Origin of the sequence: Pseudomonas sp. X4, assembly GCF_040784925.1 — a bacterium.
Taxonomy (GTDB): domain Bacteria; phylum Pseudomonadota; class Gammaproteobacteria; order Pseudomonadales; family Pseudomonadaceae; genus Aquipseudomonas; species Aquipseudomonas putida_Z.
In genome coordinates, this window is sequence record NZ_CP160798.1 from 3,441,292 (window position 1) to 3,667,825 (window position 226,534).

207 protein-coding genes (2 of these 207 running past the window's edge) are annotated in these 226,534 nt (G+C 64.3%); 117 read left to right on the forward strand and 90 right to left on the reverse strand.

All coding sequences use genetic code 11. The features are described 5' to 3' along the window. Positions 1-1,316: the 3' portion of a TonB-dependent siderophore receptor gene (locus ABX298_RS15315; RefSeq protein ID WP_286101089.1), read on the forward strand. The gene continues 1,114 nt to the left of window position 1, outside the view; 1,316 of the gene's 2,430 nt are visible here — the last part of the coding sequence; the start codon falls outside the window, past its left edge; its stop codon occupies positions 1,314-1,316. Positions 1,317-1,588: 272 nt separating this feature from the next. On the opposite strand, the gene ABX298_RS15320 is transcribed toward ABX298_RS15315, so the two are convergent. Genes ABX298_RS15320 through ABX298_RS15335 form a run of 4 tightly spaced genes read right to left on the reverse strand, consistent with a single transcriptional unit; the run spans position 1,589 to position 5,034 of the window. Further along, complete coding sequence (locus tag ABX298_RS15320; RefSeq protein WP_054573159.1) at positions 1,589-2,746, reverse strand: betaine/proline/choline family ABC transporter ATP-binding protein; 1,158 nt, start codon at positions 2,744-2,746, stop codon at positions 1,589-1,591. Continuing rightward, complete coding sequence (locus ABX298_RS15325) at positions 2,743-3,396, reverse strand: ABC transporter permease (RefSeq protein WP_025337792.1); 654 nt, start codon at positions 3,394-3,396, stop codon at positions 2,743-2,745. Before ABX298_RS15325 ends, ABX298_RS15320 begins: the two co-directional genes overlap by 4 nt. Further along, a complete protein-coding gene (locus ABX298_RS15330) occupies positions 3,393-4,307 on the reverse strand; it encodes a glycine betaine ABC transporter substrate-binding protein (protein ID WP_025337793.1) in 915 nt (304 codons plus the stop codon). Before ABX298_RS15330 ends, ABX298_RS15325 begins: the two co-directional genes overlap by 4 nt. Before the next feature lie 13 nt (positions 4,308-4,320). Further along, entirely contained in the window at positions 4,321-5,034 is a 714-nt protein-coding gene (locus ABX298_RS15335; RefSeq protein ID WP_085616828.1) for an ABC transporter permease, read from the reverse strand. Positions 5,035-5,592: 558 nt separating this feature from the next. Between ABX298_RS15335 and ABX298_RS15340 the strand changes: the two genes are divergently transcribed. Continuing rightward, positions 5,593-7,176: a peptide chain release factor 3 gene (locus tag ABX298_RS15340; RefSeq protein WP_003257876.1), complete on the forward strand. Its 1,584-nt coding sequence runs from the start codon at positions 5,593-5,595 to the stop codon at positions 7,174-7,176. A 137-nt stretch (positions 7,177-7,313) separates the two neighbouring features. Here the strand turns inward: ABX298_RS15340 and ABX298_RS15345 are convergent, their stop codons facing one another. The 12 genes from ABX298_RS15345 to ABX298_RS15400 all read right to left on the reverse strand — a co-directional run bounded on the left by ABX298_RS15345 (position 7,314) and on the right by ABX298_RS15400 (position 22,877). Next, complete coding sequence (locus ABX298_RS15345; RefSeq protein WP_367393317.1) at positions 7,314-8,393, reverse strand: polyamine ABC transporter substrate-binding protein; 1,080 nt, start codon at positions 8,391-8,393, stop codon at positions 7,314-7,316. Positions 8,394-8,476: 83 nt separating this feature from the next. Beyond that, complete coding sequence (locus ABX298_RS15350; protein WP_084785046.1) at positions 8,477-9,883, reverse strand: FAD-binding oxidoreductase; 1,407 nt, start codon at positions 9,881-9,883, stop codon at positions 8,477-8,479. Between the two features lie 64 nt (positions 9,884-9,947). Further along, positions 9,948-10,757 (reverse strand): nuclear transport factor 2 family protein, encoded by an 810-nt coding sequence (locus ABX298_RS15355; RefSeq protein ID WP_075043848.1) that lies wholly within the window; start codon positions 10,755-10,757, stop codon positions 9,948-9,950. A 371-nt stretch (positions 10,758-11,128) separates the two neighbouring features. After that, positions 11,129-12,097 carry a peptide ABC transporter ATP-binding protein gene (locus ABX298_RS15360; RefSeq protein WP_024086321.1) on the reverse strand — a complete coding sequence of 323 codons (969 nt, stop codon included), beginning with the start codon at positions 12,095-12,097 and terminating at the stop codon, positions 11,129-11,131. Then, the gene (locus ABX298_RS15365) at positions 12,097-13,065 is read right to left on the reverse strand and encodes an ABC transporter ATP-binding protein (RefSeq protein WP_075043849.1); all 969 of its coding nucleotides are present in this window, start codon (positions 13,063-13,065) and stop codon (positions 12,097-12,099) included. The genes ABX298_RS15360 and ABX298_RS15365 overlap by 1 nt, the downstream gene beginning before the upstream one ends. A gap of 10 nt (positions 13,066-13,075) precedes the next feature. Beyond that, positions 13,076-14,002, reverse strand: a complete 927-nt coding sequence (locus ABX298_RS15370; protein WP_025337799.1) for an ABC transporter permease subunit — start codon at positions 14,000-14,002, stop codon at positions 13,076-13,078. Positions 14,003-14,012: 10 nt separating this feature from the next. Next, entirely contained in the window at positions 14,013-15,023 is a 1,011-nt protein-coding gene (locus tag ABX298_RS15375; protein ID WP_012316108.1) for an ABC transporter permease subunit, read from the reverse strand. Between the two features lie 90 nt (positions 15,024-15,113). Further along, on the reverse strand, positions 15,114-16,724 hold the full coding sequence (locus ABX298_RS15380) for an ABC transporter substrate-binding protein (RefSeq protein ID WP_367393318.1): 1,611 nt from the start codon (positions 16,722-16,724) through the stop codon (positions 15,114-15,116). A gap of 75 nt (positions 16,725-16,799) precedes the next feature. Continuing rightward, a complete protein-coding gene (locus ABX298_RS15385; protein ID WP_286101097.1) occupies positions 16,800-18,179 on the reverse strand; it encodes an OprD family porin in 1,380 nt (459 codons plus the stop codon). Between the two features lie 224 nt (positions 18,180-18,403). After that, positions 18,404-19,996, reverse strand: coding sequence for an ABC transporter substrate-binding protein (locus ABX298_RS15390; RefSeq protein WP_367393319.1), 1,593 nt, complete (start codon positions 19,994-19,996; stop codon positions 18,404-18,406). A gap of 146 nt (positions 19,997-20,142) precedes the next feature. Next, positions 20,143-21,768: an ABC transporter substrate-binding protein gene (locus tag ABX298_RS15395; RefSeq protein ID WP_075043852.1), complete on the reverse strand. Its 1,626-nt coding sequence runs from the start codon at positions 21,766-21,768 to the stop codon at positions 20,143-20,145. A gap of 392 nt (positions 21,769-22,160) precedes the next feature. Further along, positions 22,161-22,877, reverse strand: coding sequence for an SIMPL domain-containing protein (locus ABX298_RS15400; RefSeq protein WP_015269044.1), 717 nt, complete (start codon positions 22,875-22,877; stop codon positions 22,161-22,163). 202 nt (positions 22,878-23,079) lie between these two features. Between ABX298_RS15400 and ABX298_RS15405 the strand changes: the two genes are divergently transcribed. The 4 genes from ABX298_RS15405 (at position 23,080) to ABX298_RS15420 (ending at position 27,469) form a co-directional block, all read left to right on the forward strand. Further along, a complete protein-coding gene (locus ABX298_RS15405; protein WP_025337805.1) occupies positions 23,080-24,336 on the forward strand; it encodes an ATP-binding protein in 1,257 nt (418 codons plus the stop codon). Beyond that, positions 24,336-24,896 (forward strand): response regulator transcription factor, encoded by a 561-nt coding sequence (locus ABX298_RS15410; protein ID WP_025337806.1) that lies wholly within the window; start codon positions 24,336-24,338, stop codon positions 24,894-24,896. The genes ABX298_RS15405 and ABX298_RS15410 overlap by 1 nt, the downstream gene beginning before the upstream one ends. 216 nt (positions 24,897-25,112) lie before the next feature. Further along, positions 25,113-26,054: an AEC family transporter gene (locus ABX298_RS15415; RefSeq protein WP_075043854.1), complete on the forward strand. Its 942-nt coding sequence runs from the start codon at positions 25,113-25,115 to the stop codon at positions 26,052-26,054. Between the two features lie 56 nt (positions 26,055-26,110). Then, entirely contained in the window at positions 26,111-27,469 is a 1,359-nt protein-coding gene (locus tag ABX298_RS15420) for an amino acid permease (RefSeq protein ID WP_013971058.1), read from the forward strand. 119 nt (positions 27,470-27,588) lie between these two features. On the opposite strand, the gene ABX298_RS15425 is transcribed toward ABX298_RS15420, so the two are convergent. From ABX298_RS15425 to gatC, 6 genes are all read right to left on the reverse strand, one after another. Continuing rightward, a complete protein-coding gene (locus ABX298_RS15425; protein ID WP_046615782.1) occupies positions 27,589-27,960 on the reverse strand; it encodes a carboxymuconolactone decarboxylase family protein in 372 nt (123 codons plus the stop codon). Between the two features lie 10 nt (positions 27,961-27,970). After that, positions 27,971-29,014: a calcium/sodium antiporter gene (locus ABX298_RS15430; RefSeq protein ID WP_367394480.1), complete on the reverse strand. Its 1,044-nt coding sequence runs from the start codon at positions 29,012-29,014 to the stop codon at positions 27,971-27,973. A gap of 60 nt (positions 29,015-29,074) precedes the next feature. Next, entirely contained in the window at positions 29,075-29,455 is a 381-nt protein-coding gene (locus tag ABX298_RS15435) for a septal ring lytic transglycosylase RlpA family protein (protein WP_025337810.1), read from the reverse strand. A 143-nt stretch (positions 29,456-29,598) separates the two neighbouring features. Continuing rightward, positions 29,599-31,044: an Asp-tRNA(Asn)/Glu-tRNA(Gln) amidotransferase subunit GatB gene (gene gatB, locus ABX298_RS15440; RefSeq protein WP_013971062.1), complete on the reverse strand. Its 1,446-nt coding sequence runs from the start codon at positions 31,042-31,044 to the stop codon at positions 29,599-29,601. An 11-nt stretch (positions 31,045-31,055) separates the two neighbouring features. Further along, positions 31,056-32,507, reverse strand: a complete 1,452-nt coding sequence (gatA, locus tag ABX298_RS15445) for an Asp-tRNA(Asn)/Glu-tRNA(Gln) amidotransferase subunit GatA (RefSeq protein ID WP_286101099.1) — start codon at positions 32,505-32,507, stop codon at positions 31,056-31,058. A gap of 15 nt (positions 32,508-32,522) precedes the next feature. Then, on the reverse strand, positions 32,523-32,810 hold the full coding sequence (gene gatC / locus ABX298_RS15450; protein ID WP_003255165.1) for an Asp-tRNA(Asn)/Glu-tRNA(Gln) amidotransferase subunit GatC: 288 nt from the start codon (positions 32,808-32,810) through the stop codon (positions 32,523-32,525). A 205-nt stretch (positions 32,811-33,015) separates the two neighbouring features. On the opposite strand from gatC, the gene mreB reads away from it, so the two are divergent. The 8 genes from mreB to tldD all read left to right on the forward strand — a co-directional run bounded on the left by mreB (position 33,016) and on the right by tldD (position 44,278). Next, the gene (gene mreB, locus ABX298_RS15455; protein ID WP_003255163.1) at positions 33,016-34,053 is read left to right on the forward strand and encodes a rod shape-determining protein MreB; all 1,038 of its coding nucleotides are present in this window, start codon (positions 33,016-33,018) and stop codon (positions 34,051-34,053) included. Between the two features lie 165 nt (positions 34,054-34,218). Next, entirely contained in the window at positions 34,219-35,295 is a 1,077-nt protein-coding gene (gene mreC, locus ABX298_RS15460; protein WP_367394481.1) for a rod shape-determining protein MreC, read from the forward strand. Then, on the forward strand, positions 35,295-35,783 hold the full coding sequence (gene mreD / locus ABX298_RS15465) for a rod shape-determining protein MreD (protein WP_015269051.1): 489 nt from the start codon (positions 35,295-35,297) through the stop codon (positions 35,781-35,783). The genes mreC and mreD overlap by 1 nt, the downstream gene beginning before the upstream one ends. A gap of 33 nt (positions 35,784-35,816) precedes the next feature. Further along, the gene (locus ABX298_RS15470) at positions 35,817-36,548 is read left to right on the forward strand and encodes a nucleoside triphosphate pyrophosphatase (protein ID WP_075043861.1); all 732 of its coding nucleotides are present in this window, start codon (positions 35,817-35,819) and stop codon (positions 36,546-36,548) included. Positions 36,549-36,602: 54 nt separating this feature from the next. Then, complete coding sequence (gene rng / locus ABX298_RS15475; protein WP_013971067.1) at positions 36,603-38,060, forward strand: ribonuclease G; 1,458 nt, start codon at positions 36,603-36,605, stop codon at positions 38,058-38,060. Positions 38,061-38,142: 82 nt separating this feature from the next. Continuing rightward, positions 38,143-41,976 carry a YhdP family protein gene (locus tag ABX298_RS15480; protein ID WP_367393320.1) on the forward strand — a complete coding sequence of 1,278 codons (3,834 nt, stop codon included), beginning with the start codon at positions 38,143-38,145 and terminating at the stop codon, positions 41,974-41,976. A gap of 8 nt (positions 41,977-41,984) precedes the next feature. Beyond that, positions 41,985-42,836 (forward strand): carbon-nitrogen hydrolase family protein, encoded by an 852-nt coding sequence (locus ABX298_RS15485; RefSeq protein ID WP_367393321.1) that lies wholly within the window; start codon positions 41,985-41,987, stop codon positions 42,834-42,836. Positions 42,837-42,838: 2 nt separating this feature from the next. Continuing rightward, entirely contained in the window at positions 42,839-44,278 is a 1,440-nt protein-coding gene (gene tldD / locus ABX298_RS15490; RefSeq protein ID WP_286101101.1) for a metalloprotease TldD, read from the forward strand. Positions 44,279-44,417: 139 nt separating this feature from the next. On the opposite strand, the gene yjgA is transcribed toward tldD, so the two are convergent. Beyond that, positions 44,418-44,939 (reverse strand): ribosome biogenesis factor YjgA, encoded by a 522-nt coding sequence (yjgA, locus tag ABX298_RS15495; RefSeq protein WP_025337817.1) that lies wholly within the window; start codon positions 44,937-44,939, stop codon positions 44,418-44,420. A 108-nt stretch (positions 44,940-45,047) separates the two neighbouring features. Here yjgA and pmbA point away from each other — a divergent pair, with 108 nt between their 5' ends. From pmbA to ABX298_RS15515, 4 genes are all read left to right on the forward strand, one after another. Continuing rightward, positions 45,048-46,394, forward strand: coding sequence for a metalloprotease PmbA (pmbA, locus tag ABX298_RS15500; RefSeq protein ID WP_238067300.1), 1,347 nt, complete (start codon positions 45,048-45,050; stop codon positions 46,392-46,394). A gap of 241 nt (positions 46,395-46,635) precedes the next feature. After that, a complete protein-coding gene (locus tag ABX298_RS15505) occupies positions 46,636-47,037 on the forward strand; it encodes a hypothetical protein (protein WP_025337819.1) in 402 nt (133 codons plus the stop codon). Further along, positions 47,030-48,406, forward strand: coding sequence for a lyase family protein (locus tag ABX298_RS15510; protein WP_139657434.1), 1,377 nt, complete (start codon positions 47,030-47,032; stop codon positions 48,404-48,406). The genes ABX298_RS15505 and ABX298_RS15510 overlap by 8 nt, the downstream gene beginning before the upstream one ends. 75 nt (positions 48,407-48,481) lie before the next feature. Then, positions 48,482-49,093: a superoxide dismutase gene (locus tag ABX298_RS15515; RefSeq protein WP_367393322.1), complete on the forward strand. Its 612-nt coding sequence runs from the start codon at positions 48,482-48,484 to the stop codon at positions 49,091-49,093. Positions 49,094-49,445: 352 nt separating this feature from the next. Here ABX298_RS15515 and ABX298_RS15520 read toward each other — a convergent pair whose 3' ends face one another. The 10 genes from ABX298_RS15520 to ABX298_RS15565 form a co-directional block, all read right to left on the reverse strand. Then, on the reverse strand, positions 49,446-49,718 hold the full coding sequence (locus ABX298_RS15520; RefSeq protein ID WP_023660775.1) for an HPr family phosphocarrier protein: 273 nt from the start codon (positions 49,716-49,718) through the stop codon (positions 49,446-49,448). A 19-nt stretch (positions 49,719-49,737) separates the two neighbouring features. Beyond that, the gene (gene rapZ, locus ABX298_RS15525) at positions 49,738-50,592 is read right to left on the reverse strand and encodes an RNase adapter RapZ (RefSeq protein ID WP_025337823.1); all 855 of its coding nucleotides are present in this window, start codon (positions 50,590-50,592) and stop codon (positions 49,738-49,740) included. A gap of 2 nt (positions 50,593-50,594) precedes the next feature. Next, positions 50,595-51,059 carry a PTS IIA-like nitrogen regulatory protein PtsN gene (gene ptsN, locus ABX298_RS15530; RefSeq protein ID WP_015269060.1) on the reverse strand — a complete coding sequence of 155 codons (465 nt, stop codon included), beginning with the start codon at positions 51,057-51,059 and terminating at the stop codon, positions 50,595-50,597. 12 nt (positions 51,060-51,071) lie between these two features. Beyond that, positions 51,072-51,380, reverse strand: coding sequence for a ribosome-associated translation inhibitor RaiA (raiA, locus tag ABX298_RS15535; RefSeq protein ID WP_003255135.1), 309 nt, complete (start codon positions 51,378-51,380; stop codon positions 51,072-51,074). Positions 51,381-51,459: 79 nt separating this feature from the next. After that, complete coding sequence (locus ABX298_RS15540) at positions 51,460-52,953, reverse strand: RNA polymerase factor sigma-54 (protein ID WP_046615768.1); 1,494 nt, start codon at positions 52,951-52,953, stop codon at positions 51,460-51,462. A 175-nt stretch (positions 52,954-53,128) separates the two neighbouring features. Continuing rightward, positions 53,129-53,854: an LPS export ABC transporter ATP-binding protein gene (gene lptB / locus ABX298_RS15545; RefSeq protein ID WP_015269062.1), complete on the reverse strand. Its 726-nt coding sequence runs from the start codon at positions 53,852-53,854 to the stop codon at positions 53,129-53,131. Beyond that, positions 53,855-54,379, reverse strand: a complete 525-nt coding sequence (gene lptA / locus ABX298_RS15550; protein ID WP_015269063.1) for a lipopolysaccharide transport periplasmic protein LptA — start codon at positions 54,377-54,379, stop codon at positions 53,855-53,857. It abuts the gene before it with no gap. Then, positions 54,366-54,938 carry an LPS export ABC transporter periplasmic protein LptC gene (gene lptC / locus ABX298_RS15555; protein WP_367393323.1) on the reverse strand — a complete coding sequence of 191 codons (573 nt, stop codon included), beginning with the start codon at positions 54,936-54,938 and terminating at the stop codon, positions 54,366-54,368. Before lptC ends, lptA begins: the two co-directional genes overlap by 14 nt. 8 nt (positions 54,939-54,946) lie before the next feature. Next, positions 54,947-55,471 (reverse strand): HAD family hydrolase, encoded by a 525-nt coding sequence (locus ABX298_RS15560; RefSeq protein ID WP_024086339.1) that lies wholly within the window; start codon positions 55,469-55,471, stop codon positions 54,947-54,949. Positions 55,472-55,483: 12 nt separating this feature from the next. Beyond that, a complete protein-coding gene (locus ABX298_RS15565) occupies positions 55,484-56,458 on the reverse strand; it encodes an SIS domain-containing protein (RefSeq protein WP_003257920.1) in 975 nt (324 codons plus the stop codon). 248 nt (positions 56,459-56,706) lie between these two features. On the opposite strand from ABX298_RS15565, the gene ABX298_RS15570 reads away from it, so the two are divergent. The 14 genes from ABX298_RS15570 to ABX298_RS15635 all read left to right on the forward strand — a co-directional run bounded on the left by ABX298_RS15570 (position 56,707) and on the right by ABX298_RS15635 (position 67,935). Beyond that, complete coding sequence (locus ABX298_RS15570) at positions 56,707-57,516, forward strand: ATP-binding cassette domain-containing protein (protein ID WP_012270662.1); 810 nt, start codon at positions 56,707-56,709, stop codon at positions 57,514-57,516. Further along, positions 57,516-58,313 carry a lipid asymmetry maintenance ABC transporter permease subunit MlaE gene (gene mlaE / locus ABX298_RS15575; protein ID WP_025337825.1) on the forward strand — a complete coding sequence of 266 codons (798 nt, stop codon included), beginning with the start codon at positions 57,516-57,518 and terminating at the stop codon, positions 58,311-58,313. Before ABX298_RS15570 ends, mlaE begins: the two co-directional genes overlap by 1 nt. Next, the gene (gene mlaD, locus ABX298_RS15580; protein WP_003257921.1) at positions 58,313-58,798 is read left to right on the forward strand and encodes an outer membrane lipid asymmetry maintenance protein MlaD; all 486 of its coding nucleotides are present in this window, start codon (positions 58,313-58,315) and stop codon (positions 58,796-58,798) included. The genes mlaE and mlaD overlap by 1 nt, the downstream gene beginning before the upstream one ends. Positions 58,799-58,807: 9 nt before the next feature. Beyond that, positions 58,808-59,455: a phospholipid-binding protein MlaC gene (locus ABX298_RS15585; RefSeq protein ID WP_025337826.1), complete on the forward strand. Its 648-nt coding sequence runs from the start codon at positions 58,808-58,810 to the stop codon at positions 59,453-59,455. Further along, entirely contained in the window at positions 59,452-59,754 is a 303-nt protein-coding gene (locus ABX298_RS15590) for a lipid asymmetry maintenance protein MlaB (RefSeq protein WP_367393324.1), read from the forward strand. Before ABX298_RS15585 ends, ABX298_RS15590 begins: the two co-directional genes overlap by 4 nt. Before the next feature lie 117 nt (positions 59,755-59,871). After that, a complete protein-coding gene (locus tag ABX298_RS15595) occupies positions 59,872-60,111 on the forward strand; it encodes a BolA family protein (protein WP_003255121.1) in 240 nt (79 codons plus the stop codon). 23 nt (positions 60,112-60,134) lie between these two features. Beyond that, positions 60,135-61,400, forward strand: a complete 1,266-nt coding sequence (murA, locus tag ABX298_RS15600; protein WP_367393325.1) for a UDP-N-acetylglucosamine 1-carboxyvinyltransferase — start codon at positions 60,135-60,137, stop codon at positions 61,398-61,400. Positions 61,401-61,567: 167 nt separating this feature from the next. Then, a complete protein-coding gene (gene hisG / locus ABX298_RS15605; RefSeq protein ID WP_003257924.1) occupies positions 61,568-62,203 on the forward strand; it encodes an ATP phosphoribosyltransferase in 636 nt (211 codons plus the stop codon). A gap of 134 nt (positions 62,204-62,337) precedes the next feature. After that, a complete protein-coding gene (gene hisD / locus ABX298_RS15610; RefSeq protein WP_025337829.1) occupies positions 62,338-63,663 on the forward strand; it encodes a histidinol dehydrogenase in 1,326 nt (441 codons plus the stop codon). Positions 63,664-63,665: 2 nt separating this feature from the next. Then, on the forward strand, positions 63,666-64,712 hold the full coding sequence (hisC, locus tag ABX298_RS15615) for a histidinol-phosphate transaminase (RefSeq protein ID WP_075043871.1): 1,047 nt from the start codon (positions 63,666-63,668) through the stop codon (positions 64,710-64,712). 349 nt (positions 64,713-65,061) lie between these two features. Continuing rightward, the gene (locus tag ABX298_RS15620) at positions 65,062-65,712 is read left to right on the forward strand and encodes a FadR/GntR family transcriptional regulator (RefSeq protein WP_025337831.1); all 651 of its coding nucleotides are present in this window, start codon (positions 65,062-65,064) and stop codon (positions 65,710-65,712) included. A 13-nt stretch (positions 65,713-65,725) separates the two neighbouring features. Continuing rightward, entirely contained in the window at positions 65,726-67,006 is a 1,281-nt protein-coding gene (locus tag ABX298_RS15625; protein WP_367393326.1) for a CynX/NimT family MFS transporter, read from the forward strand. A gap of 163 nt (positions 67,007-67,169) precedes the next feature. After that, on the forward strand, positions 67,170-67,646 hold the full coding sequence (locus ABX298_RS15630) for a nuclear transport factor 2 family protein (protein WP_075043874.1): 477 nt from the start codon (positions 67,170-67,172) through the stop codon (positions 67,644-67,646). Further along, a complete protein-coding gene (locus ABX298_RS15635) occupies positions 67,639-67,935 on the forward strand; it encodes a GIY-YIG nuclease family protein (RefSeq protein WP_075043875.1) in 297 nt (98 codons plus the stop codon). Before ABX298_RS15630 ends, ABX298_RS15635 begins: the two co-directional genes overlap by 8 nt. 123 nt (positions 67,936-68,058) lie before the next feature. On the opposite strand, the gene yejK is transcribed toward ABX298_RS15635, so the two are convergent. Next, entirely contained in the window at positions 68,059-69,066 is a 1,008-nt protein-coding gene (gene yejK / locus ABX298_RS15640) for a nucleoid-associated protein YejK (protein WP_025337836.1), read from the reverse strand. 370 nt (positions 69,067-69,436) lie between these two features. Here yejK and ABX298_RS15645 point away from each other — a divergent pair, with 370 nt between their 5' ends. Next, complete coding sequence (locus ABX298_RS15645) at positions 69,437-69,718, forward strand: HU family DNA-binding protein (protein ID WP_003257928.1); 282 nt, start codon at positions 69,437-69,439, stop codon at positions 69,716-69,718. A gap of 50 nt (positions 69,719-69,768) precedes the next feature. On the opposite strand, the gene rlmF is transcribed toward ABX298_RS15645, so the two are convergent. From rlmF to ABX298_RS15670, 5 genes are all read right to left on the reverse strand, one after another. Beyond that, the gene (rlmF, locus tag ABX298_RS15650; RefSeq protein ID WP_317408997.1) at positions 69,769-70,719 is read right to left on the reverse strand and encodes a 23S rRNA (adenine(1618)-N(6))-methyltransferase RlmF; all 951 of its coding nucleotides are present in this window, start codon (positions 70,717-70,719) and stop codon (positions 69,769-69,771) included. 117 nt (positions 70,720-70,836) lie between these two features. Continuing rightward, positions 70,837-73,683, reverse strand: coding sequence for a valine--tRNA ligase (locus ABX298_RS15655; protein ID WP_367393327.1), 2,847 nt, complete (start codon positions 73,681-73,683; stop codon positions 70,837-70,839). A 209-nt stretch (positions 73,684-73,892) separates the two neighbouring features. Continuing rightward, the gene (locus tag ABX298_RS15660; RefSeq protein WP_013971096.1) at positions 73,893-74,258 is read right to left on the reverse strand and encodes a hypothetical protein; all 366 of its coding nucleotides are present in this window, start codon (positions 74,256-74,258) and stop codon (positions 73,893-73,895) included. A gap of 5 nt (positions 74,259-74,263) precedes the next feature. Beyond that, entirely contained in the window at positions 74,264-74,695 is a 432-nt protein-coding gene (locus tag ABX298_RS15665) for a DNA polymerase III subunit chi (protein ID WP_025337838.1), read from the reverse strand. 49 nt (positions 74,696-74,744) lie between these two features. Further along, positions 74,745-76,238, reverse strand: a complete 1,494-nt coding sequence (locus ABX298_RS15670; RefSeq protein ID WP_075043878.1) for a leucyl aminopeptidase — start codon at positions 76,236-76,238, stop codon at positions 74,745-74,747. A 301-nt stretch (positions 76,239-76,539) separates the two neighbouring features. On the opposite strand from ABX298_RS15670, the gene lptF reads away from it, so the two are divergent. Further along, entirely contained in the window at positions 76,540-77,655 is a 1,116-nt protein-coding gene (gene lptF / locus ABX298_RS15675) for an LPS export ABC transporter permease LptF (RefSeq protein WP_015269075.1), read from the forward strand. Continuing rightward, positions 77,648-78,709, forward strand: coding sequence for an LPS export ABC transporter permease LptG (gene lptG / locus ABX298_RS15680; RefSeq protein ID WP_075043879.1), 1,062 nt, complete (start codon positions 77,648-77,650; stop codon positions 78,707-78,709). The genes lptF and lptG overlap by 8 nt, the downstream gene beginning before the upstream one ends. Before the next feature lie 182 nt (positions 78,710-78,891). On the opposite strand, the gene ABX298_RS15685 is transcribed toward lptG, so the two are convergent. The 13 genes from ABX298_RS15685 to arcD (ABX298_RS15745) form a co-directional block, all read right to left on the reverse strand. Further along, positions 78,892-79,380: an RDD family protein gene (locus ABX298_RS15685; RefSeq protein WP_075043880.1), complete on the reverse strand. Its 489-nt coding sequence runs from the start codon at positions 79,378-79,380 to the stop codon at positions 78,892-78,894. A gap of 91 nt (positions 79,381-79,471) precedes the next feature. Next, the gene (locus ABX298_RS15690) at positions 79,472-79,684 is read right to left on the reverse strand and encodes a cold-shock protein (protein ID WP_075043881.1); all 213 of its coding nucleotides are present in this window, start codon (positions 79,682-79,684) and stop codon (positions 79,472-79,474) included. A gap of 356 nt (positions 79,685-80,040) precedes the next feature. Next, positions 80,041-81,162 carry a glycine cleavage system aminomethyltransferase GcvT gene (gcvT, locus tag ABX298_RS15695; protein WP_075043882.1) on the reverse strand — a complete coding sequence of 374 codons (1,122 nt, stop codon included), beginning with the start codon at positions 81,160-81,162 and terminating at the stop codon, positions 80,041-80,043. A gap of 27 nt (positions 81,163-81,189) precedes the next feature. Beyond that, on the reverse strand, positions 81,190-82,566 hold the full coding sequence (locus tag ABX298_RS15700) for an L-serine ammonia-lyase (protein WP_075043883.1): 1,377 nt from the start codon (positions 82,564-82,566) through the stop codon (positions 81,190-81,192). A 198-nt stretch (positions 82,567-82,764) separates the two neighbouring features. Continuing rightward, entirely contained in the window at positions 82,765-85,620 is a 2,856-nt protein-coding gene (gcvP, locus tag ABX298_RS15705; RefSeq protein WP_075043884.1) for an aminomethyl-transferring glycine dehydrogenase, read from the reverse strand. Between the two features lie 11 nt (positions 85,621-85,631). Continuing rightward, positions 85,632-86,015, reverse strand: coding sequence for a glycine cleavage system protein GcvH (gene gcvH, locus ABX298_RS15710; protein WP_075043885.1), 384 nt, complete (start codon positions 86,013-86,015; stop codon positions 85,632-85,634). Between the two features lie 298 nt (positions 86,016-86,313). Next, a complete protein-coding gene (gltS, locus tag ABX298_RS15715) occupies positions 86,314-87,510 on the reverse strand; it encodes a sodium/glutamate symporter (protein WP_075043886.1) in 1,197 nt (398 codons plus the stop codon). Between the two features lie 507 nt (positions 87,511-88,017). Next, positions 88,018-89,526 carry a sigma-54-dependent transcriptional regulator gene (locus ABX298_RS15720; RefSeq protein WP_075043888.1) on the reverse strand — a complete coding sequence of 503 codons (1,509 nt, stop codon included), beginning with the start codon at positions 89,524-89,526 and terminating at the stop codon, positions 88,018-88,020. A 183-nt stretch (positions 89,527-89,709) separates the two neighbouring features. Then, positions 89,710-90,078 (reverse strand): DUF5064 family protein, encoded by a 369-nt coding sequence (locus tag ABX298_RS15725; RefSeq protein WP_075043889.1) that lies wholly within the window; start codon positions 90,076-90,078, stop codon positions 89,710-89,712. A 55-nt stretch (positions 90,079-90,133) separates the two neighbouring features. After that, positions 90,134-91,063: a carbamate kinase gene (arcC, locus tag ABX298_RS15730; protein ID WP_003257953.1), complete on the reverse strand. Its 930-nt coding sequence runs from the start codon at positions 91,061-91,063 to the stop codon at positions 90,134-90,136. A 180-nt stretch (positions 91,064-91,243) separates the two neighbouring features. Further along, entirely contained in the window at positions 91,244-92,254 is a 1,011-nt protein-coding gene (locus tag ABX298_RS15735) for an ornithine carbamoyltransferase (RefSeq protein WP_025337853.1), read from the reverse strand. 69 nt (positions 92,255-92,323) lie between these two features. Next, positions 92,324-93,577, reverse strand: a complete 1,254-nt coding sequence (gene arcA, locus ABX298_RS15740; RefSeq protein ID WP_075043890.1) for an arginine deiminase — start codon at positions 93,575-93,577, stop codon at positions 92,324-92,326. Between the two features lie 33 nt (positions 93,578-93,610). Then, entirely contained in the window at positions 93,611-95,038 is a 1,428-nt protein-coding gene (arcD, locus tag ABX298_RS15745; RefSeq protein WP_025337855.1) for an arginine-ornithine antiporter, read from the reverse strand. Between the two features lie 436 nt (positions 95,039-95,474). On the opposite strand from arcD (ABX298_RS15745), the gene arcD (ABX298_RS15750) reads away from it, so the two are divergent. Beyond that, positions 95,475-96,902, forward strand: a complete 1,428-nt coding sequence (gene arcD / locus ABX298_RS15750) for an arginine-ornithine antiporter (protein WP_075043891.1) — start codon at positions 95,475-95,477, stop codon at positions 96,900-96,902. Here the strand turns inward: arcD (ABX298_RS15750) and ABX298_RS15755 are convergent. The 6 genes from ABX298_RS15755 to gap form a co-directional block, all read right to left on the reverse strand. Next, positions 96,882-97,298, reverse strand: coding sequence for a YbaN family protein (locus tag ABX298_RS15755; protein ID WP_075043892.1), 417 nt, complete (start codon positions 97,296-97,298; stop codon positions 96,882-96,884). The genes arcD (ABX298_RS15750) and ABX298_RS15755 overlap by 21 nt on opposite strands. A 54-nt stretch (positions 97,299-97,352) precedes the next feature. Further along, positions 97,353-97,946: a biliverdin-producing heme oxygenase gene (locus ABX298_RS15760; protein ID WP_075043893.1), complete on the reverse strand. Its 594-nt coding sequence runs from the start codon at positions 97,944-97,946 to the stop codon at positions 97,353-97,355. Positions 97,947-98,168: 222 nt separating this feature from the next. Further along, on the reverse strand, positions 98,169-100,808 hold the full coding sequence (locus tag ABX298_RS15765; RefSeq protein ID WP_367393328.1) for a TonB-dependent receptor: 2,640 nt from the start codon (positions 100,806-100,808) through the stop codon (positions 98,169-98,171). A 261-nt stretch (positions 100,809-101,069) separates the two neighbouring features. Continuing rightward, complete coding sequence (locus tag ABX298_RS15770; RefSeq protein WP_367393329.1) at positions 101,070-102,029, reverse strand: FecR domain-containing protein; 960 nt, start codon at positions 102,027-102,029, stop codon at positions 101,070-101,072. 71 nt (positions 102,030-102,100) lie between these two features. Next, positions 102,101-102,613 carry an RNA polymerase sigma factor gene (locus ABX298_RS15775; protein WP_025337861.1) on the reverse strand — a complete coding sequence of 171 codons (513 nt, stop codon included), beginning with the start codon at positions 102,611-102,613 and terminating at the stop codon, positions 102,101-102,103. 270 nt (positions 102,614-102,883) lie between these two features. Further along, complete coding sequence (gene gap / locus ABX298_RS15780; protein ID WP_041506241.1) at positions 102,884-103,885, reverse strand: type I glyceraldehyde-3-phosphate dehydrogenase; 1,002 nt, start codon at positions 103,883-103,885, stop codon at positions 102,884-102,886. 265 nt (positions 103,886-104,150) lie between these two features. Here gap and edd point away from each other — a divergent pair, with 265 nt between their 5' ends. The 11 genes from edd (at position 104,151) to ABX298_RS15835 (ending at position 117,512) form a co-directional block, all read left to right on the forward strand. Next, positions 104,151-105,977 (forward strand): phosphogluconate dehydratase, encoded by a 1,827-nt coding sequence (gene edd / locus ABX298_RS15785; protein WP_367393330.1) that lies wholly within the window; start codon positions 104,151-104,153, stop codon positions 105,975-105,977. Then, complete coding sequence (locus ABX298_RS15790; protein WP_367393331.1) at positions 105,974-106,933, forward strand: glucokinase; 960 nt, start codon at positions 105,974-105,976, stop codon at positions 106,931-106,933. The genes edd and ABX298_RS15790 overlap by 4 nt, the downstream gene beginning before the upstream one ends. A 107-nt stretch (positions 106,934-107,040) precedes the next feature. Further along, positions 107,041-107,766, forward strand: coding sequence for a two-component system response regulator GltR (gltR, locus tag ABX298_RS15795; RefSeq protein WP_025337864.1), 726 nt, complete (start codon positions 107,041-107,043; stop codon positions 107,764-107,766). Then, positions 107,747-109,201, forward strand: coding sequence for an ATP-binding protein (locus ABX298_RS15800; RefSeq protein WP_367393332.1), 1,455 nt, complete (start codon positions 107,747-107,749; stop codon positions 109,199-109,201). The genes gltR and ABX298_RS15800 overlap by 20 nt, the downstream gene beginning before the upstream one ends. Before the next feature lie 239 nt (positions 109,202-109,440). Beyond that, entirely contained in the window at positions 109,441-110,691 is a 1,251-nt protein-coding gene (locus ABX298_RS15805) for an AGE family epimerase/isomerase (protein WP_367393333.1), read from the forward strand. A 104-nt stretch (positions 110,692-110,795) separates the two neighbouring features. After that, entirely contained in the window at positions 110,796-112,082 is a 1,287-nt protein-coding gene (locus tag ABX298_RS15810) for an ABC transporter substrate-binding protein (protein WP_367393334.1), read from the forward strand. 160 nt (positions 112,083-112,242) lie between these two features. Further along, entirely contained in the window at positions 112,243-113,151 is a 909-nt protein-coding gene (locus ABX298_RS15815; RefSeq protein WP_025337868.1) for a carbohydrate ABC transporter permease, read from the forward strand. Further along, a complete protein-coding gene (locus tag ABX298_RS15820; protein WP_075043901.1) occupies positions 113,144-113,989 on the forward strand; it encodes a carbohydrate ABC transporter permease in 846 nt (281 codons plus the stop codon). Before ABX298_RS15815 ends, ABX298_RS15820 begins: the two co-directional genes overlap by 8 nt. A 3-nt stretch (positions 113,990-113,992) precedes the next feature. Next, positions 113,993-115,147 carry an ABC transporter ATP-binding protein gene (locus ABX298_RS15825; protein WP_075043902.1) on the forward strand — a complete coding sequence of 385 codons (1,155 nt, stop codon included), beginning with the start codon at positions 113,993-113,995 and terminating at the stop codon, positions 115,145-115,147. Positions 115,148-115,248: 101 nt separating this feature from the next. After that, entirely contained in the window at positions 115,249-116,541 is a 1,293-nt protein-coding gene (locus ABX298_RS15830; protein ID WP_238067667.1) for a carbohydrate porin, read from the forward strand. Positions 116,542-116,657: 116 nt separating this feature from the next. Further along, complete coding sequence (locus ABX298_RS15835; RefSeq protein WP_013971129.1) at positions 116,658-117,512, forward strand: D-hexose-6-phosphate mutarotase; 855 nt, start codon at positions 116,658-116,660, stop codon at positions 117,510-117,512. Here ABX298_RS15835 and hexR read toward each other — a convergent pair. Beyond that, on the reverse strand, positions 117,505-118,368 hold the full coding sequence (gene hexR, locus ABX298_RS15840; RefSeq protein ID WP_169774905.1) for a DNA-binding transcriptional regulator HexR: 864 nt from the start codon (positions 118,366-118,368) through the stop codon (positions 117,505-117,507). The genes ABX298_RS15835 and hexR overlap by 8 nt on opposite strands. Positions 118,369-118,580: 212 nt before the next feature. Between hexR and zwf the strand changes: the two genes are divergently transcribed. From zwf to ABX298_RS15855, 3 genes are read left to right on the forward strand one after another with little or no spacing between them, the layout of a single operon-like run. Then, entirely contained in the window at positions 118,581-120,050 is a 1,470-nt protein-coding gene (zwf, locus tag ABX298_RS15845) for a glucose-6-phosphate dehydrogenase (protein ID WP_367393335.1), read from the forward strand. Continuing rightward, positions 120,037-120,750, forward strand: a complete 714-nt coding sequence (gene pgl / locus ABX298_RS15850) for a 6-phosphogluconolactonase (RefSeq protein WP_367393336.1) — start codon at positions 120,037-120,039, stop codon at positions 120,748-120,750. Before zwf ends, pgl begins: the two co-directional genes overlap by 14 nt. 17 nt (positions 120,751-120,767) lie before the next feature. Continuing rightward, on the forward strand, positions 120,768-121,448 hold the full coding sequence (locus ABX298_RS15855) for a bifunctional 4-hydroxy-2-oxoglutarate aldolase/2-dehydro-3-deoxy-phosphogluconate aldolase (RefSeq protein WP_025337874.1): 681 nt from the start codon (positions 120,768-120,770) through the stop codon (positions 121,446-121,448). 237 nt (positions 121,449-121,685) lie between these two features. Here ABX298_RS15855 and leuA read toward each other — a convergent pair whose 3' ends face one another. The 4 genes from leuA to ABX298_RS15875 all read right to left on the reverse strand — a co-directional run bounded on the left by leuA (position 121,686) and on the right by ABX298_RS15875 (position 127,186). Continuing rightward, a complete protein-coding gene (gene leuA / locus ABX298_RS15860; RefSeq protein WP_085587545.1) occupies positions 121,686-123,359 on the reverse strand; it encodes a 2-isopropylmalate synthase in 1,674 nt (557 codons plus the stop codon). A gap of 424 nt (positions 123,360-123,783) precedes the next feature. Next, on the reverse strand, positions 123,784-124,611 hold the full coding sequence (locus ABX298_RS15865) for a M23 family metallopeptidase (protein ID WP_025337876.1): 828 nt from the start codon (positions 124,609-124,611) through the stop codon (positions 123,784-123,786). Positions 124,612-124,614: 3 nt separating this feature from the next. After that, complete coding sequence (gene xseA / locus ABX298_RS15870) at positions 124,615-125,994, reverse strand: exodeoxyribonuclease VII large subunit (protein ID WP_061303230.1); 1,380 nt, start codon at positions 125,992-125,994, stop codon at positions 124,615-124,617. Between the two features lie 313 nt (positions 125,995-126,307). Next, entirely contained in the window at positions 126,308-127,186 is an 879-nt protein-coding gene (locus tag ABX298_RS15875; RefSeq protein WP_013971136.1) for a LysR family transcriptional regulator, read from the reverse strand. Between the two features lie 97 nt (positions 127,187-127,283). Between ABX298_RS15875 and ABX298_RS15880 the strand changes: the two genes are divergently transcribed. The 4 genes from ABX298_RS15880 to guaA all read left to right on the forward strand — a co-directional run bounded on the left by ABX298_RS15880 (position 127,284) and on the right by guaA (position 131,861). Beyond that, positions 127,284-128,039 (forward strand): sulfite exporter TauE/SafE family protein, encoded by a 756-nt coding sequence (locus ABX298_RS15880; RefSeq protein ID WP_286101123.1) that lies wholly within the window; start codon positions 127,284-127,286, stop codon positions 128,037-128,039. A gap of 52 nt (positions 128,040-128,091) precedes the next feature. Next, entirely contained in the window at positions 128,092-128,649 is a 558-nt protein-coding gene (locus tag ABX298_RS15885; RefSeq protein ID WP_075043909.1) for a sugar ABC transporter ATPase, read from the forward strand. A gap of 86 nt (positions 128,650-128,735) precedes the next feature. After that, the gene (guaB, locus tag ABX298_RS15890) at positions 128,736-130,205 is read left to right on the forward strand and encodes an IMP dehydrogenase (RefSeq protein ID WP_013971138.1); all 1,470 of its coding nucleotides are present in this window, start codon (positions 128,736-128,738) and stop codon (positions 130,203-130,205) included. 78 nt (positions 130,206-130,283) lie between these two features. After that, positions 130,284-131,861: a glutamine-hydrolyzing GMP synthase gene (guaA, locus tag ABX298_RS15895; protein ID WP_013971139.1), complete on the forward strand. Its 1,578-nt coding sequence runs from the start codon at positions 130,284-130,286 to the stop codon at positions 131,859-131,861. Positions 131,862-131,920: 59 nt separating this feature from the next. On the opposite strand, the gene ABX298_RS15900 is transcribed toward guaA, so the two are convergent. After that, positions 131,921-132,865 carry a helix-turn-helix transcriptional regulator gene (locus ABX298_RS15900; protein WP_367393337.1) on the reverse strand — a complete coding sequence of 315 codons (945 nt, stop codon included), beginning with the start codon at positions 132,863-132,865 and terminating at the stop codon, positions 131,921-131,923. 177 nt (positions 132,866-133,042) lie between these two features. Here ABX298_RS15900 and ABX298_RS15905 point away from each other — a divergent pair, with 177 nt between their 5' ends. The 6 genes from ABX298_RS15905 to tadA all read left to right on the forward strand — a co-directional run bounded on the left by ABX298_RS15905 (position 133,043) and on the right by tadA (position 138,264). After that, entirely contained in the window at positions 133,043-133,489 is a 447-nt protein-coding gene (locus ABX298_RS15905; protein ID WP_317409020.1) for a hypothetical protein, read from the forward strand. Next, complete coding sequence (locus tag ABX298_RS15910) at positions 133,486-134,151, forward strand: hypothetical protein (protein ID WP_075043913.1); 666 nt, start codon at positions 133,486-133,488, stop codon at positions 134,149-134,151. The genes ABX298_RS15905 and ABX298_RS15910 overlap by 4 nt, the downstream gene beginning before the upstream one ends. After that, positions 134,111-134,809: a hypothetical protein gene (locus ABX298_RS15915; RefSeq protein ID WP_367393338.1), complete on the forward strand. Its 699-nt coding sequence runs from the start codon at positions 134,111-134,113 to the stop codon at positions 134,807-134,809. Before ABX298_RS15910 ends, ABX298_RS15915 begins: the two co-directional genes overlap by 41 nt. A 31-nt stretch (positions 134,810-134,840) precedes the next feature. Continuing rightward, entirely contained in the window at positions 134,841-136,313 is a 1,473-nt protein-coding gene (locus ABX298_RS15920) for a M48 family metallopeptidase (RefSeq protein ID WP_286101126.1), read from the forward strand. Positions 136,314-136,402: 89 nt separating this feature from the next. After that, complete coding sequence (locus tag ABX298_RS15925; protein WP_075043915.1) at positions 136,403-137,785, forward strand: multicopper oxidase family protein; 1,383 nt, start codon at positions 136,403-136,405, stop codon at positions 137,783-137,785. Continuing rightward, the gene (gene tadA / locus ABX298_RS15930) at positions 137,785-138,264 is read left to right on the forward strand and encodes a tRNA adenosine(34) deaminase TadA (RefSeq protein WP_075043916.1); all 480 of its coding nucleotides are present in this window, start codon (positions 137,785-137,787) and stop codon (positions 138,262-138,264) included. Before ABX298_RS15925 ends, tadA begins: the two co-directional genes overlap by 1 nt. Positions 138,265-138,374: 110 nt before the next feature. On the opposite strand, the gene mltF is transcribed toward tadA, so the two are convergent. Further along, positions 138,375-139,832, reverse strand: a complete 1,458-nt coding sequence (gene mltF / locus ABX298_RS15935; RefSeq protein WP_013971158.1) for a membrane-bound lytic murein transglycosylase MltF — start codon at positions 139,830-139,832, stop codon at positions 138,375-138,377. 324 nt (positions 139,833-140,156) lie between these two features. On the opposite strand from mltF, the gene purL reads away from it, so the two are divergent. Next, positions 140,157-144,056, forward strand: a complete 3,900-nt coding sequence (gene purL / locus ABX298_RS15940; RefSeq protein WP_075043917.1) for a phosphoribosylformylglycinamidine synthase — start codon at positions 140,157-140,159, stop codon at positions 144,054-144,056. A 3-nt stretch (positions 144,057-144,059) separates the two neighbouring features. Next, positions 144,060-144,371, forward strand: coding sequence for a hypothetical protein (locus ABX298_RS15945; RefSeq protein ID WP_015269114.1), 312 nt, complete (start codon positions 144,060-144,062; stop codon positions 144,369-144,371). 102 nt (positions 144,372-144,473) lie between these two features. Here ABX298_RS15945 and tatC read toward each other — a convergent pair whose 3' ends face one another. The 3 genes from tatC to tatA are packed head-to-tail and all read right to left on the reverse strand — an operon-like array spanning position 144,474 to position 145,770. Further along, positions 144,474-145,235 (reverse strand): twin-arginine translocase subunit TatC, encoded by a 762-nt coding sequence (tatC, locus tag ABX298_RS15950; protein ID WP_025337890.1) that lies wholly within the window; start codon positions 145,233-145,235, stop codon positions 144,474-144,476. Then, complete coding sequence (gene tatB / locus ABX298_RS15955; protein WP_367393339.1) at positions 145,232-145,537, reverse strand: Sec-independent protein translocase protein TatB; 306 nt, start codon at positions 145,535-145,537, stop codon at positions 145,232-145,234. Before tatB ends, tatC begins: the two co-directional genes overlap by 4 nt. After that, complete coding sequence (tatA, locus tag ABX298_RS15960) at positions 145,537-145,770, reverse strand: twin-arginine translocase TatA/TatE family subunit (protein ID WP_286919947.1); 234 nt, start codon at positions 145,768-145,770, stop codon at positions 145,537-145,539. The genes tatB and tatA overlap by 1 nt, the downstream gene beginning before the upstream one ends. 145 nt (positions 145,771-145,915) lie before the next feature. On the opposite strand from tatA, the gene gspK reads away from it, so the two are divergent. Further along, positions 145,916-146,881 carry a type II secretion system minor pseudopilin GspK gene (gene gspK / locus ABX298_RS15965; protein WP_367393340.1) on the forward strand — a complete coding sequence of 322 codons (966 nt, stop codon included), beginning with the start codon at positions 145,916-145,918 and terminating at the stop codon, positions 146,879-146,881. 413 nt (positions 146,882-147,294) lie between these two features. Here gspK and ABX298_RS15970 read toward each other — a convergent pair whose 3' ends face one another. Next, positions 147,295-149,355, reverse strand: coding sequence for a PhoX family phosphatase (locus ABX298_RS15970; RefSeq protein ID WP_075043921.1), 2,061 nt, complete (start codon positions 149,353-149,355; stop codon positions 147,295-147,297). Between the two features lie 224 nt (positions 149,356-149,579). On the opposite strand from ABX298_RS15970, the gene ABX298_RS15975 reads away from it, so the two are divergent. The 12 genes from ABX298_RS15975 to ABX298_RS16030 all read left to right on the forward strand — a co-directional run bounded on the left by ABX298_RS15975 (position 149,580) and on the right by ABX298_RS16030 (position 161,507). After that, entirely contained in the window at positions 149,580-151,220 is a 1,641-nt protein-coding gene (locus tag ABX298_RS15975; RefSeq protein WP_084785323.1) for a lipoprotein UxpA, read from the forward strand. After that, a complete protein-coding gene (locus tag ABX298_RS15980; RefSeq protein ID WP_367393341.1) occupies positions 151,217-151,642 on the forward strand; it encodes a pilus assembly protein PilZ in 426 nt (141 codons plus the stop codon). The genes ABX298_RS15975 and ABX298_RS15980 overlap by 4 nt, the downstream gene beginning before the upstream one ends. Before the next feature lie 3 nt (positions 151,643-151,645). Beyond that, entirely contained in the window at positions 151,646-153,409 is a 1,764-nt protein-coding gene (gene gspD / locus ABX298_RS15985) for a type II secretion system secretin GspD (RefSeq protein ID WP_317409024.1), read from the forward strand. Further along, positions 153,409-154,857 carry an ATPase, T2SS/T4P/T4SS family gene (locus ABX298_RS15990; protein ID WP_317409041.1) on the forward strand — a complete coding sequence of 483 codons (1,449 nt, stop codon included), beginning with the start codon at positions 153,409-153,411 and terminating at the stop codon, positions 154,855-154,857. The genes gspD and ABX298_RS15990 overlap by 1 nt, the downstream gene beginning before the upstream one ends. Positions 154,858-154,860: 3 nt before the next feature. Then, positions 154,861-156,063: a type II secretion system inner membrane protein GspF gene (gspF, locus tag ABX298_RS15995; protein WP_317409025.1), complete on the forward strand. Its 1,203-nt coding sequence runs from the start codon at positions 154,861-154,863 to the stop codon at positions 156,061-156,063. A gap of 17 nt (positions 156,064-156,080) precedes the next feature. Beyond that, complete coding sequence (gene gspG, locus ABX298_RS16000) at positions 156,081-156,515, forward strand: type II secretion system major pseudopilin GspG (protein ID WP_013971171.1); 435 nt, start codon at positions 156,081-156,083, stop codon at positions 156,513-156,515. A gap of 3 nt (positions 156,516-156,518) precedes the next feature. Continuing rightward, positions 156,519-156,956, forward strand: a complete 438-nt coding sequence (gene gspH / locus ABX298_RS16005; protein WP_286919942.1) for a type II secretion system minor pseudopilin GspH — start codon at positions 156,519-156,521, stop codon at positions 156,954-156,956. After that, complete coding sequence (locus ABX298_RS16010; protein ID WP_047594786.1) at positions 156,953-157,321, forward strand: type II secretion system protein GspI; 369 nt, start codon at positions 156,953-156,955, stop codon at positions 157,319-157,321. Before gspH ends, ABX298_RS16010 begins: the two co-directional genes overlap by 4 nt. Before the next feature lie 1,522 nt (positions 157,322-158,843). Further along, positions 158,844-159,395, forward strand: a complete 552-nt coding sequence (locus tag ABX298_RS16015; RefSeq protein WP_367394482.1) for a type II secretion pathway protein XcpW — start codon at positions 158,844-158,846, stop codon at positions 159,393-159,395. Further along, positions 159,392-160,468, forward strand: a complete 1,077-nt coding sequence (gspL, locus tag ABX298_RS16020; RefSeq protein WP_286101135.1) for a type II secretion system protein GspL — start codon at positions 159,392-159,394, stop codon at positions 160,466-160,468. Before ABX298_RS16015 ends, gspL begins: the two co-directional genes overlap by 4 nt. Beyond that, on the forward strand, positions 160,465-160,851 hold the full coding sequence (gene gspM / locus ABX298_RS16025) for a type II secretion system protein GspM (RefSeq protein ID WP_075043935.1): 387 nt from the start codon (positions 160,465-160,467) through the stop codon (positions 160,849-160,851). Before gspL ends, gspM begins: the two co-directional genes overlap by 4 nt. Then, positions 160,848-161,507, forward strand: a complete 660-nt coding sequence (locus ABX298_RS16030; protein WP_084785057.1) for a general secretion pathway protein GspN — start codon at positions 160,848-160,850, stop codon at positions 161,505-161,507. Before gspM ends, ABX298_RS16030 begins: the two co-directional genes overlap by 4 nt. Positions 161,508-161,617: 110 nt before the next feature. On the opposite strand, the gene ABX298_RS16035 is transcribed toward ABX298_RS16030, so the two are convergent. The 4 genes from ABX298_RS16035 to ABX298_RS16050 all read right to left on the reverse strand — a co-directional run bounded on the left by ABX298_RS16035 (position 161,618) and on the right by ABX298_RS16050 (position 169,140). Then, entirely contained in the window at positions 161,618-166,141 is a 4,524-nt protein-coding gene (locus ABX298_RS16035; protein ID WP_286101136.1) for a hemagglutinin repeat-containing protein, read from the reverse strand. Between the two features lie 27 nt (positions 166,142-166,168). Further along, positions 166,169-167,851, reverse strand: a complete 1,683-nt coding sequence (locus tag ABX298_RS16040) for a ShlB/FhaC/HecB family hemolysin secretion/activation protein (RefSeq protein WP_084785058.1) — start codon at positions 167,849-167,851, stop codon at positions 166,169-166,171. 160 nt (positions 167,852-168,011) lie between these two features. Then, positions 168,012-168,566, reverse strand: coding sequence for a murein L,D-transpeptidase family protein (locus ABX298_RS16045; protein WP_025337906.1), 555 nt, complete (start codon positions 168,564-168,566; stop codon positions 168,012-168,014). Between the two features lie 22 nt (positions 168,567-168,588). Next, positions 168,589-169,140, reverse strand: a complete 552-nt coding sequence (locus tag ABX298_RS16050; protein ID WP_286101137.1) for an NUDIX hydrolase — start codon at positions 169,138-169,140, stop codon at positions 168,589-168,591. Between the two features lie 124 nt (positions 169,141-169,264). Here ABX298_RS16050 and ABX298_RS16055 point away from each other — a divergent pair, with 124 nt between their 5' ends. The 5 genes from ABX298_RS16055 (at position 169,265) to purT (ending at position 172,550) form a co-directional block, all read left to right on the forward strand. Then, positions 169,265-169,864: a CoA pyrophosphatase gene (locus ABX298_RS16055; protein ID WP_003252125.1), complete on the forward strand. Its 600-nt coding sequence runs from the start codon at positions 169,265-169,267 to the stop codon at positions 169,862-169,864. Between the two features lie 44 nt (positions 169,865-169,908). Then, the gene (locus ABX298_RS16060) at positions 169,909-170,433 is read left to right on the forward strand and encodes a gamma carbonic anhydrase family protein (protein WP_060483639.1); all 525 of its coding nucleotides are present in this window, start codon (positions 169,909-169,911) and stop codon (positions 170,431-170,433) included. After that, positions 170,423-170,620: a DUF1289 domain-containing protein gene (locus ABX298_RS16065; protein ID WP_367393342.1), complete on the forward strand. Its 198-nt coding sequence runs from the start codon at positions 170,423-170,425 to the stop codon at positions 170,618-170,620. The genes ABX298_RS16060 and ABX298_RS16065 overlap by 11 nt, the downstream gene beginning before the upstream one ends. Before the next feature lie 204 nt (positions 170,621-170,824). Further along, the gene (locus tag ABX298_RS16070; RefSeq protein WP_003252131.1) at positions 170,825-171,292 is read left to right on the forward strand and encodes a VUT family protein; all 468 of its coding nucleotides are present in this window, start codon (positions 170,825-170,827) and stop codon (positions 171,290-171,292) included. Between the two features lie 76 nt (positions 171,293-171,368). Continuing rightward, on the forward strand, positions 171,369-172,550 hold the full coding sequence (gene purT / locus ABX298_RS16075; RefSeq protein WP_025337909.1) for a formate-dependent phosphoribosylglycinamide formyltransferase: 1,182 nt from the start codon (positions 171,369-171,371) through the stop codon (positions 172,548-172,550). A gap of 139 nt (positions 172,551-172,689) precedes the next feature. Here the strand turns inward: purT and ABX298_RS16080 are convergent, their stop codons facing one another. The 3 genes from ABX298_RS16080 to ABX298_RS16090 all read right to left on the reverse strand — a co-directional run bounded on the left by ABX298_RS16080 (position 172,690) and on the right by ABX298_RS16090 (position 176,290). Then, positions 172,690-173,991 (reverse strand): MFS transporter, encoded by a 1,302-nt coding sequence (locus tag ABX298_RS16080; RefSeq protein WP_025337910.1) that lies wholly within the window; start codon positions 173,989-173,991, stop codon positions 172,690-172,692. Between the two features lie 274 nt (positions 173,992-174,265). Next, on the reverse strand, positions 174,266-175,471 hold the full coding sequence (locus ABX298_RS16085; RefSeq protein ID WP_075043942.1) for a transporter associated domain-containing protein: 1,206 nt from the start codon (positions 175,469-175,471) through the stop codon (positions 174,266-174,268). Positions 175,472-175,480: 9 nt separating this feature from the next. Then, positions 175,481-176,290: an inner membrane protein YpjD gene (locus tag ABX298_RS16090; protein WP_025337912.1), complete on the reverse strand. Its 810-nt coding sequence runs from the start codon at positions 176,288-176,290 to the stop codon at positions 175,481-175,483. A 324-nt stretch (positions 176,291-176,614) separates the two neighbouring features. On the opposite strand from ABX298_RS16090, the gene ffh reads away from it, so the two are divergent. From ffh to ABX298_RS16150, 12 genes are all read left to right on the forward strand, one after another. Then, entirely contained in the window at positions 176,615-177,991 is a 1,377-nt protein-coding gene (gene ffh, locus ABX298_RS16095) for a signal recognition particle protein (protein ID WP_013971189.1), read from the forward strand. Positions 177,992-178,250: 259 nt separating this feature from the next. After that, the gene (gene rpsP / locus ABX298_RS16100) at positions 178,251-178,502 is read left to right on the forward strand and encodes a 30S ribosomal protein S16 (RefSeq protein ID WP_003259424.1); all 252 of its coding nucleotides are present in this window, start codon (positions 178,251-178,253) and stop codon (positions 178,500-178,502) included. Positions 178,503-178,507: 5 nt separating this feature from the next. Further along, a complete protein-coding gene (gene rimM / locus ABX298_RS16105) occupies positions 178,508-179,044 on the forward strand; it encodes a ribosome maturation factor RimM (RefSeq protein ID WP_025337913.1) in 537 nt (178 codons plus the stop codon). Positions 179,045-179,047: 3 nt separating this feature from the next. Further along, positions 179,048-179,800 (forward strand): tRNA (guanosine(37)-N1)-methyltransferase TrmD, encoded by a 753-nt coding sequence (gene trmD, locus ABX298_RS16110; RefSeq protein WP_003252146.1) that lies wholly within the window; start codon positions 179,048-179,050, stop codon positions 179,798-179,800. 42 nt (positions 179,801-179,842) lie between these two features. Next, positions 179,843-180,193 (forward strand): 50S ribosomal protein L19, encoded by a 351-nt coding sequence (gene rplS / locus ABX298_RS16115; RefSeq protein WP_003252148.1) that lies wholly within the window; start codon positions 179,843-179,845, stop codon positions 180,191-180,193. Between the two features lie 94 nt (positions 180,194-180,287). Beyond that, a complete protein-coding gene (locus ABX298_RS16120; protein ID WP_025337914.1) occupies positions 180,288-180,695 on the forward strand; it encodes an acyl-CoA thioesterase in 408 nt (135 codons plus the stop codon). Between the two features lie 170 nt (positions 180,696-180,865). Continuing rightward, on the forward strand, positions 180,866-181,762 hold the full coding sequence (gene xerD / locus ABX298_RS16125) for a site-specific tyrosine recombinase XerD (protein ID WP_025337915.1): 897 nt from the start codon (positions 180,866-180,868) through the stop codon (positions 181,760-181,762). A 153-nt stretch (positions 181,763-181,915) separates the two neighbouring features. Beyond that, entirely contained in the window at positions 181,916-182,659 is a 744-nt protein-coding gene (locus ABX298_RS16130; protein WP_025337916.1) for a thioredoxin fold domain-containing protein, read from the forward strand. 83 nt (positions 182,660-182,742) lie between these two features. Then, positions 182,743-184,047 (forward strand): homoserine dehydrogenase, encoded by a 1,305-nt coding sequence (locus ABX298_RS16135; protein WP_046616085.1) that lies wholly within the window; start codon positions 182,743-182,745, stop codon positions 184,045-184,047. 58 nt (positions 184,048-184,105) lie between these two features. Beyond that, entirely contained in the window at positions 184,106-185,515 is a 1,410-nt protein-coding gene (gene thrC / locus ABX298_RS16140; protein WP_010952565.1) for a threonine synthase, read from the forward strand. 220 nt (positions 185,516-185,735) lie between these two features. Beyond that, positions 185,736-186,155, forward strand: coding sequence for a histidine kinase (locus ABX298_RS16145; RefSeq protein WP_367393343.1), 420 nt, complete (start codon positions 185,736-185,738; stop codon positions 186,153-186,155). 79 nt (positions 186,156-186,234) lie between these two features. Further along, positions 186,235-186,516, forward strand: a complete 282-nt coding sequence (locus ABX298_RS16150) for a DUF3509 domain-containing protein (RefSeq protein ID WP_367393344.1) — start codon at positions 186,235-186,237, stop codon at positions 186,514-186,516. A gap of 251 nt (positions 186,517-186,767) precedes the next feature. Here the strand turns inward: ABX298_RS16150 and ABX298_RS16155 are convergent, their stop codons facing one another. Beyond that, positions 186,768-187,643 (reverse strand): TIGR02285 family protein, encoded by an 876-nt coding sequence (locus ABX298_RS16155; protein WP_367393345.1) that lies wholly within the window; start codon positions 187,641-187,643, stop codon positions 186,768-186,770. A 20-nt stretch (positions 187,644-187,663) separates the two neighbouring features. Continuing rightward, the gene (locus tag ABX298_RS16160) at positions 187,664-188,863 is read right to left on the reverse strand and encodes a CaiB/BaiF CoA-transferase family protein (protein WP_075043946.1); all 1,200 of its coding nucleotides are present in this window, start codon (positions 188,861-188,863) and stop codon (positions 187,664-187,666) included. 133 nt (positions 188,864-188,996) lie between these two features. Between ABX298_RS16160 and ABX298_RS16165 the strand changes: the two genes are divergently transcribed. Further along, positions 188,997-189,539 (forward strand): YaeQ family protein, encoded by a 543-nt coding sequence (locus ABX298_RS16165; protein WP_013971198.1) that lies wholly within the window; start codon positions 188,997-188,999, stop codon positions 189,537-189,539. Between the two features lie 8 nt (positions 189,540-189,547). Further along, positions 189,548-191,257 carry a single-stranded-DNA-specific exonuclease RecJ gene (recJ, locus tag ABX298_RS16170; protein WP_367393346.1) on the forward strand — a complete coding sequence of 570 codons (1,710 nt, stop codon included), beginning with the start codon at positions 189,548-189,550 and terminating at the stop codon, positions 191,255-191,257. Between the two features lie 419 nt (positions 191,258-191,676). On the opposite strand, the gene ABX298_RS16175 is transcribed toward recJ, so the two are convergent. Next, positions 191,677-191,940, reverse strand: a complete 264-nt coding sequence (locus ABX298_RS16175; RefSeq protein WP_075043948.1) for a DUF3077 domain-containing protein — start codon at positions 191,938-191,940, stop codon at positions 191,677-191,679. A gap of 557 nt (positions 191,941-192,497) precedes the next feature. Here ABX298_RS16175 and ABX298_RS16180 point away from each other — a divergent pair. Further along, on the forward strand, positions 192,498-193,604 hold the full coding sequence (locus ABX298_RS16180) for an NADH:flavin oxidoreductase/NADH oxidase (RefSeq protein ID WP_075043949.1): 1,107 nt from the start codon (positions 192,498-192,500) through the stop codon (positions 193,602-193,604). A gap of 164 nt (positions 193,605-193,768) precedes the next feature. Here the strand turns inward: ABX298_RS16180 and ABX298_RS16185 are convergent, their stop codons facing one another. The 7 genes from ABX298_RS16185 to ydcS form a co-directional block, all read right to left on the reverse strand. Continuing rightward, complete coding sequence (locus tag ABX298_RS16185) at positions 193,769-194,101, reverse strand: type II toxin-antitoxin system HicB family antitoxin (protein ID WP_013971202.1); 333 nt, start codon at positions 194,099-194,101, stop codon at positions 193,769-193,771. Then, positions 194,098-194,352 carry a type II toxin-antitoxin system HicA family toxin gene (locus ABX298_RS16190; protein WP_075043950.1) on the reverse strand — a complete coding sequence of 85 codons (255 nt, stop codon included), beginning with the start codon at positions 194,350-194,352 and terminating at the stop codon, positions 194,098-194,100. The genes ABX298_RS16185 and ABX298_RS16190 overlap by 4 nt, the downstream gene beginning before the upstream one ends. A 129-nt stretch (positions 194,353-194,481) precedes the next feature. Then, positions 194,482-195,906: a gamma-aminobutyraldehyde dehydrogenase gene (locus ABX298_RS16195; protein ID WP_075043951.1), complete on the reverse strand. Its 1,425-nt coding sequence runs from the start codon at positions 195,904-195,906 to the stop codon at positions 194,482-194,484. A gap of 17 nt (positions 195,907-195,923) precedes the next feature. Further along, positions 195,924-196,730 carry an ABC transporter permease gene (locus tag ABX298_RS16200; protein WP_025337926.1) on the reverse strand — a complete coding sequence of 269 codons (807 nt, stop codon included), beginning with the start codon at positions 196,728-196,730 and terminating at the stop codon, positions 195,924-195,926. Beyond that, positions 196,720-197,631: an ABC transporter permease gene (locus ABX298_RS16205; protein WP_075043952.1), complete on the reverse strand. Its 912-nt coding sequence runs from the start codon at positions 197,629-197,631 to the stop codon at positions 196,720-196,722. Before ABX298_RS16205 ends, ABX298_RS16200 begins: the two co-directional genes overlap by 11 nt. Before the next feature lies 1 nt (position 197,632). Further along, a complete protein-coding gene (locus tag ABX298_RS16210; RefSeq protein WP_367393347.1) occupies positions 197,633-198,664 on the reverse strand; it encodes an ABC transporter ATP-binding protein in 1,032 nt (343 codons plus the stop codon). Between the two features lie 150 nt (positions 198,665-198,814). After that, positions 198,815-199,966, reverse strand: coding sequence for a putative ABC transporter substrate-binding protein YdcS (gene ydcS / locus ABX298_RS16215; RefSeq protein ID WP_286101143.1), 1,152 nt, complete (start codon positions 199,964-199,966; stop codon positions 198,815-198,817). 216 nt (positions 199,967-200,182) lie between these two features. Here ydcS and ABX298_RS16220 point away from each other — a divergent pair, with 216 nt between their 5' ends. The 15 genes from ABX298_RS16220 to ABX298_RS16290 all read left to right on the forward strand — a co-directional run bounded on the left by ABX298_RS16220 (position 200,183) and on the right by ABX298_RS16290 (position 216,556). After that, positions 200,183-200,875 carry a tellurite resistance TerB family protein gene (locus tag ABX298_RS16220; protein ID WP_367393348.1) on the forward strand — a complete coding sequence of 231 codons (693 nt, stop codon included), beginning with the start codon at positions 200,183-200,185 and terminating at the stop codon, positions 200,873-200,875. A 224-nt stretch (positions 200,876-201,099) separates the two neighbouring features. Next, entirely contained in the window at positions 201,100-202,722 is a 1,623-nt protein-coding gene (locus tag ABX298_RS16225) for a methyl-accepting chemotaxis protein (protein ID WP_075043956.1), read from the forward strand. A 5-nt stretch (positions 202,723-202,727) separates the two neighbouring features. Further along, entirely contained in the window at positions 202,728-203,234 is a 507-nt protein-coding gene (locus tag ABX298_RS16230) for a chemotaxis protein CheW (protein WP_025337931.1), read from the forward strand. Next, complete coding sequence (locus ABX298_RS16235; RefSeq protein WP_367393349.1) at positions 203,231-204,505, forward strand: CheR family methyltransferase; 1,275 nt, start codon at positions 203,231-203,233, stop codon at positions 204,503-204,505. Before ABX298_RS16230 ends, ABX298_RS16235 begins: the two co-directional genes overlap by 4 nt. Further along, the gene (locus tag ABX298_RS16240; RefSeq protein ID WP_084785060.1) at positions 204,502-205,164 is read left to right on the forward strand and encodes a chemotaxis protein CheW; all 663 of its coding nucleotides are present in this window, start codon (positions 204,502-204,504) and stop codon (positions 205,162-205,164) included. Before ABX298_RS16235 ends, ABX298_RS16240 begins: the two co-directional genes overlap by 4 nt. Further along, the gene (locus ABX298_RS16245) at positions 205,161-207,464 is read left to right on the forward strand and encodes a hybrid sensor histidine kinase/response regulator (RefSeq protein ID WP_075043959.1); all 2,304 of its coding nucleotides are present in this window, start codon (positions 205,161-205,163) and stop codon (positions 207,462-207,464) included. Before ABX298_RS16240 ends, ABX298_RS16245 begins: the two co-directional genes overlap by 4 nt. Further along, on the forward strand, positions 207,461-208,474 hold the full coding sequence (wspF, locus tag ABX298_RS16250) for a Wsp signal transduction system protein-glutamate methylesterase WspF (RefSeq protein ID WP_075043960.1): 1,014 nt from the start codon (positions 207,461-207,463) through the stop codon (positions 208,472-208,474). The genes ABX298_RS16245 and wspF overlap by 4 nt, the downstream gene beginning before the upstream one ends. Positions 208,475-208,525: 51 nt before the next feature. Beyond that, a complete protein-coding gene (wspR, locus tag ABX298_RS16255) occupies positions 208,526-209,530 on the forward strand; it encodes a Wsp signal transduction system regulator diguanylate cyclase WspR (protein ID WP_085618259.1) in 1,005 nt (334 codons plus the stop codon). A 215-nt stretch (positions 209,531-209,745) separates the two neighbouring features. Beyond that, positions 209,746-210,841, forward strand: a protein-coding gene (prfB, locus tag ABX298_RS16260) for a peptide chain release factor 2 (RefSeq protein WP_108480361.1) whose coding sequence is annotated in 2 segments (ribosomal slippage) — positions 209,746-209,817 and positions 209,819-210,841 — 1,095 coding nt in all. Because the reading frame shifts where the segments join, the coding sequence is not laid out codon by codon here. Positions 210,842-210,934: 93 nt separating this feature from the next. Continuing rightward, on the forward strand, positions 210,935-212,437 hold the full coding sequence (gene lysS, locus ABX298_RS16265; RefSeq protein WP_013971217.1) for a lysine--tRNA ligase: 1,503 nt from the start codon (positions 210,935-210,937) through the stop codon (positions 212,435-212,437). 205 nt (positions 212,438-212,642) lie between these two features. Continuing rightward, positions 212,643-213,347 (forward strand): TetR/AcrR family transcriptional regulator, encoded by a 705-nt coding sequence (locus ABX298_RS16270; RefSeq protein ID WP_025337938.1) that lies wholly within the window; start codon positions 212,643-212,645, stop codon positions 213,345-213,347. Between the two features lie 29 nt (positions 213,348-213,376). Further along, positions 213,377-213,925 carry a hypothetical protein gene (locus ABX298_RS16275; RefSeq protein ID WP_003258915.1) on the forward strand — a complete coding sequence of 183 codons (549 nt, stop codon included), beginning with the start codon at positions 213,377-213,379 and terminating at the stop codon, positions 213,923-213,925. A gap of 135 nt (positions 213,926-214,060) precedes the next feature. Next, complete coding sequence (locus tag ABX298_RS16280) at positions 214,061-215,338, forward strand: flavohemoglobin expression-modulating QEGLA motif protein (protein ID WP_025337939.1); 1,278 nt, start codon at positions 214,061-214,063, stop codon at positions 215,336-215,338. Then, a complete protein-coding gene (locus ABX298_RS16285; protein ID WP_286101150.1) occupies positions 215,310-216,233 on the forward strand; it encodes an alpha/beta hydrolase in 924 nt (307 codons plus the stop codon). Before ABX298_RS16280 ends, ABX298_RS16285 begins: the two co-directional genes overlap by 29 nt. Next, on the forward strand, positions 216,230-216,556 hold the full coding sequence (locus ABX298_RS16290) for a hypothetical protein (RefSeq protein ID WP_003252219.1): 327 nt from the start codon (positions 216,230-216,232) through the stop codon (positions 216,554-216,556). Before ABX298_RS16285 ends, ABX298_RS16290 begins: the two co-directional genes overlap by 4 nt. Before the next feature lie 246 nt (positions 216,557-216,802). Here the strand turns inward: ABX298_RS16290 and ABX298_RS16295 are convergent, their stop codons facing one another. From ABX298_RS16295 to ABX298_RS16305, 3 genes are all read right to left on the reverse strand, one after another. Further along, positions 216,803-217,594, reverse strand: coding sequence for an OmpA family protein (locus ABX298_RS16295; protein ID WP_025337942.1), 792 nt, complete (start codon positions 217,592-217,594; stop codon positions 216,803-216,805). A 50-nt stretch (positions 217,595-217,644) separates the two neighbouring features. Beyond that, positions 217,645-218,058, reverse strand: coding sequence for a DUF4398 domain-containing protein (locus tag ABX298_RS16300; RefSeq protein WP_003258911.1), 414 nt, complete (start codon positions 218,056-218,058; stop codon positions 217,645-217,647). A gap of 275 nt (positions 218,059-218,333) precedes the next feature. Continuing rightward, the gene (locus tag ABX298_RS16305; protein ID WP_013971223.1) at positions 218,334-218,678 is read right to left on the reverse strand and encodes a type 1 pili tip component; all 345 of its coding nucleotides are present in this window, start codon (positions 218,676-218,678) and stop codon (positions 218,334-218,336) included. A 283-nt stretch (positions 218,679-218,961) separates the two neighbouring features. On the opposite strand from ABX298_RS16305, the gene ppc reads away from it, so the two are divergent. The 7 genes from ppc to ABX298_RS16340 all read left to right on the forward strand — a co-directional run bounded on the left by ppc (position 218,962) and on the right by ABX298_RS16340 (position 226,307). After that, a complete protein-coding gene (gene ppc / locus ABX298_RS16310; RefSeq protein ID WP_274079230.1) occupies positions 218,962-221,589 on the forward strand; it encodes a phosphoenolpyruvate carboxylase in 2,628 nt (875 codons plus the stop codon). A gap of 257 nt (positions 221,590-221,846) precedes the next feature. Next, positions 221,847-222,497, forward strand: a complete 651-nt coding sequence (adk, locus tag ABX298_RS16315; RefSeq protein WP_003259830.1) for an adenylate kinase — start codon at positions 221,847-221,849, stop codon at positions 222,495-222,497. 292 nt (positions 222,498-222,789) lie between these two features. Then, positions 222,790-223,464 carry a tRNA (adenosine(37)-N6)-threonylcarbamoyltransferase complex dimerization subunit type 1 TsaB gene (gene tsaB / locus ABX298_RS16320; RefSeq protein ID WP_137163121.1) on the forward strand — a complete coding sequence of 225 codons (675 nt, stop codon included), beginning with the start codon at positions 222,790-222,792 and terminating at the stop codon, positions 223,462-223,464. 131 nt (positions 223,465-223,595) lie between these two features. Beyond that, positions 223,596-223,886 (forward strand): hypothetical protein, encoded by a 291-nt coding sequence (locus ABX298_RS16325; RefSeq protein ID WP_025337946.1) that lies wholly within the window; start codon positions 223,596-223,598, stop codon positions 223,884-223,886. Positions 223,887-223,889: 3 nt separating this feature from the next. Beyond that, a complete protein-coding gene (locus tag ABX298_RS16330) occupies positions 223,890-224,759 on the forward strand; it encodes a DUF72 domain-containing protein (protein WP_085587642.1) in 870 nt (289 codons plus the stop codon). Positions 224,760-224,787: 28 nt separating this feature from the next. After that, positions 224,788-225,618 carry an oxaloacetate decarboxylase gene (locus ABX298_RS16335; protein ID WP_025337948.1) on the forward strand — a complete coding sequence of 277 codons (831 nt, stop codon included), beginning with the start codon at positions 224,788-224,790 and terminating at the stop codon, positions 225,616-225,618. Beyond that, entirely contained in the window at positions 225,618-226,307 is a 690-nt protein-coding gene (locus tag ABX298_RS16340) for an extensin family protein (protein WP_274119689.1), read from the forward strand. The genes ABX298_RS16335 and ABX298_RS16340 overlap by 1 nt, the downstream gene beginning before the upstream one ends. Before the next feature lie 12 nt (positions 226,308-226,319). Here the strand turns inward: ABX298_RS16340 and ABX298_RS16345 are convergent, their stop codons facing one another. Continuing rightward, on the reverse strand, positions 226,320-226,534 hold the end of the coding sequence (locus ABX298_RS16345) for a hypothetical protein (protein WP_025337950.1). Its footprint extends 406 nt past the window's final position; the window shows 215 of its 621 coding nt (coding positions 407-621); its start codon lies off the right edge, out of view; it ends in the stop codon at positions 226,320-226,322.

Genomic DNA, 226,534 nt, shown 5'->3' on the forward strand with positions numbered 1-226,534 from the left:
TTGCCGGCCGGCGCAAGGACGTGTCGTTCAAGTGGCAGCGCCAGCTCGACGACGCCACCCAGTTCGAAGTGCTGACCTACTACACCGACAGCTTCCGCGGCAGCTCCATTGCCTCGCGCGACATGAAGACCCTGTCGTCGTACCCGCGCAACTACCATACCTTTGCCATCGAACCGCGGCTGTCGCGGATCTTCTTCGCCGGCCCGACCACCCAGGAAGTCAGCGTGGGTTACCGCTACCTGAAGGAAGCGATGCGTGAGCAGTCGACCCGCCTGGCGCTGATCGACAACGTGCCGACGCCGACCCCGACCTCCGACGGCCATGTGTTCCAGGACCGCAGCGGTGGTACCGAGGCCAGCGCCTACTACATCGACGACAAGATCGACGTGGGTAACTGGACCATCACCCCAGGTATCCGCTTCGAGCATATCAACACCGACTGGCGCGACCGCCCGGTGCTCGGTGCCAACGGCCAGCCGGTGCCGGAGAAGAAACGCAGCATCACCAGCAACGAGCCACTGCCGGCGCTGAGCGTGATGTACCACATCTCCGATGCGTGGAAGGTGTTCGCCAACTACGAGACCTCGTTCGGCAGCCTGCAGTACTTCCAGCTGGGCCAGGGTGGTACTGGCAACAGCACGGCCAATGGCCTGGAGCCGGAAAAGGCCAAGACCTACGAGATCGGTACCCGCTATGACAATGGTGGCTTTGCCGGTGAGCTGACGGCGTTCTACATCGATTTCGATGACGAACTGCAGTACATCAGCAACGACGTGGGCTGGACCAACCTCGGCGCGACCAAGCACCAGGGTATCGAGGCCTCGGTGCGCTATGACCTGGACGGCCTGGACCCGCGCCTGGAAGGGTTGTCGGTGAGCGGTGGCTATACCTACACCCGCGCTACTTATGAAGGGGACATTCCTGGCTTCGAGGGCCGTGACCTGCCGTTCTATTCACGCCAGGTGGCCACTGCCGGGGTGCGTTACGCGGTCAACCACTGGACCTGGAACCTGGATGCCTACGCCCAATCCAAGCAGCGCGCGCCGGGTACCGGGATCAACGCCGATGGCAGCTTCAACGGCGACTACATCACCGAGCCTAGTGCGGATGGGCAGTACGGTGATATTCCGGGTTACGTGACCTGGCATGCCCGTGGCGGGTATGAGTTCGGGCCCCAGATGTCCAACCTGAAGCTGGCGGCGGGGGTGAAGAACCTGTTCGACAAGCAGTACTTCACCCGCTCCAGCGACAACAATGCCGGCATCTATGTGGGTGAGCCGCGGACCTTCTATGTGCAGGCCAGTGTAGGGTTCTGACATTTGTGTGGTCCTCTTCGCGGGCTTGCCCGCTCCCACAGGTACAGCGCAGGCCTGGAGGATTGTGGTATCCCTGTGGGAGCGGGCAAGCCCGCGAAGAGGCCGGCACAGGCAATCCACAACCTGGGTTCTGAGCCGAGATTGCCGGGGCCGCTTTGCGGCCCATCGCGACACAAGGCCGCTCCCACAGGTACCGCGCCAGGCCCGAGGCTGATGCTGTACTTGTGGGAGCGGCCTTGTGTCGCGAAAGGGGCGCAGCGCGCCCCCGGCGATTACGAAACCACCGCCTCGGCCGGCGAGACAATGCTGGTCTTGGCCCCCCGCGAGCGCCCCGAACTCAGGTACGCCGCAATCGACTCCTGCGTCACCTCGCCCAAGAACACCTGCTCGGCATCCAGCACCGGCAGCCACGCCCGGTTGAACTCGTACATCCGCGACAACAGGATGCGCAAATGCTCATCATGCGACGCCGTGGCATTGAACGGCCGCAGGAAGTCGCCACAAGTCCCTTGCTGGCGATGCATGTCACGCCGGCGCACGTAGCCCAGTGCCTTGTTCTGCGCATCGGTCACCACCACGTAGCGGCGGTCATGCTCGTCCAATAGCTCCAGCGCATCGCTCACCGGCGTCTGCGGGCTTACCGATGGCGCGTTGTCTGCCGCATCCTCCGCACGCACCAGCAGCAGGCGCTTGAGCGTGCTGTCCTGGCCGACGAAGTTGCTGACGAACTCGTCCGCCGGGTGCGCCAGCAAGGTGTCCGGGTGGTCCAGCTGCAACAACTTGCCGGCGCGGAAGATGGCGATCTTGTCGCCCAGCTTGATCGCTTCGTCGATGTCATGGCTGACCATGATCACGGTCTTGTTCAAGGCCCGCTGCATCTCGAAGAACTCGTTCTGGATCATCTCGCGGTTGATCGGGTCGACCGCGCCGAACGGCTCGTCCATCAGCAGCACCGGCGCTTCCGCCGCCAAGGCGCGGATCACGCCGATACGCTGCTGCTGGCCGCCGGACAGCTCGCGCGGGTAGCGCTGCAGGTACTGCTTGGGCTCCAGCTTGATCATGTGCATCAGTTCGCGGGCGCGTTCATGGCACTTCTGTTTGTCCCAGCCGAGCAGGCGCGGCACCACGGTGATGTTCTCCTCGATGGTCATGTTGGGGAACAGGCCGATCTGCTGGATCACATAGCCGATGTGCCGGCGCAGGGTGACCTCGTCCAGCCCGGTGGTGTCTTCGCCATTGATGAACACCTGGCCGGAAGTGGGCGTGATCAGGCGGTTGATCATTTTCAGGGTAGTGCTCTTGCCGCAGCCCGAGGGGCCGAGGAACACGCAGATTTCCCCTTCGTTGACGGTGAGGCTTACCGAGTCCACGGCTTTGACGTCCTTGCCGTTGACGTTGAAGGTTTTGCTGAGGTTCTTCAGTTCGATCATGAGCGCAGTCCTTCTGGAGTCAGGGCACGTTGCAGGGTTTGCAGGAGCAGGTCGGCGATGATCGCCAGCAGGCTGACCAGTACGGCGCCGACCAGCAGCATCGACATGTCGCTGCGGCTGATGGAGGTGAGGATGAGCACGCCAAGGCCGCCGGCGCCGATGGTGGCGGCGATTGTCATCACGCCGATGTTCATCACCACGGCGGTGCGCACGCCGGCGAGGATCACCGGCACGGCGATGGGCAGTTCGACCATGCGCAGGCGCTGGCCGAAGGTCATGCCGATGCCGCGCGCGGCTTCACGGATGCCGGGCTCGACGTTGGTCAGGGCCAGGTAGGTGTTGCGCATGATCGGTAGCAGTGAGTAGAGAAACACCGCAGTGATCGCCGGCAGTGGCCCGAGGCCCTGGCCGAACTTGGAGTAGAACGGCAGCAGTAGGCCGAACAGGGCGATCGAGGGGATGGTCAGCAGCACCGTGGCGCTGGCCTGCAATGGGCCGGCGACGGCCGGGAAGCGGGTCATCAGGATGCCCAGCGGTACGCCGACGATGATCGCCAGGCCCACGGCGACGCCGACCAGCATGATGTGCTGCCAGGTCAGTTGCAGCACCTGGGCCCAGTCCAGGTGGTTGAAGGTATCGATCAGGTTCATGGCTGGCCCTCGCTGTTCAGTGGGTGCTCACGCAGGAAGGTGGCGGCCACGGCAGTCGGGTTCTGGTGCTCGACATCGACCTTGGCGTTGAGCTGGCGCATGGTTGCGTCATCCAGCTGTTCGGCCAGTGGCTTGAGCAGGCCGGCCAGCTGCGGGTTGGCGTCGAGCACGGCTTTGCGCACCACCGGCGCGGCGGTGTAGTCGGGGAAGTAGTGCTTGTCGTCCTCCAGCAGCTTGAGGTCGAAGGCGTTCAGGCGGCCATCGGTGGTGTACACCAGCCCGGCGAACACCTGGTTGTTGCGCATCGCGGTGTACACCAGGCCGCCGTCCATCTGGCGGATATTGCGGCGGTCCAGTGGCAGGCCGTACATCTCGCGCAGGCCGACCAGGCCATCGGGGCGGTTGGCGAACTCGGTGTCCAGCGCCACCAGGTGGTTGCGGTGGCTTTCGTCACGCAGTACCTGGTTGAGGTCGCTGATGGTGTTGACCTGCGGATAGGCCTCGGCCACCTGCTTGGGCAGGCCCAGCGCGTAGGTGTTGCTGAACTTCGATGGGGTCAGCCAGATCAGATCCTTCTTGGCATCCAGCGCCTTGACCCTGGCGAAGGTTGCCTCGGCACTGGGCATGCGCTCGTCGATATGGTTGTACGACACCAGCGACACGCCGGTGTATTCCCACATCAGGTCGAGCTGGCCGGTTTCCTGGGCCTGGCGCGCGATATTGCTGCCAAGGCCGGTGGTGACGCGCACGTCATAGCCGTTGGCGCGCAGGTATTGCGCGGTGATTTCGGCGAGTACAGTCTGTTCGGTGAATACCCGCGCGCCGATGCGGATCAGCGGTTTGTCCGCCGCCTGGGCAAATCCTGCGAACAGCAGGGCCGCGCCCAGCAGCAAGGCGATTCTCTTGTTCATACGTTCCCTATCTTTATTGGGCCAGGCCACGTTCCAGCCAGCGCTTGCTGGAGAAACTCACCGCCGCGTCCAGCGCCAGCGCCAGCAATGCGGTGCAGGCGGCGCCCAGCAGCAGCTGTGGCTGGTTGTTCAGGGCGATGCCGGGAAAGATCAGGCTGCCCAGGCTGTTGGCACCAATCAGGAACGCCAGCGGTGCGGTGCCGACGTTCAGCGCCAGGGCCACGCGCACACCGCCAACGATGATCGGCACGGCGTTGGGCAGCTCCACCTGCCACAGTTGCTGGCGCGGGGTCATGCCGATGCCGGTGGCGGCTTCCTTGAGCGAGGCGGGGACGTTTTTCAGGCCCTCGTAGGTGTTGCGCACGATAGGCAGGAGGGAGGCGAGGAACAGCGCGAAGATCGCGGGCCCGGCGCCGATGCCCAGGATACTCAGGGCGATGGCCAGGACGGCCAGGGGAGGGATGGTGTTACCAACGTTGAACAACTGCATGAAGCGCTCGGCTTTGTCGACCCGGTGCGGTCGACTTAACGCAATGCCGGCGGGGATGCCCACGGCCAGCGCCGCCGCCATCGAAGCCAGCACCAGTACCAGGTGCGCTTGCAGGTAGAACCCAAGATCGTCGCGATAACGCGCGATCGTGTCGATGCCGATCCAGTGGACCAGCAGGGCCAGGATGACGAGCACGGCGGCCCATCCCAACAGCCCTTTTCCGTAGCGTTCAGCCACAGGCGGACTCCTTGTGTAGTCGGCGAGCACACTTCTTGGTTGCCGGCCAGTCCTGGCGGCGGGTGGTGTGTTCGCGAGTAGCAGCGTGATGCACGCCGAAGGCTGCGATCAGGCCATGAGCCGAACCCCGTCGGGCCCGAAAATGCTGATGAAACCAGCTCCCCAACCGAAGCGGGTTGCAGGGGAGTGGACGTCTCCGTGGGCGTAAAGGTTCCCATCTGGGGCGGCATTTGGCCAGCGTTAATCACTGGTTGGTTGGAAAAATGACGAGAGAAAGCAGCGGGTTAATGTGCTGTAGGCGTTGAAATAACTGCTCTTGGGCCATTTGTCGTGATAAAGCGATTGCCTGGCGAATTTGTGGCCTCTGGGCGGGCGCTTTCGCGGGTAAACCCGCTCCCACAAGTCCTGCACAGGTTTCAAAGGCGGTGTGATACCTGTGGGAGCGGGTTTACCCGCGAAGAGGCCGGAACAGGCACCGCCGGTTCAGCAAATTTTGGTCCCGGCCCAACTTCAGGTATGATATCGCCCCTTTTAAATCCCCCAGTCAGGCGATTTCCCATGACCAACCAGGCCGCCGAAGTCGCGAAGCGCCGCACTTTCGCAATCATTTCCCACCCCGACGCCGGTAAGACCACCATCACCGAGAAGCTGCTGCTGATGGGCAAGGCCATTGCCGTCGCCGGTACCGTGAAGTCGCGCAAGTCCGACCGCCACGCCACCTCCGACTGGATGGAAATGGAGAAGCAGCGCGGCATCTCCATCACCACCTCGGTGATGCAGTTCCCGTACCGCGAGCACATGATCAACCTGCTCGACACCCCCGGCCACGAAGACTTCTCGGAAGACACCTACCGCACCCTGACCGCGGTGGACTCGGCGCTGATGGTGCTCGACGGCGGTAAAGGTGTAGAGCCACGTACCATCGCCCTGATGGACGTGTGCCGCCTGCGCGACACGCCGATCGTCAGCTTCATCAACAAACTCGACCGCGACATCCGCGACCCGATCGAGCTGCTGGACGAGATCGAAGCCGTGCTGAAGATCAAGGCCGCGCCGATCACCTGGCCGATCGGTTGCTACCGCGACTTCAAGGGCGTGTACCACCTGACCGGTGACTACATCGTGGTGTACACCCCGGGCCACGGCCACGAGCGCACCGAAGCCAAGATCATCCAGAAGCTGGACTCGGACGAAGCCCGTGCCCACCTGGGCGACCAGTACGATTCGTTCGTCGAACAGCTGGAGCTGGTGCAGGGCGCCTGCCACGAGTTCAACCAGGAAGAGTTCATCAACGGTCAACTGACCCCGGTGTTCTTCGGTACCGCGCTGGGCAACTTCGGTGTCGACCATGTGCTTGACGCCGTCGTCGACTGGGCGCCGCGCCCGCTGGGCCGTGTTGCCCATGAGCGCACCGTGGAGCCTGTGGAAGAGAAGTTCACCGGTTTCGTGTTCAAGATCCAGGCGAACATGGACCCGAAACACCGCGACCGCATCGCCTTCATGCGTATCTGCTCGGGCAAGTACGAGAAGGGCATGAAGATGCGCCACGTGCGCATCAACAAGGACCTGCGTATCGGCGATGCGCTGACCTTCTTCTCCTCCGAGCGTGAGCAGCTGGAAGAGGCCTATGCCGGCGACATCATCGGCCTGCACAACCACGGCACCATCCAGATCGGCGACACCTTCACCGAAGGCGAGGCGCTGGGCTTCACCGGTATCCCGCACTTCGCCCCGGAGCTGTTCCGCCGCGTGCGCCTGAAGGACCCGCTGAAATCCAAGCAGCTGCGTCAGGGCCTGCAACAGCTGGCCGAAGAAGGTGCTACCCAGGTGTTCTTCCCAGAGCGCAGCAACGACATCATCCTCGGTGCAGTCGGTGTGCTGCAGTTCGACGTGGTCGCCAGCCGCCTGAAGGAAGAGTACAAGGTCGAGTGCGCCTACGAGCCGATCACCGTATGGTCGGCCCGCTGGATCGGTTGTGACGACAAGAAGAAGCTCGAGGAATTCCAGAACAAAGCCATGGAGAACCTGGCCATCGACGGTGGCGGGCACCTGACCTACCTGGCGCCGACCCGGGTCAACCTGTCGCTGATGGAAGAGCGCTGGCCGGACATCAAGTTCCGCGCTACTCGCGAGCACCACTGATTTCGAGAGCTTGCTCCTGATTTTCAGGGCCTGCTCCTGACCCTTGTGGGAGCGGGTTTACCCGCGAATGCGTCGGTAAACTCAACATCGCATTCGCGGGTGAACCCGCTCCCACAGGGACCGTGTTAAGGCCGAAATCAATTCCCGGCCTTGATACTGGTCCAGATCCTCGTCCGAATACGGTCGATCTTGGCCGGCATCGCCTCCAGCGCATACAGCTTGCCCATTACTTCCTCGCTCGGGTAAATCATCGTATTACCCTTCATCGCCGGATCCACCAGCCCGTCCGCCTCAAGGTTGCCGTTGGCGTACTGCACATGGTTGCTGATGCTGGCCATCACCTCCGGCTGCAGCAGGTAGTTCATGTAGGCATACCCGGCCTTCTCATCCGGTGCATCGGCCGGCATGGCAACCATGTCGAACCACATCGGTGCGCCTTCCCTGGGTATCGAATACCCCACCTTCACCCCGTTCTTCGCCTCCTCGGCACGATTCTTCGCCTGCAACACATCCCCCGAGAAACCCACCACCACGCAGATATCGCCGTTGGCCAGATCGCCGGTGTACTTCGATGAGTGGAAGTAGCTGATGTATGGCCGCACCTGCATCAGCAGCGCCTTGGCCTTGTCGTAGTCCGCCGGGTTCTGGCTGTGGTGCGGCAGGCCCAGGTAGTGCAGGGCGATCGGTAACAGCTCAGGGCCGTTGTCCAGCACGGCGACGCCGCAGCTTTTCAGCTTGCTCATGTACTCAGGCTTGAAGATCAGGTCCCACGAGGTTATTGGCGCGCTGTCGCCGAGCACCGCCTTGACCTTGTCGACGTTGTAGCCGATGCCGGTGCTGCCCCACAGATACGGGAAGCCGTATTGGTTACCCGGGTCATTGACCTCCAGTGCCTTGAGCAACACCGGGTTGAGATTGTGCCAGTTGGGCAACTGCGACTTGTCCAGCTGCTTCAGGGCTTTGCCCTGGATTTGACGGGCCATGAAGTGGTTGGACGGGAACACCACGTCGTAGCCGGAGTTGCCGGTCATCAGCTTGCCGTCGAGGGTTTCGTTGCTGTCGTAAACGTCGTAGGTGGGCACGATACCGCTGGCTTGCTGGAAGTTCTTCAGTGTGTCGGGGGCAACGTAGCTGGACCAGTTGTAGATCTTCACCGTTTCGGCGGCACCGGCCACGCTGGCGGCCAGCATCAGGGGGGCGAGAAGGAGCGTGCGCATGTCGGGGTTACCTTGCTTTGTGTGTTGTTATCGAAGGCAGGCGATCAGCGGAACCGGTAAATTCTGTGTCGGGGAAAGGGAAGTCAGTGCATGAAGCCTTCCATGAAGTCCGCAAGATTGCTGGCCAGGCGCCGCCTCCAAGGCGCGCTGGCGGGGTTGGCGAGGGTCCGGTCCTCGTGGACGAAGCTCTGGATGATCGCGTTGTAGCCCAGCCAGCGGCAGGGCTCGGGTGGCCAAGTCGCCAGGCTTGAAAGCGGGCGGTTGTCGAGCACCCAGGGTTGCGCGGTCAGTTCGTTGCGCTGGTTGAGGATCAGCGCCGCCAGGGTGCGCCCGCCCAGGTTGGTGGCGCCGACGCCTTCGCCGCCGTAGCCGCCCGCCAGGGCGATGCCGCGTTGACGGTCGCAGAGCATGTGCGGGCGGAAGCGCCGCGCCATGCCCAGGTTGCCGCCCCAGGAGTGGGTGATACGCACGTGCTTCAACTGCGGGAACAACTCGCTGAACAGGTAGCGGCGCAGCTCGATTTCCTGTTGGTCGAGGTTGAAGTTTTCGCGCAGGCGGCCACCGAAGCGGTAGCCGCCACGGGCGCCGAATACCAGGCGGTTGTCGGCGGTGCGCTGGCCGTAGGTGACCTGGCGGCTGCTTTCGCTGAACGCCTGGCCCTGGTTCAGGCCGATCTGTTGCCAGGTGGCCTCCGGCAGTGGTTCGGTGGCCACCAACAGGCTCTGTACCGGCAGCTGATGTTTGCCCAGTGGCGGCAGGCTGGCGGCGTAGCCCTCCACGGCGGGTACCATCCATTGGCAACGGATGCGCGCCAACGGGGTACGCACCTCACCTGGCTGCCAGTCGATGGCTGGGGTATTTTCGTAGATGGGTACGCCCAGCGCTTCTACCGCCCGGGCCAGGCCACGCGCCAGCTTGGCGGGTTGGATGGTTGCGGTGTGCGGGCTGTAGATGGCGCCATAGGCGTTGCTGACCCGCAACTGAGCGTCAAGCTGTTCGGGGCGCAGCCAGCGGTAGTCGTCCTCGGTCATGCCTTGGCGATAAAGGTCGTCGAGGTAGGCGCGCAGGCTGCGCTCCTGTTCCGGGTAGCGCGCGGCGCAGTACAGCACGCCGCCTTTGCGGTAGTCGCAGTCGATGCCTTCATGTTGCAGCACGCGGTGTACTTCATCGGGGATGTCATGCAGCAGGTCGATGCTGGCGCGGCGCTGTTGCGGCGACAGGGTGGCCAGCAGGCGGTCTTCGCCGAGCAGGTTGCCCATCAGCCAGCCGCCGTTGCGCCCCGAGGCGCCGAAGCCGGCGATGTTGGCGTCGATTACCGCGATGTTCAACTGTGGCGCCTGGCGCTTGAGGTAGTAGGCGGTCCACAGGCCGGTGTAGCCAGCGCCGATGATGCATACATCCGCGTCCAGGTCCTCGCGCAGGGCCGGGCGGGCGCACAACGGCTCGTCGAGCTGGTCCATCCACAGGCTGAGCGTGCGCAGGGGTTGCATCGGGTTCGGCTCCACATCCGTCAAGGTCTGTGGGCGATCCTAGTGGTGTCGGCGGGCAGCTGTCCTACGTGCGTGCACGCAGGGAAATTTGCTTAAGGTACGCCTTGGGCGTAAGCCCGGTGTGTTCGCGGAAACACTTGTAGAACGCCGACAACGAGTTGAAACCGGCATTGAACGCCAGCTCGTCGATCGTGGCTTCGATGCTGTCGTCGTCGAGGCTGGCCATCAAGTGCTGCAGGCGGGCCTGGTTGACGTAGCGGTAGAAGCTTTGCCCGAGCACCTGGTTGAGCAGGTAGGAGATCTGGTTGCGGCTGTAGCCGCTGGCGTCGGCCACCTGCTGCAGGTCCAGCTCCGGGTCCAGGTAGGGGCGCTGGCGCTGGAAGTAGTGTTCCAGGTCCTGGGCCATGGTCGACAGCTGCCGGGGTGACAGGCCCAGGCGGCTGGTGGCCGGGCGCGGGCCGCTGCTGGCATGGCCACTGCTGCTCCGGCGGACTAGCGTGGCGTATTCGTTGACCTGCCAGATCAGGCCGTCCTTGACGGTAATCGCCTCGCTGGACTGGAACGCCACCAGGCCGTCGCCGCCCTGGACCGTGACCTGGTACTGGATGAACGCGGTACAGCCGTCGACGCGGATGCGGTCGCTGTGCACGATATCTTCGCCGGCTTCATGGGGCAGGCAGGCGCGCACGTAGTCACGCAGTTCCTGGTAGCCGAGCACGCGGTTCTGGAAGAAGTCGTGGTACTGGATGTCGGGGTGGTAGAGCGCCATGACGCCGTCGAGGTCGCGGTGCTTCCAGCACAGGTGGTAGCGCAGCACGGCGTCGGCGGTGAGCGGGGTCTGCTCGGGGCCGTCGGGGAGGGTGGTGGCGGTCATGAGCCTGATAGTGCATTGCAGAACACCCAGCCGCAAGGGTGCGGATCCGGCATATTGCACGGTTTTGCCAAGCGGCTTGGGCAGTAAGCCGTTGATTCGGTTGAGAGTGATTTTTTGACAGGGATGGCATGGCGAGTGCACCGGTCTGTTCAACATCGAACAAGGAGAAATGCCATGCGCTCGATACTGCTTTGGATGATTGGGGTGCCGATTCCGGTGATTATCCTGATCTGGTTCTTCATGCATTGAGATTTTTGGGGCCGCTTTGCGGCCCATCGCGACACAAGGCCGCTCCTACAGGAGATCGCGGTCCCTTGTAGGAGCGGCCTTGTGTCGCGATGGGCTGCAAAGCAGCCCCGTCTATCTAAAGGCTAAAGAAACTGCTCGGCATAGTGACAAGCCACTTGCCGCGTACTCACCTGCCGCAACGCCGGCACCTCCTTGGCACACCGCTCGGTCGCATACGGGCAACGCTTGTGAAACGCACACCCATCCGGCGGGTTCAGCGGGTTGGGCAACTCTCCGGCAATACGGATCTTCGGCTTCAAAGGGTCCGGGTGAATCGCCGGCGTCGCTGACAGCAGCGCCTGGGTATACGGGTGCAGTGGCCTTTCGTAGATATCTTCTTTCGGCCCCATCTCCGCCGGCCGGCCGAGGTACATCACCAGCACCTGATCGGCCACATGCCGCACCACCGCCAGGTTGTGCGAGATGAACACGTAGGCGGTGTTGAACTCCTTCTGCAAATCCATGAACAGGTTCAGCACCTGGGCCTGGATCGACACGTCCAGCGCCGAGGTCGGCTCGTCCGCCACCAGCACCTTGGGCTGCAGCATCATTGCCCGGGCCAGGGCGATACGCTGGCGCTGGCCACCGGAGAACATATGCGGGTAGCGCTGGTAATGCTCGGGGCGCAGGCCGACCTGTTCCATCATTTTCTGCACCTTTTCTCGCCGCTCGGCCTTGCTCAGCGAGGTGTTGATCAGCAGCGGCTCGGCCAGTTGGTCGCCAATCTTCTGCCGTGGGTTGAGCGAGGCGTAGGGGCTCTGGAACACCATCTGCACGTCGCGGCGCAGTTGCTTGCGCTCGCTCTTGCTGGCGCCTTTCACTTCGGTGCCGGCAATTTGCAGCGAGCCGGACGACGGCTCTTCGATCAGGGTCAGTGCGCGGGCCAGGGTCGACTTGCCACAGCCGGACTCGCCGACCACGGCCAGGGTCTTGCCGGCCTCCAGTTCGAACGACACGCCATTCAGCGCGCGGACCAGGGCGTGGCCCTTGAACAGCCCGCGGGACACTTCGTAATGCCGGGTCAGCTCCCGGGCGGATAGAACGACGGCCATCACGCCACCTCCTGGTTCAGCGGGTAGAAGCAACGCACCAGGCCATGGGCCTGGGGATCGAGGGGCGGGCGCTGGCGCCGGCAGTTGTCCTGCACGTACGGGCAGCGCGGTGACAGCAGGCAACCCACGGGGCGGTCGTAGCGGCCGGGGACGATGCCGGGCAGGGTGGCCAGGCGTTCGGCACCGATGCTGTGCTCGGGGATCGCCGCCAGCAACGCTTCGCTGTAGGGGTGGGCGGGTACGTCGAACAGCTCCGGCACCTGGCCCACTTCAACGGCCTGGCCGGCGTACATCACGCACACCCGCCTGGCGGTTTCAGCGACCACGGCGAGGTCGTGGGTGATCAGGATGAGCGCCATGTTGCGCTCCTTCTGCAGGTTGACCAGCAGCTCCATGATCTGCGCCTGGATGGTCACGTCCAGCGCAGTGGTGGGTTCGTCGGCAATCAGCAGCTTGGGCTCGCCGGCAATCGCCATGGCAATCGCCACGCGTTGGCTCATGCCGCCGGACAGCTGGTGCGGGTAGGCGTCCAGGCGGCTTTCCGCAGCCGGGATCTCGACCTTTTTCAGCAGCTCCAGGGCACGCTGGCGCGCGGCCTTGCCCTTCAGGCCCAGGTGCTGGCGCAGCACTTCCTCGATCTGATAGCCCACGGTGTAGCTGGGGTTGAGCGCGGTCATCGGGTCCTGGAAGACCATGGCGATGTCCTTGCCCACCACCTTGCGTCGCTGGCGGCCGCTGAGCTTGAGCATGTCGGTGCCGTCGAAGGTGAGCGAGTCGGCGGTGATGCGCCCGGGGGCGTCGATCAGGCCCATCAGGGCCATCATGGTCACGGACTTGCCCGAGCCGGATTCGCCGACGATGGCCAGGATCTCGCCGGCCTCCACCGTCAGGTCCAGGCCATCGACCACCGGTACCGAATTGGCGTCGCCGAAGCGCACGTTCAGGTTGTTGATCTGCAACAGTGACATGGCGTTCTCCTCAGGCGGCGTTCTTGAGTTTCGGGTCCAGCGCATCGCGCAGGCCGTCGCCCATCAGGTTGATTGCCAGCACACTGAGCAGAATGGTCAGGCCGGGCAGGCTCACCACCCACCAGGCGCGCTCGATGTAGTCACGGGCCGAAGCCAGCATGGTGCCCCACTCCGGGGTTGGCGGCTGTACGCCAAGGCCAAGGAAGCCCAGGGCGGCGGCGTCGAGGATGGCCGAGGAGAAGCTGAGGGTGGCCTGCACGATCAGCGGTGCCATGCAGTTGGGCAGCACGGTGACGAACATCAGCCGTGGCAGCCCGGCACCAGCCAGGCGTGCGGCGGTGACGTAGTCGCGGTTCAGCTCGCCCATCACGGCGGCGCGGGTCAGGCGCACGTAGGATGGCAACGACACGATGGCGATGGCGATCACGGTGTTGATCAGGCCTGGGCCGAGGATGGCGACGATGGCCACTGCCAGCAGCAGCGAGGGCAGGGCCAGCATCACGTCCATCAGGCGCATGATCGACGGGCCGAGCAGTTGCGGGAAGAAACCGGCCAGCAGGCCCAGCAGGATGCCAGGGATCAGCGACATCACCACCGACGACAGGCCGATCAGCAGCGACAGCCGCGCGCCCTGGATCAGCCGCGAAAGCAGGTCGCGGCCCAGCTCGTCGGTGCCGAGGATGAACTGCCAGCTGCCACCTTCGAGCCACACCGGTGGGGTCAGCAGGAATTCGCGGTACTGCTCGCTCGGGTCGTGCGGGGCAACCCACGGCGCGAACAGCGCGCAGAACACCACCAGGCACATGAAGGCCAGGCCCATCACCGCACCTTTGTTGCGGGCGAAGGCTTGCCAGAATTCTTTGTATGGCGAGGGGTAGAGCAGGCTCTGGTCCACCGGGCTGACCGGTGTGACGGATTTCGGAATCGGGCTAGTCATGGCGAAGGCCTCAGCGCTGATGACGGATGCGTGGGTTGGCCAGGCCGTAGAGGATATCCACGACGAAGTTGACCAGGATCACCAGGCAGGCGATCAACAGGATGCCGTTCTGGACCACGGGGTAGTCACGGGCACCGATGGCTTCGATCAGCCACTTGCCGATGCCCGGCCAGGAAAAGATGGTTTCGGTCAGCACCGCACCGGCCAGCAACGTGCCGACCTGCAGGCCGAATACGGTCAGTACCGGGATCAGCGCGTTGCGCAGGCCGTGCACGAACACCACGCGGGCCGGCGACAGGCCTTTGGCGCGGGCGGTGCGGATGTAGTCCTCGCGCAGCACTTCGAGCATCGACGAGCGGGTCATGCGGGCAATCACCGCCAGCGGGATGGTGCCGAGCACGATGGCCGGCAGGATCAGGTGCATCACCGCGTCCTTGAACGCGCCTTCCTCGTCGCTGAGCAGGGTGTCGATGAGCATGAAGCCGGTCTTCGGCTCGATGTCGTAGAGCAGGTCGATGCGCCCGGACACCGGGGTCCAGCCCAGGCTTACCGAGAAGAACATGATCAGGATCAGGCCCCACCAGAAGATCGGCATCGAGTAACCGGCCAGGGAAATGCCCATCACCCCGTGGTCGAACAGCGATCCGCGCTTGAGCGCAGCGATCACCCCGGCCAGCAGGCCGACGATGCCGGCGAACAACAGGGCGGCAAAGGCCAGTTCCAGAGTGGCCGGGAACAGGGTGAGGAACTCGCTCCACACGCTCTCGCGGGTGCGCAGCGATTCACCGAGGTCACCCTGGGCCAGCTTGCCGACGTAGTCCAGGTACTGGACCGGCAGCGGCTTGTTCAGGCCCAGGCGCTCCATGGCCTGGGCATGCATTTCGGGATCGACCCTGCGCTCGCCCATCATCACTTCCACCGGGTCGCCGGGGATCAGGCGTATGAGCGCGAAGGTCAGCAAGGTGATACCGAAAAAGGTCGGTATCAGCAGGCCAAGGCGCCGGGCAATAAAGCTCAACATTGTCTGGGTTACCTCATCAGGCCGTGCGGCTAGCAGCACGCTACGGAGTGCCGCCGGTCCCCGTGTGGGTTGCCGGCGGTCGTTGTTGTTCTACTTCACCTTGGTGGTGGCGAAGTTGTTGTTGGTCAGAGGGTTGATCACGTAGCCCTCCACGTTGTCACGCATGGCGGTGAACATCTTTGGATGGGCCATGCTGATCCAGGGTTGGTCGTCATCGTACACTTTCAATGCCTCGTTATAGAGCCTTGCACGCTCGTCGTTGTCGATCACTTCGCGGGCGCGGCTGATCAACTCCTGGAACTTAGGGTTGCACCAGCGCGCATAGTTCTCGCCGCTTTTGGCGGCATCGCAACTGAGCAGCGGGCTGAGGAAGTTGTCCGGGTCGCCGTTGTCGCCGGCCCAGCCGGTGGACACCAGGTCGGCCTCGCCCTTCTTGGCCCGGCGCAGCATTTCGGCCCACTCCATCACGCGGATGTCCAGCTGCAGGCCGATCTGCTTGAGGTCGGCCTGCAGCATCTCGGCAGACAAACGCGGGTTGGGGTTGGTCGGGCCGCCGCCGTTGCGCGTGAACAGGGTGATTACCGTACCTTCGGGCACGCCCGCCTGCTTGAGCAGATCGCGCGCCTTGGCCAGGTCGCGGGGCGGGTTTCTGTTCTCGTTGTTGTAGCCGATCATGGTCGGCGGGTACGGATTCACGCCGACCAGCGCATTGCCTTTGCCGAACAATTGGTCGACATGGGTCTGGCGGTCGAAGGCCATGTTGATGGCTTTGCGCACGCGCACGTCGCTCAGGTATTTGTGTTCGGTGTTCATCGAGATGTAACCGGTGACCAAAGCCTCGATCTCCTCGACCTTGAGTTTCGGGTCCTGCTTGATCGACGGTACATCATCGGGCTTGGGGTAGAGCGCCACCTGGCATTCGTTGGCGCGCAGTTTCTGCAGGCGCACGTTGCTATCGGTAGCGATGGCGAAGACCAGCGCATCGGCAGGCGGCTTGCCGCGGAAATAGTCCGCGTTGGGCTTGAAGCGAACCTGGGCATCCTTGTTGTAACGCTGGAAGATGAATGGGCCGGTGCCGATTGGCTTGCTGTTCAACTCGGCAGCCTTGCCAGCCTTGAGCAACTGGTCGCCGTACTCGGCGGAGTAGATCGAGGTGAAGCCCATGGCCATGTCGCGCAGGAACGGCGCTTCTGGTCGGTTAAGGGTGATCACCACGGTGTGCTCGTCGGCTTTGTTGACCGACTTGAGCAGGTCCTTGAAGCCCATGCTCTCGAAGTACGGGTACCCGACGCTGGTCTTGTCATGCCATGGATGGTTCGGATCGAGCTGGCGATTGAGGCTCCACAATACGTCATCGGCGTTGAAGTTGCGGGTGGGCTTGAAGTAGTCGGTAGTGTGGAACTTCACGCCCTGGCGCAGATGGAAGGTGTAGGTCAGGCCGTCGGCTGAAATGTCCCAGCGCTCGGCCAGGGCCGGCTGGACTTCGGTGGTACCGGGCTTGAAGTCGACAAGGCGGTTGAATACCGTCTCGGCCGAGGCATCGGCGGTAACCGCAGTGGTGTACTGGACGATGTCGAACCCTTCAGGGCTGGCCTCGGTGCACACTACCAGCGGCTTGGCTGCCAGCTGTGTGGCACTGCCCAGTACCAGCGCTGCCAGGGCGAGGCGTAGCGGTAGCGATTTCATGAAAGCTCTCTGCATGGGTGGACTCCCTGCTTGCATTGATTCCAGCGTAGCCGCCACGGCCCGCAGCGAAGCAGGCCGTGGCGCCGGCGGTCAGAGAATGTTGAATGGAATGGTGGTAACCACCCGGAACTCATCCAGGCTGCCATCGCCCTGGGCCTTGCTGGCGCGGTGCGCGGTGTAGGTGGCACGGATGCTGGTGTCTTTCAGCGGCCCGCTCTGTACCGCGTAGCTGGTGCCGAAGCCCCACTCGTAGTGGGTTTCGCCATCCAGGCCGTTCACGTCGTAGGCGGTACCGCGGTAATGGGTACCATCGATGCCCCAGCCGCGGGCGTTGTACAGGTTGAACTTCAGGCCCGGCACCCCGTACGGCGCCATGTTCAGCACGTAGGAAATCTGCAGCGATTTCTCGTTGGGGCCGTTGAAGTCCGACAGCAGCGAGTTGGCCAGGTAGATGCCGTTGGTTTCGTGCAGGTAGTCGAAGTACTCGTTGCCGTTGACCTGCTGCCAGGAGGCGCTGAGGGTGTGGGCCTGGTGAGTCAGGCCGAACGACAGGCTGTAGGTGTCGTTGTCGATATCGCCCATCTTCTTGCTGCCGGCGTCGACGGTCTTGTAGTAGTTCAGGCCGGTGCTCAGGCTGAGCACTGCGCTGTCGCCGAGCACGTGGTTGGCGCCGAAGTAGTACTGGTTCCAGAAGTCGTCGACCTTGGTGGCGTACAGGCTGGTGCTCAGGCTCTTGAACGGCTGGTAGTTGATGCCGGCGGTGCTGGCGCGGTCGGTTTCCACGCCAGTGGCACTGTACTCGGTGCGGAACTTGCTGAGGCTCTGTTCGGTACGTGGCGAGACGCGGTCGAAGGTGCCCAGGTCGAAGCTCAGGTTGTCGAATTCGGCGCTGTGCAAAAACGCGCCCTGGAAGCTCGAGGGCAGGGCGCGGTTGCCGATGTAGGCAATCATCGGCGTGTCCACCGATTGGCGGCCGACGGTGAGGGTGGTGTTGGACACCCGCGCCTTGACGTTGGCCAGGCCCATCTTGCTCCACTGGCCGACCGGGTCGCCGTCGCTGTGGGTCAGGGTGCGGTTGTTGGGGCCGGCGACGTCCTCGCGGTTCTGCAGCAGGGCGATGGCATTGTAGCCGGCGGCTTCGACGGCGAAGCCGACGGTGCCCTGGGTGAAGCCGGAGCTGTAGTTGAGGATGGTGCCCTGCACCCAGTTCTCGCGGCTGTGGGTGTCGTGGCGGGTGCCGTCGCTCTTGTAGTACTTCCACAGCGGGGCGCGTGTGGCGCGCTCGCGGGCGTACCAGTTGCGGGTGCTGCCGGACAGGCTCTGGCCGTCGACGAAGCCGCTGGCCTGCTCCTGCTCGCTGCTGCCTTTGAGGGTGATGGGCACGTATTCCTGGCTTTGCGGGTCGGCCTGGGTCACGGTGGATAAGGCACTGATGGATAACGCCAGTGCGGTCAAGGTGAATAGTCTCAAGGTTAAAGCTCCCTTTCTGTTCTTCTAGTTATTGCCTGGCCTTGTGGGCCGGGCTTCTTGCTGCGGTGTTGCCAGGGTTGCCCGGGGTCACCGGGCAGAATCGGGGCGTTGTGTTGGCTGTGCCGGCCTCTTCGCGGGCGCGCCCGCTCCCACAGGTTTCGTGAACCTGAGGAGAACCCTGTGGGAGCGGGCAAGCCCGCGAAGAGGCCGGTACCGGCTAATGCTCAATCAACACTCACACCGGAAAAGTCGTTGCGCCCGAACGGGCTGACCTTGAACTCGGAAACCTTGACGCTGAGCGGTTGGTTGACCGTGGAGTGCGCCACCGGGGTAATCGGCACCTGTTGCTTGAGCCGCTGCTGGGCCTGCTGGTACAGGGCGGTGCGCTGCGTGCGGTCGGTGACCTGCTTGGCCTGCTTGACCAGGCTGTCGTACTGCGGATCGCACCACAGCGAGTAGTTGTTGCTGCCGATGGCATCGCAGTTGTAGAGGGTGCCCAGCCAGTTGTCCGGGTCACCGTTGTCCCCGGTCCAGCCGATCAGGGCGATATCGTGCTCGCCGCTTTTCATGCGCTTGAGGTACTCGCCCCATTCGTAGCTGACAATGCGCACCTTGAAGCCGAGCTTGCTCCAGTCAGCCTGGAGCATTTCCGCCATCAGCTTGGCGTTGGGGTTGTACGGGCGCTGCACCGGCATGGCCCACAGGGTGATCTCGGTGCCCGGCTTGACCCCGGCCTGCTGCAGTAGCTGCTTGGCCTTTTCCGGGTCGAAGGGGGCATCCTTGATACTGTCGTCATAGGACCACTGGGTCGGCGGCATGGCGTTGACTGCCAGCTGGCCGGAATCCTGGTACACGGCCTGGATGATCGCCTGCTTGTTCACTGCCATGTCCATGGCCTGGCGCACTTCCAGGCGGTCGAACGGTGGGTGCTGGGTGTTGTAGGCGATGTAGCCGAGGTTGAAGCCAGGTTGCTGCAGCACCTGCAGTTTGCTGTCGGCCTTGAGCGCCGGCAGGTCGGCGGGGCGCGGGTGCAGGGTGACCTGGCATTCGTTGCGGCGCAGCTTCTGGATGCGCACCGAAGGGTCGATGTTGATCGAGAACACCAGGTTGTCGATCTTCACGTCCTGCGGTGACCAATAGGCCTTGTTGCCCTTGTAGCGGATCTGCGAATCCTTCTGATAACGCTGGAACACGAACGGGCCGGTGCCGATCGGTTGCTGGTTGATGTCGCTGGGGCGCCCGCTGGCCATCAGCTGTTCGGCGTATTCGGCAGACAGGATGGAAGCGAAGCTCATGGCCAGGTTCTGGATGAACGCGGCATCGACCTTGTTCAGGGTGAACACCACGGTCAGTGGGTCGGTCTTTTCGACACGGGCAATGTTCTTGTCCAGGCCCATGCTGATGAAATAGGGGAACTCGGTCGGGTAGGCCTGGCGGAACGGGTGGTTCCTGTCGAGCATGCGGTTGAAGGTGAACAGCACGTCGTCGGCGTTGAAGTCGCGGCTCGGCGAAAAGGCCTTGTTGCTGTGGAACTTCACCCCTTCGCGCAGATGGAAGGTGTAGCGCAGGCCGTCCTCGGAAACCTCCCAGCGGGTCGCCAGGGCAGGGTGCACGGCAGTGCCGCCGCGTTCGAACTCGACCAGGCGGTTGTAGAGCGGTTCGGCGGCATCGTTGTCGGTGGCGCTGGTGTACTGGGCGGTGTCGAAGCCGGCGGGGCTGCCTTCGGAGCAGAACACCAGGTTGTTGGCCAGCAAGGCCGGCGATTGGCTGATCAGGCCCAGGGCCAGCAGGGCGGAAAGGCGGGTGGTATGGCGCATGGAAAGTCCTTTTACGTCTGTTTGCGCCGCCTCGGGGTACGAATGGCGGCAACAGGTCGCCGACCCCGCTGCGGATGGCGGCGGGACGACATGAAAGGGTACGAGGATGGCGGGGCACCCGCCGCTCGGCGGGTGCCTTGGCTAGCCTATTTGTCCACGCTGACGCCGTAGAAGGAGTTCAGCGCGAACGGGCTGATCTTGAAGTCCTTCACCTTGGCGCTCATGGGCTGGTACACGGTGGAGTGGGCGATCGGGGTGATCGGCACCTGCTCCTTGAGGATGTGCTGTGCCTGCTGGTACAGCTCGGTGCGCTTGGCCTGGTCGGAGGTGGCCTTGGCCTGCTTGATCAGGTCGTCGTAGGGCTTGTAGCACCACTTGGAGAAGTTGTTGCCGCTCATGGCGTCGCAGCCGTACAGGGTGCCCAGCCAGTTGTCCGGGTCACCGTTGTCACCGCTCCAGCCGATCAGCATGGCGCCTTGTTCGCCGCCTTTGGAGCGCTTGATGTACTCGCCCCATTCATAGCTGACGATCTTCGCCTTGATGCCGACCTTGGCCCAGTCGGATTGCAGCATCTCGGCCATCAGCTTGGCATTGGGGTTGTACGGGCGTTGCACGGGCATCGCCCACAGGGTGATTTCGGTGCCTTCCTTGATGCCGGCTTCCTTGAGCAGCTGCTTGGCTTTCTCAGGGTCGAATGGCGCGTCCTTGATGCTGTCGTCATAGGACCATTGGGTCGGCGGCATGGCGTTGACCGCCAGTTGGCCGGCGCCCTGGTAGACCGACTCGATGATCTTTTTCTTGTCCACGGCCATGTCCAGCGCCTCGCGGACTTTCAGCTGGGCCAGCGGGTTGGCCTCGTTGCTGCCCTTGACCTTGTCCATCACGTTGTAGGCGATGTAGCCGAGGTTGAAGCCGGCTTGCTGCGGCATCTGCAGCTTGGGATCCTGCTTCAGCGGCTGGATGTCGGCCGGGCGCGGGAAGAGGGTGACCTGGCACTCGTTCTTCTTCAGCTTCTGCATGCGCACCGAGGCGTCGGTGGTGATGGCGAAGATCAGGTTGTCGATCTTCACGTCATCGGGTTGCCAGTAGTCCTTGTTGCCCTTGAAGCGGATCTGCGCGTCCTTCTGGTACTTGCTGAACACGAACGGGCCGGTGCCGATCGGCTTCTGGTTGATGTCGGCGGCCTTGCCGTCCTTGAGCAGCTGGTCGGCGTATTCGGCGGACTGGATCGAGGCGAAGCTCATGGCCAGGTTCTGGATGAACGCGGCGTCGACTTCGTTGAGGGTGAACTTGACCGTGTGCTCGTCGAGCTTCTCCAGCTTGGCGATGTTCTTGTCCATGCCCATGTCGGTGAAGTACGGGAACTCGGTGGGGTAGGCCTTGCGGAACGGGTGGTTCTTGTCGAGCATGCGGTTGAAGGTGAACAGCACATCGTCGGCGTTGAAGTTGCGGGTGGGCTTGAAGTAGTCGGTGGTGTGGAACTTGACCCCTTCGCGCAGGTGGAAGGTGTAGGTCTTTCCGTCGTCGGAGACTTCCCACTTGGTCGCCAGACCCGGGATGACTGCAGTGCCGCCACGTTCGAACTGGGTCAGGCGGTTGAACACGGTCTCGGCCGAGGCGTCGAAGTCAGTCCCTGTGGTGTATTGGCCTGGGTCGAAGCCGGCCGGGCTGCCTTCGGAGCAGAACACCAGGTTGGACGCGGCGAGGGCCGACGGTGCGCCGGAGAGCAAGCCTGCGCCTAGCAGGAACGGAATGACTGCGTGTTTGAGCATGGTGGCCTCATTGTTGTCATTTTTCGATTGAGGTGGCCTCGTGAGCCGACCTGCGGATACTTATGCAGGGGCTGTTCCCAATGCAATATGCAGAGGGATAGTTGACGTCAGAAAAGTGGTACGGTCGTACATGGATGTCGCATTGATATAACTTCCAGGGAAGTTAAACGTTTGCGCAGGCAAAATGATGGCTTTTTGCGGGATGTTTCGAGGCGGGGTTAGTGTAGGAAGCACCTATTTGGTGCGTAGGAAAGGTCTGAATCTGCGTTTTTTCGACTGACCTTATCGCCGGCAAGCCAGCTCCCACAGGTACAACACAAGGGCTGAAACCTGTGGTGTATCTGTGGGAGCTGGCTTGCCGGCGATAGGGGCGCAATGCGCCCCCGGCGAACTCAAGGCATCTGCACTTCGATCAGGCCATCGGCATTCATGCTCACTTCACTGGTCCCGGCCTCGATATCCGGCGCCGGTGCCGACTCATCAGCCCCCATGGCCTTCATCGCCATCGGTGCACTGCGCAGGTACGGGCGTGGGTAACCGCTGCTGTTGAGGTTCAGGCTGACCACTTTGTAGCCCTTGCCACCCAGCGCTTCGGTAGCCAGCTGGGCGCGCGCCTTGAAGGCATCCACGGCATCCTTGAGCAGTGCATCCTCGCTGGCCTTGCGCGTGGCCGGGGCGATGGAGAAGTCCATGCCACCCATCTTCAGCTCTTGCAGCAGGTCGGCGGTCAGCTGCGACAGGGCCGGGAAGTTGGCGCTTTCCAGGCGCAACTCGGCGCGCTCGCGCCAGCCGGTGATCTTCTGGCCCTTGCTGTCATATACCGGGTAGCTGTTGCGGCTGCCCTGGCTGATCTTCACGTCCTTGACCTGGCGCGACTGCTGTACGGCCTTGTTCATGGTTTCGGTGATCTGCTTGGCGAGCTTGCCCGGATCGGTGTTCTGCGCTTCGCTGTACAGGGTAACGACCATCAGGTCACGCGCCACTTCCTTGCTGACTTCGGCACGCAGCGAGACCTGGTTGTAGCGCGGCTCATCGGCAGCCAGCGCCGGCAGGCTGGCGAGCAGGCCGCAGGACAGGATCAGGGCGGTGCCGCGACGTGGGATTTGCATGTGGTACTCCTTGGCAATATAAGGCGTGGGTTGTGGTCATCCATTCCACGCATGGCCCATCAGACCGGCAACAGTGTAGTGGGTTCAAAAGTGCCATCATCAACCTGTGACAAAGTGTGGCGCTTTGCCGCATCGCTGCAGCGAGGCGCCTGGCTTCGGTATACTCCAGCCGATTTTTCTGGAGCACTCATCAGGAGAGCTCATGCTCGCCGCCGTACAACCGCTGTCCGCTACTCGCCAGAACCTCTGGCGCCTGACCGTCATTCGGGTCCTGGTCCTGGCTGCCCAGGCCGGCTCCGTGGGCGTCGCCTACTGGACCGAACTGCTGCCCTTGCCCTGGCTGTCGCTTGCCGGCACCTTGGCCTTGTCTTCGCTGCTGTGCGCCTTCACGGCGCTGCGCCTGCGCCTGTCGTTGCCGGTCACCGAGCTGGAGTACGCCCTGCAACTGGCCTGCGACCTGCTGATCCACAGTGCCTTGCTGTATTACTCCGGCGGCTCGACCAACCCGTTCGTGTCGTATTACCTGGTGCCGCTGGCGATCGCCGCGGTGACCCTGCCGTGGTTGTATTCGCTGATTCTCTCGGGCATTGCCCTGACCGCCTACAGCCTGCTGCTGGTGCAGTTCTACCCGCTCGAAGGCCTGCCGATGGCGCGGGACAAGATGCAGGTCTATGGCATGTGGTTGAGCATTGCCCTGGCCGCCGCAGTGATCACCTTCTTTGCCGCGCGCATGGCCGAAGAGCTGCGCCGCCAGGAGCAGCTGCGTTCCGAGCGGCGTGAAGAAAGCCTGCGCGACGAGCAGCTGCTGGCCGTGGCCACCCAGGCCGCCGGTGCCGCCCATGAGCTGGGCACGCCGTTGGCGACCATGAGCGTGCTGCTGAACGAAATGCGCCAGGACCACGCCGACCCGCTGCTGCAGGAAGACCTGCAGATCCTTCAGGACCAGGTGAAACTGTGCAAGGAAACCCTGCAACAGCTGGTACGCGCCGCCGAAGCCAACCGCCGCCTGGCCGTTGTGGAGCAGGACGTGACGGCCTGGCTGGACGAGGCGCTCAACCGTTGGCACCTGATGCGCCCGGAAGCCAGCTACCGCTTCCAGCGCCTGCGCGACGGCCAGGTGCCGCGCCTGACCCCGCCGCCGGACCTGACCCAGGCGCTGTTGAACCTGTTGAACAATGCCGCCGATGCCTGCCCCGATGACCTTGAAGTGCGCCTGGACTGGGACGCCCATGACATCGTCATCAGCATCCGTGACCATGGCCCCGGCGTGCCGCCGGCCATCGCCGAAGCCATCGGCAAACCCTTCATTACCACCAAAGGCAAAGGCTTCGGCCTGGGCCTGTTCTTGAGCAAGGCCAGCGTGACCCGTGCGGGCGGTTCGGTGAAACTCTATAGTCATGAACAGGGTGGCACCCTGACCGAACTGCGCCTGCCCTATGGCAAGCGAGGAGATGAATGATGAGCGAAGAAAACCAGGTCGAAGGCGAAGAGCTGCCGCACCTGCTGCTGGTGGATGACGATGCCACCTTCACCCGGGTCATGGCCCGTGCCATGAGCCGCCGCGGTTTCCGCGTGAGCACCGCCAGCTCTGCCGAAGAAGGGTTGATCCTGGCCCAGCAGGACCTGCCGGACTACGCCACGCTGGACCTGAAGATGGACGGCGACTCCGGGCTGGTGCTGCTGCCCAAGCTGCTGGAACTGGACCCGGAAATGCGCGTGGTGATCCTGACCGGTTACTCGAGCATTGCCACCGCGGTGGAAGCGGTCAAGCGCGGTGCCTGCAACTACCTGTGCAAGCCGGCCGATGCCGATGATGTGCTGGCGGCGCTGCTGTCGGAGCACACCGACCTGGACACCCTGGTGCCGGAAAACCCGATGTCGGTCGACCGCTTGCAGTGGGAACACATCCAGCGGGTGCTGAACGAGCACGAAGGCAATATCTCGGCCACCGCCCGGGCGCTGGGCATGCACCGGCGGACCTTGCAGCGCAAACTGCAGAAGCGCCCGGTTCGGCGCTGATTCAGTACTGGCAGTACCGGCCTCTTCGCGGGTAAACCCGCTCCCACAGGTATTTCACAAGCCTCAAGACCTGTGCAGTACCTGTGGGAGCGGGTTTACCCGCGAAAGGGCCGTAACTGACAGAAACTTCTCTTTATCACCCCGCGATCCCCGCAACTCCCGGCCGTTGGCGTATCATTAGCCCCCTAACGGCAACCCCTTCAGGATCGCTTGCGCATGCTCGCCCTTCTTATCCAGACACTGAACATCACGGCCCCGGTCTTCGCCATGCTGTTCATGGGCGTGCTGCTCAAACGTATCCGCCTGATCGACGACAATTTCAACCGCGTCGCCTCGCAGCTGGTGTTTAACGTGTGCATGCCGGCGCTGCTGTTCCTCGGTATCTATCACGCCGACCTGGCCACGGCGGTCAAACCCGGCGTCCTTCTCTATTTCATCGTCGCCACCCTGGCCGGCTTCGCCATTGCCTGGGGCCTGGCCATCTGGCGCAGCCCGCTGGCCGACCGGGGCATCTATACCCAAGGCGCATTCCGCGGCAACAACGGTGTGATCGGCCTGGCCCTGGCCGCCAGTCTCTATGGCGACTACGGCATCTCCCTGGGTGCGGTGCTCGCCGGCCTGGTCATCCTCATGTACAACTCGCTGTCGGCAGTGGTGCTGGCGGTGTACAGCCCGGACCTGAAGTCCGACCCGTGGAGCATCTGCAAGAGCATCCTCAGCAACCCGCTGATCATCAGTGTGCTGGTGGCCACGCCCATGGCGTACGGCCAGGTGCCGCTGCCCAACTGGCTGCTGACCTCGGGCGACTACCTGGCGCAGATGACCCTGCCGCTGGCGCTGATCTGCATCGGAGGCACGCTGTCGCTGGCGGCACTGCGCGACAGTGGCAGGCTGGCCATCGACGCCAGCCTGGTGAAGATGGTCTGGCTACCGCTGCTCGGCACCCTCGGCGCCTGGCTATGCGGCTTCCGCGGGGCCGAGCTGGGCATCCTGTTCCTGTACATCGGCAGCCCGACCGCAGCGGCCAGCTACGTCATGGCGCGGGCGGCCAACGGCAACCATGAGCTGGCGGCGTCGATCATCGTGATTACCACGCTAATGGCGGCGATCACCACCAACATTGGTATTTTCATCTTGCAGTGGGGCGGATGGATCTAGATCCTTGACTGCAAACAACACAAAAAACACAGCCTCACTGAGCTAAAGGACACTTCATGCAAGACCAGAGCACGCCCGAGCGGTTACAGCGCGGGCTGAAGAATCGCCATATCCAGCTGATCGCGCTGGGCGGGGCCATCGGTACCGGGTTGTTCCTGGGCATCGCCCAGACCATCCAGCTGGCCGGCCCTTCCGTCCTGCTGGGCTACGCCATTGCCGGCCTGATGGCCTTCCTGATCATGCGCCAGCTCGGCGAAATGGTGGTGGAAGAGCCGGTGGCCGGCAGCTTCAGCCACTTCGCCCACCAGTACTGGAGCGAGTTCGCCGGCTTCGTCTCGGGCTGGAACTACTGGGTGGTGTACGTACTGGTCGGCATGGCCGAGCTGACAGCGGTGGGTATCTACGTGCAGTACTGGTGGCCCGGCTTCCCCACCTGGGCCACGGCGGCGATCTTCTTCGTGGTGATCAACCTGATCAACCTGACCCAGGTGAAGGTCTACGGCGAGATGGAGTTCTGGTTCGCCCTGGTCAAGGTGGTGGCCATCGTCAGCATGATCGGCTTCGGCGCCTGGCTGCTGACCAGCGGCCATGGCGGCCCGGACGCCAGCGTGGCCAACCTCTGGCAGTACGGCGGCTTCTTCCCCAACGGCGTCACCGGCCTGGTGATGGCACTGGCAGTGATCATGTTCTCGTTCGGTGGCCTGGAGCTGGTGGGCATTACCGCCGCCGAGGCCGACAACCCGCGTCAGAGCATCCCCAAGGCCACCAACCAGGTGGTGTACCGCATCCTCATCTTCTATATCGGTGCCCTGGCGGTGCTGCTGTCGCTGTACCCGTGGCAGAAGGTGGTGCAGGGTGGCAGCCCGTTCGTGATGATCTTCCACGAACTGGACAGTGACCTGGTGGCGACCATCCTCAATATCGTGGTGCTGACGGCCGCGCTGTCGGTGTATAACAGCTGCGTGTACGCCAACAGCCGCATGCTGTTCGGCCTGGCCAGCCAGGGCGACGCACCGCGTCAGTTGCTGAAGGTAAGCCGTAGCGGCGTGCCGCTGACCGCACTGGGTGTGTCGGCTTTCGCCACCGGACTGTGCGTACTGATCAACTACCTGATGCCGGGTGAAGCCTTTGGTTTGCTGATGGCCCTGGCGGTGTCGGCGCTGGTGATCAACTGGGCGAGCATCAGCATCACCCACCTGAAGTTCCGCAAGGCCAAGCTGGCGGCCGGGATTACCCCGTTTTACAAGAGCTGGGGGCACCCGGTCACCAACTACCTGTGCCTGGCGTTCATCGTGCTGATCCTGGTGGTGATGTACCTGACCCCGCCGATTCGCATCTCGGTGATGCTGATTCCGGGGTGGATCCTGGTGCTGTGGGTGGCCTTCAAGATGAAGAAGGCTCGCCAGGCCAGGTAGGTAACACAGTACCGGCCTCTTCGCGGGTAAACCCGCTCCCACAGGGGCTCCACAGGCACTGAAACCTGTGCAGTACCTGTGGGAGCGGGATTACCCGCGAAGAGGCCGGCACAGGCTACCTATTGATAACTGTCGATCACTTCCTGTGCCGCACGGAACGCATCAATCGCCGCCGGCACCCCCGCATACACCGCGCAATGCAGCAGCGCTTCGCGAATTTCCTCCACCGTACAGCCATTGTTCAGCGCCCCGCGCACATGCCCCTTGAGCTCTTGCGGGCACTTGAGTGCGGTCAGCGTGGCCAGGGTAATCAGGCTGCGGGTTTTCAACGGCAGCCCGTCGCGGGCCCACACGCTGCCCCAGGCATGTTCGTTGACGAAGTCCTGCAGCGGTTGGGTAAAGTCGGTGGCATTGCCCAGGGCGCGGTCGACGAACGCATCGCCCATCACCTGGCGCCGAATCTGTTCGCCGGTTTTCTTGCTATCAGCCATGTTGTTTTCCTTAGTGTTGGCGACGCCAGGCTCGTGCGGTGGTGTACAGCAACACCATGGCGAGCACCGGCAGTACGTAGAACAGCATCAACCGCTCCAGGCGGCCGGCCAGTGGCATGCCCATGGTGAACGCCGCCACGTGCAGCCCATAGGCCAGGTACAGGCAGAGGAACACCAGGCCTTCGGCGCGGGTGATTCGGTAACCGGAATAGAACACCGGCAGGCTCAGCGCAGCAACACCCAGCATTACCGGCAGGTCGAAGGCCAAGGCGTTGGGCGAGATCGACAGCGGCTCGGGAGTGACCAGTGCGGTCAGGCCCAGCACCGCCAGCAGGTTGAACAGGTTGCTGCCTATCACCGTACCCACGGCGATTTCCCGTTCACCGCGCAGGGCGGCGATCAGCGCAGCGGCCAGTTCCGGCAGGGAAGTGCAGATGGCAACGATGGTCAGGCCGATGATGCGCTCGGACAGCCCCAGGTCGGTGGCCACCTCCACGGCGGCTTCCAGCAACAAGTGACCCGCCAGGCTCAGCAGGCCCAGGCCGGCCAGCACCTGCAGCAGCGTGCCCGACCAGAAGCGCCCGGTGCTGCTGGTGACGGTGGCCGGTGCGGGGTAGGTGCGGGCGTAGTGGCGCGACTGGTGCCAAAGCATTGCCAGGTAGCCGACCAGGCCGGTCAGCAGCAACACCCCTTCGACCCGGCCCAGGTGGCCGTTGGCGGATAACGCGTAGACCAGGCCGCTGGCGATGATCATCAGTGGGATGTCCAGGCGCACCAGTTGCCGCGACACGCGCAGCGGGATGATCAGTGCGGCCAGGCCGAGAATGACCAGTACGTTGAAGATGTTGCTGCCGATCACGCTGCCCACCGCCACATCCGGTGCGCCTTGGTAGGCGGCCTGCAGGCTCACGGTCATTTGCGGGGCAGTGCTGCCGAAGGCCACCAGGCTAAGGCCGATGATCAGCGGGCGTACGTGCAGGCGCTGGGCCAGGCGCAGGGCTGCGCGTACCAGCAGTTCGGCACCGCCGACCAGCAACAGCAGGGCGATGCCCAGTTGCAGGAGGCTGGAGGTGGGAAGGGTAGCCAGGTCGAAAATGGTCGGACTCCTGTCGCGTCAGTCGCTAAGCCCTTGTACTCGCACGCGCGCGGTTCCGCTACGGATCATGCCGATTTTTTCTGCGGCGGCACGTGAAAGATCGATCAGGCGGCCGCGGGTATGTGGGCCACGGTCGTTGATGCGCACCACGACGCTGCGCTGGTTGGCCAGGTTGGTAACCCGTACCCGGGTGCCGAAGGGCAGGCTGCGGTGGGCGGCGGTGAGGCCATGCTGGTTGAACGGTTCGCCGCTGGCGGTGCGTTTGCCGTGGTGGCGCGCGCCGTAATAGGAAGCGGTGCCGGTCTTGTCGTAACCGTCGGGGTCGACGTCGATGTCCTGGCTGGCGCAGCCGGCCAGCAGGGAGAAGAGGGCGAGGGTGCTCAGGGATCGCTTTAGCAATTCGAATGCTCCGGTGCGGCCATTCGCGGCTAAAGCCGCTCCCACAGGTACGGCGCTGCACTGGCGAGCGGCGCTGTACCTGTGGGAGCGGCTTTAGCCGCGAACGAGGGCGAAGCCCTCGCAGGACTACAGGGGTAAAACAATCACCCTTCGAGCTTGGCCTTGAGCAATTGGTTCACTTGCCCCGGGTTGGCCTTGCCTTTGGAGGCTTTCATCGCCTGGCCGACGAAGAAGCCGAACATCTTGCCGCGCTTGGCCTCGTCGGCTGCGCGGTACTGTTCGACCTGCTCGGCGTTGGCCGCCAGCACTTCGTCGAGCATCTTGTCGATCGCACCGGTATCGGTGACCTGCTTCAGGCCTTTGCTTTCGATGATGCTGTCAGCATCGCCTTCACCGGCGGCCATGGCCTCGAACACGGTCTTGGCGATCTTGCCGCTGATGGTGTTGTCGCGGATCCGCAGCAACATGCCGCCCAGCTGTGCGGCGCTGACCGGCGCCTGGTCGATCTCGATGCCCAGCTTGTTCAGCAGGCTGCCCAGCTCGACCATCACCCAGTTGGCTGCCAGCTTGGCATCGCCACCGATCTTCACCACTTCCTCGAAGTAGTCCGCCTGTTCGCGGCTGGATGCCAGCACGTTGGCGTCGTAGGCCGACAGGCCGTACTGGTTCTGGAAGCGCTCGACCTTCTGCGTCGGCAGTTCCGGCAAGCCGGCGCGGACGGTTTCGAGGAAGCTGTCCTCGATCACCACCGGCAGCAGGTCCGGGTCGGGGAAGTAACGGTAGTCGTTGGCTTCCTCCTTGCTGCGCATGGAGCGGGTCTCGTCCTTGTTCGGGTCGTACAGGCGGGTTTCCTGTACCACCTTGCCGCCGTCCTCGATCAGGTCGATCTGGCGCTGGATCTCGCTGTTGATCGCGCGCTCGATGAAGCGGAACGAGTTGACGTTCTTGATCTCGCAGCGGGTGCCGAACTCGGCCTGGCCTTTCGGGCGGATCGACACGTTGCAGTCGCAACGCAGCGAGCCTTCGGCCATGTTGCCGTCGCAGATGCCCAGGTAACGCACCAGCGCGTGGATCGCCTTGACGTAGGCCACGGCTTCCTTGGCGCTGCGCATGTCAGGCTCGGAGACGATTTCCAGCAGCGGGGTGCCGGCACGGTTAAGGTCGATGCCGGTGGAGCCGCTGAAGTCTTCGTGCAGGCTCTTGCCGGCGTCTTCTTCCAGGTGCGCGCGGGTTACCCCGATGCGCTTGATGGTGCCGTCTTCCAGGGCGATGTCCAGGTGGCCCTTGCCGACGATCGGCAGGTCCATCTGGCTGATCTGGTAGCCCTTGGGCAGGTCCGGGTAGAAGTAGTTCTTGCGCGCGAACACGTTGCGCTTGCCGATCTCGGCATCGATGGCCAGGCCGAACATGCACGCCATGCGCACGGCTTCCTGGTTCAGCACCGGCAGTACGCCAGGCATGCCCAGGTCAACCAGGCTGGCCTGGGTGTTCGGCTCGGAACCGAAGGTGGTGGCGCTGCCGGAGAAGATCTTCGACTGGGTGGCGAGCTGAGTGTGGATTTCCAGCCCGATCACAACTTCCCATTGCATGTGTGAATTCCTCAGAAGCCGTTGGGGGCGCGGGTGTGCCAGTCGGTCACTTGCTGGTAGCGGTGCGCGACGTTGAGCAGGCGGCCTTCCTGGAAGTATGGCGCCAGCAGCTGCACGCCGACCGGCAAGCCATCGACGAAGCCGGCCGGCATCGACAGGCCCGGCAGGCCCGCCAGGTTGGCGGTGATGGTGTAGACGTCTTCCAGATAGGCGGCGACCGGGTCGCTGCTCTTGGCGCCGAGCTTCCAGGCCGGGTTCGGCGTAGTCGGGCCGAGGATCAGGTCGACGTCGTTGAAGGCGGCCATGAAGTCGTTCTTGATCAGGCGGCGGATCTGCTGCGCCTTCACGTAGTAGGCGTCGTAGTAGCCGGCCGACAGGGCGTAGGTGCCGACCATGATGCGGCGCTGCACTTCGACACCGAAGCCTTCGCCACGCGAACGCTTGTACAGGTCGGTGAGGTCTTTCGGGTTTTCGCAGCGGTAGCCGAAGCGCACGCCGTCGAAACGCGACAGGTTGGACGAGGCTTCAGCGGGGGCGATCACGTAGTAGGCCGGGATGGCGTGCTGCATGTTCGGCAGGCTGATTTCCTTGACCACCGCGCCGAGCTTTTCCAGCTCCTTGACGCTGGCCTGGACCAGGTCGGCGATGCGTGGGTCGAGGCCGGCACCGAAGTACTCCTTCGGCAGGCCGATGCGCAGGCCCTGCAGCGAAGCATTCAGGTTGGCGCTGTAGTCCGGCACCGGCTCTTCGATGCTGGTGGAGTCCTTGGCGTCGAAACCGGCCATGCCTTGCAGCAGCAGGGCGCAGTCTTCGGCGGTACGGGCCAGCGGGCCACCCTGGTCGAGGCTGGAGGCGTAGGCGATCATGCCCCAGCGCGACACGCGGCCGTAGGTCGGCTTGAGGCCGGTGAGGTTGGTCAGTGCCGCCGGTTGGCGGATCGAGCCGCCGGTGTCGGTGCCGGTGGTGGCTGGCAGCAGGCGTGCAGCCACTGCCGCGGCCGAACCGCCCGACGAGCCGCCCGGGACGTGCTCGAGGTTCCATGGGTTCTTCACCGCGCCGTAGTGGCTGGATTCGTTGGCCGAACCCATGGCGAATTCGTCCATGTTGGTCTTGCCCAGGGTGACCATGCCGGCTTCGGCCAGCTTGGCAACCACGGTGGCGTCATACGGCGCCTTGAAGTTGTCGAGCATCTTCGAGCCGCAGCTGGTGCGTACGCCGTTGGTGCAGAACAGGTCCTTGTGGGCGATCGGGGCACCCAGCAGCGCGCCGGTTTCGCCGGCGGCGCGACGGGCGTCGGCGGCACGCGCATGGCCCAGGGCCAGGTCTTCGGTGACGCTGATGAAGCTGTTGATCTGCGGGTCGAGCTGCTTGATGCGCGCCAGCAGGGCGCCGGTCAGCTCTTCGGAGGAAAACGACTTGTCGGCGAGTCCGCGGGCGATCTCGGCCAGGGTCAATTGATGCATGGCAGGCTCTATCCCTTACTCGATGACTTTGGGAACCAGGTACAGACCGCTTTCGGTCGACGGCGCGATGGCCTGGTAGGCGTCGCGCTGGTTGCTTTCGGTGACCTGGTCGGGACGCAGGCGCTGGCTGGCCTCCAGGGGGTGGGCCAGTGGCTCGATGCCGGTAGTGTCGACCGCTTGCATCTGGTCGACCAGCCCGAGAATGCTGTTCAGTGCGTCAGTAATGCGTGGCAGTTCGCCATCATTCAGGCCCAGACGGGCCAGATGGGCGATCTTTTCCACGTCGCAGCGTTCAAGCGCCATGGGGATCTCCAGGGGAAACAAAGACCGGAATTTGGGTCCGCAGTGAGGAACATGTCAGCTTTCTGGCGGTCTAACGGCCGCGAAATTCTGCTGGCGTGCTCGGAAAAACAGCCAATTTAACATATTGGCTCCTTGCCCAAAATCCCTGCCATTGTTAGAGTTTGCCGCACTTTTTTACCCACGCTTTCCCCAGGGTCACTTTCCCATGTTCAAGAAACTGCGTGGCATGTTTTCCAGCGATCTGTCCATCGACCTGGGTACTGCCAACACCCTTATTTACGTGCGTGAGCGCGGTATCGTCCTGAATGAGCCCTCGGTTGTTGCCATCCGTACCCATGGCAACCAGAAAAGCGTCGTCGCCGTCGGTACCGAAGCCAAGCGCATGCTGGGCCGTACGCCTGGCAACATTGCTGCCATTCGTCCGATGAAGGACGGCGTCATCGCCGACTTCAGCGTCTGCGAAAAAATGTTGCAATATTTTATCAACAAGGTTCACGAGAACAGCTTCCTGCAGCCGAGCCCGCGCGTGCTGATCTGCGTGCCGTGCAAGTCGACCCAGGTAGAGCGCCGCGCCATTCGCGAATCGGCGCTGGGTGCCGGTGCCCGTGAAGTGTTCCTGATCGAAGAGCCGATGGCCGCCGCCATCGGTGCCGGCCTGCCGGTCGAAGAAGCCCGCGGCTCGATGGTCGTCGATATCGGTGGTGGTACCACTGAAATCGCGCTCATCTCCCTGAACGGCGTGGTCTATGCCGAGTCCGTCCGCGTTGGCGGCGACCGCTTCGATGAAGCCATCGTCACCTACGTGCGCCGCAACTACGGCAGCCTGATCGGCGAGTCCACCGCCGAGCGCATCAAGCAGGAAATCGGTACCGCCTACCCGGGCGGCGAAGTACGCGAAGTCGATGTGCGCGGCCGCAACCTGGCCGAGGGCGTACCGCGTGCCTTCACCCTGAACTCCAACGAAGTGCTCGAAGCGCTGCAGGAGTCCCTGGCGACCATCGTCCAGGCGGTCAAGAGTGCCCTGGAGCAATCGCCGCCCGAGCTGGCCTCGGACATCGCCGAGCGTGGCCTGGTGCTGACCGGTGGTGGCGCCCTGCTGCGTGACCTGGACAAGCTGCTGGCCCAGGAAACCGGCCTGCCGGTGATCGTCGCCGAAGACCCGCTGACCTGTGTCGCCCGTGGCGGTGGTCGCGCCCTGGAGATGATGGACAAGCACGCGATGGACCTGCTCTCCAGCGAGTGATTCCGCTCGCTGTTCACGAGCCCCGGTTTACAGGTAGTACGCACAGTGCTACCTGTATGTGCTGGGCTGGCGCCCGTTTGGGGCGCTGTATCCGTCAACCCGCAACCAGGCTGGTGCGTTGTCCCATGTCCAATGACCTCCTGAGTCGTCCACGAGGAACGGCCCATTAAACCGCTTTTCTCCAAGGGCCCTTCGCTGGGCGTTCGCCTGCTCGTCCTGGTGGTGATGTCGGTCGCGTTGATGGTTGTCGACGCGCGCTTCGACGTGCTCAAACCAGTGCGCAGCCAGATGGGCCTGGTACTCATGGAGTCGTACTGGATCACCGACCTGCCGCAGCGTGCGTGGCAAGGTGTGGCCGGCCAGTTCGGCAGCCGCACCGAACTGATCGCCGAGAACGAGAAGCTCAAGACCGAAGCCCTGCTGCTGCAGGGGCGCCTGCAGAAGCTGGCGGCCCTGACCGAGCAGAACGTGCGCCTGCGCGAACTGCTCAACTCCTCGGCGCTGGTCAACGAAAAGGTCGAGGTGGCCGAGCTGATCGGTGTCGACCCCAACCCGTTCACCCACCGCATCCTGATCAACAAGGGCGAGCGTGATGGCGTGTTCCTTGGCCAGCCGGTGCTCGATGCCCGTGGCCTGATGGGCCAGGTGGTCGAGCTGATGCCCTACACCTCGCGGGTACTGTTGCTGACCGATACCACCCATAGCATCCCGGTGCAGGTCAACCGCAACGGCCTGCGCGCCATCGCCAGCGGCACCGGCAACCCGGAGCGCCTGGAGCTGCGCCATGTGGCCGATACCGCCGACATCAAGGAAGGCGACCTGCTGGTCAGTTCCGGCATGGGGCAACGGTTCCCGGCCGGCTACCCGGTGGCCACGGTCAACGAAGTGATCCACGATTCCGGCCAGCCGTTCGCCATCGTTCGTGCCATCCCTACCGCCGCGCTCAACCGCAGCCGCTACATGCTGCTGGTGTTCAGCGACCGGCGCAGCCCGGAACAGCGCGCCACCGATGCCGCCATTGCCCAGGAAGAGGCTGACCGCAAGGGCACCTCGGCCGCAGGCCAGCCGGCCACGACGGGCGAGCAGGGCGCACCAGCTGGCAGCGCCCCTGCCACGCCGGCCACACCAGCGGCCACACCAGCGACACCGGCAGCCCCGGCTGCGCAGCCTGCAGCTCCGGCGGCCGCACCTGCCACGCCGGCTGCCGCGTCTGCCGCACCCGCTCACCCCCGGAGGCAATGATGGCTGCATCACGCCGCAACAACGGCTGGGTCATCTGGCTGACTTTCGCCATCGGCCTGCTGCTCAGCGTCTCGCCCATGCCGCAGTTCATGGAAGTGTTCCGGCCCATGTGGCTGGCCTTGCTGGTGTCGTTCTGGACCCTCGCCGTACCGAACAAGGTCGGCATGACCACCGCGTTCGTGCTGGGCCTGGCCGAGGACGTGCTGTACGGCACCCTGCTGGGGCAGAACGCGCTGATCCTCACCCTCATCACCTTCCTGGTGCTGTCGTTGCAGCAGCGCCTGCGCATGTTCCCCATGTGGCAGCAGAGCCTGGTGATCCTGGTGATCTTCGGCATTGCCCAGCTGATCCAGCTGTGGCTCAGCGCGCTGACCGGCAACCGCCTGCCCACCCTGGCGTTGGTCTGGTCGGCGGTAATCAGTGCCTTGCTCTGGCCGTGGATCAGCTTCGCCCTGCGCGACCTGCGCCGACGCTTGCATATCAACTGACGGCGCCGCCGCGACTGACAGGGAGATGTCTGCATGACCCCGCTATACCTGGCCTCCGGCTCGCCCCGTCGTCGTGAACTGCTGGCCCAGATCGGTGTGCCGTTCAGCGTCGTCAGTGCCCCCATCGATGAAACCCCATTGCCTGATGAAAGCGCCCCGGCCTACGTCGAGCGCCTGGCCCGGGCCAAGGCTGCCGCTGGCCTGGCCAGCCTGGAACATCCAGTGCAGGCCATTCGCGGGCATGCCCGCTCCCACAGGTCCGATGATGGCCTGGAGGGCAGCGCCGTCCCTGTGGGAGCGGGCGCGCCCGCGAATAGCCACACCGCGGCCCTGGAAAATCGGGCTGTGGTGCTGGGTGCAGACACTGCCGTGGTGCTCGATGGTCGTATTCTCGGCAAACCGGAAAACCGCGAAGATGCCCTGGCCATGCTGGCCGACCTTTCGGGCCGCGAGCACCAGGTTTTGACCGCGGTCGCCCTGAGCGATGGCCAGCGCGTGCACAGCCTGTGCGTCACCAGCAAGGTGCGCTTCCGTGCGATCAGCGCCGAGGAAGCGCAACGCTACTGGGCCAGCGGCGAGCCCGCGGACAAGGCCGGCGGCTATGCCATCCAGGGCTTGGGCGCGGTGTTCGTCACCGGCCTTTCCGGCAGCTACTCGGCGGTGGTCGGTTTGCCCCTCAGTGAAACGGCCGAACTGCTTGGCCAATTCGGCATTGCCTGCTGGCAATCGCCCGCGCATACGCCAGAGGTAACAAACCAGCGGTAGCCAGCACTGCATACGCCATCCATCATTATCCAAGACCTTTGACGAGAGCCTGCCATGAGTGAAGAGATCCTGATCAACATCACCCCGATGGAGTCGCGCGTGGCGGTGGTGGAAAACGGGGTGCTGCAGGAAGTGCATGTCGAGCGCACCCAGCGCCGGGGCATCGTCGGTAATATCTACAAAGGCAAGGTGGTGCGTGTGCTGCCGGGCATGCAGGCGGCCTTTGTCGACATCGGCCTGGAGCGCGCGGCATTCATCCATGCCTCGGAAATATCCCAGCGCGAAGGCTCGGCGGTAGAGAACATCACCGCCCTGGTGCACGAGGGCCAGGCCCTGGTGGTGCAGGTGACCAAGGACCCGATCGGCACCAAGGGCGCGCGCCTGACCACCCAGCTGTCGATCCCGTCGCGCTACCTGGTGTACATGCCGCGCAGCAGCCATGTCGGCATTTCCCTGAAGATCGAAGACGAAGCCGAGCGCGAGCGCCTCAAGCAGGTGGTCAGCGACTGCATGGAAAGCGAGAACATCAAGGACGCCGGTGGCTTCATCCTGCGTACCGCCGCCGAAGGCGCACGCGCTGAAGAGATCCTGCAGGACATTCGCTACCTGCGCCGCCTGTGGGAGCAGATCGGCACCCAGATCAAGACCTGCGGCGCGCCCACGGTCATCTACGAGGACCTGGGCCTGGCCCTGCGTACCTTGCGCGACCTGGTCAACCCGAAGATCGAGAAGATCCGCATCGACTCGCGGGAAACTTTCCAGAAGACCACGCAGTTCGTTGGCGAGCTGATGCCGGAAATCGCCGACCGCCTCGAGCACTACCCGGGCGAACGGCCGATCTTCGACCTGTACGGCGTCGAGGACGAGATCCAGCGTGCACTGGAGCGCAAGGTACCGCTGAAGTCCGGTGGCTACCTGGTGGTCGACCCCGCTGAAGCGATGACCACCATCGATGTGAACACCGGCGCCTTCGTCGGCCATCGCAACCTTGAAGAAACCATCTTCAAGACCAACCTCGAGGCCGCCACTGCCATCGCCCGGCAACTGCGCCTGCGCAATATCGGCGGCATCATCATCATCGACTTCATCGACATGGAAGACGAGGAGCACCAGCGCCAGGTGCTGCGCACCCTGGAAAAGCAGCTGGAGCGCGATCACGCCAAGACCAATATCATCGGCATCACCGAGCTGGGCCTGGTGCAGATGACCCGCAAGCGCACACGGGAAAGCCTGGAACAGGTGCTGTGCGAGCCCTGCCTGGCCTGTCAGGGCCGTGGCAAGCTGAAAACTCCCGAGACCATCTGTTACGAAATCTTCCGCGAGATCCTGCGCGAGGCCCGTGCCTACCAGGCCGAAGGCTACCGCGTGCTGGCCAACCAGAAGGTGGTCGACCGGTTGCTGGATGAAGAGTCCGGTAACGTCGCGGAACTGGAGGCCTTCATCGGCCGAACCATTCGTTTCCAGGTGGAGTCGATGTATTCGCAGGAACAATACGATGTGGTGCTGCTCTGAGGCCTTCTGAAACGCGCCGCGGGTGGCCCGGGCTGGCAAAACCGGGACGACGGGCCATCATGGATAAACGACCTGGAGGGCCATGGCCATGGGACGTCTGACCCGCGTTCTTGTCGCCTTGACCCGCTGGGGGCTGGGCGTTTGCGCCCTGCTGGCGGTACTGGTGGCGCTGTATGTCAGCCTCGGCCGCGAACTGGTGCCGTTGGTGGCCGAGTACCGCGCCGATGTGGAAAGCAAGGCTGAACAGGCTTTGGGCCTGCCCGTGCACGTCGGTGCCCTGGAAGGCCGCTGGAGCGGCCTGGCACCGGTGCTGCGGGTGCGCGACCTGCAACTGGGCGAGGGGGCCACGGCCCTGCGCCTGGATGACGTCAAGGTGGTACCCGATGTCTGGGCCAGCCTCACCGCCCGCGAGGTACGCCTGGCACGCATTCAGTTGGGCGGCCTGCAACTGATCCTGCGCGAGAACGAGCAGGGCGCCTGGAGCCTCGAAGGCCTGCCGAAGAAGGACGATGCGCCGCTCGACCCTGCCGAGTTGTTGCAGCGCCTGCGCCAGTTGGGCCGCATCGATGTGTTCGACAGCCAGGTCACCCTGCACCCCTGGCAGCGCGACCCGTTGACCCTGACTTATGTGAGCGTCGGCCTGCAGGCCGGAGCTTCGCGCCATACCCTGGACTTGCGCGCGACCCTGCCCGATGGCCAGCCCCTGTCGCTGAACCTGCGCAGTCGTGCCTCGGCCAACGCCTGGCGCGACGGCCAGGTCGAAGCCTACCTGAGCCTGCCACAGAGTGACTGGGCGCGTTGGCTGCCGCCACGCCTGCTGGGCCAGTGGCATGCCGACGCCTTGCGGGCGGGCGGCGAGTTCTGGGTCGACTGGCGCAAGGGGCAGTTGCAGCAGGCCGTCGTACGCCTCAATGCACCGGAGCTGCAGGGCGCCTATGCCGGGCGCAAGGCGGCCAAGCTGAACAACCTGGCCCTGGGCGCCTGGTTCCAGCGCCGGGAGCAAGGCTTCGATGTGGTGGTCGACTCCCTGGCCATGGATGTCGGCAAGACCCGTTGGGAGTCGCACCTGCAATTGCAGCAGCGTCCAGGCGAGGACGCTGCCGCGGAAAGCTGGCAAGTGCAGGCCGACCGCCTCGACCTCACGCCGTTGACCCCGCTGGTCGATGCCCTGGCGCCGCTGCCGGACAAGGTCATGGCCGTGGTCGATGGCCTGAAGGTGACCGGCGCGCTGCGCAATGTGCGCCTGGAGGCCCGGCCCAAGGCCGAGGGTGACCAGCGCCTGCAGTTCGAAGCCAACCTGGAGAAGGTCGGCTTCGATGCCTATCACAATGCCCCGGCAGCCGGTAACGTCAGCGGCAGCATCAGCGGTGACCTTGGTCATGGCGAACTGCGCCTTGATACCGATGCGTTCATGCTGCATCTGTACCCGATCTTCGCCAAACCCTGGCATTACCAGAAGGCCAATGCGCGCCTGACCTGGGCCTTGGACAAGGAAGGTTTCACCCTGGTCGCGCCTTACCTCAAGGTACTCGGCGAGGAGGGCAAGATCGCCGGTGACTTCCTCATTCGCCTGTTGTTCGAAGAGGGTCGCGAGGACTACATGGACCTGCGCGTCGGCCTGACCGAAGGCGATGGCCGCTACACCGCCAAGTACCTGCCCGAGGTGCTCAGCCCAGCCCTCGACGAATGGCTGCGCAGTGCGATCGTCAAAGGCACGGTGGACGAAGGCTACTTCCAGTACCAGGGCTCGCTGAACCATGGCGTCGCGCCGGAAGCCCGCAGCATCAGCCTGTTCTTCAAGGTGCGTGATGCGGCCCTGGACTTCCAGCCGGGCTGGCCGCAGGTGCAGCACGTGGATGGCGATGTGTTCATCGAGGACAGCGGTGTGCGCATCAAGGCCCAGCGTGGCGTACTGCTCGACACCAAGGTCAGTGATGTGAGCGTCGATATCCCGCATGTCGACCAGGGCCAGCAAAGCCACCTGTACCTCGATGGCGACTTCGACGGCAGCCTGGGCGATGGCCTGAAGATCCTCAAGGAAGCGCCAATCGGCACTGGCGAGATCTTCGCTGGCTGGGAGGGCGAAGGGCCGCTCAAGGGCAAGGTCAAGCTCGACATTCCGCTAGCCCACGGGCAGCGGCCGAAAGTGCAGGTGGACTTTGCCACCGACGATGCACGGTTGAAGGTGGCGCCGCCGAGCCTGGAGTTGAGCCGCCTGAAGGGTGACTTCAGTTTTGATTTGGACAAGGGCCTGAGCGGCAAGGGCATCAGCCTGCAGGCCTTCGGCAAGCCGGTAACGGCGCAAATCACCGCCGAAGGCCAGCCCGGGCAGATGCAGACACGCGTCAACGCCAGCGGCCAGGTATCGCTCAAGGCATTGACCGACTGGCTGCAGTTCAACCAGGCCTTGCCGGCTTCCGGCGACCTGCCGTACCAGTTGCAGGTCAGCCTGGGTAGCCGGGACAACCGCCTGAGCGTCAATTCCAGCCTCAAGGGCCTGGCCATCGACCTGCCAGCACCCTTTGGCAAGACAGCGTCCGATACCCGTGACACCCGTTTCAGCATGACCCTGCAGGGGCCGGAGCGGCGCTTCGATGTCGCCTACACCGACCTTGCCCGCTTTGCCTACGCCGCGCCGGCCGAGAAGCTGGGGCAGGGCCGTGGCGAGTTGCTGCTGGGCGCCGGTGACGCCCAGGTACCTGCCGGCCAAGGCCTGCGAGTGCGCGGGCACCTGGAGGCGCTGGACCTCGGGCCTTGGCAGGAACAGGCGACGCGCCTGGCCGGCAACGACCCGGGCGGTAGCGCGCGGCAGAACCTGCAAGGCGTTGACCTGAGCATCGGCCAGCTGAAAGCCTTTGGCCTGGACCTGAACCAGGCCGTGGTGCGCCTGGTCCGTGGTGGCCCCGCCTGGGATTTGCGCCTCGACAGCAAGGAAATCATTGGCAACGCCCGGGTGCCGGATGCCAAGGGCGCGCCGATGGTCGTGCGCATGCAGACCTTGCGCCTGCCCGCCGCCAGCGCTGCTGAAAAGCAGGCCGAGGCACAGGCCGAAGAGGGCCCCGACCCGCTGGCCTCGTTCGACCCGCGCAAGGTGCCAGCGCTGGACCTGAGCATCGACAAGCTCTATCGCGGTGACGACCTGTACGGCAGTGCGTCGCTCAAGCTGCGGCCGACCGCGCGTGGCGTGACCGCCAGCGACATCGACCTCGACTTCAAAGGCCTGCGTATCGATGGTGGCGGCGGCTGGGAAGGCGAACCGGGCAGCACCAGCAGCTGGTACAAAGGGCGCCTGGACGGCAAGAACCTGGCGGATGTGCTCAAGGCCTGGGGCTTTGCCCCGACCGTGACCAGCCGCGACTTCCGCCTGGATGTGGATGGCCGCTGGCCGGGTTCGCCGGCCTCGGTGAGCCTCAAGCGCTTCTCTGGCAGCATGGACGCAGCGCTGCGCACCGGACAGTTCGTCGAGGTCGAAGGCAGTGCCCAGGCGCTGCGGGTGTTCGGCCTGTTGAACTTCAACTCCATCGGCCGGCGCTTGCGCCTGGACTTCTCCGACCTGTTCGACAAGGGCCTGGCCTACGACCGGGTCAAAGGCTTGCTGGTGGCCAGTAACGGTGTCTATGTGACCCGCGAGCCAATCGCCGTGACTGGCCCGTCGAGCAACTTCGAGCTGGACGGTACCCTGGACCTGGTACGCGACCGGGTCGATGCCAATCTGCAGGTGAGCCTGCCAGTGACCAACAACCTGCCGCTGGCGGCCCTGATTGTCGGCGCGCCGGCCGTGGGCGGGGCGCTGTTCCTGGTCGACCGGCTGATCGGCGACCGCGTGTCGCGCTTCGCCAGTGTGCACTACCGTGTCGAAGGTCCGGTGAAAGAGCCTAGAATCACATTTGTGAAACCTTTCGAGAAATCCCGCTAGGAGTGCCCATGAAGGCAGCTGTAATCCAGATGGTCAGCCAGGACGATGTGCTGGCCAACCTGCAGCGCGCCGGTGCCCTGCTGGAGCAGGCCGCCTTTGGCGGTGCACGGCTGGCCGTGCTGCCGGAAAACTTCGCCGCCATGGGCCGCAAGGACGCCGCTGCCATCGGCCGCGCCGAAGCGTTGGGCGAAGGGCCGATCCTGCCATGGTTGAAACGTACCGCCCGCGACCTCAAGTTATGGATTGTCGCCGGTACCTTGCCATTGCCACCGGTCGGCCAGCCCGAAGCAAAGGCGCATGCCTGCTCGCTGTTGATCGACGAACACGGTGAGGTGGCGGCACGCTATGACAAGCTGCACCTGTTCGATGTGGACGTTGCCGACAACCGTGGCCGTTACCGCGAGTCTGATGACTATGCCCACGGCGCCCAGGTAGTGGTGGCTGATACGCCGGTGGGGCGGCTGGGGCTGAGCGTGTGCTACGACCTGCGCTTCCCCGAACTGTACAGCGCACTGCGCGCCGCTGGTGCGGAACTGATCACTGCGCCGGCCGCCTTCACTGCGGTAACGGGCGCGGCGCACTGGGAAGTGCTGGTGCGCGCCCGTGCCATCGAGACCCAGTGCTACCTGCTGGCTGCGGCACAGGGCGGCACTCACCCGGGGCCACGGGAAACCCATGGCCATGCGGCGATCGTCGACCCCTGGGGGCGCATCGTCGCGGAACAGGCGCAAGGTGAAGCGGTACTGCTCGCCGAGCGCGACATTGACGAACAAGCGTCCATCCGGACGCGCATGCCGGTGGTATCGCACCGGCGCTTTTTCTCGCAGGGCGCGTTGCGGCCTGCGCACACCTCGGAGTGACTATGAGCCAGATGTTATCCACCGTCAGCGAGCAGCTCCTGGCCCCAGGCGGCTTGACCCTGGACAGCCTGCAGAGCGTGCTGGGTGAGTTGGCCGGCCCCGGCATCGACGCCGCCGACCTGTATTTCCAGGGCCAGATCTCGGAAACCTGGGCGCTGGAAGACGGCATCGTCAAAGAGGGCAGTTTCAACCTCGACCAGGGCGTGGGCGTGCGTGCCCAGTCCGGTGAAAAGACCGGCTTTGCCTACAGCAACGCAATCAACCTCGAAGCGCTGACCTCGGCCGCCCGTGCAGCCCGTTCGATCTCCCGTGCCGGGCAGAACGGCAAGGTGCAGGCCTTCCGCAGCCAGGAGGTGACAGCCCTTTATCCGGCGGACAACCCGCTGGATGTGCTCAGCCGTGCCGAGAAGGTCGAGCTGCTCAAGCGTGTCGACGCCGCCACCCGTGCCCTGGACCCGCGTATCCAGCAGGTCAGTGTGAGCATGGCCGGGGTCTGGGAGCGCATCCTGATCGCTGCGGCCGATGGCAGCCTGGCCGCCGATGTGCGCCCGCTGGTGCGCTTCAACGTCAGCGTAATCGTCGAGCAGAATGGCCGCCGCGAGCGTGGCGGGCAGGGCGGTGGCGGGCGTACCGACTACCGCTTCTTCACCGAAGAGCGGGTCATGGGCTATGCCCGCGAAGCGCTGCGCCAGGCCCTGGTGAACCTGGAGGCGATCCCGGCACCGGCTGGTACCCTGCCGGTAGTGCTGGGTTCGGGCTGGTCGGGCGTGCTGCTGCACGAGGCTGTCGGCCATGGCCTGGAAGGTGACTTCAACCGCAAGGGCAGTTCGGCGTTCAGCGGCCGTATTGGCGAGAAAGTGGCATCGAGCCTGTGCACCATCGTCGACGACGGCACCCTCGAAGGCCGCCGAGGCTCGCTGAGCGTGGATGACGAAGGCACCCCGACCGAGTGCACCACGCTGATCGAGAACGGTGTGCTCAAGGGCTACATGCAGGACAAGCTGAACGCGCGCCTGATGGGCATGGCGGTGACCGGCAACGGCCGCCGCGAATCCTACGCGCACCTGCCGATGCCGCGCATGACCAACACCTACATGCGTGCCGGCGAAAGCGACCCGCAGGAAATCATCGCTTCGGTGAAGAAGGGCATCTACTGCGCCAACCTCGGCGGTGGCCAGGTGGACATCACCAGCGGCAAGTTCGTGTTCTCGACCAGTGAGGCCTACCTGATCGAAGACGGCAAGATTACCGCGCCGGTGAAGGGGGCGACCCTGATCGGCAATGGCCCGGAGGCGATGAGCCGAGTGTCGATGGTCGGTAACGACCTGGCGCTGGACAGCGGGGTAGGGACTTGCGGCAAGGACGGGCAGTCGGTGCCGGTGGGGGTCGGGCAGCCGACCTTGAAGCTGGATGCGATTACCGTGGGCGGTACCGGGGCGTGATGGCCATCTGGGACCGCTTTGCGGTCCTTTCGCGACGCAAGGCCGCTCCCACAGGGACTGCGCCATGCAGAAATGGCTGCGCACTTACTGTGGGAGCGGCCTTGTGTCGCGATTGGGCCGCAAAGCGGCCCCAGGGTGATCAGCGCAAGCCGCGCTGCAGCTCGTCGAGGTCGCGGATGTACTTGAACACCTTGCGCGCGGCGGCAGGCGGTTTGTTCCGCGCCTTCTCGTGCTGGGCATGGCGTACCAGCGAGCGCAGTTGCTGGCGGTCGGTGTCGGGGTATTCGCTGACGAAGCGCTCGAGGTCTTCGTCGTTACCGTCGATCAACCGGTCGCGCCAGCGCTCCAGGCCGTGGAAGCGCTCGTTGTACTGGCGGGTCGAGCTGTCCATCTGTTCGAGCAAGGCGTGGATGGCATCCAGGTCCTGCACGCGCATCAGCTTGCCGACAAACGACATGTGGCGTTTGCGGGCACCGTGAGCGGTGTGCTTGCTGGCTTCGGCCAGGGCCTTGCGCAGCTCGTCGGTCAACGGCAGGCGAGCCAGGGTATCGGCCTTGAGCGTGGTAAGGCGCTCGCCGAGTTCGACCAGCGCATGCAGCTCGCGCTTGATCTGGGTTTTGCTTTTTTCGCCGTCGAAGGCGTCGTCGTTTGAATCAACCATGGTGGCAGTCCGCTAGAAATCGCCGCCATGATAACCAGTCGGGGGCCGCTTGTCCGGCCCGGTCGTAGAATGACCCTCGCCGAACGCAGAATTTGAGTGGAGAGAACCATGAGTGCAGTCCAGAGCGTAGGTCCGAAGGACCTGCCAGCATTGCAGGAGCAGGTCGAGGCGATCATCGCCGAAGCGCGCCGCCAGGGGGCCAGTGCCTGCGAAGTGGCGGTGTCGCTGGAGCAGGGCCTGTCCACCACGGTACGCCAGCGAGAGGTCGAAACGGTCGAGTTCAACCGCGACCAGGGCTTTGGCATCACCCTCTATGTGGGCCAGCGCAAAGGCTCGGCCAGCACCTCGGCCAGTGGCCCGGAAGCGATCCGCGAAACCGTCGCCGCGGCCTTGGCGATTGCCAAGCATACCTCCGAGGACGAATGTTCCGGCTTGGCCGACGCAGCGTTGATGGCCCGCGAGATCCCGGACCTGGACCTTTACCACGACTGGAACCTCGAGCCGGAGAGGGCCATCGAGATGGCCCTGGCCTGCGAGGCGGCGGCGTTCGACGCCGACCCGCGTATCCTCAATGCCGACGGCACCACCCTCAATACCCACCAGGGCTGCCGCGTGTATGGCAACAGCCATGGTTTCATCGGTGGCTACGCCTCGACCCGGCACAGCCTGAGCTGCGTGATGATCGCCGAAGGCGACGGCCAGATGCAGCGTGATTATTGGTACGACGTGAACCGCCAGGGCAACCTGCTGGCAGACCCGCGTAGCATCGGCGTGCGCGCTGCCCAGCGTGCCGCCAGCCGCCTGGGTGCGCGGCCGGTGCCGACCTGCGAGGTGCCGGTGCTGTTCTCGGCCGAGCTGGCCGGTGGCCTGTTCGGCAGCTTCCTGTCGGCCATCTCCGGCGGCAACCTGTACCGCAAGTCGTCGTTCCTGGAGGGGACCATTGGCCAGCGCCTGTTCCCCACCTGGCTGACCCTCGACGAGCGCCCGCACATTCCGCGGGCACTGGGCAGTGCCGCATTCGACGGCGATGGCCTGGCTACCTATGCCAAGCCGTTCGTCGACAAGGGTGAGCTGGTGTCGTACCTGCTGGGTACCTATTCCGGGCGCAAGCTGGGTTTGCCAAGCACGGCCAACGCCGGCGGCGTGCACAACCTGTTCGTCAGCCATGGTGTCGAAGACCAGGCGGCGCTGATCCGGCGCATGGGCCGCGGGCTGCTGGTGACCGAGTTGATGGGGCATGGCCTGAACATGGTGACGGGGGATTATTCCCGTGGCGCGGCAGGGTTCTGGGTCGAGAATGGCGAGATTCAGCACGCGGTGCAGGAAGTGACCATTGCCGGGAACATGAAAGACATGTTCCAGCAGATTGTCGCGATTGGCAGCGATCTTGAGACCCGCAGCAACATTCACACCGGGTCGGTGCTGATCGAGCGGATGACTGTGGCGGGTAGCTGATCCACAGCCTGTACCGGCCTCTTCGCGGGCTTGCCCGCTCCCACAGATACTGCACAAGCTTGAAACCTGTGCGATCCCTGTGGGAGCGGGCAAGCCCGCGAAGAGGCCGGTGCAGGCTATAGAGAATTCTCAATGAAACCGAAGACCCGGCCCCACGCCGGGTTTTTTGTTTCATCACCTTTCTCTTGAAGTGATTCTGTTTATCACTTAATAATGAATATCATTATCCAGTAACCCGGCGATGATGTTCATGAAACCCGTCCTCCGCGAACTGCCCTACCTGGAAAACTGGCGCTGGCTCAGCCGACGCATCCGCTGTGCGCTCGAGCCCGACGAACCGCGCTTGATCGAGCATTACCTGGCTGAAGGCCGTTACCTGGTGTGCTGCACCGAGACCTCGCCATGGACGGTGGCGCTGACCTCCTTCCGCCTGCTGCTGGATACCGCCTGCGACCGCATGCTGCCCTGGCATTGGCGCTGCCTGTGCCTGGACCAGGCCTGGCGCCCATTGCTGGACCTGCGCAACCTCGACCGCGAGGCCCAGAACCAGCGCTGGCAGCCCTACGCCCTGCAGTTGGCCAATTGCCGCCTGCTGCCGTCGATTTCTCCCGATGAACTGATGCAAGGATTTGATGATGAGTGATACCCGTATCGAGCGTGACAGCATGGGCGAACTGCAGGTGCCGGCCCAGGCCCTGTACGGTGCCCAGACCCAGCGCGCGGTCGACAACTTCCCGATCAGCGGCCAGCGCATGCCGGCCCAGTTCATTCGCGCGCTGCTGCTGGCCAAAGCTGCCGCGGCCAAGGCTAACGTCGAACTGGAACAGCTGTCGACTGCGCAGGGCCAGGCCATCGTAACCGCAGTCGAGCAACTGCTGGCGGGTGACTTCATCCAGCATTTCCCGGTGGATGTGTTCCAGACCGGCTCCGGCACCAGCTCGAACATGAACGCCAACGAGGTGATCGCGACTCTGGCCAGTCGCGTGCTGGGTGAAGCCGTCAACGCCAACGACCACGTCAACTGCGGCCAGAGCAGCAACGACATCATCCCGACCACCATTCACGTCAGCGCCGCCCTGGCCCTGCACGAGCAGTTGCTGCCAGCCCTGGCGCACCTGGTACAGGTGATCGAGGCCAAGTCGGCACAGGTGCATCAGTACGTGAAGACCGGCCGCACCCACCTGATGGACGCCATGCCAGTGCGCATGAGCCAGGTGCTGGATGGCTGGGCGGCGCAGATCAATGGCGCCAAGGCACACATCGAAGCGACCCTGCCGAGCCTGCAGGCGCTGGCCCAGGGTGGCACCGCCGTGGGCACCGGCATCAACGCCCACCCACAGTTCGCTGCCGGTTTCGCCCGCCAGCTCAGCGGCCTGACCCAGGTCGAGTTCACCCCCGGGCAGAACCTGTTCGCCCTGATCGGCTCGCAGGACACCGCCGTGGCCCTGTCCGGCCAGCTCAAGACTGCCGCCGTGGCGCTGATGAAGATCGCCAACGACCTGCGCTGGATGAACTCTGGCCCGCTGGCCGGGCTGGGCGAAATCGAGCTGCAAGGCCTGCAGCCGGGCTCTTCGATCATGCCGGGCAAGGTCAACCCGGTGATTCCGGAGGCCACCGCCATGGTCGCCGCCCAGGTGATCGGCAATGACGCCACCATCGCCATCGCCGGCCAGTCCGGCAACTTCGAGCTGAACGTGATGCTGCCGGTGATCGCCCGAAACCTGTTGGAGAGCATCGAGCTGATGGCCAACGTCAGCCGCCTGCTGGCCGACAAGGCCATCGCCAGCTTCAAGGTCAACGAAAGCAAGCTCAAGGAAGCCCTGGCACGCAACCCGATTCTGGTCACGGCGCTGAACCCGATCATCGGCTACCTCAAGGCCGCTGAAATCGCCAAGACCGCCTACAAGCAGGGCCGTCCGATCATCGACGTGGCGCTGGAGCACACCGACCTGTCGCGTGACCAGCTGGAAGCGCTGCTGGACCCGGAGAAGCTTACCGCCGGTGGTATCTGACACTGAGTCATGGCCCAAGCGCCAGCGGTGGCCGCGTTGGTCATCGCCCAACCCATGCCTACGGAATTCACTGATATGCCCCATACCTTGCCTGCACTGCCTTACGCCTACGCTGCGCTGGAACCGCACATCGACGCGCAGACCATGGAAATCCACCACACCAAGCATCACCAGACCTATGTCAATGGCCTCAACGCCGCCATCGAAGGCACCGAGTGGGCTGAGTGGCCGGTGGAAAAACTGCTCGGCGCGGTCGGGCAACTGCCGGAAAACCTGCGTGGTGCGGTGACCAACCATGGCGGCGGGCACGCCAACCACAGCCTGTTCTGGACCGTGATGTCGCCGCAGGGCGGGGGAGAGCCGCAGGGCGCTCTGGCGCAGGCCATCGACGCCCAACTGGGCGGCTTCGATGCCTTCAAGGAGGCCTTCACCAAGGCTGCGCTGACCCGCTTCGGCAGTGGCTGGGCCTGGCTCAGCGTGAACCCGCAGAAAACCCTGGTAGTGGAAAGCAGCGGCAACCAGGACAGCCCGCTGATGCACGGCAACACGCCAATCCTCGGCCTGGACGTGTGGGAGCATGCCTACTACCTGAAGTACCAGAACCGTCGTCCGGAATACATCGGTGCCTTCTACAACGTCATTGACTGGGCGGAAGTGGAGCGCCGCTACCTCGAAACCCTGAAGTGAGTCTCCCCGGTATGCGCTCCCAGATGATGTCTGTCAGCCGTGTGCGCCTGTTTCGCTTGTTTCGCCTGACGCTTGGGACTTTGCTGTTACTGGCAGGCACTGCATTGCTATTGGCGCGCGGCTTTGCCTGGTTGGACCTGGCCTGGCCATCTTGGGGCTGTGCATCGGTTTGCGCCGGATGATGGGGTGTTCACCGGCTTCGCTTTGGGAGCGGCACATAACTCATTGAATTGGCGGGGACTCTGTGGGAGCGGCTTTAGCCGCGAACACCGGCGCAGCCGGTGCCATGCACCGCGTTGGATTCTTCGCGGCTAAAGCCGCTCCCACAGGGTACGCGTACCGCTTGCGAAATTCATTCGCCTTCGTCGAAGAAGTTGTTGATCAGCTCGACCAGCGCATCCATGGCATCAACGTCCTGCTCGCCTTCGGTATGCAGGTGCACCTGGGTGCCTTTGCCGGCCGCCAGCATCATCACCGCCATGATGCTCTTGCCATCCACCAGCTTGTCCGGCGCACGGCCAACCCTGACCTGACAGGGGAAGCGGCCGGCAACGCCGACGAACTTGGCTGCCGCCCGGGCATGCAGACCCAGCTTGTTGATGATGGTGATTTCACGGGCGGGCATCGTGGGGCGGATCCTTGGGCTAGAGGTCGCGGTGGCGGACCTGGACGTTTTTCAGGGATTGCTGCAGCAGCTGGCCAAGGCGTTCAGTGATGTACACCGAGCGGTGGTGACCGCCGGTGCAGCCAATGGCAATGGTGACGTAGGCACGGTTGCTGGCGGCGAAGCGGGGCAGCCACTTGAGCAGGTAGCTGGAAATGTCGTTGAACATCTCTTCGACATCCGGCTGTGCGGCCAGGTAGTCGATCACCGGTTGGTCGAGGCCGGAATGCTCACGCAGCTCGGGTTTCCAGTAGGGGTTGGGCAGGCAGCGCACATCGAACACCAGGTCGGCATCGACCGGCATTCCGCGCTTGAAGCCAAACGACTCGACCAGAAACGCGGTGCCAGGCTCGGGCTGGTTGAGCAGGCGCAGCTTGATCGAATCACGCAACTGGTAAAGGTTCAGGCTGGTGGTATCGATCTTCAGGTCGGCCAGGTCTGCAATCGGCCCCAGCAATTCGCTTTCCACCCGAATCGCTTCCGCAAGCGAGCGGTCGGCGTTGGTCAGCGGGTGGCGTCGGCGGGTTTCCGAGAAGCGCTTGAGCAGTACGTCTTCGTCGGCATCCAGGTACAGCACGTCGCACTGGATATGCCGGGCGCGGGCTTCTTCGAGCAACTCGGGGAAACGCGTCAGGTGGCTGGGCAGGTTGCGCGCGTCGATCGACACGGCGACCTTGGGTTGCAGCAATTCGGTATTGATCAGCGCATTTTCCGCCAGCTGTGGCAGCAGCCCGGCGGGCAGGTTGTCAATGCAGTAGAAACCGTTGTCTTCCAGGACATCGAGGGCGGTGCTCTTGCCGGAGCCGGACCGGCCGCTGACGATGATCAGGCGCATGTTCAGTGCTCGTTCTGTACGTCCAGGACAACCTGGAACAGGGCCTCGCTGCTGGTGGCCGCACGCAGGCGATCACGGACCTCCTTGCGATCGAGCATGCTGGCAATCTGGCGCAGCAATTCCAGATGGGCATCGGTGGCGGCTTCAGGCACCAGCAGGACGAATAGCAGGTCCACCGGCGCGCCATCGATGGCGTCGTAGTCGATAGGGGCTTCCAGGTGCAGCAGGGCGCTGACCGGAGCGGAACATCCTTCAAGCCGGCAGTGCGGGATGGCGATGCCGTTGCCGAAACCGGTCGAACCGAGTTTTTCCCGGGCGACCAGTTTTTCGAAGACGTCTTGCATCTCCAGTTCGGGCACTTGTTCGGCGATGACGGTGGCGACCTTTTCCAGGGCGCGCTTCTTGCTGCCGCCCGGCACGTTCACGAGGGAACGGCCGGGGGTCAGGATGGTTTCAAGTCGGATCATGGATGAGGGGGATCAGCGGGCAGCTGCACCTTGCAGCAGGCTTTGCTGTTTTTCCTTGTGTTTTTTCAGTTGGCGGTCGAGCTTGTCGGCCAAGGCGTCGATCGCTGCATACATGTCTTCGTGTTCGGCGTTGGCAACCACTTCGCCGCCGGGAATCTGCAAGGTCGCCTCGACCTTTTGCTGCAGCTTCTCGACTTTCATGATGACCTGCACGTTGGTGATCTTGTCGAAGTGACTTTCCACGCGAGCGAGCTTTTCAAGCACATAATCGCGCAGTGGCTGGGTGACTTCTACATGCTGTCCACTGATATTGACTTGCATACAGCTTCTCCTTTGTTGCCCGTGCATAAAGAGGCAGGTCTTGCACCTGCCCCACAAACGCTGTGGCACATCTCAGGGGCTACATCAGTCGCTTGCGCTCGCTCGACGGTGCGATGCCGAGGGACTCGCGGTACTTGGCGACGGTGCGACGGGCTACCTGGATGCCTTGTGCCTCCAGTAAACCAGCGATCTTGCTGTCACTCAATGGCTTTTTCTGATTTTCCGCCGCAACCAGTTTCTTGATGATCGCGCGGATCGCCGTAGACGAGCATTCTCCGCCTTCGGAGGTGCTGACGTGGCTGGAGAAAAAGTATTTCAGTTCGTAGATGCCACGCGGGGTGTGCATGTATTTCTGCGTGGTTACCCGCGAAATGGTCGACTCGTGCATGCCCACCGCCTCGGCGATGTCATGCAGTACCAGCGGCTTCATCGCTTCGTCGCCGTGGTCGAGGAAGCCGCGCTGGTGCTCGACGATCTGCGTGGCCACCTTCATCAGGGTTTCGTTGCGGCTTTGCAGGCTCTTGATGAACCAGCGCGCTTCCTGCAACTGGTTGCGCATGAAGGTGTTGTCGGCGCTGGTGTCGGCCCGGCGCACAAAGCCGGCGTACTGCGGGTTGACGCGCAGGCGCGGAATGGCCTCCTGGTTCAGCTCCACCAGCCAGCGGTCGCTGTCCTTGCGCACGATGACGTCGGGCACCACGTACTCGGGCTCGCTGGACTCGATCTGCGAGCCGGGGCGCGGGTTGAGGCTTTGTACCAGTTCGATGACCTGGCGCAGCTCGTCTTCCTTGATTTTCATGCGACGCATCAGCTGGCTGTAATCACGGCTGCCGAGCAGGTCGATGAAGTCGGTGACCAGGCGCTTGGCTTCGGCCATCCACGGGGTGCTGGCAGGCAGCTGGCGCAGTTGCAGCAACAGGCATTCGCCCAGGGTGCGGGCGGCAATGCCGGCTGGCTCGAACTGCTGGATGCGGTGCAGCACCGCTTCGACCTCGTCCAGCTCGATATCCAGCTCCGGGTCGAAACCGGCGCAGATCTCCTCGAGGGTGTCTTCCAGGTAGCCCTGGCCGTTGATGCTGTCGATCAGGGTGACGGCGATCAGGCGGTCGGTGTCGGACATCGGGGCCAGGTTCAGTTGCCACAGCAGGTGGCTTTGCAGGCTTTCGCCGGCCGATGTGCGGGTGGTGAAGTCCCACTCGTCGTCATCGTTGCTCGGCAGGCTGCTGGCACTGGTCTGGTAGATGTCTTCCCAGGCGGTGTCGACCGGCAGTTCGTTGGGGATGCGCTCGCTCCACTCACCGTCTTCCAGGGTGTCGGCACTGGTGGTGCTTTCCTGGAAGCTGTTGTCCTGGACTTCGGCGGCCGGCTTGTTCTCGGCGTTGTCCGCCATCGGGTCGCTGTTGTCGAAGTCGTCGCCGTCTTCCTGACGTTCGAGCATCGGGTTCGACTCCAGCGCTTCCTGGATTTCCTGTTGGAGGTCCAGGGTGGAGAGCTGGAGCAGGCGGATGGCCTGTTGCAACTGCGGTGTCATCGTCAGTTGCTGGCCCATTTTTAGGACGAGCGATGGTTTCATGGCTGGGGCTTAATACCTTGTTCGCCGGCGCGCATGCGCCATCCACTACACGAGGGCGCCGGGGCGCCAGATCAAGCAAGTTTTATGCCTTAAATTGTAGCGTTTGCCTAGAGCACCGTAACACTTTACCCCGGGTTTCAGGGCGATTTGCCAGTACTCCAGGCGCGTGCCGGGCTCAGAGCCGGAACTCGTGGCCCAGGTAAACCTCTTTGACCAGGTCGTTGGCCAGGATGGTTTCGGCGTCGCCTTCAGCGATCAGCCGGCCATCGTTGACGATATAGGCGGTTTCGCAGATATCCAGGGTCTCACGCACGTTGTGGTCGGTGATCAGTACACCGATGCCCTTGGCCTTGAGGTGATGGATGATCTGCTTGATGTCGCCGACCGAAATCGGGTCGACACCGGCAAACGGTTCGTCCAGCAGGATGAACTTGGGTGCGGTCGCCAGCGCGCGGGCAATTTCCACGCGGCGGCGCTCACCACCGGACAGGCTCATGCCGAGGTTGTCGCGAATATGGCTGATGTGGAACTCCTGCAGCAGGCTTTCCAGCTCCTTGCGCCGGCCGTCGCGGTCGAGCTCCTTGCGGGTCTCGAGGATGGCCATGATGTTGTCGGCCACCGACAGCTTGCGGAAGATCGAGGCTTCCTGCGGCAGGTAGCCGATGCCGGCGCGGGCGCGACCGTGCATGGGCTGGTGGCTGACATCGAGGTTGTCGATCAGCACGCGCCCCTGATCGGCCTGAACCAGGCCGACGATCATGTAGAAGCAGGTGGTCTTGCCGGCGCCGTTGGGGCCGAGCAGGCCGACGATCTGGCCGCTGTCGATCGACAGGCTGACGTCACGTACGACCTGTCGCCCCTTGTAGCTCTTGGCCAGGTGCTGGGCTTTGAGGGTTGCCATTTACTCGGCCTTCTTCTTGGGCTGGATCACCATGTCGATACGCTGACGCGGCGAGGTCACGTTGCCACCGCGACCGGCGGTTGCCACCTGGGTCTGGGTGTTGTAGACGATCTTCTCGCCTTCGGTGGTGTTGCCTTCGTTCTCGACCTTGGCGCGGTCGGTGAGGATCACCATGTCCTTCTGCGACTGGTACTGGATGGTCACCGCCCAGCCTTTCATCTTGTCCGGTTTGGCTGCGCTCTGCTGCTGCTCGAAGTAGGCCAGGTTGCCCACCGAGGTCACCACGTCGATGTCGCCGGAGGCGGAGCGGGTGATGGTCACGGTGTTGCCTTTGATCATCATCGAACCCTGGGTGATGATCACGTCGCCGGTGTAGGTGGCCACGCCCTGCTTGTCGTCCAGGTGGGCGTTGTCGGCCTGGATGCGGATAGGCTGGTCACGGTCGTTCGGCAGGGCGAGGGCGCTCGCGCTTCCCAGTGCTGCGCTCAGGCTGAGCAAAAGGGGGAGGGTTTTAACGAGCCTCATACTGTCCTCTTACGTTAGAGAGCAAGTCCATCTTGCCTTCTTTCAAATACGCTTTCATTCCTTTGCCCGTAGTTGTGCCACCGGCGCCGTCGATTCTAACGGCTTGCTCGGTCTGCGCATATTGCTTCTGCGGGAACACGGTCATGCGCGAGCTGGTAATGATCATTTCGCGCTGCTTTTCGTCGGTGCGGGCGACCCGAACGTTGTCGATCAGCTCGACTTCGCTGCCGTCCGGGTTGACCTCGGCGCGGGTGCTCTGCACGTGCCACGGGTATTCGGTACCGCGGTACAGGTGCAGGTCCGGCGTGGTCAGCAGGGTGACTTCGCTGGCCTTGAGGTGTTCGACCTTGTCGGCGGTCATTTCGTACTGCAGCTTGCCATCGGGCAGGAACTGCACGCTGTGGGCGTTGACCGCATAGTAGTCGACGGCGTTTTCGTCGACCTGGGCCACCGGCTTGTCGAGGAAGCTTTCCGGGCTGACATTCCAGTAGCCGATCGCCACCAGCAGGGTGGCGATCACCGCGAGCAGCGCAATGTTGCGGGCTTTCTTGCTGAACATGGGCAGCCTTACAGATAGTTGGCGTTGGCAGCGTCCAGGGTGCCCTGGGCCTGCATGATCAGTTCGCAGAATTCACGGGCCGCGCCTTCGCCGCCACGTGCCTGGGTCACGCCATGGGCGTGCTGGCGAACGAACGGCGCGGCATTGGCCACCGCCATGCCCAGTGCGACCCGGCGGATCACCGGCAGGTCGGGCAGGTCGTCGCCAAGGTAGGCCACTTGAGCATAGCTCAGGCCCAGTTCGGCGAGCAGGCCGTCCAGCACCACCAGTTTGTCCTCGCGGCCCTGGTACAGGTGCGGGATGCCGAGGTTCTTCGCCCGGCGCTCGACCACCGGAGTCTTGCGCCCGCTGATGATCGCGGTGGTCACGCCCGAGGCCATGAGCATCTTGATGCCCTGGCCGTCGAGGGTGTTGAAGGTCTTGAACTCGCTGCCGTCCTCGAGGAAGTACAGGCGCCCGTCGGTGAGCACGCCGTCCACGTCGAACACTGCCAGCTTGATGTTCTTGCCGCGTTGCATGAGGTCCTGGTTCATTCCATTGCTCCTTTACATCACGCCGGCGCGCAGCAGGTCGTGCATGTTCAGGGCGCCGGTGGGGCGGTCCTCGCGGTCCACCACCACCAGGGCGCCGATCTTGTGGTCTTCCATGATCTTCAGGGCCTCGGCCGCGAGCATTTCGGCGCGGGCCGTCTTGCCGTGCACGGTCATTACCTGGTCGATCAGAGTGGTGTGGACGTCGATGTTGCGGTCCAGGCTCCGGCGCAGGTCGCCGTCGGTGAAGATCCCTGCCAGCTTGCCATCGGCTTCGACGATCACGGTCATGCCCAGGCCTTTGCGGGACATTTCAAGGAGTGCGTCCTTGAGCAGGGTGCCGCGGGGCACCTGGGGCAGTTCGTCGCCGGCGTGCATCACGTTCTCCACCTTGAGCAGCAGGCGGCGGCCCAGTGCACCACCCGGGTGCGAGAAGGCAAAGTCCTCGGCGGTGAAGCCGCGGGCTTCGAGCAGGGCAATGGCCAGCGCGTCGCCCAGCACCAGCGAGGCGGTGGTGGAGGAGGTGGGGGCCAGGTTCAGCGGGCAGGCCTCTTGCTCGACGCGGGCGTCGAGGTTGACCTCGGCAGCCTGGGCCAGGGGCGAGTCCGGGTTGCCGGTCAGGCTGATCAGCTTGATGCCCAGGCGCTTGATCAGCGGCAGCAGGGTGACGATTTCGGCGGTGCTGCCGGAATTCGACAGGGCAAGGATGACATCATCGCGGGTGATCATGCCCATGTCGCCATGGCTGGCTTCGGCCGGGTGCACGAAAAATGCCGGTGTGCCGGTGCTGGCCAGGGTGGCGGCGATCTTGTTGCCGATGTGCCCGGACTTGCCCATGCCGACCACGACGACCCGGCCCTTGCTGGCCAGGATCAGTTCGCAGGCCTTGACGAAATTGTCGTCGATGCGCGCCAGCAGGGCCTCTACGGCCTCGAGTTCCAGGCGCAGGGTGCGTTGGGCGGATTGGATCAGCTCGCTGGATTGGCTCATGTCGAAAAAGCAATGCCTGATGAAAAGGCGGCGATTATAGCTGCAATGAAAGAAACCCTCACGCTTTCGATTGTCGTGGTGAATGTCTGGCCAGCCTGTCGCAGGGCTGAACGACTCGTTAGCCGGCCTTGGGGCGGCGCTGTCAGCGGTGCTATAGTTCGCCGCTATTCGGCCTGCCTGGGGCGCTTGTGCCTTCCAGATGGAGGCCGACGTCCATTAGGACGAGGCTGCACTAGCAAGGAGTCTAGATGAGTGTGGATAGCGCCTACGCGGTCGAGTTGAAGGGGGTTACCTTCAAACGCGGTTCGCGCAGCATTTTCAGCAACGTCGACATTCGCATCCCGCGCGGCAAGGTCACCGGTATCATGGGGCCATCGGGTTGCGGCAAGACCACGTTGCTCCGCCTGATGGGCGCGCAGTTGCGCCCCTCCAGCGGTGAGGTCTGGGTTGCCGGGCAGAACCTGCCGACGCTGTCGCGCAGCGACCTGTTCGACGCCCGCAAGCAAATGGGGGTGCTGTTCCAGAGCGGCGCGCTGTTCACCGATCTCGATGTGTTCGAGAACGTCGCGTTCCCGCTTCGCGTGCACACCCAGCTGTCGGACGAGATGATCCGCGATATCGTACTGATGAAGCTGCAGGCTGTGGGGCTGCGCGGTGCCATCGACCTGATGCCCGACGAGCTGTCCGGTGGCATGAAGCGCCGTGTGGCGTTGGCCCGGGCGATTGCCCTGGACCCGCAGATCCTCATGTACGACGAACCGTTCGTCGGCCAGGACCCGATCGCCATGGGTGTACTGGTGCGTCTGATCCGCCTGCTCAACGACGCCCTGGGTATCACCAGCATCGTCGTTTCCCACGACCTGGCGGAAACCGCCAGCATCGCCGACTACATCTATGTGGTAGGTGACGGCCAGGTGCTGGGCCAGGGGACGCCTGACGAGCTGATGGGCTCGGACAACCCGCGCATTCGCCAGTTCATGAAGGGCGACCCGGACGGCCCGGTGCCTTTCCACTTCCCTGCGCCTGACTACCGCGCCGACCTGCTGGGAGCGCGTTGATGCGCAGAAAATCCTTACTCGAACGTGTCCGCCTGCTGGGGCGCTCGGCCATCGACGTGCTGGCGGTGCTGGGGCGCTCCTGCCTGTTCCTGTTCCATGCGCTGATCGGCCGTGGCGGCATCGGTGGCGGCTTCCAGCTGCTGGTCAAGCAGCTGTATTCGGTGGGCGTGCTGTCGCTGGCGATCATCGTCGTGTCCGGCGTGTTCATCGGCATGGTGCTGGCGCTGCAGGGCTTCAGCATCCTGACCAAGTACGGCTCGGAGCAGGCGGTGGGACAGATGGTCGCCCTGACCCTGCTGCGTGAGCTCGGCCCGGTGGTGACGGCATTGCTGTTCGCCGGCCGTGCCGGTTCGGCGCTGACCGCAGAAATCGGCAACATGAAGTCCACCGAGCAGTTGTCGAGCCTTGAAATGATCGGCGTCGACCCGCTCAAGTACATCGTCGCGCCGCGCCTGTGGGCCGGTTTCATCTCGCTGCCGTTGCTGGCGCTGATCTTCAGCGTGGTCGGCATCTGGGGTGGCTCGTGGGTGGCGGTGGACTGGCTGGGCGTCTACGAGGGCTCGTTCTGGGCCAACATGCAGAACAGTGTTTCGTTCACCGACGACGTGCTCAACGGGCTGATCAAGAGCCTGGTATTTGCCTTCGTCACGACCTGGATCGCCGTATTCCAGGGGTACGACTGTGAGCCCACCTCAGAAGGGATCAGCCGTGCCACCACCAAGACCGTGGTCTATGCCTCGTTGGCAGTGCTGGGTCTGGACTTTATTCTGACCGCCTTGATGTTTGGAGATTTCTGATGCAAAACCGCACCCTGGAAATCGGTGTCGGCCTGTTCCTTCTGGCCGGGATCCTGGCGCTGCTGCTGCTCGCCCTGCGTGTCAGCGGGCTGTCGGCCAGCCCGAGCAGCGATACCTATAAAGTTTATGCCTACTTCGACAATATCGCCGGTTTGACGGTCAGAGCTAAAGTGACCATGGCCGGTGTGACCATCGGCAAGGTTACCGCCATCGATCTGGACCGTGATTCGTACACCGGTCGGGTGACGCTGCAGCTGGACAAGTCGGTGGACAACCTGCCGACCGACTCCACTGCTTCGATCCTGACCGCCGGGTTGCTGGGCGAGAAGTACATCGGCATCAGCGTGGGCGGTGAGGACCAGGTGCTCAAGGACGGCGGGACCATTCACGACACCCAGTCGGCGCTGGTGCTGGAAGATCTGATTGGCAAGTTCCTGCTCAACTCCGTTGGCAAGGAACCGAAAGAAGCGCAACCGGCTAATTAAGGAGTTTCCATGATTTCCATCCTGCGACGTGGCCTGCTGGTCCTGCTGGCGGCCTTCCCCCTGCTGACCATGGCTGCGCAGACGCCACACGATGTGGTTCAGGGCACCACCACTGAACTGCTGGGCGACCTCAAGGCCAACAAGGAACAGTACAAGTCCAACCCCAATGCCTTCTACGATGCGCTGAACCGCATCCTTGGCCCGGTGGTGGACGCTGACGGTATTTCCAGAAGCATCATGACCGTCAAGTACTCGCGCAAGGCTACCCCCGAGCAGATGCAGCGCTTCCAGGAAAACTTCAAGCGCAGCCTGATGCAGTTCTATGGCAATGCCCTGCTCGAGTACAACAACCAGGGCATCACCGTCGACCCAGCCAAGGCTGATGACGGCAAGCGCGCCAGCGTTGGCATGAAGGTCACCGGCAACAACGGTGCCGTGTATCCGGTGCAGTACACCCTGGAAAACATCGGCGGCGAGTGGAAGGTGCGTAACGTGATCGTCAACGGCATCAACATTGGCAAGCTGTTCCGCGACCAGTTCGCAGACGCCATGCAGCGCAATGGCAACGACCTGGACAAGACCATCGACGGCTGGGCCGGCGAAGTGGCCAAGGCCAAGCAGGCCGCCGACAACTCGCCAGAGAAGACCGTCAAATGAGTGAGGCCGGCGTAAGCATGGCCGAGCCGGGCGTGCTGCGCCTGGCCGGCGTGCTGGACTACCGCAGCGGGCCGGCCCTGCGCAAGCAGGGCAAGGCGCTGATCGCGGCCTGCGGCGAGGCGCAGCTGGTGCTCGATTGCTCGGCAGTGCAGCGCTCCACCAGTGTCGGCCTGTCGTTGCTGCTGGCATTCATGCGTGATGCCCAGGCCGCCGGCAAGGGTTGCCAGGTGCGCAGCATGCCCGACGACATGCGGGAAATTGCCGAGGTCTATGACCTCGATGAAGTGCTGGCAACCTGATGGCCCGGCACGGATGATGGCCCCTCGGTCAGCGAAGCCCTCGTTGGGCTTCGCAGGCGAGGGGCTTTTTTGTATGATGGCCGACCCGTGCGCATCGGGCGCCGATTGAGGTTGAGCATGCAGGCCGTAGAAGTTAAAAGCTTCCTTGAAGAGAAATTGCCGGGTTCCCGGGTCGAAGTTGAAGGCGAAGGCTGCAACTTCCAGTTGAACGTGATCAGCGACGAGTTGGCTGGCCTGAGCCCGGTCAAACGCCAGCAGGCGATCTATGCTCACCTGAATCCGTGGATCGCCAATGGCAGCATCCATGCGGTAACCATGAAATTTTTCAGCAGCGCAGCCTGGGCTGAGCGCACCTGAGCCAACGTGGCGGCGAGATTCCAATGGACAAACTGATTATTACTGGCGGCGCTTGCCTTGATGGCGAGATCCGCATTTCTGGCGCGAAGAACGCAGCCCTGCCGATTCTGGCGGCGACCCTGCTGGCCGACGGCCCGGTCACCGTGGGCAACCTGCCGCACCTGCACGACATCACCACCATGATCGAGCTGTTCGGCCGCATGGGCATCGAGCCGGTGATCGACGAAAAGCTGGCGGTCGAGATCGACCCTCGCACCATCAAGACCCTGGTTGCGCCTTACGAGCTGGTCAAGACCATGCGCGCCTCGATCCTGGTGCTGGGCCCGATGGTCGCCCGTTTCGGCGAGGCCGAAGTGGCCCTGCCTGGCGGTTGCGCCATTGGTTCGCGCCCGGTCGACCTGCACATCCGTGGTCTCGAGGCCATGGGCGCGAAGATCGAAGTCGAAGGCGGCTACATCAAGGCCAAGGCACCTGAGGGTGGCCTGCGCGGTGCGCACTTCTTCTTCGACACCGTGAGCGTGACCGGTACCGAGAACATCATGATGGCCGCTGCCCTGGCCAAGGGCCGCAGCGTGCTGCAGAACGCCGCGCGCGAGCCGGAAGTGGTCGACCTGGCCAACTTCATCAACGCCATGGGCGGCAATGTCCAGGGCGCTGGTACCGACACCATCGTCATCGATGGCGTCGAGCGCCTGCACTCGGCCAACTACCGCGTGATGCCGGACCGTATCGAGACCGGTACCTACCTGGTTGCCGCTGCCGTGACCGGCGGCCGCGTCAAGGTCAAGGACACCGACCCGACCATCCTTGAAGCCGTACTGGAAAAACTCAAGGAAGCCGGCGCCGACATCAGCACCGGCGAAGACTGGATCGAGCTGGACATGCACGGCAAACGGCCGAAAGCCGTCAACCTGCGTACCGCCCCGTACCCGGCTTTCCCGACCGACATGCAGGCGCAGTTCATCTCGCTCAACGCCATTGCCGAAGGCACTGGTGCAGTGATCGAGACGATCTTCGAAAACCGCTTCATGCACGTCTACGAAATGCACCGCATGGGCGCGCAGATCCAGGTCGAAGGCAACACTGCCATCGTCACTGGCGTCAAGGCGCTGAAGGGTGCCCCGGTAATGGCCACCGACCTGCGTGCTTCCGCCAGCCTGGTGCTGTCGGCGCTGGTAGCCGAAGGCGATACCCTGATCGATCGCATCTACCACATCGACCGTGGTTACGAGTGCATCGAAGAAAAACTGCAGATGCTGGGCGCGAAGATCCGTCGCGTACCGGGCTAGTAGCCCTTCGGCATACCGTGTGGGAGCGGGCTTGCCCGCGAATACCGGCAGAGCCGGTGCCATGCACCGCGGTGGTTGCTTTGCGGGCAAGCCCGCTCCCACAATGAATCAAATGCGGTCGGGCTCGACGCCCGGCCGGCAGTAGCCGCTTAAGGACCGACGTTCCAATGTTGACCATCGCGCTTTCCAAAGGCCGTATTCTCGACGATACCCTGCCGTTGCTGGCCGAGGCCGGTATCGTGCCGACCGAGAATCCGGACAAGAGCCGCAAACTGATCATCCCCACCACGCAGGACGATGTGCGCCTGCTGATCGTGCGTGCCACCGACGTGCCGACCTATGTCGAGCATGGTGCCGCCGACCTGGGTGTGGCCGGCAAGGATGTGCTGATGGAGTACGGCGGCCAGGGCCTTTACGAGCCCCTGGACCTGCAGATTGCCCGTTGCAAGCTGATGACCGCTGGCGTGGTCGGCGCACCCGAGCCCAAGGGCCGTCTGCGCGTGGCTACCAAGTTCGTCAACGTAGCCAAGCGCTACTACGCCGAACAGGGCCGCCAGGTCGACATCATCAAGCTGTACGGCTCGATGGAACTGGCTCCGCTGATCAACCTCGCCGACAAGATCATCGACGTGGTCGACACCGGCAACACCCTGCGTGCCAACGGCCTGGAGCCCCAGGAACTGATCGCCACGATCAGCTCGCGCCTGGTGGTCAACAAGGCCTCCATGAAAATGCAGCACGCCCGTATCCAGAGCCTGATCGACACGCTGCGCGGAGCGGTCGAATCGCGACACCGCGGCTGACTCTCTACCGACTGCGCGCGGCCTTCGCTGCCGCGCCCGTCTATCCGCGTCATAGCCATTTTTCTCGGGTGCCCGCGCGGATGGACTGGTAGCCTAGGGCGCCTGAGCATTCGCCAATAATCGAGGCCCTCGCCATGACCGTGTCCACTGCAATTGCCCGTCTCAACGCTGCTGATCCGGATTTCGCCCGACATCTGGATCATCTGCTGAGCTGGGAAAGTGTGTCCGATGACGCGGTCAACCAGCGCGTGCTCGACATCATCAAGGCCGTGCGCGAGCGTGGCGATGCGGCATTGGTGGAATTCACCCAGCGTTTCGATGGTGTCGATGCCAAGTCCATCGATGACCTGATCCTCGGTCGCGAGCGCCTGGAACTGGCCCTGACCCGCATTACCCCGGTCCAGCGCGAAGCCCTGGAAAAGGCTGCCAACCGTGTGCGCATGTACCACGAGCGGCAGAAGCAGGACTCCTGGCAGTACACCGAGGCCGACGGCACCGTGCTTGGCCAGAAGGTCACCCCGCTGGACCGCGCCGGCCTGTATGTGCCGGGTGGCAAGGCGTCGTACCCGTCGTCGGTGCTGATGAACGCCATCCCGGCCAAGGTCGCCGGTGTGGCCGAAGTGGTGATGGTGGTGCCGACCCCGCGTGGCGAGGTCAACGAGCTGGTGCTGGCGGCTGCCTGCATCGCCGGTGTCGACCGTGTGTTCACCGTCGGTGGCGCCCAGGCTGTTGCCGCGCTGGCCTACGGTACCGAAAGCGTGCCGCAGGTGGACAAGATCGTCGGCCCGGGCAACATCTACGTTGCCACTGCCAAGCGCCACGTGTTCGGCCAGGTGGGTATCGACATGATCGCCGGCCCGTCGGAAATCCTCGTGGTGTGCGACGGCCAGACCGACCCGGACTGGATCGCCATGGACCTGTTCTCCCAGGCCGAGCACGACGAAGATGCCCAAGCCATCCTGGTCAGCCCGGACGCCGCCTTCCTCGACCGCGTTGCCGCCAGCATCGACAAGCTGTTGCCGACCATGGAACGTGCCGAGATCATCGAGAAGTCGATCAATGGCCGTGGTGCGCTGATCCAGGTGCGTGACATGCAGCAGGCCATGGAAGTGGCCAACCGCATCGCACCCGAGCACCTGGAACTGTCGGTGGCCGACCCGCAGGCCTGGCTACCGCACATCCGCCACGCTGGCGCTATCTTCATGGGTCGTCACACCAGCGAAGCGCTGGGCGACTACTGCGCAGGGCCCAACCACGTGCTGCCGACTTCCGGCACCGCGCGTTTCTCGTCGCCGCTGGGGGTGTATGACTTCCAGAAGCGCTCGTCGATCATTTTCTGCTCCGAGCAGGGCGCGTCCGAGCTGGGCCACACCGCCTCGGTCCTTGCCCGTGGCGAGTCGCTGACCGCCCACGCCCGCAGCGCCGAATACCGCATCCTGACCCAAGAGAAGGGGAACTGAGCATGAGTCGATTCTGGAGCCCCTTCGTCAAGGACCTGGTGCCTTACGTGCCGGGCGAGCAGCCCAAGCTGGCCCGCCTGGTCAAGCTGAACACCAACGAAAACCCCTACGGCCCTTCGCCCAAGGCGCTGGAGGCCATGCGCGGCGAGCTGAACGACAACCTGCGCCTGTACCCGGACCCGAACGGTGACCGGCTGAAGCAGGCGGTGGCCGAGTACTACGGCGTGACGCCGGCACAAGTGTTCGTCGGCAACGGCTCGGACGAGGTGCTGGCGCACATCTTCCACGGCCTGTTCCAGCACGACGCACCGCTGCTGTTCCCTGACATCAGCTACAGCTTCTACCCGGTCTACTGCGGCCTGTACGGTATCGCCTTCGAGCAGGTGGCGCTGGACGAGCAGTTCCAGATCCGCATCGAGGACTACAACAAGCCCAATGCCGGCATCATCTTCCCCAACCCCAACGCGCCGACCGGTTGCCTGATGCCGCTGCAGGCGGTGGAGCAGTTGCTGCAGGCCAACCGTGATTCGGTGGTGGTGGTCGATGAAGCCTACATCGACTTCGGTGGCGAAACGGCGATCAGCCTGGTGGACCGCTACGACAACCTGCTGGTCACCCAGACCCTGTCGAAGTCGCGCTCGCTGGCCGGGCTGCGGGTTGGCCTGGCGGTGGGGCACCCGGACTTGATCGAGGCGCTGGAGCGGATCAAGAACAGCTTCAACTCCTACCCGCTGGACCGTGCCGCGATCGTCGGCGCGGCGGTGGCGTTCGAAGACCGCGAGTACTTCGAGGAAACCTGCCGCAAGGTGATCGACAGCCGCGAGGTGTTGGTCGGGCAGCTGCAGGCCAAGGGCTTCGAAGTCCTGCCGTCGGCGGCCAATTTCATCTTCGCCCGCCATCCGCAACAAGATGCCGGTGAGCTGGCTGCACGCCTGCGCGAGCAGGGCGTGATCGTGCGCCACTTCAAGCAGCCGCGCATTGCCCAGTTCCTGCGCATCACCATCGGTACGCCAGAGATGAACCAGGCGCTGCTCGATGCGTTGACCTGACGGTATTGCAAGCTGCCATGACGCAGCCCTTGTGGGAGCGGGCGAGCCCGCGAACACCGGCAACGCCGGTGCCATCCATCGCGTTGGATTCTTCGCGGGCATGCCCGCTCCCACAGAACAGCACATAACTCATTGAATTAGCGGGAACTCTGTGGGAGCGGCTTTAGCCGCGAACACCGGCGCAGCCGGTGCCATGCACCGCGCTGGATTCTTCGCGGCTAAAGCCGCTCCCACAGGGTACGCGGATTGCTTGCAATTTCAGTTCACTATCGCCAGAAACCATCAGTGTTTGCTGTATTGCCGGTATACATTATGCTGACCAGATTCATCGGATGATTGGTTGAGTTGCATGAGTACCGAATTGACCAAGCGCTCCCTGGTCGAACTGGCCGTCGAGCGCATGCGCGAACGCATCGTGCTGGGCGACTGGCAGGTTGGCCAGCGTTTGCCGACCGAGCCGGAACTGGCCCTGCAGTTGGGCATAAGCCGCAACACCGTACGCGAGGCCATGCGTGTGCTGGCGTTCAGTGGCCTGGTGGAGATCCGCCAGGGCGACGGCAGCTACCTGCGCACGGCCCAGGACCCGCTGCAGGCGGTGCAGGCGATGTCACGCTGCACGCCCGAGCAGGCCCGTGAAACCCGGCACATCCTCGAAGCCGAGGCCATCGGCCTGGCCGCACTGCGCCGAACCGACGCCGACCTGCAGGCGCTGCGTGATGCTCTGGCCAACAGTGCCGGGCATTTTCACGGTGATATCGATGCTTATGTGGCCTGCGACCTGGTGTTTCACCAGCGGCTGGTCGATGCCGCCCATAACCCTGCCTTGAGTGAACTGTACCGGTACTTTTCCGGGGTGGTGGCTGCCGCGCTGCAGCACAACATGGCGACCGTGCCGCGCTGCCAGGCCACGTTCGACCTGCATGGGCAGATCCTTGCCGCCATCGAGCAACGCGATGCGGAGCAGGCCAAGCGCCTGAGCCGTACCCTTATCGAATCCTGACTCCGAGAAGGCCATGGCTGATTCCATCACCCGTAACACCCCACCGAGCGAGCGGGACCTCGATGAGTTGCTGATCGACGCCGAGGCTGACGACGAGAAGGTCCAACAGCAGCCGGTACAGATACAGCGGCCTTGGCTGTTGTTGCTTGGCCTGGTGCTGGTGGCTTTGAACCTGCGCCCGGCATTGTCGAGCATGGCTCCGGTGCTGGGCCAGGTGTCCGAAGGCCTGGGGCTGAACGCCTCGCAGGCCGGTTTGCTGACCACCTTGCCAGTGCTGTGCCTGGGCCTGTTCGCCCCCTTGGCGCCGGTGCTGGCGCGGCGCTTTGGCAGCGAGCGGGTGATCCTCGGCATCCTCGCCACCCTGGCGCTCGGCATTGTCGTGCGCAGTAGCCTGGGGGCCACCGGGGTGTTCCTCGGCAGCCTCATGGCGGGGGCCAGCATCGGCATCATTGGCGTGCTGCTGCCGGGCATCGTCAAGCGCGATTTCCCGCAGCACGCTGGCACGCTGACCGGCGTGTACACCATGGCGTTGTGCCTGGGCGCCGCCATGGCGGCTGGCGCCACGGTGCCCCTGGCCCAGCATTTCGACGGCAGTTGGGCGCTGGGGCTTGGCTTCTGGATGTTGCCGGCCCTGCTGGCCATGCTGGTATGGCTGCCGCAGGCCCGCCAAGGTCATGGCCAGCACAAGGTGGCCTATCGCGTGCGTGGGCTGTGGCGTGATCCGCTGGCCTGGCAGGTGACCCTGTACATGGGCCTGCAGTCGTCACTGGCCTACATCGTCTTTGGCTGGTTGCCATCGATCCTGATCGGTCGCGGCCTGAGCCCGACCGAGGCGGGGCTGGTGCTGTCGGGGTCGGTGATCGTGCAGCTGGTCAGTTCGCTCAGTGCGCCCTGGCTGGCCACTCGCGGCAAGGACCAGCGCCTGGCGATCGTGCTGGTCATGCTGATTACCCTGGCCGGCCTGTTCGGTTGCCTGTATGCGCCGCTTTCCGGGCTGTGGGGTTGGGCGGTTGTGCTGGGCCTGGGGCAGGGCGGTACCTTTGCCCTGGCGCTGACCTTGATCGTGCTGCGCTCGAAGGATGCTCATGTGGCGGCGAACCTGTCGAGCATGGCGCAGGGGGTGGGTTATACGCTGGCGTCGATGGGGCCGTTTGCGGTGGGGCTGGTGCATGACCTGACCGGGGGCTGGGCGGCAGTGGGGTGGATCTTTGCCGTGCTGGGGGTGGGGGCTATCGTGTTCGGCCTGGGCGCCGGGCGGGCTTTGCATGTGCAGGTGAGCAGCGAGAGAGTCTGAAGGGGCCTCTTCGCGGGCACGCCCGCTCCCACAGGAGAGCCACAGGTTCGAAGCGTGTGTAGATCCTGTGGGAGCGGGCGCGCCCGCGAAGAGGCCGGTACTGGCATAAGCAACCGGGGCAGATTATCGTGCTGCTTTCATCCCCAGGACGGACCAGCCCCCCATGAGCGACGCCAACCGCGACCTGATCACCCGCTTCTACCAGGCCTTCCAGCGCCTGGACGCCGAGGCCATGGTCGCCTGCTACAGCGACGATATCGTCTTCAGCGATCCGGTATTCGGCACCTTGCGTGGCAAGGATGCAGGCGACATGTGGCGAATGCTCACCAGCCGGGCCAAGGACTTCACCCTGACCTTCGACAACGTCCGCGCCGATGAACGCACAGGCGCCGCACATTGGGTGGCCACCTACCTGTTCAGCCAGACCGGCCGCATCGTGATCAACGATATCCAGGCGCGTTTCGTGATCCGTGACGGGCTGATCTGCCAGCACGATGACCACTTCGACTTGTGGCGCTGGTCGCGGCAGGCGCTGGGTGTGCCTGGCATGCTGCTGGGCTGGTCGCCGCTGGTGCAGAACAAGGTACGCCAGCAGGCGTTCACAGGATTGCGAGCATTCCAGCAGGCCCAGGGTGAGTGAGCCCGTCGACATTGCCGCGAGCAAACCCTGGTATGTCTACTTGGTAAGGGCTGCCAATGGATCGCTGTATTGCGGTATCAGCGATGACCCGCAGCGGCGCTTTCTGGCGCACCAGAAAGGGCAGGGCGCGCGCTACTTCAAGACCAGCCCGGCCCAGGCGCTGGTGTATGTGGAGCAATGGCCGGACAAGGGCGAGGCGTTACGCCAGGAGCGGCTGGTGAAGCGGCTGCGCAAGTCGGCGAAGGAGGCGTTGGTGGCCTCCTATGGGGCTGTGCCTTCCACTATTTAGGGCCGCTTCGCGCCCCATCGCCGGCAAGCCAGCTCCCACCTCGACCGCTTTGACCGCAAGCCATGTGCTACCCCTGTGGGAGCTGGCTTGCCGGCGATGGGCTGCCCAGCAGCCCCGGGGCCATCAGTCCTTGCGCCGCTTCAACTGATCCACCAAGGTGGTCGGAAGACCCTTGATGATCAAGGTCCCTGCCTCTTCGTCATACTCGACCTTGTCCCCCAGCAGGTGCGCTTCGAAGCTGATCGACAACCCCTCGGCACGCCCGGTGAAACGGCGGAACTGGTTGAGGGTGCGCTTGTCTGCGGGGATTTCCGGCGAAAGGCCGTAGTCCTTGTTGCGGATGTGGTCGTAGAACGCCTTGGGCCGGTCCTCGTCGATCAGGCTGGACAGCTCTTCCAGCGTGACCGGCTCGCCCAGTTTGGTCTGGGTTGTGGCGTACTCGACCAGGGTCTGGGTTTTTTCGCGGGCAGACTCTTCCGGCAGGTCTTCGCTCTCGACGAAGTCACTGAAGGCCTTGAGCAGGGTGCGGGTTTCGCCCGGGCCGTCGACGCCCTCCTGGCAGCCGATGAAATCGCGGAAGTAGTCCGAGACCTTCTTGCCGTTCTTGCCCTTGATGAACGAAATGTACTGTTTGGAGTTCTGGTTGTTCTTCCACTCCGACAGGTTGATGCGCGCCGCCAGGTGCAGCTGGCCAAGGTCGAGGTGGCGCGAAGGCATCACGTCGAGCTCGGCGTTCACCGCCACGCCTTCGCTGTGGTGCAGCAGGGCGATCGCCAGGTATTCGGTCATGCCTTGCTGGTAGTGGGCAAACAGGATGTGGCCGCCGGTGGACAGGTTGGACTCTTCCATCAGCTTCTGCAGGTGCTCCACGGCCACGCGGCTGAAGGCGGTAAAGTCCTTTTCTTCGTCCAGGTACTGCTTCAGCCAGCCGCTCAGCGGGTAGGCGCCGGACTCGCCGTGGAAAAAGCCCCAGGCCTTGCCTTGCTTGGCGTTGTAGCTGTCATTGAGGTCGGCCAGCAGGTTTTCGATGGCGTCGGAGGCGGCCAGTTCGCGATCGCGGGCATGCAGCACGGCGGGGCTGCCATCGGGCTTTTTGTCGATCAGGTGAACGATGCAATGACGGATTGGCATGGAATTCTCGGCGAGCTGCAAAAGTCGTCCAGTTTACCCTAGACACAAGGTGGTGCAGTGGCCGGATGTTGGCGGAAATGCCGGTTGTTCGTTTTTTGTTCAAATTTGTGCGTTTTAGGCTAAAACCCCCGAAAAACCTGCATTAAATCGAAGCGCGCAGCGGATATTTATCCGTTCCTGTGGTAGCTTTGCGCGGTCTTGCGCCCCTTGTGTGGCGCATTGCTGGCAGCGTGCTGTCGTCGTGTCGAACCAAACGTCGATTTGCGTATCTACATACGCGATTGGCGCGGCCCTCCACTTTCAGGGGCTGGCCCGATAACGTCGTAGTCCGCTGCATAACCATCGAATTTGATAGGGAAGGAACACCACCATGGCATTGACCAAAGACCAACTGATTGCCGACATCGCCGAATCGATCGCCGCGCCAAAAGCCACCGCCAAGAACGCTCTGGAGCAACTGGGCCAGATCGTTGCCGACCAGCTGGAAAACGGCGCTGAAATCACTCTGCCAGGCATCGGCAAGCTGAAAGTCGCTGAGCGTCCTGCCCGTACCGGCCGCAACCCTTCGACTGGCGCTGCCATCGAAATCGCTGCCAAGAAAGTCGTCAAGTTCGTTCCAGCCAAAGTGCTGACCGACGCCATCAACAAGTAATTGTTGAAGCTTTGACGAAACCGCGCCCGGCTTGCCCGGGCGCGGTTTTTTCATGCCTGGGTTTTACGCCCGGCGTGCCAGGCCTGGCGCGCGGCGTCGTCGTGGAAGCTCCAGGCGACCATGCGGCTCTGCTTCTGCCCTTGGCCCATTTCACTGATGCGCACGGCCTTGGCGCCCGCTTTCCTGAGCGCAGCCTCGATCCCCGGCAGGTTGCTGGCCTTGGACACCAGGCTGGTGAACCACAGTACCCGCTCGGCGTACTGCACGCTTTCGCTGACCAGTTGGCTGACAAAGCGGATTTCGCCGCCTTCGCACCACAGTTCGTTGTTCTGGCCGCCGAAGTTGAGCACCGGCAGCTTGCGCTTGGGGTCCTGCTTGCCGAGGTTCTTCCACTTGCGCTGGCTGCCACGGGTGGCTTCGTCGCGTGAGGCATGGAAGGGCGGGTTGCACAGAGTGAGGTCGAAGCGTTCGCCCTCCTGCAGCAGGCCGCTGAGGATGTGTGCACGGTTGGCCTGCTGGCGCAGGGTGATGGCCTTGCCCAGGCCATTGGCCTGGACGATGGCCTTGGCCGAAGCCAGGGCCACGGGGTCGATGTCCGAGCCGAGGAAGCGCCAGCGGTAGTCGCTGTGGCCCAGCAGCGGGTAGATGCAGTTGGCCCCCACGCCGATGTCCAGCGCACGCACCTGGGCGCCCTTTGGGATCTCGCCGGCATTGTCGTCGGCCAGCAGGTCGGCGGCCACGTGGATGTAGTCGGCGCGGCCGGGAATCGGCGGGCACAGGTAGTCGGCGGGGATATCCCAGTGCTGGATGCCGTACTGGGCCTTCAGCAGGGCACGGTTGAACACCCGCACGGCCTCGGGGTTGGCGAAGTCGATGCTGGGTTTGCCGTGTGGGTTGGTGATGGTGAAGCGCGCCAGGTCAGGGTGGGCCTTGATCAGGCTGGGGAAGTCGTAGCGGCCCTGGTGGCGGTTGCGCGGGTGCAGGGTGGGTTTGTCGGTCATGATGGGGTCCTGAAAAGCATCGCCGGCAAGCCAGCTCCCACAGGTACAGCGCTTTCCTGTGGGAGCTGGCTTGCCGGCGATGGGCTGCGAAGCAGCCCGCTATGGCTTCACTTTTGGTTACAGCGCTGCAATCCGCGCATGCTGCTCGGTGAAGTTGGCCAGGGCCTGTTCGGACTCGGCCAGCTTGGCGCGTTCCTTCTCGATCACGGCAGGTGGTGCCTTGTCGACGAAGGCGGCGTTGGACAGCTTGCCACCCACGCGAGCCACTTCACCCTGCAGGCGCTGGATTTCCTTGTTCAGGCGCGCCAGCTCGGCATCCTTGTCGATCAGGCCGGCCATTGGCACCAGCACTTGCAGGTCACCGACCAGGGCGGTGGCCGACAGCGGCGCTTCGTCGGCATCGCCCAGTACGGTGAACGATTCGACCTTGGCCAGCTTCTTCAGCAGGGCTTCGTTTTCCTGCAGGCGACGCTGGTCGTCGGCGTTGGCGTTCTTCAGGAACAGCGGCAGCGGCTTGCCCGGGCCGATGTTCATTTCGGCGCGGATGTTGCGCAGGCCGACCATCAGCTCCTTGAGCCACTCGATGTCGCCTTCGGCGGCAGCATCGATGCGGCTTTCATTGGCCACCGGCCATGGCTGCAGCATGATGGTCTTGCCTTCGATGCCGGCCAGCGGCGCGATGCGCTGCCAGATTTCTTCGGTGATGAACGGCATGAACGGGTGTGCCAGGCGCAGCGCCACTTCCAACACGCGCACCAGGGTGCGGCGGGTGCCACGGGCGCGCTCGACCGGGGCGTTCTCGTCCCACAGCACTGGCTTGGACAGCTCCAGGTACCAGTCGCAGTACTGGTTCCAGATGAACTCGTACAGCGCCTGGCTGGCCAGGTCGAAGCGGAACTGCTCCAGCTGGCGGGTCACTTCGGCTTCGGTACGCTGCAGCTGCGAGATGATCCAGCGGTCGGCCAGCGACAGCTCGTAGGCTTCGCCGTTCTGGCCGCAGTCCTCGCCCTTGTCCAGCACGTAGCGGGCGGCGTTCCAGATCTTGTTGCAGAAGTTGCGGTAGCCTTCGACGCGGCCCATGTCGAACTTGATGTCGCGGCCGGTGGAGGCCAGCGAGCAGAAGGTGAAGCGCAGGGCGTCGGTGCCGTAGCTGGCGATACCTTCGGGGAACTCGGCCTTGGTCTGCTTGGCGATCTTCTCGGCAAGCTTGGGCTGCATCATGCCGCTGGTGCGTTTTTCCAGCAGGGCGTCGAGGGTGATGCCGTCGACGATGTCCAGCGGGTCCAGCACGTTGCCCTTGGACTTGGACATCTTCTGGCCCTGGCCGTCACGTACCAGGCCGTGCACGTACACGGTCTTGAACGGTACCTGCGGGGTGCCATCCTCGTTCTTGATCAGGTGCATGGTCAGCATGATCATGCGCGCAACCCAGAAGAAGATGATGTCGAAGCCGGTCACCAGCACGTCGGTGGAGTGGAACTTCTTGAGGAACTCGGTCTGTTCCGGCCAGCCCAGGGTAGAGAAGGTCCACAGGCCCGAACTGAACCAGGTGTCGAGTACGTCGTCGTCCTGGCGCAGGACCACGTCGGCGCCCAGGTTGTGCTTGGAGCGCACTTCTTCCTCGTTGCGGCCGACATAGACCTGGCCGGCCTCGTCGTACCATGCCGGGATGCGGTGGCCCCACCACAGCTGGCGGCTGATGCACCAGTCCTGGATGTCACGCATCCAGGAGAAGTACATGTTCTCGTACTGCTTGGGCACGAACTGGATGCGGCCATCTTCCACGGCGGCGATGGCAGGTTCTGCCAGCGGCTTGGTGGAAACGTACCACTGGTCGGTCAGCCACGGCTCGATGACGGTGCCCGAACGGTCGCCTTTCGGCACTTTCAGCGCGTGGTCGTCGATGCTGACCAGCAAGCCCTGGGCATCCAGGTCGGCGACGATCTGCTTGCGCGCGACGAAGCGGTCGAGGTTGGCATACTGGGCCGGCAGGCGGGTGTCCACCTGCTCGTTGACGCTGCCGTCGAGGTTGAAGGCCTGCGCGCTGGCCAGCACGAAGGCGTTCTTGTCGAAGATGTTAAGCAGCGGCAGGTTGTGGCGCTTGCCGACTTCGTAGTCGTTGAAGTCGTGGGCCGGGGTGATCTTCACGCAGCCGGTACCGAACTCGGGGTCGCAGTAGTCGTCGGCGATGATCGGGATGCGGCGGCCGACCAGCGGCAGTACGACGAACTTGCCGATCAGTGCCTGGTAGCGCTCGTCGTTCGGGTTGACCGCCACGGCGGCGTCACCCAGCAGGGTTTCCGGACGGGTGGTGGCGACTACCAGGTAGTCCTTGCCTTCGGCGGTCTTGGCGCCGTCGGCCAGTGGGTAGCGCAGGTTCCACAGGTGGCCCTTCTCGTCGTGGTTTTCCACTTCGAGGTCGGAGATGGCCGTGTGCAGCTTGGTGTCCCAGTTGACCAGGCGCTTGCCGCGGTAGATCAGGCCGTCTTCATGCAGGCGCACGAAGGCTTCCTTGACCGCTTCGGACAGGCCGTCGTCCATGGTGAAGCGCTCGCGGCTCCAGTCGACCGACGAGCCCAGGCGGCGGATCTGACGGCTGATGTTGCCACCGGACTGGTCCTTCCATTCCCAGACCTTTTCCAGGAACTTTTCGCGGCCCAGGTCATGCCGGTTCTGGCCCTTGGCCTCGAGCTGGCGCTCGACCAGCATCTGGGTGGCGATACCGGCGTGGTCGGTGCCTGGCTGCCACAGGGTGTCGCGGCCTTGCATGCGGCGGAAACGGATCAGGGCGTCCATGATCGCGTTGTTGAACCCGTGGCCCATGTGCAGGCTGCCGGTTACGTTCGGCGGCGGGATCATGATGGTGTAGGACTCGCCTGCACCTTGTGGGGCGAAATAGTTCTCGGACTCCCAAGTGTTGTACCAGGAAGTTTCGATGGCGTGCGGCTGGTAGGTCTTATCCATGCGCGGCGGGACCCTGTGCATTTATTCGGGAAAGCCGGGAAGTATAACCAAGCTGGGGGCCGCAGGCGACAAGCTGCTGCTATCTGGCAGGCAGGGACGGCCTATTCGCGGGTAAACCCGCTCCCACAGGAGCTGCGCAAGCTTTGAGACTTGCGCAGCTCCTGTGGGAGCGGGTTTAACCGCGAAGAAGGCACCGCCGAATTTCGGTTTTACTCGGAACGCTTGATCAACCGCTCGATCCGCGCATCCAGCCGGCGCTTGATCTCGTTCTCGATGTGCGGGGTGAAGTCGTTGATCACGTCCTGCATGATCATCTGCGCCGCCGCACGCAGTTCGCTTTCCAGGTGCAGCAGGGTGTCCTGGCGACGGGTCTGCGGGTCATCTTCGGGTTCGGCAGCTACCGGTTCGGCCGCAGGCACATGGTTGCCGGGCGCTTCTTCCAGCAGCAACGGGATCTGCTCCACCGTCTCGGTCAGCAGCGGCGGTTGCAGGTCGGCGTCGCCAAGCAACTGGCGTATCGACTCGAGGTCATCGAGCAGATGGGCGGAATCGGGTAGGGGGGAGGGCTTGTCCATCGTCGTCAAAGTCGCTGTAAGCGGTGGTCTTGCAGAGCATAGCCCTGTTCACGGTAGAAACGGAATCGTTCACGGGCCGATTGGCGGATGCCAGGCTCTTCAACGACTATTTCGGCCACCCGTTCGAACTGGCCGACGAAGGCCGGTACGCCGGCGCCCAGGTTGATCAACAGGTCGTGGTGATCGCCTGCACTGTCGGCGGCCAGGCCCAATGCCACGCTGGCATCGGCATGTACCTCCGCGAGGTCGTGGGGCACGAAGGCCTCGCCCTTGAAGCGCCACAGGCGTTGGTCCAGCTCGCTGCGCTGCTCGGCGTCCTGGCAATGCAGGTAGACCCGGTGGCCAAGGCGCCAGGCCTTTTCGCACAGCTTGCAGGCGAAATCGAGCCGCGCCGACAGCGAGTCGGTGGGCAGGATGTAGAAATCGACTTTGCTCATGGTGGTATCGCCGGCCGGTGGCGCGCGGGGCGCCACCGGCTTCATGGCGTCAGGCGCCAGCGCGGTCCAGCAGGTACTGGGTCAGCAGGGGCACAGGGCGGCCAGTGGCGCCCTTGTCCTTGCCACCGCTGACCCAGGCGGTGCCGGCGATGTCCATGTGCGCCCAGTCGTAGGCCTTGGCAAAGCGCGACAGGAAGCAGCCGGCGGTGATGGTGCCGGCCTTCGGCCCGCCGATGTTGCCCATGTCGGCGAACGGGCTGTCCAGCTGCTCCTGGTACTCATCGAACAGCGGCAGCTGCCAGGCACGGTCGTCGGCGCGCTTGCCGGCGTCGAGCAACTGGCCGACCAGGTTGTCGTTGTTGCCCATCAGGCCGGTGGTGTGGCTGCCCAGGGCGACGATGCAGGCACCGGTCAGGGTGGCGATGTCGATGACTGCCTGCGGCTTGAAGCGCTCGGCGTAGGTCAGGGTGTCGCACAGCACCAGGCGGCCTTCGGCGTCGGTGTTGAGGATCTCCACGGTCTGCCCGCTCATGGTGGTGACGATGTCACCCGGGCGGGTGGCGCCGCCGCTCGGCATGTTCTCGGCGCAGGCCAGCAGGCACACCAGGTTGACCGGCAGCTGCAGCTCGAGCACCGCACGCAGGGTGCCGAGCACGCTGGCGGCACCGCACATGTCGTACTTCATTTCGTCCATGCCGGCACCAGGCTTGAGGCTGATGCCGCCGGTGTCGAAGGTAATGCCCTTGCCCACCAGCACGAACGGCTTGTCCGCCTTCTTGCCGCCCTGGTAGTTGAGCACGATCAGGCGTGGCGGCTGGTCGCTGCCCTGGCCGACGGCGTAGAACGCGCCCATGCCCAGGTCCTTGATCTTCTTCTCGTCCAGCACTTCGACTTTCAGCGCCTTGTGCGTCTTGCCCAGGTCCTTGGCCTGTTCGGCCAGGAAGCTTGGGTGGCACAGGTTGGGCGGCAGGTTGCCCAGGTCGCGGGTGAAAGCCATGCCGGTGGCGATGGCGCTGGCATGCTTGACGGCACGCTCGACCTCGGCCTGGCCGGCCTTGTCGGCCAGCAGGGTGACCTTCTTCAGGGCGCGCGGCTCGGCCTTCTGGCTCTTGAAGCGATCGAACACGTATTCGCCGTCGAGCAGGGTTTCGGCCAGCAGGCGGTACTTGCCATAGTGGGCATCGCGGTTGCTGACCGCGATGTCGTCCAGGGCCAGCACTGCGTCAGCGCCGTTCAGGCCCTTGAGCACGCCGGCGACGCTGGCGACCAGTTTGCGCCAGGCGCGGTCGCCCAGGGCTTCGTCCTTGCCGCTGCCCACCAGCAGCACGCGCTCGGCCTTCAGGCCCGCGAGGTTCTGCAGGAGCAGGGTCTGGCCCGGCTTGCCGGCCAGGTCGCCACGCTTGAGCACGGCACTGATGGCGCCTTCGCTGGCCTGGTCGACGGCTTTGGCCACGGCGCCGAGCTTGCGGTTTTCACCTACCGGGAGGACCAGGGTGGCGGTTTTTACGGATGCAGCAGCTACGCTTTTTACAACCAGTTCCATGTCAGGATCCCCGAATGATCGATACAGTCGGCGCTGTGTGTTCCAGCGCTCTGGACGGGCCTGGCCGCGTCGTCGCGCGCCAGCGGAAAAGCTGCCAGTTTGAGCCTGCGGCAAGCGTGCTGACAACCCCGTTGTGCGCCTTCATGCGCGGCGAAGTGACAGGGGCGGTCAATCACAGGATAATGCGCGCACTTTACATGGAGGTTCGCCTTTGGCGAACCGGCATTGGTCTTGGCTGTACTAAGTCATTGTCTGGCGCCATTGATTGGCAGTCCGCCCTGACAACCCAGGAGTGTCTGGTTTGATCGTCTTTCGTTATCTGTCCCGCGAGGTCCTGGTGACCTTGAGCGCCGTCAGCGCCGTGCTGCTGGTGATCATCATGAGCGGGCGCTTCATCAAGTACCTGGCCCAGGCTGCCCAGGGTGTGCTCGACCCGAGCGTGCTGTTCCTGATCATGGGCTTCCGCCTGCCGGGTTTCCTGCAACTGATCCTGCCTCTGGGGCTGTTCCTCGGCATTCTCCTGGCGTACGGGCGCCTGTACCTGGAAAGCGAGATGACCGTGCTGTCGGCCACCGGCATGAGCCAGCAGCGCCTGCTGGGCCTGACCATGGCGCCGGCCGCCCTGGTCGCCCTGCTGGTAGCGTGGCTGAGCTTGAGCCTGGCACCGCTGGGCGTGGCCCAGGTGCAGCAGATCATCGCCCAGCAGGATGCCCTGACCGAGTTCGACACCCTGGTGCCGGGCCGCTTCCAGACCCTGCGCGACGGCTCGCGGGTGACCTACACCGAAGAGCTGTCGGACGACCGCATCAACCTGGCCGGGGTGTTCATTTCCGAGAAGCGCTTCAACCAGGACAAGACCAAGGACCGCGCCCCGTCGGTGCTGGTTGCCGAAAAAGGCCACCAGGAAATCCAGGCTGACGGCAACCGCTACCTGGTGCTGGAAAACGGTTACCGTTACGACGGCAACCCGGGCCAGGCCGATTACCGTGCAATCAAGTACGACACCTACGGCGTGCTGCTGCCCAAGCCGGAAGTCGCCGAGGAAGTGACCGATCGCGAAGCCATCCCCACTTCCGAGCTGATCGGCAAGAAAGGCCTGCGTGAGCGCGCCGAGCTGCAATGGCGGCTGTCGCTGCCGATCCTGGTGTTCATCGTCACCATGCTGGCGGTGCCGCTGTCCCGGGTCAACCCGCGCCAGGGCCGCTTCCTCAAGCTGCTGCCGGCAATTCTTCTGTACATGGCCTACCTGACAATGCTGATTTCCGTACGCGGCGCCCTCGAGAAGGGCAAACTGCCGATCGCCCTGGGCATGTGGTGGGTCCACGGCCTGTTCCTGCTGATCGGCCTGGGCCTGATGTACTGGGAGCCGCTGCGTCTCAAGCGCGCCGCCCGTCGTGCGGAGGTGGCCCATGGGTAAGCTCGACCGCTACATCGGCCAGAGCGTGCTGCTGGCCATCCTCGCCGTACTGGGGATCATCCTCGGCCTGGCCTCGCTGTTTGCCTTCATCGACGAGATGAGCGACCTGAGTGACACCTACACGGTGATGGAGGCGGGCAACTTCGTCCTGCTGACCGCACCACGGCGCCTGTACGAAATGCTGCCGATGGCCGCCTTGATCGGCTGCCTGATCGGCCTGGGCAGCCTGGCCAGCAGCAGCGAACTGACCATCATGCGTGCTGCCGGGGTTTCCATCGGGCGCATCGTCTGGGCGGTGATGAAGCCGATGCTGGTACTGATGCTGGTCGGCCTGCTGATCGGCGAGTACGTGGCGCCGGTGACCGAGAACAAGGCCCAGGCCGACCGTTCCCTGGCCCAGGGTGGTGGTGATGCGCAAAGCTCCAAGCGCGGCATGTGGCACCGCCAGGGCGAGGAGTACGTGCACATCAACGCCGTGCAGCCCAACGGCCTGCTGCTGGGTGTGACCCGTTACCGCTTCGACAGCGAGCGCAAGATCGTCACCTCGAGCTTTGCCCGCCGTGCACAGTACCAGGACGACCACTGGATGCTCAGCGACGTGCGCACCACCTTCTTCCGTGGCGACCACACCGAAGTGGTGACCGCGCCGAAGGAGCGCTGGGACGTATCGCTCACGCCGCAACTGCTCAATACCGTGATCCTGGCGCCGGAGTCGCTGTCCATCACCGGGCTGTGGGACTACATCCACTACCTGTCCGATCAGGGCCTGAACAATGCCCGTTACTGGCTGGCGTTCTGGACCAAGGTATTGCAGCCGATGGTGACCGCGGCGCTGGTGCTGATGGCCATTTCCTTCATCTTCGGCCCACTGCGTTCGGTAACCCTTGGCCAGCGCGTGTTCACCGGTGTGCTGGTGGGCTTCGTGTTCCGCATCGCCCAGGACCTGTTGGGGCCTTCGAGCCAGGTGTTCGGCTTCCCGCCGCTGCTGGCGGTGGTGATCCCGGCAGGCATCTGCGCGCTGGCCGGTGTGTGGTTGTTGCGCCGGGCAGGTTGATGGCCTGAGCTGTACAAAAAAGCCGGCCTCAGGGTCGGCTTTTTCATGGGTGTTCGGCTGTGCTGGCCCCTTCGCGGGTAAACCCGCTCCCACAGGAATCGCACCGGTCGTGATGCCTGTGCTGTACCTGTGGGAGCGGGTTTACCCGCGAAGAGGCCAGCACAGGCAATACAGGTCTCAGTTCATTTCTTCTGCTTCGGCACCCGCACCAGCTGACTTTCCGAATAGATGTCATGCCAGCCCCGCTGGCGCTTGTCGATCAAAACCCAGAAAAACCCCAGCCCCAGGCACAGCCACGAGGCAATCGACACCACGAAGCGCAGCAGCGCCTGCCACAGGCTGATGGCTGTGCCATCGGCGTTCTGCACCCGCACGCCCCACACCTGCATGCCCAGGGTCTGCCCGCCATGGGTCCAGAACTTGGCAAAGAAACCGAACAGGACGAACAGCAACACGGTGGACAACAGCGGGTCGCCGTCCAGTGCGCCAGCCTCGGTCAGCTCACGCATGCGGGCTTCGCCGATGATCGCCATCTGGATCATCTTGTAGGCACCGGCGGTCACGATCAGCAGCGCCGTGCACAGCAGGAAGTCGTAGAACATCGCCGCCAGGCGCCGGCCCAGGCCGACCGGCGGAAAATCACCCTGGGGTGTGAGCAGAGGCTTGGACATGCAAAACGGCTCCAGAAGACGAAGCCGCTATTCTACGGGCAAAAAAAAGCCCCTGCACTTGGCAGGGGCTTTTCTCGAAGTCGGGTTCAGCTTAGCCGATGACCTGAACTTTGTCAGCCTGCAGGCCTTTCTGGCCCTGCACTGCTTCGAAGGAGACCTTCTGGCCTTCTTTCAGGCTCTTGAAGCCGTTGCCTTCGATAGCGCGGAAGTGCACGAACAGATCAGCACCGCTTTCCGGGGTGATGAAACCGTAACCTTTTTCGTCATTGAACCACTTGACGGTACCGTTCTGACGCTCAGCCATTGTCTTATTTCCTATGAAGCTTGAATTTTGATGACAGTTTCTTTTGCAATAAAGGAAGCAAAAGATTACTGGGCTGGGTTGCAGGAAAGTAAGAGACGTCGAACGGGTTGTAGCAGATTGCGGCTACTGGCCCAGGTCACGAACTGTTGCGACCCATGCAAACACAGTGCAGTGACTCTACGCCAACTCCCGAGCGAAAAACAAGCCCTTGGTCGTATGGAAAATCGGCCGTTTGCCGATAACCGACCGATTTGTCGGAAACGGCATGGCGCCTGGCCTGGCGCCATGTTCAAAAGTTATTGGACAGGTTCGAAAACGAATATGTCGAACCTGCCCGCAACCTTCACAAAGCGGCTTCAGCCCCGGTAGTAACGTTGTGCCACGAAAGGCATTTTGCTGACTTTCAAGGCAACCTTCTTGCCGCGCACCACGGCAAACAATGAGGTGTCGATAGCGCTATGTTCACTATCGATATAACCCATTGCTACAGGTGCACCGAGTGTCGGGCCAAAGCCGCCGCTGCACACTTTGCCTACAGGTTTATCGTTTGCATCGACAATATCCGCGCCTTCACGTACCGGGGTACGCTCCTGCGGCAACAGGCCCACACGTTTGCGCGCCACACCATCGCGCTGATGAGCGAAGATGGCCTCGGCACCCGGGAAACCGGCGGCACGCGCGCCATCGGCACGGCGAACCTTGGAAATGGCCCACAACAGGCTGGCTTCCACCGGCGTGGTTTCGGTGTTCATGTCGTGGCCATACAGGCACAGGCCGGCTTCCAGGCGCAGCGAGTCACGCGCACCCAGGCCGATCGGCTGTACTTCCGGCTCGGCCAGCAGGCGGCGGGCCAGGGCTTCGGCGGCATGTACCGGTACCGAGATTTCGTAGCCGTCTTCGCCGGTGTAGCCCGAGCGGCTGACGAAGCAGTCTTCACCCAGCAGTTTCACGGGGCGGAACTGCATGAAGGTCATGCCGGCCACTTCCGGGGCCAGGCGCTCCAGCACCTTGACCGCCGCCGGGCCTTGCAGGGCCAGCAGAGCGCGCTGCTCGAACAGCGGCTGCACCTCGCAACGGCTACCGATGTGCGCTTGCAGGTGGGCCAGGTCCTGGTCCTTGCAGGCGGCGTTGACCACCAGGAACAGCGTGTCGTCGCCCAGGTTGGCGACCATCAGGTCGTCGAGGATGCCGCCTTGCTCATTGGTGAACATGGCATAGCGCTGCATGCCCACCGGCAGGTCGATGATATCCACCGGCACCAGGCTTTCCAGGGCCTTGGCGGCATCGCTGCCGCGCAGGGTGATCTGGCCCATGTGCGAGACATCGAACAGGCCGGCCTGCTCGCGGGTGTGCAGGTGTTCCTTGAGCACGCCCAACGGGTACTGCACCGGCATGTCATAGCCGGCGAACGGCACCATGCGCGCACCCAGTTCCAGGTGCAGGGCGTGCAGTGGGGTCTTGAGCAGTGTTTCGGACATCGGTGACTCCTTGCTGTTGTTGTCGGGTCAACATTCGATGATGTTGACGGCCAGGCCGCCACGGGCGGTCTCTTTGTATTTGCTTTTCATGTCGGCGCCGGTCTGGCGCATGGTGCGGATGACCTTGTCGAGCGACACGTAGTGCTGCCCGTCGCCGCGCAAGGCCATGCGCACCGCGTTGATCGCCTTCACCGAGCCCATGGCGTTGCGCTCGATGCAAGGCACCTGGACCAGCCCGCCAATCGGGTCGCAGGTCAGGCCCAGGTTGTGTTCCATGCCGATTTCGGCAGCGTTCTCCACCTGCTGCACGCTGCCGCCCATCACCTCGCACAGCGCCCCGGCGGCCATCGAGCAGGCCACGCCGACCTCGCCCTGGCAGCCTACTTCGGCGCCGGAGATGGAGGCGTTTTCCTTGTACAGGATGCCGATGGCCGCGGCGGTGAGCAGAAACCGCACCACCCCGTCCTCGTTGGCTCCCGGTACGAAGCGCATGTAGTAATGCAGCACCGCCGGGACAATGCCCGCCGCGCCGTTGGTCGGCGCGGTGACCACACGCCCGCCGTAGGCGTTTTCCTCGTTCACTGCCAGGGCATAGAGGTTGACCCAGTCGAGTACCGACAGGGCATCGCGAAGGCTGGCCTCCGGGTTTCGGCTCAGCTGGCGGTACAACGCCGGCGCCCGGCGCTTGACCTTGAGCCCGCCCGGCAGGATGCCTTCATGCTGGCAACCGGCTTCGACGCAGTCCTGCATCACTTGCCAGATGCGCAGCAGCCCGGCACGGGTTTCCGCCTCGGGGCGCCAGGCCGCCTCGTTGGCCAGCATTACCTGGCTGATCGACAGGTTTTGCCCGGTGCAATGGCCGAGCAGCTCCTTGGCGGTCTTGAACGGGTAGGTCAGCGGTGTGCTGTCCTCGACGATGCGGTCGTGGCCGGCAGCGTCCTGGTCGACCACGAAACCGCCGCCCACCGAGTAGTACTCGCGGCTGCGGATTTGCAGGCCGGCCTCGTCGAAGGCGCGGAAGATCATGCCGTTGGGGTGGTAGTCCAGCGGCTTGCGAATCATCGCCAGGTGCTGCTTTTCGATGAACGCGATGCTGTGCTCGCCGAGCAGGTTCAGCCGACCGCTGTCGCGGATGGCCTGCAGCCGGGCAGGGATGGTGTCGGTGTCGATGACATCGGGGTGTTCGCCTTCAAGGCCCAGCAGCACGGCCTTGTCGCTGCCGTGGCCCTTGCCGGTGGCGCCGAGCGAGCCGTACAGCTCGGCCTTGACGCTGACCGTGCGGGCGAGCAGGCCATCACGGCGCAGCCCTTCGGCGAAGCGCGCGGCGGCGCGCATCGGGCCGACCGTGTGCGAGCTGGAGGGGCCGATGCCGATCTTGAACAGGTCGAAGACGCTCAAAGACATTGCTCATTCCCTCCGGTAAGTAAGGCGAGTGCTGCGCACTCGATCGCCGGCAAGCCAGCTCCCACAGGTACTGCACCAGCCTTGGAAAACAGGTGAGCCCTTTAGGGCTGGCAAGCTCTCACAGGTATTGCACCAGCCTTGGGTGCGGTGAGGCCCCTGTGGGAGCTGGCTTGCCGGCGATGAGGCCTGAGCGCCGGGTCAGGCCTCCTGATAGCTCTCGATCGACGGGCAGGCGCACACCAGGTTGCGGTCGCCGAACACGTTGTCGACCCGGCCGACCGGTGGCCAGTACTTGCCTTCCACCAGGCTCGGCAGCGGGTACACCGCCTGCTCGCGGCTGTAGCCATGGGCCCATTCGCCAACCAGCTCGGCCGCAGTGTGCGGGGCGTTCTTCAGCGGGTTGTCGTCCTTGTCCAGGCTACCGTTCTCGACCGCGCGAATTTCTTCGCGGATCTGGATCATCGCGTCGCAGAAGCGGTCCAGTTCTTCCTTGGACTCGCTTTCGGTCGGTTCGATCATCAGCGTGCCCGCCACCGGGAAGGACATGGTCGGGGCGTGGAAGCCGAAGTCGATCAGGCGCTTGGCCACGTCGTCGACGCTGATGCCGCTGGTGTCCTTCAGCGGGCGCAGGTCGAGGATGCACTCGTGGGCCACCAGGCCATTGCCGCCGGTATACAGAACAGGATAGTGCTCTTCCAGGCGACGGGCGATGTAGTTGGCGTTGAGGATCGCCATCTGCGAGGCACGCTTGAGGCCGGCACCGCCCATCATGCGGATGTACATCCAGGTGATCGGCAGGATGCTGGCGCTGCCGAACGGCGCGGCACAAACCGCGCCCTCGGTGTTTTCCAGCTGCGCGTGGCCGGGCAGGAACGGCGCCAGGTGCGACTTGACGCCGATCGGGCCGACGCCCGGGCCGCCACCGCCGTGCGGGATGCAGAAGGTCTTGTGCAGGTTCAGGTGGGATACGTCGCCGCCGAACTTGCCCGGGGCGCACAGGCCGACCATGGCGTTCATGTTGGCGCCGTCGATGTACACCTGGCCACCGTTGTCGTGGATGATCGCGCAGATTTCGCCGATCGCTTCCTCGAACACGCCGTGGGTCGACGGGTAGGTGATCATGATCGCGGCCAGGCGCTCGCGGTGCTCGATGGCCTTGGCGCGCAGGTCCTCGACATCGACGTTGCCGCGGGCATCACAGGCGGTGACCACCACGCGCATGCCGGCCATGTGCGCGGTTGCCGGGTTGGTGCCGTGGGCCGACGACGGGATCAGGCAGATGTCGCGGTGGCCTTCGCCACGGCTGCGGTGGTAGGCGCGGATGGCCAGCAGGCCTGCGTACTCGCCCTGGGAACCGGCGTTGGGCTGCAGCGACACGGCGTCATAGCCGGTGGCGGCGCAGAGCATGGCTTCCAGCTCGGTGGTCATCTGCAGGTAGCCCTGGCTCTGCTCGGCCGGGGCGAACGGGTGCAGGTTGCCGAACTCGGCCCAGGTGACCGGGATCATTTCGCTGGCGGCGTTCAGCTTCATGGTGCACGAGCCCAGCGGGATCATGCTGCGGTCCAGCGCCAGGTCCTTGTCGGCCAGGCGGCGCAGGTAGCGCATCAGCTCGGTTTCGCTGTGGTAGCGGTTGAATACCGGGTGCGCGAGGATGGCCGACTGGCGCAGCAGGGCGGCAGGCAGCAGCGAGCCGGTGCTGGCGGCCAGGGCGTTGAAGTCCGGCTGGGCCTGGTCGCCACCGATCAGCTGCCACAGGGCCTCGACATCGGCCTGGCTACTGGTTTCGTCCAGCGACAGGCCCACGTGGGCGGCGTCGATCTGGCGCAGGTTGATGCCCTGGGCGCGCGCCTTGTCATGCAGGCTGGCAGTGGCACTGCCGGTGGCCAGGGTCAGGGTGTCGAAGGCGCTGGCGCCCACCACCTGCACGCCCAGCGTCTTCAGGCCGGCGGCCAGGATCGCGGTCAGGGCATGGGTACGTTCGGCGATGCGCTTGAGGCCGGCCGGGCCGTGGTATACGGCGAACATGCTGGCGATGTTGGCCAGCAGCACCTGGGCGGTGCAGATGTTGCTGGTGGCCTTTTCGCGGCGGATGTGCTGCTCCCGGGTCTGCATGGCCAGGCGCAGGGCGGTCTTGCCGAAGCGGTCGATCGATACGCCGACCAGGCGGCCCGGCATGTCGCGCTTGAACGCGTCACGGGTGGAGAAGTAGGCCGCGTGCGGGCCACCGAAGCCCAGTGGCACGCCGAAGCGCTGGGCGCTGCCGATGGCCACGTCGGCGCCGAACTCGCCCGGCGGGGTCAGCAGGGTCAGGGCCAGCAGGTCGGCGGCCACGGCGACTAGGGCGTTGGCGGCGTGGAAGCGCTCGACCACTTCGCGGTAGTCGAACACTTCACCGTTGCTGGCCGGGTACTGCAGCAGGGCGCCGAAGAAGGCGCTGACATCGCCCAGCTCGCGCTCGTCGCCGACCACGATCTCGATGCCCAGCGGCTCGGCACGGGTACGCAGCACGTCGAGGGTTTGCGGGTGGCAGTGCACGGAGGCGAAGAAGGCGTGGCTGGCCTTGTTCTTCGACAGGCGCTTGCAGAAGGTCATGGCCTCGGCCGCAGCGGTGGCTTCGTCGAGCAGGGAGGCGTTGGCGATCGGCAGGCCGGTCAGGTCGCTGATCAGGGTCTGGAAGTTCAGCAGCGCTTCCAGGCGGCCTTGGGAGATTTCTGGCTGGTACGGGGTATAGGCGGTGTACCAGGCCGGGTTTTCCAGCAGGTTGCGCAGGATCGGCGCCGGAGTGTGGGTGTTGTAGTAGCCCTGGCCGATGTAGCTCTTGAACAGCTGGTTCTTGCCGGCGATGGCCTTGAGCGCGGCAAGCGCGTCGGCTTCGCTCTGGCCGTCGTGCGAGCCGAGCACGCTGGTGCCTTTGATGCTGTCGGGAATGACCGCGGCGGTCATGGCTTCCAGCGAGTCGAAGCCGAGGGCGGCCAGCATGGCCTGCTCGTCAGCGGCGCGCGGGCCGATGTGGCGGGCGATGAATTCGTTGGCGGTGCCGAGGTTGATGGTCATGGCGGGGTTCCTCAGGCGTCGTCGTTGGCTTTGATCAGGCGGTCGTAGGCGTCTTGGTCGAGTAGGGCGGTGACTTCGCTCATGTCGGCCGGGTTGAAGCGGAAGAACCAGCCTTCGCCCATCGGGTCTTCGTTGACCAGTTCCGGGCTGTCTTCGAGTTGGTCGTTGATCTGGACCACTTCGCCGGTCAGGGGCATGTACACACCGCTGGCGGCCTTGACCGACTCGACGGTGGACGCTTCGCTGCCTTTCTCATACTGCTGCAACTCTGGCAGTTGCACGAAAACCACATCGCCAAGGGCGTTCTGGGCGTAGGCGGTGATGCCCACGGTGACGCTGCCATCGGCTTCGACGCGCAGCCATTCGTGATCTTCAGTGAAACGCAACTCGCTCATGGGGAATCCTCGGGAAGCAGGGCGTTAGGCGCAGTGGCTCCGCGCTCTTGGGGTTGGGATTCCCTTAGCAAAAATGCGGCCAATCGTTAAAAATCGTTATAAATCAAGATGTTAATTATTTTGCGTAATCATTTTGTCATTCTTGTGGAATGAAAACGCTACAGCGGGTGGGGGATGGAAAAGGGTTTGGGGATCAAACCCTTGCACTGCCGTATCCGAATGGGTGTGTATCGATTTGAATACGGTGTATTTAAATCGATACGGTTCTGACTTACCGGCTGAGTGGTCAGCCTCTGGCTCAAAAGAACGGCAACGCCAGATACAGCTTGATGACGATGACATTGATGATGTCGATGAAGAACGCCCCCACCATCGGCACCACCAGGAAGGCAATGCGCGAGGCTCCGTAGCGCTGGGTCACCGCTTGCATGTTGGCGATTGCCGTTGGCGTTGCGCCCAGGCCGAAACCACAGTGCCCGGCAGCCAGTACCGCTGCATCATAGTTGCGGCCCATGACCCGGAACGTGACGAATATCGCGAACAGTGCCATGACCAATGTCTGTGCGGCGAGCAATGCAAAGAACGGTAATGCCAACGCTGAAAGGTCCCACAACTTGAGCGACATCAAGGCAATGGCCAGGAATAACGACAAGCTCACATTGCCCAATACCGACACTTCCCGTTCGAAAACTTGATAAAAGCCGAGCGCCGAAAGGCCGTTTCGCAACACCACGCCCACGAACAGCACGCAAACGAACGTTGGCAGTTCAAATGCAGTGCCTTTCAGCAAGCCGTTAAGTAATGAGCCCGCGAGCAAACTGACAGCGATCAGCGCCAGTGTTTCGATAAATGAAAACGGTGTAATCAGGCGCTCTTTGTCCGGTTGTTCGAAACCTTTGGGCAGTTGTGGTGCTGCTTCTTCGATACCAGGCGTCGATACCCGCTTGATCAGCAACCGGGCGACCGGGCCACCAATCAGGCCGCCCAGTACCAGGCCGAAGGTAGCTGATGCCATTGCCAGCTCGGAGGCCGAGGCCAGGCCAAACTTTTCGGTGAAAGTGGCCCCCCATGCAGCGCCTGTACCGTGGCCACCGGACAAGGTGATAGAGCCGGCCAGCAGGCCCATCAGCGGGTCGAGGCCCAGTGCCGTTGCCAGGCCGATACCCATGGCGTTCTGGACCAGCAGCAAACCGGTTACCACCAGCAGGAACACGGTAACCACGCGGCCACCTTTTTTCAGGCTGGCGAAGTCTGCACTCAAACCAATGGTGGCGAAGAATGCCAGCATCAGAGGGGTTTGCAGTGAAGTATCGAATTGCACGTGGATATCGAAACTGCGCAACGCCAAGAGCGCCAAGGCCACTACCAGGCCGCCAGCGACAGGTTCAGGAATATTGTAAGTGCGCAGGAAACCAATACGCGCGACCAGGCCGCGCCCCAATAACAGTACCAAAGAGGCGGCTACAAGCGTCCCGTAAAAATCGAGTTCAAACATCAGGTGCTCTCGTTATATCCAGTAGCGGACCACTTCCCGCTATGGGGCGGACAAGTGGGGTGACAGGTGGGAATACACTGTCACCATTCTACGAGGCATCCGTGGGAGAGTATCTTTCACTGGCGTAGGAAAAGCCTGAATAACAACCGGATTATTACAATAACTATCAGGGGCCGCTTTGCGGCCCATCGCAGGCAAGCCAGCTCCCACAGGTATCGCGCAGAATTCAGGGCGTGTGCGATACCTGTGGGGGCAACTGTCTTGCTCAAATTCTGAAAGTTGGCGCGATCTCTGTGGGAGCGGCCTTGTGTCGCGAATGGGCTGCAAAGCAGCCCCAGCAATTTCAACTGTTACGCATCAATCCGGGGGCCGCGATGCGGCCCTTTCGCGACACAAGGCCGCTCCCACAATTACCGCGACAACCTCGAGAGCAACGCCGTACCTGTGGGAGCTGGCTTGCCTGCGATGGGCTGCGTAGCAGCACCGGTTGACGCTATCTGACAGGTATCAGGCTTTGCCCGGTATTCCATATTTGCGCAGGCGCTGCGCAATGGCGGTATGTGAAGTTTGCAAGCGCCCGGCCAGTTGCCGCGTCGATGGGTAGCTGGCGTACAGGCGTTGCAGCAGCTCGCGCTCGAAATCGCCCACGGCCTGTTCCAGGCTGGCCACTTCGCCGTCCAGGCCACGGGCCACCGAGGTGCCGGCGATGTCCAGGTCACCGATATCCACCAGGTTGCCCTCGCAGATGGCTGCGGCGCGGAATATCACGTTCTGCAGCTGGCGCACATTGCCCGGCCAAGGGTTGGCCAGCAGTGCCGAATGGGTGGCCGGGGTCAGCCGGCACGGTGGGCGCTGGATCTGCGTGCAGGCCTGCTGCATGAAGAAATGCGCCAGCATCAGGATGTCCTGGCCACGGTCGCGCAGCGGCGGCACTTGCAGGTTGAGCACGTTCAGGCGGTAGAACAGGTCTTCACGGAAGCTGCCTTCGGCGACCATGCGCTCCAGGTCGCGGTGGGTGGCGCTGATGATGCGTACATCCACCTTCACTTCGCGGTCGCCACCCACCCGGCGGAAGCTGCCATCGCTGAGAAAGCGCAGCAGCTTGGCCTGCAGGTACGGTGACATCTCGCCGATTTCATCGAGAAATACCGTGCCCTGGTTGGCCAGCTCCATCAGCCCGGGCTTGCCGCCCCGTTGCGCGCCGGTGAAGGCGCCGGGGGCGTAGCCGAACAGTTCGCTCTCGGCCAGGCTCTCGGGCAGCGCGGCGCAGTTCAGGGCCAGGAATGGCGCCGCGTGGCGGCTGCTGATGGCGTGGCAGGCGCGGGCTACCAGCTCTTTGCCGGTGCCGGTCTCGCCATGCACCAGCAGCGGTGCATCGAGCGCAGCCACGCGCAGGGCGCGGGCCTTGAGGGTGCGGATGGCCGGTGACTCGCCGAGCAGGGCATCGAAGCCTTCGGCATGGTCGTGGTGCATCGCCGACAGGCGTTCGCCCATGCGCGTGGGTGGGTACAGCGTCAGCAGGCCACCGGCGTTGGTGATCGGCATGGCGTCCAGCAGCAGGCTCTGGCCGTTGAGCTGCATCTCGCGCATGGGCAAGTGGAAGTTGTTGTCCAGCAGGGCCTGCAGCAGCGCCGGGTCGCCGAACAGTTCACCCACCGAGCGCCCGGCCGATTCGCGGCCGCACAGCTCGATCAGCGCCGGGTTGGCCAGCAGCACCTTGCCGGCACTGTCCACGGCCAGCACCGGGTCGCTCATCGCCGCCAGCAGGGCATCGAGCTGCAGGTGCCGGCGTTGGCCAGGGAGGATGTCGACCACGTCCACCGATTGCACGCCATGTACCTCGAACAGCGCGTCGTGCAGTTCTTCGAGCACGGCGGGGCTGAGGGTAGGGGCGTCGATGTAGACGTTCGGCGGGACCATCTCCACGGCGTCCAGGTTGAGGTTGCGGGCACCGAGCAGGGCGAGGACTTCCTGGGTGATGCCGACGCGGTCGATGAAGCTGACGTGGATGCGCATGGGGAGGGTGAAGTGGTGGCCGGGGAGGGCGGTAGTATGCCTCAACATCGCCGGGGCCGCTTTGCGGCCCTATCGCCGGCAAGCCAGCTCCCACCTCGATCTCATCGGCCTCAAGGCCTGCGCAGTACCTGTGGGAGCTGGCTTGCCGGCGATGGGCTGCAAAGCAGCCCCCGGATCCTGAAATCACTCCAGATGTTCAGGCTTGATCGGATCGCCCGACTTCACATCCAGCTTTTCGCGAATGTCCGCGAACATATGGTCATAAAGCTTGTGCGGCGAACCCAGGCTCTCGAATTTCTTCGGTGGCTTCAGGTACGACTGCGCCCTTCGGCTCAGCTGCATGAGGAAGCTGGGCAACACCTGGTCCTTGGCCAGGAAGAACTTTTCGTCCACTGGCTTGCCTTCGATTTTGCCATGCATCTTGAACTGGATGCCTCTGCCTTCCTTGGGGTCCGACACTGCCTCGTATTCGATGTTCAGGTCATAGCTGTGGTCGTTCTGGTTCAGCGCGGTGCGCTCGATGTGTACATGACCGGGCTGGTACTGGGCCATGGCAAGCTCCTTTGGAAGGTCGAAAATGGCGGGCGCTGGCGCCCGCCCACTGCATTCAACGGTAGCTGATCCCCGGCTTCGCGGTGGAAACCCTCGTGCCGGCGGTGCCTTTGACGATGTCTTCGATGTTCTCCAGCGAACTGATCACTGCCACTTTGCCGGTGTTGCGGGCAAAGTCGCAGGCCGCCTGCACCTTCGGCCCCATGGAGCCGGCGGCGAAGCCAAGGCGTTCGAGCTCGTCGGGGTGGGCCTGGGCAATGGCCTTTTGCGTGGGCTTGCCCCAGTCAACATACGCCGCATCGACGTCGGTGGCGATTATCAGAAGGTCGGCGTCCAGCTGCTCTGCCAGCAGGGCCGAGCACAGGTCCTTGTCGATCACCGCCTCGATGCCCTTGAGCTTGCGGTTCTCGTCGTACATGGTGGGGATGCCGCCGCCGCCGGCGCAGATCACGATGCTGCTCTTTTCCAGCAGCCACTTGATCGGGCGAATCTCGAAGATGCGCTTGGGTTTCGGGCTGGCCACCACACGGCGGTACTTGTCGCCGTCGGCCTTGACCACCCAACCCTTTTCCTTGGCCAGGCGCTCGGCCTCTTCCTTGCCATAGACCGGGCCGATGAACTTGGTCGGGTCCTTGAAGGCGGGGTCGTTGGCGTCCACTTCGACCTGGGTCAGCAAGGTGGCGAACGGCACCTCGAAGGCCAGCAGGTTGCCCAGTTCCTGTTCGATCATGTAGCCGATCATGCCCTCGGTCTCGGCACCCAGCACGTCCAGCGGGTAGGCCTCGTCGGGCTTGTAGGACAGGCCCTGCAGCGACAGCAGGCCAACTTGCGGGCCATTGCCGTGGGCGATGACCAGCTCGTTGCCTGGGTGGATCTTGGCGATCTGTTCGGTGGCGGTGCGGATATTGGCGCGCTGGTTGTCAGCGGTCATGGGCTCGCCGCGACGCAGCAGGGCGTTGCCGCCCAATGCAACAACGATACGCATGGGGAATGTCCTTTAACGAAAGAAGGGAGCGCTGCTCTCGACCGGTATCGCCGCCCCCTTGTGGGAGCGGGTTTACCCGCGAAAGCGTCAGCCCATGCAACACGGCTGGTGCTACTGACGCATTCGCGGGTAAACCCGCTCCCACAGGGATTCGGGTTGCCCGGCTTGCCGGGTCAGCCTTTACAGGTCAGCCAGTGTCGACACCAGGATCGCCTTGATCGTGTGCATGCGGTTTTCCGCCTGCTCGAAGGCGATGCAGGCCGGCGACTCGAAGACGTCGTCGGTCACTTCGATACCGTTGGCCAGGTCCGGGTACTGTTCGGCGATCTGCTTGCCTACCTTGGTTTCGGAGTTGTGGAACGCCGGCAGGCAGTGCATGAACTTGGTCCGCGGGTTGCCGGTGGACTTCATCAGCTGTGCATTCACCTGATACGGCTTGAGCAGCTTGATGCGCTCACCCCAGGCTTCGATCGGCTCACCCATCGATACCCACACGTCGGTGTGCACGAAGTCCACACCCTTGACCGCGGCAACCGGGTCTTCGGTGAGGGTGATGCGCGCGCCGCTTTCCTCGGCGTACTTGCGGCAACGCTCGACCAGATCGTCATGCGGCCACAGCGCCTTGGGCGCGGCGATGCGCACGTCCATGCCGAGCTTGGCGCCAATCAGCAGCAGCGAGTTGCCCATGTTGTTGCGGGCGTCGCCCAGGTAGGCGTAGCTGATGTCGTGCAGCGGCTTGTCGCTGTGCTCACGCATGGTCAGCACGTCGGCGATCATCTGGGTGGGGTGGTATTCGTCGGTCAGGCCGTTGAACACCGGAACGCCGGCGAACTTGGCCAGCTCTTCGACGATTTCCTGCTTGAAGCCACGGTACTCGATGGCGTCGTACATGCGCCCGAGCACGCGGGCGGTGTCCTTCATGCTTTCCTTGTGGCCGATCTGCGAGGAGGTCGGGTCGATGTAGGTGACATTGGCGCCCTGGTCATAGGCGGCCACTTCGAAGGCGCAGCGGGTACGGGTAGAGGTTTTTTCGAAGATCAGCGCGATGTTGTTGCCTTTCAGGTGCTGCTGCTCGGTGCCGGTGTACTTGGCACGCTTGAGGTCGCGGGACAGGTCCAGCAGGTAGCGCAGCTCGCGGGTGCTGTGGTGTTCCAGGCTGAGCAGGTTGCGGTTGTGAATATTGAACGCCATGACTTTTCTCCTTGAGTTTGGTGAACACACCGGCCGCCACTTTGTGAGGGCGGCCGGGGGTAATGGTCGTTAGTAGTCGATCGGGTCGCGCACGATCGGGCAGGTCATGCAGTGGCCGCCGCCACGGCCCCGGCCCAGTTCGCCGGCGCTGATGGTGATGACTTCGATCCCGGCCTTGCGCAGCAGGGTATTGGTGTAGGTGTTGCGGTCGTAGCCAATGACCACGCCCGGCTCGATGGCCACCACGTTGTTGCCGTCATCCCACTGTTCGCGCTCTGCGGCAAAGCTGTTGCCACCGGTTTCGACCACGCGCAGCTTGACCCCAAGCTGCTCGCCCACCACTTCGATGAACGACTTGTTGATGCGGCGCACGTCCATGCCGTAAGGCTTGCTTTCGTCCGGACGGATGATGAACGGCACGATCTCTTTCACCACTTCCGGGAAGACCGTGACCAGGTCGCGGTCGCAGAAGCTGAACACGGTATCCAGGTGCATGGCGGCGCGCGATTTCGGCAGGCCTGCGACGATCACTTCCTTGACGGCGCCCTTGGCGAACAGGTTCTGCGCGAGCTGGCCGATAGCCTGGCGCGAGGTACGCTCGCCCATGCCGATCAGCACGATGCCCTTGCCGATCGGCATGACATCGCCGCCCTCGAGAGTGGACTGGCCATGTTCCTTGTCCGGGTCGCCATACCACACCTGGAAGTCGGCGTTGGTGAACTGTGGGTGGAACTTGTAGATGGCGGTAGTCAGCAGGGTTTCCTGGCGTCGCGCCGGCCAGTACATCGGGTTGAGCGTGACGCCGCCGTAGATCCAGCAGGTGGTGTCGCGGGTGAACTGGGTGTTGGGCAGCGGTGGCAGGATGAAGCTGGAGTGGCCCAGGTAGTCGTTGTACATCTTGACCACCTCGGCACCTTCGCTCTGCGGCAGGTCCTGCCCGGCGACGCCGCCGATCAGGAACTCGGCCAGGTGGCGTGGCTCGAGGCCTTCGAGCCAGCTGCGCACTTCATTGGTCAGGCCGACACCGACGGTGTCGGGGGTGATCTTGCGATCGAGGATCCACTTCAGTGCCTCGGGTTGCTGGACGATGTCGGTCAGCAGGTTGTGCATCTCCAGCACATCCACGCCACGCTCGCGCATCTTGGTGACAAAGTCGAAATGGTCACGCTTGGCCTGGTCGACCCAGATCACGTCGTCGAACAGCAGCTCGTCACAGTTGCTCGGCGTCAGGCGCTTGTGCGCCAGGCCCGGCGAGCAAACCATGACCTTGCGCAGTTTGCCGGCTTCGGAGTGGACACCGTACTTCTGTTTTTCAGCGGACATGATTTCATTCCTCCAGTTGAACGAAGACGTGGGTCAAAGAGTCAGGAAGCCGTCGTACAGGCCAAAGGCTGCCACCAGGGCGCCGATGACCACGGCTGCGAAGATCAGTTTTTCCACGTTGGTGAAGACAGGTTGGCCAACCTCACGCTTGGCCTTGGCGAACAGGATCGCGCCAGGTGCGTAGAGCAGGGCCGAGAGCAGCAGGTATTTCACGCCACCGGCGTAAAGCAGCCAGACGGCGTACAACAGGGCGATACCACCGATCACCAGGTCCTTCTGCCGTTCGGCCAGGGCCTGCTCGTAGGTTTCGCTACGCACTGCCAGCAGCACGGCATAGGCTGCCGACCACAGGTAGGGCACCAGGATCATCGATGTGGCCAGGTAGATCAGCGACAGGTAGGTGCTGTTGGAGAACAGCGTGATCACCAGGAAGATCTGCACCATGGCGTTGGTCAGCCACAGGGCGTTGGCCGGTACCTGGTTGGCGTTCTCGCGGCGCAGGAACTCCGGCATGGTGTGGTCCTTGGCGGCGGCGAACATGATCTCGGCGCACAGCAGCACCCACGACAGCAGGGCCCCGAGCAGCGAGATGATCAGGCCGACGCTGATCAGCACCGCGCCCCAGTGGCCGACCACATGCTCCAGCACGGCAGCCATCGACGGGTTCTGCAGCTTGGCCAGTTCCGGTTGGGTCATGATGCCCAGCGACAGTACGTTGACCAGCACCAGGAACAGCAGCACGGTGACGAAGCCGATGACCGTGGCCTTGCCCACGTCAGAGCGTTTTTCCGCCCGCGACGAGAAGATGCTCGCACCCTCGATGCCGATGAACACCCACACGGTGACCAGCATCATGTTGCGCACCTGGTTCATCACGCTGCCAAGCTCTGGTGTGCCCAAGGCCCAGATGTCGGCGGTGAAGATGTCGAGCTTGAAGGCGAACAGGCAGATCAGGGCGAACAGCAGCAGTGGCACCACCTTGGCCACGGTGGTGACCAGGTTGATGAACGCCGCTTCCTTGATGCCGCGCAGCACCAGGAAGTGCACGGCCCACAGCAGCACCGACGCGCCGATGATGGCGGCCGGGGTGTTGCCTTCGCCGAAGATCGGGAAGAAGTAGCCCAGGGTGCTGAACAGCAGCACGAAGTAGCCGACGTTGCCCAGCCAGGCACTGATCCAGTAGCCCCAGGCCGAGGAGAAGCCCATGTAGTCGCCGAAACCGGCCTTGGCGTAGGCATACACCCCGCCATCCAGATCAGGCTTGCGGTTGGCCAGGGTCTGGAACACGAACGCCAGGGTCAGCATGCCGACCGCGGTGATTGCCCAGCCGATCAGTACAGCGCCAACCCCTGCACTGGCAGCCATGTTTTGCGGCAGCGAGAAGATCCCGCCACCAATCATCGAACCGACCACAAGTGCAACTAACGCGCCGAGCTTTAGTTTTCCGGATGTATCAGACATTTAACAACTCCTGCCAGGAGAAAGTTGACGACAGAGTAAATCCGACGCCGCTGCCATTCGCTGACTTGGGTCAGTTCATGGCGACGTGAAGTAGGAAAATTCCTTCACGAAGCTCCTGGAGAGTGCCGACAACTTATGCTGCAGGGCTTGCACGCTGGCACCTCCATGTCCTTCTAGAGCAAACGCTCTGTTCAGCCTGCGATGCTTGAAGCTAGCCGCTTTTGCCGCTTTCGCAAATTTTTCACAAGAATTTCGAGTTTTATCGGATTCTTTTCTAGTTGCTCGGGAGCTGCTAGTTTTTACTCGAAGGGTGACATAGACAAAGCAGTTATTAGTGCTATAGCTTCATTGATCAGGATCATTATAAGTAACACCATTTATATGGCCCGCATGGCTGTTTCAAGCCCATGACAGCGCGCAAAAAAAAGGAAGGCTCATGAGCGAACCGGGACAGAAGCTGCGCCTGGGCGCGCTGATCGCGTTGGTGGTCGGCTCGATGATTGGTGGCGGGATCTTCTCGCTGCCGCAGAACATGGCGGCGCGTGCCGATGTGGGGGCGGTGTTGATCGGCTGGGGTATCACCGCGGTCGGCATGCTGGCCCTGGCGTTCGTGTTCCAGACCCTCGCCAACCGCAAGCCGGAGCTGGACTCGGGGGTGTACGCCTACGCCAAGGCCGGCTTTGGCGAGTACATGGGTTTTTCCTCGGCCTGGGGCTACTGGATCAGTGCCTGGCTGGGCAACGTCGGCTACTTCGTGCTGCTGTTCAGCACCTTGGGCTTCTATTTCCCGGTGTTCGGCGAGGGCAACACGCCAATCGCCATCGGCTGCGCTTCGCTGCTGCTTTGGGCGGTGCATTTCCTGGTGCTGCGCGGCATCAAGGAAGCGGCATTCATCAACCAGGTGACCACCGTGGCCAAGGTGGTGCCGTTGCTGATTTTCGTGGTGATCGCCGCGTTTGCCTTCCGCGCCGATATCTTCACCCGTGACATCTGGGGCCTGAGCAACCCGCAGTTCGGCAGCGTGCTGGAACAGGTGCGCAACATGATGCTGGTAACCGTGTTTGTGTTCATCGGCATCGAGGGCGCCAGCGTGTATTCCGGCCGCGCCCAGCGCCGCTCGGATGTGGGCAAGGCCACGGTGATCGGTTTCCTGGGGGTACTGGCGCTGCTGGTGCTGGTCAACGTGCTGTCGCTGGGGGTGATGACCCAGCCGGAACTGGCCGGGCTGCAGAACCCGTCACTGGCCTCGGTGCTGGAGCATATCGTCGGGCCCTGGGGCGCCTTGCTGATCAGTATCGGCCTGGCGATTTCGCTGCTTGGCGCGCTGCTGTCGTGGGCGTTGCTGTGCGCCGAGATCCTCTTTGCCACGGCGCGGGACAAGACCATGCCGCGCTTCCTGGCCAAGGAAAACGCCAATCACGTGCCGGCCAACGCCCTGTGGCTGACCAACAGCATGATCCAGGGCTTCCTGCTGATCACGCTGTTTTCTGCCGGTACCTATACCAGCCTGATCTACCTGGCCTCGTCGATGATCCTGGTGCCCTACCTTTGGTCGGCGGCCTACGCCGTGCTGCTGGCGGTGCGTGCAGAAACCTACGCCGGGCAGCCGGCCCTGCGCCGCAAGGACCTGCTGGTGGCGCTGGTTGCCCTGGTGTATGCCGTGTGGCTGTTGTACGCCGGCGGGCTCAAGTACCTGTTGCTGTCGGCGCTGCTGTACGCGCCGGGTGTGATCCTGTTCGCCAGGGCCAAGCATGAGCAGGGAAAAACCTTGTTCACCACTTGGGAAAAGCTGATCTTCGCCGCCGTGCTGGCAGGTGCCGCGCTGGCGGCCTATGCCCTGTACTCAGGGCTGCTGAGCTTGTGACGGGGCAGGGCAGGGGGCGTGCTCGGGGCGGGACCAGATCCACAGGTTGCCCAGGGTCATGCCGGCAATGGCCAGGAACACCGGCCAACGGTGTTCCAGGAACGTCAGCATCAGGCCCGCGCACAGCAACATGCTGAGGGTCGCGCTGACTTTGGCCCGGCGCTGGATCACCTTGCCATTGCGCCAGTTGTGCAGGATCGGCCCGAACAGCCGGTGGTTCTCCAGCCAGGCAGACAGGCGCGGCGAACTGCGCGTGGCCGCCCAGGCGGCCAGCAGGATGAATTCGGTGGTCGGCAGGCCGGGAATGACGATCGCGACCAGGCCCACGCCCAGGCTCACGTAAGCCAGTAGCGCATACAGCAGGCGGGCGAGTTTCGAGCGGGCGGGTCGGGTCATGGTCTCACTGCATAAAACGGTTCGGCCACCGGTAGGGTGGCCGGCTACGGCGTGTCAAACCAGCGCGGCATCCGCGGCGTAGGCGTGCTTGAGCAGCTCGGTGAAGCGCTCGAAGGCAGCAACTGCGCCGCGTTCGGCAGCGGCTTCCTCTTCGGCCGACAGGGCCAGGCCATCAAGAATGCGGGTGAACTGCTTCCAGCCTTCGGCACGGCCACCGGCCGGTTCGCCCAGGTGTCGGGCACCGAAGCTGTCGGACAGTTCCAGGGCCACGGCACGCTTGATCAGAAACGCAGCGCCCAGTTTGGAGCCTTCGGAGACGAAGATCCAGCCCATTGCCTCGCCCAGGCTCGGGTTGCGCAGAGCTCCCGGCACGGCTGGCGGTACTTCGGTGTCGAGGTCGGCGAGGTCCAGGCGGGCCTGTGCGGCGCGGCAGCGCTCCGCCAGGTCGGGGACGATGGCGATCAGTTGCGGGTCGTTGTACAGGGCCTGCAGCTCGGCCTGGAACAGGTACTGGGCGACCACGAAGCGGGCGAAGCTTTCGCGGCTGTCGAAGGGCGCGTGGGCTTTGACCAGGGCATCCAGTTCGGCGTGGGGGGCGTGGGTGATCTGGTTGAGGCGCTGGGAGCGCAGGGCTGGGCGGTCGGTCATGGGGCAGTCCTTGGAAAAGGGGGCGTCTAGAGACAAGACGAAATAGTTGGAGCGCGACAGTAAAAAAAGCTGGTATTTGTGCTGGTAGTGCTGGCCTCTTCGCGGGTAAACCCGCTCCCACAGGGACATCACAGGCCCGAGGTCTGCGCGATACCTGTGGGAGCGGGTTTACCCGCGAAGAGGCCGGCACTGACGAAACAAACCTGTCAGCGATAATCCAGGTCAGATATCCCAAACCACATTGATGCCGAAGTTGCGCCCCGGCATGGTCAGGCGGTCGATGTTGGCCGGCTGGGTCACGGCCGCTTCACCCTGGGCGTCGTAGCTGCGTACCGAATCCCACTGCCAGTACTTCTTGTCGGTGAGGTTGTACAGGCCGGCGTTGATGGTCACGTCGTCGGTGACCTTGTAGTAGCCGGTCAGGTCCAGCACCCCGTAGCCGGGGGTACGGAACTTGGAGCTCGAGCCGTCGGGCGAGTAAAAGGTGCTGTCGTCGACGCGAGTCTTGCGCTTGACCAGTGTCCAGCTCAGCAGGCCGCCGTAGTGCTGTTGCTCGTAACCCAGGCCGAACACGCCCTTGAGCGGGTTGACGCTGTTCAGTGGCTCGCCGGTGTCATCGTTGCGGCCATAGGTGTAGGCGATCGAGCCCTGGGTATACAGGCCCTGCGGCGCACCGAAGTGGTCGAGGTTCAGGCGGCCCTTGACCTCGGCACCCTTGATGGTGGCGTGCTTGATGTTGTTGGCCTGGAAGGTCTGCTCCAGGTTGGCGCTTTTCACGGCGTCCTCGTCGATGAAGTCGCGGTACTTGTTGTAGAACACCGCCACGTCGAAGTTGCCAGCATCGAAGTTGCCACGCAGGCCGGTTTCATAGCTTTTGCTCTTTTCAGGCTCCAGGCCCGGATTGCCTTCTACCCGGTAGCCTTGCTCGATATTCTGAAACTTGCCGTACATGGATTTGGCAGTCGGGGTGCGGAAACCTTCGGCGTACTGGCCATACCAGGTGTAGTTGTCGTTGAAGGCGTAGGTCAGGCCGAACTTGGGCGAGACGCGGTGCCACTTCTTGTCCGAGTCGTCCTGAGAGGTAGGCGCGGTACCGGTGGACTCCAGGCCACGCAGGAACTCCTTGGTGAACCTGGGCTCCATGCGCGTGTAGTCGTAACGAGCGCCAGGCATGAAGGTCCAGTTGTTCCAGCGGATTTCATCCTGCACGAACAGGCTGTAGGTGTTCACGGTCGGGTCCGGGAAGTCGCTGACCAGGGCCTGGCCGTCTGCCGGGCGCTCGGCGCCAGCGCCGGAGCAATCTGAGCCAACGGCCAGGCAGGTGCCGGTGCCACTGCGCGAACCGGTGACCTTCTCGTGCTTGAGGGTGGTGCCGTAGGTCAGCAGGTGGTCGGTGGCGCCGAGGCTGAAGGCCTTGTCCAGCTGGGCGTCGAATACCCACTGGCGGTCCTTGTAGAGGGTGTCGCGGGTACGCAGCACCTGACGGCCAGGCGGCACATAGACTTCCTCGGTGTGCTGGTCGGTCTTGGCGATCTGGTAGTTCAGGCTCCACTTCACATGGTCGGCCACCAGCGAATCCAGGCCGAACTCATGGTTGATGCCAAAGCGTTCGCGGGTGATGGTGTCGTTGCCAGTGCGCGCCTTGTAGTAACCCGAGGCACCAAGGCCAGGAATGAACGGCCCGCCCACCGCACTGAGGATGTTCTGGTCGCGGTCATCCTTGTAGCGTTCGTAGGTGAAGCCCAGGCGCGCGTCGTCGGCGTAGTTCCAGCCCAGCTTGGCCAGCACGTTTGTGGTGCGCACGTCCATCGGGTTGGCTTCGGTACGGGCCAGGCCGTCACCGCTGTGGCCGCCGTGGGTCTCGGTTTCGTGGCCGTTGCGCTGGCTCAGGTGCAACAGGCCGTCGAAGTCGCCCTGGCGGCCGGCAACGGTGGCGGAGGTCAGCCAGCTTTCGTCGGCCGAGCTGTAGCCGGTCTTCAGGCGGGCACCTGCGTCCTTGCCGGGCTTGATGATGTCGTCCGGGTCGAGGGTGAAGTAGCTCACCGCGCCGCCGATGGCGTTGCTGCCGTACAGCACCGAGGCCGGACCGCGGAGGATTTCCACACGCTTGACGATCTCCGGGTCCACGTAGTTGCGCTGGGTCTGGGCGAAGGGGCCGAAGAAGAAGCTGTCGGGGATCGACACGCCATCGACCTGGGTGAGGATGCGCTCGCCGTCGATGCCACGGATGTTGTAGCCGTTCAGGCCGCTGCGCTGGCCGGTGCCGGCTACCGACACGCCCGGTTCGTAGCGCACCAGGTCCTGGATGTTGTTGACGTTCTGCCGGTCCAGTTGCTCGCGGGTCTGCACGCTGACGGTGCTCGGCACCTGGCTGACGTCCTGGGCGCTGCGGGTGGCGCTGACGGTCACCTGCTGCAGGGCAATCACATTGGCGCTGGCCTGGCGTTCGAGCACCACATTGCCGTTGCTGATCTTGCGAAAGCCCAGGCCGGTGCCGTGCAGCAGGCGCTTGAGTGCGGCTTCCGGCGGTAGCGAACCCTGCACCCCTGGCGATGCCACGCCGTCGGCCAGTTCGGCGCTGAAGCCGACCTGCCAGCCGGTGACCTGGCTGAAAGTATTGATGGCCGAAACCAGCGGCTGCTGGCCGATGCTGAAGCGGTAGTCGCCCATGCGCGGGCTGCTGGCCTGTGCCGGCTCGGCGGCCAGTGCTGGCTCGGCGGCCAGTGCTGGCTCGGCGGCCAGTGCTGGCAGGCTGATGGCGCCGCTGGCGAGCAGGGCGAGGCTCAGTAGGGAAAGGCTCAGGAGGGGCAATTGCCCTCCATGGCGAGGAAGGGTGGAGGGGCGGGTAGGACCTGTGGACATCGGAAGCGCTCCCTGACGCGCGGACTGTTATAGGTGATGGCTGCTCTCGTTTTCAAACGAGAATCAGTTGCATTGGCTATAACGAGACGGGCGGGGTAGCGCGACTGCGTAAAAATAAATTCAGGGGGCCATGATCATGTGCTGCCTGCACGGGCCTCATCGCCGGCAAGCCAGCTCCCACAGGGACATCGCATTGCTTGAGGCCAATGCGGTCGGGGTGGGAGCTGGCTTGCCGGCGATGAGGCCGAGACAGGCAAAAGATCAGTTCAGGATGACCAGCGCCGGGAACTCATGCAGCTGTGCCGAGGTGATGTGGGCCAGCGCGCGCAGGGTTTCCAGCGGCTGGTCGAGGCGGTAGTTGCCGGTGACCGCCATGTCTTCCAGCTGCGCATTGCGGTTGATGATCCAGCCCGGGTAGTAGCGCTGCACCTCGGCCAGCACCTGGCTCAGCGGGCAGTTCTCGAACACCAGGCGGCCGTCGACCCAGGCCAGGTCCTTGTGCATGTCGGGGCGCTGGCGCTGGCCGAAACCTTGGGGGCCGACGCTGATGCTGTCGCCGGCACTCAGGCGGATACGCTGGTCGCGGGCCCCCTGCAGATCGACATCGCCGCGCTGCACCCGCACCTGTGCCTCGCCGTCGAGGTAGCGCACGGCAAAGTCGGTGTCGCGCACCTGCGCGCGCAACGGCCCGGCCTGCACTTCCAGTGGCAGCAGCGCGCCCTCGGGGACCTGGAAATAGGCCTCGCCTTGTAGCAGGCGGGCGATCTGGCGGCCGTCACGCTGCTCGCTGGCAAATGCCGAATTGGTGTTGAGCAGCACTTTCGCGCCGTCTTCCAGCTGCAGGCGCTGGCGCTCGCCCACCACCGTCAGGTGGTCGGCCTGCAGGCGCATGGGCAGGTTGCCGAGGGTGAACAGCCCGACCAGCAGCAGCGCCGCCGTGGCCAGGGGTTTCCAGTGGCTGCGCAGGCGCCCGCGCCACGAGCGGCGCTGTTGCTGATGCATCTGCAGGGCCACCTGGTGCAGCGGTGCGCCGTTCCACAATGCTTCTGCCTCGACATAGGCCTCGGCATTTTCCGGCGCTGCGCTCAGCCAGGCTTCGAAGGCCTGGGTGTCCTCGGCGTCGGCGCATTGCAGGCGCACCAGCCAGTCCAGCGCCTCGTCCATGGCACGAGCACGGGCGCTGGGCCCGGCGGGTGACGGGCGAGGGGGGCTGTCGGTCACGGTGAATCCTTGAATGGTTTTTTGCGAATGATCAAGGCTGAGGCGGGGCGTGGCAAGGGCTTTGCGTTGCCTCACTTGAGGCGGTCGGCGACACCCATGCAGATCGCCATGATCAGTTTCAGTTCCTTCTGTACCGTGCTGGGCGAAACATTCAGTTGTTCGGCGATTTCCAGGTAGGTGGCGCCATGCAGGCGGCTGAGGATGAAGATGCGCTGCTGGCGTTCGCTCAACTGGTTGAGGCTGATGCTCAGGTGCTTGAGCAACTGCTCGGCATGGGCCGCATCCTCGCTGCTGGTGGCTGGCGCGGCCACGCTGTGCAGGACCTCGTCGGGCACGTCGTCGACCAGCATGCGCGATTGCACCCGGCGCGCGCGCAGGTGGTCGAGGGCCAGGTTGCGCGCGGTCTGGAACACGAACGGTTCGATGTGTTCGATGGGCCGCTCACCGAGGGCGCGGGACACCCGCAGGTAGGTTTCCTGCAACAGGTCCTCGGCTGTGTTGGGGTTGCCCACCATGCGCTGCAAGGTGCGCAGCAGGGTAAGGCGCTGGACGAGGAAGACAGAGTTGAACCGGGACTGACTCACTGGGGGACCTGGCCGACGAAAGGTTAATGATAATGCTTATCATCCTTCTCGAAGGTCAAGCCTGGAAATGTTAGGAAAAGGTAAAGATTGTTAGTGGCAGGCGCCGGCATGCTTTTTGTGGGAGCGGCCTTGCGTCGCGAAAGGGCCGCAAAGCGGCCCCGGAGGTCTCAGCACCACCGCTGAGGTCCGAGGGCTGCTTTGCAGCCCTTTCGCGACGCAAGGCCGCTCCCACAAGGGTCACCCCACATTGGCCGCATCAGGCTGAGAAATTCAGCGGGCGCGGCACAACGCCAGGCAGTTATCCAGCATGCGGTTGGAGAACCCCCACTCGTTGTCATACCAGGCCAGCACCTTGAGCATGCGCCCGTTGGCCCGGGTATGGTTGGCATCGAAGATCGACGACAGTGGGTTGTGGTTGAAGTCGCAGGAAACCAGCGGCAAGGCGTTGTAGCCCAATACCCTGGAATGCTTGCTGGCCTCGAGGAACAGCTGGTTGACCTGCTCGGCCGTGGCCTCGCGCTTGAGGTTGACGGTGAGGTCCACCAGCGACACGTTGATCACCGGCACTCGTACCGCCATGCCGGTAAGCTTGCCGGCCAGCTCCGGCAGCACCAGGCCAACGGCCTCGGCAGCGCCGGTCTTGCTCGGGATCATCGACTGGGTCGCCGAGCGCGCACGGTACGGGTCGCCGTGGTACACATCGGTCAGCACCTGGTCGTTGGTGTAGGCATGGATGGTGGTCATCAGGCCCTGTTCGATGCCGAACTCGCGGTGCAGCACCTGGGCAATCGGTGCCAGGCAGTTGGTGGTGCAGGAGGCATTGGAAATGATCTGGTGCGAGGCCCGCAGGATGTCATGGTTGACCCCGTACACCACGGTGGCATCGGCGCCTTTGGCCGGTGCCGAGACAATCACCTTGCCAGCCCCCGCAGCCAGATGTGCGGCGGCCTTGGCGCGCTCGGTGAACAGCCCGGTGCATTCGAACACCACGTCGATCGCCTCGGCCTTCCAGGGCAGTTCGGCCGGGTTGCGGATGGCACTGACCGCGATACGGTCACCATTGACCGTGAGGCTTTCGTGGTCGGCCTCGACGCTGGCGTCGAAGGTGCCGTGCACGCTGTCGTACTTGAGCAGGTGGGCATTCATGGCGCTGTCGCCCAGGTCGTTGATGGCGACGACCTGCAGGTCCTGGCGGTAGCCTTGGGTATACAGTGCGCGCAGGACGTTGCGCCCGATGCGGCCGAATCCATTGATGGCGATGCGTAGGGTCATGGCAGTACCTCTGGCAGTCCGAGTGAAACCTGTGGCACAAAGGAGCTTCACTGAAACGGTTTTGTTGTTGGAATTACAAGATTATTCACCTGCCGATAGAAAACAAGCCTTTTTAGTGGCAGTATTTTGTTTAAACATACAACGAGTGGTTGGGCGACGTGCCTCCACCGATGCAGCGGGCTCCTCTACCTTGAGCCTAGGCCGCAATCGTTTGGAGGGGAAATGCCCGGTAAACCGCCCTTACAATTAGCCTGGAGTCCAGTACATGCATCCGCGCATCCTTGAGGTCACCCAGCGGCTGGTCGAACGTAGCCGTGCCACCCGCGAACGCTACCTGCAACTGATTCGCGGCGCGGCCAGTGACGGCCCCATGCGTGCCAGCCTGCAGTGCGCCAACTTCGCCCATGGCGTGGCCGGTTGCGGCAGCGACGACAAGCAGACCCTGCGCCTGATGAACGCGGCCAACGTGGCCATCGTCTCGGCCTACAACGACATGCTTTCGGCGCACCAGCCGTACCAGCACTTCCCCGAGCAGATCAAGCAGGCCCTGCGCGAGGTCGGCTCGGTCGGCCAGTTCGCCGGTGGCGTGCCGGCCATGTGCGATGGCGTGACTCAGGGCGAACCGGGCATGGAGCTGGCCATCGCCAGCCGCGAAGTGATCGCCATGTCCACCGCCGTGGCCCTGTCGCACAACATGTTCGACGCCGCGCTGATGCTGGGCATCTGCGACAAGATCGTCCCCGGCCTGATGATGGGGGCGCTGCGCTTCGGCCACCTGCCGACCATCTTTGTTCCGGGCGGGCCGATGGTCTCCGGCATTTCCAACAAGCAGAAGGCCGATGTGCGCCAGCGCTACGCCGAAGGCAAGGCCAGCCGCGAAGAGCTGCTGGAGTCGGAGATGAAGTCCTACCACAGCCCTGGCACCTGTACCTTCTACGGCACTGCCAACACCAACCAGCTGGTGATGGAAGTGATGGGCCTGCACCTGCCGGGTGCCTCGTTCGTCAACCCGTACACACCGCTGCGCGACGCGCTCACCGCCGAGGCCGCGCAGCAGGTCACGCGCATGACCAAGGCCAGCGGCAATTTCATGCCGCTGGGTGAAATCGTCGACGAGAAGGCGCTGGTCAACTCCATCGTCGCCCTGCACGCCACCGGCGGCTCGACCAACCATACCCTGCACATCCCGGCGATTGCCCAGGCCGCGGGTATCCAGCTGACCTGGCAGGACATGGCCGACCTGTCCGAGGTGGTACCGACCCTGTCCCACGTCTACCCCAACGGCAAGGCCGACATCAACCACTTCCAGGCCGCGGGCGGCATGGCCTTCCTGATCCGCGAGCTGCTCGATGCCGGGCTGCTGCACGAAGACGTCAACACCGTGGCCGGCCATGGCCTGCGCCGCTACACCCAGGAGCCGTTCCTCGACAACGGCAAGCTGGTGTGGCGCGAAGGGCCGCAGCACAGCCTGGACGAAAGCATCCTGCGCCCGGTGGCGCGGCCGTTCTCGGCCGAAGGCGGCCTGCGGGTGATGGAGGGCAACCTTGGCCGCGGCGTGATGAAGGTGTCCGCTGTCGCCCCCGAGCACCAGGTGGTCGAGGCCCCGGCGCGGGTGTTCCACGACCAGCAGTCGCTGGCCGATGCGTTCAAGGCCGGCGAGCTGGAGCGTGACTTCGTCGCCGTGGTGCGCTTCCAGGGCCCTCGCTGCAACGGCATGCCCGAGCTGCACAAGCTCACACCGTTCCTCGGTGTGCTGCAGGACCGTGGCTTCAAGGTGGCGCTGGTGACCGACGGGCGCATGTCCGGTGCCTCGGGCAAGATCCCGGCGGCCATTCACGTTTGCCCCGAGGCTTATGACGGCGGCCCGCTGGCACGGGTGCGCGATGGTGATATGGTGCGGGTCGATGGTGTCGAAGGCACGCTGCGGGTAATGGTGTCGGCCGAAGAACTGGCCAGCCGCGACCTGCCGCCAGCGCCACTGGGCAACGACCTGGGCTGCGGGCGCGAGCTGTTCGGCTTCATGCGCGTGGCGTTCAGCCCGGCAGAGCAGGGCGCCAGTGCGTTCACCTCGGCCCTGGAGAACCTCAAATGAAGGACCTGCTGGTTGGCGACATCGGCGGCACCAATGCCCGTTTTGCGTTGTGGCGTGACAACCAGCTGCACGAAGTGAAGGTCTTCGCCACCGAGGACTACACCAGCCCGGAACAGGCCATCGAGGCTTACCTTGAAGGCTTGGGCATTACCCGCGGCGGCGTGACTGCTGCCTGCCTGGCGGTGGCCGGGCCGGTCGATGGCGATGAGTTCCGCTTCACCAACAACCACTGGCGCCTCAGCCGCGTGGCCTTCTGCCAGACATTGCAGGTCGAGCGGCTGCTGCTGATCAACGATTTTACCGCCATGGCGCTGGGCATGACCCGCCTGCGCCCCGGCGAGTTCCGCGAAGTGTGCCCAGGCCAGGCAGACCTGTCGCGGCCGGCCCTGGTCATCGGCCCGGGTACCGGGCTGGGCGTGGGTGCGCTATTGCGCCTGGGCGAACAGCACTGGCATGCCCTGCCGGGGGAGGGCGGGCACGTCGACCTGCCGGTGGGCAATGCCCGCGAAGCGGCGATTCACCAACAGATTCACGGGCAGATCGGCCATGTCAGCGCCGAGACCGTGCTCAGTGGCGGTGGCCTGCTGCGCCTGTACCAGGCAATCTGCGCGCTGGACGGCGACACACCCCGACACAAGACCCCGGCACAGATCACCGATGCCGCGCTCGGCGGCGAGCCGCGGGCGCTGGCGGTGATCGAGCAGTTCTGCCGGTTCCTCGGCCGAGTCGCTGGTAACAATGTTCTGACGCTGGGCGCACGGGGTGGGGTCTATATTGTCGGCGGCGTGATCCCGCGCTTTGCCGAGCTGTTCGTGCGCAGCGGGTTTGCCGCCAGTTTTTCCGACAAGGGCTGCATGAGTGGCTATTTCGCTGGCGTGCCGGTTTGGCTGGTGATGGCGGAGTTTTCCGGGTTGCTGGGGGCCGGGGTAGCCTTGCAGCAGGCGCTGGATCACTGACTGGGGCTGCTTTGCAGCCCTTCGCGGGCAAGCCCGCGAAGGGCCGCAAAGCGGCCCCAATAAAAACAGGCAACAAAGACCTGTAACTAACAAAAGGACGGACCACCTTGAGCACTGCCGGCAAATCGATCCTGATGGTCGACGACGACCAGGAAATCCGCGAACTGCTGCAAACCTACCTGAGCCGCTCCGGCTTCCAGGTGCATGCCGAGGCCGACGGCAAGGGCTTTCGCCGCGCGCTGGAGTCCACCCCCTGCGACCTGGTCATCCTCGATGTCATGCTGCCCGACGAAGACGGCTTCAGCCTGTGCCGATGGGTACGCCAGCACCCGCGCCAGGCACGGGTACCGATCATCATGCTCACCGCCAGCTCCGACGAAACCGACCGGGTCATCGGCCTGGAGCTGGGTGCCGACGACTACCTGGGCAAGCCGTTCAGCCCCCGCGAACTGCAAGCGCGGATCAAGGCCCTGCTGCGTCGCGCCGAGTTCGGCCAGGCGGCGCCGGGCAGTGCGGTGCTGGCCTTCGACGACTGGCGCCTGGACACGGTCAGCCACCGCCTGTTCCATCGTGACGGTGAGGAGGTGATTCTCTCCGGCGCCGACTTCGCCCTGCTCAAACTGTTCCTCGACCACCCACAGCAGATCCTCGACCGCGACACCATCGGCAACGCCACCCGTGGCCGCGAGCCGATGCCGCTGGACCGCATCGTCGACATGGCGGTCAGCCGCCTGCGCCAGCGCCTGCGCGATACCGACAAACCACCCCGGCTGATCCGTACCGTACGCGGCAGCGGCTACCTGTTGGCTGCCCATGTCTGCAATGCGCCCTGAGCGGCGCTGGCGACTGCTGCCTCGCTCGCTACTGGGGCGCATGCTGCTGCTGACCCTGCTGGTAGTGCTGCTGGCCCAGGGGTTGTCGAGCATCATCTGGGTTGCCCAATTGCGCGCCAGCCAGTTGCAGGGCCTGCGTGCCAGCGCCAGCAGCCTGGCTCATTCGATGAGTGCCAGTGTCAGCTACTTCCGCTCGTTGCCGGTGGCCTACCGGCCGATGGTCCTCGACCAGCTGCGCAGCATGGGCGGCACGCGCTTTTTCGTGTCGCTCAACGCCAAGCCGCTGGACATGCCGCTTCTGCCCGTTACCCCGCGCAAGCAGGCGGTTATCGATGTGTTCCAGCAAGTGCTGCATGAGCGCCTGGGTTCGCAGATGGAAATTTCCGTGGAGTTCGTCGGGCCGGACGACCTGCGTATCTTCAACAGCGGCCTGAAGCTCGACGAACTGCCACGCTCCTGGGCGCATTACTCGCTGACCCTGGAGCCACTCAACCCGCCGGTGCTGGTCACCCAGATCCGCCTGGGCGAGGGTGAGTGGCTGTACATCGCCTCGCTGCTGCCCGAGCCCTACACCAGTCTGGAGGCCGAGCGCCTGCCGCGTCAGCAGATCGGCTTCATCGTGCTGACCACGGCCTTGCTGCTGTTGTTCATCGGCTTGCTGGTGCACTGGCAAAGCTGGCCGCTCAAGCGCCTGGCGCGGGCTGCGCGGGAGATGTCGCTGGGAGCCGATGTGGCGCCGGTGGCCGAAGGTGGTGGCAGCGAGGTGGTCGAGGTGGGGCGTGCGTTCAACAGCATGCGCGAGCGCATCAGCCGCTACCTGACCGAGCGCAGCCAGCTGTTCAGCGCCATTTCCCACGACCTGCGCACGCCGATCACCCGCTTGCGCCTGCGCGTCGAGCTGCTGGAGGACGAGCGCCTGCAGGCCAAGTTCAGCCAGGACCTGGACGAGCTGGAGCTGCTGGTCAAAGGCGCGTTGCAGTGCGTAAAGAACACCGACATCCACGAGAATATCGAGCCGGTCGATCTCAACCAGGTGCTGGAAATCCTGGCCGAGCCCTACCTGGGCGATGGCCGCATAACGCTCGAAGGCCGGGCGCTGGCGCCTTACCCGGGCAAGCCGCTGGCGCTGCGGCGCTGCATCGGCAACCTGATCGACAACGCCATCAAGTACGGCGAGCGGGCGCGGCTGCGCATCATCGACAGTGCCGAGGGGTTCGTGCTGCAGGTGGATGACCAGGGTCCGGGGGTGCCGCAGCAGCAGCTGGAGCAAGTGTTCGAGCCGCACTTCCGTCTGGCCGGGCAGCAGCAGGGGTACGGGCTGGGGTTGGGGATTGCGCGCAACATTGCCCATAGCCATGGCGGGGAGGTGAGCTTGCTGAACCTGCGTGAGGGCGGGTTGCGGGTGACCTTGTATCTGCCGCGGGGCATGGACTGAAGGGTTGTGTTGCCTGTACCGGCCCCTTCGCGGGTAAACCCGCTCCCACAGGTTTTTGCATTAGCCTCGGAGTCTGGTGGACCTATGAGGACTTTGTGGGAGCGGGTTTACCCGCGAAGAGGCCGGTACAAGCAACACAAATGTCACTGGCTGGTGACAAATCCACCTTCCTTGGTGACATTCCCATCCAGGCCCGCTCACTAGAATTCGCAGACGACTGGCAAGGATCAAGCTGGCCCATGAGCACCTCCAACCTGGCTTCCACCCGATGGCTCGACGCCCCGGCCCACACCGCCTGGCGCATGGCAGAAGGGCAACGCCTGCTGGCCTTCGCCACGGCTTCGAAACTGCCCGATGGCTTCGGCAGCCTCGACGCCGCAGGCCTGCTTGCCCCCGGTGCCCGCGCCGAAACCCTGATCACCGCCCGCATGACCCACTGTTTCGCCCTGGCCCACCTGCAGGGCGTGCCCGGCTACCTGGCCTATGCCGAACACGGTGTGGTCGCCCTGCGTGGCGCGCTGCAGGATGCCACCTACGGCGGCTGGTTCGCCCACCCCGGTGGCCATGACGACAGCGGCAAGGCGGCTTACCTGCATGCCTTTGTCGCCCTGGCCGCCAGCTCGGCGGTGATGGCAGGTGCTGGCGGTGCACCAGCCCTGCTGGCAGACGCGGTGCAGGTGCTCGAAGCGCATTTCTGGAGCGAAGAGGAGGGTGCCCTGCGGGAAGCCTTCTCCCGTGCCTGGCAGTTGCCCGAGCAATACCGTGGCGCCAACAGCAACATGCATGCGGTCGAGGCCTTCCTGGCCCTGGCAGACGTCACTGGCGACAGCCTGTGGCTGCAACGCGCCTTGCGCATCGCCGAACGCATCATCCATACCCATGCCGCCGCCAACGGCTACCGGGTCATCGAGCATTTCGACGCCCTCTGGCAGCCACTGCCGCACTACAACCAGGCGCACCCGGCAGACCACTTCCGGCCTTATGGTTCCACGCCCGGGCATGCCCTGGAGTGGGCGCGGTTACTGCTGCATCTTGAAGCCAGCCTGGAACGGGCCGGCCTGCATGCCCCGCAGTGGCTGCCAGACTGTGCCCGCGCATTATTCGATACAGCCTGCCAGCAGGCCTGGAACGTCGATGGCGCGCCCGGTTTCGTCTACACCCTGGACTGGGACGATCGCCCGGTGGTGCGCGCACGCCTGCACTGGGTGCATGCCGAAGCCTGCGCCGCCGCCGCGGCCCTGTTGCAGCGCACGGGCGAGGCGCACTACGAGCAGTGGTACCGCCGTTGCTGGGACTTCATCGCCAACCATTTCATCGACCACGGCGCTGGCAGCTGGCACCACGAACTCGATGCGCACAACCAGCCGGCCGCGACCATCTGGCCAGGCAAGCCCGACCTCTACCATGCCTACCAGGCGCTGCTGCTGCCGGGCTTGCCACTGGCACCCAGCCTGGCCAGCAGCCTGGCCGGCAATGTAACCAAACGATGACATTCACGCATCGCTTCGTTACCTGGCGAGGCGAGCACGCTGTTTAGACTTCATGCAACGCAAGCGATCGACTTGCACGGCATAACAACAAGAAAGGTGCTTCGATGAATTCCACGCTCCGTCTCGCTGCCGCAATCTCACTGGCCTCCTTGTTCCCGCTGAGTGCCTTGGCTGCCGATGCCAAAGGCAGTGTCGAGGTGGTGCACTGGTGGACCTCCGGTGGTGAAAAAGCGGCGGTCGATGTGCTCAAGGCCCAGGTCGAAAAAGATGGCTTCACCTGGAAGGACGGCGCCGTCGCCGGCGGTGGTGGTGCCACCGCCATGACCGTGCTCAAGAGCCGCGCCGTGGCCGGCAACCCGCCGGGTGTCGCGCAGATCAAGGGCCCGGACATCCAGGACTGGGCAGCCACCGGCCTGCTAGATGCCGATGTGCTCAAGGATGTGGCCAAGGACGAAAAGTGGGACTCACTGCTCGACAAGAAGGTCGCGGACACCGTGAAGTACGACGGTGACTATGTCGCCGTGCCGGTGAACATCCACCGCATCAACTGGCTGTGGATCAACCCCGACGTCTTCAAGAAGGCTGGCATTGACAAGGCGCCAGCCACCCTCGACGAATTCTACGCCGCCGCCGACAAGCTCAAGGCCGCCGGCTTCATCCCGCTCGCCCATGGCGGCCAGCCGTGGCAGGACAGCACCGTGTTCGAAAGCGTGGTGCTGGCGGTGATGGGGGCCGATGGCTACAAGAAGGCCCTGGTCGACCTCGACAGCGCGGCCCTGACCGGCCCGCAGATGGTCAAGGCGCTGACCGAACTGAAGAAGGTCGCCACCTACATGGACCCGGACGGCAAAGGCCAGGACTGGAACCTGGAAGCGGCCAAGGTCATCAACGGCAAGGCCGGCATGCAGATCATGGGCGACTGGGCCAAGAGCGAATGGACCCTGGCGAAGAAAACCGCTGGCAAGGACTACCAGTGCGTGCCATTCCCCGGCACCGACAAGGCATTCCTGTACAACATCGACTCGCTGGTGGTGTTCAAGCAGAACGACGCCGGCACGTCTGCCGGCCAGCAGGATATTGCCCGCAAGGTGCTGGGCGAGGACTTCCAGAAGGTCTTCAGCAGCAACAAGGGGTCGATTCCGGTGCGCAACGACATGCTGGCCGACATGGGCAAGCATGGCTTCGACGCCTGTGCGCAAACCTCCGCCAAAGACTTCCTGGCCGATGCCAAGAATGGCGGCCTGCAGCCGAGCATGGCGCACAACATGGCCACCACGCTGGCCGTGCAGGGCGCGTTCTTCGATGTGGTGACCAACTACATCAACGACCCCAAGGCCGACCCGGCCGATGCGGCGAAGAAGCTGGCGGCGGCGATCAAGGCTGCCCAGTAAAACGCTGACGGCCCTATCGCCGGCAAGCCGGCTCCCACAGGATTTTCATTGCCTTTGAAAATTGTGGGTTACCTGTGGGAGCTGGCTTGCCGGCGATAGGGCCAGTACCGACAACACAAAAGGCAGTGCCCCACACTGCCTGGGCTTTGGGTACCAAATCATGACCACAGCAACCGCCCAACTGCGGGCCTCACCCCTGGACGCGCTACAGCGCTGGCTGCCCAAGCTGGTGCTGGCGCCGAGCATGTTCATCGTCCTGGTGGGCTTCTACGGCTACATCCTCTGGACCTTCGTCCTGTCCTTCACCACCTCGACCTTCCTGCCGACCTACAAATGGGCCGGCCTGGCGCAATACGCCCGGCTGTTCGACAACGACCGCTGGTGGGTGGCAAGCAAGAACCTGCTGCTGTTCGGCGGCCTGTTCATCGCCATCAGCCTGGTCATCGGCGTAGTGCTGGCGGTCTTGCTGGACCAGCGCATCCGTCGCGAAGGTTTCATCCGCACCATCTACCTGTACCCCATGGCGCTGTCGATGATCGTCACCGGTACCGCCTGGAAGTGGCTGCTCAACCCCGGCATGGGCCTGGACAAGCTACTGCGTGACTGGGGTTGGGAGGGCTTTCGCCTGGACTGGCTGATCGATCCCGACCGGGTGGTGTACTGCCTGGTGATCGCCGCCGTGTGGCAGGCCTCGGGCTTCATCATGGCAATGTTCCTCGCCGGCCTGCGTGGCGTCGACCCGTCGATCATCCGCGCCGCGCAGATCGATGGCGCCAGCCTGCCGCGCATCTACTGGCGCGTGGTACTGCCCAGCCTGCGCCCGGTGTTCTTCAGCTCGCTGATGATCCTCGCGCACATAGCCATCAAGAGCTTCGACCTGGTGGCGGCCATGACTGCCGGCGGCCCAGGCTACTCGTCCGACCTGCCGGCGATGTTCATGTATTCGTTCACCTTCAGCCGCGGCCAGATGGGCATGGGTTCGGCCAGCGCCATCCTGATGCTCGGGGCGATCCTGGCGATCCTCGTGCCTTACCTGTACTCGGAGCTGCGGAGCAAACGCCATGCATAGCCCTCTCGACAAAGCGGTGCTTAGCCCGAGCCGCATCGCCATCCACGCGGTGCTGTTGCTGGCGGTGCTGCTGTACCTGGTGCCGCTGGTGGTGATGCTGCTGACCAGCTTCAAGACCCCGGACGACATCAGCACCGGCAACCTGCTGAGCTGGCCGGTGGCAATTACCGGCATCGGCTGGGTCAAGGCCTGGAGCACGGTCAGCGGTTACTTCTGGAACTCGATCATGATCACCGTGCCAGCGGTGCTGATCTCCACCGCCATCGGCGCGCTGAACGGCTATGTGCTGTCGATGTGGCGCTTCCGCGGTTCGCAGCTGTTCTTCGGCCTGCTGCTGTTCGGCTGCTTCCTGCCGTTCCAGACCGTGTTGCTGCCGGCCTCGTTCACCCTCGGCAAGCTCGGCCTGGCCAGCACCACCACCGGCCTGGTCCTGGTGCACGTGGTCTACGGCCTGGCCTTCACCACGCTGTTCTTCCGCAACTTCTACGTGAGCATCCCCGATGCGCTGGTCAAGGCTGCGCGCCTGGACGGTGCCGGGTTCTTCACCATCTTCCGCCGCATCATCCTGCCGATGTCCACGCCGATCATCATGGTCTGCCTGATCTGGCAGTTCACCCAGATCTGGAACGACTTCCTGTTCGGCGTGGTGTTCTCCAGCGGCGATTCGCAACCGATTACCGTGGCCCTGAACAACCTGGTCAACACCAGCACCGGGGCCAAGGAATACAACGTCGACATGGCGGCGGCGATGATCGCCGGCCTGCCAACCCTGCTGGTCTACGTGGTGGCAGGCAAATATTTCGTCCGCGGGCTGACTGCTGGCGCGGTAAAGGGGTAAGTCATGGCAACGCTCGAACTTCGCAATGTGAACAAGACCTACGGCAGCGGCTTGCCGGACACCCTCAAGGACATCCAGCTGTCGATCAAGGATGGCGAGTTCCTGATCCTGGTCGGCCCGTCGGGTTGCGGCAAGTCGACCTTGATGAACTGCATCGCCGGGCTGGAGCAGATCACCGGCGGCGCGATACTCATCGACCAGCAGGACGTCAGCGGCATGAGCCCCAAGGACCGCGACATCGCCATGGTGTTCCAGTCCTACGCGCTGTACCCGACCATGAGCGTGCGCGAGAACATCGAGTTCGGCCTGAAGATCCGCAAGCTGCCCCAGGCCGCCATCGACGAGGAAGTGGCGCGGGTGGCCAAGCTGTTGCAGATCGAGCACCTGCTGGCGCGCAAGCCGGCGCAGCTGTCCGGTGGCCAGCAGCAGCGCGTGGCCATGGGCCGGGCGCTGGCGCGGCGGCCGAAGATCTACCTGTTCGATGAACCGCTGTCCAACCTCGATGCCAAGCTGCGCGTCGAGATGCGTACCGAAATGAAACTGATGCACCAGCGCCTGAAGACCACCACCGTGTACGTCACCCATGACCAGATCGAGGCCATGACCCTGGGCGACAAGGTGGCGGTGATGAAGGACGGCATCATCCAGCAGTTCGGCACCCCGCAGCAGATCTACAACGATCCGGCCAACCAGTTCGTCGCCAGCTTCATCGGTTCTCCGCCGATGAACTTCATCCCGGTGCGCCTCACGCAACAGGACGGGCGCCTGCTGGCCGTGCTCGACAGCGGCCAGGCGCGTTGCGAACTGCCTCTGGGGGTGGCTGCAGACGAGCTGGAGGGCCGCGAGATCATCCTGGGCATCCGCCCCGAGCAGATTGCCCTGGGTGCAGCCGAGGGCAATGGCCTGCCCGGCATTCGCGCCGAGGTGCAGGTGACCGAGCCCACCGGGCCAGACCTGCTGGTGTTCGTCACCCTCAACCAGACCAAGGTCTGCTGCCGCCTGGCGCCGGATGTGGCGTGCCGGGTCGGCGACAGCCTGAACCTGCAATTCGACCCGGCCCGGGTGCTGCTGTTCGACGCCGCCAGCGGCGAGCGCCTGCACCTGGCCACTACTGCCGCAACCATGAAAGACAATGTGGCGCACTTCAAAGGCCGATAACTCGTCTACACCGTCAATAAGAACAAAGAGGACGCAAAGGGATGGAACAGCGCAAACGCATCAGGACATTAGGTTCGCTCGCCTTGCTCGCACCGCTGGCGATGGCCGCTGGCAGCGGCGCGCAGGCTGCCGAGGCTTTTTCCAGCGAATCGAAGTGGATGACCGGTGACTGGGGCGGCACCCGCACCGAGCTGCTGGAAAAGGGCTATGACTTCACCCTCGATTATGTCGGTGAGGTTGCCGGCAACCTGCACGGCGGTTACAACGACGACAAGACCGCGCGCTATAGCGACCAGTTCGCCCTCGGCGCGCACCTGGACCTGCAGAAAATCTTCGGCTGGCATGACGCCGAGTTCAAACTGGCGATCACCGAGCGCAGCGGCCGCAACCTGTCCAACGACCGCATCAGCGATCCGCGCGCCGGGCAGTTCAGCTCGGTGCAGGAAGTGTGGGGCCGCGGCCAGACCTGGCGGCTGACCCAGATGTGGGTCAAGCAGAAGTACTTCGACGGCGCACTGGACGTCAAATTTGGCCGCTTCGGCGAGGGCGAGGACTTCAACAGCTTCCCCTGCGACTTCCAGAACCTGGCCTTCTGCGGCTCGCAGGTGGGGAACTGGGTTGGCGGCATCTGGTACAACTGGCCGGTCAGCCAGTGGGCGCTGCGGGTGAAATACAACATCACCCCGGAATTCTTCGTCCAGGTCGGCGCCTTCGAGCAGAACCCTTCCAACCTGGAAACCGGCAACGGCTTCAAGCTCAGTGGCAGCGGCACCAAGGGCGCGATCCTGCCGGTGGAAGCGGTGTGGTCACCCAAGGTCAACGGCCTGCCGGGCGAGTACCGCCTGGGTTACTACTACAGCACGGCCAAGGCTGACGATGTGTTCGATGACGTCAACGGCAACCCGCAGGCGCTGACGGGCGAAGCCTTCAAGTCGCACTCCAGCAAGCATGGCTGGTGGGTGGTGGCACAGCAGCAGGTCACTGCCCATGGCGGCGATGTAAACCGTGGCCTGAGCCTGTTTGCCAACTTCACTGTGCACGACCAGGCCACCAACGTGGTCGACAACTACCAGCAACTGGGGTTGGTCTACAAAGGCGCATTCGACGCCCGGCCCAAGGACGATATCGGCTTCGGCGTGGCGCGCATTCATGTGAACGACGACGTGAAGAAGCGCGCCGAACTGCTCAACGCCCAGAGCGGCATCAGCGATTACGACAACCCAGGCTTTGTGCCGCTGCAGCGTACCGAGTACAACGCCGAGCTCTACTACGGCTTCCACGTCACCAACTGGCTGACCGTGCGGCCCAACCTGCAGTACATCAAGAGCCCCGGTGGGGTGGATGAGGTGGACAACGCGCTGGTCGCAGGTTTGAAGATTCAGTCGTCATTCTGAGAGCAATTGTTGTAAATTTACGCCAATCCACTTCGGTACCCGGCAGCCACTGGCCTTCAGTGGTTGTCGGGGATAGGCCGAGACAGCGCTATCTCAAACAACAAGAGCTCTGAACCATGCCCGAACATCCGCTCCATCGCTTCTTTACCTCGCAGCGGCCCCGGCCGACATTCGAGTGGGAGCGTTACCAGCAGCGCGATGTGCTGATCATCGACCATCCCCGTTGCCAGGCGGTGTTCAGCCGCCAGGGTGCGCAACTGCTGCATTTTCAACCAGCGGGTGAACGGCCCTGGCTGTGGTGCGCCGAGCAGTGGCCGCAGGTGGGCGCGATCCGCGGTGGTGTGCCGGTGTGCTGGCCATGGTATGGCCGCCACCCCAGCGAGGACTTGTGGCCGGCCCATGGCTGGGCGCGCCTGCTCGACTGGAAGCTGGTAGACAGCCGCGAGGACGAGGAGGGCGTAACCCTGAAATGGCGGCTGGACCTGTGCGACTGGCAGGTCGACCTGCATGCCCGGCTGGGTAGCCGCATGGAGCTCAGCCTGAGCACCGAGCACCAGGACAGCGAACCCTGCCAGCTGAGCCATGCTCTGCTGGCCTACTGGCGCATCAGTGACGTGTCCGAGATAGCGCTGTCCGGGCTGGAGGATATCGAAGGCTACGACCGCCTGAACCGCCAGGCCTGCCGTGAAGATGGCGCGCTGAAGCTCAAGGGCGGCTGCCAGAAGGTCTACCCCGGCACGCCGCGGGTGCAATTGCAGGACCCGGCCTGGCAGCGCGAGCTGTGCATCGATACCGGTGACAGCGACGACACGGTGGTCTGGCACCCCGGCAACCGCCCGCTGATGGGCGTGACCGGGCGTGAATGCCAGCGCTTCGTCTGTGTCGAGGCCGCCAGCGGCAGTGGCGAGGGCCTGAGCCTGGCGCCGGGGCAGCGTGCCCACCTGCGCCTGCAGGCACACCGGCTCAGTTGAGCTCGTCGTCCTCGATCGGGTAGCGGCTGGCGTTGAGGCTTTCCTTGATCTTGCGCAGGTGCGGCTGGAAGTCCACGCCGCGCCGCAGGGTCATGCCGGTGGCCAGCACATCGAGTACGGTCAGCTGGATGATCCGCGAGGTCATCGGCATGTAGATGTCGGTGTCTTCCGGCAGCGGAATGTGCAGGCTCAGGCTGCAGGCATTGGCCAGTGGCGAACCGGCGGCGGTCAGGCCCAGCACCGAGGCGCCGTTTTCCCGGGCCAGGCGGGCCACCTCGACCAGTTCGCGGGTGCGCCCGGTGTAGGAGATGATCACGAACAGGTCGCCGGTGTGCGCCACCGAGGCCAGCATGCGCTGCATCAGCACGTCGGCGTGGGCCGATACTGCCAGGTTGAAGCGGAAGAACTTGTGCTGGGCGTCCAGCGCCACCGGGGCCGAGGCGCCCAGGCCGAAGAAGTGGATCTGCCGGGCCTGGATCATCATGTCCACGGCACGGCTGACCTGCTGCGGGTCGAGCTGCTGGCAGGCGCTGTCGAGCGAGGCGATGGCACTGGCGAAGATCTTCTGGGTGTAGGCGGCCGGGTCGTCGTCAGCCTCCACCGCGCGGCTGACGTAGGCGGCGCCGCTGGCCAGGCTCTGCGCCAGCTGCAGCTTGAGCTCGGGGTAGCCGCTGACGCCGAACGAGCGGCAGAAGCGGTTGACGGTCGGTTCGCTGACCTTGGCCGCCTGGGCCAGCGCAGCAATGCTGAAACGGGTGGCTTGTTGCGGGTTGAGCAGGATGACTTCGGCGACTTTGCGTTCGGCCTTGTTCAGCTCGTCGAGGCGGCCCTGGATCTGTTCCAGGAGGTTTCGCACGCGGTCCATGGGGTGTGTCCTTGGGTCGGGAAGACAGCCGGCTGTGGGAGCAGCAGGCTTTTTGCACGGTCGTCTATCGTACTGTCGGCGCGGTTGACGTACCACTTGTCTGTAACACTTGTGTGTAATGTTGTGGTTTTTACTACATTATCCCTTGAAAACCGTATGTGAAAGCGGTATTCCTAGACCAACTTTAGGAAAGAACCAACATCATGGCTGCGATCAGTGTCGAACCTTGCACCTTTGCCCTGTTTGGCGCCCTCGGCGACCTGGCATTGCGCAAGCTGTTTCCTGCGCTCTACCAGCTCGACCGGGCCAACCTGTTGCACCCGGAAACCCGCCTGCTGGCGCTGGCCCGCGAGGCCGGTAGCGCGCAGGGGCACCTGGGCAGCATCGAAGCGCACCTGCGCCGGCATGTGCCCGAGGCCGATATCGAGCCCGCCGCGCTGGGCCGTTTCCTCGCCAGGCTGAGCTACCAGCACCTGGACTTCCTCCAGCCCGAGGGCTACCAGGCCCTGGCCGAGCAGTTGCCGGGCGAGCTGCCGCTGATCGCCTACTTCGCCACCGCTGCGGCGGTGTACGGGGCCATCTGCGAAAACCTCGACAAGGCCGGGCTGGCCGAACGCACCCGGGTGGTACTGGAGAAGCCCATTGGCCACGACCTGGAGTCGTCGCGCCGGGTCAACGATGCCGTGGCGCGGTTCTTCCCAGAGAGCCGGGTCTACCGCATCGACCACTACCTGGGCAAGGAAACGGTGCAGAACCTGATCGCTCTGCGTTTCGCCAACAGCCTGTTCGAAACCCAGTGGAACCAGAATTCCATCTCCCATGTGGAGATCACAGTCGCCGAGAAGGTCGGTATCGAAGGCCGCTGGGGCTACTTCGACAAGGCCGGCCAGCTGCGCGACATGATCCAGAACCACCTGCTGCAGCTGCTGTGCCTGATCGCCATGGACCCGCCCAGCGAACTGTCGGCCGATGCCATCCGTGACGAGAAGGTCAAGGTACTCAAGGCCCTGGCACCGATCACCGGTGAAGGGCTGAGCACCCGTGTGGTGCGCGGCCAGTACATCGCCGGCTACAGCGATGGCAAGCCGGTGCCTGGTTACCTGGAAGAAGACAACGCCAACGCCCAGAGCGACACCGAAACCTTCGTCGCCCTGCGTGCCGACATCCGCAACTGGCGCTGGTCGGGGGTGCCGTTCTACCTGCGCACCGGCAAGCGCATGCCGCAGAAGCTGTCGCAGATCGTCATTCACTTCAAGGAAACGCCGCACTACATCTTCGCCCCGGAACAGCGTTTGCAGATCGGTAACAAGCTGATCATCCGCCTGCAACCGGACGAAGGCATCTCTTTACGGGTGATGACCAAGGAGCAGGGCCTGGACAAAGGCATGCAACTGCGTAGCGGCCCGTTGCAGCTGAATTTCTCTGATACCTGGCGCAGTGCACGGATTCCGGATGCCTACGAGCGGCTGTTGCTCGAAGTGATGCGCGGTAACCAGAACCTGTTCGTGCGCAAGGACGAAATCGAGTATGCCTGGAAGTGGTGCGACCAGCTGATCGCCGGCTGGCGTAACGCGGGCGATGCGCCCAAGCCATACGCGGCAGGCTCTTGGGGGCCGATGAGCTCGATTGCACTGATCACACGCGATGGGAGGGCGTGGTATGGGGATATCTGAACTGAAACTGCCAGCGGCTGTGAAGGTACACGAGCTGGCGGATGCCAAGGCTCTGGCCGCAGCCCAGGCCCATGACGTGGCCGAGCGCCTGCGCGCGGCCATTGCCGCCAAGGGCCAGGCCTGCGTGGTGCTGTCCGGTGGCCGCAGCCCGGTGCCGTTCCTCGAGCAGCTGGCCAGCGAAAACCTCGACTGGGCCAAGGTCACCGTCAGCCTGGCCGATGAGCGCTGGGTGCCGGTGGAGCACGCCGACAGCAACGCCGGCCTGCTGGCCCGCTACCTGTTCAAGGGCGCGGCGGCCAAGGCCCGCTTCGTTGGCCTTTACCAGCAGGCGGAGAACCTCGATGCCGCTGCGGGCAAGGCCGATCAGGCCCTGGCCGAGCTGCCGCCGATCGACGTACTGGTGCTGGGCATGGGGGATGATGGCCATACCGCTTCGCTGTTCCCCGCCAGCCCCAACCTGGAGGCAGGCCTCGACCTGGCCAACCCACGCCGCTGCCTGCCCTTGCTGGCACCGAGCGTGCCGCACCAGCGCCTGTCGATGACCCGCTCGCTGCTGGCCAGCTCCGCCTTTACCGCGCTGTCCGTACAAGGGCAGGGCAAACTCGCTACCCTGCGCGCCGCGCTGGCTGGCAACGACCTTACCGAAATGCCGATTCGCGCTTTTCTTCACGCCCCCCTGGACATCTACTGGTGCCCATGAGCCAAGGATCCACAGTCATGACCACCCTCGAACGCCCACAGCCCAAGCTCTCGATGGCCGACAAAGCCGCACGGATCGACGCCATTTGCGAAAAGGCGCGCATCCTGCCGGTGATCACCATCGCCCGTGAGGAAGACATCCTGCCGCTGGCTGACGCCCTGGCCGCCGGCGGTATCCGTACCCTGGAAGTGACTTTGCGCTCGCAATATGGCCTGAAGGCCATCCAGGTGTTGCGCGAGCAGCGACCGGAGCTTTGTGTCGGCGCCGGCACCGTGCTCGATCGCGGCATGTTCGCCGCCGTTGAGGCTGCGGGTGCGCAATTCGTCGTTACCCCAGGCATTACCCAGGACATTCTCGAAGCCGGTGTGGACAGCGAGATCCCGCTGCTGCCAGGCATCAGCACACCGTCCGAAATCATGATGGGCTACGCCCTGGGCTACCGCCGCTTCAAGCTGTTCCCGGCGGAGATCAGCGGCGGCGTGGCGGCGATCAAGGCCTTTGGCGGCCCGTTCGGTGATATTCGTTTCTGCCCTACGGGCGGGGTGAACCCGGCCAACGTGCGCAATTACATGGCGCTGCCCAATGTGATGTGCGTGGGTGGTACCTGGATGCTCGACAGCAGCTGGATCAAGAACGGCGACTGGGCGCGGATCGAAGCGTGCAGTGCGGAAGCGATGGCGCTGCTGGACGCCAACTAATTTGTTGTGTGCTTTACGGCTTGTGGGGCGCTTGGTCGGCGCCCCTTTTTTTGCCTGGAGATCTTGCAGCGCCTGTACCGGCCCTTTCGCGGGTGAACCCGCTCCCACAGGTACTGTACAGATGCTGAGTGCAGCGCGATCCCTGTGGGAGCGGGTTCACCCGCGAAGAGGCCGGCACAGGCCAACAAAAAAGCCCGCATCAAACGATGCGGGCTTTCTCATTCATTGCGGTACGGCTCAGGCCGCCTTGGCTTCCTGCAGGCTCAGCGAGCGGTTCAGCGCGCTGAACAGTGCCTTGAAGCTGGCCGTGGTGATGTTTTCATCGATACCCACACCATGCACCGGGCGGCCACCGGCCACGCGCAGTTCGATATAGGCCGCGGCCTTGGCATTGGTACCGGCGCCAATGGCATGCTCGTTGTAGTCCATGATCTCCACGGCAATCGGCAGGCCGGCCACCAGTGCTTCCAGTGCGCCGTTGCCCTTGCCGCGCCAGTGCAGGGTGGTTTCGCCTTCACCGGCGACTTCCACTTCCACGGCGCTGTGGCCGTTCTCTTCCTGCAGGCGGTGGCTGACCAGCGCGTACGGGGCGTTGGCCTGGAGGTATTCCTTGTGCAGCAGGCTGTAGATCTGCTGGGCGGTCATTTCCAGGCCCAGGCGGTCGGTTTCACCCTGCACTACCTGGCTGAACTCGATCTGCATGCGGCGCGGCAGGCTGATGCCGTATTCCTGCTCGAGCAGGTAGGTGATGCCGCCTTTGCCCGACTGGCTGTTGACGCGGATTACCGCCTCGTAGCTGCGGCCGATGTCGGCCGGGTCGATCGGCAAGTAAGGCACTTCCCACAGCTCGCCTTCCTGCTGCTTGGCGAAGCCCTTGCGGATGGCATCCTGGTGCGAGCCGGAGAACGCGGTGTGGACCAGGTCGCCCACGTACGGGTGGCGTGGGTGCACCGGCAGCTGGTTGCACTCTTCGACCACCTTGCGCACGCCGTCGATGTCGGAGAAGTCCAGCAGCGGGTCGATGCCCTGGGTGTAGAGGTTCAACGCCAGGGTCACCAGGTCAACGTTACCGGTACGCTCGCCGTTGCCGAACAGGCAGCCTTCGGCGCGATCGGCACCGGCCATCAGGCCCAGTTCGGTGGCGGCAATGCCGGTGCCACGGTCGTTGTGGCAGTGCAGGCTGATGATCACGCTGTCGCGACGGCTGACATTACGGCAGAACCATTCGATCTGGTCCGCGTAAATGTTCGGGGTGGACACTTCCACGGTGGCCGGCAGGTTGAGGATGATCTTGTGCTCGGGGGTCGGGTTCCATACCTCGATGACCGCGTCGCAGACTTCCTTGGCGAACTCCATCTCGGTAGCGCTGAAGGTTTCCGGCGAGTACTGGAAGGTCCACTGGGTTTCCGGCTGCTGGGCGGCGTACTTGACGAACAGCTTGGCCGCGTTCACCGCGATGTCCTTCACGCCTTGCTTGTCCTGGTTGAAGACGATGCGGCGGAACGACGGGCTGGTGGCGTTGTACAGGTGGACGATGGCCTTCTTCGCTCCGCGCAGCGACTCGAAGGTGCGGGCGATGAGGTCTTCACGGGCCTGGGTGAGCACCTGGATGGTGGTGTCGTCCGGGATGTGGCCGTCTTCGATCAGCATGCGCACGAAGTCGAAATCGGTCTGCGAAGCGGACGGGAACGAGGCTTCGATTTCCTTCACGCCAACCTGCACCAGGGTCTTCCAGAAGCGCAGTTTCTTCTCCGAATCCATTGGCTCGATCAGCGACTGGTTGCCATCACGCAGGTCGGAGCTGCACCAGATTGGCGCGGCGGTGATGGTCTTCGACGGCCAGGTACGGTCAGGCAGGTCGATGGTCGGGAAAGCGCGGTATTTCTTCGAAGGGTCTTTGAGCATGGTCATGGAAGCAATCCTTTTGTGTGCGGCCGAGATCGGGCCTGCCGAGCGATAACGAGATGAAAAGGCGAGGCGACGCGATTCAGCCTGGTAGTCGGGCGCTGACCAGGCAGAGGCTGCGATGTTGTCGGAGCAGGATGAGGGTGCTGAAGGTTTTCATGCCTTCAACCCTAACCAGTGGGGTGGGGGATGGCAAGCGTTCAGGAAAAATTGAGAGGAATGCTTAAAAAAAGCTGAAAGGCGAGATTTTATGGCATGAAAGAAAGGCTGGCTTATTGATTGTTGCGCAGTATTTTTCGATGGCGCAACACAGTTGAACTGATGTCGACTGTGCTGGCCCTTTCGCGGGTGAACCCGCTCCCACAGGTGCAGCGCCATCCCTGTGGGAGCGGGTTTACCCGCGAAAAGGCCGGCACAGGCAGTACCGCTCTCAGGGCTGGAACGCGCCAATGAAAATCGCCGGATCCACCCGCGCATCGTTCAGGCTGACGTTCCAGTGCATGTGCGGCCCGGTAGCCCGCCCGGTCGAGCCCACACGCCCCACCACCTCGCCCCGGCGCAATTGCTGCCCCACCTGTACATCGATCTTCGACATATGGCAGAACATGCTGATAAAGCCCTGCCCATGGTCGACGAACACCGTACGGCCATTGAAGAAGTAATCGCCCACCAGAATCACCTTGCCATTGGCCGGGGTCTTGATCGGCGTGCCGGCCGGCACCGCGAAGTCCAGCCCGGCATGCGGGTTGCGTTCTTCGCCATTGAAGAAACGGCGCACGCCGAACTTGCTCGACAGCGGGCCACTGACCGGCTTGTCGAGGATCAGGTTGCTCGGCAGGGTCGGGCTGAAGCTGCGATAGGCCTTGATCTGCTCGGCCAGCTCACGGTCGATGCGCTTGAGGTCGGCCGGGTTCGGGTTGACCTGGCGGGTGTTCTTCAGGGTGATGCGCTGCTCGGGGTATTTCTTGCTACCGACCGTGAAGGGCAGGGTACGGCCGCCCTGGCTCAGCACCGCGGTGCCGGGCTTCTGGGTCAGCGGGATGCCAACGATGGCCAGCCAGTTGTCCTGCTCTTTCACCACCAGCACCGGCTTGCCGTCGAAGCGGGCGCTGGGCGCGCTGGCGGCGGGGCCGAGGTCGACCACCGCCACGCCGCCGGGTACCGGCTTGTTCAGCGTGCGGGTGATGTAGCTGGCCTGGGCGCCGCCGGCCAGCAGCAGGAGGGAAAGGGCAAGCAGGGGCGCGAGCAGGCGGGGCATGTGTCAGTCCAGAAGTGAGAGGGTGACCGGGGTCAGGTGGTTGTCTTCGACCCGCACCAACAGCTCGCCTTCGTTCAGGCGGGCGGTCAGGCGTTGGCCATTGCGGGTCTGTTCGGCGCTGCGGATGGCCTGGCCCTGTTCGTCCAGCAAGATGCTGTAGCCGCGAGCGAGGGTGGCCAGCGGGCTGACCACCTGCAGCGTCTGCAACTGGGCCTGGAAGCGCTGGCGGCGGTCCTTGAGCACCTCGCGCATGGCCCGTGGCAGGCGCTCGGCCAGGCTGTCCAGGCGTTGGCCCAGCAGTTTCAGGGTGCGCCCCGGGTGCTGCGCGGCGAGGCGGGTGTCCAGGCGTGCCAGGCGCTCGTGGCGCTGGTTGAGGTTGAGCATGAACGCGCGGCGCAGGCGCATGTCCAGGTCGTCCAGGCGTTGGGCCTGCTGGCGCAGGCGCTCGCCCGGGTGGCGCAGGCGCCTGGTCAGCGACTCCAGGCGCAGGCGGTCGTGGGTCAGGCGGTTCTGCATGCGCAGCAGCAGGCGCCGTTGCAGGCCATCCAGGCGTTGCTGCAGGCCACTGTTGTCGGGGGCCAGCAGCTCGGCGGCAGCAGACGGTGTGGGCGCGCGCACGTCGGCGACAAAGTCGCTGATCGAGACATCGGTCTCATGGCCCACGGCGCTGACAATCGGTGTGACACAGGCGGCCACGGCCCGCGCCACGGCTTCTTCGTTGAAGCACCACAGGTCTTCCAGCGAGCCGCCGCCCCGGGCCAGGATCAGCGCATCGAACCCCAGGCTATCGGCCAGGCGGATCGCGCGCACGATCTGTGCAATGGCTTCGCGGCCCTGCACTGCGGTGGGGATCAGGTTCAGCTCCACCTGCGGGGCGCGGCGACCGAACACACTGATGATGTCGCGGATCACTGCACCGGTGGGCGAGGTAATGATGCCGATGCGCTGCGGGTGGGCTGGCAGCGGCTGCTTGCGTTCGGCGCTGAACAGCCCTTCGGCACCGAGCTTCTCTTTCAATGCCTCGAAGGCCAGACGCAGGGCGCCATCACCGGCCGGCTCGACGGTGTCGAGAATCAGCTGATAGTCGCCACGCCCTTCGAACAGCGAAACCTTGCCGCGTACCCGCACCGCCAGGCCGTCGCGCAGGGCCTGGCGCACCCGCGTGGCGTTCTGCCGGAACAGCGCGCAACGCACCTGTGCGCCGCTGTCCTTGAGGGTGAAGTACATGTGGCCGGACGCCGGGCGGGCGAGGTTGGAAATCTCGCCTTCCACCCACACGCTGCGGAACACGTCTTCCAGCAGCACGCGGGCGCGGCCGTTGAGTTGGCTGACGGTAAGGACCTCGCGGTCCAGGCCGAGTCGTTCGAAAGGGTCTCTGATCATGGCGGGCATCATAAAGGACATCGGCCCCGGTTGTCTGTCCCGGCCCTATCGCCGGCAAGCCGGCTCCCACAGGTATCGCGCTGGCTTGGGCCTCATGCTGTCCCTGTGGGAGCCGGCCCAGCCCTTTGGGCTGCGCTGTCGCGTAGATAACTGAAAGTGCAAGCAGTCCGCATACCCTGTGGGAGCGGCTTTAGCCGCGAAGAATCCAACGCGGTGCATGGCACCGGCTGCGCCGGTGTTCGCGGCTAAAGCCGCTCCCACAGGGCCCCTGCTAATTCAATGAGTTATGTGCAGTTCTATGGGGGCAGGCCCTTCAGGCCTGCATCGCCGTCACGAACTGGCGCACCATCGAACCTGCATCCCGCCTGCAAGCCATCGCCACAGTACTCTCACACCCTCCTTCCAGCGCCACGAAGCTGACTGAGGCAGGCGCAATCTCACGCATGCATTCCGGCAACAACGCCACCCCAAACCCCGCCTGAATCAGCTGCAACTGGGTGGTCTTGCGCGACAGCACCTGCGCCGCTCGCGGGAAAAAGCCTGCCTCCATGCACATCGAGGCCGACAGGTAGCTCAGCCCGCCACGGTCCCGGTGCGGAATGGAAATGAAGCGCTCTTCCCGCAGTTGTTCCAGTTTCACCTGTGGCGCGCTGGCCAAGGGATGCGCGGCGGCGACCGCCAGCAGCAGCGGTTCGCTGAACAGTTCATGCAGCACCACCCCTTCATGCTGGCGCAGCACCGGCAAGCGCAGCAGGCCGATATCCAATCGCCCGGCAGCGATATCCTCCAGCTGCGCCTCCGACGACTGCTGGGCAATTTCCAGCGAAACCCCTGGGTTGTCGCGCAAGTAGCCGCCCAGGCGAGCCAGCAACGGGCCGGTCAGCGGTACGGTACTGGAGTGGTTCAGGCGCAGGCTGCCCTGCAACCCTTCGCCGATATCGCGGGTAACCCTCTCGGCCTGCGCCAGGTCGGCCAGCAAGCGCCGCGCCCGTTCCAGGAAGGCCTGGCCAGCCAGTGTCAGGCGTGGCAGGCGTGCGGTGCGCTCGAACAGCGGCGTGCCCAGTTGCTGCTCCAGTTCCTTGATCTGCCGGCTCAGCGCCGACTGGGCGATGTACAGCCGCTCGGCGGCAGCGCTGAAGCTGCCGCATTCGGCGATTTCCACGAAGTAACGCAATTGGCGGATCGACGTCATGTCATGCCTTTTCGAGATGAGTGTGGCGACAAAGGCATATTAGTCGGCATGGCTCATGGCTGGCTAACCTTTGCCTGTCTTCCCAGGAACTGCTGCCATGCTCGCCCAACTGTCGTTTTCCGGCCTTGACTGGCTGCCCATCCTGCTTGGTGTCGGCGCTGCCTACATCGTCTTCGGCATCGCCGGTTTCGGCACCGCGCTGGTGGCCGGCCCAGTGCTGATCCACTTCATGCCGCTGTCGCGGATCATTCCGCTGCTGGTGCTGCTGGACTTCGTCGCCGCCTTCGGCAACCTGCTGCCCTCGCGCCGCGATGTCGTGCGCGGCGAACTGCTGCGGCTGCTGCCGTTCATGGCCATTGGCTGCACGCTGGGCGTGGTATTCCTGCTACAGCTGAAGTCCGACCTGTTGCTGCTGCTGATGGGCCTGTTCGTCACGGCCTATGCCTTGTACGGGCTGGCGGTGAAGGTGCGGCCGGCCAGTTTGTCGGGTTACTGGGCAATGCCGATGGGCACGGCAGGCGGGCTGTTCGGTGCCTTGTTCGGCAGCGGCGGCTTCCTTTATGCCCTGTACCTGAGCGCGCGGCTGGAGGTGAAGGAACAGGTGCGCGCTACCCAGAGCGCGCTGATCAGTTGCAGTACGGTGGTGCGGCTGACACTGTTCCTGATCGCAGGCGTCTATGCCGACCAGAACCTGCTGCTGCTCGCCGCCTGCCTGTTGCCGGTCATGCTCGTCGGCCTCTGGGTAGGGCGCAGGCTCACCCACCGGCTGTCCCGCGAAGCTTTCGTGCGCCTGGTCACCTGGCTGGTGCTGGCCAGCGGCCTGGCGCTGATCGGTCGCTACCTGAGCGCCTGAGCAGGCGGTAGAATTGCGCCAATACCGCAGTTTTTTCAGGCTTGTCCCGTTCATGAACACCCAGAGCATCATCGTTCCCAAGCTGTCTACCGTCCCGGTGCACGAAGCCCGGGCCCGCGCCATCCTGCGCTGGCTGGTGCGCGAGAAAGTCGTCGAGGAACAGCTGACCACCTGTGGCCGCACCGGCAACCGCATGGGTCATGCCCTGGCCGAAGGTGCCCGCAAAGTGGCCCTGCACCCGCAGAAACTACCCTTCGGCGAGCAGGTCAACGGCCTGGAGGTGATGCTCAAGCGCTGCATCTATACCCCGACCGAAGGTTTCCTCGAAGAGGCCGGTTGCCCCGAGTGCCGGCGCGAGGTGGGTGAGCCGCTGTTCGAAAGCCTGGAAGAATGGATGCCGGCGGTGAGCGACAACTTCACCTGCCCGTTGTGCGGCTTCGAAGATGACATCAATGGCTTCATTTACCTGCAGCCATGTGCCTTTTCCAACCTGGGGTTCATCTTCAACAACTGGGGCGAGGCCGGGTTCACCCAGGCCTTTCTCGACAGCTTCGCCGACTGGCTCGACCAGCCGGTGACCGTGGTACAGGTAAAACTGCCACAAGGCTGACCGAAGGCCCTTATTTTGCATTGAGCGGCGCGCCGTGCATGAGTATAATGGCGCGCTTCCATTTTTCCCGCCCGGGAGCCCCCGCGATGCTGCGTATCAGCCAAGAAGCCCTGACCTTCGACGATATCCTCCTTGTACCTGGCTATTCCGAGGTACTGCCCAATGAAGTCAGTCTCAAGACCCGTTTGACCCGCGGCATCGAGCTGAACATTCCGCTGGTTTCCGCTGCCATGGATACCGTGACCGAAGCGCGCCTGGCCATTGCCATGGCCCAGGAAGGCGGCATCGGCATCATCCACAAGAACATGACCATCGAACAGCAGGCCAGCGAAGTCCGCAAGGTCAAGAAGTTCGAGGCTGGCGTGGTCAAGGACCCGATCACCATCGACGCCGACGCCACCGTGCGCGACCTGTTCGACCTGACCCGCCTGAACAACATCTCCGGCGTTCCGGTGCTGGCGAACGGCGACCTGGTCGGCATCGTCACCTCCCGTGACGTGCGCTTCGAAAGCCGCCTGGACGCCAAGGTCCGCGACGTGATGACCCCGAAAGAGCGTCTGGTCACCGTCCGCGAAGGCGCCGACAAGAACGAAGTCCGTGAGCTGCTGCACAAGCACCGCCTGGAAAAAGTCCTGATCGTTGACGACAAGTTCAACCTCAAGGGCATGATGACCGTCAAGGACATCGAAAAGGCCAAGGCCTACCCGCTGGCCAGCAAGGACGACCAGGGTCGCCTGCGCGTCGGCGCCGCGGTCGGCACCGGCAAGGACACCGGCGAGCGCGTTGCCGCCCTGGTGGCTGCTGGCGTTGACGTGGTGGTGGTCGACACCGCCCACGGTCACTCCAAAGGTGTGATCGACCGCGTTCGCTGGGTCAAGGAAACCTACCCGCAAGTGCAGGTGATCGGCGGCAACATCGCCACCGGCGCTGCCGCCAAGGCTCTGGCCGAAGCTGGCGCTGACGCGGTCAAGGTCGGTATCGGCCCGGGCTCGATCTGCACCACCCGTATCGTTGCCGGTGTCGGCGTGCCGCAAATCAGCGCCATCGCCAACGTTGCCGCTGCACTGGAAGGCACTGGCGTGCCGCTGATCGCCGACGGCGGCATCCGCTTCTCGGGTGACCTGTCCAAGGCCATCGTCGCCGGTGCTTCCTGCGTGATGATGGGTTCGATGTTCGCCGGTACCGAAGAGGCTCCGGGTGAAGTCGAACTGTTCCAGGGCCGTTCCTACAAGGCCTACCGCGGCATGGGCTCGCTGGGTGCCATGGCACAGGCGCAAGGCTCGTCCGACCGCTACTTCCAGGACTCCTCGGCCGGCGCCGAGAAGCTGGTACCGGAAGGTATCGAAGGCCGTGTTCCCTACAAGGGCGCGCTGGCCGCGATCATCCACCAGCTGATGGGCGGCCTGCGTTCGTCCATGGGCTACACCGGCAGCGCAACCATCGAAGAGATGCGCACCAAGCCGGAATTCGTGCGCATCACCGGTGCCGGCATGGCCGAGTCCCACGTGCATGACGTGCAGATCACCAAAGAAGCCCCTAACTACCGCGTAGGCTGAGGCTTCAAGCAATACAAGCATGCGGGGCTGTCATGACAGCCCCGCGTCGTTTCCGATTTCCACTGACGAGATTGAGTCATGGCCCTCGACATTCACGCTCACCGCATCCTGATCCTCGATTTCGGTTCCCAGTACACCCAGCTGATCGCCCGCCGCGTGCGCGAAATCGGCGTGTACTGCGAGCTGCATCCGTTCGACATGGACGATGAAGCGATCCGCGAATTCAACCCGCGCGGCATCATCCTCGCCGGCGGCCCCGAGTCGGTCCACGAAGCCAACAGCCCGCGCGCCCCGCAGGCGGTGTTCGACCTGAACGTACCCGTGCTGGGCATCTGCTACGGCATGCAGACCATGGCCGAGCAGATGGGCGGCAAGGTCGAAGGTTCCGACCTGCGTGAATTCGGTTATGCCCGCGTGGACGTGGTCGGCAAGAGCCGCCTGCTCGACGGCATCGAAGACCACATCGACGCCGACGGCGTACTGGGCCTGGACGTGTGGATGAGCCACGGCGACAAGGTCACCCAGATGCCGGGCAACTTCCACGTGCTGGCCAGCACCCCGAGCTGCCCGATCGCCGGCATGTTCGACGACGCGCGCGGCTACTACGGCGTGCAGTTCCACCCGGAAGTGACCCACACCAAGCAGGGCGGTCGCATTCTGTCCCGCTTCGTGCAGGACATCTGCGGCTGTGAAGCCCTGTGGACTCCGTCCAACATCGTCGAAGACGCCATTGCCCAGGTGCGTGAGCAGGTTGGTTCGGCCAACGTCCTGCTTGGCCTGTCCGGCGGCGTCGACAGCTCCGTCGTTGCCGCACTGCTGCACCGCGCCATCGGCGACCAGCTGACCTGCGTATTCGTCGACAACGGCCTGCTGCGCCTGCACGAAGGCGACCAGGTGATGGCCATGTTCAAGGAGAACATGGGCGTCAAGGTCATCCGCGCCGACGCTGAAAAGCAGTTCCTCGACAACCTGGCCGGCGAAGCCGACCCGGAGAAGAAGCGCAAGATCATCGGCCGCACCTTCATCGACGTGTTCGATGCCGAAGCCAGCAAGCTGGAAAACATCCAGTTCCTCGCCCAGGGCACCATCTACCCGGACGTGATCGAATCGGCTGGCGCCAAGAGCGGCAAGGCCCACGTGATCAAGTCGCACCACAACGTCGGTGGCCTGCCTGAGGAAATGAACCTCAAGCTGGTCGAGCCGCTGCGTGAACTGTTCAAGGACGAAGTGCGCAAGATCGGCCTGGAGCTGGGCCTGCCGTACGACATGGTCTACCGCCACCCGTTCCCGGGCCCGGGCCTGGGCGTGCGTATCCTCGGTGAAGTGAAGAAGGAATACGCCGACATCCTGCGTCGCGCCGACCACATCTTCATCGAAGAGCTGCGCAAGGCCGACTGGTACCACAAGACCAGCCAGGCATTCGTGGTGTTCCAGCCGGTCAAGTCGGTCGGCGTCGTTGGCGACGGCCGCCGCTACGCCTGGGTCGTGGCCCTGCGTGCCGTCGAGACCGTGGACTTCATGACCGCGCGCTGGGCGCATCTGCCGTACGAACTGCTGGAAACCGTCAGCGGCCGTATCATCAACGAAATCGACGGTATCTCGCGCGTTACCTACGACGTGTCGAGCAAGCCGCCAGCGACCATCGAGTGGGAATGATCCCGCCTCGCGGTTAATGAAAAGGGCCTGCATAGCAGGCCCTTTTTTTTTGCCAAACCCTACTCGGCCCCAGGAGAATGCCCGAAATACGCCTTGTAGGCATGGCAGAAATTGGCAGGGTTGGCGTAGCCGACATGGTAGGCAACCTGCGATACCTGCCATCGACGCTCCAGCAGAAGGGCGCGGGCCAGTTCCATTCTTTGTTGCCGAACGTATTGCAGGAGCGACCGGCCGTATTCGTGGCTGAACGCGCGGCGCATGGTGGTTTCGCTCACCCCCAATTGGCGAGCGAGGGCTGCAGCAGTGGGCGGGGCGTTCAGGTTTTCGTCGAGCTGGCGGCGCGTTTCAACGGCCAGATCGCGGCGCCCCCGGTCCTGAATCTTCTCGGCAGACCTGTGCCCGATCAGGTGGTTGGCCAGCTCCAGCACGATGGCCAGGCTCAGGCTCTCGCAATGCAGGCGCCTGAGCCCGCCGGTGTAGGGCGACAGATAGAGCTGCTGGAACAGGCGGCTCACCGCTGGGCACTGTGGCAACTGGTCGAAGCGCATGCCATCGGCGACCAGCGCCAGCAGAGGCTTCAGCTGCGCGTCGTCCCGGGCCAGCTCGTGCAGGTAATCGCCAGCAATACGTACCCCGGCCATACGGGCGTGACTGTTGGCGGGCAATTGGTCCTGCGCCTCCAGGCTTTCACCAAGGCCCAGCATGTGCAATTCGCCAGGGGCATAACTGTTGAGCCTTCCGTCCACCGTGTGCTGCCACGCCCCGTCGAACACCTGCACGATGCACAGGCTTTGCGGCAGCACCTTGTCGATCCTCAGCGGCTCCGGAAATTGCAGGTTGCAATCGAAGTACTGCAACCCGTCGTGTACCGTCTGCGCCCGATAGTGGCCGGACGCGCTGCCCATCACCCGCGCGCTGTTCGCGTCCAGCACACCGGCCTCGGCGAGTGACCCGGGGCTATCGAATGAAAAGTCGGTGTCGAGGTAGGGGCTGATCGATCGCATGTGCGCTAGGCATCCTTGGCTGAGGGCGGCATGGCCGGAAATGGTAACGCGTGCACATTTTCAGCGACAGCCATTGTGCGCACGGCGCTGCTTGTTGTGCGAACCGGTCAGCGGGGTTGGCTAGACGGGCCAGGCTTATTTCAATGGGCGTTTGTTCCGATTCAGGATGGAAAAGACATGCTCGCTTATCGCAAATGGACTGCCCTTCTGGTGGCTGCGCTCAGCCTGTGGCTGGGCCAGGTTCACGCTGAAGAACGGCCGGAAGTGGCTGACCAGGTAGTTGCCTACACGGGGACGCAAGGTGCCAAGGTGTGGACGCTGCGCATCGGTGAACGCGCCGCCAACGAAGCGCTGGTACAAATCGAGGGCGTCGATCACGACTGGAACATGCGCATCCAGAAAATGCAGGTGGAGAAAACCAGCAGGGATACCCGTTACTCCACCACCGTGGATGGCAAGAAATACGTTGTGCTGGTCATCCAGGGCAACTGGGGCGGCGAACTGTATCTGCCGGGTGAGGCTCAGGCAATGCAGGTCGGCTATTCGGAAGGGCTGTCGCATCAGGGCAATGCCCAGGCATTCCTTACCGATTACCTGGCAGCACAGAACACGGAGGCGCAATGACCATGGGCGAGTTCAACGACCCGCTGTCCGAGCTGTCTGGCTCGCTCGGTCAGGACTATGAGCAAAGCCGTGCCGCCCAGCGCGACCGAGTGATCGCTGAGCTCAAGCAAGTGATCGAGCGCGTGCCCGAGCAGAGCGAGTTCACCAACTCCCGGCGTTACCGGGTCTGGGGGCCAGTATTGTTGCTGGGTTCCCTGATCATCACGGCCGTGACATTCAACCCTGAGCGCTTGGGGGCGGTTGCAGCCGGTGTCTTCATCACCTTGATTGCAGCAGCGGTGACCTGGCAACACCGTAATGCCGGTACCCAGGTATTCATGCGCCTGACCCGCCGGCAATTGTTTGTCGATACGCTGGATGCACCGGTAGACCTGGCGGAAGTAGAAGACGTTTCGGTCAAGGATGAAGGGCTGGTCATGGTGCAGACGCTGGAAATGAGCAGCGAAGCCGTCCTGCCAAAGCATCATGTGGTGAAACTGCAGTTCTTCGGTAACCAGGCCATGGTGTTGAAGAAGCCGCGACCGCAGATCCGCATCATGTCCGCAGGCCTGGCCAGCAACGGACGCAAGCTGGGGAACGAGGAAGTGCTCGCCCTGCTGGCGGCCTACCGCGATGCGGCACATGCGCAACGGCAACTGGATCTGTTGCAGAGCGATGGATAACGGCGAACGCGAAGCCCACCTCGCGTACCTGCAGGAGCAGGCTGATGGCCCCACCGACAGCTTCGTACTGCTGGAGCGCTCGCTCGGCAAGGCGCTGGCCTGTGCTGTGATTGGCCTGTTGTTCGGCGCACTGGGAATATGGCTGACCGCTCTGGCGGTGCAGTTCAGTCCCGGTGCCAGCAGCGGTGTCATCTGGCTGATGTCTGGTTTCGGCCTCGGCCTGGCCGGCCTCGGGGTGGCGGGGCTAGCCTGCGCCGTCGTGCTATACCGCCGGCACGGCAAGCGGGTGCTGAGCGTAACGCCAGATACCCTGTGTTTCGCCAACGCGCAGGCGCCGACCCCACTGCATTTCTTCGACGGTTTCGAGGTTGAGCAGGGTTACTTCGCTACCCGGCTGATCTTTACCGTGTCGGCGTTCAGCCATGCACCAGCGCTGGCACCGGCCTGTTTCAGGGCGCTGGCCTCGCCTGACGCGGTGGTCGTCGCCGGCGGCTTGCGCGTCAGGCTGTGGTTGTGCACGCCCGTCGTGGCCGGGCGCCGCCTTGGCCTGCAGGAACTGGTGGATCTGCTTTATGCCTATGTGCAAGCGGCCCAGGCCAGGCGTACGTTGGCGCAGTTGTTTCCGGGCGTGGCGCGTCTGGGTGATGCGGCCAGATGAGCCTGATCGTGACCATTGGCGCTATGGGGCAATGAGGCGCTTCGGTTGGGGCCTGATCCTGCTGCTGCTGCCACTGGTGCTGTTCGGCTGGGGTAAAGTGCAGTACTGGCGGGCTGATACGGCGCAGGATCAGGCCCGGACCATACGGCAATGGCTGGCTGCCCCCAGTGAGACGTTGCTACGGCAATTGCCATGGGAAGCCCGCAAGGAGCTTTCCAGGCATGTCGATCCGCGACAGGCCCTGCAGCGCCATCTGGACCTGCTCGATGCGGATCGCCACTGGGTAAGCGTACGCAAGGTGATGGCCAGTGTGAGCTGCTGGCTGGCAGTGGCCGCTTTGCTGGCAGGCCTCTGGGCCTGGTTCAAGCTGAAGTTGGACGCCTGGCGGGCGCTGCGTTCTGCGGCCTACCTGCATGAGCGAATGATGGCCAGCTGGCAGGGCCTGGGCTGTTGCTTGAGCATTTACATGATCATGCTTGCCGGTTCGCTTTGCCTGTCGTTGCTCTACGAGGCCAGTTCCGGAGCGAGCCGCGCAGCGCAGGGCGGCATGACGGTGCTGATCGTGGTGCTGCCGCTGGCCTCTGTTCTGGTTGTGTGTGTTCGCCAGGTCTGGCGAATGCGTCGGCAGTGGCCGCTGATGCAGTCTCCGACCGCCAGTTTTCTGGCCCGCCCGCTCGGCAGGCAGGCGACCCCAGCGGTGTGGCAGTGGATCGAGACCTTGGCAGCGCAACTGCACGCGCCAGCCCCGGACCATATCGTGGTCGGGCTTGACCAAGGGTTTTTCGTCACCAGCGTTCCGATCCTGCTGCAGCCCGACGGGCAGGTCCTCAGGGGGCGCACATTGTATCTGCCTCTACCTTGCCTGGCCGCCTTGAGCCAGGCCGAGGCGGCCTCGATCATCGGTCACGAACTGGGCCATTTCAGGCGCCGTGATACGGAGCGGGGCAGCGAAACCAGTGCGCGATTCAGCCTGATGTGCGCGCAGTATTCGGCCATGGTCGGCGACGAGGATGCTCCGCGCTGGGTGGTTCGGCCCACCTTGTGGCTTGCCGGGCAGTTCTTGCACCATTTCCAGCTTGCGGTTCATCACTGGGGGCGTGCACAGGAATTGCTGGCTGATCGGGCAGGTGCCGAGGTCGCTGGCCCGAAGCTGTTCGTACAGGCGCTGTTACGGGTGATTGCCCTGGGCCAGGTGATCGACGGCTTGTTGGTCGCACACGGTGGCAGCAACCTTTTGCAGGCGCTGGCGGCGCACCTGCAAGGCACGCCGTTGCAACTGGGCGAGGAAGTGCTGGGGCTGGCCACTACCCATCCGTTCGATACGCACCCCGACCTCGCCACGCGCCTGAACAACCTGGACATCCTGCTCGACCCACAATTGCTGCAGGCCGCCTTGCGCGTGCCGTCCGCTGATGACCAGCAGTGGTTCAATGACCTTTGTCTGGCTCCAGGCAGCACTTGCGATAGCAAGGCTGCGGGCAGCATCCAAAGAGACTTCACTTAATATTTCCCATTTGCAGGTGTATCGTATTCGCCCTTCATCGTCAGCCATGCTGGCAGCTTGATTGCGCAGAACACGAGGTACCCGCACCGATGTCCTTCACCCGTCGACAAATGCTCAAGGGCCTGACCGGCCTGGTTGTGGTTGGCCTGGGCGCCGGTGGCGCGGCGCGTTACTGGCTGGGCAAGGTCGAAGACGACAATGCCGGCCATGACTACGAGCTGATCGCAGCGCCCCTGGACGTCGAACTGGTGCCTGGGCACAAGACCGAGGCCTGGGCCTTCGGCCCGTCGGCACCGGGTACCGAGTTGCGCGTGCGCCAGGGTACCTGGCTGCGGGTGCGCTTCATCAACCACCTGCCGGTCGAAACCACCATCCACTGGCACGGTATCCGCCTGCCGCTGGAAATGGACGGCGTGCCCTATGTGTCGCAGCTGCCGGTCAAGCCGGGCGAGTATTTCGACTACAAGTTCCGTGTGCCGGACGCCGGAAGCTACTGGTACCACCCGCACGTCAGCAGCTCCGAGGAGCTGGGCCGTGGCCTGGTCGGCCCGCTGATCGTCGAGGAGCGCGAGCCGACCGGCTTCCAGCATGAGCGCACGCTCAGCCTGAAGAACTGGCACGTGGACGAGCAGGGCGCCTGGTTGCCGTTCAGCATCCCGCGTGAGGCGGCGCGCAACGGCACCGCCGGGCGCCTGATCACCATCAATGGCCAGGCCGATTCGGTCACCGAGCTGCCAGCCGGCCAGGTTGTGCGGGTGCGTCTGCTTAACCTGGACAACACCTGGACCTACCGCATCAACCTCAAGGGCAACTGCGAGGCAAAAATCTATGCTCTGGACGGCAACCCGGTAACCCCGCGCCCATTGGACGATGACTACTGGCTCGGCCCAGGCATGCGTATCTGCCTGGCTATCCGTATTCCCGAGGCGGGGGAGGAGATCTCCCTGCGCGACGGTTTCGTGCGCCTGGGCACCCTGCGTTCGGTTGCCAGTAACGACGCGCCGAGCGACTGGCCGCCAGCGCTACCGCCCAACCCGATCGCCGAGCCGGACCTGGAGAATGCCGAAAAGCTCAACTTCAATTTCGAATGGGCGGCGAAAGTCTCGGTCACTACGGACCAGGATAGGCCGTCGAGCATGTGGCAGATCAACGGCCAGGCCTGGGATATCACCGACAAGACTTGCGCCGAGCGGCCGATTGCCACGCTGAAGAAGGGCAAGAGCTACATCTTCGAGCTGAAGAACATGACCCAGTACCAGCACCCGATCCACCTGCATGGCATGAGCTTCAAGGTGATCGGCTCCAACCGCCACGACATCAAGGAGCCGTGGTTCACCGATACCTACCTGCTGGGCAAGAACGAGCGCGCCCAGGTGGCGCTGGTGGCGGATAACCCGGGCACCTGGATGTTCCACTGCCACGTCATCGACCACATGGAAACCGGCCTGATGGCCGCGATCGCGGTGGTCTGATGCGCCCGCAGATCATCGATCGCAGCCGCGATCAGGAATTCATGCGCCTGGCCCTGGACCTGGCCGCCGAAGGCGCGGCCATGGGCGAGGTGCCGGTGGGCGCGGTACTGGTGCAGCACGGGCAGGTGATCGGGCAGGGCTTCAACCGGCCGATCATCGACAGTGACCCCAGCGCGCACGCCGAGATGGTGGCCATTCGCGCGGCGGCGAAATCCGCCAGCAACTACCGGCTGCCCGGCAGCACCCTGTATGTGACCCTGGAACCGTGCAGCATGTGTGCGGGGTTGATCGTGCATTCGCGGGTGATGCGGGTGGTGTACGGCGCGCTGGAACCCAAGGCGGGGATAGTGCAGAGCCAGGGGCAGTTCTTCGGGCAGGGCTTCCTGAACCACCGGGTTATGGTGGAGGGCGGGGTGCTGGCGGAGGAGTGCGGGCAGATCCTCAGTGACTTCTTCAAGGCTCGCCGGGCCAAGGGGTAACCTGTCAGGGCCCTATCGCCGGCAAGCCAGCTCCCACAGGATATCTGCAGGCCTGGGGGCAGTGGAGAACCTTTGGGAGCTGGCTTGCCGGCGATTGGGCCCTGACAGGCCTACATCGGCGGCGACTGCTCCGCCGGCTTGTCCTTGTTCACCCCGGGCACATGCAGGCTGCCCTCGGCCACCTGGCCTTCGAGCTGCGGCTGGGTCACCCAGGTGAGGATGTCGTAGTAGCGACGGATGTTGGCCACGAAATGCACCGGCTCGCCGCCACGTGCATAACCGTATTTGGTCTGCCGATACCACTGCTTCTGCGAAAGCCGCGGCAGCATCTTCTTCACGTCCAGCCACTTGTTCGGGTTGAGCTTCTCGCGCTTGGCCAGGGTGCGGGCGTCTTCCAGGTGGCCGGTGCCGACGTTGTAGGCGGCCAGGGCGAACCAGGTGCGGTCCGGTTCCTGGATGCTGTCGTCGAGCTCTTCCTTGATCTTCATGAAGTACTTGGCGCCGCCCTGGATGCTCTGCTTCGGGTCCAGGCGGTTGGATACGCCCATCGCCTGGGCGGTGCGCTGGGTCAGCATCATCAGGCCGCGCACGCCGGTCTTGGAGGTGACCTCGGGCTGCCACATCGATTCCTGGTAGCCGATGGCGGCCAGCAGGCGCCAGTCCACCTGCTCGACCTTGGCGTAGCTCTTGAAGTGCTTCTCGTACTTGGGCAGGCGCTGCTGCAGGTGCTGGGCGAAGGTGTAGGCACCCACATAGCCCAGTACGTCCACATGGCCGTAGTAGCGGTCCTTCAGGCGTTGCAGGGTGCCGTTCTTCTGCGCCTTGTCGAGGAACTCGTTGACCTCGTTGAGCAGGCTGTTGTCTTCACCGGCCGCCACCGCCCAGCGTTGGTCGCGGGTGTCGCCCAGGTCGAAGGCAACCCGCACGTTGGGGAAGTACACCTGGTTCATCGCCAGCTCGTTGGAGTCGACCAGGGTCAGGTCGATCTGGCCTTCGTCGACCATGCGCAACAGGTCGACCACCTCGACGGCGTCGGATTCCTCGTATTCCAGGCCCGGGTACTGCTTTTTCAGCTCGGCCAGCTGGTCGGCGTGGCTGCTGCCCTTGAGCACCATGATCTTCTTGCCGACCAGGCCCTTGGCGTTGGTGGGGCGCGTGCGGCCGTTGCGGTAGATGACCTGTGGGGTCACTTCCAGGTAAGGGTGGGAGTACCTGACCTGGGCCTTGCGCCGTTCGCTGGTGACCAGGCCGGCCGCTGCCAGCACCGGGCCGGAGGGCTTGCCGAGGCTGTCGTACAGCTCGTCGAGGTTGTCGGCGGTCTCGATCTGCAGCTTCACGCCGAGATCCTCGGCGAAATGCTGGACCAGCTCGTATTCGAAGCCGGTTTCGCCGTTGCGGTCCTGGAAGTAGGTGGCCGGGCTGTTGCGGGTGATCACGCGCAGCACGCCATCCTCCTTCACGCGCTCGAGGGTGCTGGGTTTTTCAACGCAGGCACCGAGCAGCAGAAAGAGTCCGGTTGCGAAAAGCCATCTGGCGCAACGCTGGCGCAAAGCAGTGTGGGCGAACATAGGTTGCAGTATACGCAAAGGACTGGCCCAACCATATCTCGACAACTGTTAGCTTGTCTGGTAGCAGGTTCTGTGCTTTACCGGCCCTATCGCCGGCAAGCCGGCTCCCACAGGTACAACGCAGGCCTTGAGGGTGCTGGTATACCTGTGGGAGCCGGCTTGCCGGCGATAGGGCCGGAGCAGGCAACACAAGGCAATTTTTTTTGACCCGCAAGTCCGGTTCCGCCGCCCGGCAGCCGTGGCTTAGAGCGGGTGCCGAAACCCTTCGAATTAGGCTAGAATGCACGGCCTCTAAGCACACCCCTTCCTGAGGCTGTCCCGACGATGTTGATCCTGCGCGGCGCTCCTGCCCTTTCTGCCTTTCGCCACGGTAAATTACTCGAGCAACTGAGCCAGAAAGTCCCCGCTGTTACTGGTTTGTATGCCGAATTTGCCCACTTCGCCGATGTCGACGGCGAGCTGACCGCCGACCAGCAGCAGGTGCTGGGGCGTCTGCTCAAGTACGGCCCGAGCGTGCCGGTACAGGAGCCGAGCGGCCGCCTGTTCCTGGTCGTGCCGCGCCTGGGCACCATTTCGCCGTGGGCCAGCAAGGCCAGCGACATCGCCCACAACTGCGGCCTGCAGTCGATCCAGCGCCTGGAGCGCGGTATCGCCTACTACGTTGCCGGCAACCTGAGCGAAGCCGACGCCGAACTGATCGCCGCCGAGCTGCACGACCGCATGACCCAGCGCGTGCTCGGCCAGCTGGAGCAGGCCGCTGACCTGTTCAGCCATGCCCAGCCCAAGCCGATGACCTCGGTGGACATCCTGGCCGGTGGCCGTGACGCCCTGGCCAAGGCCAACATCGACCTGGGCCTGGCCCTGGCCGAAGACGAGATCGACTACCTGGTCAACGCCTTCCAGGGCCTCAAGCGCAACCCGAACGACATCGAACTGATGATGTTCGCCCAGGCCAACTCCGAGCACTGCCGCCACAAGATCTTCAACGCCAGTTGGGACATCGACGGCCAGGCTCAGGAAAAGAGCCTGTTCGGCATGATCAAGAACACCTACCAGATGCACAACGAAGGTGTGCTGTCTGCGTACAAGGACAACGCCTCGGTGATCGTCGGCAACGTTGCCGGCCGTTTCTTCCCGAACCCTGAAACCCGCCAGTACGGCGCGGTGCAGGAGCCGGTGCACATCCTGATGAAGGTCGAGACGCACAACCACCCGACCGCCATCGCCCCGTTCTCCGGCGCCTCCACCGGCTCCGGCGGCGAAATCCGCGACGAAGGCGCGACCGGCCGTGGCGCCAAGCCCAAGGCAGGCCTGACCGGCTTCACCGTCTCCAACCTGCGTATCCCGGGCTTCGAACAGCCGTGGGAGCAGGCCTACGGCAAGCCTGAGCGCATCGTCGACGCCCTCGACATCATGATCGAAGGCCCACTGGGTGGCGCTGCGTTCAACAACGAATTCGGTCGCCCGGCGCTGACCGGCTACTTCCGTACCTTCGAGCAGGCCATCAACACCCCGCACGGTGAAGAAGTGCGCGGCTACCACAAGCCGATCATGCTGGCCGGTGGCATGGGCAACATCCGTGAAGACCACGTGCAGAAGGGCGAGATCACTGTCGGCGCCAAGCTGATCGTGCTCGGTGGCCCGGCCATGCTGATCGGCCTGGGCGGCGGCGCCGCTTCGTCGGTCGCTACCGGTGCCAGCTCGGCTGACCTGGACTTCGCTTCGGTACAGCGCGAAAACCCCGAAATGGAGCGCCGTTGCCAGGAGGTCATCGACCGCTGCTGGCAGCTGGGCGACAACAACCCGATCGCCTTCATCCACGACGTTGGCGCCGGCGGTATCTCCAACGCCTTCCCTGAGCTGGTCAACGACGGTGGCCGTGGTGGCCGCTTCGAACTGCGCAACGTGCCCAACGACGAGCCGGGCATGGCCCCGCACGAAATCTGGAGCAACGAATCGCAGGAGCGTTACGTGCTGGCGGTCAGCGCCGTCGACTTCGAGCGCTTCAAGGCAATCTGCGAGCGTGAGCGTTGCCCGTTTGCCGTAGTGGGTGAAGCGACTGAAGAGCAACACCTGACCGTAAGCGACAGCCACTTCGGCAACACGCCGGTAGACATGCCGCTCGACGTACTGCTGGGCAAGCCGCCACGCATGCACCGTTCGGTTACCCGCGAAGCCGAGCTGGGCGATGACTTCGACCCGAGCAAGCTGGACCTGGACAACGCCGTTCAGCGCGTCCTCAGCCACCCGGCTGTGGCCAGCAAGAGCTTCCTGATCACCATCGGCGACCGCACCATCACCGGCCTGGTAGCTCGTGACCAGATGGTCGGCCCGTGGCAGGTACCGGTGGCCGACTGCGCCGTCACCGCCACCAGCTTCGACGTCTACACCGGTGAAGCCATGGCCATGGGCGAGCGTACCCCGCTGGCTCTGCTGGATGCCCCGGCGTCCGGCCGCATGGCAATTGGCGAGACACTGACCAACCTGGCTGCCTCGCGCATCGAGAAGCTGTCCGACATCAAACTGTCGGCCAACTGGATGTCTGCCGCCGGCCACCCAGGTGAAGACGCCCGCCTGTACGACACCGTCAAGGCTGTCGGCATGGAGCTGTGCCCGGAACTGGGCATTACCATTCCGGTCGGCAAAGACTCGATGTCGATGAAGACCAAGTGGAGCGACGAGGGCGTCGAGAAGAGCGTTACCTCGCCAATGTCGCTGATCATCACCGGCTTCGCCCCGGTCACCGACATCCGCAAGACCCTGACCCCGCAACTGCGCATGGACAAGGGCGAGACCGACCTGATCCTGATCGACCTGGGCCGCGGCAAGAACCGCATGGGCGCCTCGATCCTGGCACAGACCTACGGCAAGATCGCTGCCCAGGCACCTGACGTCGACGACGCCGAAGACCTGAAGGCGTTCTTCGCCGTGATCCAGGGCCTGAACGAAGATGGCCACCTGCTGGCCTACCACGACCGCTCCGACGGCGGCCTGGTCACCACCGTGCTGGAAATGGCCTTCGCCGGCCACTGCGGCCTCGACCTGCACCTCGACCCGCTGACCGACAGCAAAGGCGACGTGCCGGCCATCCTCTTCAACGAAGAACTGGGCGCGGTCATCCAGGTTCGCCAGGATGCCACCCCCGATGTACTGGCACAGTTCAGCGCCGCTGGCCTGGGTGAAGGCTGCGTCGCGGTGATCGGCAAGCCGGTCAACAACGGTGAAGTGTCCATCAGCCTGAACGGCGAAGTGCTGTTCGACGACGACCGCCGCATGCTGCAGCGCCAGTGGGCCGAGACCAGCTACCAGATCCAGCGCCTGCGCGACAACGCCGACTGCGCCGACCAGGAATTCGACCTGCTGCTCGAGGAAGACAACCCGGGCCTGTCGGTCAAGCTGGGCTTCGATGTCAACGACGACATCGCCGCGCCGTACATCAAGAAGGGCGTGCGCCCGCAAGTGGCCATCCTGCGGGAGCAGGGCGTCAACGGCCAGGTCGAGATGGCAGCCGCCTTCGACCGTGCCGGCTTTGCCGCCATCGACGTGCACATGAGCGACATCCTCGCTGGCCGTGTCGACTTCGAAGCCTTCAAGGGCCTGGTTGCCTGCGGTGGCTTCTCCTACGGCGACGTGCTGGGTGCCGGTGAAGGCTGGGCCAAGTCGGCGCTGTTCAACAGCCGCGCCCGTGACGCCTTCCAGGCCTTCTTCGAGCGTACCGACAGCTTCGCCCTGGGCGTGTGCAACGGTTGCCAGATGATGTCCAACCTGCACGAGCTGATCCCGGGCACCGAGCACTGGCCACACTTCGTGCGCAACCGCTCGGAGCAGTTCGAAGCGCGTGTGGCCATGGTCGAAGTGCAGAAGTCCAACTCGATCTTCCTGCAGGGCATGGCCGGTTCGCGCATGCCGATCGCCATCGCCCACGGTGAAGGCCATGCCGAGTTCGCCAGCGAAGAAGCACTGCTGGCAGCTGACCTGTCCGGTTGCGTGGCCCTGCGCTACGTCGACAACCACGGCAAGGTCACCGAAGCCTACCCGGCCAACCCGAACGGCTCGCCGCGTGGTATCACCGGCCTCACCAGCCGCGACGGCCGCGTGACCATCATGATGCCGCACCCGGAGCGTGTGTTCCGTGCCGTGCAGAACTCCTGGCGCCCGGATGAGTGGCAGGAAGATGCCGCGCTGATGCGTATGTTCCGTAATGCACGGGTGTGGGTGAACTAAGGCGTGTACAAGCTCGCCTTCTTCGTCCCCGCCAGCCACGTCGAAGTGGTCAAGGCCGCTGTGTTCGCCGCGGGTGGCGGGCGCATCGGTGACTATGACCACTGCGCCTGGCAGACGCTGGGCCAAGGCCAGTTCCGCCCGCTGGACGGCAGCCAGCCGTTCCTCGGGCAAACCGGCCAGGTCGAGGTGGTGGAAGAGTGGAAGGTGGAGTTGGTGGTGGCTGACGACCTGATTGCCCAGGTCGTCGCTGCACTCAAGCAGAGCCACCCGTACGAGACGCCAGCCTACGAAGTCTGGCGGCTCGCCGAGTTCTAGACCGCATCAAGGCCATCGCCGGCAAGCCAGCTCCCACAGGAATATCGCAGTCGTCAGAACCTGTGATATCTCTGTGGGAGCTGGCTTGCCGGCGATAGGGCCCTACAATCCAGCCACAATCTCCTTGCCCTGCCCAGGCCGCTTCAACCACCCACAAGCCAGCAACCCCACCTCGAACAGCACCCACATCGGCACCGCCAGCATCGTCTGCGAAAACACATCCGGCGGCGTCAGGATCATCCCCACCACAAAGCAGCCGACGATCACGTAGGGCCTGCTGCGTCGCAACGTAGCCACATCGGCCAACCCTACCCAGACCACGATAAACGTCGCTACCGGGATCTCGAACGCCAGCCCGAACGCCAGAAACAGCGCCAGGATAAAGTCCAGGTACTGGCTGATATCGGTCATCATCGCCACGCCCTCCGGTGTCACGCTGGCAAAGAAGCCGAACATCATCGGGAACACCAGGAAGAATGCGAAGGCCATGCCGGCATAGAACAGCACGATGCTCGACACCAGCAACGGCAGGGCAACGCGCCGTTCACGGCGGTACAGCCCCGGCGCCAGAAAGCCCCAGGCCTGGTGCAGCAGCAGCGGCATGGCGACGAACACTGCGCACATCGCGGTCAGCTTGAACGGTGTCAGGAACGGCGAAGTGACGCTGGTGGCGATCATGCTCGCGCCTTCCGGCAAGAAGCGCCGCAGCGGTTCGGAAATCAGCGTGTACAGCGTCTGGGCGAAGGGGAACAGCCCGGCGAACACCAGCGCCACCAGCGCCAGGCAACGCACCAGGCGTTTGCGCAGGTCGCGCAGGTGTTCGGTCAGCGGCATGCTCGCCGCCGGGTCCATGGCAATGCTCATGAAAGGTTTTCCTTGGGGGGAGCGACCGTGGCCGCCTCATTGGCCGGCTCCGCTTTCAGGCTGATGCCTTGGCGGATCTCCTGTTCCAGGCGCTGCAAAGGCGCACTGTCGAGAGTGGGTAGCTCGACAGCGGGCAGTTCGATCTCCCGCTCCACCTGCCTGCGCAAGGCGTGCATGGCCCTGCGCGCCTGGCCCAGGCCGCGCCCGAGGGTGCGTGCCGCCACCGGCAGGCGCTCCGGGCCTAAAACCAACAGCGCGACGATGCCGACCAGCAGCAACTCGCTGAAGCCTACCTCGAACATCAGGGCTGACGGTCCGCTTGCGGTTGCTGCGTACCCTGACCGGTCAGCGGGCACTGTTGCTGCACCTGCGTATGCGCTGGGGGAGTGGCGTCAGTGTCACCGCCCATGGACTTGCGAAAACCCTGGATCGCCTCGCCCATATCGCTGCCCAGGCCCTTGAGGCGCTTGGTACCAAACAGCAGGAACACGATCAGCAGTACGATCACCAGTTGCCAGATTCCAATGCCACCCATTGCGACCACTCCTGTAAGGTCATGAAAAGGAAAGACAATCCTGCCTCGCGCAGATGACGTACACATGACGAACGGCCACTGCCATCTACCTGCAACACCGGGCGTGTTGACTGGCGTCTTTATTCGGCGACAGAGGCAGGCAAGGATGGGTGGCAGGCGACAGCAGGGCGCGGCCCTGCTGATGGTGATGGTGGTGCTGGCGATGCTGGCGGCGGGCATGGCCTGGCTGGTGGAAGATGGCCGGCGCCAGGTCGATGATGTGCGCCTGTTGCACCAGCGGGTGCAGGCGCGAGCGATGGAGCAGGCCGGCCTGGCCTATGCCGAGCAGGCCCTGCGTGACCCCAGCTGGCGGCTTAGCCCGCTGTTCTGGCAGGCCTTGCGCGGGCAGCCGTTGAACTACGATTTTGGCGCCGGCCAGGCGCAGTTGCGGGTGCGCGATCAGCACACCTGTTTCAACGTCAATGCGCTGCTTGGCGCTGACGGCGAGCGTGCTGCGCGCCAGTTGCGTTACCTGCTGGGCGACGACATGGCTGCCGAGCGCCTGGTCGATGCCCTGGCCGACTGGCTGGATGCCGACAGCGATGCCCGCCTGCAGGGCGCCGAGAGCGCCCAGTACCTGCGCCAGCAACCACCGCGCCTGGCAGCCAACCAGCCGATGCTCGATACCAGCGAGCTGAACCTGCTACTGGAGCCGGATGCCAGCCGCCAAAGCCGTTACCCGATGCTGTGCGCCTTGCCGCAGACCACCGGCTGGCGGCTGAATGCCAATGCCCTTGGGCTGGAGCATCTGCCATTGCTGGAGGCGCTGTATGAAGGGCGCTATCCGCGCTCGTTGCTCAGCCGCATCATCAGCGGCCGGCCGGCGTCGGGGTATGTGGATGCAACTGCGCTACGCCAGGCCCTGGGGGCGGTGGATGACGAAACCTTCGAGCGCTTGAGCGAAGGGCTGCTGCTGAACAGCGGGCATTTCCTGTTGCAGCTGTCGTTCGCGGAGGAGGGGCGGGTGATCCGCAGTGAGTTCCAGGTGGAGGCGCTGGGGGTGGTGCAATGGCATGCCCGGGTGCCGGCGCAGCAAGTGCGGGTGCGTAGCCGCGAGCCGATGGTGTGGTAGGGCTTGAGATTGCCGGGGCTGCTTTGCAGCCCATCGCCGGCAAGCCAGCTCCCACAGGGTTACCACAGCATTCAGAACCTGTGATGTCCCTGTGGTTGCATAGTCTGTCAGGGCCTCATCGCCGACAAGTCGGCTCCCACAGGAGCTGCACATGACTTGAATCCGATGTGGTCGAGGTGGGAGCAACTGTCTTGCTCAAATTCCAAATGTTGGCGCAATCCCCTGTGGGAGCGGCCTTGTGTCGCGAAAGGGCTGCAAAGCAGCCCCAGCAATTTCAACTATTGCGCATCAATCCTGGGGCCGCGTTGCGGCCCTTTCGCGACACAAGGCCGCTCCCACAGGTACAACGACAACCTCGAGAGCAACGCTGTACCTGTGGGAGCTGGCTTGCCGGCGATAGGGCCGCAGATCGATCAGGCGGTGCCGATCTCCCCGCCATCGATACGCTGGATCACCACCGTCGCAGCCCGCGGCCTTACCGTGGCACCTGCCGGGGTGGCATCGGTGGCCTTGTCGGTATACGGCCAGTTCTCCGGGTGCTGGATGTTGACGAACAGCGTCTTGTTGTCCGGGGTAAAGGTAATCCCGGTCACTTCGCAGCCATTCGGCCCGACGAAGAAACGGCGCAGGTCCACCTGGTTCTGTGCGTTCACCGGTACCTGCTTGCCGCTGGCATCCACCAGGTTGGTTGGGATCACTGCCAGCAGCTGGTCGTTGGTGTAGTCGGTCACGGTGCTCTCGCCGTTGTCGGTCTCGAACCACAACACGCCACGGCTATCGAAACTCATGCCGTCCGGGCTGGCGAACTGGTTCAGTTCGGTCAGGCCGGAGCGATTGATGTCGGCAGTGCCGGCAGCGTTGGCGCCGAACACGAAGATGTCCCAGGTGAAGCTCAGCTGGTCGTCGCTGTCGTGCCAGCGGATGATGTGGCCGTGACGGTTCGGGCCGCGTGGGTTGGCTGCATCGACCTTTTCCGGCGTGCGCGCGCTGTTGTTGGTCAGGGTCAGGTACACGTCGCCATTGAGCGGGTTGACCGTGGTCCATTCCGGGCGGTCCATCGGCGTTGCGCCCACGGCATCGCCAGCACCACGGGTGTTGAGGATGATGCCCGGCAGGTCGCCATACAGTGCGCCCAGGGTACTGCCGCCAGTGGTGGCGGTTGCCACATCCAGCAGCAGCCATACGCCAGTGCCGTCGGCATTGAAGCGGGCCACGTACAGCTTGCCCTGGTCGAGGTACTTGGCGCCGGTGGCCAGGCGGTCCGCCGGGTTGGCGTCGGCGGCGTCCCACACGGCGGTGGACACCCACTTGTACAGGTACTCGTTGTTCGAGTCGTCACCCATGTACCACACCAGCGGCTTGCCGGCGACTGGCAGGCCTGGGGCGCAGCCTTCGTGGCGGAAGCGGCCCAGCGCCGTGCGCTTGGTGGCCAGGGTGTTGCTGTTGTACGGGTCGATTTCGACGATGTAGCCGTAGGTGCTGGCTTCGTTGCGGTAGTCGTCGGTGGCGCTGGCGCCTTTGACGGTGACGTCGAAACGGGCGAATTCGTCGGCCACTTCGCTGCTGTCACCGGCCGCGGTTTCCCACTTGTACTGGCCGCTGGAGGTGCCCACGCCAATGCGGCGCTGGTCTTCGGGGCGGGTGCCCTTGTTGACGAAGATGCCTGGCCAGTTTTCTTCACAGGTCAGGTAGGTGCCCCACGGGGTGTAGCCGTTGCCGCAGTTGTTGTTGGTGCCGCGGCAGTGGGTGCCGGCGGTGGAGTACTTGGTCTTGACGTGTTCGGTACCCCGCAGCGGGCCGGTGATTTCCATGCGCGAGGCGGTAGTGAAGCGGCGGTTGAGCGGGTCGTTGTCGACCACCTGCCAGCGGCCGCCGATTTTCTGCAGGCGCACCACCCCGGCGCCGTGGGCGTTGATTTCCTTGCGCACCTCCTCGACCGGGCGCTTGCCGTTCACATCGGTGGTCGGGCCGGCAGGGTGCAGGGCGGCGGTGTCGATGTACTCGAAGTTGATCGCCAGCAGGCCGTCTTCGGAGCTGCCATTGATGGGGAAGAAGTGCATGCCGTCATGGTGCATGCCCATGGCGTTGGCCTGGTCGGTCGAGGTGTTGCTGCCGTCGGACTTCCACGGGTTGCCGTTGCTGTTGATCGGCGTGCCCCAGGGCGCCAGCACATAGGCGCTGTAGCCGGCGGCAACCACGCAGGCGTCGGTGCGCGAGCCCGGGATGGACTGGAAGCCCAGTGCCAGTTTCGGCACTTCCGGCTCAGTCACGGGTGGCTCGGTGACCGGATCATCGTGATCGGAACCACCACCGTCGAAGCAGCCTGTCAGGCCGGTACCGGCAATCATGGCGATGGCGGCGCCCAGGCTGCCGCGCATCACGCTGCGGCGGCTCAGGTAGGCGTCCATGACGTTGGCCATCGGCAGGTTGCCGCTTTGGTTCCGGTCCAGGTTGTCGCCGGTATCTCGACTCATCAGGGTGTCCTTATGTTGGCTGAGTTAGAGGAAACCGCGACTTTAGTGCGCAAATATGATGATTCATTGGCAGAAATGTTAAGGGGGTTTTAAAACAACTCGCTCTTAGAAGCGTGCTGTACAGATCACTTTGGAATGGCTGTCGGATTTCTGCCATCAAACTGTAATGCCAACGCCGCAACATCCGGGGCCCTGAATGAACATGGATAAGGATGGCGGGTTCGATGGCAAGCAGTGTGCACAGGCGCGAAGTGATCGGCTGGATGGGTATCGGTGCCTTGGCACCGTTGCTCGGCGCCTGCTCCGCCCTTCCCGGGCAGCAGGGCGGCAATGCCAGCTTCGACCTGCTGTACGTGGCCGACACCCTCGATGCCCGCCAGCCTGGCCAGGCCGTGGTGCCGGCCACCCGCCTGGGGCCGGTCAGCCACCTGGGCCGCGCCCCATGGATGACCGGCAGCAGTGCCAGCATCGCCTACCCGCAACTGGCGCCGCTGCTCGATGCCAGCCAGGCTGCATCTGCCCAGCTGGGCGGCTACGCGGTGCTGGCTGCGTTGCTCGAGCAGCTGCGCGGCGAGGCTGGGGCGGGCAACAGCCTGACCCTGGAAAACGGCCAGGGCTGGAATGGCAGTGGCCTGGCCTACCTGACCCAGGGCGAAAGCGGCCTGCAGGGCAGCCAGCTGCTGGGCAGCGAAGCGCGGGTCAGCAGCGACGAGCGCGTGCTGTGGCCACAGCGCAGCTCGGCGCTGTATCGCCAGGCTGGCGCCGTTACCCTGGGCGCCGGGCTGGCAGACACGCAACGCCTGGCGTTGGGCCTGGAAGCCTTGCACGTCTTCGAACGCGGCGGTGCACGTATTGCCGTGGTCGGCTTGACCGACCCCTACGCCCAGGACCAGAAAGCCTCCCTTAAACAGTGGTACCAGTCATTGCAGCCGGTGTTCGAACAAGCCCGGCGCGAGGCCGACCTGGTGGTGGCCATGGCCGATGTCGGTACCGGGCCGGGTCTGTGGCTGGCCGAACGGGTGCCGCAGATCGACGTGCTGCTGTGCGCCCGTGGCCAGGACTTGTGGCCGGAGCCGGTCGAGGTGAGCCAGGCCAGCGGCCGCCGCGTGCCGGTGCTGTTCGCCGGTTGCCGGGGCAGCGGCGCCTTCCGCCTGCGCTGCCAACGCGTGGCCGGGCTGTGGCAGTTCGACGGGCGTTTCTTCCCGGCCTTTGAGCAACAGCTGGCACCCGCCGCGCAACAGCGTGTCGGGGCATTGCAGGCAGAATTGCGCCAGCAGCGCGCCGGCCACGCGGCCTGGCTCGATCAACCGCTGGCCCGCGCGCCCCAGGCGCTGTGGCGCCGCGATACCCGAGGCGGCAGCTGGGACCGCCTGCTGCATCAGGCCCTGGCCGACGACAGCAGCATGCCGGTGTTGCTGCCGGGCCTGCGTTACGACTACCCGCTGCCCGCCGGGGCGGCCATTACCCGCGAACACCTGATCAGCCTCACCGGTGGCTACCCGGCACCGGTGGTCGAAGCGCCGGCCCGGCAGGTCGAGCAAGTGCTGGAAAATGCCGCGGAGCAACTGTTCGGCGACCCGCTGCTGCTGGACAACAGCCAGGACCTGCCGCGCTGGCAGGGCCAGGCCTGGCGTGTCAGCTACAGTCCGCAAGGCAAGCGCATCAGTGGCCTGGAACCGGTGCAGGGCCTGTGTCGCACCTTTGGCCTGCAATTCGAAACCCAGGCCGGCGAGCCGCTGTGGCAACGGGTCGAAGCCTGGCTCGCCCGCCAGGCGAGCGACTGGCAACTGGCGCCGCTGCAACTGCCCGAAGTGCGCTACGTGCAGGGGCACCCGGGCTGGCACCCAAGGCAACTGGCCTCGTGATGCTCGCCTCGCGCCTGCTGACTGGCGCTGGCCTGACCCTGGCCGGCTGGCTGGCCGCCCAGTGCGTGCTGCAACTGGGCCGCCAGCCGCAACCAGCCACTGCGCCCGCCGCGCCCGACAAGCCGCTGCCTGGCTTGATGGTCGGCTATTGGCAGGTACCCGTCGACGACGGTGCCATCGCCATCACCCGCCTGCCATTGCAATACCTGGGTGGCCTCAAGGCCCAGCCGCTGGCCTCCAGCGTGGTGGTGCTGCGCTATGGCGAGCAGGTGCGCACTTTGGCCCGCGGCCAGCGCCTGGCACCAGGGATCGTACTGCAGGACATCGACAGCGATGGCCTGATTTTCAACAACCAGGGGCGGCGTGAGCGCCTGCCCTGGCCGCCACGCCCCGCCGTGACCGGCTTCAAGCGGCAAGGATGAACGATGCCTGTTAGATATTGCGTGGCGGCCGCGCTGAGCCTGGCCCTGTCCATGGCTTGTGCTGAAGAGCCGGTGTTCGACGACAACGGCACGCCGATGTACGAGGTGAACTTCGTCGACACCGAACTGGGCGAGTTCATCGACAGCGTGTCGCGCATCACCGGCACCACCTTCATCGTCGACCCCCGGGTCAAGGGCAAGGTCACCGTGCGCACCGTCGACCTGCACGACGCCGATGCCATCTACGACATCTTCCTGGCCCAGCTGCGCGCCCAGGGCTACGCCACTGTCGACCTACCCAACGGCAGCGTGAAGATCGTTCCCGACCAGGCCGCTCGCCTGGAGCCTGTGCCAGTGGAGGCGGGAGGGCAGCAGGGGGAAGGCAGCGACAGCGTGGCCACGCGGGTATTCAATGTGCGCAACGCCGCCAGCGAGCAGGTGCTGGGCATTCTCAAACCCCTGATCGACCCACGGGTCGGTGTGATCACACCTTATCCCGCGGCGCACCAGTTGGTAGTTACCGACTGGCGCAGCAACCTGGAACGTATCGCCAGCTTGCTGCGCCAGCTCGACCGCCCCCAGGACGCACCAGTCAGCGGCAGTACCCAGGTCATCTACCTGCGCCATGCCAATGCTGGCGAAGTGGTGAAGGTGTTGCGCGGGCTCAGCCAGGAAGGCATGGCGCCCTCTGAAGGTGCGGGCGAAGCAGAGGGCAAGGACAGGCCCGTAGTGCCTGTCGCCGGAGGCTCGGGCATCCGCCTGGAGTACGAAGAAGGCACCAACGCCGTGGTCATGGTCGGCCCCGATAGCGAGCTGGCCGCCTACCGCGCCATCGTCGAGCAGCTGGACATCCGCCGTGCCCAGGTAGTGGTGGAAGCGATCATCGCCGAGGTGTCCGACAGCAGCGCCCAGGAACTGGGCGTGCAGTGGCTGTTCGCTGACGAGAAGTTCGGTGCCGGTATCGTCAATTTCGGCAGCAACGGGGTAAACATCGCCAGCATCGCCGGGGCCGCTGCCAGTGGCGACAACGAGGCCCTTGGCGATTTGCTGTCCAGCACCACCGGAGCCATGGCGGGTATCGGCCATTTCGGCGGCGGCTTCAACTTCGCCATGCTGGTCAACGCGCTGAAGGGCAAGAGCGGCTTCAACCTGCTGTCCACGCCCACCTTGCTGACCCTGGACAACGCCGAGGCGTCGATTCTGGTCGGCCAGGAAGTGCCCTTCGTCACAGGATCGGTGACGCAGAACAACGCCAACCCGTACCAGACCATCGAGCGCAAGGAAGTCGGGGTGAAGCTGCGCATCAAGCCGCAGATCAACGTCGACAACAGCGTGCGCCTGGACATCGTCCAGGAAGTGTCGTCGATTGCCGACACTACGGCTGCCAGCGACGTGATCACCAACAAGCGCGAGATCAAGACCAAGGTCATGGTCGAGGACAACGGCCTGGTGATCCTCGGCGGCCTGATCAGCGACGAACTGAGCACCAGCGACCAGCGCGTTCCGCTGCTTGGCGATATCCCATACCTGGGTCGGCTGTTCCGCTCCGACGCCACCAAGAACACCAAGCAGAACCTGATGGTGTTCATCCGCCCGCGCATCCTGCGTGACGGGCCGAGCCTGGCCGGGCTCAGCGAAGACAAGTACCGCACCTTGCAGCAGACCACGCCGCTGCAGTTGCCCGACCTTGCGGATGCGCAAGACGCTACGCCGTTGCTGCAGGTGTTCCCCTCCAGCCGTGCACGGCTGGAAGGTGGTGACTGGTGATGCTGCCTTATCGCCAGGCACGGCAGAGCGGGGTGGCCATGGCCCCTGCGGAGCAGGGCTGGCAGCTATGGTTGCGGCACGACGCCGACAGCGCCCAATTGCAGGAGCTGCTGCGTGTGCACGGCCAGCCCAGCCTGCTCGAATACCTGGAGCCTGCACTGTTCGACGAACGCCTCGGCCAGCTGTACCAGGCCGGCGATGCTGCCACCGAGGCGCTGATCGAAGGCATCGGCGACCAGGTCGACCTGAACAGCCTGATGAGCGAAATGCCGCGCATCGAGGACCTGCTGGAAAGCGACGACGAAGCCCCGGTGATCCGCCTGATCAACGGCCTGTTCGGCCAGGCCCTGCGCCTGCGCGCTTCGGACATCCACATAGAAACCTTCGAGCAGAGCCTGGTGGTGCGCCTGCGGGTCGATGGCCACCTGCGCGAAGTGTTGCGCCCACCGCGTGCACTGTCGGCCATGCTGGTGTCGCGGATCAAGGTCATGGCCCGTCTGGACATTGCCGAAAAGCGCCAGCCCCAGGATGGCCGTATCACCCTGCGTGCGGCGGGGCGCGAAGTGGATGTGCGGGTCTCGACACTGCCCGGCATTCACGGCGAACGGGTGGTGATGCGGGTGCTCGACAAGCAGGCCAGCCTGCTGGCGCTGGGCAATCTGGGCATGCCGGCGGCGGTGTTGCAGGGCCTGCGCAGTTGCCTGGCGCGGCCCAACGGCATCGTGCTGTCCACGGGGCCTACCGGTTCGGGCAAGACCACTACCCTGTATGCCAGCCTCAACAGCCTTAACGACGGCAGCCGCAACATCCTCACTGTCGAGGACCCGGTGGAATACGCTATCGCCGGCATCGGCCAGACCGCCATCAACCCGCGTGCCGGGCTGACCTTTGCCAGCGGCCTGCGCGCCATCCTGCGCCAGGACCCGGACGTGATCATGCTCGGCGAAATCCGTGACCAGGAGACCGCGCAGATCGCCGTGCAGGCCAGCCTCACCGGCCACCTGGTGTTGTCCACGCTGCACACCAACAGTGCGGTGGGCGCGGTGACCCGCCTGCGCGACATGCGCATCGAACCGTTCCTGATCGCCTCGTGCCTGCGCGGTGTACTTGCCCAGCGCCTGGTGCGGCGCCTTTGCAGTTGCGCCGTCGCGCACCCGCTGCAGCCGGCGGAACGCGACCTGTGGCCCGAACTGGCGGCGCTGGGCAGCAGCTACCACGCGGTGGGTTGCGAGCAATGCCAGGGCAGCGGGTATGTCGGGCGCCTGGGCCTGTATGAATTCATCGAGCTGGATGCCGGGCTGATCGGCCTGTTGTACGACGGCGCCAGTGAACTGGCCATGCAGGCCTACCTGGCCGAGCGCCGGCAGAGCCTGGTGGCGATGGCCAGCGACTGCCTGGCCCGTGGCGAGACCAGCCTGGCCGAAGTACTGCGCGTGGTGCAGGGCTGAGCCATGCCGACCTATCGCTACCAGGCCGTCGACCTCGCCGGTAAAACCCACAAGGCCAGCTTGCAGGCCGACAGCGAACGTCATGCCCGCCAGTTGTTGCGTGAGCAGGGCCTGTTCGCCCGCCGCGTGCAGCGTCACGAAGCCGGCACCCGGCAACCCCGGCGCCAGCGCCTGAGCCGCGCCCAGCTGTGCGAGCTGACTCGCCAGCTGGCCACCCTGACCGGTGCTGGCATCCCTCTGGTCGACGCCCTGGCTACCCTGGAACGGCAACTGCGCCAGCCCGCCCTGCACAGTGTGCTGGTGGCCTTGCGCGGCTCGTTGGCCGAAGGCCTGGGCCTGGCCCGCAGCCTGGCGCGTCAGGGGGCGCCGTTTACCGGCCTGTACTGCGCGCTTGTCGAGGCCGGCGAGCGGTCCGGGCGCCTGGCCCAGGTGCTGACCCGCCTCGCCGACCATCTGGAGCAGGTTCAACGACAGCAGCACAAGGCACGTACCGCGCTGATCTATCCCGCCGTGTTGATGGGGGTGTCGCTTGCCGTGGTGGTAGGCCTGATGACCTTCGTCGTACCCAAGCTCACCGAACAGTTCGCCCATGCCGGGCAGAGCCTGCCGCTCATTACATCGCTGCTGATCGGCCTGAGCCAAGGGCTGGTGCAGGCCGGGCCCTGGCTTTTGGGGCTGGCCCTGTTGCTCGGCGCGCTCGGCGGCTGGTTGCTGCGCAAGCCGCACTGGTGCCTGCGCTGCGACCAGCTGCTGCTACGTCTGCCACATATCGGCAGCCTGCTGCAGGTGCTGGAAAGCGCGCGCCTGGCACGCAGCCTGGCAATCCTCAGCGGCAGCGGTGTGGCCCTGCTCGAAGCCCTGCAAGTGGCCACCGAAACCGTCGGCAACCGGCGTATCCGCCTGGCCATGGAGCAGGTGCGCCAGCAGGTGCAGGGCGGCACCAGCCTGCATCGCGCGCTGGATGCCAGCCAGCAGTTCCCGCCGCTGCTGGTGAACATGGTCGGCAGCGGCGAAGCCAGCGGCACTTTGGCCGACATGCTCGAGCGCGTGGCCGACGACCAGGAGCGCGGCTTCGCCCGCCAGGTCGATACTGCCATGGCGCTGTTCGAACCCCTGATGATCCTGGTGATGGGCGCCGTGGTGCTGTTCATCGTGCTGGCGGTGCTGTTGCCGATCATGCAACTCAACCAGGGCCTGCAACTGTGACGACAAGGAGTACTGCCATGCAGCATCGACGTAACCGCCAGCGCGGTTTCACCCTCATGGAAATCATGGTGGTGATCTTCATCATCGGCCTGCTGATCGCCGTGGTCGCGCCCAGCGTGCTGGGCAACCAGGACAAGGCCATGAAGCAGAAAGTGATGGCCGACCTGGCCACCCTGGAGCAGGCGCTGGACATGTACCGCCTGGACAACCTGCGCTTCCCCAGTAGCGAGCAGGGCCTGGCCGCGCTGGTGAAAAAGCCGGCCCAGGAACCGCTGCCACGGGCCTGGCGCAGCGACGGCTACGTGCGCCGCCTGCCGGAAGACCCGTGGGGCACCCCGTACCAGTACCGCATGCCCGGCGAACATGGCCGGGTCGACGTGTACTCGCTGGGCGCCGACGGCCTGCCGGGCGGCGAAGGCCAGGATGCCGACCTGGGTAACTGGGAGCTGTAACGGGTGCGCCGTCAGCGGGGCTTCAGCCTGATCGAATTGCTGGTGGTGCTGGCCATCGCCGGGCTGATGACCGGATTGGCGGTGGCCGGGTTCGGCAACAGCCAGGCCAGTGTCGACCAGGCGCTGCAACGGCTGGCGAGCGAGACCCGGGCGCAGGCCGCTCTGTCCCGGCATGCCGGGCAGCTGCGCGGGCTGCGCTGGAATGGCCAGCGCCCGGAGTTCGTCCGGCGCGAGGGTAATGGCTGGGAGGTCGAAGCTGTCGCCCTTGGTGACTGGCCCAAGGGCCTGCGCCCGGACTGGCCGGCCAGCCCACAGCCGCGCCTGTTGTTCACCCCGCATGGCTGGGCGCAACCGGGCAACGTGCGCTGGCGCTGGGCCGATGGCAGCCAGCAATGGGCCTGGAGCCGCGATGGCCGCTTGCAGGTGGTGGTCGCCCCATGAAGCGGCATCAGCGTGGTTTCACCCTGCTTGAGGTGACCGTGGCCCTGGCGATTGCCGCGGTGCTGGCGGTGATCACCAGCCAGGTTTTGCGCCAGCGCCTGGCGGTGCAGGACAACCTGCAGCAACACCGCCTTGGCCTGCTATGCGCGCGAGAACTGCAAACCCGCTTTGCCGTCGAGCAGTACTGGCCGGCGGAAAACCAGGTTGGCGGTGAACTGAGCCAGGGTGGCCAGCGCTGCCACTGGCAACTGCAGCTGCGCCGCACCGGCGTACGCGACCTGCGCCGCGGCGAGCTGCTGTTGTTCGCCGACCGCGACCAGCGCCTGCCGCTTGGCCAGTACACCGTGTTCCTGGAGCAGCCATGAGTTACAGAAACCGTGAAGCTTGCGCGGCCCCTGTGGGAGCGGGCATGCCCGCGAAGCAGGCGACTCGGTGGATGGCACCGGCTGCGCCGGTGTTCGCGGGTGAACCCGCTCCCACAGGGAGGGGGTATACCCGTCAGCCCTGTATCCAGCCTGTGAAGCAGCGCCAGGCCGGCCTGCCCCTGGAGCGGCCATGAGTTACAGAGATTGTGAAGCTTGCGCGGTTCCTGTGGGAGCGGGTTTACCCGCGAAGCAGGCGACTCGGTGTATGGCACCGGCTTCGCCGGTGTTCGCGGGCGCGCCCGCTCCCACAGGGAGGGCGTATACCCGTCAGCTTTGTATCCAGCCTGTGAAGCAGCGTCAGGCCGGCCTGCCCCTGGAGCGGCCATGAGTTACAGAGATTGTGAAGCTTGCGCGGTTCCTGTGGAAGCGGGCATGCCCGCGAAGCAGGCGACTCGGTGTATGGCACCGGCTTCGCCGGTGTTCGCGGGTGAACCCGCTCCCACAGGGAGGGCGTATACCCGTCAGCTTTGTATCCAGCCTGTGAAGCAGCGCCAGGCCGGCCTGCCCCTGGAGCGGCCATGAGTTACAGAGATTGTGAAGCTTGCGCGGTTCCTGTGGGAGCGGGTTTACCCGCGAAGCAGGCGACTCGGTGTATGGCACCGGCTTCGCCGGTGTTCGCGGGCGCGCCCGCTCCCACAGGGAGGGCGTATACCCGTCAGCTTTGTATCCAGCCTGTGAAGCAGCGTCAGGCCGGCCTGCCCCTGGAGCGGCCATGAGTTACAGAGATTGTGAAGCTTGCGCGGTTCCTGTGGGAGCGGGTTTACCCGCGAAGCAGGCGACTCGGTGTATGGCACCGGCTTCGCCGGTGTTCGCGGGCGCGCCCGCTCCCACAGGGAGGGCGCATACCCGTCAGCTTTGTATCCAGCCTGTGAAGCAGCGTCAGGCCGGCCTGCCCCTGGAGCGGCCATGAGTTACAGAGATTGTGAAGCTTGCGCGGTTCCTGTGGGAGCGGGCATGCCCGCGAAGCAGGCGACTCGGTGTATGGCACCGGCTTCGCCGGTGTTCGCGGGTGAACCCGCTCCCACAGGGAGGGCGTATACCCGTCAGCCCTGTATCCAGCCTGTGAAGCAGCGCCAGGCCGGCCTGCCCCTGGAGCGGCCATGAGTTACAGAGATTGTGAAGCTTGCGCGGTCCCTGTGGGAGCGGGCATGCCCGCGAAGCAGGCGACTCGGTGCATGGCACCGGCTTCGCCGGTGTTCGCGGGTGAACCCGCTCCCACAGAGGCCCAGTTCCTCCCCTCGTGCACATGCCAGCCCCTGGAGTGCTCATGAGTTACAGAGATTGTGAAGCTTGCGCGGTTCCTGTGGGAGCGGGTTTACCCGCGAAGCAGGCGACTCGGTGTATGGCACCGGCTTCGCCGGTGTTCGCGGGTGAACCCGCTCCCACAGGGAGGGCGTATCCCCGTCAGTCCGGGACCCAGCCCAGCAAGCACCGCCAGGCCGGCCTTACCCTGATCGAGCTTATGGTCGCCCTGGCACTTACTGCTGTGCTCGGCATCATGCTCGCCGCCCTGGTCAACGGCTGGCTCAAGGTTCGCGAGCGCCTGCAGGTCACCACGCAGGAAGCCTCGGTGCTGGACTTCTGCCTGGCCTTGGAGCGTCGCTTCGACAGCCCGGTAATGCGCCGGGTCTACGACCAGCGCCTGCCCTTGGCCAGCCGTTGGCTGGACTGGCAACCGGCAAGCAAACAGTTGCTCTGGATCGCCAGCACCGGCATGCCGGAAGCCGAGGGCGGCTCGCGCCTGCAGCGCCAGCGCCTGCGCTTCGAGGCCCGCGAGCAGCGCCTGCTGTTGGAAAGCTCGGCCGATCTCTACGCCGCCGCCGCCCCACGCTGGGTCCAGCGCGAGCGGCTCGACCGGGTCAGCGCCATGAATGTTCTCTATTACCAGGGCGGCCGCTGGCTGGCCTGGCCTTCCGACCAACCTGCGCACCCCGGCCGTGGCGTGCGTCTGGAACTGCAGCGTGACGGAGCACCCTATGTCTGCACCTTCGCCCTCCCGTGGGGGCGCTCATGAAGTTTGAATGGCGGCGGCGCAGCTCGACCCAGCCGTGGTTGTTGCTGCGACCAGGCGTTGTCTGGCACTGGGCGCTGGCCGAGGGCGGCCTTGTGAAACGCCAAGGGCAGGGCGAGCCCCCGGCGAACCTGCAGGCCCGTGTGGCGTTGATCCTGCCTGCCGAGGCCTGCAGCTACTTCCGCGTGCCGGCACCGCCGGGGCTCAAGCGTGAAGAGTGGCCGCTGTTGCTCGAAGACCGCTTGCTGCAGGCAGTCGACGAGGTGACATGCGCCTGCCTGGCCCGCGAGCCCGGCCATCTTCGGTTACTGGTAGTGGCTCGTCAGCAACTGGAGGACTGGCGCGGGCAGTGCGCCGAATGGGGCTTGCAGGTGGCACGTTGCTGGGCAGAACTACAGCTGCTGCCGCCCCCCGAGTCGGGACATGCCTGGCAATGGCAGCGCACACCCGGCATGTATTTGTACAAAGGGCTGGCCGAAGACAGGCAGGAGCACTGGCTAGTCTGGCCGGACGCATTGGGCGAGGTGCCACGGCAACCGTGGGCGGAGCTGCAAAAGGTCGCGCTGAGCGGCGACTGGCCCAGTACGCTGACACCGCTCGATTCATTGCCCGGCCTGTTCGAGCGTACCCGCAAGGTGCGCTCGCTGCCGGTGGTGTCCCGGCCGCAACAACGCTTGCTTGCGGCCTGCCTGGTACTGGCTGCCGTCTGGGGCGGGCTGTGGTTGAGCAAGCAGTGGGCCCAGGCGCAACTCTGGCGCAGCCAGGTCATCGCCGTGACTGGTGAACAGGCCAGCCCCCGGCACGCCGCGCAGGCCCTCAAGCGCCTGCGCGAAAGTGAATTGCAACAGCAGCTGCGCACGCGCCAGCTTGAAGACCTGCAGACGGCGTTGCAGGCCTGGCTGCGTGACCACCCCGGGTGGCGCCTGCAAGCGGTGCGCTTCGATGGCCAGCGCTGGCACCTGCGGCTGGAGGGTGAAGGCAGTGCGCCGCCATGGAGCGAGATGGCAACAGCTGCCGGGGCCTCGGTCCAGATGCAGGACGGCCAAGTGGTGTTCGACCTGGGAGCAGCCTCATGAACCGGGACTGGGTACAGCGCCATCGCTTGAAGTTCGCCTGGACACTGATTGCCCTGTTGCTGGCCTTCCTGGCACTGCGCGCAGGCCTTGCGCAATGGCGCGAGCTCAGCCAGTGGCGCGGGCTGGCCGAACAGGCCGCCAGCCTGCAAGGCGGCCCGGGCTTGAACCTGGAGCGGCTCCGACAGTCGGCCCAGGCGCGGCAGATCGAACTGGCCGAGGTCGATGCGCAGGGCAAGACCTGGCAACTGCGTGGGCAGGTGGCCGACGAGCGAGTGCTGCAAGGCTGGTTGCAGGCCCTGCGTGCAGAGGGCGTACAGCCATTGCAGTGGGGGCTGGAGCAGCATGAAAAGAGATTGCGCTTCGACCTGGTGGTGCGGCCATGAGCCGAAGAAGTGTGGCGTGGGTGCTGCTGGTTTTCGCCGTGACATTGCTGGTGGAACTGCCGGCCAGCTGGGTGGTGCGCGGGATAGGCCTGCCAGCGCGTGAGGTCAGCGGCAGCCTGTGGCAAGGCCAGGCGCAGCAACTGGGGCCGGTCGGGCCATTGCGTTGGGCGGTGCAGCCCTGGCGCATGCAGGCGAACGCGCAGCTCGGCTTCCAGGGCCAGGCCTGGCAGTTGCGCGCCGATGGCTGGCCATGGCGCTGGCGGCTGGAGGCGACGGCCATGGGGGCCCAGGCGACGGTGGCGACGGATTACCGCTTGGCCGGCCAGTGGCAGGGCGCGTTGCGGGTGAAGGGAGCAGGACGGCAATGCCGTGCCAGCGAAGGCCGCATGACGGTAACCGACCTTGCCCTGAGCGAGCCCTGGTCACTGGGCCTGGGGCAGGGCTGGCTGGAAATGGACTGCCGCAGCGGCTGGCATCTGCGCGGGCAGTTGGCGCAGCAGGGGCAGCATCAGTTGGCCGTGGATGCCGACCTGCCCGCGCGCCGGGCGCAGGTGGTGGTCGAGTTGCAGCCGGAGGCGGCGCTGACGCCTTTGCTGCGTGGGGTGCAGTGGCTTGGACCGCAGGCGCTGGCAGGGCAGCGGGATTTGCGCTGGTAGACAGGTGTTATCGCCGGCAAGCTGGCTTGCCGCTCCTACAACCAATCAACTGTCTGGCCCAAATGCTAAAAGAGGGCACGAAGCCCGTGCCCTCCAGCGCGGCGCCTGCTTCAGTTTTTCTTGCCCTGCACACTCGAAGCCCACTGCTCACTGCGATTGTGCCCACTGGTCCTCAACAACCCCAGGTCGAGTGCATTTTCCCCATCCGCCGCCCCCTTGCCCTTGGCTAGCTCGGCCACCGCCGTGCCCAGGTCCACCGGTGAGTTGGACGCATCGATCGACACATCCCGGCGATAGTCGTTACCGCTCAGTGTTTCCCGGGTAACCGAGTTGGCGTCGAGCACCACATCGCCTTTGGCCGACTGCAAGCGTGCCCCCACCAGGTGAGCGTTGCCACCAACCTGCAGGTCGATACCGTCGCTGCCTTTGAGCGTGGTCTGCTGGCCTACGCTGTCGCGCTGCGCGTGCGACACGTCGAGGCTGAAGGTGGGCGAGAGCCCCGGGTCTGCCTTGCTCAGGGCGGAGCCAGCTTTTTCATTCACCTTGCTCCCCAGCGGCCCTGCCACCGAAGTGGCCGCGTTGACGTAGCCTCGCGGGTTTTTCTCCTGGCTCAGCCGGGCATCGCCTTTCACGCTCAGGGTATTGACGTTGTCCTTGCGGCTGGCGATGCGCAGGTCGCCGTCGATCACTCCATCGATACGCCCCGTCTCCAGGGTGACGCCTTCGAGGCGGGTATCGCCACGGCTTTGCAGGTCGATGCGCTCGGCGCGCAGGTCGCTGGCGTTCCAGGTGAGGTTGTCGCGCTTGTCGAGCTCCACCTTGAGGCGTCCATGCAGGCCGCGGGTGTCGACCGCGCCCTTGGCCATGTCGAAGCCGGCCCCGGCGGTGATGTCGAGGTTGTCACGTCGCTCCTGGCTGGAGGACGCTTCCACCAGCATGCCGCCATTCGATGCGTCGAGGGTTATCTGTTCGGCCGAGGCCTGCAGGCCCTCAAGGTGCAGGGCGATATCCTCGCGGGCGCTGCTGCCCAGGGTCACTGTGCCGTTGCTGGCGAACAGGGCATTCACCGCCTGGCGTGCCTCCTCGTCCTGCTTGCCGTGGCTGAAGTGGCCGCCGATGGCACCGCCCTTGGTGTTGCCAGCCTTGACCGCCAGCTCCACGCCGCCGCCCATCTTGGCACCGGTAGCGTTCTGGGTGTCGCTGGCCGCCTTGACCTGCAGCCGACCGCCGCTTTGCAGTTGAATGTCGCCGGTCTTTGCCTCACGGCTGCCAATGCGGGTGCCTTCGAGCAACAGGTCGCCGTCACTGCTCAGCTGTACCTGGCCCTTGGCGTCGATCTGCGCCACCTGGGCCTTGCGCTGTGTGCTCTGGTTCTGGCCGTGGTCGAGGTAGCCCCGGCCATCGACGCCGGTGCTGCCCGGGCGGTTGCCGACCTTGGCCCAGGCATTGCCGTCGAGCTGGCGTGACTGCTGTTCGGTCTGGTCGTTTACCTGTGGCAATGTCAGCGAACCGGCACTGCTGATGACCACGCTGCCTTCACCGCCATCGATGCGCGTCCCTTCATAATGGCCAGAGCTGCCCAGTTGCACCTGGATGCCCTGTTGCCCATACAGGCTGCCGGGTACGGCGCTGCTGGTGCTGTCCTTCTTGTCCAGCGAGCCGCCTTTGCCGGCGGCGCGTGCATTCAGGTCTTCACCGGTGCTGGTGTCCAGGCGCACATCGCCGCCGTAGGCCAGGCGTTGCACGGTATTTTCCTGGGTGTTCTCGGCCGCCTGCATCTGGTGTTGTCGGGCCTCGATCTGCAGCTTGCCGGCGTTGGCGCGCCAGGCGGTGCCCTGGTCAGTGATGTTGTCGGCCTTGACTTCGACCTTGGCCCCGGACAACTCGCTCACCTGGGCAAAGCCGCGGCGCTGGTTTTCCAGGCGCTTGAGGTGTTCCACGGTCATGTCGGCGCCAACGCTGGGCGGCGCCATGGCGTCTTCGGGGGAGGCTTGCTGGAAGCGCGCGGCTTCTTCGCCCAGCACCAGGCGTTCGATGGGGCGGGTAAGGTCGCGGTACTCGACACTGGCGCCGAGGCTGCCCGACCAGTCGTCACGGCTTTGTTCACGTTCCTCGGTATCCTGCACCGCGCGGTTGTCGATGCGTTTTGCCGTCACCTGCAGGGGGTTGCCGGCCTTGACGCGTGCGGCCTCTGTGACCAGTTCATCGCCATTCAGCTTCAGGTCGCCGCTGGCCTGCAATGTGCTGCGTTGCACCTTGCTGTCGCGTTCGGTCTGCACCTGGCGGTTGTGATGGCCTTCGAACAAGCTGCCCAGCCGGTCGATGCCGCCGGTCACCGTCAGGCCGCCGCCACTGTTGGTGGTGCTGGTGGTTTTGTCGCGGTCGTTGCGGGTTGCCCCCAGGGTCACCTTTTGGGCCTGCACATCGAGGTCGCCTGCGGCAGCCTTCACCGTGGAACCGTTGACTTGCAGGTGAGCCCCGCTGCCAAGGCTCACCGAAGCGCCCTCCAGCTCACTGGCGACCTGGCTGGTGGTGTGCTGCTTGCTGCTGGTGGTGGCGACGTCATAGGCAATGCCGGCCGAATACTGGCGGGACTCGGGCTTGCCATCCTCGGCCTCCTGGGTCTGCTTGGCGCTGGCGGTGAAACCACGTTGCTGGTTGCGGGTTTCGCGCTCGTCAACCGCTTGCGCGCTGGTAATCAGCAGGTCGCCCTTGGCCTCTACCTGCAGGTGCCCGCCCGCTGCGACCTTGGCGCCCTGAATGCGCATTTCCTCGGCGCTGGCCAGGCGCAGATTGGTGGCCGAGCTGACGTCGCTGGTAAGTACCTGTTGCGTACGCTCGGTGTTCTCGCGGTCGCTGCCAATCAGGCCGAACAGCTTGCTGTCGCTGGTCCGGTCGGTGGAGGTGGTGCGGCCATGGTCGGCTTCGATGGCCAGTGCACCTTTTGTGCTGTAGAGCACCGCGTCCTCCTTGCCGTGCACGGTACTGCCCTTGATGGCCACCTGGTCAGCTACCACGGCCAGCTTGCCATCCGCCGTGACACTGCTGCCGGCAACGGCCTGGCCTTCGCTGTCGTTACCCTTGCGGTCGCCAAAGAAGGTGCCGGATACCAGGTCGCCGCGATAGTCGCGCCGGGTACCGCGCTCCTGCAGGGCGGTGGTACCGATGGTTGCCTCCTTGGCTTCGATCGCCATGTCGCCGCGGCTGTGCAGGCTGCTGCCCTTCACATCGACGGTATTCTTGGCCTTCAGCGTCATGCGCTGGGCCTGGAGCGCACTGCCTTGCGCGGTTTCCTTGTACTGGTCGGTATCGCTGTCACCGCGCCACAAGTCCTTGCGGTGGCGAACCTGCTCTTCGGTGTGCTGGCTGTCGATGCCGGCAGCGATGGCCAGGTTGGCGCCGCTGTCGAGGGTCAGCTCATTGCCAGCATCCACCTTGGCAGCCACCAGGCGCATGTCGTCAGCGGATTGCAGCAGCACGCCGTCCTTGCCTTGCAAGCTGCTGCCCTGTTGCTGCTGCTGGGTGGTGGTGGTTTCGCGGTTGTAGGTTTCGCGGGTGACGAACAGGAACTTCTTGTTCCAGCTGTCGCTGTCGCGCTCGATGTTCTCGCGGGTCGTGGCGTCCAGCGTGAGCTTCTTGCCGGCCTTGGCCTCGATTCGTCGAGCTTGCCCATCGACGGTTTCGAGTGTCAGGTCATCGGCAGCAGTCAGCCGCAGATCGCCCTGTTCGCTGTGCAGTTCGACGGGGTTGTCGGCCTTGCCGCTGACTTGCAGGGCGCCGGCCGACTGGATGTCGACCCCGTCGATACCCAGCAGCTGCGATGCCCCCACACGCACACCGGCACCTTCTGCGGTGCTCACCACGCGAATGCGCCCGGCGCGCATGGCGCCGAACAGGCTGGCATCGATGCTGGACGGGGTGCCGGGCAGGTGTTCGACAATTTCGCCGCTGGTGCTGTCGATGCGGTTGCGACCGACGGTGATATCGATGGAGTTGCGCGCCATCAGCAGACCTTTGCCGTCCACGCGCGGGGCGATCAGATCGAGGGCGCCGTTGGGGTTGCGCTGGCCGCCCTCAAGCACTTGCAGGGTACCGCTGGCGTTCAGCGTGTCGAGGTACTTGAGTTGCTGGCCTTCGAACTCAGGAGTACCCACCACGAAGCCGGCGCGTGTGGTGTTGATGAAACTGCCGCCGTTGAGGGTGATGCCGTTGGGGTTGGCCAGGATGTAGTCGGCCGGGCGGCCGAAGATTTCCTGCGGCCCTTCGATCAGCGAGGCGTTGCGGCTGACCACTTCGTTGAGGATGGTCGAGGCGGCCTGGCCCTGGAATTGCGGGTTGGCCGCCAGGGCACCGGCCAGCTCCGACTGCCCGGCCTGGGTGGCATTGTTCAGCACCACCCCGGAGCGGTCGACGTTGTAGTCGAGGAACTGGTTGTGCGACAGCCCTTTGCCGTTTGGCGCGACAATATCGATGACCGGGACGCCGTGGCCGTCGTTGATGACCGGTGTGCCGCCGGGGCCGCTGGTTGCTGTCAGGCCGCCCTGGGCCAGTGCGGCGCCGGGCCCGAGCAGGGCGAGGAAGATGGCCCAGCGCAAGGTATCTGGGCGGGAAGACGACTGCGAGAGTGTTTGCATGTTCTCGTTCTCTTTGTTGTGGGTGAATCAGATGTTCAGGGCCAGTTCCACTACCCAGAAGCCGGGTTCCAGCAGCGGACGGGGCAGGTCGCTGGCGTACAGCGCGCGTTGGTAGCCCAGGCGCAGGAGGCTGCCGGGCAGGCTCAGTTCGGCACCGGCGGTGGCCCCGGCAAGGCGTTGTGAAGGCTTGCCTTCGGCAGTGCGGGTCCAGCCGAGGTCCAGGCCGATGTAGGGGCGTACTTGCAGGGGAGCGGTCCAGCCCTCCGGCAGCGGCTGACTGACGGTGTTGCGCCAGGCGGCGCTGCTGGCACCGGAGTAGGTACGCAGGCGAAACCCGCGCACGGCCGAATCGTCGCTGACCAGCAACTGCTCGACGGCGGGTAGTGGGTCACTGCTGAATTGCAGAGCCAGCTCGCTCTGCCAGCGCCATGGGTGGCTGGCCGGGCCCTGGCGCAGATGCAGCAGGTTGGAGCGGTACTTGCGAAAATCCGGGCGCAGGCGTTCCGCTCCCAGCGGTGAGCGGTCAGCGCCGAAGGCGTCGATACCCTGGGCGACACCGAGGTAGCCATTCCACAGGCCTCCCTGGAGCCAAAGCAGGTTGATACCCGCCTCCACGGAGACCAGGGTGGGGCTCTGCTGGACGATCACCGCGCCAGCGCTGCGGTTGACCATTTGCTTGCGGTCCAGCCGGGCGCTGGCGCTGAGCATGCCTTGCTGGTTGCGCCACAGTACCCGCTCGACGCTCACGCCCTGGTAGCTGCTGCTGCCGTCGGTTACCTGGCGGCTGTGTGGGAGCGGCGCCTCGTAACGCAGTTCGCTGGCGCTGAGCGCAAAGGTCCAGGCACCGTAGGGGATGCTGTAGTACAGCGAGATGCCTTGGCTTTGCCCGGGCGCATCGAGCACCGTGCCGTTCAGCGACAGGCGCAGGTCATCATTGAGGCCCAGTGGGCTGTCCAGGCCGAAGCCGAGGTTCAGGCGATGACGCCCGGTCAGGTCGCTGCCGCGGTTGTCGAAGCGGCTGTCCAGGTGCCCGCGCGAGGCCACCTTGCGCGGCTGCACGACAACCCGGGTGCCGCCCTGCAGTTCGCCGGGCAGCAATTCTGCGGACAGGTCATAAGCGCGCAGGCGATTGAGCTGGTCGAGGCCTTGCTCCAGGGCTGGCAGGTACAGTGGCTGCCCGAGCAGGCCGGGAAAGGCGCCGGGGAGGGACAGGGGCAATTCGGGGCCGGCCATTTCGATGGACTCGACGAACCCCTCGACGATGACCAGGTTCAGCGGTGCGCCGTCTTGTGGCGGTTGCTGCAGGTAAGGCCGGCTGGTGGGGTATCCGGCTTGTACATAGCGCTGGGTGATGGCTTTCAGCAGCCCGTTGATTTCCGCAATGCCCATGCACGGGGTAATGAACCTGCGAAGGGTTGGCGTTAGCGCCGAGTCGGAAAGCTTGCGGTTGCCGGCCACGCGTACGCCGGTGATGGCCCAGCAGCGCTGGTCGTGCGGGAGGGGGGCGGTGGTGTCGTGGCTTTCAGCCGGGGCGGGCTGGCGCTGCCAGCGTTCCAGCCGCTGTTGCTGTTCCAGCTGTTGCAGCCCGCGCTGCTGATCGCGCAGTTGCTGGCTGGCGGGGTCGTCGGCCAGCGCCTGGGGCGCGGCCAGCAAACCGGACAGGCAGCAGGTGAGCGCCCAGCAGGTGGCGCGGTGAATGTGGAACGGCATTGAAGCACCCCGCAAATGATGTACGGATTTCGTACTCGTCTGCGTGGATGCTAAAAACTAAGGGGTTCGCCTGGATGCAGTACCCGGCCTAAGCGCTTGTAAGGCGCGTTCTTGCCTGGAGGTGGGAAGCTTCCTACAGCATCAGTTGAAAGGCCCGCTATCAGGGCCGAATTTCGATCAACGTGCCATCCCGCACCAGGTCCCACACTTCCTGCATGTCGCGGTTACGCATGGCAATACAGCCGTCCGTCCAGTCCAGGGTGTGGAAGTACCACTCCGGATACTCGTCGTTGATCGGCGTGCCATGGATCATGATCATGCTGCCGGCGCTCACCCCTTCGCGGGTGGCACGGGCGGCATCGGTGATGTTCGGGTAATTGATGTGCATGGCCAGGTTGAAGCGGTCGCTCTGCTTGCGCCAGTCCAGCCAGTACAGGCCCTCGGGGGTTTTCTTGTCGCCTTCGCGCTCCTTGGCGCCTTTTGGCTGCTTGCCCAGCGAGATACGGTAGGTTTTCAGCGGTTCGCCACGGCTGATCAGCTGCAGGCGGCGCTCGGACTTGATCACCAGTACCTTGTCGATCAGCGGTTGCATGGCCTGCTGCGAAGGCGATGGGGTTTGCGCTGCCGGCTGGGGCTTGCGGATGATGGTCTCGGTGAAGGCCGCCTGGGACACCGAGGTAACGCAAAGGCAGAAAAGGGCAAGCAACCAGCGCATGTAACGGTATCCCTGAAGGCTTCTAGGTAATGGGCGAGACGTTCATCGGCGGCAGGTATTCATGGCCTATGGGGTAGTGCTGCCCGATGCGATCGCGATAGTAGCATTCTAGTGTGCGAGTGACGGTGCGGAAAGCCAGCTCGCCCCACGGTATCTCATGTTCCTCGAACAGCCGCACCTCCAGGCTTTCGACACCGACCGCGAAATCAAGGTCCGCCAGTTCGGCGCGGAAGAACACGTGCACCTGGTTGATGTGTGGCAAGTCGAACAGCTGGTACAGGTTCATGCTGCCGACCCGGGCGCAGGCCTCCTCGACGGTTTCGCGACGGGCGGCCTGGTCCAGGGTTTCGCCGTTTTCCATGAAACCGGCAGGCAAGGTCCAGAAACCGCGGCGTGGCTCGATGGCGCGCCGGCACAGCAGCACCTGGCTGCCCCAGGTCGGCAACACGCCGGCGACGATGTTGGGGTTCTGGTAGTGGATGGCCTGGCAAGACTCGCAGACATACCGCAGGCGGCTGTCGCCCTCGGGGATCCGCTGAGTGACCGGCTGGCCGCACGCGCTGCAGAATTTCATGTGTTGTTCCTTTTGCTCTGGGCTATCTTGGCGCGCCGGCCGTGCTGCCGCAAGCGCACGGGGCTTGGGTGCTTCGCGCCTTTGGTGCATCATGCAAGGCAGGCCTTGGATACGAGCGTGCGCAATGCTGGACGAGCTACTTCGCCGAATGAGCAACCACCAACCCGCATCACTGGAAACCGACCGGCGGTTCCCCGAAGCGGCGGTCCTCTTGCCCATTACCCGCAGCGAAGCGCCCGAACTGGTCCTGACCCTGCGCGCCAAGGGCCTGTCCACCCACGGCGGCGAAGTGGCTTTTCCTGGTGGCCGCCGCGACCCGGAAGACCCGGACCTGGTGTTCACCGCGCTGCGTGAAGCCGAAGAAGAAATCGGCCTGCCGCCAGGCCTGGTGGAAGTGATCGGCCCACTCAGCCCGCTGATTTCGCTGCACGGCCTGAAAGTGACGCCATTCGTCGGGCTTATCCCCGATTTTGTCGAATACCGTGCCAATGATGCCGAGATCGCGGCAGTATTCACCGTGCCGCTGGAATTCTTCCGCCAGGACCCGCGCGACCATACCCACCGTATCGATTACCAGGGGCGCAGCTGGTATGTGCCCAGCTATCGCTATGGCGAATACAAGATCTGGGGGTTGTCGGCGATCATGATCGTCGAACTGGTCAACCTGCTGTTCGATGCCGGCATCAGCCTGCACCAACCCCCTGAGCGTTACATCGAAAACTGAGCGGGGCCAACCCCGTCGTCTGCGTTGCAGCCTGAGGAGCAAGCATGAAATACCGCCTGGGCGACCTGCGGGTCGAGAGCCACCCTACCAGTTGGGCCGCACCCAACGCCACGCTGATCGGCAATGTTCGCCTGCAGGCCGATGCCAGCGTGTGGTTTGGCGCGGTGCTGCGCGGGGACAACGAGCTGATCGACATTGGTGAGGGCAGCAATGTGCAGGATGGCACGGTGATGCACACCGACATGGGCTCGCCGCTGACCTTGGGCAAGGGCGTGACCGTTGGCCACAACGCCATGCTGCATGGTTGCACGGTGGGCGACTACAGCCTGGTAGGTATCAATGCAGTGATCCTCAATGGAGCGCGCATCGGCAAGCATTGCATCATCGGCGCCAATGCGCTGATTGCAGAGGGCAAGGAGATCCCTGACGGTTCGCTGGTGATGGGCTCGCCGGGCAAGGTGGTGCGCGAGCTGACCGAACAGCAGAAGCGCATGCTCGAAGCCAGTGCCGCGCATTACGTGCACAATGCCCAGCGTTATGCACGGGAGTTGGTGGTTGATGATGAGTGATGTAGTGGAGCGGCCGGTGGCCTCGCCGTGCGTGAGTATCTGTGCGCTGGACGAGCAGGATATCTGCACCGGTTGCCAGCGTACCGTGGCGGAAATCAGCCGCTGGGGGCGGATGGACAACGACGAGCGCCGGGCGGTGCTCAAACTTTGCCATGAAAGGGCAGTAGAGGCCGGCCTCATCCTGTAGGGCTGACTCGCCCCCCCTGTGGGAGCGGGTTCACCCGCGAACACCGGCGCAGCCGGTGCCATCCACCGTGTTGGATTCTTCGCGGGTGAACCCGCTCCCACAGGCTGCGCGTAGCCCTCGAACCTGATGCTGTACCTTTGAGAGCGGGTTTACCCGCGAACCAGCCAGCGGTAATCTGTGCCGCTTGCCCACAGACTACCCGCCATGTTCTATCTGATTGCCTACATCAGCAGCGTAGTGCTGATCAACTACGCCTTCTCCAGCGCGCCACACCTGGACATCATCTGGTCCGCCTGGGGCGGCCTGGTGTTCATCCTGCGCGACATGGTGCAGACCCGCTTCGGCCATGGCGCCCTGGTCGCCATGCTGGCAGCACTGGTGCTGTCCTATGTCACCTCGGAGCCGGCCATCGCCCTGGCCAGCGCCACCGCGTTCTTCATTTCCGAACTGATCGACTGGCTGGTGTTCAGCATCACCCGCCGGCCGCTGCGCGACCGCTTGTGGCTGAGTTCGGCGCTGAGCATCCCGGTGGATACCTTCATCTTCTTCGGCATGATCGGCGCCCTGACCCCAGCCGTGATCGGCACCGCCATGGCCTCGAAATTCGCCGGTGTCACCGCCGTGTGGCTGGCCATGGCATTTCGCGCCCGGCGGGCCGCCGTGGCGGGTTGATGGTGTAGAATAGCGGTCCTTTTTCAGCGGGCGGCGCCAAGCCTGGTGCGGCCCCGGACGCCTTCGAGGACCTGAAATGACCCGTATCGGAACCCCCTTGTCGCCCACCGCGACCCGTGTACTGCTCTGCGGCTGTGGCGAGCTGGGCAAGGAAGTGGTGATCGAGCTGCAGCGCCTGGGCGTCGAAGTGATCGCCGTCGATCGCTACGCCAATGCCCCGGCAATGCAGGTGGCGCACCGCAGCCACGTGGTCAACATGCTCGATGGCGTGGCCCTGCGCGCGGTGATCGAGGCCGAGAAGCCGCACTACATCGTCCCTGAAATCGAAGCCATCGCCACCGCCACCTTGGTCGAGCTGGAAAACGAAGGCTTCAACGTGGTGCCGACCGCCCGCGCCACCCAGCTCACCATGAACCGTGAAGGCATCCGCCGCCTGGCCGCCGAAGAACTGGACCTGCCAACCTCGCCGTACCACTTCGCCGACACCTACGAAGACTACGCCAAGGCCGTGGCCGATGTTGGCTACCCATGCGTGGTCAAACCGGTGATGAGCTCGTCGGGCAAGGGCCAGAGCCTGCTGCGCAGCGATGCCGACCTGCAGAAGTCGTGGGACTACGCCCAGGAAGGCGGCCGCGCCGGCAAAGGCCGGGTCATCGTCGAAGGCTTCATCGACTTCGAATACGAAATTACCCTGCTGACCGTGCGCCATGTCGGCGGCACCACCTTCCTCGAGCCTGTCGGCCACCGCCAGGAGAAGGGCGACTACCAGGAATCGTGGCAGCCGCAGGCCATGAGCCCGAAGGCGCTGGCCGAGTCGCAGCGGGTGGCCAAGGCAGTCACCGATGCCTTGGGCGGTCGTGGCCTGTTTGGCGTGGAACTGTTCGTGAAGGGCGACCAGGTGTGGTTCAGCGAAGTCTCGCCACGCCCGCATGACACCGGCCTGGTGACCCTGATTTCCCAGGACCTGTCGCAGTTTGCCCTGCATGCCCGGGCCATTCTTGGCCTGCCGATTCCGGTAGTGCGCCAGTTCGGCCCTTCGGCTTCGGCGGTGATCTTGCCCGAGGGGCAGTCGCAGCAGACCAGCTTTGCCAACCTGGGTGCGGCGCTGAGCGAGCCGGATACTGCCATTCGCCTGTTCGGCAAGCCGGAAATCAACGGTACCCGCCGCATGGGCGTGTGCCTGGCGCGTGACGAGTCGGTCGAAGCGGCGCGCGCCAAGGCGACCCGTGCTTCGCAGGCGGTCAAGGTCGAGTTCTGATCCGGGATCGTAAGGGGCCGCGTTGCGGCCCTTTCGCCGGCAAGCCAGCTCCCACAGGAACTCCACAAGGCTTGAGGGCTGTGGAGGCTTTGTGGGAGCTGGCTTGCCGGCGATGGGCTGCAAAGCAGCCCCTGCTTTCTCAAAGTTCGGTATTGCGGGTCTCTTTCAAGCACAGCACGGCAATCAAGCTGATCACCGCCGCCACCGACACATAACCCCCCACCCAGCTCAACCCACCCATGCTCACCAGCTTCTGGGCAAAGAACGGTGCCGCCGAGGCGCCGACGATGCCGCCCAGGTTATACGCCGCCGAAGCGCCGGTATAACGCACGTGGGTCGGGAACAGTTCAGGCAGCAGTGCCCCCATCGGCGCAAAGGTCACGCCCATCAGGAACAGTTCGATGGCCAGGAACAGCGCCACACCTGCGGTCGACCCCGAAGTCAGCAGCGGCTCCATGGTAAAGCCCGAGGCCACTGCCAGCAGGCCGCCGACGATCAGCACCGGTTTGCGCCCGTAGCGGTCGCTGAGCCAGGCCGACAGTGGTGTGGCCAGGGCCATGAACACCACCGCGAAGCACAGCAGGCCAAGGAACGTCTCGCGGCTGTAGCCCAGCGTGGTCACGCCATAGCTCAACGAGAACACGGTGGAGATGTAGAACAGCGCGTAGCACACCACCATCGCCGCTGCGCCCAGCAGGGTCGGCAGCCAGTATCTGGAAAACAGGTCGACCACCGGCATTTTCACCCGCTCGTGGCGGGCGACGGCCTTGGCGAACACCGGGCTTTCTTCAAGCTTCAGGCGCACATACAGGCCCACCAGTACCAGCGCGGCGCTGAGCAGGAACGGAATGCGCCAGCCCCACTCGCGGAACTGCTCGTCGCTGAGCACCAGGGCCAGGGTCAGGAACAGGCCGTTGGCAGCCAAAAAGCCGATCGACGGGCCCAGCTGCGGGAACATGCCGAACCAGGCGCGCTTGCCTTCGGGCGCGTTCTCGGTGGCCAGCAAGGCCGCGCCACCCCATTCGCCACCCAGGCCCAGGCCTTGGCCAAAGCGCAGCAGGCAGAGAATGATCGGCGCCCATACACCAATGCTGTCGTAGCCCGGCAGCACGCCGATGGCCGTGGTGGACACGCCCATCAGCAGCAGCGAGGCGACCAGGGTCGACTTGCGGCCGATACGGTCGCCAAAGTGGCCGAACAGTGCCGAGCCCAGCGGGCGCGCCAGGAAGGCGATACCGAAGGTGAGGAAGGCCGCCAGCATCTGCGCGGTGCCTGACCCGGACGGGAAGAACACCGGGCCGATCACCAGGGCGGCGGCAGTGGCGTAGACGTAGAAATCGTAGAACTCGATGGCGGTGCCGATGAAGCTGGCGGTGGCTACCCGCGCGGGCGAGTTGACCGGTGCGGCAGGCGCTTCGGCATAGGTGCTGCTGGTTGTCATTGAATAGGTCCCTGACAGTCTGGTCCGGCTCCATTGGGATAAGCCCCGCGGCGTGCAATGCAAAAGGGCAGGCACGGTGGCGCGGGCGCCGGAGCGTTTTGTTGTTGTGTGCGCCCGACTGACGATAGCCCAAGGGGGATAGGGGCGGGGCGGGCACTGTTCGGGGTGTTGAAGCAGGACCGCAGGGCGTGTCAGTGGAGCGGACTGGCCGTGGAGCGCCGGGTGCGGGTAGCAGGCGGGACGGCGGGGCTGGGTAAGCGTGACCCGAGTATAGCTATCGGGTCACGGTCCACACCAGTACCTTGCTGGCACAATTGTCCTCTGTTTCGAGGATTTCCAGGCGATAGCGGCCGATCTTCAGGCAAACGGCGCTTTCCGGGATGCTTTCCAGCGCTTCGGTGACCAGCCCGTTGAGGGTCTTCGGCCCGCCGTCGCAGGGCAGGTGCCAGCCCAGGCTGCGGTTGATCTCGCGCAGCGAAGCGGTGCCGTCGATGACGAAGGTGCCATCGGGCTGCGGGTGCACGTGAGGGTTGTCCAGGCTGTGTTCATCCTCGAACTCGCCAACGATCTCCTCGAGGATGTCTTCCAGGGTGACGATGCCCAGCACTTCGCCGTACTCGTCCACCACCACGCCCATGCGGCGCTGCTGTTTGTGGAAGTTCAGCAGCTGCATTTGCAGGGGCGTGCTCTCGGGCACGAAATAGGGCTCGTAGCAGGCGCCGAGCAGCATCTCCAAGGTCAGCTCGGCCTTGGGCAGCAGGTGGCTGATCAGCTTGGTATTGAGGATTGCTTCAACCTGGTTGATGTCGCTGTGGTACACCGGCAGGCGGGTGTGGCGGCTGACGATCAGTTGCTCGATGATGCGCTCGATCGGCTCGTCGAGGCTGATGCCGTCCACTTCGTTGCGCGGTACCAGGATGTCGTTGACGGTCATCTTGTCCAGTGACTGCAGGCCGTCGAGCAGGCCGTGGCGCGGTGCTTCGTGTTCCTCATCCTCGTCGAACTCATCGGCTTCCTGCGGGTGCAGGGCCACGGCCGTGGGTTGCACGCGGAACGGACGCAGGATCAGCTTGGCAATGCCATCCAGCAGGTAGGCCAGCGGTTGCAGCAGGGCGAGGGGGACCTTCAGCAGGCTGGTGCCGAGGCTGACGAACGCCTGCGGGTTGCGCCGGGCCAGGCGCCGCGGCAGGTAATCGGCAAACACCAGCAGGACGAGGGTGGCGGCCAACCCGGCCAGCCAGAAGCCGTGCTCGCCGCTATGGCGCTGGCCAACCAGGCAGGCCAGGCCCAGCACCAGCAGCTTGCCCAGGCTGGCGCACAGCACCAGGGCCTGGGCCGGCAGCACGGGCTGGCCGTCCTCGCCGGTGCGCAGTGCGCCATTGAGTTGCAGGCGGGCGGCATCCACCGCGGTGAACAGCGCCGACCACAACAGCGCCAGTGCCAGGGTGCCGAATAGCGGTGCGTACGGCAGGGTATCCATGGGCGGCCGTCAGATATGCAGGATGAATTCGCGAACCAGCTTGCTGCCGAAATAGGCCAGCATCAGCAGGCAGAAACCGGCCAGCGTCCAGCGGATGGCCTTGTGGCCACGCCAGCCCAGGCGGGTGCGGCCCCACAGCAGCACGCTGAACACCACCCAGGCGACACAGGCCAGCAGGGTCTTGTGTGCCAGGTGCTGGGCGAACAGGTTGTCGAGGAACAGCCAGCCGGAGATCAGCGACAGCGACAGCAGGCACCAGCCGGCCCAGAGGAAGCCGAACAGCAGGCTTTCCATGGTTTGCAGCGGCGGGAAGTTGCGGATCAGCCCGGACGGGTGCTTGTTCTTCAGCTGGCGGTCCTGCAGCAGCAACAGCAGTGCCTGGAACACCGCGATGGTGAACAGCCCGTAGGCCAGGATCGACAGCAGGATATGCGCGAGGATGCCCGGCTCTTCGTTGACCAGCGGCACCGTGCCGGGGGGCGCGAACTGGGCCAGCAGCGCGGTCACCGCGCCCAGCGGGAACAGCAGCACCAGCAGGTTTTCCACGGGTATGCGCAAGCAGGCCAGCAGAGTCAGGGCGATGACCGCCACGGCGATCAGGCTGGCGGCACTGAAGAAGTCCAGGCTCAGGCCCAGCGGGGTGATCAGCTGGAAGAACAGCGCACCGGCCTGGGCGAGTACCGCGAAGGCACCCAGCAGGGCAAGCAGGCGCTTGTCGGCCTTGCGGTTCTGGGCAAGGTAAGAGCCCTGGTAGATTGCCGCAGCTATATATAGGCCGGCGGCGATCAGGTTGGGGATGAGGCTGGGTGAGGAGAACATAAGTCCTGGTTGGCGAGCCTTAAAGAGACGGAGTTTGGCATAGATCGCGCTGGTCTAGGAAGACTGGCAGACCGCGGTGCGGCATTCGCGGGTGAACCCGCTCCCACAGGTACGGCGCCGGTTTCGAATGTGGTGCAGACCCTGTGGGAGCGGGTTCACCCGCGAAGAGGCCGGCACAGCCACCGAATATCTACCAGGCCGCCAGCAAGGTGTGCGCCGCCGCCGCACTTCGCTATAATCGCCGCCTTGCTGTGCCCGGCGGGTATGCATTCCCCCCTGGGCGCCTGACAAACCTCGGCTTTTACTGGGCCTGAAAGGATCACCATGTTCGAAAACCTGACCGACCGCCTGTCACAGACGCTGCGCCATGTCACCGGCAAGGCCAAGCTGACCGAAGACAACATCAAGGACACGCTGCGCGAAGTGCGCATGGCCCTGCTCGAGGCCGACGTTGCCCTGCCGGTGGTCAAGGATTTCGTCAACAGCGTCAAGGACCGTGCAGTCGGCACCGAAGTATCGCGCAGCCTGACCCCGGGCCAGGCGTTCGTGAAGATCGTCCAGGCCGAACTGGAAAGCCTGATGGGCGCGGCCAACGAAGACCTCGCGCTGAACGCCGCCCCGCCCGCCGTGGTGCTGATGGCCGGCCTGCAGGGTGCCGGTAAGACCACCACCGCCGGCAAGCTGGCGCGCTTCCTCAAGGAGCGCAAGAAAAAGAGCGTGATGGTGGTGTCCGCCGACGTCTACCGCCCGGCAGCGATCAAGCAGCTGGAAACCCTGGCCAACGACATCGGCGTCACCTTCTTCCCGTCCGACATCAGCCAGAAGCCGGTGGCCATCGCCGAAGCGGCCATCCGCGAAGCCAAGCTGAAGTTCATCGACGTGGTCATCGTCGACACCGCCGGCCGTCTGCACATCGACGCCGACATGATGGACGAGATCAAGGCGCTGCATGCCGCGGTCAAGCCGATCGAGACCCTGTTCGTGGTCGACGCCATGACCGGTCAGGACGCCGCCAACACCGCCAAGGCCTTTGGCGAGGCGCTGCCGCTGACCGGCGTGGTGCTGACCAAGGTCGACGGTGACGCCCGTGGCGGTGCCGCGCTGTCGGTGCGTGCCATCACCGGCAAGCCGATCAAGTTCATCGGTATGGGCGAGAAGACCGAAGCCCTCGAACCGTTCCACCCCGACCGCGTCGCCTCGCGCATCCTCGGCATGGGTGACGTGCTCAGCCTGATCGAGCAGGCCGAGCAGAACATCGACAAGGCCAAGGCCGACAAGCTGGCCAAGAAGCTGAAGAAGGGCAAGGGCTTCGACCTCGAAGACTTCCGCGACCAGCTGCAGCAGATGAAGAACATGGGCGGCCTCGGTGGCCTGATGGACAAGCTGCCGAGCATCGGCGGGGTCAACCTGTCGCAGATGGGCAACGCCCAGGGCGCCGCCGAGAAGCAGTTCAAGCAGATGGAAGCGATCATCAACTCCATGACCCCGGCCGAGCGCCGTGATCCGGAGCTGATCAGCGGCTCGCGCAAGCGCCGTATCGCCATCGGTTCCGGCACCCAGGTGCAGGACGTCGGCCGCCTGATCAAGCAGCACAAGCAAATGCAGAAGATGATGAAGAAATTCTCCGCCAAGGGCGGCATGGCCAAGATGATGCGCGGCCTTGGCGGGATGCTGCCGGGCGGCGGCATGCCGAAGCTGTAACCCCTATTCCGGGGGCCTGCCGTTTGTCCGGCAGGCGCCCAGAACCCCCGCTGTGGCGGGGCAATGGTCGCGGATTTCGCGGCTCAACCGGCAGATCTGGACGGCAGGGCAGGGCCTTGCCGAAAAAGTCATTTGCAAATGTCCGTGTATTCCCCGAGAATATGCGGCCTTTTGGGCACCCGTGTGCCTATTTGGCATTCAGATTTGCAGTACCAGCTGCTGTATCAACTGCAGCACCGACTATAGGAACGATGTTCACATGGTAACCATTCGTCTGGCCCGTGGCGGCTCGAAAAAGCGCCCATTCTACCACCTGACCGTGACCAACTCGCGTAACGCCCGTGACGGCCGTTTCGTTGAGCGCGTAGGTTTCTTCAACCCGATCGCTGCTGGCGCCGAAGTCAAGCTGTCGGTCAACCAAGAGCGCGTCAACTACTGGCTGAGCCAGGGTGCACAGCCGTCTGAGCGCGTTGCTCAGCTGCTGAAGGACGCTGCCAAGGCTGCTGCCTGAGTAGTATGAACGCGACGCCAGAAAAGGCTGACGACCTCATCGTCGTTGGCAAGATTTTTTCGGTTCACGGCGTTCGCGGCGAGGTGAAGGTGTATTCCTTTACCGATCCGATTGAAAACCTGTTGGATTATCCGCGCTGGACGCTTCGGCACGAAGGCAAGGTAAAGCAGGTCGAGCTGGTCAACGGTCGTGGCTCCCAGAAGGGCCTGGTCGTGAAACTGAAAGGCCTCGATGATCGTGATGAAGCCCGTCTTCTGAGCGGTTACGAAATCTGCATTCCGCGGAGCCTTTTGCCCAACCTGGCTGCTGACGAGTACTACTGGTACCAGTTGGTGGGCCTGAAGGTCATCAACCAGGACGAACAACTGTTCGGCAAGGTCGATCACCTGTTGGAGACCGGTGCGAACGATGTAATGGTGGTCAAGCCCTGCGCAGGCAGCCTGGATGATCGCGAGCGTCTGTTGCCCTATACGGCGCAATGCGTGCTCGACATCGACCTGGAAGCAGGCGTGATGCGGGTTGAATGGGACGCGGACTTCTAAACGATGGGTAACCTTCGCGTAGACGTCATCACGTTGTTCCCCGAGATGTTCTCGGCCATCACGGAGTACGGCATTACCAGCCGCGCGGTGAAACAGGGGTTGCTTCAGGTGACTTGCTGGAACCCGCGGGACTACACCACAGATCGTCACCACACGGTGGATGATCGGCCGTTTGGCGGTGGTCCGGGCATGGTGATGAAAATCAAGCCTCTGGAAGACGCCCTGGTTAGCGCCAGGCAAGCGACCGGAGCAGCGGCGAAGGTGATCTACCTTTCGCCACAAGGCCGCAAGCTGACTCAGCAGGCGGTCAAGGGCCTGGCCGAACAGGAATCGTTGATCCTGATCGCCGGTCGTTATGAAGGCATCGACGAGCGCTTTATCGAGGCTCATGTCGATGAGGAGTGGTCGATTGGCGACTATGTGCTTTCCGGTGGCGAGCTGCCGGCCATGGTACTGATCGATGCGGTTACACGGCTGCTGCCCGGAGCTTTAGGGCATGTGGATTCGGCGGAAGAAGATTCCTTCACCGACGGTCTGCTCGATTGCCCGCACTACACCCGGCCTGAGGTGTATGCGGATCAGCGTGTTCCCGACGTGTTGCTAAGTGGCAACCATGCACACATCCGGCGTTGGAGAATGAAGCAGTCCCTTGGTAGGACCTTCGAACGACGCGCCGATCTTCTGGAAAGTCGCTCGCTTTCTGGAGAAGAGAAGAAGCTGCTCGAGGAATATCTCCGCGAGCGGGACGATAGTTAAACGTATCGATGGTGGATCACGTATCCATCTTAGGAGCACAGCATGACCAACAAGATCATCCAGCAGCTCGAAGCCGAGCAGATGAGCAAGGAAATCCCGACCTTCGCACCAGGCGACACCGTTGTCGTTCAGGTTAAAGTGAAGGAAGGTGAGCGTTCCCGTCTGCAGGCGTTCGAAGGCGTCGTTATCGCCAAGCGTAACCGCGGTCTGAACAGCGCCTTCACCGTGCGCAAGATCTCCAGCGGCGTTGGCGTAGAGCGTACCTTCCAGACCTACAGCCCGCAAATCGACAGCCTGGCCGTGAAACGTCGTGGTGACGTGCGTAAAGCCAAGCTGTACTACCTGCGCGACCTGTCCGGCAAAGCCGCTCGCATCAAGGAAAAACTGTCCTGAGTGCAGTTTGCCCGGTGGCCAAGGCCGCCTAGCGAGAAAAAAGCAGCCTTCGGGCTGCTTTTTTGCGTTTTGAACCCCCGAAGATGTGATTGCCATGACTACCCGAGACCAGGAAATCCTGCGCCGCACCGAGCTGTCGGTGACCCGCGTGACCAAGGCGGTGTTCCCCAACACCACCAACCACCACAACACCCTGTTCGGCGGCACCGCCCTGGCCTGGATGGACGAAGTGTCGTTCATCGCCGCCACGCGCTTCTGCCGCCTGCCGCTGGTGACCGTGTCCACTGACCGTATCGACTTCAAGCACCCGATCCCGGCGGGCTCGATCGTCGAGTTGGTGGGGTCGGTCATCAAGGTGGGTAATACCAGCTTGCAGGTGCAGGTGGATGTGTTCGTCGAGAACATGTACCTGGATGGGCGCGAGCGAGCGATTCACGGGGTGTTCAGCTTCGTCGCCATCGACGAGGACAAGCGGCCGGTGCCGGTTTTGCCCCAGGCCTGAGTTCTCCTGCACTGGCCCTTTCGCGGCTAAAGCCGCTCCCACAGGGGTCGCACATACCTCGAGGGCGGTGATATTCCTGTGGGAGCGGCTTTAGCCGCGAAGAGGCCAGTACAGACAACAATTATGCTGCTGTGAAACACTAAGCCATCTCCAACACCCAGCAGCCCCGAATGCCCGCCCTAGACCACCCCCTGATCGACCAGTTCCTCGACGCCCTGTGGCTTGAAAAGGGCCTGTCCGACAACACCCGCATGTCCTACCGCAGCGACCTGGCTCTGTTCAACGGCTGGCTGCAGGAGCACAGCGTCAGCTTGCCCGACGCCGGCCGCGACCTGATTCTCGACCACCTGGCCTGGCGCCTCGACCAGGGCTACAAGCCGCGCTCCACGGCACGCTTCCTGTCCGGCCTGCGCGGCTTCTTCCGCTACCTGCTGCGGGAAAAGCTGGTGGCCATCGACCCGACCCTGCAAGTCGACATGCCGCAACTGGGCAAGCCACTGCCCAAGTCGTTGTCCGAAGCCGACGTCGAAGCCTTGCTGCAGGCCCCGGACCTGGGCGAAGCCATCGGCCAGCGTGACCGCGCCATGCTCGAAGTGCTTTACGCCTGCGGCCTGCGGGTCACCGAACTGGTCAGCCTGGCCCTCGACCAGGTCAACCTGCGCCAGGGCGTGCTGCGGGTGATGGGCAAGGGCAGCAAGGAGCGCCTGGTGCCCATGGGCGAAGAGGCGGTGGTGTGGCTGCAACGCTACCTGCGCGATGGCCGCGCCGAACTGCTGAATGGCCGCCCCAGCGATGTCTTGTTCCCCAGCCAGCGTGGCGAGCAGATGACCCGCCAGACCTTCTGGCATCGCATCAAGCACCATGCCCGGGTCGCCGGCATCGACAAACCGCTGTCGCCGCACACCCTGCGCCATGCCTTCGCTACTCATCTGCTCAACCATGGCGCCGACCTGCGCGTGGTACAGATGCTGCTGGGCCACAGTGATCTGTCGACCACGCAGATCTACACCCATGTCGCCAAGGCCCGCCTGCAGCAATTGCACGCCCAGCACCACCCGCGTGGATGAATGTTTTTCATGTTCCGCCGACCGGTCCTTGCAAGGCCCTTCACCGGCGGTGTGATGTGGTAGGCTTGGGCGGTTTGCACCAAGGGCCGCACGGTCACCGCGTATTTTCCGCAGGTGGCGCCCTCCGGCCCCTGTCCGCCTTCAGGAGTTCCCATGCGCGTGACCCAGTTTTTCGCCGCCGCCGCGTTGGCGCTGGCCAGTACCTTTGCCGTTGCTGCGGCAACCGACAGCAATGCCACTGCCGAGCAGGCCATCCGTAAGTCGTTGCAGAACCTCGAGCTGGAAGTGCCCGTCGAAAGCGTGGCCAGCAGCCCGGTCAGTGGCCTGTATGAAGTCAAGCTGCAGGGCGGCCGCGTGCTGTATGCCAGCGGCGACGGCCAGTTCGTGATGCAGGGCTACCTGTTCCAGATCCAGGACGGCAAGCCGGTCAACCTCACCGAGAAGACCGAGCGCCTGGGCATTGCCAAGCTCATCAACGGCATTCCAGCCGCCGAGATGGTGGTTTATCCTGCCAAGGGCGAGACCAAGTCGCACATCACCGTGTTCACCGACACCACCTGCCCGTACTGCCACAAGCTGCACGCCGAGGTGCCCGAACTCAATCGCCGCGGTATCGAAGTGCGCTATGTCGCCTTCCCGCGTCAGGGTCTCGGTTCGCCGGGTGACCAGCAGTTGCAGGCCGTCTGGTGTTCAAGCGACCGCCGTGCGGCGATGGACAAGATGGTCGAGGGTGAGGAAATCAAGGCCGCCAAGTGCGCCAACCCGGTCAGCAAGCAGTTCCAGCTGGGCCAGTCGATCGGCGTCAACGGCACGCCGGCGATCGTCCTTGAAAGCGGCCAGGTCATTCCGGGCTACCAGCCGGCACCGCAGGTCGCCAAGCTGGCACTGGCCAAGTAATCCAATTCAGTACGCCGTCGTCATGGGGTGACGGCATGTTTCACGGTCGGCATAGGTGTCGGCCGTTCAATGGGGAGTTCACAGTGAAACCGGTCAAAGTAGGCATCTGTGGGTTGGGGACCGTCGGTGGCGGAACCTTCAATGTACTTCAGCGCAACGCCGAGGAGATCGCCCGCCGTGCCGGGCGCGGTATTGAAGTGGCACAGATTGCCATGCGCTCGCAGAACCCGAACTGCCAGATTACCGGTACCCCCATTACCGCTGATGTGTTCGAAGTTGCGAGCAACCCGGAGATCGACATTGTCATCGAGCTGATCGGTGGCTACACCGTGGCCCGCGAACTGGTGCTCAAGGCCATCGAAAACGGCAAGCACGTGGTCACCGCCAACAAGGCGCTGATTGCCGTGCACGGCAATGAAATCTTCGCCAAGGCCCGCGAGAAAGGCGTGATCGTCGCCTTCGAAGCGGCCGTGGCCGGTGGCATCCCGGTGATCAAGGCCATCCGCGAAGGCCTGTCGGCCAACCACATCAACTGGCTGGCCGGCATCATCAACGGCACCGGCAACTTCATCCTCACCGAAATGCGTGAGAAGGGCCGTGCCTTCCCGGATGTGCTGGCCGAAGCCCAGGCGCTGGGTTACGCCGAAGCCGACCCGACCTTCGACGTTGAAGGCATCGATGCCGCGCACAAGCTGACCATCCTGGCCTCGATCGCTTTCGGCATCCCGCTGCAATTCGACAAGGCCTACACCGAAGGCATCACCCAGCTGACCACTGCTGACGTGAATTATGCCGAGGCCCTGGGCTACCGCATCAAGCACCTGGGTGTGGCCCGCCGCACTGCCGAAGGTATCGAGCTGCGCGTACACCCGACGCTGATCCCGGCCGACCGCCTGATCGCCAACGTCAACGGCGTGATGAACGCCGTCATGGTCAACGGCGACGCCGCCGGTTCCACCCTGTACTACGGCGCCGGTGCCGGCATGGAGCCTACCGCTTCGTCGGTGGTCGGCGATCTGGTCGATGTGGTCCGTGCCATGACCTCCGACCCGGAAAACCGCGTGCCGCACCTGGCCTTCCAGCCGGATTCGCTGTCGGCCCACCCGATCCTGCCGATCGAGGCCTGTGAAAGCGCCTACTACCTGCGCATCCAGGCCAAGGATCACCCGGGCGTACTGGCCCAGGTGGCCAGCATCCTCTCGGAGCGTGGCATCAACATCGAGTCGATCATGCAGAAGGAAGCCGAGGAACAGGACGGCCTGGTGCCGATGATCCTGCTGACCCATCGCGTGGTCGAGCAGCGTATCAACGACGCCATCGTCGCCCTGGAAGCCCTGCAGGACGTGGTCGGCAAGGTCGTGCGCATTCGCGTCGAGCAGCTCAACTAACAATAGTGCCGGCGGGCCGCCAGTGCGGCCCCGGCCCCAGCATCGAAGGTTTGCACCCATGCGCTATATCAGTACCCGCGGCCAGGCTCCGGCCCTCAATTTCGAAGACGTCCTGCTGGCTGGCCTGGCCAGCGACGGCGGCCTATACGTCCCGGAAAACCTGCCACGCTTCACCCAGGAAGAAATCGCCTCGTGGGCCGGCCTGCCGTACCACGAACTTGCCTTCCGGGTGATGCGCCCGTTCGTCGAAGGCAGCATCGCCGACGCCGACTTCAAGAAGATCCTCGAAGAAACCTACGGCGAGTTCGCCCACGCCGCGGTTGCCCCGCTGCGTCAGCTGAACAGCAACGAGTGGGTGCTGGAGCTGTTCCACGGCCCGACCCTGGCGTTCAAGGACTTCGCCCTGCAACTGCTCGGCCGCCTGCTGGACCACGTGCTGGCCAAGCGCAACGAGCGCGTGGTGATCATTGGCGCTACCAGCGGTGACACCGGTTCCGCCGCCATCGAAGGTTGCCGCCGTTGCGACAACGTCGACATCTTCATCCTGCACCCGCACCAGCGCGTGTCGGAAGTGCAGCGCCGGCAGATGACCACCATCTTCGGCGACAACATCCACAACATCGCCATCGAAGGCAACTTCGACGACTGCCAGGAAATGGTCAAGGCCAGCTTCGCCGACCAGTCGTTCCTCAAGGGCACCCGCCTGGTTGCGGTCAACTCGATCAACTGGGCGCGGATCATGGCCCAGATCGTCTACTACTTCCACGCGGCCCTGCAGCTGGGTGGCCCGGCGCGTTCCGTGGCGTTCTCGGTGCCGACCGGCAACTTCGGTGACATCTTCGCCGGTTACCTGGCACGTAACATGGGGCTGCCGGTCAGCCAGCTGATCGTCGCCACCAACCGCAACGACATCCTGCACCGCTTCATGAGCGGCAACCAGTACGTCAAGGAAACCCTGCACGCGACCCTGTCGCCGTCGATGGACATCATGGTCTCGTCCAACTTCGAGCGCCTGCTGTTCGACCTGCACGGCCGCAACGGCGGCGCCATTGCCGAACTGATGGCCAACTTCAAGCAAGGTGGCGGCTTCAGTGTCGAGCAAGACCGCTGGACCGAAGCGCGCAAGCTGTTCGACTCGCTGGCAGTGAGTGACGAGCAGACCTGCGAAACCATCGCCGAAGTGTTCGCCGCTACCGGCGAAGTGCTCGACCCGCACACCGCAATCGGCGTCAAGGCCGCCCGCGAGTGCCGCCGTAGCCTGGACACGCCTATGGTGGTGCTGGGTACCGCGCACCCGGTCAAGTTCCCGGAAGCGGTGGAGAAGGCCGGTGTTGGCAAGGCGCTGGAGCTGCCGGCGCACCTCAGCGACCTGTTCAGCCGTGAAGAGCGTTGCACGGTGCTGGCCAATGACCTGAAGGCTGTGCAGGGCTTTGTCAGCCAGCATGGCAACCGCGGCAAGCCGCTGTAAACATCGGGGCCGCACTGCGGCCCATCGCCGGCAAGCCAGCTCCCACCCCGACCGCATAGGCCCAAGGTCATGTGCAATCCCTGTGGGAGCTGGCTTGCCGGCGATGGGCTGCGGAGCAGCCCTAATTCTCCGAATCTTCCCACTGCTCCATCAGAAACATCCTATTCAGGCCGCCCAGCGCAAAGCCTAAATTAGCCGGTCCTCCCATCAGGAGCGGCTCATGTACCAGCCCTACGTGTTGATCCACCAGGCTCGCCCATCCCATCAGATCCTCCTGCACCAGGCCCTCAATGCCCAAGGCATGTTCCATGTGCGCATCAGCGAAACCAGCGCAGACCTCGACGCCTGCCTGAACGCCGATCACCGCCCCGATCTGTTGATCCTTGACCACGCCATGCCTACCCGGGCCGGCCTTGCCTTGCTCGAACAGCAGCACCGAACCCGCGCTTTGCTGTTCGTCGGCCAGGCTATCCCCAAGCGCCACAACCTTGCCCAAGAGGCCAGAAACCGGGGCCTGTGGGTGCTCGCCGAACTGCCCTGGCCGCTGTCGATGCCAAGCCTGCAGCGTGCCCTGCAAGCACTGCAGGTGCGCCCATGGCGGCGTATTCAAACTGTCACGTCCGCCCCGCATGCTCACTGAAGCAGCCGCGGTGTAACGAACTTTCCGCTGCGTCTGTTGGTCAGTTCCTCTATATCCCACCACGCAGCGAGTGATCCGGATGGAAAGAATCTGCAGACTGCTCAACGAAGCCCTGACCCCCTATCAGACCCACCTCGGCATCGCCGATGCCCAGGGTAATCGCCAATTGACCATTCACGACCGCCTCACCGGCATCACCCTGCAGCGCACGGTCAGCGAGCGCCAGTTGCAGGAACAAAGCCTGTTGATCGACCTGGTGGATGGCCTGCACCGCGACCTGCAGATCGCCGAAGGGCGTTTGCAGCCCTGTGTTATCGCGGCATTGCAGCAGCGCCAGCAACCCCATGGAACCTTTGCCTGAGTGGCATATCAGACACTGTAAGGGCAGCCGGGCCAGTGCTTTGCTCCGGCGCTGGCAAGGCTGTCACGGGAAGCCCCCAAGGGCTTTCGCTTGGCCCCGGGCGTGTTTCCCCAGCGCCCGGGGTTTCTTTTTGAGTTGCCTGCACCGGCCCTATCGCCGGCAAGCCAGCTCCCACAGTTACTGCACATGGCTTGAGGTTGATGCGGTCGAGGTGGGAGCTGGCTTGCCGGCGATAGGGCCGGTGCAGGCAATCAGTGGCCTTCGAAGAAACGCTTGCTCTCTTCCAGGTAATCTTCCTGCAACGCCGGGTCCAGCCAGCGTGCATACAACCCCGGCAACACATCCCGGCGCAAGGCAGGCAGCAGTTGGTCGATGTGCGCAATCGCTTCACGCCCCAGCTCGCTGTTCGAACAACCTACATGCAGAAACTGGTAGCGGTTGACCCCTTGCACAGGATGAAACCGGTAGTCAGCCAGTGCCCCGCCTTGCTGCTCCACCAGGTAGCGCACTTCGGGCCAGTAGCCGAGCACCATGCGCAGGCGCCCGAGCTGTTGCATCTGTAGCAGGTTGGCGGTGGCGTCGTTGCCGTAGTGGCGGCTGAACGCGGTGTCGGGCAACTGGCGCAGGATGGCGTCGATCTGCGTGCCATAGCTGCGCTCGGCGACAACCCCCAGCTTCAGCGGGGTCTTGCTCAGCAGAGCATGCAGGTCTACCTCCTGGCCGTCGAGGTAAGGCACCACCATCGCCTCGCTGTCCTTGCGCAGCACCAGGCCGCCACTGAGCACGCCCAGGGAGGGCACGGAAAACCGCACATATTCGGCGCGCTCCGGCGTCCACAGCAGGGTAGGGTCGCAGGTGAAGCTATTCGGGTCCTGCAGCATCTGGATGCCGCGGGCGCGGTTGACCCGCACGATGCTGTGGTCGTACTCGGGCATCTGCCTGATCAGCAGGGGCAACAGCTGGTCGATCACCCCTTGGCCTTTCTCCGGCCCTTCCAGAATGGTGAACGGCGGCAGGTCGCGCACCAGCCAGAAGAGGCGCTCCTTGGCACTGGCAGGCTGCAACAGCAATGCGGGCAGCAGCCCCCACAGCAGGACCAGGTGACGTAGGCAACGGGCAGCGCGCATGGACCAGGGCCGCGCCAGGGTCAGACCGTGCCTGCTGCGCGCAGGCTGGCGATGGCCGCCGCGTCGTAGCCCAGGTTGCCGAGCAGTGCCTCGGTGTGTTCGCCCAGCGCCGGGCCTACCCACTCGGTGGAGCCGGGGGTGTCCGACAGCTTGGGCACGATGCCCGGCATGCGGAATGGCTTGCCGTCCGGCAGCTTGGCCTGCAGGAACATTTCGCGTGCCAGGTACTGCGGGTCGTTGAACATGTCCTCGGCCGAATAGATGCGGCTGGCCGGCACTTCGGCGGTGTTCAGCACCTGTATCAGTTGCTCCAGCGGCAGGCTGTTGGCCCAGCGGTCGATTACCCCGTACAGCTCGTCACGGCGCAGGTCGCGGCCATCGTTGGTGGCCAGGGTCGGGTCGTCGGCCAGGTCGGTGCGGCCAATGGCCTGCATGAAGCGTTTGAAGATCGCATCGCCGTTGGCGCCGATCTGCACATGCTTGCCGTCGGCGCTGGTGTGAATGGAGGAGGGCGTGATGCCGGGCATGATGTTGCCGGTGCGTTCGCGGACAAAGCCGAACACATCGAACTCCGGGACCATGCTTTCCATCATGGCGAAGATCGCTTCGTACAGGGCCACGTCCACCACCTGGCCCTGGCCGCCGTTGACTTCACGGTGTCGCAGCGCCATCAGTGCGCCGATCACCCCCCACAGGGCAGCAATCGAGTCACCGATGGAAATGCCCGTGCGCACCGGTGGGCGGTCGTCGAAGCCGGTGATGTAGCGCAGGCCGCCCATCGACTCGCCCACGGCGCCGAAGCCCGGCTGGTCCTTCATCGGCCCGGTCTGGCCGAAGCCCGACAGGCGCACCATTACCAGGCGCGGGTTGAGCGCGTGCAGCACGTCCCAGCCCAGGCCGAGTTTTTCCAGCACGCCCGGGCGGAAGTTCTCGATCAGGATGTCGGCCTCGGCCAGCAGGCGCTTGAGAATCTCGCGGCCCTCTGGGTGCTTGAGGTTGAGGGTGAGCGACTGCTTGTTGCGAGCCTGCACGAACCACCACAGCGAGGTGCCCTCGTACAGCTTGCGCCATTTGCGCAACGGGTCGCCGCCATCGGGCGATTCGACCTTGACCACCTCGGCGCCGAATTCGGCACAGATGCGCGAGGCGAACGGGCCAGCGATAAGGGTGCCGAGTTCGACAACTTTGAGACCGGCGAGGGGTTTGCTGGGCGTAGTCATGGGGCATCCGTGGCAGCTGGGCAGATGCGTGGTTTTATCATAGGTCCGAAGCGGCAGATACTGCTGCGGGGCAACGAAGGGCAGTATCGGTTAGACTGTGTCACTTTTTCTCTGCGCAAGAAGCCCGTCGACCATGGCCCAGCCGTCCACCACCTACAAATTCGAACTGAACCTGACCGACCTCGACCGCGGCGTGTACGAAAACGTCCGTCAGACCATCGCCCGCCACCCTTCGGAGACCGAAGAGCGCATGGCCGTGCGCCTGCTGGCCTACGCCCTGTGGTACAACGAGAACCTGTCGTTCGGCCGTGGCCTGTCCGATGTGGACGAAGCGGCGCTTTGGGAAAAGAGCCTGGACGATCGCATCCTGCACTGGATCGAAGTGGGCCAGCCGGACGCCGACCGACTGACCTGGTGCTCGCGCCGCACCGAGCGTACCAGCCTGCTGGCCTACGGCAGCCTGCGCGTATGGCAGAACAAGGTGGTGGACGCGGTCAAGGGCCTGAAGAACCTGAGCATTGCCGCGGTGCCGCAGGAGGTGTTGGAAACCCTCGCCACCGACATGCCCCGCACCATCAAGTGGGACGTGATGATCAGTGAAGGCACCTTGTTCGTCACCGACGACCGTGGCCAGCACGAAGTGCAGCTGGAGTGGCTGCTTGGTGAGCGCGGCTGAAGCACCCCATGCGTATCGAACCTCGCCCGCTGCCGCCGACCCTGCCATTCCTGGGTAACCTGCCACCCTTGCTGACCCGCCTTTACGCCGCGCGCGGCGTGCAGAGCGAGGCCGAGCTGGACAAAAGCCTCGCGCGCCTGCTGCCGTACCAGCAGCTCAAGGGCATCGAGGCCGGCGTGGACCTGCTGGTCGAGGCTATCGACCAGCGCCAGCGCATCCTCATCGTCGGCGACTTCGATGCCGACGGCGCCACTGCCAGTACTGTCGGCGTGCTGGGCCTGCGCCTGCTGGGCGCGGTCCACGTCGACTACCTCGTGCCCAACCGCTTCGAATACGGTTACGGCCTGACCCCGGAAATCGTCGAGGTGGCGCTGCAACGCCAGCCGCAGCTGCTGATCACCGTGGATAACGGCATTTCCAGCGTCGACGGTGTGGCAGCCGCCAAGGCCGCCGGGCTCAAGGTGCTGGTCACCGACCACCACCTGCCGGGCGCGGAGTTGCCCGACGCCGACGCCATCATCAACCCCAACCAGCCGGGCTGCAGTTTCCCGAGCAAGGCGCTGGCCGGGGTAGGGGTGATCTTCTACGTGCTGATGGCCCTGCGTGCGCGCCTGCGCAGCCTGGGGCGCTACGAAACGCAGCCGCAGCCGAACATCGGCGAATTGCTCGACCTGGTTGCCCTGGGCAGCGTCGCCGACGTGGTGCCATTGGATGCCAACAACCGCATCCTGGTGCACCAGGGCCTCGAGCGCATTCGCGCCGGCCGCGCCCGGCCGGGGCTCAAGGCCATTCTTGAAGTGGCCCGGCGCGATCACCGGCGTATCACCTCGACCGACCTTGGCTTCATCCTGGGCCCGCGGCTGAACGCTGCCGGGCGCCTGGACGACATGAGCCTGGGCATCGAATGCCTGCTGTGTGAAGACGCGGCCCTGGCCCAGGACATGGCCCAGCAGCTGGATGACCTGAACCAGGACCGCAAGTCGATCGAACAGGGCATGCAGCGCGAGGCCCTGGCCCAGCTCAAGGACCTGCCTGTCGAGTCGATGCCATATGGCCTGTGCCTGTTCGATGCCGACTGGCACCAGGGGGTGATCGGTATTCTGGCTTCGCGCCTGAAGGAGCGTTACCACCGGCCGACCATCGCTTTCGCCGACGCTGGCGAGGGCATGCTCAAAGGGTCGGCGCGTTCGGTGCCGGGGTTCCATATTCGCGATGCGCTGGATGCCGTGGCGGCGCGCCACCCGCAGTTGATCAGCAAGTTCGGCGGCCACGCGATGGCGGCGGGGTTGTCGTTGCCTGAGGCCAATTTCCCGGCATTTGCCGAGGCGTTCGACGAAGAAGTTCGACGCCAGCTGCGCGAAGAGGACCTGACCGGTCGGCTGTTGTCCGACGGCAGCCTGGCGGTGGAGGAGTTCCACCTCGACCTGGCCAAGGCCCTGCGCCATGCCGGGCCCTGGGGGCAGCACTTCCCCGAGCCGCTATTCCATGGTGTGTTCCAGCTGGTGGAGCAGCGCGTGGTGGGCGAGCGGCACCTGAAGGTGGTGCTCAAGAGCGAGTGCGGCTCGGTGCGGCTGGACGGCATTGCCTTTGGCATCGACCGCGAAGTGTGGCCGAACCCGACGGTGCGTTGGGTCGAGTTGGCGTACAAGCTGGATGTGAACGAGTTTCGTGGCAATGAAAGTGTGCAGTTGATGATTGCCCACATGGAGCCGCGCTGAGGGTAGATACCGCCGCTGCTGACGGCGTGGCGCTGGCCCGTTGTGGGAGCGGGTTCACCCGCGAACACCGGCGTAGCCGGTGCCATCCACCGCGTCGCCTGCTTCGCGGGTAAACCCGCTCCCACAGGGCCTGCGGCGGGCTTGAGACTTGCGCTGTACCTGTGGGAGCTGGCTTGCCGGCGATCACCGGCGAAGCCGGTGCCATCCACTGAGTCGCCTGCTTCGCGGGCATGCCCGCTCCCACAGAGCCTGCACCGGGCTCAAGGCTTGCGCTGTACCTGTGGGAGCGGGTTCACCCGCGAACACCGGCGAAGCCGGTGCCATGCACCAAGTCGCATTCTTCGCGGGTAAACCCGCCCACAAGGCTCTGCGGCGGGCTGGCTAATGTGCTCCATGTGCGATCGATGATCACATCAAACTCAGCGCGCCATACCTAACTCGGCATCATCCATCAGCGCCTTGGCCATTGCACTGAGATAGTGCGCAGCCCAGATCATCATGGGTTTCTCATCCATCAGCCCGACGATGGTCAACTCCCGCACATAGCCCATCAATTCCGAAGCCTGATCACGGGCGTCTCGGCACGGAATGCCCGCTTCGATGCGAAATAATGGGTGGGTCTGGTTCTCACCCTGAAAGAAAGTGGTCTTGCCGACGGTGAATTGGGTGTCGTCTGTCTTCATTGATTCCTCTCCTGATCATTCTGAGCGCTTTGTCGAAGGAGAAGAAATGAGGGGGGATCAGGGACTGTCATTTTCATATCAATCACTCGTATGGTTGCTGATTGACCGCCTCTCCGATTCCACACGAAGGGTGGCAGTTGTACGCGGTGTGGAATCCAGGCTACGAGTAAACCCGGTAGGCTTTGCGGCCTTCCGCGCACAACTGCCATGACGACAGCTACTCGGTAATTGATCGGGATTCCACCCCCGGCCGCTGAATGCCAGCGACCAGCAAAGGCTAGAGAGTCAGGATTCCAGTAACAATCAGACGCGAGTCGACAGGACTTGTAGGTTATTTCCTCAGCCTAGGCTTCACTAGATCTGGGCCGTAAGGGATATCTGAAACTCTGATCAGACATGGCGCTGGTAACGCAGAGCCGTTCAACCTCTACCAAATCCCATGGAACCTCCCCCCCAACCATTCTGGTCTAGTCTGAAGTTATGACCGGACCTGGGCCAGGGACGTGCAATTGAGTGTCCGGGCCGGATCACCATTGGAGTCCTTGGGAGGTGCCCTCATGAGCCTGCTGCTCGAGCCTTACACCCTGCGTCAGCTGACCCTGCCCAACCGCATCGCCGTTTCGCCGATGTGCCAGTATTCCGCCGTCGATGGCCTGGCCAACGATTGGCACCTCGTCCATTTAGGCAGCCGCGCCGTGGGTGGCGCTGGCCTGGTAATCACTGAAGCCGTGGCGGTGACCGCCGATGGCCGCATCACCGCTGAAGACCTCGGCCTGTGGGACGACGCTCAGATCGCCCCGCTGCAACGCATCACCCGTTTCATCACCGCCCAGGGGGGCGTGCCCGGTATCCAACTGGCTCACGCCGGGCGCAAGGCCAGCACCTATCGCCCGTGGCTGGGCAAGCAAGGCAGCGTCAAGCTCGAAGAGGGCGGCTGGCAGCCGGTAGGGCCGTCGAAAATCGCCTTCGACCCGCAGCACACCGCGCCGCGGGAATTGAACAAGGATGAGATCGATCAGGTGATCACCGCCTTCGTCGCCTCCACCGAGCGTGCCCTGAAGGCCGGTTTCAAAGTGGTCGAGATCCACGCCGCCCACGGCTACCTGTTGCACCAGTTCCTGTCGCCGCTGAGCAACCAGCGTCGCGACGAGTACGGCAGTTGCTTCGAAAACCGCATCCGCCTGACCCTGCAGGTGGTCGAGGCCGTGCGCAAAGTCTGGCCTGCCGAGTTACCGCTGTTCGTGCGGGTATCGGCGACCGACTGGGTCGAGGACGGCTGGAACCCGGATGAAACCGTCGAACTGGCCCGCCGCCTGCGTGGCTTGGGCGTCGACCTGATCGATGTGTCCTCCGGCGGCACCTCGGTCAACGCCGAAATCCCCACCGGCCCCGGCTACCAGACGCGCTTCGCCGAGCGTGTGCGCAAGGAATCGGAAATCGCCACCGGCACCGTGGGCATGATCACCGAACCGGCCCAGGCCGAGCACATTCTGCGCACCGGCCAGGCCGACATCATCTTCCTCGCCCGCGAACTGCTGCGCGACCCGTACTGGCCGCTGCATGCCGACGACGACCTGGGCGGCAACAAAGCTACCTGGCCTGCGCAATACCAGCGTGCCACCAGTCGGGCCAACCCGATTCACGAGTCGGACCTGCGGGATTGACCTGACCCAAGCATTACGCGGTCGTTGTAGGAGCGGCCTTGTGTCGCGAAAGGGCTGCGAAGCGGCCCCAGGTTTCCAGCTCCGCCGCTGATATTGCCGGGGCCGCTTTGCGGCCCTTTCGCGACACAAGGCCGCTCCTACAACGACCGCGTCGGCATCTCAATTCAGCTATAGGCAGCCTTGCTGAGAATATCGCTTACCCACTGGTTGATACTTTTCTCGGCCAACTCTGCCTTGGCCGCCACACTGGCATGAAGGGTAGGCTCCAGGCGCAGGCTGAGCTTGCCGGAGTAGGTTTTCTGTGGCTCACGGCCCAGGCGTTGGCAAGTCTCAAGATAATCGTCCACGGCGTCTTCAAATGCCTGGCGCAGCTCACTGATCGATTCGCCATGGAAGCCGATCACATCGCGAATACCTGCGACATGGCCGATCAGTAACTGGTCTTCGTCGCTGTATTCGATACGAGCGGCGTAGCCGCGGTAGGTCATGACATTCATGGTATTACTCCTGCCTGCTCGAGGAACTGGCGGGCGTCTCTTAGTTGATAGGGCTTGGCGTGCCTGTCCGGATGAGGGCGATGGAAGGTTGCTACAGCGCCATTGAGTTCAAAGCGAACCCGTGACCCTCTTCCTTCGATGACCCGGGCACCCAGTGATACCAACATTGACTCCAGTCGCACCCATTCCAGCGTCCTGGGAACCGGCTTTTTCAGTACTGCTTCAAGTGTGGCTTGCTGATGGTTATTCATGGTATCAGATTATGATACCAATGAGAGGGGCTCAATGGATGAGTAGTAGGATGAAGGGGATCGTCCTTGAAGGAAACGTCTGAGATGTTGACCGAGGGGATGCAAAGCCCCTCGATCCAACACGACCGCTCAATGCTTGATCATCACATGCCGCACACAGGTGTAGTCCTCCAGCCCATACATCGACATGTCCTTGCCATACCCCGAATGCTTCTGCCCGCCGTGGGGCATTTCGCTGACCAGCATGAAGTGGGTGTTCACCCACGTGCAGCCATACTGCAGGCGCGCCGCCAGGCGGTGGGCGCGGCCGGTGTCGCGGGTCCATACCGATGAGGCCAGGCCGTAGTTGGAGTCGTTGGCCCATTCCAGTGCCTGCGCTTCGTCGTTGAAGCGGGTCACCGACACTACCGGGCCGAACACTTCGTTGCGCACGATTTCGTCATCCTGCAGGGCATCGGCCAGCACGGTTGGTTCGAAGAAGAAACCGTCGCCATCAATCGCCTTGCCACCGGTCACCAGGCGAATGTGCGGCTGGGCGATGGCCCGTTGCACCAGCCCTGCGACCTTGTCGCGGTGCTGGGCACTGATCAGTGGCCCCAGTTCGGTGTCCTCGGCTTCCTGCAGGCCTGGCTTTAGGCTGGCCACTGCGGCCCCCAGGCGTTCGACGAAACGCTCGTAGATGCCATCCTGCACGTACAGCCGACAGGCGGCGGTGCAGTCCTGGCCGGCGTTGTAGAAGCCGAAGGTACGGATGCCGTCGATGGCGGCATCGATGTCGGCATCGTCGAACACCAGCACCGGGGCCTTGCCGCCCAGTTCCATGTGCATGCGTTTCACGCTGTCGGCAGTGGCGCTGATGATGTGAGCGCCGGTGGGGATCGAGCCGGTCAGCGACACCATGCGCACCTTGGGGTGGTTGACCAGCGGGTTGCCGACCGTCTGGCCACGGCCGAAGAGGATGTTCAGCACACCCGGTGGCAGCAGGTCCTGGGCCAGTTCGCCGAGGCGCAGGGCGGTCAGCGGGGTCAGCTCGGAGGGCTTGATCACCACCGTGTTGCCGGCAGCCAGGGCCGGGGCGATCTTCCACGCCAGCATCATCAACGGGTAGTTCCACGGTGCGATCGAGGCCACCACGCCCAGCGGGTCGCGGCGGATCATCGAAGTATGCCCCGGCAGGTACTCGCCGGCTGCCGAGCCACCCAGGCAGCGCGCCGCACCGGCGAAGTAGCGGAACACGTCGGCAATTGCCGGGATCTCGTCATTCAGCGCGGCGCTCAGCGGCTTGCCGCAGTTCTGCGATTCCAGTCGGGCCAGTTCATCGCCATGGGCTTCGATAGCGTCGGCCAGCGCCAGCAAGGCTTGCGAGCGTTCCTTGGGGCTGGTTTGCGACCAGCTGTCGAAGGCCTGGTCGGCGGCGCGCACGGCGCTGTCCACCTGGGCCTCGCTGGCTTCGTTGATCTGCGCCAGGGCACTGCCCAGCGCCGGGTTGAGCACGGTCCAGGCCGGGCCTTCGCCAGCGACCAGCTGGCCATTGATCAGCATCTGCGTTTGCATCGGGGACTCCTCCAGGGTCATTTGCCACTGCCCGCGACGCTTTCACCGCCACGGGTCAGGTAATAGGCGCCAAGGATCGGCAGCATGGTCACCAGCATCACCAGCATGGCGACCACGTTGGTCACCGGCACGTCGCGCGGGCGGCTGAGCTGGTTGAGCAGCCAGATCGGCAGGGTGCGTTCGTGGCCGGCAGTGAAGGTGGTGACGATGATTTCGTCGAACGACAGGGCAAAGGCCAGCATGCCACCGGCCAGCAGCGCCGAGCCGAGGTTGGGCAGGATGATGTAGCGGAAGGTCTGCCAGCCATCGGCGCCCAGGTCCATCGAGGCTTCGATCAGGCTCTGCGAAGTACGCCGCAGGCGAGCGATCACGTTGTTGTAGACGATCACCACGCAGAACGTGGCATGGCCGACCACGATGGTGAAAACCCCGGGCTCGATCCCCAAGGTCTTGAACGCCGAAAGCAGGGCGATACCGGTGATGATGCCGGGCAGGGCGATGGGCAGGATCAGCATAAGCGAAATGCTCTCCTTGCCGAAAAAGCTGCGCCGGTACAGCGCCGCCGAGGCCAGCGTGCCGAGCACCAGGGCGATCAGCGTGGCCAGGCAGGCCACTTGCAGTGACAGCTTGATCGCTTCCAGCACATCGGGCCGGGCGAAGGCCACGGCGAACCACTTCAGGGTAAAGCCCTTGGGCGGGAAGCTGAATGCCGCGTCTTCGGTGTTGAAGGCATACAGGAAGATGATCAGGATCGGGAAGTGCAGGAACAGCAACCCGCCCCAGGCCGCCAGGCGCAGCCCGGTCGAGGCTTTTTCAGAGTGCATCGAAGGCCCCCAGTCGCTTGACGATGGACAGGTACACCGCGATCAGCACGATCGGCACCAGGGTGAACGCGGCGGCCATCGGCATGTTGCCGATCGCCCCTTGCTGGGCATAGACCATGCTGCCGATGAAGTAGCCGGGTGGGCCGATCAGCTGCGGCACGATGAAGTCGCCCAGGGTCAGCGAGAAGGTGAAGATCGAGCCGGCGGCAATACCCGGGATCGACAGCGGCAGTATCACCTGCACGAAGGTTTGCCCGGGCCGGGCGCCGAGGTCTGCCGAGGCTTGCAGCAGCGATGGCGGCAAGCGTTCCAGCGAGGCCTGGATCGGCAGGATCATGAACGGCAGCCAGATGTACACGAACACCATGAAGCGCCCCAGGTGCGAAGTCGACAGCGTGCTGCCGCCCACGCCCGGTACCGCCAGCACCGTTTGCAGCAGGGCATCCAGGTGCAGCTGCTGGACGAACCATTGGGCCACGCCGCCCTTGGCCAGCAGCAGGGTCCAGGCGTAGGTCTTGACGATGTAGCTGGCCCACATGGGCATCATCACCGCGATATAGAAAAAAGCCTTGGTCTTGCCGCTGGTATAGCGCGCCATGTAGTAGGCGATGGGGAAGGCCAGCACCGCGCTGGCCAGCGACACCGCCAGCGCCATGCCCAAGGTGCGCAAGATGATGTCGAAGTTCGACGGGTTGAACAGCGCGGCGAAATTGCCCAGGGTCAGGTCCGGTGTCACCGCCATGGTGAAGTCGTCGAAGGTATAGAAGCCCTGCCACAGCAGGTTCAGCAGCGAGCCCAGGTAGATAGCGCCGAACCAGGTCAGCGGTGGGACCAGCAGCAGGGCCAGGTACAGGTTGGGGCGCCGGTACAGCAGGTTGGACAGGCCGCGCAGTGTGCTCATGTCAGCGGCCCTCGGTTTCCTGCAGCACCGTCATGGCTTCGCGGGGCCAGTGCGCCTGTACCCGTTGCCCGGGTTGCCAGGCCTGTGCCTGCGCCTGCCAGCGGTCGTTGGCCTGGCTCACCGCCAGCAACTGGCCGCTGTCCAGTTGCAGCTCGTAGCGGGTGGCACTGCCCTGGTACTGGATATCGCGCAGCTGGCCGCTGACCTGGACGTGCTGGCCGGCTGTGGCCGGGTCGCCGAGGCGGATGTGTTCGGGGCGGATGGAGAAGGGCGCCGGGCTGCCATTGAGCAACGTGGCCAGTTCGCCGCGCACAACGTTGGAGGTGCCGACAAATTCGGCGACGAAGGTGGTTGCCGGTTGCATGTACAGGTTGCGCGGGGTGTCGACCTGCTCGATACGGCCGCGGTTGAACACTGCGACGCGATCGGACATCGACAGCGCCTCGGTCTGGTCGTGGGTGACGAAGATGAAGGTGATGCCCAGCTGGCGCTGCAGCTTTTTCAGCTCGCCCTGCATCTGTTCGCGCAACTTAAGGTCCAGCGCGCCAAGCGGCTCGTCCAGCAGCAGTACCCGTGGCCGGTTGACCAGCGCGCGGGCCAGGGCCACGCGCTGGCGCTGGCCCCCGGACAACTGCGCCGGTTTGCGCGCGCCGTAGCCGGCCAGGGCCACCATCGCCAGGGCTTCTTCGGCACGGCTGTGGCGTTCGGCCTTGGCCACGCCTGTTACCTTCAGGCCGTAGGCGATGTTGTCCAGTACGTTCATGTGCGGGAACAGGGCGTAGTCCTGGAATACGGTGTTGACGTCGCGCTGGTAGGGCGGTACGCCCGCAGCCTCGACACCGTGGATGCGGATCGAACCGCTGGTGGGTTGCTCGAAGCCTGCGATCAGGCGCAGGCAGGTGGTCTTGCCCGAGCCAGAGGGGCCGAGCATGGAGAAGAATTCGCCATCGATGATGTCGATGCTGACCTGGTCGACGGCCTTGACCTCGCCGAAGGTGCGGGAAACCTGGGTGAACTGGACGGCTAGGGGCATGCATAGGCTCCGGACAACTGGCTTTCTCCTGTGCTGGCCTCTTCGCGGGCATGCCCGCTCCCACAGGTAAAGCACCACCCTTACAGGTGGTGATGAACCTGTGGGAGCGGGTTCACCCGCGAAGAGGCCGGCACAGGCATTCAGGTAACCTCAGCGCCCGCCCATGATCGCAATGTAATCCTGGGTCCAGCGGCTATACGGCACGAACTTGCCGCCCTGGGCCTGCGGGGTTTTCCAGAAGGCGATCTTGTCGAAGTTGTCGAAACCGTTGGTCTTGCAGCCCTCGGCCCCTAGCAGCTCGCTGCCGGTGCAGGCCGCCGGCACTGCCGGCAACGAACCGAACCAGGCCGCCACGTCCCCCTGTACTTTCGGCTGAAGCGACCAGTCCATCCATTTGTAGGCACAGTTGGGGTGCTTGGCCTCGCTGTGCAGCATGGTGGTGTCGGCCCAGCCGGTCGCGCCCTCCTTGGGAATGGTCGAGGCCACGGGCTGCTTTTCGGCCTTGAGGCCATTGACCATGTAGCCCCAGGAGCTGGAGGCAACCACGCCTTCGTTCTTCACGTCGCTCATCTGCACCGTGGCGTCATGCCAGTAGCGGTGGATCAGCGGTTGCTGCTGGCGCAGCAGCTCCAGCACGGCCTTGTACTGCGCTTCGCTCAGCTCGTACGGGTCCTGGATGCCCAGCTCCGGCTTGGCCGCCTTCAGGTACAACGCCGCATCGGCGATGTAGATCGGCCCATCGTAGGCCTGCACGCGGCCCTTGTTCGGCTTGCCGTCGGGCAGGTTCTGCGGCTCGAACAGCACGCCCCAGCTGGTGGGCGCCTGCTTGAACACGTCGGTGTTGTACAGCAGCACGTTCGGCCCCCACTGGTAGGGGGTGCCATAGACCTGCTTGTCGACCACGTACCAGCCACCGTTCTGCAGCCGTGGGTCGATGTTCTTCCAGTTGGGGATCAAGGCGGTGTTGATCGGCTGTACCCGCTTGCCCGCGATCAGCCGCAGCGAGGCATCGCCCGAGGCGGTGACCAGGTCGTAGCCGCCCTTGGTCATCAGGCTGACCATCTCGTCCGAGGTGGCGGCGGTCTTGACGCTGACCTTGCAGCCGGTTTCCTTCTCGAAGCCGGTCACCCAGTCGTAGGCCTTGTCGCTTTCACCGCGCTCGATGTAGCCGGGCCAGGCGACGATGTCCAGGCGGCCCTCGCCGGGCCCCAGGGCCTTGGGCGGTTCGGCAGCCTGCAGGCTGGCGCTGGCCAGCAGGGCGCAGGCGGTTGCGCCGAGCAATGCGGTCTTGTGCACTGACATGGTGTTCCCTCTTCTTGGAGATTTTGGTCGGGGCAGTCATCAAGCAAGCCGTGAAGCGATCGTCATGAACGTGGTGCGGTTAGCGCGGTATTGGCGATATCGAGTCTAGTTGGCTTTTTGCCAGCCAATGCAACATCCGGAAGCAAATCCCCCCATGGCGATCGGGCGGGCAGGGCTTAACCTGACGGCTCCCTTGGCCAACGTGGAGACCGTTTGATGAATACCCGGGGATTGCTCGACCAGTTGCTCAAGTCCGGCCAGGACTTGCTCGCCAGCCAGGCCGGCAAGGGCAGCTCTGGCAAGCCAGGCGCCAGTGCCGGCGGCCTTGGCAGCCTGCTTTCCGGTGCCGGTGGCGGCGCCCTGGCGGCGGGCGCCATGGGTTTGCTGCTGGGCAACAAGAAAGCCCGCAAATATGGCGGCAAGGCCCTCACCTATGGCGGCCTGGCCGCGCTCGGTGTGCTGGCCTACAAGGCCTACGGCAACTGGCAGGCGCGCCAGCAGGTGGCCGCCACCGAGCCACAGACCCTCGACCGCCTGCCGCCGGCCCAGGCCGAGCTGCACAGCCAGGCGGTGCTGCGGGCGCTGGTGGCGGCGGCCAAGTCCGATGGCCATATCGACGAACGCGAGCGTGCGCTGATCGAGGGTGAATTCACCCGCCTGGACAACGACCGCGAGTTGCAGCACTGGCTGCATGCCGAGCTGAACAAGCCGCTGGATCCGGCCGAAGTGGCCCGTGCCGCGCAAACGCCGGAAATGGCCGCCGAGATGTATCTGGCCAGCGTGATGATGGTCGACCAGGAAAACTTCATGGAGCGCGCCTACCTGGACGAACTGGCCCGCCAGCTGCGCCTGGACCCGGCCCTGCGGCAGGAACTGGAAAGCCAGGCAAGGCTTGCCGCCGGCCAGTGACGGGGGCTGCGTTGCAGCCCATCGCCGGCAAGCCGGCTCCCACAGGGATCGCACATGGCTTGCCGGCGATTGGCCGCACAGCGGCCCCAATGGCGTTGGGCACAAATGACCGGTCTGTCGGCAAGGTTACCTGGTTACCCCACATTTCAGCCGCATGAGCACTGGGCGCCTGGGCTATACTTCGGCGATTTTTCCCGCTCGTTGTGAATTCCTGAGGGCTGAATGTGAAGAACTGGACCTTGCGCCAACGGATCCTGGCAAGTTTCGCCGTGATCATCGCCATCATGCTGCTGATGATCGTGGCCGCCTACTCGCGGTTGGTGACCATCGCATCCGCCGAGCAGGCAGTGGGGACCGACAGCATTCCCGGCCTCTACTACAGCTCGATGATCCGCAGTGCCTGGGTCGACAGTTACGTCACCAGCCAGCAGCTGGTGGGGCTGTCCAACCACCGCGAATTCACCTCGGCCGACGCGGAGCTGTTCAAGAGCTTCCAGGACCGCCTGAAAGAGCACATGGCCAGCTACCAGGGCACCATTCAGGATGATGACGACCAGGCGCGCTTCGACGCCTTCATCCAGATGGAAGTTGCCTACCTCAAGATCGTCGACCAGGTGCTGGAAGCCTATCGACAGCGCAACTACGCGGAAGCCCAGCGGTTGATCACCGATGTGCTCACCCCAGCCTGGCTCGAAGGCCGCAAGCACCTGAACGAAGTGATCGAGCACAACCGCGCCTCCGCCGACGCCGACACCAACGAGATTGTCGGCGCCGTGAGCACGGCCAAGGGCAGCATGATAGTTTCGCTGCTGCTGGCGATCATCGCCGCCGGTATCTGCGGCCTGTTGCTGATGCGCGCCATCACCGCGCCCATGCAGCGCATTGTCCATGCCCTCGACAAACTGCGCTCCGGCGACCTGAGCATGCGCCTGAGCCTGGACCGCAAGGACGAGTTCGGCGCCATCGAAAGCGGCTTCAACGAAATGGCCGAGGCCCTGGCCAACCTGGTGGCCCAGGCCCAGCGTTCGTCGGTGCAGGTGACCACCTCGGTGACCGAAATCGCCGCAACCTCCAAGCAACAGCAGGCCACCGCCACCGAAACGGCCGCCACCACCACCGAAATCGGCGCCACCTCGCGGGAAATCGCCGCCACTTCGCGTGACCTGGTGCGCACCATGACCGAAGTCACCTCGGCCGCCGACCAGGCCTCCAGCCTGGCCGGTTCCGGCCAGCAGGGCCTGGCACGCATGGAAGAAACCATGCACCAGGTGATGGGCGCCGCCGACCTGGTCAACGCCAAGCTGGGCATCCTCAACGAAAAGGCCAGCAACATCACCCAGATGGTGGTGACCATCGTCAAGGTCGCCGACCAGACCAACCTGCTGTCGCTCAACGCTGCCATCGAAGCGGAAAAGGCCGGCGAGTACGGCCGCGGCTTTGCCGTGGTAGCCACCGAAGTGCGCCGCCTGGCCGACCAGACCGCCGTGGCCACCTACGATATCGAGCAGATGGTGCGCGAGATCCAGTCGGCGGTGTCGGCCGGGGTCATGGGCATGGACAAGTTTTCCGAAGAAGTGCGCCGCGGCATGTTCGAGGTGCAGCAAGTGGGCGAACAGCTCAGCCAGATCATCCACCAGGTGCAGGCCTTGGCCCCACGCGTGCTGATGGTCAACGAAGGCATGCAGGCCCAGGCCACCGGTGCCGAGCAGATCAACCAGGCGCTGGCCCAGCTCAGCGATGCTAGCACCCAGACGGTCGAATCGCTGCGCCAGGCCAGTTTCGCCATCGATGAGCTGAGCCAGGTGGCCGCTGGCCTGCGTGGCGGCGTGTCGCGCTTCAAAGTCTGACTGCGATGAACGACTTGCAACCGCGCGCCGCGCGGGCGGTCAACGCCAAGGGGGCGTTGTACCTGCAGTTTCGCATCCGGGAGCAACGCTTTGCCCTGAGCGTGCACGAGGTGATCGAGGTGCTGCCGCGCCAGCCGCTCAAACCGATCGCCAAGGCGCCTGCCTGGGTCGCAGGCATCCTTGCACACCGGGGCCTGCTGGTACCGGTGGTCGACCTGGCGGCATTGAGCTTCGGCCAGCCGGCGGCGCAGCGCACCAGTACCCGCCTGGTGCTGGTGCACTACCGAGGCGGCCTGCAGCTTGGCCTGATCCTGGAACAGGCCACCGAAACCCTGCGTTGCCACCCCGACGAGTTCCAGCCGTATGGCGTGGATAGCGGTGAAGCCCCGTACCTGGGGCCGGTGCGTCAGGACGAGCAGGGCTTGTTGCAGCGCATCGAAGTCAACGACCTGCTGCCCGATGCCGTGCACGAGTTGCTGTACGCGGATGATCCGACAGGGATGCCGACATGAACGAACAGCATTTTTTCCGCTTCCTGCGTGAACGCATCGGCCTGGACGTGGAGTCGGTGGGCGCGCCCATGGTCGAGCGTGCGCTGCGCCAGCGCTGCGTGGCCGTGAACGCTGCGGACCTGGATGATTACTGGCTGCACCTGCAGCAGTCGATGGATGAGCAACAGGCGCTGATCGAAGCGGTCATCGTCCCGGAAACCTGGTTCTTCCGTTACCCCGAATCCTTCACCGCCTTGGCCAGCCTGGCGCACAAGCGCTTGGCCGAGCTGGCCGGGGCGCGCCCGCTGCGTTTGCTCAGCCTGCCTTGCTCGACCGGCGAGGAACCCTATTCGCTGGCCATGGCCTTGCTCGATGCCGGTATCGCGCCGGGGGCGTTCATGATCGACGGCATGGACATCAGCCCCAGTTCCGTGGCCAAGGCCGGGCAGGCCGTGTACGGGCGCAATGCCTTCCGTGGCAGCGACCTGGGCTTTCGCGAGCGTTACTTCGATGCCCTCGACGAAGGCCACCTCCTGCATGAGCGGGTGCGCGAGCAAGTCAGCCTGCAGGTGGGCAACGTGCTCGACCCGGCGCTGGCCAGCCGCGATGGACTGTACGACTTCGTGTTCTGCCGTAACCTGCTGATCTATTTCGACGTGCCGACCCAACAACGGGTGTTCGAAGTGCTCAAGCGCTTGTTGCACCCACAGGGTGTGCTGTTCATCGGCCCGGCCGAAGGCAGCTTGCTGGCGCGATTGGGCATGCGCCCGCTGGGGATTGCCCAGTCGTTCGCCTACGTGCGCCAGGAGGGTGGCGGCGCTGCGCTGGCTACGCCCCCGGTCCAGCCCTTGCGGCGCACATCGCCAGCACCGGCCAAGCCAGGCTATCCGTTACCGAGCGCAGCGTCGCCGCGCCCACTGCGGGTGCTGCCCGTTGCCGCCAAGCCAGCGCCCGTGCGCGAGCACAAGCGCGAGGAGGCAAGCGAGTTGCTGGCCAGCATTGCCCGGCTTGCCAATGCCGGCGCCAGCGAGCAGGCCCGTGCCGAATGCCAGCGCTACCTGGGCCAGTTCGCGCCTTCGGCGCAGGTTTACTACTGGCTGGGGCTGCTCAGCGATACCGAAGGCGATGCGCAGCAGGCACTGACCCACTATCGTAAAGCCCTGTACCTGGAACCGCAGCACCCCGAGGCGCTGGTGCACCTGGCGGCCTTGTTGGCGGCCCAGGGCGACCTGGCCGGTGCCCGGCGCCTTCAGGAACGCGCCGCGCGGGTTGGTCGGGAGTCTGAACGATGAAGGAATCCGCGATGCAATTGCTCGCCGAGGATGACGCGCACATCGACGACTGCTGGAACCGCATTGGCGTGCACGGCGACAAGCAGTGCCCGCTGCTGGAACGTCACGTTCACTGCCGCAACTGCGAGGTATATGCCGCAGCGGCCACACGCCTGCTCGACCGCTACGCGCTGATGCAGGACCACCAGGCTGCCGTGGCGCCACCGGTCGAGGAAAACACCGGCCGCTCCATGCTGCTGTTCCGCCTGGGCGAAGAGTGGCTGGCGCTGGCCACCGCCTGCCTGGCCGAAATTGCCCCGCTGCAGGCGGTGCATTCGCTGCCGCACCAGCGCTCGCGAGTGTTGCAGGGGGTGGCCAACGTGCGCGGTGCGCTGGTGCCGTGCCTGTCACTGGCCGACCTGCTGGGTGTGCAGGCCAGCGCTGCCGAGCAACGTGGCGGCCGGGCGATGCCACGCATGCTGATCCTGGCCGCGGATGGCGGGCCGGTGGTGATGGCGGTCGAGGAAATCGACGGCATTCACCGGCTCGACCCGCTGCTGCTGGGCAGCGGCCAGGACGCCTCCCACTTCACCGCAGCGGTCCTGCAATGGCGTGGCCGCAGCGTGCGGGTGCTGGACGATCAACACTTACTGTCTGCCGTGCAGCGGAGCCTGTCATGACCCCAGAGCAAATGCGCGACGCATCGTTGCTCGAACTGTTCAGCCTGGAGGCCGAGGCGCAGACCCAGGTGCTCAGCGTCGGCCTGATGGCGCTGGAGCGTAATCCCACGCAGGCCGACCAGCTTGAGGCTTGCATGCGCGCGGCCCACTCGCTGAAGGGCGCGGCGCGGATTGTCGGGGTGGACGCTGGCGTCAGCGTCGCCCACGTCATGGAGGACTGCCTGGTGGCCGCCCAGGAGGGCCGCCTGCGCCTGAGCGCCGAGCATATCGATGCCCTGTTGCAGGGCACCGACCTGTTGATGCGCATCGCCACGCCTGGCGATGCCGGGGCGCAGGCGACCCTGCCGGTGTTCCTTGCGCAAATGGCCAACCTGCTCGACCCGGGGGCGGCAGCCGTGCCCCCCGCGCCGCCAGCCGTGCCAGCGCTGCCGGAAGCGCCGGTGCAAACCGTGCAAGCCGAACCTTTGCCGCTGCCTGTCGAACCCTTGGAGCCCGAGCCCGAGCCCGAGCTGGCCCCACGTCGCAAGGCCGGCAAGCGCACTGGCGAAGGTACGGAGCGGGTGCTGCGGGTCACCGCCGATCGCCTCAACAGCCTGCTCGACCTGTCCAGCAAGTCGCTGGTGGAAACCCAGCGGCTCAAGCCTTACCTGGCCACCCTGCAGCGCCTCAAGCGCATGCACGGCCAAGGCATGCAGGCGCTTGATGGCCTGCGCATGCAACTGGAGGACAGTGGCCAGAGCAGCGAGGTGCTCGAAGCCCTGGCACAGACCCAGCGCCTGCTGGCGGAAACCCAGCAGATCCTGCAGCAGCAGGCTGCCGACCTGGACGAGTTCGGCTGGCAGGCCAGCCAGCGCGCACAATTGCTGTACGACACCGCGCTGGCCTGCCGGATGCGGCCGTTTGCCGATGTGCTGACCGGCCAGAGCCGCATGGTGCGCGACCTTGGCCGTTCGCTGGGCAAGCCGGTGCGGCTGTTGGTGGAAGGGGACAAGACCCAGGTCGACCGCGATGTGCTGGAAAAGCTCGAAGCACCGCTGACCCACCTGTTGCGCAATGCGGTCGACCACGGCATCGAGCTGCCCGAGCGGCGCCTGCTGGCGGGCAAGGCGGAGGAGGGGGTGATCCGCCTGCGGGCCTCGCACCAGGCCGGAATGCTCAGCCTGGAACTGATCGACGACGGTGCCGGCATCGACCTCGAGCGCCTGCGCAGCAGCATTGTCGGGCGTGCCCTGTCGCCCGCCGACACGGTGGCGCGGATGAGCGAGGCAGAGTTGCTGACGTTCCTGTTCTTGCCCGGTTTCAGCCTGCGCGACAAGGTCACCGAGGTGTCCGGGCGCGGCGTGGGCCTGGATGCGGTGCAGCACATGATCCGTGAACTGCGCGGTTCTATCGAGCTGACCCAGCTGGCCGGGCAGGGCTGCCGTTTCCACCTGCAGGTGCCACTGACCCTGTCGGTGGTGCGCAGCCTGGTGGTCGAGGTGGGCGGCGAGGCCTATGCCTTCCCGCTCGCTCATATCGAACGCACGCTGGAAGTGAGCGCCGAAGAGATCGTGCAGATCGAGGGGCGCCAGCACTTCTGGCACGAAGGCCGGCACATCGGCCTGGTGGCGGCCAGCCAACTGCTCAACCGCCCGGCCGGGCAAACGCAGGAGAGCAGCCTGCGGGTAGTGGTGATCCGCGAGCGCGAGCAACTGTACGGCGTGGCCGTGGAGCGGCTGGTGGGCGAGCGGGTGCTGGTGGTGATGCCGCTCGACCCACGGCTGGGCAAGGTGCAGGACATTTCTTCCGGTGCTTTGCTCGACGATGGCTCGGTGGTGCTGATCGTCGATGTCGAGGACCTGCTGCGCTCGGTGGAGAAACTGCTCAGCACCGGCAGCCTGGAACGCATCGAACGCGGCAGCAGCGGCGCCCGTGGCGTGGCGCGCCAGCGCATCCTGGTGGTCGACGATTCGCTGACCGTGCGAGAACTGCAGCGCAAGCTGCTTGGCAACCGTGGCTACGACGTGGCCGTGGCGGTGGATGGCATGGACGGCTGGAACGCCTTGCGTGGCGAGGACTTCGACCTGCTGATCACCGACATCGACATGCCGCGCATGGACGGCATCGAGCTGGTCACCCTGGTGCGCCGCGACCAGCGCCTGCAATCGCTGCCGGTGATGGTGGTGTCCTACAAGGACCGTGAGGAAGACCGACGGCGTGGCCTGGATGCCGGCGCCGACTACTATTTGGCAAAGGCCAGTTTCCATGACGATGCGTTGCTGGATGCTGTGGTTGAGCTGATCGGAGGTGCTCAGGGATGAAGATCGCCATCGTCAACGACATGCCCATGGCCGTGGAGGCGCTGCGCCGGGCGGTCGCCCTGGAGCCGGCGCACGAGGTGGTATGGGTGGCCAGCAATGGCGCCGAGGCGGTGCAGCGCTGCACCGAACAGCAGCCAGACCTGATCCTCATGGACCTGATCATGCCGGTCATGGATGGCGTCGAGGCCACCCGGCGGATCATGGCCGAAACCCCATGCGCCATCGTCATCGTCACGGTTGACCGCAAGCAGAACGTGCACCGGGTGTTCGAGGCCATGGGCTACGGCGCCCTCGACGTGGTAGACACGCCGGCGCTGGGCGCGGGCGATCCCCGTGAAGCGGCGGCGCCACTGCTGCGCAAAATCCTCAATATCGGCTGGCTGATCGGCCAGCAACGTGCGCCTGCCGCCCGCCCGGTGGCCACGCCGCTGCGCGAGGCTTCCCAGCGCCGCGGCCTGGTGGCGATCGGCTCGTCGGCAGGTGGCCCGGCGGCGCTGGAAGTGTTGCTGCAGGGCCTGCCGGCGGCGTTTCCGGCGGCCATCGTGCTGGTCCAGCATGTGGACCAGGTGTTTGCCGCGGGCATGGCCGAATGGCTCAGCAGCGCTGCCGGGCTGCCGGTGCGCCTGGCCCGGGAAGGCGAGCCGCCGCAGCCGGGGCAGGTGTTGCTGGCCGGCACCAATCACCACATCCGCCTGCTACAGAACGGCCAACTGGCCTACACTGCCGAACCTGTCAATGAAATTTACCGGCCCTCGATCGATGTGTTCTTCGAGAGTGTGGCGCGCTATTGGACCGGCGATGCGGTGGGCGTGTTGCTTACCGGCATGGGCCGCGATGGTGCCCAGGGCCTGAAGCTGATGCGCCAGCAGGGCTTCCTGACCATTGCCCAGGACCAGGCCAGCAGTGCGGTGTACGGGATGCCCAAGGCCGCTGCGGCCATCGATGCCGCAGTGGAAATCCGCCCGCTGGAACGCATAGCCGGGCGCTTGATGGAATTTTTCGCAAAATGACGAAGTGTATTGAATCACGCCGCCAGGCCGGCAGTGATCGGGTGAACAGGTATGAATGATTTACCGATCGAAGGTTTCACGACCCCCAACGAGAACTCGGCGATGGTGCTGCTGGTCGACGACCAGGCCATGATCGGCGAGGCGGTGCGGCGTGGCCTGGCCCATGAAGAGAACATCGACTTCCACTTCTGCGCCGACCCGCACCAGGCGGTGGCCCAGGCCGTGCGCATCAAGCCCACGGTGATCCTGCAGGACCTGATCATGCCTGGCCTGGACGGGCTGACCCTGGTGCGTGAATACCGCAACAACCCGGCGACCCAGGATATCCCGATCATCGTCCTGTCGACCAAGGAAGACCCGCTGGTCAAGAGCGCGGCCTTTGCTGCCGGGGCCAACGATTACCTGGTCAAGCTGCCGGACACCATCGAGCTGGTGGCGCGCATCCGCTATCACTCGCGTTCCTACCTTACCCTGTTGCAGCGCGACGAGGCCTACCGCGCCCTGCGCGTCAGCCAGCAGCAACTGCTCGATACCAACCTGATGCTGCAGCGGCTGATGAACTCCGATGGCCTGACCGGGTTGTCCAACCGCCGCCACTTCGACGAGTACCTGGAACTGGAATGGCGCCGGGCCATGCGTGAGCAGCAGCAGTTGTCGCTGCTGATGATCGACGTGGACTACTTCAAGGCCTACAACGACAGCTTCGGCCACCTTGCCGGTGACGAGGCCTTGCGCCAGGTGGCCGAGGCGATCCGCGGCTCGTGCTCGCGGCCGACCGACCTGCCGGCGCGCTATGGTGGCGAGGAATTCGTCCTGGTATTGCCCAACACCACGCCGGGCGGGGCACGCCTGGTGGCCGAGAAGCTGCGCCAGACCGTGCTCGGCCTGGGCATCCCGCACACCGCGCCGGTGCCCGACTCGTATCTGACCGTGAGCATTGGCCTGGCCACCCAGACTCCGTCCATCGGCAGCCATAGCCGGCAACTGATCTCGGCTGCGGACAAAGGCCTGTACCAGGCCAAGAATGGCGGGCGCAACCAGGTTGGCATCGCCTGACAGGGCCTCATCGCCGGCAAGCCAGCTCCCACAGGTACAGCGCATGCCTGAGACCTGCGCTGTACCTGTGGGAGCTGGCTTGCCGGCGATAGGCCGGGGCAGGCGTTCACCTCATTCTGCCGACACCACTTCTACCGCCCGGCGGGTCTGCCGCCCTGCGGCGGACTCGGTTATACTCGCAGGCTTTTCACCGAATTCGTGCGAGTAGCCAGCCCATGGAAATCCAACCGATCCTGAACACCATCAAGGACCTCACCGAGCGTTCCCAGTCCATTCGGGGGTATCTTTGACTACGATCACAAGCATGACCGCCTGATCGAAGTCAACCGCGAGCTGGAAGACCCCAACGTCTGGAACAAGCCCGAGTACGCCCAGGCCCTGGGCCGCGAGCGTGCCATGCTGGCACAGGTCGTCGAGACCCTGGACAAGCTGTCCGGTGGCCTGGCCGACTGCCAGGACCTGCTCGACATGGCCGTCGAGGAAAATGACGAAGGCGCCGTCGGCGACGTCGTGACCGAACTGGAAGGCCTGGAAGAAAAACTGGCCCAGCTCGAGTTCCGTCGCATGTTCAGCGGCGAGATGGACATGAACAACGCCTACCTGGACATCCAGGCCGGCTCCGGTGGTACCGAGGCGCAGGACTGGGCCAACATCCTGCTGCGCATGTACCTGCGCTGGGCCGACAAGCGTGGTTTCGATGCCACCATCATCGAGCTTTCCGAAGGTGAAGTCGCCGGCATCAAGGGCGCTACCGTGCATATCAAGGGCGAGTACGCCTTCGGCTGGCTGCGCACCGAGATCGGCGTGCACCGCCTGGTACGCAAGAGCCCGTTCGACTCCGGTGCCCGTCGCCACACCTCGTTCTCGGCGGTGTTCGTGTCGCCCGAGATCGACGACAAGGTCGAGATCGAGATCAACCCGGCCGACCTGCGTATCGACACCTACCGTTCCTCCGGTGCCGGTGGTCAGCACGTGAACACCACCGACTCGGCGGTGCGTATTACCCACGTACCGACCAACACCGTGGTGGCTTGCCAGAACGAACGCTCCCAGCACGCCAACAAGGACACCGCCATGAAAATGCTGCGGGCCAAGTTGTACGAGCTGGAAATGCAGAAGCGCAATGCCGCCTCGCAGGCGCTGGAAGACAGCAAGTCGGACATCGGCTGGGGCCACCAGATCCGCTCCTACGTGCTGGATGACTCGCGTATCAAGGACCTGCGTACCGGTGTCGAGCGCAGCGACTGCCAGAAGGTGCTGGACGGCGACCTCGACCAGTACCTGGAAGCGAGCCTCAAGCAGGGGCTGTAAACCGCACACAACCGCCGCGGTACCTGGCCTGGGGCCGGTATCGCGTGCCCTGCCCGAAAGGGGCACCGAACACCTGATGGAAAGAATGACGAAATGAGCGACCTCAAGACCGAAGCGCAAGACCTGCAACAGGAAGAAAACGCCCTGATCGCCCTGCGCAAGGAAAAGCTTGCCGCCGAGCGCGCCAAGGGCAATGCCTTCCCCAATGACTTCCGTCGCGACAGCTACTGCAACGACCTGCAGAAGCAGTATGCGGACAAGACCAAGGAAGAACTGGAAGCTGCAGCGATTCCGGTCAAGGTTGCCGGCCGCATCATGCTCAACCGCGGCTCGTTCATGGTCATTCAGGACATGACCGGCCGTATCCAGGTCTATGTCAACCGCAAGACCCTGCCGGAAGAAACCCTGGCCGCGGTCAAGACCTGGGACCTGGGCGACATCATCAGCGCCGAAGGCACCCTGGCCCGTTCCGGCAAGGGCGACCTGTACGTCGAAATGACCAACGTGCGTCTGCTGACCAAGTCGCTGCGCCCGCTGCCCGACAAGCACCACGGCCTGACCGACACCGAGCAGCGCTACCGCCAGCGTTACGTCGACCTGATGGTCAATGAAGAAACCCGCCACACCTTCCGTGTGCGTTCGCAGGTGATCTCGCACATCCGCAAGTTCCTCATCGAGCGCGACTTCCTCGAAGTCGAGACGCCGATGCTGCAAACCATCCCGGGTGGTGCTGCGGCCAAGCCGTTCGAAACCCACCACAACGCCCTGGACATGGCCATGTTCTTGCGTATCGCGCCGGAGCTGTACCTCAAGCGCCTGGTGGTTGGTGGCTTCGAGAAGGTGTTCGAGATCAACCGCAACTTCCGTAACGAAGGCGTTTCGACTCGTCACAACCCTGAATTCACCATGCTCGAGTTCTACCAGGCCTACGCCGACTACCGCGACAACATGGACCTCACCGAGGAACTGTTCCGCGAGCTGGCGCAGCTGGTACTGGGCACTACCGACGTGCCGTACGGCGACAAGGTGTTCCACTTCGGCGAGCCGTTCGCCCGCCTGTCGGTATTCGACTCGATCCTCAAGTACAACCCGGAGCTGACCGCTGCCGACCTGCAGGACGTCGACCGCGCCCGCGACATCGCCAAAAAGGCCGGCGCCAAGGTGCTGGGCCACGAAGGCCTGGGCAAGCTGCAGGTGATGATTTTCGAAGAGCTGGTCGAGCACAAGCTGGAGCAGCCGCACTTCATTACCGAGTACCCGTTCGAAGTGTCGCCGCTGGCCCGTCGCAACGACGACAACCCGGCTGTTACCGACCGTTTCGAGCTGTTCATCGGTGGCCGCGAGATCGCCAACGCCTACTCCGAGCTCAACGATGCCGAAGACCAGGCCGAGCGCTTCCTGGCCCAGGTGGCCGAGAAGGACGCCGGTGACGACGAAGCCATGCACTACGACGCCGACTTCGTTCGCGCCCTGGAGTACGGCATGCCGCCGACTGCAGGTGAAGGCATCGGCATCGACCGCCTGGTGATGCTGCTGACCAACTCGCCGTCGATCCGCGACGTGATCCTGTTCCCGCACATGCGTCCGCAGGCCTGAGTGAATTGAACGAGCCGCCTTTCGAGGCGGCTTTTTCTTGCCCGTACACTTGAATTGCCTGTACCGGCCCTTTCGCGGCTAAAGCCGCTCCCACAGGGACCCCACTACCCTCAGGCTGGTGCGGTCCCTGTGGGAGCGGCTTTAGCCGCGAAGAGGCCGGCACTGACGAAACACTGTCCATGAGGTACCCCCCGTGACACCCGCAATGCCTCACCAGGGCGCCGCCGGCATCGCCACCGCCGTCGCCGAAAGCGTGCAATACCAAGGCCGCAAGACTGCCCGCCAGGGCAGCGAGCAGCGTCGCCAACTGATCCTCGACGCCGCCATGCGCATTGTCGTGCGCGATGGCGTACGCGGTGTGCGCCATCGCGCCGTCGCCGCCGAGGCCGGTGTGCCACTGTCGGCCACCACCTACTACTTCAAGGACATCGAGGACCTGCTGACCGATACCTTCGCCCAGTACGTCGAACGCAGCGCCGCCTACATGGCCAAGCTGTGGGCCAATACCGAGGTGGTGTTGCGCCAGTTGCTGGCCGAGGGTGACGGCAGCCCGCAGGCGCGGGCACGCCTGGCTGACGAGGTAGCGCGCATGACAGCCGACTACGTGCAGCGGCAACTTCTGAACCGCCGCGACTTCCTGATGGCCGAGCAGGCCTTCCGCCAGGAGGCGCTGCTGTGCCCGCGCCTGGCTCAACTGGTGTGCGCCCATGAACAGATCCTGCTGCATGGCACCCGCCAATTGCTGCAGGTGGTGGGCTCGCAGCAACCGGAACAGGACGCCCAAATGTTGACGGCGATTATCGAGCAGATGGAATATCAGGGCCTGCTCAAGGATGCGAACGCGCAAGCCGATGGGCAGATGCTCGCTATGCTTAGCCGATACCTGCAGCTGGTGCTGGCATCGGCCTGAGCCGAGACCGACTTTTCAAGGAGAACCTGATGAAAGCCTGGCGTGTGGTGTTGTTGACTTTGTCATTCCTGCTGCTGGGCGGTTGTCTGGTGACCTTCCACGAGCCTTTGCCGAGCAACCAGGCGGCGCCCAAGGCCCTGCTCGGCAAGTGGAGCAGCAAGGACGCCTGGGGCGAGCCGCTGAAGCTGGTGATCAGCCGTAGCGGCGGCGATGCCTACAAGGCAGTGGCCACGGCCAAGGGCAAGGCGCCCGAGGAATACGTGTTCACCGTGTCGCGCCACGGTAACCGCTGGTACCTGTCGGCTGGCGTGCCGAAGCGCCTGGGTGGCAACTTCCTGATCGGCGGTTTCGATATCGTCGATGGCAAGGAACTGGTGGTCTACAACCTGGATGTCGAGCAGGTGCAGCAGGCGGTGGACAAGAAGGAGCTGACCGGGCGCAGCACCGAGGTGCCGGAAGACAACGGCGACGGCGTGCTGATCGACAGCCCGTCGGCGCGGGTGCTGGCGTATCTGGACGACCCGGCCAACTCCGACCTGTTCGTTGAAGTGGCGCGGTTCCAGCGCTCCGGCAAATGACCGTGCTGGCTTCTTCGCGGCTAAAGCCGCTCCCACAGGGACCGCATCGGTTTCGAGCCTGATGCAGTACCTGTGGGAGCGGCTTTAGCCGCGAAGAGGCCGGTACAGGTTTCTTGTACTAGAAAGGAGTCCCCGGTGGACGAATACCAGCAAACCATCCGTGCCCTGTCCGACCGCATCGTTGCGGCACAGACCCCGATCCGGGTCCTGGACGCGGTGAAGTGGGACGACAACATCCGCCAGGGTTTCCTCAAGGCCAAGGGCAAGGAGCCGCCGGCCGTCGACCGTGCCTACTACCAGTCGCGCCCGCTGGCGTTCGATTCCAGCGCGGTCAAGGCCGAGTTCCAGGGCATCGAGCGCGACATCATTCGCCAGCTCGGCCAGTTCAACCCGGTCGGGCAGATCATGAAGCGCATGTGCCGCGAATACCGCATGGTGGTGCGCATGCTCGAAGCGCGCGGCACCGAGGATTTCGGGCTGATCTCCCAGGAACTGTACGGCGCTGCCTCGGATGCCTTCCACGCTGGTGATCCGACCCTGGCCGACCTCGGCCTGATGCTGTCGGACTACCTGAACAACATCGATGGCCGTGGCGACCTCAAGGACGAACCGAAGAACCTCACCGCCAAGGAGGCCGTGGAAATCCTCCAGCACCGGCTGAACAAGGTGTTCGGCGAGGCCGAGGAGACCATCCGTGTGTTCGAGTCCGATGGCATCGTCGCCGATGCCGCGGCCGGGGCCGACTACATCAAGGTGCGTGCCGACGCCATGTTCAACGCCCGTGACGTGCGCGCCCTGGAGGTGCACGAAGGGCTGGTGCATGTCGGCACCACGCTCAACGGCCTGAACCAGCCGATCTGTACCTTCCTGGCCAAGGGCCCGCCCTCGTCGACGGTCACCCAGGAAGGCCTGGCCATCCTCATGGAGGTGATCGCCTTCGCCTCCTACCCCAGCCGCCTGCGCAAGCTCACCAATCGGACCCGCGCCATCCACATGGTCGAGGAGGGTGCCGATTTCATGCAGATCTACAACTTCTTCCGCGAGCAGGGGTTCGAGATGGCGCAGAGCTACAGCAACGCCAGCCGGGTGTTCCGTGGGTCGGTGCCCAATGGCCTGCCATTTACCAAGGACTTGTCCTACCTCAAAGGCTTCATCATGGTTTACAACTACATTCAGTTGGCCGTGAAGAAGGGCAAGCTCGAACAGATCCCGTTGCTGTTCTGTGGCAAGACCACCCTGGAAGACATGCGTACCCTGCGACAGCTGGTCGAGGAAGGCCTGGTCGAGCCGCCCAAGTACCTGCCCGAGCAGTTCCGCGACCTCAACGCGCTGTCGGCCTGGATGTGCTTTTCCAACTTCCTCAACCACCTGAGCCTGGACCGCATTGAAGCCGATTACGCGAACATTCTCTGAGTGCTGCCGCCTGCTGGCCCTGGGTTTGATCCTGCTGGGCCTGGGCGGTTGCAGCAGCCTGCTGTTCTATCCCGAGCGCGGCCAGCCGTTCACGCCCGAGCGGGCCAGGCTCGAGTACCGCGATGTCACCTTGACCACTGCTGATGGCATCCGCCTGCACGGCTGGTGGTTGCCGGCCAAGGCCGGGGTCGAGGTCAAGGGCACGGTGCTGCACCTGCATGGCAATGGCGGCAACCTGCCTGGGCACCTGGGCGGCAGCTACTGGCTGCCGGAGCAGGGTTACCAGGTGTTGATGATCGATTACCGCGGCTATGGCCTGTCCCAGGGCGAGCCGAGCCTGCCCGAGGTGTACCAGGACATCGCCGCGGCCATGGCCTGGCTGGAGCAGGCCCCTGAGGTCAAGGGCAAGCCACTGGTACTGCTGGGGCAGAGCCTTGGCGGGGCCATGGCCATTCACTACCTGGCGGCCCACCCGGAGCAGCGCCAGCGTTTCAGTGCCCTGGTGTTCGACGGTGTGCCGGCCAGTTACCGTGCGGTCGGGCGCTTTGCCCTCAGCACCTCGTGGATGACCTGGCCGCTGCAGGTGCCGCTGTCGTGGCTGGTGCCGGACGGTGACAGCGCGATCCGCTCGATCGAGCAGCTGAGCAGCCCGCCCAAGCTGTTCTTCCACAGCATCGACGACACCCTGGTGCCGATGGACAACGGCATCCGCCTGTACCAGCACGCGCCAGCGCCGCGGGTGCTGCAACTGACCCGTGGTGGCCACGTGCAGACCTTCGCCGACCCGACCTGGCGCCAGGTGATGCTGCGTTTCCTCGACGACCCCAGCCATTTCAACGGCCTGCGGCGGCTGGCCGAAGTGCCCAATTACCCTGACGAGAAGAACAAGCAATGAGTGAAGAACGCAACGCCATCCCGCTGATCCTGACCGGTGTCGGCAGCATCATCGTGACGGTGGGGGCCTTGTGGTACTACGGTTACCTGCATTTCGCCAAGCCCGAGGATGCCCTGTTGCTGCAGGATTTCACCATGCTCAAGACCATCCCCGGCGAGGACTACAAGGTCTCGCTGGACCCGGCACCACAAGTGGCCCAGTGCGTCGATGGCGTGCTGGTGCTGTTCGACACCCAGCAGAAAGGCCTGACCGGGGTGCTGGTGGACAACCGCAAGCGCGCGGTGCGTTGCATGGGCGAGGAAACCCCGCAGCAGGTGCAGTGAACCATTATCTCTGCTGCCTGTGCTGGCCCTTTCGCGGCTGAAGCCGCTCCCACAGGGACTGTGCAAAGCTCAAGATATCTGCTGCCTGAACTGGCCTCTTCGCGGGCACGCCCGCTCCCACAGGGATCGCGCAAAGCTCGAAACGGGCGCCGTACCTGTGGGAGCGGGCGTGCCCGCGAAGAGGCCGGAACAGGCAAAAGAAAGCCCCGCTTCGATCGCGGGGCTTGTCAGTTCAGCTAGCCAGCCTTACTGCTGTACCTGGCTCACCGAGCGCGGCGCCACCGGCTGGTTGTCGTTGGAGATGGTCACCTCCACCCGACGGTTCTGCGCACGCCCCGAATTGCTCGAGTTGTCCGCTACCGGGTACTCCTTGCCATAGCCCTGGGCGACGATGCGCGCCGGGTCGACGCCGGCACGTACCAGTGCCATGCGCACGCTGTTGGCGCGGCGCTCCGACAGGCCCTGGTTGTAGTTGGCCGAGCCGACGCTGTCGGTGTAACCCTCGACGATCACCTTGCGTTCCGGGTTTTCCTGGAGGAACTGCGCCAGCTTGGTGACGTTCGGGTAGGCGTTGCTCTTGAGTTCGGCCTTGTTGAAGTCGAACAGCACGTCACCGAAGGTGACCAGCGTGCCGCGGTCGGTCTGCTTGGCGTTGAGGCTGTCCTGCAGCTTGGCGATCTGAGCGTCGCGGGCGTCCAGCTTGGCCTGGGCGCGCTGGGCCGAAGCGTTCTTCAGTTCGCCTTCGGCTGTGCGCAGGGCGATGGTCTGCTTGGCCACTTCGACGCGCTGGTTGGTCAGGTAGGCCAACTGGTCGACCTTCTTCTCGTCTTCACGGTCCATGTAGGCCTTGTCGGCCTTGTTCAGCCAGTCCTGGGCGTCCTTGGTCTCCAGCGCGGCAACCTTGCTCGATTGCGGGTCGCTCTGCAGCGAGGAGAAGTTGGTGCGGGCCGATTCGAGGTTGGCGTTAGGGTCGTGCGAGCAGGCAGCAAGGCCGACGCTCAGGGCCAGCAGGGCGGGAATCATGACGTAGTTGCGCATAGTGTTCATCCTTTGATCGTGTGCGAAGGCCGAGGTGGGCGGGGCAGGGCTCACTGAGCGCTGCGCAGGCCTTCCTCACGTACGTCCTGAACGCCCTGGCGGGCATCCTGCACGGCCTTCTGGGCCTTGGCCGCCTGGGCCTTGCGTTCGGCGAGGCGGGCGTCCCACTCGGCCTGTTCGGCCAGGCGCCTGGCGTCGTCGTACTTCTTGTCATGCATGGCGATCTCGGCCTGCTTGAACTTGTCCTGTGCCGCTTTCATTTCCACGGCGGCGAACTCGGTGCCGCCAGCGCTGACGGCGGAGTTCACGGCGGACTGGGTGACTGCATACTGCTCGGTGGGCGGGTTGCCCGCACAGCCGGCCAGGACCAGGCTGCTGCCCAGGGCCAGCGCTGCCAGCTTGAACCCGCGCACATGAGTGGATGAGGGTTTGTAGATGCGGGTGTTCTTGGTGGTCAGTTCCATTGGATCACTCCTGTTTACGACGTTGTCCGTAGCAGTCCATCGCTCGTTCCCTGACACGTGCACGCGCTTCAGCTCAACGGTGCACAACGGCAGGTGTGCAGGGTTTTAGCGTGATGGCTATTGGCTGTGACTGACGCGTTTTTCGGATAGTTCAGAAAAAATCATCCTGAGCGGATAACTATTTCTGACTAATCGGTCAGTGCGATTCGCCCGGAACTTTCGCGGGGCGTAGCGGTATTCCGGGCCTTTGCCAGGCCCGGAGCGGGGGCGGCGGGTTACTTCTCGCTGTCGGCTGCCGGGTTGCTCAGGGCGTGCAGATGCTGTCGCGAAAGTGACAGAAAGCGCGGAGTAGGACCGATGTCCTCGTACAGCGGGTCGCCTTCCTCGTCGGTGGCAATGACCTGGCGGCCTTGCACATAGGGGAAGCTGGCTTCCAGCTCCTCGAGGGCTGCCGCGACCAGCTCACCGAGCAGTTCCTCGGCGGTGCGCTTGGGGTACATGTCGATCAGCGCGGCCAGGCGCGCTTCGGACTCAAGGTCCAGATGCAGGACATGGCCCGTGGGGCTGAGGGTACCGGCGGCATTCTGTTCCCAGTGCTGGGCGAGTTCACGGATTTTCATGCTGACCTCTGTTGACGCCTGAAAGGGCTGCAATGCATGGGAGTGTCGTGCTTTCACTTTAGTTTGCTTTGGCCGATCACGGCTTGCCATCGGCGCCTGGCTGTGGGCACTCTTGGGGCGAATACCGTGCACCCCTGTGGGAGCGGGTTCACCCGCGAACACCGGCGCAGCCGGTGCCAGGCACCGCGCTGGATGCTTCGCGGGTGAACCCGCTCCCACAGGGGCTCGCGTAAGGGCTGAAAAAGGGATGCAATGCGCCAGAGCCGCGCCGGAGAGAGGGCCAATGACCGATATCGATGTGCGTTTGCGTGAAGATGTCCATGTGTTGGGTGAGCTGCTCGGCGATACCATTCGCCAGCAGCATGGCGAGGCGTTCCTGCAGAAGATCGAGGACATCCGCCACAGTGCCAAGGCCGACCGCCGCGTTGCCGGCGAGCAACTGAGCTCGACCCTGGCGGACCTGGCCGATGAAGACTTGCTACCCGTGGCCAGGGCCTTCAACCAGTTCCTTAACCTGGCCAACATGGCCGAGCAGTACCAGTTGATCCGCCGCCGCGACGCCGACCAGCCCGAGCCGTTCGAGGCCCGGGTGCTGCCCGAGCTGCTGGCGCGCCTGAAGCAGGCCGGGCACAGCAATGATGCCCTGGCCCGGCAATTGGCCAAGCTCGACATCCAGCTGGTGCTCACCGCTCACCCCACCGAAGTGGCCCGCCGCACCCTGATCCAGAAGTACGACGCCATCGCCGGCCAACTGGCAGCCCAGGACCACCGCGACCTGACCCCGGGCGAACGCCAGCAGGTGCGCGAGCGCCTGCGCCGGCTGATCGCCGAGGCCTGGCACACCGAAGAAATCCGCCGCACCCGACCGACGCCGGTGGACGAAGCCAAGTGGGGCTTTGCGGTGATCGAGCATTCGCTGTGGCACGCCATCCCCAGCCACTTGCGCAAGGTCGACAAGGCCCTGCTGGAGGCTACCGGCCTGCGCCTGCCGCTGGAGGCGGCGCCGATCCGCTTCGCCTCGTGGATGGGCGGTGACCGTGATGGCAACCCCAACGTGACCGCAGCGGTCACCCGCGAAGTCCTGCTGCTGGCGCGCTGGATGGCTGCCGACCTGTTCCTGCGCGACATCGATGCGCTGGCGTCCGAGTTGTCCATGCAGCAGGCCGACGATGCCCTGCGCGAGCGGGTCGGCGACAGTGCCGAACCCTACCGTTCGCTGCTCAAGCAACTGCGCGATCGCCTGCGGGCGACGCGCGCCTGGGCGCATTCGGCATTGACCAGCAGCCAGCCGGCCAGTGCCGAGGTGCTGGTGGACAACCGCGACCTGATCGCGCCGCTGGAGCTGTGCTACCAGTCACTGCACGCCTGCGGCATGGGTGTGATCGCCGAAGGCCCGTTGCTCGACTGCCTGCGCCGCGCCGTGACCTTCGGCCTGTTCCTGGTCCGCCTGGACGTGCGCCAGGACGCCGCCCGCCACCGTGATGCGTTGAGCGAGATTACCGACTACCTGGGCCTGGGGCGCTATGCCGACTGGGATGAAGAGCAGCGCATCGAGTTCCTCCAGGCCGAGCTGAAAAACCGCCGGCCACTGCTGCCCGCGCACTTCAAGCCACAGGCCGATACCGCCGAGGTACTGGCCACCTGCCGGGAAATTGCCGCCGCGCCGGCCGCCTCGCTGGGCTCTTACGTCATCTCCATGGCCGGTGCTGCCTCGGATGTGCTGGCGGTGCAGCTGCTGTTGAAGGAGGCCGGCCTGACTCGGCCCATGCGCGTGGTGCCGCTGTTCGAGACCCTGGCCGACCTCGACAATGCCGGCCCGGTGATGCAGCGCCTGCTCGGCCTGCCAGGCTACCGCGCCAACCTGCGCGGCCCGCAGGAAGTGATGATCGGCTATTCCGACTCGGCCAAGGACGCTGGTACCACGGCTGCGGCCTGGGCGCAGTACCGGGCCCAGGAAAACCTGGTGCGTATCTGCGCCGAGCACCAGGTCGAGTTGCTGCTGTTCCACGGCCGTGGCGGCACGGTAGGCCGCGGCGGTGGCCCGGCCCACGCGGCGATCCTGTCGCAGCCACCGGGTTCGGTGGCCGGGCGCTTCCGCACCACCGAGCAGGGCGAGATGATCCGCTTCAAGTTCGGCTTGCCGGGCATCGCCGAGCAGAACCTGAACCTGTACCTGGCCGCCGTGCTCGAAGCCACCTTGTTGCCACCGCCACCACCGCAGCCGGCCTGGCGCGAGGTGATGGACCAGCTGGCCGCCGATGGCGTCAAGGCCTACCGCGGCGTGGTGCGGGAGAACCCCGATTTTGTCGAGTACTTCCGCCAGTCCACCCCGGAGCAGGAACTGGGGCGCCTGCCGCTGGGCAGCCGCCCGGCCAAGCGCCGCGCCGGTGGCATCGAAAGCCTGCGGGCCATTCCGTGGATCTTCGGCTGGACCCAGACCCGTCTGATGCTGCCGGCCTGGCTTGGCTGGGAAACGGCATTGAACAATGCCCTGGCCCGTGGCCAGGGTGAACTGCTGGCGCAGATGCGCGAGCAATGGCCGTTCTTCCGCACCCGCATCGACATGCTCGAGATGGTGCTGGCCAAGGCCGATGCGCAGATCGCCGAGGCCTACGACGAACGTCTAGTGCAACCGCACCTGCTGCCTTTGGGTGCGCACCTGCGCGACCTATTGTCGCAGTCGTGCCAGGTGGTACTGGGCCTTACCGGGCAGCCGGTGCTACTGGCGCACAGCCCCGAGACGCTGGAATTCATCAGCCTGCGCAATACCTATCTGGACCCGTTGCACCGCCTGCAGGCCGAGTTGCTGGCCCGCTCGCGCAGCCGCGAAGCCGCTCTGGACAGCCCGTTGGAGCAGGCCTTGCTGGTGACTGTGGCGGGTATTGCAGCCGGCCTGCGCAACACCGGCTGAGGGTAGGCCCGGGGCGCACAGGGCAGGTGCCGTGCGGGGGATGCAAGTGGGCGAAGAGGGTGGTTGCGCCGGGCGCAACCGCCTGCCAGGCCAGCCGTAGGTGGCGCATTCCTGCAACTTTGGGACGCTTGTCTGGCTGCCGGGCGCTGTGTATCTTGAGCAGCCTTCTGACCGATTTATGGTCATACCCGATTTTCCGGACTTGGCCCTGGTCGCCGAATCCATTGAATTTCATAAAAAAATTTGAGGAGCACGAGATGCGCGTAATTCTGCTGGGAGCTCCCGGGGCCGGTAAAGGTACTCAGGCAAAGTTCATCACCGAAAAGTTCGGTATCCCCCAGATTTCCACCGGTGACATGCTGCGTGCCGCCGTCAAGGCCGGTACCCCGCTGGGCCTGGAACTGAAGAAAGTCATGGATGCCGGCCAGCTGGTCTCCGACGAGTTGATCATCAGCCTGGTCAAGGAGCGCATCGCCCAGCCTGATTGCGCCAAGGGCTGCCTGTTCGACGGCTTCCCACGTACCATCCCGCAAGCCGAAGCCATGGTCGCTGCCGGTGTCGACATCGACGCCGTGGTGGAAATCGCCGTGGACGACGAGGAAATCGTCGGCCGCATGGCTGGCCGCCGCGTGCACCTGGCCTCGGGCCGCACCTACCACATTCAGTACAATCCGCCGAAAGTGGAAGGCAAGGACGACGAGACGGGTGAAGACCTGATCCAGCGTGATGACGACAAGGAAGAAACCGTTCGCCATCGCCTGTCGGTCTACCACAGCCAGACCAAGCCGCTGGTGGACTTCTACCAGAAGCTGTCCGCCGCCAATGCCGGCAAGCCGAAGTACAGCCACATCGAAGGCGTCGGCTCGGTCGAAGCCATCACCGCCAAGGTCCTGGCAGCCCTGAGCTGATCCAGCGCCCGACGCACCTCGACAACGGCCCGCTTGCGGGCCGTTGTCGTTTGTGGGGGCGCGGCATTGCGGCCCTGATGCGGCCTTTGTGGGAGCGGGCGTGCCCGCGAAGAATTCAACGCGGTGGCTGGCACCGGCTGCGCCGGTGTTCGCGGGCGCGCCCGCTCCCACAGAGACCGCGCCAGTTCGCCATGTAGCGCATTAATGGCCGTACAGCTGCCCCTTCGGGACACAACGCCGCCGCTGCTCTATACTGCCGCTCTTTTCCCCCTAGTACCTGGATACCCGTTCGATGACCACCCTCCTGGCCCTGGATACCGCCACCGAAGCCTGTTCCGTCGCACTGCTGCATGACGGCAAGGTAACCAGCCATTACGAGGTGATCCCGCGCATGCATGCCCAGAAGCTGCTGCCGATGATCAAGCAGCTGCTGGCCGAGTCCGGCGTGGCGCTGAATGCGCTGGATGCCATCGCCTTTGGCCGTGGCCCGGGCGCGTTCACCGGCGTGCGCATTGCCATCGGTGTGGTCCAGGGCCTGGCCTTCGCCCTGGAGCGCCCGGTTTTGCCGGTGTCCAACCTGGCCGCACTGGCCCAGGGCGCGCTGCGCGAGCACGGCGTGCAGCAAGTGGCGGCCGCCATCGATGCGCGCATGGATGAAGTGTATTGGGGCTGCTATCAGGCCACCGAGGGCGAAATGCGCCTGGTCGGCCAGGAGGCAGTGCTGCCGCCCGAGCAGGTGGTGCTGCCGGCGGGCAGCGCTGGCGAGTGGTTCGGTGCCGGTACCGGTTGGGGCTATGCCGAGCGCCTGGCGGTGCAGGTGGCAGCCAGCAATGCCAGTGCCTTGCCCAACGCCCTGGACATCCTCAGCCTGGCCAGCTTTGCCTGGGCACGCGGTGAGGCGATCGTTGCCGAACAGGCACAACCGGTCTACCTGCGCGATAATGTAGCGACACCCAAGAAGCGCTGAGTGTTGTTCGTCGGTTATCGCCGATGACACTAAAACCTTTTGCGCGATCTGTGGTCCAGTTATCACTCGAGCATTAGCGATGGAACCCTGATGCTGCTAAATTGCCATCATTGGTTCTGAGTGCTCATGCCATGCGTATCGACGGTTTCTCATCGCAGTCCTACCCGATCAAGCGCACCCCACGCAAGGCAGCGGTGCGTGACGAGGCCATCGATGATGCCGAGGTGATCGAGGAGGTCGAAACCGCCCCTCAGGAAGCCACCGCCCGCCGTCGCAGCGGTGGCCTGCCAGCCCGCCAGCAGGACATGATCTTCCCCCGCGCCCGTGACCGCCGCACCGCTACCGCATTGGCCAGCTACCTGAGCACCGCCGGTTTTACCGACTGGGACATGGAAGTACTGGGGCTCGACCTGTACATTTAGTGGATGAGTCCATCACCACTGCCTTATTTTCTCGGTTGCCCGTCCTGGAGCGAAAACGCCTGGCGCGACTACCTGTATCCCGCCGACGCCAACAGCAGTGAAATGCTCGGCTACTACAGCCAGGTGTTCAACGCCGTCGAGGGCAATACCACTTTCTACGCACGCCCCGCACCCGGCACCATTGCGCGCTGGGCGCAGATCATGCCCGAACACTTCCGCTTCACTGCCAAGTTCCCGCGGGACATCAGCCATGAAGGCGACCTGCGCGATCAGCTGGAACCGGCCTTTGACTTCACCCGCCTGATGGCCCCGCTGGGCCAGCGCGTAGCGCCGTACTGGCTGCAGTTGCCGGCCCAGTTCAGCCCCGCACGGCTGGGCGAGCTTTGCCACTTCCTTGACGAAGTCGGAGTGCCGGTGGCCGTGGAGGTGCGCAACCAGGCCTTCTTCGCCAAGGGTGAAGAAGAGCGGTTGCTCAACCGCCTGCTGCATGAGCGTGGCGTGGAGCGTATCTGCCTCGACCCGCGTGCCTTGTTCAGCTGCACCTCCCGTGACCCCGCCGTGCTGCATGCGCAGGCGAAGAAGCCCAAGGTACCGCCACGCCCGGCAGCCTTCAGCCAGCACCCGCAGGTGCGCTTCATCGGCCACCCGCAGCTGGAGGCCAACGAGGCCTTTCTTACCCCCTGGGTGGACAAGGTCGCCGCCTGGATCGAGGAAGGCCGCAATCCCTACATCTTCCTGCACACCTCGGACAACCGCCTGGCCGCGGCGTTGGCCCAGCGCTTTCACCAACGCCTGATGCAGCGCCTGCCGGGCCTTGCCGCGTTGCCGGAATTGCCGCGCACCCCCGAGGTCGAACAACTGGGGCTACTCTGACCTTTCCCTGACTGCCGGAGGTTGAACCATGGATGTGCAAACCCTGCGAGCCGAAGCCTTCAAGGCCCTGCACGAGCGTGACAGCGCCTTCGTCATCCCCAACCCGTGGGATGCCGGCTCGGCCAAGTTGCTGGCCAGCCTGGGCTTCGAGGCGCTGGCCACCACCAGTGCCGGCCTGGCCTTCAGCCTGGGCCGGCCGGACGCCGAAGGCGCCTTGAGCCTGGACGATACCCTCGATAATGCTGGCGAGATTGTCGACGCTACCCCCTTGCCGGTGGCTGCTGACCTGGAGAACGGCTTTGGCGACCTGCCCGAAGATTGCGCCCAGACCATTCTGCGGGCCGCCGAAGTCGGCTTGGTGGGTGGCTCTATCGAGGATGCCAGTGGTCACAGCGATACGCCGATCTATGATTTCGGGCTGGCAGTGGAGCGTGTGCGCGCAGCCGTGCAGGCCGCACGCAGCCTGCCGTTCCCGTTCACCCTGTGCGCCCGGGCAGAGAACCTGCTGCACGGGCGCATGGACCTGGACGACACCATCCTGCGCCTGCAGGCCTATGCCGAGGCCGGTGCTGATGTGCTCTATGCGCCCGGGCTGCGTACTGTCGAGGAAATCCGCGCGGTGGTGCAGGCCGTCGCGCCGCGGCCGGTGAATGTGCTGATGGGCATGGCGGGCGTGCCGCTGAGCGTCAACCAGTTGCAGGACCTGGGTGTACGCCGCATCAGCGTCGGCTCGTCGCTTGCCCGTGCCGCGTTGGGGGCCTTCCACCGGGCTGCGCTGGAGATTCGCGATGAGGGCACCTTCGGCTACGGTGAGCAGGCGCTGCCGTTCGCCCAACTCAACGACCTGTTCCGCCGCTGATGAGGGCCGTGCTGGCGTTGCTGGCCGGCCTGTCGTTGCTTGCGGGGCTGGCCTGGCACCTGGGTTGGCGGCTGCCCGCCGCGTGGAACCCGTGGGCGCCGCTGGACGTGCGTCAGCCCCCCAACCTGCTGACCCCCTACAAGCTTTCCCGCCTTCGTGATGACCCGATGCTGTGTCGCCTGGCACTTCAAACCAGCCAGTTGCGCTACCGGGCACAAGCCGACAGTTCGGCTGCTGCCGACTGCCCATTGCGAAACGTATGGCGTATCGACGGTGGTCAGGCGCGGCTCGGCGGCAGCTTCCTGGCCAGTTGTCCGTTGGCAGTGGCGTATGCACTGTTCGAAAACCATGGCCTGCAGCCTGTAGCGCAACGGGTGTTGGGGCAGCCGGTGGTTCAGGTCGACCACCTGGGCAGTTTTGCCTGCCGCAATGTCTACCACCGCAAGCAGGGCCGGCTGAGCCAGCACGCCACGGCCGATGCCTTGGACATCAGTGGCTTTCGCCTGCGGGACGGCCAGCGCATCGTCCTTGCGCGGGACTGGCAGGCGGGCGGGCAGAAAGCGGAATTCCTTCGTCAGGTGCAGCAGGCGGCCTGTGACAGCTTCAGCACGGTACTGGGGCCGGACTACAACGCTGCACACCACAACCACTTTCATGTGGACATGGGCCGCTGGCAGATCTGTCGTTGAGCGTGGGCGCGTTCAGGCGTGGGCGCGCACGTTGTTCAGCACCACCGGGCGTGCCCAGTGGATGTCGAACTCCAGGTCGGTCTGCTGCTTGGCCAGGGTGGCGTCATCGAACGGTTCGGGCGCCGGGTCCAGCAGGTTGGTCTCGAACTCGGCGATCGGCAGGAACAGCGAGCGTGGGGTAGGGCCGGGGCCGGGTTCGGCAATCGGGTGACCTTGGCTCATCACCA

Excerpts from the sequence above, each read along its gene's own strand:
- ABX298_RS15825 (WP_075043902.1), top strand. The coding sequence starts at position 113,993 with ATGGCAACGCTCGAACTTCGCAATGTGAACAAGACCTACGGCAGCGGC.
- ABX298_RS15470 (WP_075043861.1), top strand. The coding sequence starts at position 35,817 with ATGACCCCGCTATACCTGGCCTCCGGCTCGCCCCGTCGTCGTGAACTG.
- ABX298_RS16330 (WP_085587642.1), top strand. The coding sequence starts at position 223,890 with ATGAGTCCATCACCACTGCCTTATTTTCTCGGTTGCCCGTCCTGGAGC.
- arcC (WP_003257953.1), bottom strand. The coding sequence starts at position 91,063 with ATGCGTATCGTTGTTGCATTGGGCGGCAACGCCCTGCTGCGTCGCGGC.
- ABX298_RS15835 (WP_013971129.1), top strand. The coding sequence starts at position 116,658 with ATGCCCGAACATCCGCTCCATCGCTTCTTTACCTCGCAGCGGCCCCGG.
- guaA (WP_013971139.1), top strand. The coding sequence starts at position 130,284 with ATGGCCCTCGACATTCACGCTCACCGCATCCTGATCCTCGATTTCGGT.
- ABX298_RS15685 (WP_075043880.1), bottom strand. The coding sequence starts at position 79,380 with ATGTCCAAGCCTCTGCTCACACCCCAGGGTGATTTTCCGCCGGTCGGC.
- ABX298_RS15540 (WP_046615768.1), bottom strand. The coding sequence starts at position 52,953 with ATGAAACCATCGCTCGTCCTAAAAATGGGCCAGCAACTGACGATGACA.
- ABX298_RS15810 (WP_367393334.1), top strand. The coding sequence starts at position 110,796 with ATGAATTCCACGCTCCGTCTCGCTGCCGCAATCTCACTGGCCTCCTTG.
- pgl (WP_367393336.1), top strand. The coding sequence starts at position 120,037 with ATGGGGATATCTGAACTGAAACTGCCAGCGGCTGTGAAGGTACACGAG.
- tatB (WP_367393339.1), bottom strand. The coding sequence starts at position 145,537 with ATGTTCGAGGTAGGCTTCAGCGAGTTGCTGCTGGTCGGCATCGTCGCG.
- ABX298_RS15590 (WP_367393324.1), top strand. The coding sequence starts at position 59,452 with ATGAGTGAGGCCGGCGTAAGCATGGCCGAGCCGGGCGTGCTGCGCCTG.
- ABX298_RS15700 (WP_075043883.1), bottom strand. The coding sequence starts at position 82,566 with ATGTCTTTGAGCGTCTTCGACCTGTTCAAGATCGGCATCGGCCCCTCC.
- gatC (WP_003255165.1), bottom strand. The coding sequence starts at position 32,810 with ATGGCGCTTGAACGCTGCGACGTGGAAAAGATCGCCCATCTGGCCCGT.
- rlmF (WP_317408997.1), bottom strand. The coding sequence starts at position 70,719 with ATGACCGACAAACCCACCCTGCACCCGCGCAACCGCCACCAGGGCCGC.
- ABX298_RS15735 (WP_025337853.1), bottom strand. The coding sequence starts at position 92,254 with ATGGCGTTCAATATTCACAACCGCAACCTGCTCAGCCTGGAACACCAC.
- ABX298_RS16180 (WP_075043949.1), top strand. The coding sequence starts at position 192,498 with ATGAGCCTGCTGCTCGAGCCTTACACCCTGCGTCAGCTGACCCTGCCC.
- lptB (WP_015269062.1), bottom strand. The coding sequence starts at position 53,854 with ATGGCAACCCTCAAAGCCCAGCACCTGGCCAAGAGCTACAAGGGGCGA.
- ABX298_RS15405 (WP_025337805.1), top strand. The coding sequence starts at position 23,080 with ATGCTCGCCGCCGTACAACCGCTGTCCGCTACTCGCCAGAACCTCTGG.
- ABX298_RS15625 (WP_367393326.1), top strand. The coding sequence starts at position 65,726 with ATGGCTGATTCCATCACCCGTAACACCCCACCGAGCGAGCGGGACCTC.
- ABX298_RS15820 (WP_075043901.1), top strand. The coding sequence starts at position 113,144 with ATGCATAGCCCTCTCGACAAAGCGGTGCTTAGCCCGAGCCGCATCGCC.
- ABX298_RS15350 (WP_084785046.1), bottom strand. The coding sequence starts at position 9,883 with ATGCAACCCCTGCGCACGCTCAGCCTGTGGATGGACCAGCTCGACGAG.
- ABX298_RS16270 (WP_025337938.1), top strand. The coding sequence starts at position 212,643 with ATGCCTCACCAGGGCGCCGCCGGCATCGCCACCGCCGTCGCCGAAAGC.
- ABX298_RS16300 (WP_003258911.1), bottom strand. The coding sequence starts at position 218,058 with ATGGAACTGACCACCAAGAACACCCGCATCTACAAACCCTCATCCACT.
- ABX298_RS16240 (WP_084785060.1), top strand. The coding sequence starts at position 204,502 with ATGAAGGAATCCGCGATGCAATTGCTCGCCGAGGATGACGCGCACATC.
- ABX298_RS15920 (WP_286101126.1), top strand. The coding sequence starts at position 134,841 with ATGAGGCGCTTCGGTTGGGGCCTGATCCTGCTGCTGCTGCCACTGGTG.
- mlaD (WP_003257921.1), top strand. The coding sequence starts at position 58,313 with ATGCAAAACCGCACCCTGGAAATCGGTGTCGGCCTGTTCCTTCTGGCC.
- ABX298_RS15620 (WP_025337831.1), top strand. The coding sequence starts at position 65,062 with ATGAGTACCGAATTGACCAAGCGCTCCCTGGTCGAACTGGCCGTCGAG.
- ABX298_RS15670 (WP_075043878.1), bottom strand. The coding sequence starts at position 76,238 with ATGGAACTGGTTGTAAAAAGCGTAGCTGCTGCATCCGTAAAAACCGCC.
- ABX298_RS15875 (WP_013971136.1), bottom strand. The coding sequence starts at position 127,186 with ATGACGTCGATCCGCCAATTGCGTTACTTCGTGGAAATCGCCGAATGC.
- ABX298_RS16015 (WP_367394482.1), top strand. The coding sequence starts at position 158,844 with ATGGTCGCCCTGGCACTTACTGCTGTGCTCGGCATCATGCTCGCCGCC.
- purL (WP_075043917.1), top strand. The coding sequence starts at position 140,157 with ATGTTGATCCTGCGCGGCGCTCCTGCCCTTTCTGCCTTTCGCCACGGT.
- ABX298_RS15800 (WP_367393332.1), top strand. The coding sequence starts at position 107,747 with ATGTCTGCAATGCGCCCTGAGCGGCGCTGGCGACTGCTGCCTCGCTCG.
- ABX298_RS15915 (WP_367393338.1), top strand. The coding sequence starts at position 134,111 with ATGCGCAACGGCAACTGGATCTGTTGCAGAGCGATGGATAACGGCGAA.
- ABX298_RS16175 (WP_075043948.1), bottom strand. The coding sequence starts at position 191,940 with ATGAAGACAGACGACACCCAATTCACCGTCGGCAAGACCACTTTCTTT.
- rplS (WP_003252148.1), top strand. The coding sequence starts at position 179,843 with ATGACCAACAAGATCATCCAGCAGCTCGAAGCCGAGCAGATGAGCAAG.
- edd (WP_367393330.1), top strand. The coding sequence starts at position 104,151 with ATGCATCCGCGCATCCTTGAGGTCACCCAGCGGCTGGTCGAACGTAGC.
- ABX298_RS15340 (WP_003257876.1), top strand. The coding sequence starts at position 5,593 with ATGACCAACCAGGCCGCCGAAGTCGCGAAGCGCCGCACTTTCGCAATC.
- ABX298_RS15370 (WP_025337799.1), bottom strand. The coding sequence starts at position 14,002 with ATGACTAGCCCGATTCCGAAATCCGTCACACCGGTCAGCCCGGTGGAC.
- purT (WP_025337909.1), top strand. The coding sequence starts at position 171,369 with ATGACCCGTATCGGAACCCCCTTGTCGCCCACCGCGACCCGTGTACTG.
- ABX298_RS15905 (WP_317409020.1), top strand. The coding sequence starts at position 133,043 with ATGCTCGCTTATCGCAAATGGACTGCCCTTCTGGTGGCTGCGCTCAGC.
- ABX298_RS15690 (WP_075043881.1), bottom strand. The coding sequence starts at position 79,684 with ATGGCTGAGCGTCAGAACGGTACCGTCAAGTGGTTCAATGACGAAAAA.
- yjgA (WP_025337817.1), bottom strand. The coding sequence starts at position 44,939 with ATGGTTGATTCAAACGACGACGCCTTCGACGGCGAAAAAAGCAAAACC.
- ABX298_RS16040 (WP_084785058.1), bottom strand. The coding sequence starts at position 167,851 with ATGCCGTTCCACATTCACCGCGCCACCTGCTGGGCGCTCACCTGCTGC.
- ABX298_RS15865 (WP_025337876.1), bottom strand. The coding sequence starts at position 124,611 with ATGCCCCGCCTGCTCGCGCCCCTGCTTGCCCTTTCCCTCCTGCTGCTG.
- ABX298_RS15570 (WP_012270662.1), top strand. The coding sequence starts at position 56,707 with ATGAGTGTGGATAGCGCCTACGCGGTCGAGTTGAAGGGGGTTACCTTC.
- ABX298_RS15485 (WP_367393321.1), top strand. The coding sequence starts at position 41,985 with ATGAAGGCAGCTGTAATCCAGATGGTCAGCCAGGACGATGTGCTGGCC.
- ABX298_RS16200 (WP_025337926.1), bottom strand. The coding sequence starts at position 196,730 with ATGCACTCTGAAAAAGCCTCGACCGGGCTGCGCCTGGCGGCCTGGGGC.
- ABX298_RS16220 (WP_367393348.1), top strand. The coding sequence starts at position 200,183 with ATGAATACCCGGGGATTGCTCGACCAGTTGCTCAAGTCCGGCCAGGAC.
- ABX298_RS16245 (WP_075043959.1), top strand. The coding sequence starts at position 205,161 with ATGACCCCAGAGCAAATGCGCGACGCATCGTTGCTCGAACTGTTCAGC.
- ABX298_RS16335 (WP_025337948.1), top strand. The coding sequence starts at position 224,788 with ATGGATGTGCAAACCCTGCGAGCCGAAGCCTTCAAGGCCCTGCACGAG.
- hisG (WP_003257924.1), top strand. The coding sequence starts at position 61,568 with ATGTTGACCATCGCGCTTTCCAAAGGCCGTATTCTCGACGATACCCTG.
- ABX298_RS15790 (WP_367393331.1), top strand. The coding sequence starts at position 105,974 with ATGAAGGACCTGCTGGTTGGCGACATCGGCGGCACCAATGCCCGTTTT.
- gspK (WP_367393340.1), top strand. The coding sequence starts at position 145,916 with ATGGGTGGCAGGCGACAGCAGGGCGCGGCCCTGCTGATGGTGATGGTG.
- ABX298_RS15390 (WP_367393319.1), bottom strand. The coding sequence starts at position 19,996 with ATGCGCCATACCACCCGCCTTTCCGCCCTGCTGGCCCTGGGCCTGATC.
- arcD (WP_075043891.1), top strand. The coding sequence starts at position 95,475 with ATGAGCGAACCGGGACAGAAGCTGCGCCTGGGCGCGCTGATCGCGTTG.
- ABX298_RS16190 (WP_075043950.1), bottom strand. The coding sequence starts at position 194,352 with ATGAATAACCATCAGCAAGCCACACTTGAAGCAGTACTGAAAAAGCCG.
- ABX298_RS15395 (WP_075043852.1), bottom strand. The coding sequence starts at position 21,768 with ATGCTCAAACACGCAGTCATTCCGTTCCTGCTAGGCGCAGGCTTGCTC.
- ABX298_RS16165 (WP_013971198.1), top strand. The coding sequence starts at position 188,997 with ATGGCCCAGCCGTCCACCACCTACAAATTCGAACTGAACCTGACCGAC.
- thrC (WP_010952565.1), top strand. The coding sequence starts at position 184,106 with ATGCGCTATATCAGTACCCGCGGCCAGGCTCCGGCCCTCAATTTCGAA.
- ABX298_RS15320 (WP_054573159.1), bottom strand. The coding sequence starts at position 2,746 with ATGATCGAACTGAAGAACCTCAGCAAAACCTTCAACGTCAACGGCAAG.
- ABX298_RS15355 (WP_075043848.1), bottom strand. The coding sequence starts at position 10,757 with ATGACCGCCACCACCCTCCCCGACGGCCCCGAGCAGACCCCGCTCACC.
- ABX298_RS16070 (WP_003252131.1), top strand. The coding sequence starts at position 170,825 with ATGTTCTATCTGATTGCCTACATCAGCAGCGTAGTGCTGATCAACTAC.
- ABX298_RS15725 (WP_075043889.1), bottom strand. The coding sequence starts at position 90,078 with ATGGCCCAGTACCAGCCCGGTCATGTACACATCGAGCGCACCGCGCTG.
- gatA (WP_286101099.1), bottom strand. The coding sequence starts at position 32,507 with ATGCATCAATTGACCCTGGCCGAGATCGCCCGCGGACTCGCCGACAAG.
- hisC (WP_075043871.1), top strand. The coding sequence starts at position 63,666 with ATGAGTCGATTCTGGAGCCCCTTCGTCAAGGACCTGGTGCCTTACGTG.
- wspF (WP_075043960.1), top strand. The coding sequence starts at position 207,461 with ATGAAGATCGCCATCGTCAACGACATGCCCATGGCCGTGGAGGCGCTG.
- ABX298_RS16155 (WP_367393345.1), bottom strand. The coding sequence starts at position 187,643 with ATGCGCGCTGCCCGTTGCCTACGTCACCTGGTCCTGCTGTGGGGGCTG.
- ABX298_RS15375 (WP_012316108.1), bottom strand. The coding sequence starts at position 15,023 with ATGTTGAGCTTTATTGCCCGGCGCCTTGGCCTGCTGATACCGACCTTT.
- gspG (WP_013971171.1), top strand. The coding sequence starts at position 156,081 with ATGCAGCATCGACGTAACCGCCAGCGCGGTTTCACCCTCATGGAAATC.
- tatA (WP_286919947.1), bottom strand. The coding sequence starts at position 145,770 with ATGGGTGGCATTGGAATCTGGCAACTGGTGATCGTACTGCTGATCGTG.
- ABX298_RS15515 (WP_367393322.1), top strand. The coding sequence starts at position 48,482 with ATGCCCCATACCTTGCCTGCACTGCCTTACGCCTACGCTGCGCTGGAA.
- guaB (WP_013971138.1), top strand. The coding sequence starts at position 128,736 with ATGCTGCGTATCAGCCAAGAAGCCCTGACCTTCGACGATATCCTCCTT.
- yejK (WP_025337836.1), bottom strand. The coding sequence starts at position 69,066 with ATGCCAATCCGTCATTGCATCGTTCACCTGATCGACAAAAAGCCCGAT.
- ABX298_RS16050 (WP_286101137.1), bottom strand. The coding sequence starts at position 169,140 with ATGAAATTCTGCAGCGCGTGCGGCCAGCCGGTCACTCAGCGGATCCCC.
- ffh (WP_013971189.1), top strand. The coding sequence starts at position 176,615 with ATGTTCGAAAACCTGACCGACCGCCTGTCACAGACGCTGCGCCATGTC.
- gspM (WP_075043935.1), top strand. The coding sequence starts at position 160,465 with ATGAACCGGGACTGGGTACAGCGCCATCGCTTGAAGTTCGCCTGGACA.
- gspF (WP_317409025.1), top strand. The coding sequence starts at position 154,861 with ATGCCGACCTATCGCTACCAGGCCGTCGACCTCGCCGGTAAAACCCAC.
- ABX298_RS15380 (WP_367393318.1), bottom strand. The coding sequence starts at position 16,724 with ATGCAGAGAGCTTTCATGAAATCGCTACCGCTACGCCTCGCCCTGGCA.
- ABX298_RS15595 (WP_003255121.1), top strand. The coding sequence starts at position 59,872 with ATGCAGGCCGTAGAAGTTAAAAGCTTCCTTGAAGAGAAATTGCCGGGT.
- rimM (WP_025337913.1), top strand. The coding sequence starts at position 178,508 with ATGAACGCGACGCCAGAAAAGGCTGACGACCTCATCGTCGTTGGCAAG.
- ABX298_RS15365 (WP_075043849.1), bottom strand. The coding sequence starts at position 13,065 with ATGTCACTGTTGCAGATCAACAACCTGAACGTGCGCTTCGGCGACGCC.
- ABX298_RS16045 (WP_025337906.1), bottom strand. The coding sequence starts at position 168,566 with ATGCGCTGGTTGCTTGCCCTTTTCTGCCTTTGCGTTACCTCGGTGTCC.
- ABX298_RS15425 (WP_046615782.1), bottom strand. The coding sequence starts at position 27,960 with ATGGCTGATAGCAAGAAAACCGGCGAACAGATTCGGCGCCAGGTGATG.
- ABX298_RS15655 (WP_367393327.1), bottom strand. The coding sequence starts at position 73,683 with ATGGATAAGACCTACCAGCCGCACGCCATCGAAACTTCCTGGTACAAC.
- ABX298_RS16030 (WP_084785057.1), top strand. The coding sequence starts at position 160,848 with ATGAGCCGAAGAAGTGTGGCGTGGGTGCTGCTGGTTTTCGCCGTGACA.
- ABX298_RS15585 (WP_025337826.1), top strand. The coding sequence starts at position 58,808 with ATGATTTCCATCCTGCGACGTGGCCTGCTGGTCCTGCTGGCGGCCTTC.
- ABX298_RS15505 (WP_025337819.1), top strand. The coding sequence starts at position 46,636 with ATGATGTTCATGAAACCCGTCCTCCGCGAACTGCCCTACCTGGAAAAC.
- ABX298_RS15815 (WP_025337868.1), top strand. The coding sequence starts at position 112,243 with ATGACCACAGCAACCGCCCAACTGCGGGCCTCACCCCTGGACGCGCTA.
- ABX298_RS15330 (WP_025337793.1), bottom strand. The coding sequence starts at position 4,307 with ATGAACAAGAGAATCGCCTTGCTGCTGGGCGCGGCCCTGCTGTTCGCA.
- lptC (WP_367393323.1), bottom strand. The coding sequence starts at position 54,938 with ATGTTCAGCAAGAAAGCCCGCAACATTGCGCTGCTCGCGGTGATCGCC.
- ABX298_RS16060 (WP_060483639.1), top strand. The coding sequence starts at position 169,909 with ATGAAATACCGCCTGGGCGACCTGCGGGTCGAGAGCCACCCTACCAGT.
- ydcS (WP_286101143.1), bottom strand. The coding sequence starts at position 199,966 with ATGTCAGTGCACAAGACCGCATTGCTCGGCGCAACCGCCTGCGCCCTG.
- rpsP (WP_003259424.1), top strand. The coding sequence starts at position 178,251 with ATGGTAACCATTCGTCTGGCCCGTGGCGGCTCGAAAAAGCGCCCATTC.
- trmD (WP_003252146.1), top strand. The coding sequence starts at position 179,048 with ATGGGTAACCTTCGCGTAGACGTCATCACGTTGTTCCCCGAGATGTTC.
- ABX298_RS16295 (WP_025337942.1), bottom strand. The coding sequence starts at position 217,594 with ATGCGCAACTACGTCATGATTCCCGCCCTGCTGGCCCTGAGCGTCGGC.
- ABX298_RS16035 (WP_286101136.1), bottom strand. The coding sequence starts at position 166,141 with ATGCAAACACTCTCGCAGTCGTCTTCCCGCCCAGATACCTTGCGCTGG.
- ABX298_RS16195 (WP_075043951.1), bottom strand. The coding sequence starts at position 195,906 with ATGCAAACGCAGATGCTGATCAATGGCCAGCTGGTCGCTGGCGAAGGC.
- ABX298_RS15565 (WP_003257920.1), bottom strand. The coding sequence starts at position 56,458 with ATGAGCCAATCCAGCGAGCTGATCCAATCCGCCCAACGCACCCTGCGC.
- ABX298_RS16235 (WP_367393349.1), top strand. The coding sequence starts at position 203,231 with ATGAACGAACAGCATTTTTTCCGCTTCCTGCGTGAACGCATCGGCCTG.
- rng (WP_013971067.1), top strand. The coding sequence starts at position 36,603 with ATGAGTGAAGAGATCCTGATCAACATCACCCCGATGGAGTCGCGCGTG.
- ABX298_RS15805 (WP_367393333.1), top strand. The coding sequence starts at position 109,441 with ATGAGCACCTCCAACCTGGCTTCCACCCGATGGCTCGACGCCCCGGCC.
- ABX298_RS16055 (WP_003252125.1), top strand. The coding sequence starts at position 169,265 with ATGCTGGACGAGCTACTTCGCCGAATGAGCAACCACCAACCCGCATCA.
- ABX298_RS15415 (WP_075043854.1), top strand. The coding sequence starts at position 25,113 with ATGCTCGCCCTTCTTATCCAGACACTGAACATCACGGCCCCGGTCTTC.
- ABX298_RS16160 (WP_075043946.1), bottom strand. The coding sequence starts at position 188,863 with ATGACTACGCCCAGCAAACCCCTCGCCGGTCTCAAAGTTGTCGAACTC.
- ABX298_RS16130 (WP_025337916.1), top strand. The coding sequence starts at position 181,916 with ATGCGCGTGACCCAGTTTTTCGCCGCCGCCGCGTTGGCGCTGGCCAGT.
- ABX298_RS15880 (WP_286101123.1), top strand. The coding sequence starts at position 127,284 with ATGCTCGCCCAACTGTCGTTTTCCGGCCTTGACTGGCTGCCCATCCTG.
- raiA (WP_003255135.1), bottom strand. The coding sequence starts at position 51,380 with ATGCAAGTCAATATCAGTGGACAGCATGTAGAAGTCACCCAGCCACTG.
- ABX298_RS16275 (WP_003258915.1), top strand. The coding sequence starts at position 213,377 with ATGAAAGCCTGGCGTGTGGTGTTGTTGACTTTGTCATTCCTGCTGCTG.
- ABX298_RS16010 (WP_047594786.1), top strand. The coding sequence starts at position 156,953 with ATGAAGCGGCATCAGCGTGGTTTCACCCTGCTTGAGGTGACCGTGGCC.
- wspR (WP_085618259.1), top strand. The coding sequence starts at position 208,526 with ATGAATGATTTACCGATCGAAGGTTTCACGACCCCCAACGAGAACTCG.
- tatC (WP_025337890.1), bottom strand. The coding sequence starts at position 145,235 with ATGAGCATTGCCATGGACCCGGCGGCGAGCATGCCGCTGACCGAACAC.
- zwf (WP_367393335.1), top strand. The coding sequence starts at position 118,581 with ATGGCTGCGATCAGTGTCGAACCTTGCACCTTTGCCCTGTTTGGCGCC.
- ABX298_RS15975 (WP_084785323.1), top strand. The coding sequence starts at position 149,580 with ATGGCAAGCAGTGTGCACAGGCGCGAAGTGATCGGCTGGATGGGTATC.
- ABX298_RS16065 (WP_367393342.1), top strand. The coding sequence starts at position 170,423 with ATGATGAGTGATGTAGTGGAGCGGCCGGTGGCCTCGCCGTGCGTGAGT.
- leuA (WP_085587545.1), bottom strand. The coding sequence starts at position 123,359 with ATGACCATGCTCAAAGACCCTTCGAAGAAATACCGCGCTTTCCCGACC.
- ABX298_RS15720 (WP_075043888.1), bottom strand. The coding sequence starts at position 89,526 with ATGCGCATCCACGTCAGCTTCATCGACCGCGTCGGCATCACCCAGGAA.
- ABX298_RS15360 (WP_024086321.1), bottom strand. The coding sequence starts at position 12,097 with ATGGCCGTCGTTCTATCCGCCCGGGAGCTGACCCGGCATTACGAAGTG.
- ABX298_RS15765 (WP_367393328.1), bottom strand. The coding sequence starts at position 100,808 with ATGTCCACAGGTCCTACCCGCCCCTCCACCCTTCCTCGCCATGGAGGG.
- arcA (WP_075043890.1), bottom strand. The coding sequence starts at position 93,577 with ATGTCCGCTGAAAAACAGAAGTACGGTGTCCACTCCGAAGCCGGCAAA.
- ABX298_RS15410 (WP_025337806.1), top strand. The coding sequence starts at position 24,336 with ATGAGCGAAGAAAACCAGGTCGAAGGCGAAGAGCTGCCGCACCTGCTG.
- tldD (WP_286101101.1), top strand. The coding sequence starts at position 42,839 with ATGAGCCAGATGTTATCCACCGTCAGCGAGCAGCTCCTGGCCCCAGGC.
- ABX298_RS16080 (WP_025337910.1), bottom strand. The coding sequence starts at position 173,991 with ATGACAACCAGCAGCACCTATGCCGAAGCGCCTGCCGCACCGGTCAAC.
- ABX298_RS15560 (WP_024086339.1), bottom strand. The coding sequence starts at position 55,471 with ATGAACCAGGACCTCATGCAACGCGGCAAGAACATCAAGCTGGCAGTG.
- ABX298_RS15660 (WP_013971096.1), bottom strand. The coding sequence starts at position 74,258 with ATGGACAAGCCCTCCCCCCTACCCGATTCCGCCCATCTGCTCGATGAC.
- ABX298_RS16205 (WP_075043952.1), bottom strand. The coding sequence starts at position 197,631 with ATGAGCACACTGCGCGGCCTGTCCAACCTGCTGTACCGGCGCCCCAAC.
- ABX298_RS15885 (WP_075043909.1), top strand. The coding sequence starts at position 128,092 with ATGAACACCCAGAGCATCATCGTTCCCAAGCTGTCTACCGTCCCGGTG.
- gatB (WP_013971062.1), bottom strand. The coding sequence starts at position 31,044 with ATGCAATGGGAAGTTGTGATCGGGCTGGAAATCCACACTCAGCTCGCC.
- ABX298_RS15420 (WP_013971058.1), top strand. The coding sequence starts at position 26,111 with ATGCAAGACCAGAGCACGCCCGAGCGGTTACAGCGCGGGCTGAAGAAT.
- ABX298_RS15755 (WP_075043892.1), bottom strand. The coding sequence starts at position 97,298 with ATGACCCGACCCGCCCGCTCGAAACTCGCCCGCCTGCTGTATGCGCTA.
- ABX298_RS16290 (WP_003252219.1), top strand. The coding sequence starts at position 216,230 with ATGAGTGAAGAACGCAACGCCATCCCGCTGATCCTGACCGGTGTCGGC.
- ABX298_RS16085 (WP_075043942.1), bottom strand. The coding sequence starts at position 175,471 with ATGGATACCCTGCCGTACGCACCGCTATTCGGCACCCTGGCACTGGCG.
- ABX298_RS16340 (WP_274119689.1), top strand. The coding sequence starts at position 225,618 with ATGAGGGCCGTGCTGGCGTTGCTGGCCGGCCTGTCGTTGCTTGCGGGG.
- ABX298_RS15325 (WP_025337792.1), bottom strand. The coding sequence starts at position 3,396 with ATGAACCTGATCGATACCTTCAACCACCTGGACTGGGCCCAGGTGCTG.
- ABX298_RS16325 (WP_025337946.1), top strand. The coding sequence starts at position 223,596 with ATGCGTATCGACGGTTTCTCATCGCAGTCCTACCCGATCAAGCGCACC.
- arcD (WP_025337855.1), bottom strand. The coding sequence starts at position 95,038 with ATGTCTGATACATCCGGAAAACTAAAGCTCGGCGCGTTAGTTGCACTT.
- ABX298_RS16090 (WP_025337912.1), bottom strand. The coding sequence starts at position 176,290 with ATGTTCTCCTCACCCAGCCTCATCCCCAACCTGATCGCCGCCGGCCTA.
- mreD (WP_015269051.1), top strand. The coding sequence starts at position 35,295 with ATGGCTGCATCACGCCGCAACAACGGCTGGGTCATCTGGCTGACTTTC.
- ABX298_RS15925 (WP_075043915.1), top strand. The coding sequence starts at position 136,403 with ATGTCCTTCACCCGTCGACAAATGCTCAAGGGCCTGACCGGCCTGGTT.
- adk (WP_003259830.1), top strand. The coding sequence starts at position 221,847 with ATGCGCGTAATTCTGCTGGGAGCTCCCGGGGCCGGTAAAGGTACTCAG.
- ABX298_RS15990 (WP_317409041.1), top strand. The coding sequence starts at position 153,409 with ATGCTGCCTTATCGCCAGGCACGGCAGAGCGGGGTGGCCATGGCCCCT.
- ABX298_RS16305 (WP_013971223.1), bottom strand. The coding sequence starts at position 218,678 with ATGAAAATCCGTGAACTCGCCCAGCACTGGGAACAGAATGCCGCCGGT.
- hisD (WP_025337829.1), top strand. The coding sequence starts at position 62,338 with ATGACCGTGTCCACTGCAATTGCCCGTCTCAACGCTGCTGATCCGGAT.
- ABX298_RS16210 (WP_367393347.1), bottom strand. The coding sequence starts at position 198,664 with ATGCCCCTAGCCGTCCAGTTCACCCAGGTTTCCCGCACCTTCGGCGAG.
- ABX298_RS15630 (WP_075043874.1), top strand. The coding sequence starts at position 67,170 with ATGAGCGACGCCAACCGCGACCTGATCACCCGCTTCTACCAGGCCTTC.
- gap (WP_041506241.1), bottom strand. The coding sequence starts at position 103,885 with ATGACCCTACGCATCGCCATCAATGGATTCGGCCGCATCGGGCGCAAC.
- ABX298_RS15400 (WP_015269044.1), bottom strand. The coding sequence starts at position 22,877 with ATGCAAATCCCACGTCGCGGCACCGCCCTGATCCTGTCCTGCGGCCTG.
- ptsN (WP_015269060.1), bottom strand. The coding sequence starts at position 51,059 with ATGATCCGACTTGAAACCATCCTGACCCCCGGCCGTTCCCTCGTGAAC.
- ABX298_RS15855 (WP_025337874.1), top strand. The coding sequence starts at position 120,768 with ATGACCACCCTCGAACGCCCACAGCCCAAGCTCTCGATGGCCGACAAA.
- ABX298_RS15910 (WP_075043913.1), top strand. The coding sequence starts at position 133,486 with ATGACCATGGGCGAGTTCAACGACCCGCTGTCCGAGCTGTCTGGCTCG.
- ABX298_RS16150 (WP_367393344.1), top strand. The coding sequence starts at position 186,235 with ATGGAAAGAATCTGCAGACTGCTCAACGAAGCCCTGACCCCCTATCAG.
- xerD (WP_025337915.1), top strand. The coding sequence starts at position 180,866 with ATGCCCGCCCTAGACCACCCCCTGATCGACCAGTTCCTCGACGCCCTG.
- pmbA (WP_238067300.1), top strand. The coding sequence starts at position 45,048 with ATGAGTGCAGTCCAGAGCGTAGGTCCGAAGGACCTGCCAGCATTGCAG.
- recJ (WP_367393346.1), top strand. The coding sequence starts at position 189,548 with ATGCGTATCGAACCTCGCCCGCTGCCGCCGACCCTGCCATTCCTGGGT.
- murA (WP_367393325.1), top strand. The coding sequence starts at position 60,135 with ATGGACAAACTGATTATTACTGGCGGCGCTTGCCTTGATGGCGAGATC.
- ABX298_RS15760 (WP_075043893.1), bottom strand. The coding sequence starts at position 97,946 with ATGACCGACCGCCCAGCCCTGCGCTCCCAGCGCCTCAACCAGATCACC.
- mreB (WP_003255163.1), top strand. The coding sequence starts at position 33,016 with ATGTTCAAGAAACTGCGTGGCATGTTTTCCAGCGATCTGTCCATCGAC.
- gcvP (WP_075043884.1), bottom strand. The coding sequence starts at position 85,620 with ATGACCATCAACCTCGGCACCGCCAACGAATTCATCGCCCGCCACATC.
- ABX298_RS16230 (WP_025337931.1), top strand. The coding sequence starts at position 202,728 with ATGAACGACTTGCAACCGCGCGCCGCGCGGGCGGTCAACGCCAAGGGG.
- gspD (WP_317409024.1), top strand. The coding sequence starts at position 151,646 with ATGCCTGTTAGATATTGCGTGGCGGCCGCGCTGAGCCTGGCCCTGTCC.
- gcvH (WP_075043885.1), bottom strand. The coding sequence starts at position 86,015 with ATGAGCGAGTTGCGTTTCACTGAAGATCACGAATGGCTGCGCGTCGAA.
- xseA (WP_061303230.1), bottom strand. The coding sequence starts at position 125,994 with ATGATCAGAGACCCTTTCGAACGACTCGGCCTGGACCGCGAGGTCCTT.
- rapZ (WP_025337823.1), bottom strand. The coding sequence starts at position 50,592 with ATGCGCCTGATCATCGTCAGCGGCCGGTCCGGCTCCGGCAAGAGCACC.
- tsaB (WP_137163121.1), top strand. The coding sequence starts at position 222,790 with ATGACCACCCTCCTGGCCCTGGATACCGCCACCGAAGCCTGTTCCGTC.
- ABX298_RS15645 (WP_003257928.1), top strand. The coding sequence starts at position 69,437 with ATGGCATTGACCAAAGACCAACTGATTGCCGACATCGCCGAATCGATC.
- mlaE (WP_025337825.1), top strand. The coding sequence starts at position 57,516 with ATGCGCAGAAAATCCTTACTCGAACGTGTCCGCCTGCTGGGGCGCTCG.
- ABX298_RS15900 (WP_367393337.1), bottom strand. The coding sequence starts at position 132,865 with ATGCGATCGATCAGCCCCTACCTCGACACCGACTTTTCATTCGATAGC.
- ABX298_RS15345 (WP_367393317.1), bottom strand. The coding sequence starts at position 8,393 with ATGCGCACGCTCCTTCTCGCCCCCCTGATGCTGGCCGCCAGCGTGGCC.
- tadA (WP_075043916.1), top strand. The coding sequence starts at position 137,785 with ATGCGCCCGCAGATCATCGATCGCAGCCGCGATCAGGAATTCATGCGC.
- gcvT (WP_075043882.1), bottom strand. The coding sequence starts at position 81,162 with ATGTCCGAAACACTGCTCAAGACCCCACTGCACGCCCTGCACCTGGAA.
- ppc (WP_274079230.1), top strand. The coding sequence starts at position 218,962 with ATGACCGATATCGATGTGCGTTTGCGTGAAGATGTCCATGTGTTGGGT.
- ABX298_RS16120 (WP_025337914.1), top strand. The coding sequence starts at position 180,288 with ATGACTACCCGAGACCAGGAAATCCTGCGCCGCACCGAGCTGTCGGTG.
- ABX298_RS15520 (WP_023660775.1), bottom strand. The coding sequence starts at position 49,718 with ATGCCCGCCCGTGAAATCACCATCATCAACAAGCTGGGTCTGCATGCC.
- gltS (WP_075043886.1), bottom strand. The coding sequence starts at position 87,510 with ATGTTTGAACTCGATTTTTACGGGACGCTTGTAGCCGCCTCTTTGGTA.
- mltF (WP_013971158.1), bottom strand. The coding sequence starts at position 139,832 with ATGTTCGCCCACACTGCTTTGCGCCAGCGTTGCGCCAGATGGCTTTTC.
- ABX298_RS15480 (WP_367393320.1), top strand. The coding sequence starts at position 38,143 with ATGGCCATGGGACGTCTGACCCGCGTTCTTGTCGCCTTGACCCGCTGG.
- ABX298_RS16185 (WP_013971202.1), bottom strand. The coding sequence starts at position 194,101 with ATGAATGTCATGACCTACCGCGGCTACGCCGCTCGTATCGAATACAGC.
- ABX298_RS15970 (WP_075043921.1), bottom strand. The coding sequence starts at position 149,355 with ATGAGTCGAGATACCGGCGACAACCTGGACCGGAACCAAAGCGGCAAC.
- ABX298_RS16145 (WP_367393343.1), top strand. The coding sequence starts at position 185,736 with ATGTACCAGCCCTACGTGTTGATCCACCAGGCTCGCCCATCCCATCAG.
- ABX298_RS15510 (WP_139657434.1), top strand. The coding sequence starts at position 47,030 with ATGAGTGATACCCGTATCGAGCGTGACAGCATGGGCGAACTGCAGGTG.
- gspL (WP_286101135.1), top strand. The coding sequence starts at position 159,392 with ATGAAGTTTGAATGGCGGCGGCGCAGCTCGACCCAGCCGTGGTTGTTG.
- lptG (WP_075043879.1), top strand. The coding sequence starts at position 77,648 with ATGGGTAAGCTCGACCGCTACATCGGCCAGAGCGTGCTGCTGGCCATC.
- ABX298_RS15665 (WP_025337838.1), bottom strand. The coding sequence starts at position 74,695 with ATGAGCAAAGTCGATTTCTACATCCTGCCCACCGACTCGCTGTCGGCG.
- lptA (WP_015269063.1), bottom strand. The coding sequence starts at position 54,379 with ATGAGGCTCGTTAAAACCCTCCCCCTTTTGCTCAGCCTGAGCGCAGCA.
- lysS (WP_013971217.1), top strand. The coding sequence starts at position 210,935 with ATGAGCGACCTCAAGACCGAAGCGCAAGACCTGCAACAGGAAGAAAAC.
- ABX298_RS15830 (WP_238067667.1), top strand. The coding sequence starts at position 115,249 with ATGGCCGCTGGCAGCGGCGCGCAGGCTGCCGAGGCTTTTTCCAGCGAA.